The organism is Arthrobacter sp. 92 (genome assembly GCF_050260325.1).
GTDB lineage: Bacteria > Actinomycetota > Actinomycetes > Actinomycetales > Micrococcaceae > Arthrobacter.
In genome coordinates this window covers 3,529,096-3,758,749 of the sequence record NZ_CP189863.1, presented here as the reverse complement: position 1 = coordinate 3,758,749, position 229,654 = coordinate 3,529,096, and the positions used below count along the sequence as shown (strand labels likewise).

Below are 229,654 nucleotides of genomic sequence, written 5' to 3'. Positions count from 1 at the left end.
AACAGGCCTGCAACCACAGCGTCTAGAGCGGCGCCCCTGCGGCGCCGACGATCCGTAACCGCCAAGCCCACCATGCTGGCCGAGTGCAACGAATCCACCACACCGGAGCCTAGGTGCAGAGCCCGCGAGGCAGGTGCCGCGCTAATGACCAGCGCCTGCAGGAGGTGCCTGGCGCCAAGAATACGGACCACTGCGCGGACCCGCCGGTCCGGCTGGTGTCCGAGCGCCAGACGGAAGATCATGCTCGGAAAGGCCAGTTGGCACAGTCCGTACGCCGCCCGGGTGGCTTCCATCGCCCTCACCGGCCTGTCCTACCCAGCAGCGCCCCGCCGAATGCCCACAAACCCAACACGGTGGCACCGGCCGCCGCCAGGACGGTGCCGTGGTGGTGGGAGGCCCATAGTTGAGGGCTCCGCGCCGCCGAGCGGGCATCAAACGCCCCGTGAGTTCCGAAATCCCGGTCCTCGTCGGCCGGTTCCCAGAGGTTGACGGGCTGTTCCGGGTCGCGGCTTTGCGGCCTCTGCTGGGAGGCGAATCCTTTCCGGGCCAGGTACCTGTCCAGCAGTCCGGGGGCCACAGCGTTCGCCATCAGGGTGGCTGCGGTGCTTGCCCCCACCCAGTACTCCCGGCGCTGCGGATGGGCGGCGGCAAAGAGTACCCCGCGGGCAGCGACTTCCGGCTGGTAGATCGGCGGAACCGGCTGGGCCTTGTTCGGCAGTCTGGAAAGTACCCAGCTGAACTGTGGCGTGTTGACCGCAGGCATTTGCACCATGGTCGTTTTGACCGGACTCCCGTCGTGCAGCAATTCGCAGCGAAGTGATTCATTGAAGCCCTGGATGGCGTGCTTGGCGCCGCAGTAGGCGGACTGGAGCGGGATGCCCCGGTAGGCCAGCGCCGAGCCGACCTGGACGATGGTGCCCCGGTTGTGTTTCTTCATGCGGTCCAGCGCGATCATTGTTCCGTAGACGTATCCCAGATAGCTGACGTCGGTGACGCGTTTGTATTCCTGCGGCTTGATCTCGGCGAAGGGGGCGAACACGGAAGTGAAGGCAACGTTGACCCAGATGTCAATCGGTCCCAGTTCCTGCTCAATGCGGCTTGCTGCCGCGTCGAGGGCATCATAGTCGGACGTGTCCACCGCGATGGCCAGCGCCCGGCCGCCCGAGCCTTCGACTTCTTTTGCTGCGCCCGCCAGCCCTGCCTCGCCCCGGGCCAGAAGGGCGACGGAGGCGCCGTGTCTGCCAAAGGCGATGGCCGTCGCCCGTCCGATGCCGCCGCTGGCGCCTGTCACAACGATTGTCTTCTCTTTGAAGGTGTTCATGAGTGCTCCTCGTCCTGGCCCGGGCAGGTCGCCCGGAGATGGTTGATGGTGCTCACTGCTCAGAATTCAGACCCCGCCAAGGGGGAGGGGGATCGGCGAGCCGCCGGGATGTTTCGAGCAGGGCTGCGTGAACGAAGGCCTGGGGGAAGTTGCCCCGGAGTTGGCGCTGTTCAATGTCGTACTCCTCCGTGAAGAGTCCCGGTGAGCCGCAGGCTGCACGGTTTCTTTCAAACCAGCGCGCCGCTTCAGTGGTCTCCCCGCTTTGGTGCAGGGCCATGGCCATATCGAAGCCGCACAGCAGGAAGGCGCCCTCGGACTCTTCCAGCGGCCGTCCGTCCTGGCGGAAGCGGTACAGGTACCCGTCGTGGGCAAGATCGTCCCGAATCGCTTTGAGAGTGGCAACGGAGCGGGGATCGTCGGCCGGAAGGGCCCCCCGGATTACCGGGAGAAGCAGGGACGCATCGACCCGGTCGTCGCCGGGTGCCCGTTGCCACCGTCCGCTGGAATGCAGGCAGTCTTTGGCCACATCGGTAAAGAGGGCGTCAGCCTGCGAGGTCCACGTGGCCCCCTGTTGCGGCGGGGCATTGCGGCCGATGGCGCGCAACCCGGCGGCGCAGATGAGGCGGGAGTGGGCCCACCTCCTGTTGTCGAGTTCCCACATGCCCGCGTCAGGTTCCTGCCACCGCGCCATGATGGCGTCCGCGCAGATCTCCGCCGCCTTCCAGTGCTCAAAGTTCAGACGGTCATTCTCCGCAGCGGCGGCGAACAGCAGCAACGACTCCCCGAATGCGTCCAGCTGGAACTGGTTATTGACCCAATTGCCGGCCTTAGCGGACCCCCCGGGGTAGCCGGGCAGCCCAACATCCCATTCATCCGGGACGCGGCCGCCCTCGGTGGTGTAGGCCGGCTTCATTTCCGGCCCGTCCGTGAGCAGCCTGGCGGAAACGAAACCGACCGCGTCATCCAGCAGCGGAAACATCTCGCAGGCCGCCACCGACTGGCCGACAAAACACTGATCCCGGATCCACGCGTAGCGGTAGTCGTAGTTCCTTTTCTGCCCGGCCCGTTCGGGCAGGCCCATGGTCGACGCGGCGACCATGGCTCCTCCCACCCCTGTCATTCCGCGAAGAACGGCGTAGGACTGCCGGCAGTCATCCGGGGATATGGTGTTGTCTAAGCGGGGGACGGCCGAGTGCCACGCATTTTCTGTCGCGCTCCACGCCTGAGCGGCCTGCGCCGGCTCAGCGGGAAGTTCGCGGTTGGAGATTTCCAAAACCAGATCGTGGTGTTCGCCTTCGGCAAGTTCGAGCACCACTTCGAGTCCTCCCGCTCCCGCCTTCGCCCCCGCCGCGCCGCCGAGGCGTATCCTGAGGTCTGCGGAGCTCGCGGTCCATAGACCGTCCTCACAGGAAAGCCTGGTCATCTTGTGCTTGCCGAAGTTCGCTCGGGCGTCCAACGTCACCCGCACGGTTGCCTGGCCCCGCACGGCACGGATCCGGCGCAGCAGCACGGCACGGGTGGGATCCCCGGGGTACGCCAGCGCTTCCCGGCATTCAATAATTCCTGAGCCGGTTACCCACCGGCTCACCCAGATCAGGGTTCCGTCCTCGTACTGTCCGCCCCAGACGTTGTGCGGGTCGGTAGGCGTCACGGCGAACGTTCCGGGACCGCCCAAGAGTCCCGAGAACACCGCGTCGTCCTGCCATTGCGGTGCGCACATCCACACCACGTCCCCGCCGGGGCCTATCAGGGCCGCGCGGGCGCCGTCGGCAACCATCGCGTACTCACGTAAAGCGTGAGGGGGAAAGCCTGGAAACGAATTACTAAGCATGCTACCGAGTCTAAACGCAACAATTGCGAGGCCGCAATGAAATTGCTGGAGAAGTCCTGGGACTCCCGGGAGTGTCCGACGTCGGGCCCCGCGCGGACGCTTGTTGAAGGGCCGCCGGCAGGCCGGGATGCGGACGCGACGGCTCCGGCGGCCCCCGGGTGCTGGCGCACTGGCCGGCCTGAGGAGAGCTGCCACATGCTACCGATGAGTACTTTCGGAACCTATCTTTCCCGTCTCCTCTCCATCGCGGGCCTTAGTGTTGCTTCTCTTCACGGTCCTGGCCAAGGTGGAGCTTTCCTTTGATGCGTTCGATTCCTTCGGCTGCCAGGGCCTTGGCGGAGTCGCGCAGGACCCCGATCTCGTCGGGGTCCTTCTTGAGAAGCGCTTCTGCTGTGTGCTTTGCGAACTCAGTGGTGATGTGAGGAGGAAGGGGTGGGACGTTTTTGCTGGTGTACGCGTCGATGATGGTGACGCCCTGGTGTGCGAAGGCCGCGTCCCAGGCGCCCGCGACCTCGCTGTCGGTTTTGACCCGGATGCCGGTGAAGCCGAGCAGTTCCGCCCACCCGGCATAGTCAATCGACTGGACGTCCTGAGAGGTGGGCCACACGGGATTGGCGTCCTCGGTACGCATTTCCCATGACACCTGTGTCAAGTCGTTGTTGTGCAGAACCAGGATGATCAGCTGCGGGTTCTCCCATTCCTGCAGGTACTTCTTAATCGTGATCAGTTCGTTCATGCCGAGCATCTGGAAGGCACCGTCGCCAATGGTGCAGATAACGGAGCGTTCCGGATAGGCGAACTTTGCCGCTGTGGCGTAAGGCATCGCGGCGAGCATGCTGGCAAGCCGGCCGGAAAGATCGCCAAGCATGCCGCGGCGCAGCCTGATGTGGTGGCCGTACCAGTCCGCCGTGGATCCGGCGTCGGCGGTGACGATGGCCTGCGGGGGAAGGCGCTTGTTCAATTCCTGGTAGACCCGCCTGGGGTTGACGCCGTCTTTGTAGGTCAGCATCGCCTGGGCTTCCATCTCGTTTTCCCACTCGAGCATCTCCTCGGCGACGGTGTTCTGCCAGGAGAGGTCGGTTTTCGCCTCCAGGTGCGGGATGAGTGCGGTGAGGGTCGCCCTCACATCACCCCACAGATTGAGTTCGGTGGGGTAGCGCAATCCCATTTGCTCCGGCTTCAGGTCGACCTGGATCGCCCGTGCCTGTCCGCTCTTCGGGAGGAACTGGCTGTAGGGGTAGTTGGTTCCAAGGAAGACCAGGGTGTCGCACCCGCTCATTTGGTGTGCGCTGGGCAGGGAGCCGAGGAGACCGAGCTGCTGCGAGTGGTGCGGCACGTCGGAGGGGATCACCTGTTTGGCGCGCAGGGCCGTGATCAGGCCGGCGCCGCAAAGGTCGGCGGCTTTCAGCACCTCATCGGTGGCGCCGTTTGCGCCATGGCCGACAATGAACGTGACTTTAGTGCCAGCATTGATGATTCCGGCGGCCTTCACGATCTCACTTGCCGGCGGGACGATTGAGATGGACGGGGAGACGGCACTGGAGCGTGATACCCAGTTCTGGGGAGTGAGATCAGGCATCTTCATTCCCTGCACGTCGTGGGGAATGATGATTACGGCCGGTCCCAGCCGCACCGTGGCTGTACGGAAGGCGGTGTCAACGACAGCCTGTGCCTGTTCGGGCGAGACGATCGTCTGGACATATACAGAGACATCCGCAAAGACGCGTTCGAGATTGTTCTCCTGCTGTGTGAATGTGCCCAGCGAGTTCAGCCCCTGCTGGCCCACGATCGCGACGACCGGCTGGTTGTCCATCTGGGCGTCATAGAGGCCGTTGAGCATGTGGAAGGCGCCCGGGCTGGAAGTGGCAGCGCAGACGCCGACTTCACCGGTGAACTTGGCGTGGGCGGTTGCCATCAGGGAGCAGATCTCCTCGTGCGTGGGGCGCACGTACTTAAGTCCCGCTCCATCGCGCTGGGCCTTCTCCAAGGCACCGTCGAACTCGCCGATCCCGTCGCCGGGGAAAGCGAAGATCCGGCTGACTCCCCATTCCTTGACGCGTTGGACCACAAAATCGCTAACAGTTGCCATGGTTCTTCCTCCTTTTCTTTGTGTTGGGCCGGCCCGCGGCGCACGGCGGGGCAGTGATGGTCATCGGGAGCAGGGGGCCTAGGTGAGGACCACCGGCACGCTGTGGTACTTGTTCAGCTGCCAGCCCGGACGGCGGCAGCGGCGAGGATAAAGCCGGTGAGAGCGGAGGCGGCGCACAATATCCAGAGCCCGACGACGCCACCGCTGGTCTGCCGTACGATGCGGGGTCCCGCGGTGGACGCGACACCTGCCCGAATGAGGGCTGTGCCCGCGCTAGCGACGGCGAATATCCAGCACAGCCACTGGACGATGGCTGTTGAACCCTGGTCCATGAGTTTCCTTTTCTAAAGAGGGTGCCTGCGGACGGCCGGCACGGACTTTCCTTGCATTTACGCTATCATTGCGTAAGCGCAAAGGAAATAAGTTCTGGAGGCCTCCTCGGCCGGCACCTGGGACTCCCTCCGTGCGACGAGGCTACGAAGGCCGCCGGAGGTAACTCCGCGCAGCGCATTGAATGCTCCGTAAGTGGGTCAGCGAGCCCGGATTGGATCGTGGTAGTGATGGGCTCTTTGCCTCTGTGGGTTCTGATCGTTATTTTCGTCAGCGCCTCGGTCGTCATTTGGTTCGCTGGCATCCAGCTCTCCAGGAAGACCGACATTCTGGATAAACGATTCCATCTAGGCTCAGCTTTGGGCGGATTGATCCTTTTGGCCATAGCGACGAATCTTCCCGAACTGGCCATTACGGTCAGCGCCGCCATCTCCGGGGACCTGGAAGTCGCTGTGGGCAATATCCTCGGCGGAATTGCGTTGCAAACGGTAGTTTTGGTGGTGCTGGACGTCTTCGGCGTCAAGGGAAAGCACCCCCTGACCTACAAGGCTGCGTCCCTGACGCTCGTCATCGAGGCCGTGACTGTCGTCGCCGTGCTCGCCGTGGTCATCGCCGGAAGCCAGATGCCATCAGGCGTGGTGTTCGCGCGCCTGACGCCGAGTGCGGTTCTGATCGCAGTCGTGTGGGTTGTGGGTTTGTTACTTGTCCAGCGCGCGCAGAAACACCTTCCCTGGCAGGAGGAGGGCGAGGCCCCGGAAAGCCAATCCGAACCCAGGGGCCACAGCAAGGCACAAAGTCAGCGCGACTCCACGAAAACAAAGGGCACCGGCGCTTCTGTTGCTGTTTTTGCTGTCGCCGCCGTCGCCACCCTGATCGCCGGCGTAGTGCTTGAACAAAGTGGCAGTGCAGCAGCGGACCAGCTCGGTCTCTCCGGTGTGCTCTTCGGCGCCACTGTGCTGGCACTGGCAACGTCCCTGCCGGAAATTTCCACCGGCCTCGCGTCGGTACGCCAGGGTGATTACAAGCTGGCCGTCAGCGACATTTTTGGCGGAAACGCCTTCCTTCCGGTTCTTTTCCTTCTGGCGGTCCTCATCTCCGGCAAAGCGGTCCTGCCGCAGGCCCAGGCCACCGACATCTATCTCACGGCCCTGGCGATCCTGCTCACCGTCGTGTACCTGCTGGGTCTCCTTTTCCGGCCCCAGCGGCGCATAGCGAGGATGGGGGCCGATTCCCTTATTGTGCTGGTGCTCTATGCGCTCGGCGTCGCCGGACTCTTCGTCGTCGCCGGAGGATGAGGCCGGCAGTGGCGGCCCCAGCGGCGAGGCATACGCGACGGGGGTAGCCTGTGGCGTTAGTAGCAGGGACCTTGCCACACCCAGCGAGCGGGATGCGGAGAACCACGATGAAAGGAAGCCCATGAACACTGACCCAAGTAAGTCCGGCGCCGTGAATGCTGAGCCACTCAAAGGGGATCCTGCCGGGCAGGACCCCACCGGTCAGGTCCCCGCTGCGGACGTGAAGCTGCAGCTTCAACTTGCGATCTTCGAGGCAAGCAAGGACTCAAAAGGCAAAAGCCTCGCCGAGATCCTTGAGAAGCTGCGGTCCGCTTTCGCCGCCCGCGGCGTCGCGGAACCCCCGGCCACGTGGTTGGAGTCCGTCGCCTCTTCAGCGTTCTACGGTGAGCCCTACCTCATTGATTTCCCCACTGCGATCGCGGCAGACTCCGCCGTGCCCGCTCCCAATCAAGAAGTCCGGAACCGCCTCGCGGGCCGCCGCGAGCTGCGGGCGGAAAAGCTTCCGCCCGGAATCTTCCCCTCTAGGGACGACTGGGACGTGCCCATCATCGAATCTCCCGAGGCTGTGAACCCGGCCGTCATTTCCCGGCGGGCGACGAGAATCGCTGCGGGCCTGGTTTTCGTAGGAGTCGTGGTTGCGGCCATAGTCCTGGTCATTCAGTCTGCCCGGACATCCAACTGGCGTCGGACGACCCTGCGGGCCAAACCCCGCGGAGGGGAAGTCGGCTAAGGCGGTAAGCTCAGTGGCCCACTGGCTCCCAGCCGCTCTCCAGTTGGATGAAAGGTTACTCTGTGCCGGAACGTGGTCGAATTTAGGTTTAATGTGTAGGTCCTGAGCTTCTGAGACCTTCAGCGATAGCCGCTAAGAACACGTGTTCTTAGCGGCTACGCGCTTTTACGGCCGCCCCTCCTGGTCGAAATGATGCCGCCAGCTTTTGCGGCGCAAGGAATGATTGGCCAATGTTCGAGTGCCAGAATCATGTGCCGGACGGCTGGAACCCGACGCCGGAAACATCGTCGGGGCGAGCCGAGCCGCCGTCGGACATGCCGCGCCCAAGGCTACTCTCGAGTGGCATACCAGCGGAACCCACCGAACGGGCATCGGAACTACGAGGATCACGCCATCGCTCCCTCTTGCCTCGTTGGTCCGTATCGAGCTGTTTGAGCGTCGCCACCAAGGTCGGGGGGCATAGCCCGTTTTCGATAGAAAGACGCAGTTTGGCGCTGCCTTAAGTCGCTCTGGCGATGTGCGGAGTATGACCTGCGGGGGCTGGCCCGTGGTTAGATGAGCGCATGCGAAGACTTTGGGGGATTTTGGCCGTGTCTGTGCTGGCGGTGACAGGGTGTAGGGCGGCTACCGCTGCCGATGCGAAGGTGAGTCCGTCGGCCTCGGCCACCACGGCAACACCTTCTGCCGCAGTTGCGAGCGGTGAGTCCACGTGCAAGGACGCGGCGGGCGACTCAAAGTCCAAAGCTGTTGACATCGACCAAGTTCGGCTACTTAGCGACGGCAAGCTGATGTTCGTAGTCTTCAACACGGTTGCCAACGTTCCGACGACTGGCACCGTTCTTTACTCCGTGACCGCTTGGAGTTCAGACGGCAAGAAAGGCTACGAAATCGGAGCGAAGTTCCGGGACGGCCAAGAGATCGCCAACTTCGTTTACAACCTCGGGACGAACCAGCAGGAGAACATCACCAACGGAGCCGTGGCCGCAGACAAGCAGGTCAGCGCCCGTTACCCTCTCGCTGCGCTCACCGGTCTCGGCGATAAGTTCGGGTGGTCTGGGACCGTGACCGTGGACGGCGCGGACGTCGGCGCGGATGTGGATCGCTGCCCCGGCGGCGAAGCCAAGACCCGGTTCCCGGACGCCTAAGCCCGCGAAGGAGTACGCCAGCGCTCCCAGTAGGGCGGCCGAGTAGCGGGTAGGCTTGACGCGGCCCACAGCCGTGGGGCGGCGGTATTCCCCCGCGTGGTTTGCGACCATGACGCCGATTTCCCCGAACGTCGCGGCCTGCCTCTAGGCAGTCGATGCAGTCGATGCCCTTGGGAGCCTTGGGAGCCCCGGTAGCCGTAGCGGTAGTAATAGGAATTGTGACCGCGGCTCATCGCCGATGCGACGACCACAGGCCCGTCGGCCTTGTTGTATGCAACGAGGGGTTCTGTAGGTTTTCAGCCCCGCGGGTAGACGGATCTCGATCATGCGCACAGTATGGACCGCACGGCAGACAAAGTGCCCGATGCCGACAGATGATTTCAAGCAAGAGACGAGCCGAATAAGGACTCATAATCGCATATCCATTTTTCTGGATTCCGGGATAGACCGTCCGACGTTGCTGTGGTCTCGGACCGGCAGCTCCTGCGGTGGCTCAGCAACCTCCCGAACGTACTCATCTGGCAGACTGCGGCGATTACAGCTGCAGCCGTGCGCCCCGGAACGTGGCATCGGAGTCCGCCGGCCGTGGTGGACCCCGCGTTCCTGCAGCACGAATTCGCCGAGCTGCGGCCCTTCACGCGCGCCTCACCTGGCCGCGGCCTCGTTCCCCGGCGAACGTCTCAATTCAGGAGGTCAGCAATGGCGGCTATTCCGGTCCGGATCGACGCTTCGCGGAGGTCGCCGAAGCCGAACACGATCCCGGGCGGGCCGCTGAGTGGATCGGACCTGTAACGGGCGAGGCCCTGCAGGCCGACGGAGCGCTCCGCGGCCGCCGCTATGACCGCCCCCTCATCGGTGCCCGGCGGGAGTCCTGCCACGGCATGGAAGCCGGCGGCCAGCCCGGTGAGCGGCGTTCCGGGTGAGTGAGCCGCCAGCGCCTCGACCAGCGCGGCACGCCGGCCGGCGTAGACTCCGCGCATGCGCCGCAGATGGCGGTCAAACCTTCCCGACGCCATCAGGCGCGCGAGAACCAACTGATCGAGTCCGGGCGACCCGCGGTCCGCCCGGTATTTTTCCTCGGCCATTTCCGCGGCCAGAGCCCCTGGTGCGACAACCCAGCCGAGCCGCAGTGCCGGTGCCAGGGACTTGCTCACCGAACCGATGCTGACCACCCGATCCGCCGAGAGCCCTTGGAGCGATCCGACAGGCTTCTTGTCGTACCGGAATTCGGAGTCGTAGTCGTCCTCAATGACAATCCCTTCGCAGTCCTTCGCCCATGTCAGCAGTGCCTGCCGTCGCGAAGGCGCCAGGACAACACCGGTCGGAGTCTGGTGCGCGGGGGTGACAATCACTGCCGAGGCGGCTGTCGCGGCGAGGTCATCGACTACCAGCCCATCGACGTCGACCGGCACGAACACCGGTTCAAGGCCTGCACGCCTGATCAGCTCCGCCATCTCCAGATGTCCGGGGTCCTCGACGGCGACGCGACGCATCCCGCGCCGGGCCAGCACGGCGAGCGTCAGGCTCAGGCCCTGCGTGAATCCACTGCAGACCACGACGTTGGCTGCTCCGGCTGCGCTTCCCCGCACGCGCCGGACGTAGGATGCAACGACGTCGCGCAGCTGGACGAGCCCCCGGGGGTCCGCATAGCCCATGTCGGCGGCCGATGCCGACCGGGCCACCTCGCCGCAGGCCCACATCCAGTCCCGCATGGGGAAACTGCGGAGGTCGGGCCTGCCCGGGGAAAAGTCGTAGGTCATGGCGGCCGCCGTCGGCGTCGCTCCAGCCTCGACGTCAGACGATTGCGGGGTAAACGCGACGCGGGTCGCCGAACCTCCGCGGGCCAGAAGGTATCCCTCGGCTTCCAGTTGCTCATAACTGGACTGGACGAGGCCCCGGGAGACGCCCAATTCCTTGGACATGCTCCGGCTTGAGGGCAGCCGTTCCCCGGGACTGAGGCGCCCTGACCGGACTGCGGACCGGAGTGCCTCCTGCAGCTGGTCTCCGAGCGTCCCCCGCTTGTCGCGGTCAAGTCCCAACAGGAACGACGGCGTCGAACCGGACCAATCAACTGCCATGAAATCGGACCTTACACCTGGGCCACCCTGCGGCCTAGCCTTTCAGCAGGCCACCTGGAAAGGAACTCAAAATGAAACCAGCTACACGGCACGGCAACGCCCGCCGGGCGGCGCCCAGACCCGGCCTGAAAGATCTTTACGCCGCTATCAGGGCGGACACGCGTTCCCCGCGCGACTGGGAGTGCCTGGCCGAAACGGTCGCCGCGGCAGTGCGGCCGGTTCTACCCTCCGCGAGGCAGGTATTGCTGGCAGTACCCGCCGCAGCGCGGCACGGCGCCGATCGCGGGCAGGTACTCCATGTGGAACCGGACGGTTCCTTCTCCGTTGTCGCACTGATCACACGCCCGGGGTATGCGACGAGCATCCACGATCACACGTCCTGGTGCGTTGTGGGGGTGGTGGCGGGACAGGAGTGCGAAGAGAGATTTCGCGTGGCCGGGGCCGGCGGGTTCCTCGAACTGACCGGAACCCGGACCGACGACACCGGCGCGGTCGCGGGGTTCGCCCCGCCAGGTGACATCCATCGTGTGAGGAATTCGGGTGTTGGGCTGGGCATATCGCTCCACATTTACGGCACGGACATCAACCGCATCGGCAACAGCATCCGGCGCACTTACGACCTTCCCGTCCGGTCCGCCAGGTGAGCGCGTCGCGGCACATCCCCACGGCTAGCGCCAGGTACCCATTGGAGGCATCCCCTTGATCACAACCATTTCCGCTGACGGCACCGAAGTTCGCGCTCTTGATTCAGGCCAGGGACCGACCATCCTGGTAGTCCATCCGGGAATGGACGACGGCAGTTCCTGGCAGAAAGTTACGGCCGTCCTTGCGAGAGAGTTCCGGGTCTTGACCGTGCTGCGACGGCAGTACCGGCGGGACATCACCAAAAGTGCCCCGGCATCGATTGCCGATGAGGTCGCCGATATCAAAGCCCTCGTCGAAAGCGTGGGCAAACCCATGCTCGTGGTGGGGCACTCGTCCGGGGCCGTGGTTGCACTCGAAGCTCTAGCGGCGCTCCCGACGTCGTTCATTGGAGGCGTCCTTTACGAGCCACCGCTGAGGATCGATGGCCCGGTCGGCGGTGCCGCGCTGCTCAGCGCCCAGGCTGCCATCGCCGCCGGCAAACCCGGGAAGGCCATGCAGATTTTCACCCGTGACATGGTGGGGCTCCCGGAATGGCAGGCCGGACTAGTCCGCATGTTTGTTGGGGCCAGTCCCAAGATGCGCCGCCTGGCGCCCCGGCAGATGGACGACAACACCGCGCTGGAACAGCTCGGACTCCGCCTTGACCTATATGAACAGATCCAGGCTCCCGTTCTCCTGGTCGGTGGGAACAAGAGCCCCGCCCATCTGCGCCGGAGGCTTGACGTCCTTGCCCGGACGCTGCCCCGTGCCGAGAGGCATGTGCTGCGCGGGCAGGGCCACTCCGCGAACCGGAGGGCAGCCGAGCCGCTTGCCCGCGTCATCGCAGAGTTTCACGCCGCGACAATCCAGACGGGTCCCGGGAGCGGCGCTTCCAGTCGGGGGACCACGTCATGAGTTCCGCCGGGACGCGCTTGAGAGGGACTCCGCCTGTTCCTGAGGCAGGTTGCCAGATGACGGGGAGTTCCTTGAATCCGTAGATGATGGTGCTGCCCGCGGTGCGTGACGACGGATGTCGACATCAAGCCAGAAGGTGTCGGCACTTCGGGCCGCCTGCACACGCATCTCCTGGGCTTCCGCCTGGTGGGCGGTGTCGAGTACACCGAGGTCGTCCCCGGTCAGCGCATCGTCGCGCAGGTCCACTTCTTTGCGGAGAAGCCGACATGGAGGTTCACGTTCGAACCCGCCGACGGCGGCACCAAGGTGACCGCGGAAGCCGAGTGGGACGTGAAGGTCCCGGTCGTGGGCGAGCCCATCGAGAGAAACGGTTTGTCTGGGCCATATCCTCGCCGGTCGGTGAGTTCCCGCGCGGGCGTGGCATGCGCCGGTCACGACGACGCGGGTGTCGGCTGCAGGGGGATAACGGTGCGGTACTTGCCTCCGGTGGTCTGCTCCGGGGGTTCGGAGGCCGGCTCCATGGTCACGTGGGCCAGGTCCAGGTCATTGAGTAAGGCGGCGATCCCCTCCCGTACTGCCGCACGGACTCGTTCGGTGTCTGCGTCCGCGTTCGGGCGCACCCGGACCGACAGGCTTGTGGGGGCAGTCTGCACGATCTGGAACAGTTCCACCCCTGGGATACGGTCGACGATGGTTCCCAGCGCCAGGGGCGGGACCGTCACCACACCGCGGCCGTCGGCGGCAGGGAAGATGAGCACGTCCGAGGCGCGTCCCTGCACCCGGATCGCTGGCGCAGGATCCCCGCACGGACAAGGATCGGGCCTGACAAGGATGCGGTCGCCGATGTCGTAGCGGATGATCGGCTGGACGCGGTTGGCCAGGTTCGTGATCAGTACTGTGTGCGAAACTGTTCCGGGCGGCACGGGACGTTGGTCGGCGTCGACCGGTTCGACGATCACCCAGTCATCAAGCAGGTGCAGCCAGCCCTGGCCGCAGCCGTAGGCGCAGTAGCCGGACTCAGTGCAGCCGTAGACCTCCCGGACGACAGCCCCGAAGACGCGTTCCAAGCGGCCGCGCTCTGCCGGCGGCATCCCCTCGGCGGTGCTGACTACCAGCACCGGGTGCACGTGCAGCCGCCCTGCATGTTGCTCGGAGGCCAGCAGGCGCAGCACACTGGCGTAGCCGCCAAGCATGGCCGGGTCGAAGCCGTTGAGCTGGGCCACCAGCTGGGACATCGGGGAGTGAACGGAGAATATTCTCACGTTGCGGTGGCGCCTTGGTTTCTCCTGTTTCTCCCGGGTGCCAGCGGCCACGGACAGGAAGTGCCCTCCGGTGGCGATCACCTCGGCGGACCTCGCCCCGCGGCGCATGAGTCGCACCAAACCCCGCCAAGACAACCACTTTGCGGTGAGTATACCCATCAGGCCAGAGGCCACGGCCCAGTACCGGTCGTCGAGCACGAAGATGCCGCGGGTGCCGGTGGTGCCGGCGGTGGTGGCCACCAAGTACTTCCCGGCGAAGCGGTGCCCGATCCGGGCTGGATCCGCCACGAACTCCTGGACCCCCGCGAGGGTCACCGCCGAATCCGTGGCGACCTCGTCGAAGTGGGCCATCAGCTCGCCCTTGTTTGTCACCGGCAACGCAGTGACGTCCTCGACATGCTCGGGCAGCCTCTGGTACCGGTCCCGGTAATAAGCCGAGTGTTGCCGGGCGTACGCTACCAACTCAGCCAAGCGCGCCCGCTGCCGGTTCCGGATGGCCGCCGGACCCTGCCGGTGGGCCCGGTAGGCGTCCCACCACACCCAGGCCGTGATGCTTTCCCGGCCATCGTGCGTCGCCCTGCGTCGCGTCTCCATGGCACGACTCTAGAATTCATCGTCATCCCAGGACAGGGCCATTAGTCGGGTGACGACGCGATGTTGGGGGCTGGATCCCGGGCCCGCGCAGGTACTGGGAACGTCGACTATTGCCTAAAACGCCCCGGACCAAGGCACGTTCGCCGAAACTTGCTTGGGCTCGCCTACCGGGCGCGCAATAGGTCGCTCAACGAAAGTGGGGCTGTCCCGCAGACTGAAACTGGGCGCGAATACCCCCAGCACCGACGACGTTTCCCTCCCTAGGAGGCCGCGGAAAGGGCTTGAGGCTTAAGTTCCCTACGCACGGGGGTGCACCGTCGCTTGCAGGGCCCTGAAGCATCGGCGTAGTGTCCGGGCTGTGAGGCTCTAAGGCGATCCGGCGGGAGGATCCATGAACGGATATGCCGAGTTGCGGGCGTTCCGGGCCACGCACCCGTTCCGTTCGCTGACGGTGGACGGCGTCGAATGGAAGTACATCGCGGGACCGGAACCAGCGCCTGCCCCGGCTGAAGCTGCAAAGCCTGCACTCATCGTTCTGGGCGGCGGCTTTTCCTTTGGCGACTCCGCGTTCCGCACAGTCAGCACGTTCGAGCCTCGATTCCGGGTGCTGGCACCTTCATATCCGGCCGTGCGGACCATGGCCGAACTCTTGGCCGGCATCGCAGCCCTTCTCGATGCCGAGGGCATCCAGTCCGCGAGCGTTATCGGCCACTCCCTCGGAGCCGGCGTCGCGCATGCGTTTGCCCGGCGTTATCCGCACCGCGTGGACAAGCTGGTCCTTTCCGGATTCGGCCTCTATACCAGGGCACACACGCGGTTGGTCACCGAGTTTGTGGCCCTATTCTCGGTCCTGCCGAAGGCCGCCCTCGCGGCCTTTTACCGCCCCCGGATCAGGCGCCTTCTCGCGGCGGCGGAAGACGATGAGCGTGCATTTCTCAGCGCCTACAGCGAGGACCTCTTCGCAGCACACAGCAAGGCGTCGGCCCTGGCGCGCTTGGCCGTGCTCCTGGATCTGGCTGCGCATCCGGCCCGTTATGCTGCCACGTCAGCCTTCGACCGGCCGGACGACGTGCTGATCATCGCCGCTTCCGATGACCGCGGCTTCACATCCCGGGAACGCGAAACCCTACTGGCCGCCTACCCCGGCGCCCGCGTGCACGTTTTCGCGCAGGGCGGCCACTGGGCGGCTGTCACCCACCCGGCGGAGTACGACGACGTCGTCCGCCGCTTCCTCGAAGGTGGCCGCCAAGGCGCGGGGACGAGCAAAATCCCGGCATTGCCATTGCGCAGCACCGAGCCCCGAGGCAGCGGGGCAATACGGGCCCATGCCGGGGATCTGGAGGCCCAGCTCGCCGCGTTCCGCGCCGGCCATCCGTACCGCGAGCTCGATGTGGGCGGCGTGCGCTGGCGGTACCTCTCCCGCGGCTCGGGGGAGAAAGTTGTGCTTCTGCCCTCCGGAGGGACGAGGGTGCCGGATCTGTACCTGTTGCTGATTGAAGCGCTGGAAGGGGACTTCCGGGTGATCGCCCCGGCGTATCCCGCCGGCGCGGGCATTATCGGGCTGGCGGACGGCCTGGCTGCCATCCTCGAGGCCGAGGGCGTCCGCCAGGCGGATGTGCTGGGTTCCTCGTTCGGCGGATTCGTGGCTCAGGTATTCGTCCGGCGGCATCCCGAACGCGTGCGGCGCCTGGTGCTGGCCAACACCGGTGGCCCGGCCGCGGCCCCGTTGCCCGTGCTGCAGCTCCTCGTCCGCTTACTTGCCCTCCTTCCGGAAAGTGCCGTGCGTTTCCTGACAGGGTGGAACTGGCGCCGCTGGTTTGCTCCAGGCTCGCAGGACACAGCAGAGTTTTGGAAGACGCTGCTGTCGGACATCCTGACGCGATTGGGAAAAGACGACCTGCTGTCCGGACTCTGGGAAATGAACGAATTCGCGCATCTGCCGCCCCTGTCCGTGCCGGGGCCCGCCACCCCGCCGGTGCCTGTGCTGCTCATCGAATCGGAACTCGACGAAGTGTTTTCACCGCAGGCGCGAGCTGCCCTCCGGGCGCTGTATCCAGGGGCCGAGGTCCGTATTTTCGCGGGCGCGGGCCACGGGGCGATGGCAACGCGGACCACCGAATACGTCGAGGCGGTGCGCGAGTTCCTTCGCGGGCCCTGACCGTAGTGATCCCCTGCGCCGGAGGGTTTCGTGGGCGACCAGCAAGATCACCGCGGCAGAGTCAGATCTTCCGGCGGCGGGTTGAGAGACTCCTGCGCCTGTCGAAAGCGGAAGCTTCGGTCGCACTCGGCCTTGGCCAGGGGGCTGAGTAACCGCCAGATTGGCCAGGAGCTGTCTATCGCGGAGAAGACGGCCAACACCTGCTCACCCACTACGTCGGTACCTTCGAAGAACTCTTCCGCCAGACGGAGAACGGCAACAACTCGGGCACCCACAATGGTCGTCACATCGACCCCAATCGTGCTCTCGGAAATACCACCCGGCGATGGCAGCGGGTGGCATTTCTGTTCCCGGTCCAATAACTCCAAGCCCAGGGGGAGCACCTTCAGAGATCCCGATGCCCTCACGCCGAAGAGCGGCAGGACGGAGGATCGTATGCCGGAGCCCGGCGTGGAGGTCATGTGGCCGGGCGGATCGGCTTCGATGGGCCCGCGGTGGGGGACCGGCTATCGGGCGCCTGCGGCCGTGCGTCGCATTCTCTGCCGAATGTCCACATCATGGGACGTTTTTGCTCGAATTATGGACCCGCCCTCTAGCCTGCACTGTATGGAGCACACCCGGAGAACCCAGGAAGATCTTCCGCCTTTTGTTGATGCCGCGTGGCTCAAGGCGCACCGAAGTAGCGTTGTCACCGCTGATGTTCGGTGGTATCTCGACGGGGCGTCGGGCCGTACGGCGTACGACGGCGGCCATCTTCCAGATGCGGTGTTCGTGGACCTGGACGCATGGCTGTCGGGCAATTCGGGGCCACAGGGGCTGAACCCGCTTCCCGACTCTGCAGTGTTCGCACATGGAATGTCCTCCCTGGGAATCGGCGACGACACGACCGTCATCGCCTATGACGACGCGGGGGGAGTCATCGCCGCGCGACTCGTGTGGATGCTGCGTGCGCTCGGGCATCGGGCGGCGCTGCTCGACGGCGGGATTGCCGCATGGACGGGACCGCTGGACACGACGCCCGTGAAGCTGACGTCCGCAGCCTTCACGCCGTCTCCGTGGCCCGAGGCCTGCCTCGCCCGGCTTGAGGACATCACGGCAGGGGCCTCCGGGATCATCGTCGACGCCCGCAATGCCGACCGCTTCGACGGAAGCCTCCAGCTGCCCACCGATCCCCAAGCCGGACACATCCCTGGCGCAGTGAACGTCCCGTGCCGTGGGAACCTCGCCCCCGACGCACGCCTGCGCCCGAGCGCAGAGGTCCGACGAGCGTTTGCGAAGGTTGGGATCGAAGATGCGACTGCCGTCATCTCCTACTGTGGCTCAGGCGTCACGGCCTGCCACAACCTTCTCGCTCTCGAGCATGCAGGACTCGGTCAGGGCCGTCTCTACGCGGGCGGGTGGTCAGAGTACGGAGCCGATCCTCGTCGTCGAGCCGAGCTTGGCTGACAACCGACCTACGATGCCCGCTGAGGTCGAGACCGCGGCCTCCACGACCCCATCCTGAAGTGGGGGACCGTCTCGGTCTGGCCCGGTAAGCGATCGGCTTACGGGCGCCGGCGCGAGACCGAACGATCGCAGAACGCCGCCACGGAGGGGTGAATGGTCACCGGGTCGGTGGACAAAAACAAGCGCCGCGGTGACGGGCCAGGCAGCCGGACCCAGTGGATGGATGCGTCCGGGGCTATAGCGTCAGTAGTTCCGCCGATGCCAGCGTCGATCAGACGCGCCGAGCGCGTTAGGGTTGGGGCACCTTCACCGGGCAATTCGGCGGGCGGCTCATGTGGGCATCGACCGCCCGTGGAATCCCGGCCATGGTGATCTGAGTTTTTGGGTGGCGCTTGCTCCGGTTGGGGGCTTGCAGGCGGTCCAGATGGGGATGCTGGTCTCCGTCGTCTAGTTGGACAAGTTTTGCCGGATTATCTTGGAGCGTTAACCACTGAGCGGACGGGGGGGTCATGGAACCAGGTCCCAAGGACCTAATGGAGCTTCGGCGTGCGGGCGATATCCGGCCTTCGTGGTTCCTCGACCTTGTTCAGCCGGAGGTCGGCGGCGGTCGGTTCAATCTGGGCCAATTCGCGAAGATCGAGGCGAACCCCGGCGCGGTGGCCCTGCGTATTAGCGGCTTGGACCAGTCCACATTCGAGAGGCTGGTCTCCAGCTACGGAACGCAGTTCAAAGCGATTGAGTTTTGGAAGTGTCCCAGACTTGAGGACCTCACACCGCTTGAGGACCTGCCGGAACTTCGGATGGTCTCGTTCTACTGGAATCAGCGATCAACGCGTCTTTGGGACCTTACGTGTACTCCGCACCTGACGGCATTGCGCGTCGAGGATTTCACCCGGCTCCACCGGCTAGATGACCTCTGCGCCGGACAAGCGCTGAGGGAGCTCATCATCGGTGACGCCGTATGGGGCAAGTCGACTTTCGAGACCTTGGAACCCCTGGGCGGACTTAAGGGGCTAACGAACCTAAGCCTGCATCCGAAACACATCAAGGATGGCCGAGTTCAGCCCCTTGGGTCCTTGGCAAACCTTGAGAAGCTATCGATTCCAGCCAACCTCTTCACCACGGAACAGATCGCCTGGCTTCGAGCACGCCTGCCAGACACCGTCGAATCCGCTGCATTAGCTGCGCTCTTTCCACTCACGAGACCACTGGAAGTCGGCGGCAGGTCGCGTGATGTTCTGTTGGTCGGGAAGCGCAAGCCGTTCCTCAATTCGGAACTCGACGCCGGTCGAATTCGAAAGCACGCATTGAAGTTTGAAGAAATGGTTAAGAGCTTTCGCGCCGACCCGGGCCTCGAGCCCGAGTGACGGATCCAGATGTGCTCGATTGTCGATCAAGAGGGCAGCTGTGAACACTGATGACGAGGAAGGCGCCGAAGCGAATCCACGCTGTGCTAGTTCCTGCGGCCACCTGAAAGGTCCGCGTATCGCATGCCAGCGGCGAACATGAATTGAACCGTTTCGAAGCAAGGTCGCGAGCATCCCATGGCTGACCGTCATCTGGAACCGGGCACGGTCTCGGTACGGCTGCCCTCAACCAAGTCCAGGTCATTAGCGGCGAGCGGGCACTGCCCTAGGGTGAAGCAATGATGATCCTTAAGAGTCAGGCCCAGCGGCTATCGGACACGCTTGCCAGGCTCAATGATGCCGGCGTGCGGGCACTCGTCAATGCTGCTGAGCCGGTCGGCATAGGCATTGGGGGAACCACTAAGAAGGTTTGCATCGATCAAACGAGTGTCTTCGTGAAACAGCTCCCACTGACGAGTATTGAAGAGGCTGATCCAACGTCCACTACTAGCCGCCTCCAACTTCCCTTTGCCTCCCACTATGGGATAGGAAGCCCTACCCACGCAGTCGGGCGAGAACTTGCGGCACATCAGGTGACCACCGATTGGGTTCAGGCAGGAGCAGTGGATTTCTTCCCGCTTCTACTCGGGTGGCGAGTCGTTGATCTGAAGGGTGACGCGGACCTTAGCGAGTTCGACGGCGATGCCTCTCCCCGTCAGTGGGGGCCACACTGGCCTCAGGTTCAGCGCAAACTCGCCGCAATGAAAGACGCGTCTAAGAGCATGGTGTTCTTCCTTGAGTACGTGCCCGAAACGCTGGGCGCTTGGGTGCGCAGCAGTGTGGCTGCTGGCACTTGGGCGACCGTCTTCCCTGGCGTGGTCGACCAACTCCTTGAAGCCACAGCATGGATGAACAGCCAAGGATTCCAGCATTTCGATGTGCATCCGGGGAACGTCCTCGTGCGGGATGGCAGGCTACTCTTCACGGACTTCGGTCTGACGCTTTACCGCGAGTTTGATCTCACCAGGGAAGAAAAGAAATCCATGCTCTCGCATGGAGACTTCGACCGTGATACTGCTCTGATGCACCTCATCCACTGGACGCTGTTCGAGCTCGGCTATACGTCCGGTCCGCAGCGCCTGGAACTGCTGCGTGCTGCGGCCGCGGACCCTGCCACGCCAGCGCTGGATCCTGTTCGTGTGGCACTCGGCGGTGGCGCTGACCTGATTGCTCAACATGCGAGTATCGCCGTTTATATAACCGAGATGTTCTCAGCCCTCATGCAGGATGCTTCCGCCACTCGGTATGACAGCACCCACGACGGCAATATTCAACTATCGCTACGTAATTCATGAACGAGGTGAATGCCAGCCGTGAAGAACCACCTGCCGCGGTGTTTGCACTCACTCTTCCTTACTTCGGCCATTCGGTCCGTGAGCGGTCCGCGCTCCCGCGTCATAACGCTTCTGTGACTGGCGTGGCGGAGCTCAAGCTGCGGTCCGGACGGGGATCGGGCGCGTGTTCCCGAGACGAATCCGGCGTGTCGAGGTTCGCTACGCCAAACGTCCTGTCTCGGGGTCAGTCGTGGGGGAGGCAGACGTTATTCCGTACCGGAACGTGGTGGAGTTCCGCTTCAACGTCTAAGCAGGCTCCCCACCGCGGAGTGATTGAGATTTAACAGGAGAAGCCCCGATTCGCTCGAATCGGGGCTTTTTTCTGTCGATGGACTTACCCCCCGCCGTCGGCCCTGGACCCCCTGATTGCTGTGTCTTGGAAGAGGCGTTGGATGCATTGTTGCAGCTCGGTAACAACCTTTACCCACGGGCAACTTTGGTCCCATAGGGCTTACTTTCCGGTCTAGGCTACTGCTCATGTGAGACTTGCCACATTCTCACTGGGGGAAATGGGCAGTCTGGCCGGCGCCCACAGCGGCGGTCTTTTCTTATCACGGAAACTAGGAGGCGGAATGCGCTCAGGTCGTATTTCCAAAGCTATAGGCGTCGCGGCAGCTGCCGCGCTCGCTCTCAGCGCCTGCGCCGGAAACAGCGGCGGGACAACCCCGTCAAGCGCTACGGCGGGCAAACAGGGCGGCACAGCCACAGTGGTCGAGGTGAACGCGTTCAACACGTTCAACCCCAACACCGCCGACGGCAACACTGACATCAACTCCAAGATCAGCTACGCCACCCACTCGGGTTTCTACTACATTGACAACAAGTTGAACGTCGTCCACAACGACAAGTTCGGCAAGATGGAAAAGACCTCCGACAACCCCCTGACCGTGAAGTACACCATCAACGAGGGCGTCAAGTGGTCGGACGGCACGCCCGTGACGGCGGCGGACCTCCTCCTCCAGTGGGCGGCCTTTTCCGGTTACTACGACGACGCCGATCCGGCGGCCAAGACCGGCACCTCATACTTCTCCTACGCCGGGGATCCCACTGGTCTCAAGCTCACCAGCTTCCCCGAAATCGGGGACAACAACCGCTCCATGACGGTGAAATACTCCAAGCCGTTCGCTGACTGGGAAATCGTTCTTGGCGGGCCCGGCATCGACATCCCGGCCCACGTCCTCGCCAAAAAGGCCGGACTTAACGACGCCCAGGCGCTTATCGACTACTTCAAGTCAAAGCCCAAGGGTGACTCCAAGGCTCCCAAGCCGGCGGATGACAAACTAAAGGCCATGTCGGACCTTTGGAACACCGGTTTTGACACCAAGACGCTGCCGGCGGATCCCACCCTCTTCCTTTCCAACGGGCCGTACGTCGTCAAGAGCATCAATCAGGACCAGTCCCTCACCATGGTCCGCAACAAGGACTACAACTGGGGACCGGCCGCCAGCCTGGACGAGATCACTGTCCGGTACATCGGCTCAGCTCCGGCCCAGGTGCAGGCCCTCAAGAACGGCGAAGCTGACATCATCGCGCCGCAGGCCTCGGCTGACACCCTCGATCAGCTCAAGGCGCTCAAGAGCCAGGGCGTAACCGTGGACCAGGGCAACCAGCTCTCCTACGACCACATCGACCTCAACTACTCCGGTCCTCTGGCGGACAAGAATGTCCGCGAGGCCTTCATGAAGACGGTCCCGCGCAAGGACATCGTGGACAAGATCGTGAAGAAGCTGGATCCCGAGGCCAAGCCGCTTGACTCGCAGCTGTTCGTTCCGGCCCAGGCCGCCTACGCCGACTCGGCCAAGAACAACGGTTCTTCCGCATACCAGGATGTCGACATTGACGGTGCCAAGAAGCTCCTCAATGGAGCGACGCCCGAAATCCGCATCATGTACAACAAGGACAACCCCAACCGCGTGGACGCCTACTCGCTGATCCGCGAGTCCGCCACCAAAGCCGGTTTCAAGATCGTCGACGGCGGCCTTGGCAAGTCTGACTGGGGCAAGGCCCTCGGCAAGGGCGGCTACGACGCGACCATCTTCGGCTGGACCAACCCGGGTGTTGGCGTGTCCGGCGTGCCGCAGATCTTCAAGTCCGGAAACGACTCCAACTTCAACAAGTTCAGCGACCCCGACGCCGACAAGCTGATGGACGAGCTGATCGTCACCACGGACCGCAGCAAGCAGGACGACCTCACCAAACAGATCGACAAGAAAATCTGGGACTCCGCTTACGGCCTCCCGCTCTTCCAGTCGGTTGGTGTGGATGCCTACAGCGACCGCATCACCGGCGTGAAGTTCATGCCGAACCAGACCGGTGTCTGGTGGAACTTCTGGGAGTGGGCTCAGAAGTGAGCCGACGACCACCAGCTCAACAAAGCTAGCGAAGGCGCCGGGACCACAGCACCACGGTCCCGGCGCCTTTCTGGCGACAGCCACCGAATCCCGAGGTTAAAGCACAATGGTGACCTATGTAGTCAGGCGACTCATCACCGCAGCACTGATTCTTCTTGGCGCGTCCTACCTGGTGTACCTCCTGACAGCGGCGTCAGGGGACCCCCTGGAAGAATTCCGCGCCAGCAGCGCCCCGAACAAGCAGCAGCTGATGGATTCGAGGTCGCAGCTCCTTGACCTGGACACGCCGGCGCCCCTGCGGTATTTCAAGTGGCTTGGCGGGGCTGCCCGGTGCCTTGTTCCGTGGGCCGGCACATGTGACCTGGGCAAAAACATCGCCGGCGAGCCGATTACAGGCGCCCTTGGGCATGCTCTGGTCCAGACGCTGACGCTGGTCACGGGAGCCACGATCCTTGCCATCCTCGTCGGGATAACCCTTGGCATCATCACTGCTCTGCGGCAGTACAGCACCCTCGACTACGGCGTGACATTCATGGCGTTCCTGTTCTTCTCCCTCCCGATCTTCTGGGTAGCCGTTCTCCTCAAGGAATTCGGTGCCATCGGCTTCAACAATTTCCTCAAAAACCCCGAGATACCGCTGCCCGTTGCCCTCGGCATCGGAGCCGTGCTCGGTGTGGTGGCGGCGGTCTCGGTCGGCGGTGATCTCAAGCGGCGGCTGATCACCGGCGGCGTGGTCTTTGCCGTGGTGGCCGGGGTGCTTATCTACTTCTCCGCCACCTTGTGGTTCAAGGCCCCTGGGCTCGGTCCAGTGCTGATCGTGATTGCGGGCATAGGTATCGCCTTCGCCGTGACACTGCTGACAGCGGGACTGAAGAACCGCAAGGCCCTTCAGTCATCGTTGATCGCCGTGGGCGTGGGACTTGTGGCCTACTATGCCGTGCAGCCACTCCTGAACGAGGCCACCTTCCTCATGGTCGTCCTCCTGGCTGTCGCCACCGTTCTGGTGGGCATGGGAATCGGGTACCTGGTTGGCGGCTACGACCGCGGCCAATCGATGCGGGCCGCCGGAATCACGGCATTTCTGGTCGGCTTCCTGATTCTGCTCGACCGGTACATGCAGGCATGGCCGGCGTACTTCAACAACAGCCGGGTGCGTGGCCGGCCCATCGCCACCATCGGGGCCAGCACCCCGAACATCGAAGGCGATTTCTGGATCCTGAGCCTGGACTCCTTCACCCACCTCATCCTGCCGACCATGGCACTGGTCCTCATTTCCCTGGCCGGCTACACCCGGTTCACCCGCGCCTCGATGCTGGAAATCATGAATATGGACTACATCAGGACGGCGCGCGCCAAGGGTTTGACGGAAAGGACAGTGGTGATGCGGCATGCGTTCCGCAACGCCCTCATACCGATCGCCACCATCGTGGCCTTCGACATCGGGGGCCTCATCGGCGGCGCCGTGATCACCGAGACGGTCTTTTCCGTCCGCGGTATGGGTTTCCTGTTCTTTGACGGCATCTCGCACGTCGACCCGAACCCGGTGATGGGCGTGTTTGTTTGCGTTGCCATCACGGCGATGGGCTTCAACCTCATTGCGGACCTCGCGTATTCCGCACTTGATCCACGTGTAAGGGTGAAAGCATGAGCCAGCCAAGCCAGCAGGACGAGATCATGGCCGAAGAAGCAGGCCTTGGGCGCCCGGCTGCGGCAGGAATCGAACCGATCCTGGAGGCAAAGGGACTTAGCCAGGGCCAGATCGTGCGGAAGCGTTTCCTCGGCCACTCCGGCGCCATCATTGGGCTGATCGTCTTCGCCATCATCTTCATCATGGCCTTCACCAGCGTCGGCTATGCCGGGATCCCCGGCTGGTGGAAGTACAACCACGAGGACGTCGCACCCCTTATCAACGACGGCACCCCTACGGCCTCACTGTGGCCGCTGGCCTGGGGGGACCACCCCTTCGGCCAGGACCGGATCGGGCGTGACCTCTTCGCCATGACCATGCGCGGGGCGCAGCAGTCCATCACCATCATGCTTGTCATCGGCCTGATCGCGGGGTTCATCGGGGTCGTGGTGGGGGCCCTCTCGGGATATTTCCGCGGCTGGCTCGAAGCAGTGCTGATGCGCCTCACCGACGTCATCATCATCATTCCGGCCCTGCTGCTCGCCGCAGTGATGGCCCAACTGGCCGGCCGCCGGGACTCCGGGAGCTGGTTTTCCCAATTCACCAGCACTAACGGCGTCCTCGCGCTGGGAATCTTCCTTGGCCTCATCAGCTGGGTGGGACTGGCCCGCCTGATGCGTGGGGAATTCCTGACGCTGCGTGAGCGCGAATTCGTTGACGCGGCGCGGATCTCCGGCGCCAGCAACGCCAGGATCATCTTCAAGCACATCCTGCCCAACGCCGTCGGCGTGCTGATCGTCAATGTCACCCTGACCATGTCGGCCGCGATCCTGACCGAGACCGCGTTGAGCTATCTTGGCGTGGGCGTCAAGGCCCCGGACACCTCCCTGGGCCTGCTCATTCAGCAAAACCAGGAAGCCTTCGCCACACGGCCCTGGCTGTTCTGGTTTCCGGGCTTGTTCATCGTCTTGATTTGCCTGAGCATCAACTTCATTGGCGACGGCTTGCGCGACGCGTTCGATCCCAGGCAGAAGAAGTTCAACGTCAAGAAGGTCAAGGACGTCGGGGCAGTGGAGAAAACGCCCGTCACGGCACTTGACGGGCCCTCGGGCGCCTGAATGCCGCGCACTACAGTATCCGGGTCAGTGGACGGCCACGCCCCAGTAGCTGGCGGCCAGCAGAAGGGTAGTGACGCCGACCGCCGTCCAACGGCAGGTGACCGTGACCGGCGTCGTGGCGGCATGGCCGGTTTCCAGGGAGCCCGACTCGATGAGCGCTTCCCAGCGTCCGCGGACGAGCTGGGCCGCCTGGCCCGAATCCGTGGACTTCAGGTCGCCGGGACGCACGGATTTTCCAGGGCCGTACGTGGCGGAAGGCAGGCCCTTGAGGTCTTCCGGCCGGGCGTTGCGGCCGCCCCATATGCCTGGCGCCGGCGCAGCCCACGAGGTGTAGTTCTTGCCGGGCGTGACCAGGGTGAGGGCGTAACGCGTATCCACGTCCACCAAGGCCGCCCAAGGAACAGCAACGGACCGGAACGGATTCTCCAACGTGATCCCGCCGTCGTGCACAACGACGGCGGGCATCCAGAACAGCAGCCAGCCCAGGAAGCCGATCAGCAGCAGGGGACCGGCGCCTATGAGCGCCCCGGGGCCGCCGGTCACTGCAGTAACAACGACGCCGACCGCCGCCACCAGCCAGGCGAGCCCCGCGAACACCTTGTTCGAACGGGATCTGAAGACTTCGACGTTTCCGGTGTGCGGCACACTGCTCATGCCCCTAATAATTCAGGATTCCGAGCCGCAGCACTAATCTTCGGTGCACCGCCCGCTCGGGTGGAAGGGAAACCCCAACATGACTGAGAACATCACGCCCGAACCCGTCGCGGCCCCGGAGCCGGAGAAGGGGGCCGTGGTGCTCGAGGTCCGCGACCTCAGCGTTGATTTCGGCGTGGACAAGAAGTGGGTGCCGGCCGCCATTGGGTTGAACTATGAGGTCAGGGCAGGGGAGGTCCTGGCCATCGTGGGGGAGTCCGGCTCCGGCAAGAGCGCAAGCTCGATGGCCCTCCTGGGCCTGCTGCCGGACAACAGCCGCGTCTCCGGCAGCGTGCGCCTTTCCGGGAAGGAACTCCTGGGGCCCAACGCCGCCAACATCAGGGCTGTGCGCGGCAAGGACGTCGCGGTGATCTTCCAGGAGCCCATGACGGCGCTGAACCCCGTTTACACCGTGGGCGCCCAGATCGTCGAGACTGTGCGCCTGCACAACGCGGTTTCTCCCGATGAAGCCAGGGAACGGGCCCTTCGTATGCTGGAACTGGTGGAGCTGCCCGACCCCGAAAAGGCCTTCAAGTCCTATCCCCACCAGCTATCGGGCGGCCAGCGCCAGCGTGCCATGATCGCGCAGTCGCTCTCCTGCGACCCCAAGCTGCTCATAGCCGACGAGCCCACCACTGCACTCGACGTGACGGTGCAGGCCGAAATCCTTGACCTCATGCGGAACCTGCGCAACAAGCTGGACAGCGCCATTGTGCTGATCACGCACGACATGGGCGTGGTTGCCGACCTGGCCGACAGGATCGCCGTGATGCGCCGGGGCCTGATCGTGGAGACCGGAACAGCGGAACAGATATTCCGCAGCCCGCAGCACGAGTACACCCAGGCGCTGCTCGCGGCCGTGCCCCACTTGGGGCAGGGGGGAACGGACACCGGCGTCGAGGTGGACGTTACGGCTGCCCTCGCGGCCGCCACGCACGCCGAACTCAGTTCCATCGACACGGACGACCTGGTCCGCCGGGAACGCGAGAACGCCGCGGCACTTGCCGCCGCGGAGGCGCAGAAGCCCCAGGGCGAGCCTGTTCTGGAACTCACGGACGTGGCCATCGAATACCCCAAACAAGGGCGTGTGCCGGCCTTCAGGGCCGTTGAGGGGGCCAACCTGGTGATCTATCCGGGCCAGGTGGTGGGCCTGGTGGGGGAGTCCGGTTCGGGCAAGACCACGATCGGCCGCGCCGCCGTCGGGCTCCTTCCGGTCGCCGCCGGTACCATGCGCGTTGTTGGCCAGGACATTTCAGCAGCCAAACGGAACGGCAAGCAACTCCATCAAGTGCGCCGCCACATCGGGATGGTCTTCCAGGATCCCTCGTCATCCTTGAACCCCCGGCTTCCCATTGGTGAAAGCATCGGCGAACCGATGTTTCTTGCCGGCGAAGCAAGAGGCGCCCGGTTGCAGAATCGGATCGAGGAGCTGCTGGACCAGGTCGAGCTGCCCAGAAGCTACCGCAACCGGTACCCGCATGAACTCTCCGGCGGCCAGAAGCAGCGGGTCGGCATCGCGCGCGCGCTGTCCCTGAAGCCGAAGCTCATGGTGGCGGACGAACCGACATCGGCGCTCGACGTATCCGTTCAGGCCAAGGTGCTGGAACTGTTCCAGGCCCTCCAGAAGGAACTCGGCTTCGCCTGCCTTTTCGTCACTCACGACCTTGCGGTTGTTGACGTGCTGGCGGACCGCATCTGCGTGATGCAGCGCGGCAGAATCGTGGAGCAGGGCACCCGGGATCAGATCCTGCGCAACCCGCGGGAGGCCTACACCCAGCGGCTTCTGGCCGCCGTTCCGCTGCCGGATCCGGAGAAGCAACGCGAGCGCCGTGAGCTTCGCGCGCAGCTCCTGACGGCCGGCTTGGAATAGTTGCCCTCACGCGGGCGTAGCATACCAGCCAGTAACATGTGACCTGAAACGCACAGGGGTTGACTCTACTGGTCAATTTGTGACTCGATCACGTTTTGGCAACAGAGTTCCATTATTCGGACATTTTGCGGTTAGGCTACTCAGCATATGTAGGCCACGTCACAGGGATACCTGTGTGCCTGCCTGCGGGAAAGCATAAGTTTTTCCCTCACGAACTCCCACAACTCATAGGAGGCGGAATGCGTTTTTCGCGCACTTCCAAAGCACTGGGCATGGTGGCCATCGCCGCTCTTGCCCTGACCGGTTGCGGTGCCGGAGGCCCCGCTGCCGGTAGCAGCAGCACCGGTGGCGACACCAGCAAGGTGATCGTTGCAGACGGTTCCGAGCCGCAGCGTCCGCTGATGCCGGCCGACACCAACGAGGTCGGCGGCGGCAAGGTCATCGACATGATCTTCGCCGGACTGGTCAGCTATGACCCGAACGGCAAGCCGGTCAACGAACTCGCCGAGTCCATCGAGGGCAAGGACGGCCAGCACTTCACCATCAAGGTCAAGAAGGATCAGAAGTTCACGAACGGCGAGGCCATCACGGCCAAGTCCTTCGTTGACTCCTGGAACTTCGGCGCCGCAGCCAAGAACGCCCAGCTCAGCGGGAACTTCTTCGAGAGCATCAAGGGCTACGACGAAGCCAGCGCGGAAGGCTCCACCGTCGAGACCATGTCCGGCCTGAAGGTCGTTGACGATCAGACGTTCACCGTCGAGCTGAAGCAGCCGGAGTCCGACTGGCCGCTGCGCCTGGGCTACACCGCTTTCGTCCCCGTTCCCTCGGCAGCCCTGAAGGACCCGAAGGGCTTCGGCGAAAAGCCGGTCGGCAACGGCCCGTACAAGCTTGCCGACGGCGGCTGGCAGCACAACGTGCAGATCCAGCTCGTTCCCAACCCGGACTACAACGGCCCCCGCAAGGCCAAGAACGCCGGCGTGACCTTCAAGATCTACCAGAACGACGACGCCGCCTACCAGGACCTGCTGTCCAACAACCTGGACATCCTGCAGACCATCCCCACCAGCGCGCTGAAGAACTACAAGTCCGACCTCGGCGACCGCACCATCAACAAGCCGTACGCCGGCAACCAGACCATCGCCATCCCGGAATACCTGCCCGAATGGAGCGGTGAGGCCGGCAAGCTCCGCCGCCAGGCCATCTCCATGGCGATCAACCGGGACGAGATCACCAAGGTGATCTTCAACGGCGCCCGCCAGCCCGCCAAGGACTTCACGGCTCCCGTGCTTGACGGCTACAGCGACTCGATCCCCGGATCCGAGAACCTGAAGTTCGACGCCGCCAAGGCCAAGGACGCCTGGACCAAGGCCGATGCGATCCAGAAGTGGGACGCCAACAAGACGTTCACCATCGCCTACAACGCCGACAAGGGCGGACACAAGGCCTGGGTTGAGGCAGTGGTCAACCAGCTCAAGAACACCCTCGGCATCAAGGTTGAAGGCAAGCCGTACGCCACCTTCAAGGAAGCCCGCAACGACGCGACCGCCAAGACCCTCACCGGCTCCATCCGCGCCGGCTGGCAGGCGGACTACCCGTCGCTGTACAACTTCCTGGGCCCGATCTACAAGACCGGTGCCGGCTCCAACGACGCCAAGTACGCCAACCCGACGTTCGACAAGGCCATCTCGGACGGCCTGAACGCATCGTCCGTCGCCGACGGCAACAAGGCCATGAACAAGGCCCAGGAAATCCTCCTGACCGACCTTCCGGCCATTCCCCTGTGGTACCAGGTTGCCCAGGGCGGCTGGAGCGACAAGGTCACCAACGTTGACTACGGCTGGGACGGCGTCCCGCTGTACTACAACGTCACTGGCAAGTAAATAACTGAACGACGGCGGGGGCGGCCACGATTGGAGCCTCCGCCGTTGTTCTGTTTCCCCACATATTTCTGATCACCCGCTTCGGCCGGTGTATTTCGCAGCCGGTCCGCCGTGACTCCACCGGTGGCAGCTGCACCATAGTGAAAAGGTTCTTTGATGAACAACTCCATTGCATCCCTGGACAGGGTGCCTGCTGACGGGGGTGTCCTTCGCTAATGGCGGGCTACATCCTCAAGCGATTCCTGCAGCTGATCCCGGTATTCCTGGGCGCCACGCTGCTTGTTTATTTCCTGGTCTTCAGCCTCCCTGGTGATCCCATCGTGGCCCTCTTCGGCGACAAGCCGGTCAACGAGGCCGTGGCAGCGAAGCTCCGGGCGCAGTACCACCTGGACCAGCCCTTCCTGATCCAGTACCTGCTCTACCTCAAGGGGATCTTCACCTTCGACCTCGGCCAGGACTTCTCCGGACGTCCCATCGCCGCGGTGCTCGGGGAAGTGTTCCCTGTAACGGCCCGCCTGGCCGTGATGGCCCTGATCTTCGAAGCCTTCTTCGGCATCGTCTTCGGCCTGATCGCGGGCCTCCGCAAGGGCAAGGTCTTTGACGCCACGGTTCTGGTCGCTTCCCTGATTGTGATCGGCATCCCGATCTTCGTCCTCGGCTTCCTGCTGCAGTTCACCATCGGCGTCCAGCTGGGCTGGGCCAAGCCAACGGTCAGCTCCGCGGCGACCATCCCCGACCTGATCCTCCCGGCGATCGTGCTCGGATTGGGTTCGTTCGCCTACGTCCTGCGCCTCACCAGGACCAGCGTCATCGAGAACATGAATGCCGACTACGTGCGCACTGCGACGGCCAAGGGGCTGTCCCGGTTCCGGGTGGTCCGTGTGCACATCCTCCGCAATTCGTTGATCCCCGTGATCACCTTCCTAGGTGCCGACCTGGGAGCACTGATGGGCGGAGCGATCGTCACCGAGGGCATCTTCAACGTCCCCGGCGTCGGCAACCGGCTCTACCGCGCCGTCACGCAGGGCGAAGGCCCCACTGTTGTTTCCATCGTGACAGTGCTCGTGCTGATCTACGTTGTGTCCAACCTGTTTGTAGACCTGCTGTACGCCTGGCTTGACCCAAGGATCCGCTATGACGCTTGAGAATAGAACCCCGAGGCGCGGAGCCCCCGCCCGGGCGTCCCGCCACATCGAACACTTCGTCGCCGACGTGGCCGAAACACCCCTGCAGGCCACCGACAAGGTCAAAGAGGACAACGCCCCGTTGAGCCTCTGGGGCGAGGCCTGGAAAAACCTGCGCCGGCAGCCGCTCTTCCTGATCTCATCGTTCCTGATCATCGTCGTGGTGGCAGTGTCCCTTTTCCCCTCGCTCTTCTCGGGGATCGACCCGTCCTCGGAAGCGTGCCAGCTGGCCAACTCCGACGCCGGTCCCACGTCCGGCCACCCGCTCGGTTTCACCCAGCAGGGGTGCGATGTCTACGCCCGCGTCATCTTCGGCACCCGCTCCTCCGTGACCGTCGGCCTGTTCACCACCATCGGTGTCCTCGTGATCGGCGGCATCATGGGAGCCCTGGCCGGCTACTACGGCGGCTGGGTGGACGCAATCCTGGCCCGGATCAACGACATCTTCTTCGCACTGCCGCTGATTCTGGGCGCCATCGTGATGATGCAGCTGCCGGTCTTCCGCGCCAACCGGACCGCCTGGACGCTGGTGCTGATTCTGGTGACCTTCGGCTGGCCTCAAATCGCCCGCATCACCCGCGGAGCAGTGATCGAGGTGCGCAACGCCGACTTTGTGACGGCTGCCCGCTCCCTGGGCGTCTCCAAATTCGGCGCCTTGATGCGCCACGTGATGCCCAACTCGCTGGCCCCGATCATCGTCGTGGCCACAATCTCGCTGGGCACGTTCATCGTCGCCGAGTCCACCCTTTCCTTCCTTGGCATCGGACTCCCGCCAAGCGTGATGTCCTGGGGCAACGACATCCAGGCAGCGCAGGCCTCCCTGCGGTCCAACCCGATGCCGCTGCTCTACCCGGCCATCGCGCTGTCCATCACCGTCTTGAGCTTCATCATGCTGGGCGATGCCCTGCGCGATGCGCTCGATCCCAAAGCGCGCAAGCGATGAAAGGGGACGCCATGAACGCCTCTGTCGAAATCCAGGAACTGGGTGCCGTTGACGAGCGCCCGCTGCTTGAAATCAAGGATCTGGCGATCAGCTTCGCCACCAGCAACGGAGAGGTGAACGCTGTCCGCAACGCCCATCTCACGGTGATGCCCGGCGAGACCGTCGCCATTGTGGGTGAATCCGGCTCCGGCAAATCCACCACCGCGCTGGCCGCCATCGGCCTGCTCCCGGGCAACGGCCGCGTGGCCTCCGGCCAGGTATTCTTCGACGGCGAGGACATCGCCCACGCGTCGGAAAAGCGCATGATCCAGCTCCGTGGCAACAGCATCGGCATGGTGCCGCAGGACCCGATGTCCAACCTGAACCCCGTCTGGAAGATCGGCTACCAAGTCCGGGAGACCTTGAAGGCGAACGGGCTCCCCAGCGGTCCCGACGACGTCGCAAAGGTGCTCTCGGAAGCCGGTCTGCCCGACGCGGCCCGCAGGGCGAAGCAGTACCCGCATGAGTTCTCCGGCGGCATGCGCCAGCGGGCACTGATCGCCATCGGCTTGTCCTGCCAGCCGCGCCTGCTCATCGCCGATGAGCCGACCTCCGCGCTGGACGTGACCGTTCAGCGCCAGATTCTCGACCACCTGGACAAGATGACCACCGAGCTGGGGACAGCCGTGCTGCTGATCACCCACGACCTGGGACTCGCCGCCGAGCGCGCCGACAAGGTGGTGGTCATGTACCGTGGGCAGGTCGTGGAATCCGGTCCGTCCCTGGAGCTGCTGCAGAACCCCCAGCACCCGTACACCCAGCGACTGGTGGCCTCGGCGCCGTCGCTGGCGTCCCGGCGCATCCAGGCGGCCAAGGAACTCGGAGTCGAAACCGATGACCTGCTGGCTCCTGGCGAGGACGTCGTGGTTGAGCCGACCATGCCCGAAGAGGTCCTGCAGATACAGAACCTGAAGAAGGTATTCAAGCTGCGCTCGGGCCTGGGAAGGTCCACGGACTTCACCGCCGTCGACGACGTCTCCTTCAGCGTCAAGCGGGGAACGACGACGGCGATCGTTGGCGAGTCGGGATCCGGCAAGTCCACCGTGGCGCAGATGGTGCTGAACCTGCTGACTCCCACGTCCGGCAAGATCATCTTTGACGGGGTGGACACATCCACCTTGAACACCAAACAGATCTTCGCCTTCCGCCGCCGTGTGCAGCCCATCTTCCAGGACCCGTACGGTTCGCTGGACCCCATGTACAACATCTTCCGGACCATCGAGGAGCCGCTGCGGACCCACAAGATCGGGGACAAGGCGAGCCGGGAGAAAAAAGTCCGTGAACTCCTGGACCAGGTGGCGCTGCCGCAGTCCACCATGCAGCGCTACCCGAACGAACTCTCGGGCGGCCAGCGCCAGCGTGTGGCCATCGCGCGCGCCCTGGCGCTGGACCCGGAGGTGATTATTTGCGACGAGGCTGTCTCGGCACTGGATGTACTGGTCCAGGCGCAGGTGCTGAACCTGTTGGCCGAGCTGCAGGCCAGGCTTGGCCTGACCTACCTGTTCATCACCCACGACCTCGCAGTGGTCCGGCAAATCGCGGACCACGTGTGCGTCATGGAAAAGGGCAAGCTCGTCGAGACCGGCTCCACGGACAGCGTGTTCGACTCGCCGCAGCAGGACTACACGAAGGCCCTGCTCAACGCCATCCCGGGCGCGCGCCTGATGCTGCCCCCGGAAGTGGCCTGAGCCCAGCGGCGTAGCCCACCCGTCCAGGTCCACGAGGAGCCGGCGTCCGCCCTTCAGGGGAGGACGCCGGCTCTTTTGTTCCGTTTTGTGTGTAGGGCTCTTTGCGCGGTCGGCTGGTGCGGTTGGCGGCCGGTCCGGCCGACTCCTGGTTAAGGCGCCCCGCCAGGATAGGACGCGCCCTGCCTGGAACGCCCTAGTTAACGGGGGTTGCCGTGGGAGCGGCCGCCTCCGGTGACTGCAGGCCGAGTTCCTTCAGTTTTCCGGCGAGCAGGATCCCAAGGGCCTTGTGGCCGTCAGGGTTCATGTGGACGCCGTCAGCCATGGACTTCGTCAGATCGTATTTGGTCAGCCAGTCTCCGACGCTCACGAAGGGAATCGAGTGCCTGGCGGCGAGAGTGCCCAACAGCGCGTCCACCTGGGAGCGCCGGCCGCCGCCGTAGTTCGTTCCGCGCGCCAGTGTTCCGATCATGGCCATCCTGCTGGCCGGGTAGCGCTGCTTGAGGGTGGTGATCAGCCGCTCGGCGTTGGCCACGATCTGCGCATCCGTGGCACCGCGTGCCGCATCGTTGCCGCCGCCTTCGATGACCACCAGGGGGATGGATCCGTACGGGAGCTTCCAGTCCCCGCGCTGCAGGGCATCAATGTAGTTGCCGGTCTTGCCGTTGCCCACTACATAGCCCGTGCCGCCCAGCCCGCAGAAATGGACTGTGTATCCCATCGCGGTGAGGCCGGCGCGCGGCCACGCATACGACGGTTCTGATTGTGAATCGCCGATCAGGAGTGCGGTGTTGCCAGGGTTGGCCACAATGACCTCATTGCGTCCGTTGGCGGGATTGCGGTAGATGGATCCGGGAACCATGCTGGCCGGATCAGGCTCGGGAACGAGCTGTGCCCGTGCTGCGGCGCCCGCGGCGACTGGCTCGCCCGCGGCGCCCACAGGTGCCGCGCCGGATTTCCTGGGGACGGCCTGTGCCGACGACTCGACGGCCGCTGCGCTTCCGGCAGGGCTTTGTGCTTGTGATTCAGAGGACTGCCCACAGCCGGCCATGAACGCGCTGATAGCGATCATAGGTGCGACGAAGCGGTACAGAGCCGAGGCGTTGCGCATCTATGGTCTCCGGTTTTGCTTGCTGTTACCACGGTAATGATGGGGCATCCCATAACGAAAATCCAGTGATTTTAGTCACATGCTGCGGGCGTGGCGCGATATCGCCCCCGGGCGCCGGTAAAGCGGCGCTCTTTGGCTTTTTAGGCCAATAAATGACCTAGCGTTTAGACTTGTATAAGGTGCCCTGTGTCAAAAGGGCTTATCCGTCGTGCGTTCCGGTTGGAAATGTCGCGATACAACAGCTGACTTCACCACTGAATCGAGCAATAACGCATGTCTGAAACCACCACCAACACCGCGGTAGCCACTGCATCGCGCAGTGATCTGCGCAACGTCGCGATCGTGGCCCACGTTGACCACGGCAAGACCACCCTGGTCGACGCCATGCTCAAGCAGACCAACTCCTTTGCCGCGCACAACCACCTCGAAGACCGTGTCATGGACTCCGGTGACCTGGAGCGCGAAAAGGGCATCACCATCCTGGCCAAGAACACCACCGTGGCCTACAACGGACCGTCCTCCAAGGGCGAGACCATCACCATCAACGTCATTGACACTCCCGGTCACGCCGACTTCGGTGGCGAGGTGGAGCGCGGCCTGTCCATGGTCGACGGCGTCGTCCTCCTCGTTGACGCCTCTGAGGGCCCGCTGCCCCAGACCCGCTTCGTCCTGCGCAAGGCCCTCGCCGCGCACCTGCCGGTGATCCTTCTGGTCAACAAGACCGACCGCCCCGACGCGCGGATCGAAGAAGTCGTCCACGAGTCCATGGACCTGCTCCTGGGGCTTGCCTCCGACCTGGCTGACGAAGTTCCTGACCTGGACCTGGACAAGATCCTGAACGTGCCTGTGGTTTACGCCGCCGCCAAGGTTGGCCGCGCTTCCCTCGAGCAGCCGGCAGACGGCACAGCTCCGGATAACGAGGACCTGGAGCCGCTGTTCCAGACGATCATCGATCACATCCCGGCGCCGACCTACAACCCGAACGGCGTCCTGCAGGCACACGTCACCAACCTTGACGCCTCTCCGTTCCTGGGCCGCCTCGCACTTCTGCGCATTTACAACGGAACCCTGCGCAAGGGCCAGACCGTTGCCTGGGCACGCGCCAACGGTGAGCTGAAGAACGTCAAGATCACCGAACTGCTGGCCACCAAGGCCTTGGACCGGGTTCCCACCGAATCCGCCGGTCCCGGCGAAATCGTCGCCGTTGCCGGCATCGAGGAAATCACCATCGGTGAGACCCTGACCGACGCCGAGAACCCGCAGCCTCTGCCGCTGATCACCGTTGACGATCCGGCCATCTCCATGACGATTGGTATCAACACTTCGCCGCTGGCCGGCCGGGTCAAGGGCGCCAAGGTTACGGCCCGCCAGGTCAAGGACCGCCTGGACAAGGAACTGATCGGTAACGTCTCCATCAAGGTGCTCCCCACCGAGCGTCCCGACGCTTGGGAAGTCCAGGGCCGTGGCGAACTCGCGCTGGCCATTCTGGTTGAGCAGATGCGCCGCGAAGGCTTTGAGCTGACCGTGGGCAAGCCGCAGGTTGTCACCAAGACCATCGACGGCAAGATCCACGAGCCGATGGAGCACATGACCATCGACGTGCCCGAAGAGTACCTCGGCGCCGTCACCCAGCTCATGGCAGCCCGCAAGGGCCGCATGACGAACATGGCCAACCACGGCACCGGCTGGTGCCGCATGGAGTTCATCGTCCCGGCACGTGGCCTCATCGGCTTCCGCACCAAGTTCCTCACGGACACCCGCGGCGCCGGCATCGCAGCCTCCATCTCCGAGGGCTACGAGCCCTGGGCCGGCCCGATCGAGTACCGCACCAACGGCTCGATGATCGCCGACCGCGCGGGCGTTGTGACTCCGTTCGCCATGATCAACCTGCAGGAACGCGGTTCCTTCTTCGTGAAGCCCACGTCCGAGGTTTACGAGGGCATGATCGTCGGCGAGAACTCCCGCGCCGATGACATGGACGTCAACATCACCAAGGAAAAGAAGCTCACCAACATGCGTGCCGCTTCGTCTGACACCTTCGAGAACCTGACGCCCCCGCGCGACCTGACCCTCGAAGAGTCCCTCGAATTCGCCCGCGAAGACGAGTGCGTCGAGGTGACTCCGGAGGCCATCCGCATCCGGAAGCTCATCCTGGATGTCAACGAGCGCAACAAGGCCAACCGCTCGCGCGCCAAGTCCTAGTTCCAGCGTGCTTCGCTGACTCAACGGACGATTTATGAATAAGGGAGCTGCCGGTACGGCAGGCGGTATTGCCGTCGCCGTGCCGGCAGCTCTTTTTGTGGCCGTGGCAGGAACAGCCCTGCACCGGCAGCAGTTCATGCTGGCCGGAACGGTTCTTCCCTGGGGTGCTGTTGCCGCCTTGCTGCTGCTCGCATCGGTGGAGCTGTGGCTCGGGGCCGCCACCCGCTCGGTGATTCCGACAGCGGTGTGCGGGGTCATCTGTTATGCACTGACAGGCTGGTGGAGCACCCTGGAGGCGGGCAAACGGCTCGTGATCGGAGACCTCCCCGGCAACATCTGGGTCTACGGCATTGCGGGTGTCACGGTTCTTATGCTCGCCTGGTGTTTGCGCTACAGGATTCGCCGGGACTAGGCCAAACCTCCACGCGAAGGGTTCCGGCTTCACGCCCGGCTTTCGCTCGCCCCAAGCCGCTTCGAAGTCCGCTGTCCCCGCGTCCCTCATCCGCCGCGGGACATGCCCATTCTTGGGCCCCGGGGGTGGGCACGATGGCATCATGTCCATCCTTCCGCCTCGGTGCAGGACATGAGCAGAGCTGCCCACTGGACATGCTCACTGCAGCGCCAGGCCGGGGGACATGTCCTCCGCTGGTTGTTGGACATGTCCCGGGTTGCTGCGCGCCAAGGAACAGATGTTGTCCACATAGCGCTCGGCCGGCCTGTTCGTGCCGTATTGCCGGCGGCAACATGGCACCATGGGCAAAATCGTGGAGGTTCTCGGAAACTACGACGGCGTCGCACGCGCCAAACACATCGCTGCCGCTGGTGTCTCGGACTTCCAACTCAAGGCCGCCCTGGCCAGTGGCGACGTGTCCCGAGTCTCCCGCGGTGTTTACGCCTTGCCGGGTGCCGATGCTGAACTCATTGCCATTCGCTCGCTGCCGGCCGAGCCCGCGTGCGTCACCGCCGCGAAGTTCCATGGCCTCTGGGTTCTCGAAGGACCGGCACAGCCTCACATTGCCGTGGCCCACAGCCGCAACTATCCGGGGTTCATCTGCCATAGGTCGCCCGCGCCCCCGACGCTCATGGACTCCGTGGTCCAAAGCCTCCGCTGTTTACCAGAACTCGACGGCCTGATCATCGCCGAATCCGCCATCGTACTCAAGGGGCTTCCACTGAAATCACTCCGCCAGCGGCTGGAAGGCCGAAACGATGCCCGCGAACGTCGGATCATTGCGGGCATTACGCCCCAGTCGCAGTCCGTCATCGAGTGCATGGCGAGATTTCTCCTGCGCCGGGCCGGCTTCCATGTCGAATCGCAGGTCAACATTCCCGGGATGGGACATCTGGACCTTATGGTCGACGGCCGGCTCGGCATCGAGACCGACGGGGCAGGTTTCCACATGGACAGGCAGAGCTTCGAAGAAGACCGACGCCGGTGGAATGTCACCACGCGGCTTGGAATCCCAACCCTCATTGTGAGTTATTCGCTGCTCAAGTACCGCCCACAGGAGTTCATAACGATGGTCCGCGAGGCGCTGAGCCGTCTTTCGGTCGCGGCGTAACAGGGGACATGTCCCATGCGTGCGTCCCCTCCACTGGACATGTCCCACGGGATGTCGTGCCCACCACTGGACATGTCCCACGCATGGTGTCCCCACCACTGGACATGTCCCACTTTCGTGGCAGCGGGTGGGCACAGTGGCCATATGTCCAGTGCCGGGAGCCAGGGGAGGGCATGTCCGTCGCGGGAAGGCGGGAAGGCGGGAAGGCGGGAAGGCGGGAAGGCGGGAAGCCGGGAACGGGAACGGGGTCCAGCAGGGCAGAGGGGCAGGGCGGCAGGGACAGCTCAGGAAACGGGCGCCCGGGGGGAACGACGCGGCGGGGCCGGGGGAACCGCCTTGGCCGCCACCACCAGCTCGAGGGGAATCACGACGTCGGAGCGCCGGGTGCGCACGGTGCATTCGCCGTCGGCCGTTTCCAGGAGGACACCCAAGGCGTCCGTGAAGCCACCCTCGATCCTGTATCGGACCACGAGGCGCGTGCCGGGAAGTGCCCCGGAGAGAAACTGTTGCGGCGAAGGCGGGGTCAAAGTCACGTGTTCATACTAAGACGCGCAGGGTGTGTGACGCCCGGCTAGGTTCGCGGGATCGGGCTGGGAGATAATAGGCTCAGAAGTCAGCAGCCGGCGCTCAGGCCGGGAGCACCGATCCGGCCAGCAGCCGGGACCAACGTGGAGAGGCAAGGACGTGACGTACGTAATCGCGCAGCCGTGTGTAGATGTCAAGGACAAGGCATGTATCGAAGAATGCCCGGTCGACTGCATCTATGAGGGCGAGCGGTCCCTCTACATTCACCCCGACGAGTGCGTCGACTGCGGCGCATGCGAGCCTGTGTGCCCCGTGGAGGCGATCTACTACGAGGATGACACCCCGGAGGAATGGGCGGACTACTACAAGGCCAACGTCGAGTTCTTTGACGACCTTGGCTCACCGGGCGGCGCCGCGAAGGTGGGGAACACCCACACGGACCACCCGATGATCGCAGCCCTGCCGCCCCAGAACCAAGAGAGCTAGGACGGCGCTTCGGTGACCTCCGCGCTGCGCAGTTTCGGACTCAGCCTGCCCGACTACCCGTGGGAGGCCATGGCTCCGTACCTGGCCCGCGCCGCGGAGCACCCCGGGGGAGTGGCCAATCTCTCCATCGGGACCCCGGTTGACCCCACCCCTGACGTGGTGCAGGACGCCCTGCGCGCAGCCTCCAATGCACCCGGCTACCCCACCGTCCACGGCACGGCGGCGCTCCGCGAAGCGATCGCGGCCTGGTTTGAGCGCCGTCGCGGTGTCCCCGGGCTCGATCCGCAGAACGTCATGCCAACGGTTGGCTCCAAGGAACTTGTGGCGTGGCTGCCGTTCCTGCTTGGCCTTAAGCCGGGCGACGTCGTCGTCCGGCCTTCCGTTGCCTACCCCACCTACGACATCGGGGCGACGTTCGCCGGCGCCGATCAGGTGGCCGCGGACGATCTTGACGAGCTCGACGCCGGGACGCGGGCGCGTGTGCGCCTCATCTGGGTCAATTCGCCGGCCAACCCCACGGGCAGCGTCCGGGACGTCACCTCGCTTAAGCGCATCGTTGACCAGGCGCGCGAAATCGGCGCCGTCGTGGCCTCGGACGAGTGCTACGCCGAACTCGGGTGGGGTGAGTGGGATGCCCAGCGCGGCGGATCTCCGGTGCCCAGCATCCTGGATCCGCAGGTCTCCGGTGGCACGCACGAGGGCCTGCTGGCCGTCTATTCGCTGAGCAAACAGTCAAACCTGGCCGGCTACAGGGCCGCATTCGTGGCGGGCGATCCGGCCATCATGGCCAACCTGGTCAACAGCCGCAAACACGCAGGGATGATCGTTCCGTATCCCGTCCAGGAGGCCATGCGCGTAGCCCTGGGGGATGACGCCCACGTCCAGGCGCAAAAGGACCTGTACCGCGGCCGCCGGGAGCGCATTATTCCGGCGCTGGAGGCATTTGGTCTCAGGATCGAGGACTCCCACGCAGGCCTTTACCTGTGGTGCACGGCGCGCGAAGCCACCTGGGACACCGTGGGCAGGCTGGCGGACCGTGGCATCGTGGTGGGTCCCGGCGTGTTCTACGGCGAGGCAGGCAACGGCTTTGTGCGGGTGGCGCTCACAGCTAACGATGAACGGATCGACGCCGCCGCGGCGCGCCTTGCCACAGGCCCGTAATAATGGTGTGACTCGCGCCACAAGTGAAGCGATTTGGGGACTTTTGGCACTGCTGGATTAGTACCACATTGCCTAGGGGCGGTACTTTTTAACTGACTATCAATGGTGGCTTTCTACAAGAAGGTAGCCCGGCTCTTGGATTTCCTGGCAGAACAGGAGCGCCGGCCGGCTTCACCAGATGTTGGATCAAGCTTTCTACAGAGAGGCCCAGATGCCTCATGAGGAGACTCCATGACTGAGAACAACAGCGCAACCCTGCGCCATGCGGGCGGCGAACTCGAACTCCCGCGCATCAAGGTTGTAGAAGGAAACGAAGGCTACGACGTTTCCAAGCTGCTGAAGCAGACCGGCGCCGTTGCCTTCGACCCCGGTTTTATGAACACCGCGGCCACCACCTCCGCCATCACCTACATCGACGGCGACGCCGGGATCCTGCGGTACCGCGGCTACCCGATCGAGCAGCTTGCGCAGCACTCCAGCTTCCTGGAAGTCTCCTACCTGCTGATCTACGGCAACCTGCCGACCCCCACGGAGCTGGACGCTTTTGACCAGCGGATCCGTCACCACACCCTGCTGCACGAAGAGCTCAAGGGCTTCTTCAGCGGCTTCCCCCGCGATGCCCACCCGATGCCTGTGCTGTCATCGGCCGTATCCGCACTGTCCACGTTTTACCAGGACTCGCTGGACCCCTTCAACGCCGAGCAGGTGGAGGTCTCCACCTACCGGCTGTTGGCCAAGATGCCGGTCATCGCCGCCTACGCCCTGAAGAAGAGCATCGGGCAGCCCATGCTGTACCCGGACAACTCCATGAACCTGGTGGAGAACTTCCTGCGCCTGAGCTTCGGCCTCCCGGCCGAGCAGTACGAGATGGACCCAGTGGTGGTCAAGGCGCTGGACCTCCTCCTGATCCTGCACGCGGACCACGAGCAGAACTGCTCCACGTCCACGGTCCGCCTGGTGGGCTCCTCCAACGCCAACCTGTTCGCCTCCGTGTCTGCCGGCATCAACGCCCTGTTCGGACCCGCCCACGGTGGCGCCAACGAAGCAGTGCTGAAGATGCTGCGCCAGATCCAGGCCGACGGCATCAAGCCCGAGGACTACATGGAGAAGGTCAAGAACAAGGAGGACGGCGTCCGCCTCATGGGCTTCGGACACCGCGTCTACAAGAATTATGACCCGCGGGCCAAGATCATCAAGGCCACCGCGCACGAGGTCCTCAGCAAGCTCGGCGGCAACGACGAACTGCTGGATATCGCCATGCGGCTGGAAGAGAAGGCGCTGGGCGATGACTACTTCATCCAGCGCAAGCTCTACCCGAACGTGGACTTCTACACCGGTTTGATCTACAAGGCCATGGGTTTCCCGGAGAAGATGTTCACCGTGCTGTTCGCCATCGGACGCCTCCCGGGCTGGATTGCCCAGTGGCGCGAAATGATCAACGACCCCAATACCAAGATCGGCCGTCCGCGCCAGCTCTACACAGGAGAGCCGGAGCGCGACTACCCGGCCCGCTAGGGACGGAACCGCAGGGACCACCGACGACGACGGCCGCGCACCTTACGAGGTGCGCGGCCGTTTGCATGCGGGTCAGGAAGAACTCGGGGCGGCTAGGAGTTATAACCCAGCGGGTTGTTCTTCTGCCAGCGCCAGTGATCCTCGCACATCTGGTCAACCGTTTTGGTGGTGGCCCAGCTGAGGTCCGCCAGGGCCGACGTCGCGTCCGCCCAGAACGCGGGAAGGTCGCCGGCGCGGCGGCCGGTGATCTCATACGGGAGTTCGTGTCCCACGGCCTTCTCGAAGGAACGCAGCACCTCCAGGACGGAGGAGCCTTTGCCCGATCCGAGGTTCCACCGGAAGACGCCGGTACGGTCGGCAATGTGGTTCAGGGCCGCGACGTGCCCCTCTGCCAGGTCAACTACATGGATGTAGTCGCGCAGGCAGGTTCCGTCCGGAGTGTCATAGTCGCCGCCGAAAACCATGAGCTTCTCGCGGCGGCCAACGGCAACCTGAGCGATGAACGGCACCAGGTTGTTGGGGATCCCTTGTGGATCTTCGCCGATGCGGCCCGAAGGGTGCGCGCCCACCGGGTTGAAGTAGCGCAGAAGGGCGATATGCCAGCGGGTGTCCGCCGCGCCGAGATCCGAAAGGATGTCCTCGATCTGTTCCTTGGTCCGGCCGTAGGGGTTGTTGGCTCCGATCTCCATCTTCTCGATGTAGGGGATCGGGTTGTGCTCGCCATAAACAGTGGCCGAGGAACTGAACACCATGGAGCGGACCTCGTGCTTGTCCATCACCCGGATCAGGTTCAGCGTCCCCACCAGGTTGTTGTAGTAGTACTTCAGCGGCTCGCGCACCGACTCGCCGACCGCTTTGAGCCCGGCGAAGTGGATGACGGCGTCGATGGCGTGTTGGGCGAAGACAGCGTCCACGGCGGCCTCATCGACAAGGTCGACGTTGTGGAAGAACGCCGCTTTGCCGCTGAGCTCCGCGACCCGCCGCAGCGATTCCTCGCTCGAGTTGACGAGGTTGTCGATGACCACCACTTCATGCCCGGCTTCCTGCAGGGACAGTACGGTGTGCGACCCGATGTAGCCGGTACCGCCCGTTACCAGAATTCTCATGGGCTCCACGCTATCCCAATTCCGCGCTTCCCTGCCCGTGTTGCACGCACCATGACAGCACAACCGTGCTAAAAAATGATGGTGCCCAAAATTGTCGACGCCGCAGCCCGGCGCCAGGAAGTAGTCGAAGCAGTCTTCAGAATCATCGCAGTTGACGGGCTGGAACGGGCGTCCCTGCGCGAAGTCGCCGATGAGGCGGACCTCGCCGTGGGCTCCGTGAGGCACTATTTCACCAGCAGCGAGGAACTGCTGGTGCATTCCTTCGGCGTCGTGGTGGACAGGATCATCGCCCGCCTCACCCGGGCCCGTGACAGGATTGCCGCCCTGCCGCCCGGATCGGCAGAGCATTATGACGGCGTGTTAACCCTCTTGGGCCAGTTCCTCCCCTTGGACGAGGAGCGGGCTGTTGATGCCTGTGTGTGGATGGCGTTCAAGAACGCTGCCCGAATCAAGCCGTTCCTGGCTCCGGAGGCCGACCGCAGCCACCGCGCTGTTGCCGCCGTGATGGGCTGGCTGATTATTGAACTCACAAAGGACGACGACGCTGCCCGCGAGCAGGCGCTCGTGACCGAAGCGGAGCGGCTGCTGGCAACCCTTGACGGCCTGACCATGCACGCTTTGCTACAGCCGGAATGGATGACCGCCCAGATGTGCCGGGATGTGCTGGACGCCCATCTGCGGGGCCTGGGGGCCGTGCCGACGGGCCATTAACGTCCGTGGGCAACGGGAATACACTGGGACAGTACATATGCCAAGGGAGGCATTCGGATGCAGCACACAGGCGGTCCTGGCTGGCGGATCACCATGGACACTTCGGGTCCAATGCTCATTGCGCTTTATGTCCGCGACGCCGCCGGCCTTGATAGTGCGGGACGGCCGGCTCTGTCCCATCTGGCGCCCAAGGTCCGCCCCATGGATCATGCGAACCTTATCGCCGAGGTGGGCGGCCTGAGCGCATTGAAGACCGAATGGGAAGCCTGGTGGGAGCAGCTCCTGAAGGGCCACCCGCAGATGGTTCCTGAGATGTCGCCGCCGGGCTTCAACGCCTTTGCCAACTCTCCGGCCCTGCGGCGCGTGCTCCAGGCGCACTTCGGTTCCGCCCTCACGTGGGCACGGGAGCGGCGCGGCGAGTACGCCGCCCTGGAAGCCGAGCGGGAAGCCAGCGGAGCCTCCAAACTCCTTGGTGACATGGTTGAGGACCGGCTGTTGGAAGTTGGCCGCGGCGCGCGCGACTTCACCCTCACCATCATCGAACTGCCGCTGACCGAACCGCGGGCCTGGTACCTCGAGCCCGACAAGATCATCATGAGCAACGAGCTTTTGTCCCAGCCCGAGGTGTTCCGCAGCTACGTCCAGCCTGTGGTGGAGTTGCTGGTCTGATTCTGCCCGCGCTGGCGGCGCCGTCCGCGCTCCAGCTACGAAGCGGGGGTCGCGGCGACCGTCACTGTCACCTGGCCGGGTGCCGCGTCGACAGGCTGCCAGCCCTTCCGCGCCTGCCGGTTCCAGCTCCGGCCCTCCACATCCACCTGGGTGATGGACAATGACTTGGCGTTGGCCACGGCCCACTGCCCTATGGCCCAGGCCCGGCTGCCGCTAGCCTCGAGCACCAGTTTGCTGCCGTCCGCTGTTGCGGGGATATCACCGTAGGCGGCGGTCACATCCTCACGCAGAGCATCAAGACTGCCGGCGTCCTCGGGGCTCCGCAAGGTGCAGTCCAAGGCCTCGGGAGCCTGTCCGGTGAGCGCGGAGGCAAACGCCCTGCCCATTTCCTCGTGCTGTGCATAAGCCTGGGGGTAGGCCGAGCGTTGGACCTGTTGGGCTGCGGCGGTGATGTCCAGGGATTCGTACCCGGGAATTTTCACCAGCGCGTCGTAGAACGCCCCGGTGGAATGGTACGGGTCCATAACCTCCGCTGCGGTGCCCCATCCCTGCGACGGACGCTGCTGGAAGAGGCCGCGGGAGTCCGGGCCGGCCTGATCCCCGTGTTCGATGTTGCGGAGTTTGGACTCCTGCATCGCGGTGGCCAGGGCGATGCTGGCCGCCCGCGGGGGGAGTCCCCGCCGCAGCGCCACCGCACTGATCAACGCCGCGTTGGCGGCTTGGTCGGTGGCGAGATCGGCCTTCAGCGAGCCGACGGCTGCCGTGCACTTCTCGGACACCAGTGTCTCCGAGCGCTGCACGAAGCCCACGGCCATGTAGATGCCGCCGCCCACAAGAGCCAGGGCAAGCACCAGCACCACCAGGCGGCGCAAGCCACGTCTGCGTGCCACGAAACTACTCCCTTGGACCGGCGACGGGCCGGCTGAATGTGGTGGGTTGGGCGGTATCAGTTCGTGTGCAGGGCTTCGTTAAGCTCTACCGTCTGGCCCTTGCGGGGGAGGACCTCCACCGCGCCGCTCGTGGAGTTGCGGCGGAACAACAGATTGGGGACTCCGGAGAGCTCCACGGCCTTGACAGTGGTGGCCGTAGGCTTGCCGTCGGCGTCTTTCGGCCCCACCACGCTGACCAGCGTGCCGGCCGTGACATATAGCCCGGCCTCCACCACGGAGTCGTCGCCAATGCTGATGCCCACACCCGAGTTGGCGCCCAGAAGAACCCGCGCGCCCAGGGCGATCTTTTCCTTGCCTCCGCCGGAAAGCGTGCCCATGATGGACGCGCCGCCACCGACGTCGGTGCCGTCACCAGTCACGACGCCGGCCGAGATCCGGCCCTCCACCATTGAGGTGCCGAGCGTGCCGGCGTTGAAGTTGACGAACCCCTCGTGCATGACGGTGGTTCCCTCGGCGAGGTGCGCGCCGAGCCGGACGCGGTCGGCGTCGGCGATGCGGACTCCTGAGGGGACAACGTAGTCCACCATGCGGGGGAACTTGTCGATCCCGAAAACCGTGACCGCTCCGCGCTTGCGCAGTTTGGCGCGGGTCAGCTCGAAGCCTTCCACCGCCGCCGGGCCGAAGTTCGTCCACACCACGTTGGGAAGCTTGCCGAAAATTCCGTCGAGGTTGATCGTGTTCGGCTGGACCAACCGGTGCGAGAGCAGGTGGAGCCGCAAGTAAGCGTCAGCGGTGTCCGCGGGTGCTTCATCAAGATGGATCTGCACGAACACCACTTTCTGTTCCGTGCCACGGGCCGGGTCGGCGCTGCCGGCGGCGATCTCCGCGAGGGCCGGGTCGGCGCTTTCCACTGTACGGGCGCTTTCCGCAGCCGTTCCGAGGGCCGGGGCCGGGTACCAGACGTCCAATACGGTGGCCTCGCCGTTGCGCGTGGCCACGGTGGCCAGTCCGAAGCCATAGGCGGACCGGGAATCCCTGGAAGCGGTGGTGTCGGCGGGCACGGCGGAATCAGCAACGGTTTCAGTCATGCCCCCAGTCTATCGAGAGCAGGGCTCAGGACTCGAACTAGACTGGCAACGTGACTGCTCAAACCACTCCCGTCCGCCTGGATCTCAGCCAGGACGTCGCTCTGCTCACCGCCGCCCTGATAGACATTAACAGTGTCTCCGGAAACGAGAAGGAACTTGCGGACGCCGTGGAACACGCTCTCCGCGCCGTTCCTGAGCTGGAACTTGTCCGCGACGGGGACTCGATCATTGCGCGCACCAGCCTGGGCCGGCCTGAGCGGGTCATCCTGGCCGGGCATCTTGACACCGTTCCCTTGCCGGTCACCGAGGGTTCGCTCGGAACGGTGCCGTCGTACTGGCCCTCCGGCGCCCCCGGCGAGGGCATGTTGTATGGCAGGGGAGCCACCGACATGAAAGGCGGAGTGGCCGTCCAGCTGGCGCTGGCCGCGTCGATTTTCGACGGCGGAGCGGGGCCAGGCAAGGATGTGACGTTCGTTTTCTACGACCACGAGGAAGTCGAAGCCGTCAAGAGCGGACTGGGCCGGCTGGTGCGCAACCATGGCGAGCTCCTCCACGGTGACTTTGCCATCCTGCTTGAACCCACGGACGGCTCCGTTGAAGGCGGCTGCAACGGCACCATGCGCTTCGAAGCCACCACGCTCGGGGAAGCCGCGCACTCGGCCCGCGCGTGGATGGGAAGCAACGCCATCCACTCGGCGGCGCCAATCCTGGCAAGACTGGCGGACTATGAGCCGCAGACTGTCAACGTGGACGGGCTCGACTATCGGGAAAGCCTGAATGCGGTCCGGATCAACGGGGGCACAGCGGGAAATGTCATCCCGGACAAGTGCGTGGTGGAGATCAACTACCGCTTCGCGCCGGACAAGACCCCCGACCAGGCCGAAGCCCACGTGCGCGAACTGTTGGCGGGATTCGACGTGGTCCGTACCGACAGCGCAGCCGGTGCCCGCCCCGGACTGAACCATCCCGCGGCCGCCTCGTTCGTGGCGGTGGTGGGAGCCGAACCCAAGCCGAAGTATGGCTGGACGGACGTGGCCCGGTTCAGTGAGCTCGGTGTCCCCGCAGTGAACTTCGGTCCAGGTGACGCGCTGCTTGCTCACAAGGACAACGAACACGTCGAGGCGGAGGCCATCCGCGAGTGCCTGCGGGCGCTGCGAAGCTGGTTGACGGCCTAGCCGGATACACGCAAAACAGGAAAGGCCCGGAACCCACCAGCGAGGGGTTCCGGGCCTTTCCGATCAAGCTGACTGCACAGTCGTCTACTTCGCTGTAACCCCGGCGACGGGCACGTGGGCAACGCCGCCAGCGGCCTTTTTGGAGCCCCGCCGCTCAATCCAGATGGCGAGGCGGGAGACGGAGAAGTTGATCGTGATATAGATCGCCGCTGCCACGAAGAACACGGGGAAAAGGTACTGCGGCCCGAGGAAGTCTGCCATGATCTGCACTTTGCGCAGCAATTCCTCGTAGGACACGATGTAGCCCAGTGAGGTGTCCTTCAGCAGCACCACCAGCTGCGCCACGAGGGAGGGCAGCATGCGGCGGATGGCCTGCGGCAGTTCGATGCTGCGGCGGGACTGGAAACTTGTCAGACCGATCGCCAGGCCCGCCTCGCGCTGGCCCTTGGGTAGCGACTGGATGCCGGCGCGGATGATCTCCGCGAAGATGGCCGCGTTGTAGAGCACCAAGCCAGCGACGACGGCGACGAAGGAGCCGGTGGCGAACACCAGCAACACGAAGAACATCATCAGGACCACGGGCATGCCGCGCAGGAACTCCAGCACGATCCGGGTGGGGACCTGGATGGCGGGCACCTCAGAAATGCGCATCAGGCAAAGCAGCAGCCCCAGCGGGAAGGCGATTACCGCTGCCACGGCCGCCGCGCTCAGGGTGGCGCCGATGCCGCTGCCGATCAGGTTCCAAACATCCGGAATCTGGAAGACGGCCCAGCGCTCGGCTTGGAAGATGCCCTGTTGCGCCAGAATCGAGATGGCCCACGCGAGGAGGCCGCCGATCACGATAACGCCCACAATCGAGCCGATCAGTGAAACACGGCGGGCCTTGGGCCCGGGGACGTCGTAAAGGACCGAGGTCATCGGGCGATCGCCACCTTTCGTTCAACCTGGTTGGCAAGCAATCCAAGGGGGACAGTAATCAACAGGTAGAAGAAGGCCACGCCCACCAGGACCCAGAGCACGGCGTCGCCGTGGGAGTTGGCCAGTTGCTTTCCGTAACCGAAGAGTTCCAGGACGTAGAACGCGCCGGCCACCGAGGAGTTCTTCACGAGGGCGATGAGGATGTTGATCAAGGGCGGGATCACGGTGCGAAGTGCCTGCGGCAGGATGATCAGGGAGAGCACCTGGCTGAACTTCATGCCGATGCTGCGGGCCGCTTCGGCCTGTCCCACCGGGACGCTGTTGACACCGGAGCGCACGGCTTCGGCAATGAACGCCGAGGTGTAGGCGCTCAGGGCGATGATGGCGGCAACCTCGAACTGCTGGAACGTCACACCCAGTCGGGGCAGAACCACAGCGGCGAAGAAGAAGGCGATGGTCAGCGGTGTGTTCCGGACAATTTCCACGTACGCCATGCTGAAGCCGCGCAGCGCGGGGATGGGGGATACGCGGGCGGCCGCGAGGATGGTGCCGAAGACCAGGGCAATGATCCCCGAGACCACGGCCAGGAAAAGGGTTCTGAGAAAACCGTCCCAGTATTGCGGGAGGCTCTCAATGATGACGTCCATGGGTTCCTTCAGCTGCCTTGAGGGGATGTGAGCGGAAGACAGGAGTGGCGGTTCCCGGATCCGCGACGAGCGCGGACTCCGGCAACCGCCACACCAGGCTATTAGTAACGGTTGATGGCGGGCAGCTCCGGAGCGGTCTTGATGACCTTTCCGGCGGTGGCTTCCCAAGCCTTCTTGTAGGAGCCGTCCTTGGCGAAGGCCTCCAGCTGGTCGTTGATCCAGTTGCGGAACACGGTGTCGTCCTTCTTCAGGCCGATGCCGTAAGGCTCCTTGGTGAAGGTCTGGTCCGAGGCGAGCTTGAACGCGTCGGGCTCTTTGTCAACGAAGCCGGCTAGGATGACGTTGTCGGTGGTGACAGCCTCAACCTGCTTGTTGCGCAGCGGTTCCAGGCAGGCGGAGTAGGTGGCAGCCGGGACCAGCACCGCTCCGTACTTCGACACGATGGTATCGGCAGGGGTGGAACCGGTGACCGAGCAAACCTTCTTGCCCTTGACGTCCTCGGGCTTGGTGATGGACGTGTTGTCCTTGTTCACCATCAGAGCCTGGCCCGCTTCGTAGTACGGACCCGCGAACGAGACCTCGGTCTTGCGCTTGTCGTTGATCGTGTAGGTCGCAACGATCAGATCGACGTCGCCGTTCTTGATGAATTGCTCACGGTTCGCGGAAACCGTTTCTTTCCATTCGATCTTGTCGGCCGAGATGCCCAGCTTGGCGGCGATCAGCTTGCCGATTTCAACGTCGAAGCCGACAGGCTTGCCGTCGAGGCCCTTCTGGCCGAACAGCGGCTGGTCAAACTTGGTGCCAATGATGATCTTTCCCGCGGAAGACAGCTTGGCCATGGTGGTGTCGGCGGCGAAACTTGGCTTTTCGGCGACGGGGGGATTGCTGGTGGTGCCGGTGCCGCCTCCGCCACAGGCGCTCAGGGACAGTGCCAGGGCTGCGGATGCCGCAACCAGAAGGGATTTCCTCCGGGTCAAAAATGCCTTCATGACATTCCTTTCATTGGGCGGCCGGATGGTAACGGCCAGGGTGCGAACTCAGTGGGTGCGAATCGGCGGGTGCTAGTGCGTGAGGAGCTTGGACAGGAAGTCCTTGGCGCGGTTGCTTTGCGGGTTGGTGAAGAATTCCTCCGGGGTGGCATCCTCCACGATCTGGCCGTCAGCCATGAACACCACGCGGTCCGCGGCCTTGCGGGCGAAGCCCATTTCGTGGGTCACGACAATCATGGTCATGCCCTCCTTGGCCAGCTGGATCATAACGTCAAGGACCTCATTGATCATTTCCGGGTCCAGGGCGGAGGTTGGCTCATCGAAGAGCATCACCTTCGGTTTCATGGCCAGGGCGCGTGCGATGGCGACGCGCTGCTGCTGGCCGCCGGAAAGCTGGGCCGGAAGCTTGGGTGCCTGGTGCCCGACGCCGACACGCTCCAGGAGCGCCATCGCTTCCTTGTCCGCCTCGGCCTTGGACATTCCCTTGACCTTGATCGGGCCCAGGGTCACGTTTTCCAGGATGGTCTTGTGGGCGAACAGGTTGAATGACTGGAAGACCATTCCGACGTCGGCGCGCAGGCGCGCAAGTTCCTTACCCTCGGCGGGCAGTTCCTTGCCGTCGATCTTGATAACGCCGTCGTCGATCGTTTCCAGCCGGTTGATGGCGCGGCACAGCGTTGACTTGCCCGAACCTGACGGCCCGATGACAACAACGACCTCGCCCTTGCGGACATTTAGATTGATGTCCTTCAGGACGTGCAACTGGCCGTAATGCTTGTTGACGGCATTCAGGGAGACGAGCGCATCGCCGGGCACTTGAGTAGTCATAAAGAAGAATCTAGCGAACATTAGACGCTTATGACGCCAATCACTCCCAGATCCCGTAGATCGTGATTCAAGAGATACCTGCTGCCTGGCGGGACATAATCAACCGGAAGAGCCATCTGACACGCCGAGGCGGCAAGCGTGAAGAACCGCGCTAGCCTAGGTGGATGAGTACCGATCCACAGCCCGAGCCCGTCCCGGCACCCCCTATCGCCACACGCCACAAGGGCCCACTGGAACTGCGGCGCAAACAGGCGGCTGTGGAGATGTCGGACCAGCACTTGCTGGACACCAAAGGTCCCGGCCAGTTTGTGCACACAGACCCATGGCGCGTGCTGCGGATTCAGAGCGAATTCGTGGAAGGATTCGGCGCCCTGGCGGATCTTGGCCCGGCTGTCAGCGTCTTCGGTTCCGCGCGGACCAAGCCCGGCTCCGTCTACTACGAACTCGGCGTCGAAGTCGGCAGGAAACTGGCCGAAGCCGGGGTGGCTGTCATTACCGGCGGCGGCCCCGGCTCCATGGAGGCCGCCAACAAGGGGGCCGTTCAGGGCAACGGTGTCTCAGTGGGCCTGGGGATCGAGCTGCCATTTGAACAGGGCCTCAACCAGTGGGTGGATCTGGGCATCAATTTCCGCTACTTCTTTGCCCGCAAGACCATGTTCGTGAAATACGCCCAGGGATTCATTGTGCTGCCGGGCGGACTGGGTACCCTCGATGAGCTCTTCGAGGCCATGGTCCTGGTCCAGACGAGGAAGGTCACCTCATTCCCTATAGTTCTTGTGGGCACAGCATTCTGGGGTCCCATGATCGACTGGATTCAGGGAACCCTGGTTGAGGACGGCATGATCTCGGAGAAGGATCTGGGCCTGATCCAACTCGTGGACGAGCCTGCCCATGCCGTTGACCTGGTAATTCACGGCGCCATCCGCCCGGCCCCGGGGGCGGCCGGAAGTACAGACTCAGCCAACGGCAGGCGAAACGGCAGGGGAAACGCTGAGCAGCGGCCTGAATAGCGGCCCCGCTGCTGTCTGGCACGATTGATGCTGTGAGTTTCTTCCTGATCTTCCTTGCCATTGCGTTAATCGGCGCAGCGCTGTTCCTCGGCACAGGCTTCTCGCCCGGTGTTTCCCGTGGTGGCTGGCGCGGCGGCAAAGCCCTGCCTGATGCATTCGATGAACCTGTGGCATCGCTCCCGCCGGTGCTGCTCCCGGCCGAAGCAGAGCCGGCCGACGTCGACCGCATCCGTTTTGCCCTGGGGCTTCGCGGGTACCGGATGGACCAGGTCGATCAGGTGCTGGACGAACTCCGCGACCAGATCGCCGCCAAGAATGCCGAAATCACACGTCTGCGCTCCGCCATCGGGGAGCGCGGACTGATGGAGCCCGATCTGCCCGCACCCGGCCTGCAAGCCTCCGCGCCGGTGGTGGAGGAACGGCCGTGATCCGGCCCGGTGTCGCTGCCATGGACCGTGAGTCTGAAATGTCGCCCGGACTGAACGGGGTCCTGTGGGAACGCGTCGTCTCGGCGGCCGGCCGCGCGGGCCGATGGCCCTGGTGGGTCCAGGTGGGAGGCGTTTACATCGCAGCACGGCTCGTCAGCGCGTGCATCTTTATGGCCGCGGCCCTCCAACAGGGGGTCAATCCATGGTTCCCGCCGAGGCCTGACTACTGGAACTTCATCAACATCTGGGATGCCCGCTGGTACACCGAGGTGGTCAGGAACGGCTATCCGCCCGCCCTGCCCCTCGACAGCTTCGGCAACGTCAAGGAAAATGCCTGGGCGTTCTACCCGCTTTTCCCCCTGCTGGGCCGGGCCCTGTCCACCATGACGGGCCTGGACCCGGCGCTGTCGCTGACCTTCATCGCGATGGTCGCGGGGCTCGGTGCCTCGTTGGCGGTGTACCGCATTTTTCGCCAGAAGGCCGCGCACGGGACCGCTTTGTGGGGCGTGGTCTTCTTCGCCACTTTTCCGGTGTCGGGCGTCCTGCAAGTCCCGTACGCCGAATCCCTGAACCTGCTGCTGTTGGCCTGCGCCCTGCTGCTGGTGATGCGGCGCCGCTACCTGTGGGCGATGCCCGTGGTGGCGCTTATGTGCCTCTCCCGTCCCACCGGGGTGCCGTTTGCGGCCATGGTGGCCGGGCTTTTTGTCTACCGACTGTTCCAGCGCAGGCGGCATGCCGACGGGCACACTGTCCAGGCCTTTGTCCCGCACAGCATCCGGGAGCTTGGCTCACTTGCCGGGCTGGCGGTGGTCAGCGCGCTGGGCGCACTGATGTGGCCGGCGATTGCGTGGGCGGTCACAGGCGATCCTGCGGCCTACACCAAGACTGAGACCGTATGGCGGGGTCAGGAACTTGTGCCGTTCAAACCGTGGTTCGACATGGGGATCCAGCTTTTTGGTCCGGTGCTCGGGATCATGGCGCCTTTTGTATTTGTTGCCGCCTTCGGACTGTTCATGAATTCTGTGCCGGTCCGGGCGCTGGGCGCAGAGCTTCGGCTGTGGTGCATCTGCTACCTGGGATACCTGCTGGTGTTCCTGCACCCGCAGACGAGCACGTTCCGGATGCTGCTGCCGCTGTTTCCGCTGGCACTTGGCGCCGCACTCGTCTCGCGCTCCCGGGCCTACCGGGGTGCGGTGCTGACGATGTTCCTGCTGCTGCAGATCGTCTGGATCGTGTGGCTGTGGGCCTGGGCGCAGTTGCCGGGCGGGGGGGATTATCCGCCCTGACGGAGAGGAAGGGCTGGAGATGCCGCCGCCGAATTCCGTGGCGGTGGAGAAAGTCCATCAATTAGCTACAGGCGGGTAATTACAGGATAATAATGGTTAAGCACGAACAAAATGTATTCAACAGTGTTCAGCAAAGGCGGCGCCGCAACGCTGCCGGAGTGGCTTGATTGACGACGCGGACGCAGCCCGCCCGGGCTGGTAAGTCCTGGGACTACTGGAGGGGATTTTCCTCATGGCGGCTATGAAACCACGCACCGGCGACGGCCCTATGGAAGTAACCAAAGAGGGCCGCAGCCTGATCATGCGTGTGCCGCTCGAAGGCGGGGGGCGGCTTGTGGTTGAGCTCAACGCCGCAGAGGCGGCAAACCTGAAGGAATGCCTCGTCGGCGTTACCGAATAGATTTGCTGGGGAAGGGCCCGTGACCGGGAGGTCACGGGCCCTTCCTTAATCCGCGGATAATCCGGGGAAAGCCTATTTCTTGACGGCCACCAGGAGTCCGTCCCCGGTGGGCAGCATGGCGGAGGCGAGCCGGTCATCGTCGCGGATAGCCTTGCCCACCTGGCGAAGGGTCACGGTGGTCGCCTCGCGGGCTGCGGGGTTGGCCACGCGGTCCTTGTCCAAGGCATCGTTGATGATCAGCAGGCCGCCTGACTTCAGCAGGCGGACGGCCTGTTCCACGTAGCCGGGTGTGTTCGGTTTATCCGCATCGATAAACACCAAATCGTAGGCACTGTCGGTGAGGCGGGGCAGTACATCTCCGGCGCGGCCGGAGATGGTGCGCGTGCGGTTCGCAGGGCTTCCCGCCTCCTGGAAGGCTTCCCGGGCGGCCCTGAGATGTTCGACATCGACGTCGATGGTGGTCAGCACGGCCTGGGGTCCCAGCCCGCGGAGAATGCAGACCCCCGAAACGCCGGCGCCGCTCCCGATCTCCACGGCGGTCTGCGCCTTGGATGCAGCGGCCAGGACGGTGAGGACCGCTCCCACTCCCGGCCCCACCGGGGTTACTCCCAGCTCAAAGGAGCGCTCACGAGCGTGTAGCAAAACCTCGTCCTCGGCAGGCAGATCTTCTGCATAGGACCAGCTCGTGGACTTATCGGCGCTCATTTGATTCGCTTTCTGGGCGGCAGGGGAGTGTTTCTTACAGCGTACTGTGTGCGACGGCGGCCCGGCCGGAGGTGACGCCGCCTGTCATGGAGGCGCCGCTGCCATCCGTTTTCCGCCCAAGGCGGAAGTGCCGGGAAAGTCAGGAAATTCCCAGCCAAATTTGAAATGATAAGTATCCGCTCATCCAGGTGGTGATCGGCGCCGAAGCACTGGTGTCAAAACCATCCGGACGTTAGTACCATCCATGAGGGGAGCGGACGATGTCAGCATCAGTTGTGGCACCTGTCCCGGCAGTTGAAGATTCCGGCCCGGCGGACGCCGAGTGGGTCAGGCCAACGTGGGAAGAAGTGGTCACGAACCACTCCGCGAAGGTCTATCGCCTGGCCTACCGCCTGACGGGAAACAAGTACGACGCCGAGGACCTCACCCAAGAGGTGTTCGTTCGGGTGTTCCGTTCCCTTGAGAACTTCAAGCCGGGAACCCTGGACGGCTGGCTGCACCGCATCACCACCAATCTCTTCCTGGACCAGGCGCGGCGCAAGAGCCGTATCCGCTTCGACGCGCTGGCCGAAGACGCCGAATCCAAGCTTCCGGGACGCGAACCGGGTCCGGAACAGAGCTTCGAACTGAACAACCTGGACCTTGACGTGCAGGCCGCCCTTGAGGAGTTGCCGCCGGACTTCCGTGCAGCCGTGGTCCTCTGCGACCTTGAGGGACTGTCGTACGACGAGGTCGCCGCAGCCCTGAATGTGAAACTGGGAACCGTCCGGTCCCGGATCCACCGCGGGCGGACCATGCTTCGCGAGAAACTCGCCCACCGGGATCCGCGAACCAAGCAGTCCCTCAAGCCGCGGCTCAAAATGCCACGCATCGCCGGCATCCTCTGAACGGTTCCATGGGTCAGCTAAAAAGATTGCTGGGTGGCCTTGGGGGCAGGTGTGGCGGCCGGCCGCAACTACGAGGAAAGCGCGGGCGCAACGCCAGCCACATTCAATCGTGCCCCGAGTGTGCCCTGCGTCAGTGGCGTGAACGGCAGTATCTTGAGCGACTGCGCACCGCAGAGGTCCCTGCTGCCAGCGATGATCTGACTGCCCGCCTGCTGGCCCGGACCCAGCACCTGGCAATGGCGGCGTCCCCGGCCCCTGCGGCAGACGCAGCGAGCCATTTTCCCGGGGCATCGGGCCCGGCGAGGATTTTGTCCATTGTTGCCGGTGGCGCCATGGCGGCCGTGGGCGTGGTGGCCGTAGCGGCATACGTTCTGGCGGGTGACCCGATGCCCGTTGCAGGCGAAGGAATTGCCGGCGGAGTGATCCCGCAATCGCTTCAGCGGCCGGCCGACGGCCAGGCCTTCGAGGCCGCAGGTTCCGCGGAGGCTGCCGGCACGTTGAACCCCGATCAGCTCGCCGTTCTCCGCACAGAGGGATGGGTGGGCCCCGAGCTCCAGGATCTGGGCTTCCACCTGCTCTGGGCCAGGCACGAAACCGTGGCCGGGCACGGTGTCCTGGAAATGAAGCTTTCCGACGGCAGCCATTTTGCCACGGTCCTTGAGCAGCACCCGCAAGGCGGGCAGGCGGCTGGAGCGACTGTGGCGGCCCTGGCCTCCTCGCCAATGAACGTCATGACGGGGCACCCCGCGGCGGACGACGGGTTTGTTCCGGCCCCGGATGACGGCGCCCGCCGGGAAGGCACGCTATGGGTCCACGCTGCCACGCCGTGGAGAGCGATCTATCAGGCGCCCGGCATCACGTTCACGTATGTCTCGGATCTTCCCGCTGCAAAGGCGGACGACGGCATGGCCGAACTCGTGCGCGACGGTGCCGCAAGCACGGGCATGCCTTCCAGCGACCCGCGGGCTTCACTGGGCAGCCCAGGGATTGCGGGGAACGGGAGAACCGCCGCTGCGCAGGAGCCCCTGACTGCGCGCCTGCAGCGCGGCCTGAGTCGGATCATTGGACTGTTCTCCCCGTGATGGCGCGAGCAGCCACAGGTTACTTCGGCGGCTCAGCGCCGGAATCGTCAGCAGCGAGCCGGAGAGGGTAATCTTCCTAAGGTGTTTGGAATCAACGGTCCGGAGTTCTTCGTTCTGCTGCTCATCGGCGTCCTGGTGATCGGCCCCAAGCGGCTGCCCGAATACACCCAGAAACTGGCGAACCTGGTCAAGGAAGTCCGCCGGATGGCCTCCGGCGCGCGGGAGCAGATCAAGGACGAAGTCGGCATCGACATCGACGAGGTTGACTGGAAGAAATACGATCCCCGTCAGTACGACCCCCGCCGGATCATCAAGGAAGCGCTGCTGGATGACGACACCAAGCCTGTGAGCGCCGGCGGTCCAACCTCAGTTGCCGCCGTGGCCTCGGCCTCGGCCGCGTCCTATGCGGAGACCCACCCGGCGCGCGCGATTGAGCGGCTGCCCGACGGCGAACCGGCCCCGTTCGACTCGGAAGCCACCTAAGCCCGGCAGCCGCCCGGACGCGCCCGGTGCGCTGAACGGGCCACTCAGCGCGGCTGCAGTCCCAGCGATCTGCCGCTCAGTCCACGGGGCCGGGCCCCGAGCTGTCCAGCAATGCCGGCAAGAGCCTTGGCTGCGGGCGTCTCGGGACGCCCCAGAACGATGGGCACCCCGGCGTCCCCGCCTTCACGCAACAGGATATCCAGCGGGATCTGGCCCAAAAGCGGCACCGTGGTGCCCACCGTGGCGCTCAGCCGCTCGGAGAGCACTGCCCCGCCGCCGCTGCCGAACAGTTCCATCCGGCCGCCGTCGGGCATTTCCAGATAGGACATGTTCTCCACGACCCCCGCCACGGACTGTCCCGTCTGGGTGGCGAGGGCACCGGCGCGTTCGGCAACGTCCGCGGCCGCCGTCTGCGGAGTGGTGACCACCAGAATCTCAGCCTTGGGCAACAGTTGGGCAACCGAGATGGCGATATCCCCGGTGCCCGGCGGGAGGTCCAGGAACAGTGCGTCGAGATCGCCAAAGTAGACATCGGTCAGGAACTGCTCCAGGGCCCGGTGCAGCATCGGCCCGCGCCAGGCCACCGGCTGGTTGCTCTTCACGAACATCCCGATCGAAATGACCTTCACGCCATAGGCGACCGGCGGCAGGATCATGTCATCCACGCGTGTGGGGGCCTGGTTCAGGCCCATCAGGGCGGGTACGGAGAAGCCGTAGACGTCGGCGTCGATGATGCCCACCCGCAACCCCTGCGCGGCCATCGCACAGGCAAGATTGACGGTCACCGAGGATTTCCCCACGCCACCCTTGCCGCTGGCCACCGCGAAGACCTTGGTGAGCGCACCGGGCTCGTTGAAAGGGATGCTGCGCTGGCCGCCCGGCCCGCGCAGCTTCTCCTTCAGTGCGTCGCGCTGCTCCTGGGACATGACTTTGAGCTCGACGTCGACGGCGGAGACACCGGGGACGGCCAGCAGCGCCGATTCGGAGTCGGCGGTGATGGTGCCGCGCAGCGGACAGCCCGCGATGGTCAACAGCACAACCAGACGGACGCGGCCGCCTTCGGCGATGTGCACAGACTCCACCATCCCCAGTTCGGTGATGGGACGGCGCAACTCGGGGTCTATCACGGTGGCCAGCGCGGCATCGACGGCCTGCGCCAAGGGGGTGTTCATGCAGTCAATGCTCAGCTTTCGGGGGAATTCAGGTGGGCCGGAAATCCCGGAGTGTCGGGTTTGACCTTGGGCATCTGCTGGGTGCGGGGGCTCCGCTGCTTGTCACGGCGTTCCTTTAGCCGCTCCTTCACTTTGTCCTTGGGAGACTCATGGCTGCCGGTTCCGGACGGGTCGTGCGTACGGAGTTCCTCCTGCGCTTCCAGCATGTCCTCGAGAAGGCTGCGGAGCTCGGCGCGTACGTAGTCGCGGGTGGCAACCTCGCGCAGGGCGATGCGCAGCGATGCCAGCTCACGGGTCAGGTATTCCGTGTCGGAGAGGTTGCGCTCGGCACGCTGCCGGTCCTGCTGGAGGGACACCCTGTCCCGGTCATCCTGCCGGTTTTGGGCGAGGAGGAGCAGCGGGGCGGCGTAGGAGGCCTGCAGCGACAACATCAGGGTCAGCAGGGTGAAGCCCAGCGCCCTGGAGTCGAACTGCAAGGACTCAGGAGCCCAGGTGTTCCAGGCCAGCCAGAAGATACAGAAGATGGTCATATAGACCAGGAACTGCGGCGTGCCCATAAAACGGGCGAATCCCTCGGTGGCATGTCCAAAGGCATCCGGGTTGGGTGAAAACTTCGGGAGGATGCGCTGGCGGCCGCTCAACGGGGTGTCGAGGCTGCCCTTGCCGGCGGCCTTGCCGCCCTTCATGCTGGAGTTTCGTACGGACGTATCAGCCAATGCGGCCTCCAAGCTTCCTTATCGGGGCGTCGTCCTCGTGGGCGCGCCAGTCATCGGGCAACAGGTGATCTAGCACGTCATCAACAGTCACCGCCCCCACAAGTCGTCCGTCGCTGTTGACCACGGGCAGGGAGTTCAGGTTGTAGGTTGCGAGTGCGCGGGCAACTTCGCTGATGTGCGCATGGTCCGAAACCGGCTCCAGGGTCTTGTCCACGAGGTTGCCAAGCGGTTCCGGCGGGGGATAGCGAAGCAGTTGCTGGATGTGGACCACACCAAGGAAACGCCCGGTAGGGGTTTCCAACGGCGGCCGGGCAATAAAGATCGAGGATGCCAGCGCCGGCGAGAGTTCCTCGCGCCGGACGTGTGCCAGGGCTTCGGCCACGGTGGCTTCGGGAGGCAGGATCACGGGCACCGGCGTCATCAGGCCGCCGGCGGTGTCTTCGTCGTACTCCAGCAGGCGCCGGACGTCCTCGGCCCCTTCCGGTTCCATGAGCTGCAGCAGCTCCTCCGCCTGCGCCGACGGCAGCTCGGCCAGGAGGTCCGCTGCGTCGTCGGGGTCCATTTCCTCCAGGACGTCCGCGGCGCGGTTGACATCCAGGGCGGAGAGGATCTCCACCTGGTCACCTTCCGGCATCTCCTGCAGGACGTCGGCCAGCCGCTCATCCTGCAGTTCGCTGGCGACCTCGAAGCGGCGTTTGTCGCTCATCTCCTGGAGTGCTTCGGCAAAGTCCGCCGGCTTCAGGTCCTCGTGCGTTGCAACGAACTGCGTTGCCGCCTGGGGTTCGGTCTTGGCACCCTGCTGGGCATCGGCCCAGTCGATGATCATGGTCTCGTTACGGCGGAGCCTGCTCAGCGGCGACAGCGAGTGGCCGCGGCGCACGAACAGTTTGCTCACGAACCAGTCGCCCGAGCGGTGCCGGTCAATGGCGATGTCCTCGATGGTGGCGTCGCCGCTGCCGTCGGCCAGGGTTACCCGGCGGTCGAACATCTCGGCCACCACCAGGGTTTCCGCGCCGCGCTGTTCGAAACGGCGAAGATTAACCAGGCCCGTGCAGATGATCTGCGTCTGATCGATCGAGGTGATCCGGGTCATCGGCACAAAGACACGTTTTTTGCCGGGGACCTCGACGACGATGCCCACCACGTGGGGTGCGCCGCGGGTGCCGCGCGAGAGCACCACAACATCGCGCAGCCTGCCCAGACGATCGCCCAGGGGGTCGAAGACATCCAGTCCGAGAAGGCGCGCAACAAAGACCCGCGAAAGATTCGTACTCACCTATACAGGCTACCGAGTCTGCTCTCTTTTAGCTGAATTTCCAGCCGTTGCCCAGCCAGATGGGCAAGAATGGGAGTATGTCAAACATTTTTGGTGCTCCCAAGGCCGGCGGCCCCAGCGGGCCCGATGAATTACGTGCCGTGCCGGTGGGGGACACCGTCGGTTCGTATAGCTCCTACCTGGATGCCCAGAAGGCGGTGGACTATCTTGCCGACCAGCAGTTCCCAGTGCAGCTGGTTTCCATTGTGGGCAACGACCTGAAGATGGTGGAACGCGTGACCGGCAGGCTGACCTACCCGCGCGTGGCGCTCTCCGGGGCCCTGAGCGGTATGTGGTTCGGCCTCTTCGTGGGCGTTATGCTGTCCTTCTTCTCGCCCACCGGTGGCTACTTCTCCATCGTGACGTCGGTCCTGATGGGTGCCGCTTTCTTTATGCTTTTCGGCATCGTCACCTATGCCATGCAGAGGGGGAAGCGCGACTTCACGTCGACCAGCCAAGTGGTCGCCACGAACTATGACGTCGTGGTGGCGTTCGAGGCGGCCCACGAGGCGCGCCGTCTCCTTCACCAGCTTCCCATGTCCACTTCGGACGCATCTGCCGGCGCCGCCCACTACGCCCAGGGCGATTACCAGAACCAGCCGTTCCAGCACCACGGCCCCCAGCCGGGGCAAGGGCCCCAGCGTCCGGCTGGCTGGAATGATCCTTATGGTCAGAGGGCTGCCGAGCCAGGTGCCCCTCAAGCCGGCCAGGTGGCCCAGCCCGCGCCCGAGGAACACCCGGCGGCGCGACCCTCCGGGGTCATGTATCCCGATCTGCCGGACGGCAGGCCCCAGTACGGTGTCCGTGTTGCGGACGCGTCCAGCGCCCCCCGCGGACCCGAACAACAGCGCGCGGCTGAACACCATGCCGCCGAACACCATGCAGCTGAACGCCATGCGGCTGAACACCGCGCGGCTGAGCACCGAGCAGAGCACCGGGCTCGGCGCGGCTCTGAAGAGCAGGATGCTGAACAACGGGGTGCTGAACGCCAGCAGGGTGAACAGCCCGAGGCTGACCAGAACCGGGACCAGCCCCGGGAGTAGCTAATAGCCCCCGGCACTAGTTCACGAAGGAAGGCCGCCGGACATTGCATGTCCGGCGGCCTTCCTTTGCCGTTGTGAGCCGGCGTTCGACCCGCCGGCTATCGTGCCTGGTCGACTTCCTGGTAGATGCCGGCCATCCAGGACTCGACGTCGTCGGCCTTGCGGGGAAGAACGGCACTCAAGTTGACCGGACCTTCCGCCGTCATGAGGATGTCGTCCTCGATGCGGACGCCAATGCCGCGGTACTCGGCCGGAATGGCGAGGTCCTCTTCCTTGAAGTACAGTCCGGGCTCGATGGTGAACACCATGCCAGGGGTCAGGACGCCGTCCAGGTACAGCTCGCGCCTGGCCTGGGCGCAGTCGTGCACGTCCAGGCCGAGGTGGTGACTGGTTCCGTGTGGCATCCAGCGGCGGTGCTGCTGGCCTTCGGGGCTGACGGCCTCTTCGACGGACACCGGCAGCAGGCCCCATTCGGCCAGGCGTTCGGCGAGCACCGTGGTGGCGGCGGTGTGGATATCGCGGAACCTGGTGCCGGGCTGCGCAGCGGCAAAGCCGGCGTCCGCGGCGTCCAGGACGGCTTCGTACACCCTGCGCTGGATCTCGGTGAACGTGCCGTTGGCGGGTAGTGTGCGGGTGATGTCCGCGGTGTAGAGCGAATCGGCCTCGACACCTGCGTCAAGCAGCAGCATTTCCCCGGCGCTGACCTTGCCCGTGTTCCGGGTCCAGTGCAGCACGGTGGCGTTGTTGCCGGAAGCGGCGATCGTATCGTAGCCGAGCTCGTTGCCTTCTTCGCGCGCCCGGGCGAAGAAGGCGCCTTCCACCACGCGTTCCCCGCGCTGGTGAGTCAGTGCCCGGGGAAGGGCCTTGACCACCTCGGCGAAACCTTCCGCCGTCGCGGCGACGGCAATCTTCATCTGCTCGATTTCCCACTCATCCTTGAGCAGCCGCAGTTCAGAAAGGGCCTCGGTGAGCTTTTCGTCCAGCGCATCCAGCACGCCGAGGTCCAGGTTCTCCGGGTCCTTGGCTGTGTTGTAACGGGCCGTGTCCACCAGGGCGTCGATGTTTTCGTCCACCTTGCGCACCAGCCGGACGGAGATCCCACCGATTTCCGGTGCGCCCACGTTCTTGGTGATGGCCAGTTCAAGCTCGTTAATGTGGGCCGTGGGCAGTCCCAGCCGCTGTTCGAATTCCTTCAGGGTGGGGCGGGCGCCGATCCAGAATTCGCCAGAGCGCGAGTCCGCATAAAACTGTTCGGTGTCACGGCCGGCCAGCGGCCGGAAGTAGAGCGTGGCGCGGTGGTTGCCGCCGTCGTCGCCCCTTCCTTCCTCCACCGGCTCAAAGATGAGGACGGCGTCGGGCTCGTGGTCCAGGCCCAGCCCGGTCAGGTGGGCGAACGCCGAATGCGGGCGGAAACGGTAATCGCAGTCGTTCGAGCGGACCTTCAGCGGCCCGGCGGGCACCACGAGCCGTTCACCTTTGAACTGGTCCGAAATGGCGCGGCGGCGGATGGTAGCGTGGGCGGCCACAGGATCCCGGTCGGGGAGCTGCTGCGCGGCCGGTGCCCAATTGCTGGCCATAAAGGCCTTGAAAGCCTCTGAACTGGGCCGCTGGGAGCGGTTGTTGACGCGCTCGTCGAGGGGTTGGGAAGCGGAGTCTGGGGTGGTTTCTGCATCGTTCACCGTCCCATAGTCTCACCAGCCCGGCGGCTGAGGCGAACAGGTGGGAGCCGCCGCGGGCCCGGGCCGCCGGGCCCTTCAGGATGCTGGCCGTGGCCACTTTCCCCCATGCACCCGGCAGGTCTACTAGGCTTGGCTGGTGAGAATTGATCTGCACGCCCACTCGAATGTCTCCGACGGCACAGAGCCCCCCGCCGCCGTCATGGCCGCCGCGGCCGCCGCCGGCCTGAACGTCGTGGCCCTGACTGATCATGACTCCACCGACGGCTGGGCGGAAGCGTCCGCCGCGGCGCTGGACGCGGGGATCGCGCTGGTGCCCGGCATGGAAATCTCGTGCAGGACTGAGGAGGGCATCAGCGTCCACCTCCTCAGCTACCTCCACGACCCGGCCCATCCGGGGTTGCTGGAGGAAATCACCAAGTCCAAGGATGCCCGCACCAGCCGGGCCGAACGCATGGTCACGCTTCTCGCCGAGGATTACCCGCTGAGCTGGGACGACGTGATCCACCACGTCGCGCCCGGTGCCACGCTTGGACGTCCCCATATCGCCGATGCGCTGGTGGCCGCCGGGGTGGTGGCTGACCGCAACGAGGCCTTCGCTTCGATTCTGACCTCGCACTCTCGGTACTTCGTGCAGCACTATGCCCCGGAGCCCGCGTTCGCCGTCGAACTGGTCAGGGCAGCCGGCGGCGTTCCCGTGTTCGCCCATCCGGTGGCCTCGTCCCGGGGCAGGATCGTGGGCGAGCGCACGTACCTGGAAATGATCGACGCCGGCCTGGCCGGGCTCGAGATCGACCACCGCGACAATCCCGAAGACGGCCGGGCCTATCTGCGCACGCTTGCCAGGAAGCACGGGTTGCTGGTCACCGGGTCCTCCGACTACCACGGCACGGGCAAGCCGAACCTGCTGGGGGAGAATCTGACCTCGCCGGAAGTCTTTGCCCGGATCGAGGAACTGGGCACGGGATCGTCAGTGGTGCGCTGACGGGCAGGACGAACCCCGGCCGCCTGTTTCTTCCCGTTGAGCTATCACTTAAGGTCCTTCAGAAGCCCGGTTAGCCGCCAAGAGTGATAGCGCAACGGTAGGGCGGGGGCGGAAGGGCGGGGGCGGAAGGGAGCGCGCGTCAGGCCGGCGGGAACGACGTGAACCGCGCCTTCGCGGCCAGGCGCTTGGTCATGACGTCGATGGCCGGCTGGTTCTGGTCCACGCACACGAACTTCCGGTCGAGCTTCGCGGCGACCGCCCCGAGAGTTCCGGAACCGGCGAAGAAGTCCAGGCACCAGTCGCCCGGGCGGCTCGAGGCCGCCACCACGCGGCGGATCAGGCCTTCCGGTTTCTGGGTGGGATAGCCGGTCTTCTCCTTGCCGGTGGGGGAGACAATGGTGTGCCACCAGACGTCCGTGGGCAGCTTGCCGAGCTCGCGTTTGGCCGCTGTCACGAGTCCGGGGGCCATGTACGGTTCCCGGTCCACTTCGGCGCTGTCGAAGTGGTATTTCGTCGGGTTCTTGACGTACACGAGGATGTTGTCGTGCTTGGTGGGCCAGCGGAACTTGGCCCGGGCGCCGTAGTCGTAGGCCCAGATGATCTCGTTCAGGAAACACTCGCGGCCGAAGATGGCGTCCAGCATGACCTTGGCGTAGTGCACCTCGCGGTAGTCCAGGTGCAGGTACAGGGTGCCGTCGTCGGCCAGCAGCCGCCAAGCCTCGACGAGCCGCGGTTCCAGAAAGGACCAGTAGTCGCTGAACGCGTCGTCGTACTTGTGCAGCGCGCCCTTGATCGTGTCATAGGAGCGCCCCTTGAACCCGACCCGGTCGCCGTCGCCGCCGGTGTTGAGCACCATCCTGGTTTCCTGGCGCTTCTGGACCCGGCCGGTATTAAAGGGCGGGTCGACGTAAATCAATGTGAAGGCGCCGTCCGGCAGCGTCGGGAGGTAGTCCGCGTTGTCCGCGTGTACCACCAGGTTGCTGCCGTCCGGCGCCCAGACGGTGTCAGTCATGAAGGGGTTTAGGCCTCGGCGCCGCGCGGCTGCGACGTGCCCTGCTGGGCCTCGCCACCGGCAACCACTTCGCCGTTGTGACGGCGGGTGCGCGTCCGCCGGCGGGCGCGGGTGGCCCGGTCCACCTCGGTGGGTGCAGCGGCGGCTGCCTCTGCCGCCGGTGCGGTCGCAGCGGGTGCCGCTTCTGGCTCGGAGGAACGACGACGGCGGTCTCCCGACCGTCCGCCGGCCTCGCCGCTGCGGCGTGTGTCGCGGCTGCCGGAGCGTCCGCCGTCACGGGTGCCCTCCCGGGCGCCGTCGCGTGGTCCGCGGGCTCCGCCTGTGGTCCTTGCGGTGTCCCTTCCGCCGCTGCGGGCGGGCTTTTTGCCGGTCTCGCCCAGGTCCTCCAGGACTTCGGCGTCGACCCCGGCCAGTACGCGCTTGTCGCGGGGGAGACGGCCCTTGGTGCCGGCCGGAATGTCCAGCTCTTCAAAGAGGTGCGGCGATGACGAATACGTTTCCACCGGTTCCGGGTAGTTCAGGCCCAGCGCCTTGTTGATCAGGCCCCAGCGCGGCATGTCGTCCCAGTCAACGAAGGTCACGGCAGTGCCCTTGTTGCCGGCGCGGCCGGTGCGGCCGACGCGGTGCAGGTAGATCTTCTCGTCCTCGACGCACTGGTAGTTGATCACGTGCGTGACGTCGTCGACGTCGATGCCGCGGGCGGCCACGTCGGTGGCGACGAGGACATCCACTTTGTTATTGCGGAACGCGCGCAGGGCCTGCTCGCGGGCGCCCTGACCGAGGTCGCCGTGGATGGCGGCGGCAGCGAAGCCGCGGTCCACGAGCTCCTCCGCGACCTTGGCCGCGGTGCGCTTGGTCTTGGTGAAGATGATGGTTCGGCCGCGCCCCCGGGCCTGGAGGATGCGGGCCACCACTTCAACCTTGTCCATGCTGTGGGCACGGTAGATCAGCTGACGGATGTCGCGCTTGGTCAGGCCCTCGTCATCCGGGTCGGCGGCGCGGATGTGGGTGGGCTGTGTCATGTAGCGCCGTGCCATGGCGATGACCGGACCCGGCATAGTGGCTGAGAACAGCAGGGTCTGGCGGACCGCCGGGGTGCCGGCGATGAGGGTCTCGACGTCAGGGAGGAAGCCGAGGTCCAGCATTTCGTCGGCCTCATCAAGGATGACCATCTTGACGTTCTTCAGGCTCAGGTGCTTCTGCTTGAAGAGGTCGATGAGGCGGCCCGGGGTTCCGACAACGATTTCGACGCCCTTTTGCAGCGCGTCAACCTGCGGCTCGTAGGCGCGGCCGCCGTAGATGGTGGCAATGCGGGCGTTGCGCTTCGTGGCGGCGTTCTCCAGGTCTTTAGCGACCTGGACGGCCAGCTCACGGGTCGGCACGATGACTAGGGCCTGCGGAGCGCCCGGAACGGCCAGTTTTTCGAAGCCGGCGTCATCCCGGCCCACGACGCGCTGCAGCGCCGGGATGCCGAAGCCCAGGGTCTTGCCGGTGCCCGTCTTGGCCTGTCCGATGATGTCGTGGCCGGCAAGGGCAACCGGCAGCGTCATGGCCTGGATGGGGAACGGGTGTGTGATTCCTGCGGAGGCGAGGGACTCCACGATGTCGGCGCGGACGTTGAAGTCGGCGAAGGACTTTTCCGCGATCTCGTGCGGCTTCTCGTCCGAGATGATGGTTTCTTCGGGCTCGATCGATTCCAGACCGGTTTCGTCGGTCAGAAGCTGGTGCGTATGCAATTCACTCACAGGGGAGTTTCCTTATTCATTTGGGCATTGGCGCTGCCTGCTCAACGGGGCCGGCCGCAGTGGCCGTTTCGGAGCACGCTCAGGCGCGCAAGCAAATCCAGTGGAAGCCGATCGCGGGCTATCTAAATGCTGGCACTGGTGACCAGCGGGTGTATCTCAAGATCGCGTAGGGGCGGGCTTGTTGAATTCGAAAATCATGTGAATCAACGACCGGGCATCCATTTCTACACCTTCAGTCTAGCTGTACATGGCAACTTTCCCTGACGACGGCGTTGCCGGTGCGGCGGAAATCAGCCGATGAGCTCCAGCCGGATCTCCCGCGTGGCGATGTCGGAGGAGATCAGCCGGACGCGCACTGTGGTGCCTGACTCCAGTTCGCCCGGGCACCGGGCGGTCACTGCCGGCCGGGCGATCTGGATGATTCCGGAGGGTCCGTTTCCGTTTCCGCCGTTGCCGTTGGTGCCGTTCCCGTTCGGCTTGGCCGGCTTGGAGCCGGAAATCACCACCGCATCGAATTCCTGGCCGATGTGGTTGATCAGGAGCGCGGCCTCCACTGTGTCCAAGGCCAAACGTTCCATCCGGGCTGCCAGTTGGTCCGAGGCAGCCATGATCTCCGGCAGCGAGGGGAGCGCCTCCCGTGCCCAGTCCGGCACAGCGGTGCCATTGCTCAGCGCTTCGCAGATGACCAGTACAAAGCGGTCAATGAGCCGCCGCAGCGGAGCCGTGGTGTGGGCATAGGCCGCGCCGATTGCCGATTGCTTGGCGTCCTCGGGCACGGCGCCGTCGAAGTGTGTGTACCCGGCGCCACGAAAAAGCATGCCGGCCGAGTGCATGATGGCCAGCTGCCGGGGGTCCGTGGGATCCAGAGAGCGGAGGTATTCGCCGTACGTGGCTTCTCCGTCCCAAGGCCTTCCCAACGCGTTGGTCTGCCGTTTGAAGTGCAGGAGAGAACGCTCGTCGGGGGCCGGCATGGTGCGCAGAATGCCGACCTTGCCCTGGAGCATGAGGTCCGCGGCGGCCATCCCGGTCATCAGTGAGATCTGGGCGTTCCAGTCTTCCACCGGAAGGGACGGGGCGGCATTGATCCGGTAGCCGCCGTCGGGCAGCTGTTCAATTTCCTGATCCGGCATATTCAGGCTGGCGCCTCCGCGCAGCCGTTCCAGTTCCACACGCTTGAGTCCCACTTCCTTCAACAGCTGGAGGACCGGCGGGGCAGCCCCGGCGTCGAGTTCGGCCTGGACCCCGTGATAACTCAGCTTCGCCCGGCTGCGGATCCGCGCCCGCCGCACGAGCACCGCCGAAACGTCGGCGCCGGCGTCGAGGTCGAACTCCCAAACAAACGCGGAGCAAAGCTGCCCGGCAAGCAGGCTTCCTGCTTGTTCACTAATGACTTCCGGGTGCAGCGGAATGCGTCCGTCCGGAGCATAAAATGTCTGGCCGCGGCGGCGGGTTTCGGCGTCGAGGGCGCTTCCGGGGGCCACGAAGGACGGGACGTCGGCGATGGCGTAGTACACCTTGTAGCCTTCGCCGGCCCGTTCGATGAAAAGGGCCTGGTCCAGGTCCGTGGACGACGCCGGGTCGATGGTAACGAAGTCGATGTCCGTCAGATCCAAGTCGGGCATCTTGTGTTCGGCAATGGCTGCCAGGGCATCCTGGAGGACGTCTGCGGGGAAGGGGCCCGGTAGCTCCAGCTCGGTGCGCAATGCCTTCAGGGCTTCGGCCAGCCGGTTGGTCTCTTCGTGGACGCTGGGGGACAGGCGATGGTGTGACACGAAAGTCAGATTAGCTCCATTTTCGCCATTAGTCTTGAAGGATGAGCACATCCCGGGCTGACACTGCTCCTTCCGACAGATTCGTGGCAGATCTCCTTGGCGTGATGGCTTATGGGGAGCTTTCGGCCTTCGAACGGTTCGCGGCCGATGCCAGGTATTCGCCCACCCTGCACGACCGGGCGGTCCTGGGCCGGATGGCCGTCACCGAGTTTCAACACTACGAACTGGTGAGCGCCAAGCTGGCTGAGATGGGTATCGATGCCGAAGACGCCATGCTCCCCTTCCAAACGTCCGTTGATCATTTTCACGAACGCACACGGCCGGGGGACTGGTACGAATCTTTGATGAAGGCGTACGTGATTGACACGGTGTCCGCTGATTTCTACCGTGAGATTTCCCGTTACGTGGATGCCGGCGCCCGCGCCGTCATCGAGCGCATCCAGGCTTCGGACGAGACGACGGATGTGCTCCGCGAGAGGCTCAGACGTGCCTTGGCCGACGATCCGCGCCTCGCCTCGCGGCTGGCACTGTGGGGCCGCCGGCTGCTCGGCGAAGCGCTGACCCAGGCACAACGGGTTGGTTCCGAGCACGCGTTCCTCAGCGCCCTGATCGGCGGCGCGGATGCGGCGGGAGCGAAAATCCTGGTGGGCGGCGTCATGGCTGGGCTGGCCGAGAAGCACGCCAGGCGCATGACGCAACTGGGGTTGACCGGTTAGAGCCGCGTCTGGCACCTGCGGGACGCCCTAGCTGCGCGGCGGACGCAACGGACACCGCCGCCGGATCAGGACCCCGCGGCGTCCAGCGCCTGCAGCAGCAAGCGGGCCGCCTCGGCCGGATCGTCGGCGTCGGTGATGGCACGGACAACCACAATGCGTTCGGCGCCGGCCGCAACCACCTGCTCGACATTGGTCAGGTCGATCCCGCCGATGGCAAACCAGGGGAGCACGCCTTCCACAGTTCCCACATCCGAGCGCCGGATTGCCTCCGCGGCGTACTTCACCAGATCCAGCCCGACGGCGGCGCGCCCGGGCTTCGTGGGGGTGGCCCAGACCGGGCCGACGCAGAAGTAGTCCAGCCCCTTCCTGCCCGGGGACGCCAGAATGGCGGCGTCCACTTGCTCGGCGGAATGCGTGGACAGGCCGATCACCGTGTTCTTGCCCAGCATTTTGCGGGCCGAGCTGAGGGGGATGTCCTTCTGCCCGATGTGGAACACCGGAGCCCCGGACAAGGATGCGATGTCCGCACGGTCGTTGACGGCCCACAACCGGCCGTGGCGCTGGGATGCGGACTGCAGCACCTCCAGCAGCTCGAGCTCTTCGGCGGCTTCGAGGTTCTTATCGCGGAGCTGGATGATGTCCACGCCGCCGGCGAATGCGGCGTCGACGAAGTCTGCGAAGTCTCCCCGGTCGCTGCGGGCATCAGTGCAGAGGTAGAGGCGGGCGGTGGTGTGGACGGCTTGCTCGGTCATGGAACCAGCCTAGTTCCTCTAAACTGGGGAGGTACCGCGGGAGCCCGCCGCAGCTGTCACAATTTGCTGCAGGGCTGAGAGGGCGTCAGAGCCGACCGCTTGACCTGATCCGGTTAGTACCGGCGTAGGGAAGGATGTGTATGAACCCCCAAACCAGCCGCACAGCTCCTGGGCAGGGAACCCCTGAATCCGCAAGCCCTGATTCCGCGGCGCCTGATTCCGCGGCGCCTGGTTCCGGACCGCTGCATGCGGACGTGGCGGTGATCGGTGGCGGCATCATCGGCCACGGAATCGCTTGGGAAGCCAGGCGTTCGGGACGGTCCGTTGTGGTGATCGACCATGCGCCGGGAACGGGAGCCAGCTGGGCGGCCGCCGGCATGCTGGCACCTGTGAGCGAACTCCACTACCAGGAGGAAGACCTCCTGGGTCTCATGCTTGAGTCATCCAGGCTGTGGCCGGCGTTCGCAGCCAGCCTCGCCTCGCCGCCGGCCGCCGGATCTCCGGACCAGCAGGCGGCGGAGACCGGATACCGGACGACGTCGACCCTGGCGGTGGGTGCCGACGCCGCGGACCGCCGCACCCTCGCCGACCTCCGCGCGGTCCAGCAGGAGCACGGCCTCACGGTTGAACCACTGACCATCCGCGAGGCCAGATCCCGGGAACCGTTGCTGAGCCCGGGCATCTCCTGCGCCTTCGACATCCCCGCCGACCACCAGGTGGATCCCCGGAAGCTCCTGGCCCGGATCGCCGGGGCCCTGGCGGAGCACGCGCAAACGTCCCGGGTTTCCGGCGCTGCCGACGGCTACGCCGTCCGGGACAGGGCCGTTGGACTTCTCTGGGATGACGGCCGCGTCAGCGGCGTCCGCCTTGCCGGCGGAGGCGCCGTGCACGCCACCGAAACCATCGTGGCCAACGGTCTTGAGGCGGGCTCACTCGACGGGTTGCCCGAGGGGCTCAACCTGCCGCTGCGGCCTGTTTACGGCGACATCCTCCGTCTCCGTGTCCCGGAGCACCTGCAGCCGCTGCTGACCTCCACCGTGCGCGGCATGGTCCACGGAATTCCCGTCTACATCGTTCCCCGGCTGGATGGCACGGTGGTCATCGGAGCAACCCAGCGGGAAGACCAGCCAGCCGGGTCCGCGCGGACCGGTGCGGGGCGGGCCGGGGCGTCGCACGCCACGGTCTCCGCGGGAGGCGTCTACCAACTTCTCCGCGACGCCCAGGTGCTGGTTCCCGCCGTCGCGGAACTGGAACTTCTGGAATCCACGGCACGGGCCCGTCCCGGCACGCCGGACAATGCGCCGCTGCTGGGCCGCGTCCCAGACGCCCGCGGCACCGACATTCCGGGACTCATCATTGCCACCGGCTTTTTCCGCCACGGAGTCCTGCTGACCCCCGTGGCGGCCGCGATCTGCCGGCAACTGATGGACGGCACGGGGGATCCCCGGTGGGCGAATTTCCATCCCGGGCGCTTCCGCGCGGGAACCGGGTCGAAACACCCGGCCGCAGTATCCGCAGGCAGCGCCACACTTGACCCGAACAAGGAAACAGCATGAACATCAAACTCAACGGATCGGTTCACACCGTGGACGACGGCGCATCGGTCACCACCCTCATCAGCCAGGTCACCGGCCGGAACCTTGCGGCCGACGGACAAGCAGCCGACGGCAGGAAGCTTGGGGTGGCTGTGGCCCGTAATTCAGAGGTGGTGCCCCGCAGCCAGTGGTTCGTCACCATGCTCGACGAGGGCGACGACGTCGAGCTCGTTACAGCAGTACAGGGAGGTTGAGCACCATGACAGGAACCACGGCTGCCGGAGCCATGCGCGCCGCCGGGCAGGTAATGGCCGATCCGTTCGTAGTGGACGGCGTTTCGCTGGGGTCCCGGCTGATTATGGGCACGGGCGGGGCGCCGAGCCTGGACGGGCTGGGCGCGGCCCTGGTGGCGTCGGGCACTGAACTGACCACCGTGGCCATGCGCCGCTACTCGCCAGCCGAGACCGGATCCCTCTTCCAGCTCCTGGTGGACCACAAGATCCGGGTGCTGCCCAACACGGCCGGCTGCTTCACGGCCAAGGACGCCGTGATGACGGCGGAGCTGGCCCGGGAAGCGCTGGAAACTGACTGGGTGAAGCTGGAGGTGATCGCCGATGAGCACACACTCCTGCCGGATGCCGTGGAACTGGTGGACGCCACCGAACAGCTCGTCAACCGCGGCTTCAAGGTCTTCGCCTACACCAACGATGATCCAGTGCTGGCGCTAAGGCTTGAAAACCTCGGCGCCACCGCTGTGATGCCGCTGGGGGCACCCATTGGCACCGGACTGGGCATCCTGAACCCGCACAACATTGAGCTGATCGTGGCGAGGGCGTCCGTGCCGGTGGTGCTGGATGCCGGGATCGGCACCGCCTCCGACGCGGCGCTCGCCATGGAGTTGGGCTGCGATGCGGTGCTGCTGGCCACGGCTGTCACCCGTGCGCAAAACCCGGCGGTGATGGGGGAGGCCTTCAAACACGCTGTTATCGCAGGTAGGCTGGCGAAAGCGGCCGGCCGGATTCCGCGCCGTGAGCACGCATTGGCCTCGTCCGCCATGGAGGGCCGCGCGGAATTCCTTTAATTCCGTCTGGCCGCGGCGGCCCGGCCATGCTCTGACCATTCCAAGGAGCCAGCAGTGACCGGCAAGGAAGACATTCTCACCCGAGCGCAGATCGACGCCGCCCTCGAAGACCTTCCCGACTGGAGGTACCGGCTGGGCGGCCTGGTCACGGCCTACAAAGCGCCGACGGCGGCTGCCGCGCTCAAGCTGATCGCCGCCGTCGGACGCCTCGCCGAAGAGCAGAACCACCACCCGGACCTCGACTGGCGTTACAACCGGGTGTTCATCCGGCTCAGTTCACACGACGCCGGGGGTGAGGTGACCGCGCGTGATGTCTCTGCCGCTGCGGCGGCCAGTGCCGCGGCAGCCGCAGCCGGGGCGAGCGCCGAGCCGGGACTATACCGGACGGTGGAGATTGCGGTCGACACCGCGAACCCGGCCGAGATCTCCGAAGTCTGGCGCACCGCGCTGGGCTACCGGAAGGGCCGGTTCGGGGACCTCGAAGACCCGTACGGCCGCGGACCGGGCCTCTGGTTCCAGGAGACCCGGACTCCCGACGACAACCGGATCCACCTGGACATCCACAGGAGCAAGGCCGAATCCGGCCCTGTCCTGGAGAAAATTGCAGACACCAACGCCTTAATGAACCGCGACCACGCACCCAGCTGGGTGGTGGTCACGGATGCGCAGGGAAACCGGTTGTGCCTGTGCACCGAAGAGGGGCACCAGCCGGATCCGCGCCAGGGCTAGAGGCGCCAGGGCTAGAGCCTGAGCGCCGCCGTCAGCTGCTGCGTGTCATAGCGCGAACGGGTGCGCCCAAGGTAGATGGCGGTCCCGACGGCGGCTCCAGTTCCCAGGACCATGGGCACTACCCACGGAATCCACGTGAGGCCCGGCTGGTAGCTGAGCCCGGCCGCGTTGAGAATGATCCAGCTCAGCGCCCCCACCGCCGTCGCGACGCCGGCTGGCACAGCCATGCCGTACTTGGCATGGCGGCGGTCGTTGGCCCACACCACAAACCCGGCGGCAACAGTGACCAGGGTGACCACAACGAGGGAAAGCATTTAAACTCCTTGCTGCCCCGCCGGATGGCGGGCCGGGGTGGGAACAGGTGCTGGCCGGATGGCGGGCGGGTGTGGGTTAGAGCTGGCCGAACCCGACGCGGCGCGCTTCTTCTGCCCCGATTTCGACATAGCCAAGGACATTCGTGGGAATGATGATCAGCCGGCCTTTTTCGTCGGTCAGGCGCAGCTCGGTGCCCTTGGACAGGGCCTCCTCGACGACCTTTGCAACGGCGCCAGCATCCTGAGCAGATTCCAGCACAATTTCACGGCCAATGTTCTGAATGCCGATCTTTACTTCCACAGCGAGGCCTCCCAGCCAATCAAGTTCCGAATGAATTCCGAAGGTAGTCTCTATTTGTAGTCTAGGTTTCTTTGGGGAAGCGACTGATTCCGCGCCAAGCTAAACGGTAGATCAGGTCACTGGCCACATCGAGGTCCAGGTTCCCGTCGGTTTCCAGCCAATAACGTGCGCTGACCTGGGCCATTCCGGCCAGGCCGCGGCCCAGCAGCTGTGCTTCGAGCATGGGGAGTTTGGTGTCCTCGGCAATGACCTGGGCGATTGCGTCGGCAAAAGTCTTATTGAACGTCTCCAGCCGGGAGCTGACATCCGGATCGTTAATCAGGTCGGACTCGAACACAAGACGGTGCGCCTGGTCGTCGCTGTCGATAAACCGGTAATAGGCGCGCATTACTGCCTGAACGCGTTCGTCATTGTCCGTGGTGGAGTTCAACGCCCCCATCATGAGCTCGGTCAAAGCACTGAGGTGGCTGTCCAAAAGGGCGAGGTAAAGCTCGCGTTTGGACGGGAAATGCTGATACAGAACCGGTTTGCTCACGTGGGCGGTCTCGGCGATCTCGTCCATGGCGGCGCCATGGTAACCGTTGGCGACAAACACTTCCTGCGCCGCGGCAAGAAGCTGGGCGCGGCGTTCGTCGCGGGGGAGCCGGGCCGAACGCGTGCCGCCGGTCCGTGCCGGTGCGGCCGCAGCCTTTTCGGCCGGTGTCCGTTCAACCGGTGCATGATGAACCACTTTTGGCCTTCTTTCACTTGCAGCTACCTACACTTTACGCGCGGGTAATATGACCTGGCGGCATCTTCAGGCATACATTGAAGTATGGCTTCAACGATTACTGCAAGCGCCCTCCCTGCAACCCTGGAACCACTCGTGGAACCGGCGGCGGGACTGAGCCCTGATGAGGTGGAGCGATACTCCCGGCACCTCATCATTCCCGAGATCGGAACGATAGGTCAGCGCCGGCTCAAGAACGCGAAAGTGCTGGTCATCGGGGCCGGCGGGCTGGGCTCACCCGCGCTCCTGTACCTGGCTGCCGCGGGTGTGGGCACCCTGGGCATCATTGATGACGACGCCGTGGACCTGAGCAATCTTCAGCGGCAGGTCATCCATGGCGTAAGCGACGTGGGCCGGTTGAAAATCGAATCGGCCCGGGATTCCATCGCTGAACTGAACCCTCTGGTGGATGTCCGGCTCCACAACGTCCGGCTCGACGCCTCCAACGCACTGGAGCTCTTTGCCGACTACGACCTCATTCTCGACGGCGCGGACAATTTCGCCACCCGTTATCTCGTAAACGATGCCGCGGCCATTCTCGGAAAGCCCTACGTGTGGGGCTCCATCTTCCGCTTCGACGGGCAGGTCAGCGTTTTCTGGGAGCAGCACGGCCCCACGTACCGCGACCTTTACCCCGAGGCGCCACCCGCCGGTTCAGTGCCGTCCTGCGGCGAGGGGGGAGTGTTCGGCATGCTGTGCGCGGCCGTTGGCTCCCTTATGGTGACCGAAGCCGTGAAGCTGATTACCGGCGTCGGCCGCTCACTCCTTGGCCGGGTTGCGCTCTTCGATGCCCTGGGCGGCACGTGGCGGGAGATCAAGGTGGCGCGGGACCCTGCGGCCGAACGCGTCACCGAACTGACCGACTATGACGCTTTCTGCGGGATAGTCCCGGAGCCCGCCACCTCGAAGGAAAACACCGTGACGGCCACTCAGCTTGCCACGATGCTGGCCTCCAGGAAGGCCGGACTCAAGGACTTCGAACTTATCGATGTCCGCGAAACCGGTGAGCACGACATCGTCAGCATTGACGGTTCGGTGCTCATCCCCCAGGGCAGGATCCTGGCGGGAGAGGCCTGGGCCGAGTTGCCCCAGGACAAGGACATCGTCTTCCACTGCAAGGGCGGAACGCGGTCCGCGGCCGTCCTCGCAGCCGCACGGAAGGCAGGCTACCAGCGGGTCAGCCACCTGGAGGGCGGCATCCTCGCCTGGGTGCGGGACGTGGAGCCCACCAAGCCTGTCTACTGAGCCAAGCCTGTCTACTGAGCTAGGAAGGCAGCTGCCGCGGAGTCCCGGCGTTGGCCGGAGCTCAGACATGGAGTCAGGGAGGGTCCCCGAGCAGGGGGTCAGAACAGGAGCTCAGGTAGGGCGGAGCTGGTGGTGACTCAGGCGGAGTTCCGGCGGGGCTCAGGGATGTCCTGGCGGGCCTGGCCGTGGTCAACGGGGCACTCGGCATCCTCGGCTGAGGCCGGGGCCGCGGCGGGCTGCTCCACGGTAATGCCGTAGAGGGCGTCCAAGGCGGCGATGTAATGTTCCTGCTGGCCGTTGGCGGCAAGCTCGCGGGCGCGGACGGTGGGGACATGGAGCAGCTGCTTGACCATGCGCCGCAGCGCGAACTCCACCTCCTCGGCGGCGGCCGTGCAGCCGTGGCGGGCGCGCACTTTTTCCATCTCGGCGTCCAGGACATTCATGGTGTGGCGGCGCAGGGCCACAATTGCCGAGTCCACGGACCGGGCTTCGCGTTCCTGCTCGAAGGCCGCGGCGGCTCCGGTAACAATGCCGCTGGCCTGGGCCAGCGATTCGGCCTGCTCCTGGGGAGCGGCGAGCCGGACGGATTCAAGCGTGAGCAGCTCCACGCCGTCGAGCTCGCCCACCGCGGGATCGAAGTCGTGGGTGAGCGCCAGGTCTATGGCGACGAGCGTTTGCGGCGAGTTGGCGCGGACCCGGGCCAGCTCCTCAGCCTCGACGCGGCTGTCGCTGCCGCTGCAGCCGATCATGACATCAGCCGCGGCGACTGCGCCGGGAAGCGAGTCCGAGTCCAGCGCCGTGCCGCCACGGGTTGCCACGAAGCCCTCCGCGCGGCCGGACGAGGAGAAAACGGAGATATCGGTGCAGCCGCGTTCGCGCAGCAGCGCCATGGTGGCACCGGCATAGGCGCCGGTGCCGAAAACGACGGCCTTCTTGGCGGACCAGTCGGGGTTCTCGGACAAATCCGTGGCCAGGTCCAGTGCCACGGAGACAATGGACAGCCCTCGGGATCCGAGAGCGGTTTGGGCGCCGACGTCCTTGGCTGTTTTGGAGGCGGCCTGGAAGAGTCGTATGAGTCCCGCGCTGGCGGTGCCCTCATGCTGGGCGGTGATCAGGGCGCGCCGCACCTGGCCTGCAATCTCCCGCTCGCCCACCACGGCTGAGTCGAGTCCAGAGCTGACCGCGAAAAGGTGCTGGCTGACTTCGCCCCCGGTGCGCGTGTTGAACGACTTGGAGACGAGCTGCTCGTTCAGGCCGCTCAGGCCACTGATCTGGGCCACCAGGGCGGCGCGGGCCGCTTCGACGTCGTCCGCATGCGGGGCTTCCCCATAGATTTCGAAGCGGTTGCAGGTGGCAAGGACAATCGCACCCTTCACTGCCGGCGATCCGGAGAGTGCGGATGTGGCGATCTCTGAAGAACCGGTGCTCAGTTGAGCAACGGTCTCGAGGTCGATGTCGGCGTGAGTAGCCACCAATGAAAAAAGAACCACAGCATCACAATCATAGCTATTGCCTCGCCGCGTGGAACAACAATGCGCCGTGGTGTATGGCACGAAGCGCTGTGATTCGCGCCACGGAGGATCTCGAACCGGCCGGGGATGACAAGCTGTCGTTATCTTTTAGGGGCGAACTTAGGCACAATCGGAGTCATGACTTCAAGCGCTGCAACCTCTGACGCCACGGTGACCGGTACCTCGTCTTCCGACGCCACGTTGCCTCCCAACGCGGCCGGAACCCTGGACCCGGGCCACCCCCTCCTCGACGGCAGAACAGCGGACTCGCCCCTCATCACTGCCTACCGGGGCGGCAGGCCCTCACGGCGCCCCGTCTGGTTCATGCGCCAGGCCGGACGCTCGCTGCCCGAATACCTGAAGGTCCGGGAAGGCGTGGCGATGCTGGATTCGTGCCTGCGTCCCGAACTGGCCTCGGAAATCACCCTCCAGCCCGTCCGCAGGCACGACGTCGATGCCGCCATCTTCTTCTCGGACATCGTGATTCCCCTCAAGCTCGCCGGCGTGGGCGTGGACATTGTCCCCGGCATCGGCCCGGTCCTTGAAAAGCCCATCCGCACCGCCGCGGACGTTGCAGCGCTTCCGCAGCTGACGTGGGAAGCCCTGGAGCCCATCCGGGAAGCGGTCCGGCTCACGGTGGCGCAGCTGGGCACGACGCCGCTCATCGGCTTCGCGGGCGCGCCCTTCACCCTTGCGGCCTACATGGTGGAGGGCAAGCCGTCGCGCGACCACCTCGGCCCCCGCACCATGATGCATGCCGATCCGGAGACCTGGACCGCCCTGGCCAACTGGGCCGCGGATGCCTCCGGGATGTTCCTCCGTGCCCAGCTGGAAGCCGGTGCGTCCGCGGCCCAGCTGTTCGACTCCTGGGCCGGCTCGCTGGGCCTGGCTGACTATCAGCGGTTCGTGGCCCCCGCCTCGGCCCGTGCCCTCGACCACGTGCGGCACCTGGGCGCGCCCCTGATCCACTTCGGCACCGGCACCTCGGAGCTGCTCGTCGCCATGCGCGACGTGGGTGTCGACGTTGTGGGCGTGGACTACCGGCTGCCGCTCGATGAGGCCAACCGGCGCTTGGGCGGCTCCGTCCCGCTGCAGGGAAACATCGACCCCGCCCTGCTCTCCGCCCCGTGGGACGTTCTGGAGGCCCACGTCCGCGACGTGGTCCGGGCCGGTTCCGCCGCACCCGGGCACGTCCTGAACCTGGGCCACGGCGTGCCCCCCGAAACGGACCCCGCCGTCCTGACGCGCCTCGTGGAACTCATTCACTCAATCGCGCCGGAGTAAACCGTGAACGCACACGCCCCGGACGCGTCCATGAGTACAGCGGTGGTGGTGGGCGGCGGCATCTCCGGACTGCTGGCAGCACTGGAACTGGCCCGCGGCGGTGTCAGCACCACCGTCCTTGAAGCGGCTGCGACCTGGGGCGGCTGTGTGGGAAGCCACGTGGTGGGCGGCCTGACACTGGACAGCGGAGCGGAGTCCTTCGCCACCCGTTCCACTGCGGTATCGGACCTTGCGGCGGAACTTGGCCTGGGCGGCAACATCGTGGCGCCCCATCCCGGCGGCGCCTGGGTCCAGCTCCCGGAAGGTGCCCGCGAACTGCCCAGGACCGGAGTCCTTGGCATCCCGGCGAACCCGTGGGATCCGGAAGTGCGCCGAACCCTTGGACTCGCGGGATCCGCGCGGGCGTCCTTGGACAAGTTCCTGCCGCCCTGGCTGGGTACGAGGGCGCCCCTGGCCAGCGTGTCCGACCTGGTGCGCGCCCGCATGGGAAGGCGGGTCCTGGAGCGGCTGGTGGAACCGGTGGTGGGCGGGGTCCACTCCGCCAATCCCGCCCTGTTGGACGTCGACATGGTGGCCCCCGGCCTTCGCGCCGGAATACGCGCCCATGGCTCGCTCGCCGGCGCCGTGGCGGCCCAGCGCCAGGGCGTCCCCGCACAATCCCAGGACGCCACGGCCGACGCTGAGCACGGAGCCCGGGAGCCGGTGCGGGCCGGGTCCGCCGTCGCCGGCCTTAAAGGCGGAATGCACACCCTCGTCACCGCCCTGATGGCAGAGCTGCGCGCCCTGGGTGTGAGGCTCGTGAACAGCACGCGGGCGGAGGCGGTGGCCAGGACCTCGTCCGGCTGGGTGGTTCACGCAGGGGACAAGACGTACGACGCCGGTTTGCTCGTGGTGGCGCTCGACGGTCCCTCCGCCGTCGGACTTCTTGAAGCGGCTGTGCCGGAACTGTCCGCCCACCGGCCCGGAGCCGGGCCCGATGTAAAGCTTGTGACACTTGTTGTTGACCTTCCCGCTCTGGATCGCAGGCCGCGTGGGACCGGCATCCTGGTGGCGCCGCAGAGCCCCGGCATCCAGGCCAAGGCGCTGACGCACGCCACCGCCAAGTGGGACTGGCTGGCCGCCGAAGCGGGGCCGGGAACCCACGTGGTCCGGCTGTCATACGGAAGAAGCGACGGCGTCCCTGCCGCTTCCGGCGCCCCCGCGCGGACGTGCGCGGCGGGCGTCGTCGAGGCGGGTCCGGGCGTCTCCGACGCGGAACTCTTTGATGTGGCCTTACGGGACGCGTCAGCGCTCCTGACCGTTCCGGTCACATCGGATGATGTGCTGGACTGGGACGTCGTCAGCTGGGGCGGCGCACTTCCGTTCGCCGCCGTGGGCCACCGCCAGCGGGTGGCCGAGGTCCGTCGGATCTGTGCCGGCACCGGAGGCCTGGCACTGGTGGGCGGCTGGCTGGCCGGCAATGGCCTGGCGGCCGTGGTGGCTGATACCCGCAGGCAGTTGGCGGACCTGGTCCGGTAGTTCCCGGCAAGTCCCGGGCCGGGGGGCTGCTTGTTCTGGCCCCGGGGCCGCTCGCGATACCCTCTGCGGGGCTTCTCCGCAAGTTTCTTTCGGCACGATTTTCTGGCTAGTGTCGATGACTATGGTCATTCAGAAGTCCGAATTTTCTCGAACACTGACTGGTTTCCATGGGGGACTTCGGCGCGGCACAGCAGCGGCTGCGCTCGGAGTGGTGCTGGTTGTATCCGCAGGTGTTCCTGCATCAAACGCGGTGTCTCTTGTTCCCTCACCGGACACAGGTTCGGACGCCGCTCCCACAAGTCCTGCGACAGAAGCGGACGTGTCGCTCTTGGGCACGTGGGCGTCAGTGGTTTTGGGTCCGAAACCGGGCCCGTCCGGCTCTCCGTCGCCGAATCCGGGTGGCCAGGTCAGGCCCACCCCGCCCGGGCAGCAGCGGCCGCAGCCCTCGCCGACGACCGACCCCGCATCACCGGCTCCGTCAGCTCCGGAACCGTCCTCACCCGCTCCAACATCACCTGAGCCCTCGGCGCCCGCTCCCAGGTCACCCGAGCCCGCGTCACCCGCCCCCTGGTCACCCGCACCGTCCGCGCCGAGCCGGGGCCCGGTCCCGCCGTCGTTGTCCCCGGTGCCGCCGCCGGGCGCGGGTGGCGGCTCAGGCGCCGTTGGTCCCAGCCTCATGCCCGCAACTCCGGCGCCGGGTGGGGTGCAGGCGCCGGCAGCTCCGGCCACCGGCACACTGCCCACCCTCCCCGCTCCTGCCCTCCCCGGTGCCAGTGCCGCCAACGGATCCTTCGTCGACATCGCCGCTGCCGGCGGGTCGGCCGTTAGGATGTTCGGCCTCGGCGCGGCTCCCGGGCCCTCGTCCTGGGGGACCATGCAGATGTTCGGGCCCGCGAACATGGCAACCTTGACGTCGGCCGGTCTCGTTCCGCTGTCGGGACCCGGATACGGCGTGTCCGGCGCGCCGGTGATGCGCTCGGCCGTGAGCGTTACGCCCCTGGAAGGAGTCCCGGCCCAGGTGTGGTGGGGAGCAGGGCTGGTGGCGCTGGCCGGAGCGGCTGGAGTCGCTTTCATCCGGATGCGGAAAGCCTGAGCAAGGGACGCTCTGAACACAGGGCGGCTGTGACTTTAACCACTTCTACACGCTGTAGAAGACTTCGGTTTCGACTTAGGTGGATGGAGGGGGCAAACTGGTAACCATGAGCCACACTTCTGCCGAATCTGTCAGTAAAACTGAAGAAACAGTAACCGGAAACACAGTCGCCGAAGAGCCAGTCGAACAGTTCTTTACTCTCTGGACCGTGTTCAAGCGTTCCGCGGACGTCGCGCGCAGCGCCGACGCTGCCGCGGAATTCGACGCCTTGACCGCGAGGCTCGCCGATGCCGGCGTGATCCACCGCGGGAGCTACGACGTTTCCGCCATGCGCGCGGACGCCGACGTCATGGTCTGGCTCCACGGACCCAAGCCCGAGGACCTTCAGCAGGCGGTGCGGGACATCCGGCGCAGCGCCCTCTTCGCCGGCACCGAGATCGCCTGGTCCGCCATGGGCGTCCACCGTGAGGCCGAGTTCGCCAAAAACCACACCCCTGCATATTCCCGCGGGGTGGCGCCCGCCAAGTGGCTCTGCGTCTACCCGTTCGTCCGCTCTTACGAGTGGTACCTGCTCCCGGACGCCGAACGTGGCGCCATGCTGCGCGACCACGGAATGCTGGGCCGCGACTTCCCGCAGGTCATCTCCAACACCGTGTCTTCCTTCGCCTTGGGCGACTGGGAATGGATCCTCGGGCTCGAAGCTCCCGAACTCGTGGACCTGGTTGACCTGATGCGGCACCTGCGCTCCACCGAGGCCCGCCACCACGTCCGCGAAGAAATCCCCTTCTACACCGGTCGCCGGGTCACGGCAGCGGAGATTGCCGAGGTCCTCGCATGAGCCTGCTGGATTCACCTGAATCCCTGGCCGAGGATACAGCTATCAACCCCGTCACCGAAGCCGGCCGGATGGCTCCCAAGGAGTACGACGCCGTCCTTCTCGCGTCTTTCGGGGGACCCGAGGGCCAGGAGGACGTCCTTCCGTTCCTCCGCAACGTCACCCGCGGCCGCGGCATCCCCGACGAGCGGCTGGAAGAGGTGTCCCACCACTACCGGGCAAACGGCGGGATCAGCCCGATCAACGGGCAGAACCGTGAGCTCAAAGCGGCCATCGAGGCCGAACTGGAAGCGCGGGGGATCAGCCTGCCGGTGTTTTGGGGCAACCGCAACTGGGATCCCTACATCCCACAAACGCTCCAGGACGTCTACGACGCCGGCCACCGGAAGCTGCTGATGGTCACCACCAGCGCCTACTCCTGCTACTCCAGCTGCCGCCAGTACCGCGAGGACATCGGCATGGCCCTCACCGAGACAGGTCTCGACGGGAAGCTGGAAGTGGACAAGGTACGTCAGTACTTCGACCACCCCGGCTTCGTTGAGCCATTCATCGAAGGCACCGCCGCCGGCCTGGCCGACGTCCGCACCCAGCTCGCCGCCGCGGGCGCTCCGGACGCGCCTGTGCACATTCTCTTCGCCACCCACTCCATCCCCACCAGGGACGCCGAGGCCGCAGGCCGGTCCGAGGCGGAGCCCCGCCATTTCGAGGAAGACTCCGCGTACGTGGCCCAGCACCTGGCCACGGGAACCGAGGTCATCCGCAGGGTGGAGGCCGAATCCGGCCTCACCGCACCGTGGTCCCTTGTGTACCAGTCCCGCTCCGGCGCGCCCCACGTTCCGTGGCTGGAGCCGGACATCAACGACGCCATCGCCGAGCTCGCCGGCCAGGGTGTCAAGGGCATCGTGATCGTGCCTCTCGGTTTTGTCAGCGACCACATGGAAGTTCTCTGGGATCTCGACACCGAGGCGCTGGAGACCTGCAGCAACCTTGGCCTCGCCGTCACGCGCGTTCCCACTCCCGGTACGCACCGGAAGTTCATCTCGGGCATTGTTGACCTGATCTGTGAGCGGACTGCCGCAAACAACATCCAGGACCGCCCGCACCTGACCAAGCTCGGCCCCTGGTACGACGTCTGCCGTCCCGGATGTTGCGCGAACTTCCGCGGCGAGAAGCCCGCCATCGCCGCGGCCGACACCACCGTGGGAACGGGGCACGACCCGTACCCGGCCGATGCTGCCTCACCGGCGGCGGGGCAGGATTCCCTGTGACCGTCCGCATCGGGACCAGGGCCAGCAAGCTGGCCCTCACACAGACCCGGCAGACCGCTGACCAGCTGGCCGCCCTTGGCGGATTTCCGGTTGAGCTCGTTCACATCAGGACCGAGGGCGACGTCCTCACCGGCTCCTTGTCCCAGATGGGCGGCACCGGCGTATTCGTTGCCGCCCTGCGGGACGCGCTCCTGCGGGACAAGTGCGACGTCGCGGTGCACTCGTTGAAGGATCTCCCCACCGGTGCCGCTCCCGGCCTTACCCTGGCAGCAACGCCCAAGCGGGTGGACGTCCGGGACGTGCTCTGCGCCCGCGAAGGCCTCAAACTCGCCGACCTGCCGCAGGGTGCACGGGTGGGAACAGGCTCTCCCCGCCGCGCGGCCCAGTTGCGCGCGGCTCGGCCGGACCTGGACATCGTGGACATCCGGGGCAACGTGGACACCCGGCTGGGCCGGGTGCCCGGATTGCCGGGAAATGTTACGGACGTTGTGGTTGACGGAAAGTCCTGCGACCTCGACGCCGTTGTGCTCGCTGCCGCAGGCCTGGAACGGATCAGCCGGCTCGACGCCGTCAGCGAATACCTCGAGACCGACGTTATGCTCCCGGCGGCGGGCCAAGGCTCCCTGGCGATCGAATGCCGCACCGCCGACGCACCCCGCAAAGCCGGATCGACCGAGGGCTCCCAGGGCCCGCTGGCGCAGGCGCTGGCAGCGCTGGATGACACCGACACCCGGCTTGCCGTCACCGCCGAGCGTGCCCTGTTGGCGCGTCTCGAGGCCGGCTGCGCGGCGCCGGTGGGAGCTTATGCCTACCGCAAGGGAAGCATGCTCTACCTCGAAGCCGTGGTTTGCGCCGTGGACGGCACGGCGAGCATCCGCGACAAGAAAGCCACCGACGGTCTCACCGAAGTCGGCGCCACCCTGCTCGGCATTGACCTCGCCGAGGTCCTGCTGGCACGCGGCGCGGCCGACATCGCAGACCTGGCGGCTTCCTGAGCCCCGGGAATCGAGAGCTCATGGGACGGCACGGCGCTCCCGGCCCGAGCGACGGCGACGTCGGGCCACTGAAGGGTGCCCGGGTCCTCATCGCCCGCGGCCCGGACCGTTCCGCGGAACTTGTGGCCGCGCTGAAGGGTGTCGGCGCCGAACCGCTGTTGCTGCCTCTCATCGATTTCGAGGAGGCCCGCGACCAGCATTCACTGGACGTCGCCTTCGATGCCCTTGGCGCCGGAGCCTACACCTGGCTGGTGATCAGCAGCGTGACCACCATTCAGGCGTTGGAGACCAAAGCCGCCGAACGCGGCTCCACCCTTAGCACCTGGCTGCCCGGCAGCACCCAGGTGGCCACCGTCGGCCCTGCCACACGCCGTGTCCTTGAGTCCCGGGGTGTCGCCGTCGACCTTGCGCCCGCCAGGATCCAGTCCGGTGCAGGTCTCCTAGATATCTGGCCCGCCGGCAGGTCCAGCGTGCTCCTGCCCCAGGCCGACATCGCCGATCCGCGGCTCCGCCGGGGGATTGAAGCCCGCGGAGCATCCGTGCAGGCGGTGATTGCGTACCACACCGTGGATTATCCTGCTGATCCAGGCAGACGGCTGCCGGCGTGCCAGCCGCCCCTTGAGGCGCCCGGGGCCGGAGACAGGCCGCCGGCGCCGGTCCTCACGGCAGCCGAAGCGAAACGCGCGGTCAATGCCGGTCTGCTCGACGTGGTGGTCGCCGCGTCACCCAGCGCTGCCCGGCGCATCCAGGCAGACCTCGCACCACTGGGCGGCTGCCGTTTCGTAGCGATCGGCCTTGCGACGGCGGGGGAGGCGGAGGCCCTCGGCCTTGCTGTCGCTTCCATCGCCAAGGAACCCACCGCCTCGGGTCTCGTTGCCGCCGTGGTGCGGTCCCTGGCACCCGGCACGTCCCCGTCCCCTCATCAGCCGCAACCCAGCACCCAGTGAAGGACAGAACATGAGCTTCCCGCAACACCGCCCCCGGCGTCTCCGCACCACTCCCGCCATGCGCAGGATGACTGCCGAAAACCGTCTGGCGGCGCCGGAGCTGATCCTGCCCGCCTTCATCCGCGAGGGGCTCACCGAACCGAACCCGATCGAGTCCATGCCCGGCGTGGTGCAGCACACCACGGACACGCTGAAACGGGCCGCGGCCGAGGCCGTGGAACTGGGGGTGGGCGGGATCATGCTTTTTGGCATCCCGGCCCAGCGCGACGCCCGGGGCTCAGCCTCACTCGACCCGGACGGAGTCCTGAACAAGGCGATCCGCGATGTCCGCGCCGAAGTGGGCGATGACCTGGTGGTCATGAGCGATGTCTGCCTCGACGAATTCACGGACCACGGGCACTGCGGAGTGCTCGACGCCGACGGCTATGTCGATAACGACGCCACGCTGGAAATCTACGCCGAGATGGCCGTGGCACAGGCTGCCGCCGGGGCGCACATGCTGGGTCCCTCCGGCATGATGGACGGCCAGATCGGGGTCATCCGGCAGGCGCTGGAGGACGCCGGGCACACCAACACCGCCGTGGTGGCCTACGCCGCGAAGTACGCTTCGGCCTTCTATGGTCCGTTTAGGGAAGCGGTGGATTCCCAGTTGAAGGGTGACCGCCGCACCTACCAGATGGACGCCGCCAACCGCCGTGAGGCGATCCTCGAAGTTGAACTGGACCTCGCCGAAGGCGCGGACCTGGTGATGGTGAAGCCCGCCATGAGCTATCTGGACATCCTGGCCGACGTCGCGGAGATGAGTCCGGTGCCGGTGGCGGCCTACCAGATCTCGGGGGAGTACTCGATGATCGAGGCCGCGGCGGCGAACGGATGGATCGACCGGCGGGCCGCCATTACCGAGTCGGTGCTGGGCATCAAGCGTGCCGGCGCCAATATGGTGCTCACGTACTGGGCTTCGGAGCTCGCCGGCTGGCTCAAGGAGTCCTGATGACGCAGCCTCCCGCCGCGGGCGACTCCATCGCGGGCGTGCCGCTCACCAGCGCCGGAGACCATCCCTCCACCCCAGTGGGTCCCCGGAAGGTGCTGCTGGGACTGAACACCTTTGGCGACGTTGGGGTCTACCCTGACGGGCACCCGGTCCCGCACGCCCAAGTGCTGCGCCAGCTGCTGGAACAGGCGGAACTTGCCGACGACGTCGGACTTCATGCCTTTGGCGTCGGGGAGCACCACCGCCGCGACTTCGCGGTCTCCGCGCCGGAGGTGTTCCTCGCTGCCGCCGCGGCCAGGACAAAGCACATCCGGCTCGGATCCGCCGTGACGGTGCTGAGCTCGGATGACCCCATCCGGGTCTTTGAGCGATTCGCCACCGTGGACGCCATTTCCAACGGCCGGGCCGAAGTCATGCTGGGGCGTGGCTCCTTCATCGAGTCCTTTCCGCTCTTCGGCTTCGATCTGGCCGACTATGAGGTCCTGTTCGAGGAAAAGCTGGAACTCTTCGACAAGGTCCGCGCCCAGGAGCCCATCCACTGGGAAGGACGCACCCGTCCGGCCATCAAGGGGCTCAGCGTGTTTCCGCCGCTGGAACATCACCTGCTGCCCGCCTGGATCGGCGTCGGTGGAACGCCGGAATCCGTGCTGCGCTGCGCCGAATACGGCTATCCCATCATTTTCGCGATTATCGGCGGCGAACCACGCGCCTTCGCGCCCCTGGTGAACCTCTACCGCGAGGCGATGGCGAAGTATGGCCACCCCATGCAGCAGGTGGCCACGCATTCACCCGGCCACGTGGCTGAAACGGACGAAGCAGCCCGCGAGGAGCTCTTCCCGAACTGGCTGGCCCAGCGGAACCGGATTGGCGCCGAGCGCGGCTGGGGTCCGGGAAACCGCCGCGAATTCGACGCGATGTGCGGTCCGGAAGGGGCGCTCTACGTGGGATCTCCGGAGACCGTGGCGCGCAAGATTGCCCGGCTCAAGCACAACCTCGGCGTGGACCGGTTCGACCTCAAATATAGCAATGGCACACTGCCGCACACCGCGATGATGCGTTCGATCGAGTTGTTTGGAACCGTGGTGGCGCCCAGGGTGGCACACCTGCTGGCGGACGCCCCCGAAACTGAACACGCCGCGAACTGAAAGAATAGGAACCATGACTTCCAGTACCCCTCGCAACGAGGAACTTTTTGACCGCGCCCGCCTGCTGATGCCGGGCGGCGTCAACTCGCCCGTCCGCGCGTTCGGCTCGGTGGGCGGGACGCCGCGCTTCATGGTGTCCGCCCAAGGACCGTACCTGACCGACGCCGACGGCACGGAGTACGTTGACCTCGTCTGCTCCTGGGGCCCGGCCCTACTGGGACACGCCCACCCGGCCGTGCTTCAGGCCGTGCATGCCGCTGTGGACCGGGGATTGTCCTTCGGCGCTTCCACCCCGGACGAGGCCAACCTGGCCGCCATCGTCAAGGAACGTGTCCCGGCGGCCGAACGCGTCCGCATGGTGTCCACCGGCACCGAGGCAACAATGACCGCCATCAGGCTGGCGCGCGGCTTCACCGGCCGCAACCTCGTGATCAAGTTCGCGGGGTGCTACCACGGACACCTCGACGGTCTCCTTGCCGCAGCAGGCTCCGGCCTGGCCACCCTGGCGCTGCCCGGTTCCGCCGGGGTTACGGCGGCCACCGCGGCCGAAACCTTGGTGCTGCCCTACAACGATCTCGGCGCGGTCGAGGCCGCCTTCGCCAAACACGGGCCCAACATTGCGGCGGTGATCACCGAGGCCGCGCCCGCCAATATGGGTGTGGTCACCCCCGGTGAGGGCTTCAACGCCGGCCTGTCCCGCATCACCCGCGAACACGGTGCACTGCTGATCCTGGATGAGGTCCTCACCGGGTTCCGCACCGGCTACTCCGGCTACTGGGGTCTGACCGGCGGAGCCGCGGACACGTCCGAGCCATGGGCGCCGGACCTGCTGACCTTCGGAAAGGTGATTGGCGGGGGCATGCCGACGGCGGCCCTTGGCGGCCGTGCCGACGTGATGGATTACCTTGCTCCCCTTGGGCCGGTCTACCAGGCGGGCACTCTGTCCGGGAACCCGGTGGCCATGGCTGCCGGCGTCGCGACCCTGACACACGCCACCCCCGAGGTTTACTCCTTCGTGGATGCACGCTCGCTGGAACTCTCCTCTGCGCTGTCCGCGGCGCTGAATGAGGCCGGCGTGGACCACTCCATCCAGCGGGCCGGAAATCTGTTCTCGGTGGCCTTCGGGACCTCTGCGGGCGGGGTTCACAACTACGAGGACGCGCAGGGCCAGGAGGTCTTCCGCTACGCGCCGTTCTTCCACTCGATGCTGGACGCCGGCGTCTATCTGCCGCCCTCCGTCTTCGAGGCATGGTTCCTTTCAGCAGCGCACGACGATGTCGCCATGAACCGGATCTTCGACGCCCTGCCGGCCGCGGCGAAGGCGGCGGCAGCCGCCACGGCCTAGGTGCCGGGCGGCCCCGGGCGCGAACCCGGCGTCGTTTCTAACCGTCGTTGTTAACCATTGATGGCACCCGCCACGGCGGGTGCCATCAATGGTTAATGCCGTATTGAATGCGGCTGATTTTGCTGCGCCGGGTCCTGCGCTTTGCGGCTACAGAACGTCGGAGAGGAATCCCTGCAGCCGCTCGGTCCGCGGATCGGTAAAGAGCTGCTCCGGCGGCCCGGACTCCACCACAACACCGCCATCCATGAACGTCACGGTGTCCGAGACATTGCGGCAGAAACCCATCTCGTGGGTGACCACCACCATGGTCATGCCGCCCTTGGCGAGATCGGCCATCAGGGCGAGCACGCCCTTGACGAGCTCCGGGTCCAACGCCGAGGTGGCCTCGTCGAAGAACATCACCTCCGGCTTCATGGCCAGGGCGCGGGCGATCGCCACACGCTGTTGCTGTCCACCGGAAAGGTTGGCCGGCCGTGCGTCCGCCTTGTGCTTGAGGCCTACCAGATCGAGCTGCTCCAGTGCCTCCGCCCGCGCCTGCTCGGCCGGAAGCCTGCGGAGCTTGCGCAGCGCGAGGGTGATGTTATCCAGCACCGTTTTGTGCGGGAACAGGTTGAACTGCTGGAAGACCATGCCGATGCGCTGGCGCAGCTCGTCCGGGTTGTCCTTCAGCACCGAGCGGCCGTCCAGCAGGATGTCGCCCTGGTCGGGCTCGATCAGCCGGTTCATCACCCGCAGGAGTGTGGATTTTCCGGAGCCGGACGGGCCGATCACTGAGGCGGTGGTGCCCTTTTCCACGTGCAGGTCGATGCCGCGAAGGACCTGGTTGGACCCGAAGGCCAGGTGGAGGTTCCGGCCCGTCAGGGAGCCGGATGCGAATTCACTCATGCCTGGGCTCCTTTCCCGATGGGTGCCGCCAGCTCATCGGGCTCCTTCTTTTCGGGACGGCCCGTGCGGAGGCGGTGGTCGATGTAGTTGACGAAGTGCGTCAACGGGATGGTCAGCAGCAGGTACAGGATGGCGGCCGCCACGAGGGGGGACAGGTTCCCCGAGTTGGCCGTCGCGTCGTTGCCGATCCGGAAGATCTCGCGCTGGGAGGCCAGCAGGCCCAGAAAGTAGATCAGGGACGAATCCTTGATCAGGGAGATGAACTGGTTGACCAGGGCCGGCAGCACCCGGCGGATGCCTTGCGGCACCACCACGAGCCGCATCGAGGCGCTGTAGCTGAAGCCCAGTGCCCGGGACGCCTCGAGTTGACCCTTTTCCACGCTCTGGATGCCAGAGCGGAAGATTTCACCGATGTAGGCCCCGGCCATCAGGGACAGCGCCATGATTCCCAGCGGATACGGGTTGCTGCTGCCCGTAAGCGAGCGCACCACCGGTCCCAGTCCGATGCTGATGATCAGAATGGTCACCACCGCGGGGAGCCCGCGGAAGATATCCGTATAGACCCGGGCGATCCAGCGCATGGCCCCGTTGCGGGAGATGCCCATGATCGCCAGCACCATGCCCAGGACGCTGCCGATGAGACCGGAGGAGATCGCCAGGATCAGCGTGTTGGGAAGGCCCACGGTCAACAGTGAGGGGATGACCGGAGCCATCGCCTGCCAGTTGAAGAAGGTGTTGAGAAACTGGAAAAAATCCATAGGCTAGGCGGCCGGGACTACAGAAGCCTTGCTGCCCGGCTTCCAGTTCTTGGGGGTCTCACGGTCCGGGTACCACTGCTTGACCAGCTTGGACCACGTGCCGTCGGCCACGACGGCGTCCAGTGCGGAGTTCAGGGCGTCGGTCAGCGCCTGGTTCTTGCTGTTTACCGCGTAAGCGGTGAAGTTCTGGGTGTTGATGGTCTTCTCAACGATGGCGGTGCCGTCGCCGCTCTTGACCTGGCCGTCAGCCTGCTGCGAGGGAGCAACCCACGCGTCCACCTGGCCGTTCTTCACGTTGGCGTAGGCGGTGTTGTAATCCGGGAAGCGGACGGGCTCGATCTTGAGCGTGTTGGTGACGTAGTCATCCTGCACAGTGCCCTGGACAACGGCGATGCGCTGATCGGCGGTGACGTCCTTGAAACCCTTGATCTTGGAGTCGTTTTTGGCTACGACGGCCATGTAGCCGAAGTCATAGCCGTTGGTGAAGCCCACGGATTCGCGGCGCTTGTCCGTGGTGGAGATCGAGGAGGATCCGACGTCGAACTTCTTGTTCTGGACCTGGGCCAGCAGAGCCGAGAAGTCAGTGGACGCAAACTCCACCTTGAGGCCCAGCTTGGCAGCCATGGCCTTGAGCAGCTCGTTGTCGAAGCCGGTGAAGTTGCCGGACTTGTCGATGAAGATGTTCGGCGGGGCGTCGGATAGCGTGCCAACGCTCAGGGTGCCCTCGCTGATCAGGCCAAGCTTGGACTTGTCGAGCTTGTCCAAGGGCGTGACGTCCTTGGTCGTGTACTTGTCCAGTGAGGTCTGGTCGCTGCCCTTCAGGGCATCGGTGGCGGACGCGGTCGACTGCGCGGCCCCGCCGCCGCACGCCGCCAGGGAGACGGCAACGGCAATCGCCACAGGAACGGTGGTCAGCCACTTCATGGCTTTGCTCTTCATCACGCAATCACTTTCATTGGGGGATTCGCTGTACTTCTGGGGCCGGTACGACGCCCTCGGCCACCGGACATGCAGTAGCGAGGCGGACCAGCCGCGAAACATTATTGTCTCATCTGCCCCGGAAACGTTGGAATATCGAAGAAATGGAAGCGATATGGATGTGTGGCGGAATCCTATTCATCCAAGAGCCGGTCGAACGATGCATTGCGGAGCACCAGCCGGGAGCGGCGGAACGAATGACTTGCCTGAATCCTCTGACGGACCGGTCACACGCCTGTGAGATATGTCCCAAAGGCTGGCGTGTGGCGCCGCTGGAGGCTAGCTTCCGGGGCGCCGCAGGCGGCTCCGGCGGCCCCGTCTAGAAGTCGCCCCGGCTAGCGTCCTCGGGGGGAAGCACCGGCCACTCGCCCTCGATCACAGCGGCCGGTTTGGTCTTGCGAAGATAGGTCTGGAAATCAGCCGCCTGCGATGCCGCCCAGTCGACCTGAAGCTGATGGAGCTGGCTGGCGGGCATTTTCAGCTTGGGAAATTTGCCGGCCATGGCGTCGAGCATTCGAAGGGTGGCCAGTGCATCCGCCGCGGACGTATGCGCATTATCCAGGCTCACGCCGTATTCCTCGCATAGGGCCGTCAAGGTGCGCTTGCCCTTCCGGTAACGGTCCACCTGCTTGTTCATTACGTAAGGATCGAGAACGGGAAAGCGATTCAGCTGCGGGACGCCGTACCGGGCCGACTCCGCCGCCAGTACCGTGAAGTCGTAACTTGCGTTGAAGGCAATGACGGGAACGCCGGCATCGAAGAGTTCCTGCAGGACTGTGGCCAGCTCCACGGTGACTTCGGACGCCGGACGGCCGTCCTTCCTGGCCTGTTCGGTGGTGACACCGTGAACGTCGCTGGCATCCGCCGGGATCTCCACCCCCGGATCTGCGAGCCACTCATGCTCACGGACAACTCCGCCGTCGGCATCCACCACAGTGACGGAGGCGGTGACGATCCGCGCCGCGCGGGAGTTGCGGCCGGTGGTTTCCAGATCAAATGCGGCCCGGGGCAAAGAGTTCCAAGTGCTCATGCTTCAACGCTACCCGTTGGGGCCGACAGTATCGGTGAGGGCGTACCGGTGCCCGGATAACGGCTAATGTGGGTCAATGCGTTCGGAGTATGTCGAGGCGGTGCTGGCCCTCGTAGAGCTGGTTCCGCCGGGTACTGCGGTGGCTTACGGGGATGTCTCGGAACTCCTGGGTTCCGGGGGGCCCCGCCAGGTCGGTTCGGTCATGAGCCACTACGGCAGCTCCGTCCCCTGGTGGCGGGTTCTCCGGGCCAATGGTGAGGCGCCGCCGGGCCACGAAGCCGAGGCCCTGCGCCACTACGTCCAGGAAGGCACGCCACTTCTGGGCCGCCATCTTGACTACCTTCGGACCGGAGAGGGCCGCTGGCGGGTCGATCTGATGGCCGCACGGTGGGCCCCGGACGAGGACGCTTTTGACCTTATCGACGCCATCGCCGAACGTCTGGAGCGGCAGCTCCATAAATTGTCGGCGCCCGATGATGGAATGACCGTGTGACTGCAACTATCGACCACTCCGCAACCGCCGGCGTCCCGGGGACCCGCACGGGCCGTTCGGGCGGTGACGTTTCACCCCACATCCCGGGAGGAGCTCCGGCCGGAGCGTCCGCCGGCTCCCGGGGTTCGGGCTTGCGGCTGCTCCCGCCGCGCCAGGTCCACCACCACGTTCCGAGGCTGTCACCCGACCAACAAACGGCCGTTGACGTGCCCCACGGGACAGGTCCTGTCCTGCTTCCGGGTGCGCCCGGAACCGGGAAGTCCACGGTCCTGATCGAGGCAGCAGTCCGGCGGGCCGAGCGCGATGGCGTCGATCCCGAGCGGATGCTGGTTCTCGCCCCGAGCCGCCTTGCGGCGGACTCGCTCAGGGACCGCTTCACCGCCCGGCTCAACCGGAGTCTGAGTACGACGCCGGCACGCACCTGGGCGTCGTACGCCTTCGACCTGATCCGGCGTGCGAGAGCGGAAGGCATACTTCCGCTTCCCAGGGCCCCCCGCCTGCTTTCCGGGCCCGAACAGGACCTGATCATCAAGGAACTGCTTGAGGGCCATGCCCTGCCTGGGCTCGAATTGCCGTGGCCCGAGGACCTCGGAGCCGCGCTCGAAACACGCGGATTCCGGCAGGAGGTCCGTCAGCTCTTCGACCGGATCATCGAATCGGGCCGGACAGCGGAGGACCTCGTTACGCTCGCCCACCAGTGCAACCGTCCTGACTGGATTGCCGCGGCAGCGCTCTACGCCGAATACCGCGACGTCCTTGACCTGAGGATGCCCGAAGCCTTCGACCCTGCGGGAATCATCACGGCTGCCCGCCAGATTTTCCAGGACGCCCCGGAATTTCTCGCGGCGGAACGGGACCGGCTGCAGCTGATCCTGGTGGACGACATTCAGGAGGCCAACCCCGCCGTCTTTGAACTTCTGGCCGACATCGCGGCGGGAAAGGACGTCTTCGTGACGTTCTCCCCGGACACCGTGGTGCAGGGTTTTCGCGGCGCACGCCCGGATCTGACCTCTGAGCTGCCGCACCTGCTCGCCCCCGCACACCACGGAGCCGTGCCGGCTGGCGGGATCCTGGGAAACCGTGCCCACGGCCACGGCCACGGCCTGGACCGGAGTCACGGCCCGGACCAGGACCAGGGCCCGGACCGGAGTCACGGCCGGGCAGCGGCCTGCCCGGAGATCGACGGGCTGGAGGTCACCGGCCTCCTCGGGGGGGCTGTCCTGGAACGGCCGCTCAAGACCGCCCATCGCCACCAGCCGGCGGTAGCGCAGGCGTGGCTTGCCGTTGCCGGCCGGATCTCCCAGCGCGCGGGCGGCCAATCGGCCCGTCGCCTGGAATTCCCAGTGGCCGGGCAGGCTGCGGGAGGATCCGAAACCGGTGCCGAGGCTACCCTGGAACACGGGCCCGCAGAACACGGGGGCAGTGTCGAGGCGCATCTGTTGCCGTCTCCGGTCCACGAGTTGCGCTACGTTGCGCAACGGATTCTGGACGCGCACCTCAACGACGGCCGTGCGCTCGGGGACATCGGTGTTATCGTCCGCAACGGCGGTCAGCTGAGCCAGCTGCAGCGCCACCTCACCGGACAGGGGATCCCTGTCCGGGTGCCCGTGGCCGAGTCGGCTGTCCGTGACGAAGTTGCTGTGCGACCGCTGCTTGATGCATATGCCGTGGCCCTTGATCCCGCGGCGCTGACCCCGGAGTCCGCGGTTGCGCTCCTGACCTCGCGAATTGGCGGGGCCACAGCCATCGAGCTGCGCAGGCTGCGCCAGTCGCTTCGGCGGGAGGAGCTCCTGGGCGGGGGCGGCCGGACCAGCGACGCCCTCCTCGTTGAAGCGCTTTTGGAGCCAGGAGCGCTCACCACCCTCGGCATCGAAGGTCATTCAGCTCGCAGGGTGGCCCGGATGATCCAGGCAGGGAGCGCGGCCGCAGCGGAAGCCGGAGCAAATGCCGAAACCGTCCTCTGGGCGTTGTGGAACTCCACGGGCCTGGCTTCGCGCTGGACGGACGCGGCCCTCTCCGGGGGAGCCGCGGGGGCCAGGGCAGACCGGGACCTGGACGCGATGATGGCGTTGTTCCATACGGCAGAACGCTATGTGGACCAGCTTCCGGGTTCGGGCCCCGACCAGTTCCTTGAGTATCTCCTCAGCCAGGAGCTGCCGATGGACACCCTGGCGGCGCGGGCGCAGCTTGAGGACGCGGTGGAGCTGATGACGCCGGCCAGCGCCGCCGGGCGTGAATGGCCCGTGGTCATTGTTGCCGGCCTCCAGGAAGGCGTGTGGCCCAACACGAGGCTTCGTGGGGAACTGCTGGGCAGCACCCTCTTTGCGGATGCCGTTGAACATGGAGTCGAACACGCATTGCAGCTTGGCCCCCTCAGCAGGCTGCGCGAGATCCGGTACGACGAGCTTCGGAGTTTCTCCACTGCGGTTTCCAGGGCGCAGCAGGAACTCATCTGCACCGCCGTGTCCTCCGAGGACGAACAGCCTTCGTCCTTCCTCGATTACATCGCCCCCTTGGGCCATGGCACGGAACGGCGCGGCTTCACCGCCGTGGAACGCCCTCTCACTCTCCGCGCCCTGGTGGCCGAACTGAGGCAATACGCCCAGCTGGACGGACGGTACGCCGCGGACGCGCTCGAGGCCACCAATGTGCTGGCTGCACTTGCCGCCGCGGAGCCGCCCGTCGCCGGGGCTCATCCTTCCGTGTGGTGGGGACTCGCACCGTTGTCCTCCGACGACCGGATAGTGCCGCCCGGCGGGACGGTATCCGTTTCGCCGTCAAAGGTCGAGACAGTCCAGAAATCCCCGCTTGACTGGTTCGTCCAAGCGGCGGGGGGCGAAGCAGCCACCGATTTTGCCCGGAGTCTGGGAACACTTGTCCACGCCATTGCACAGGATCTGCCGGAAGCGTCGGGCGGCGAATACGTGGCCGAACTGGTCCGCCGCTGGCCGGCCCTGGGCATGAAAGACAACTGGGAAGGCAAGCTTGACTTCCAGCGTGCCGAGTCGATGGTGAGGAAGCTGGCCCAGTACATCCTGGTCATGCGCAGCGAGGGCCGAAGCCTGGTCGGCGTGGAACGGGACTTCGAGGTGAGATTGCCCGATATTGCGGATGCCGGAGATCCGGGAGCCGGGTCACCCGGTAAACCCGGGACAGCAGCGAGGTTCGCGGTTCTGCGCGGGCAGGTGGACCGGCTCGAGATTGACGCCGAGGGGCGACTGGTGATTGTGGACCTCAAGACGGGAAAGCGGCAGCCCTCAAAAACAGATCTGTCGCGCCACCCTCAGCTGGGCGCTTACCAGGCAGCCGTGTTGGCAGGAGGCTTCGCGGACCCGGAGGATTCGGGTCCGCCACCCGGTCCCGGCGGCGCCGTCCTGGCCCAGCTTGGCACTACCAACAAGAACCCCGCCGTTCAAGTCCAGGAACCGCTGGATCCTGCTGACAACTGGGCGTTGGACATGGTGAATGACGCCGCCCGGTTGATGTCCGGCAGCACCTTTGAGGCCCGCCACGACCCGTCAAAGGGCGCGCACGGCGGCCAGGGCTGCCGGTTGCCCGAAATCTGCCCCCTTTGCGTGCGCGGAAGGCAGGTCACCGAGTGAGAACGCAGCAGGACATCCCGGCGCCACGGTTCACCCCGGAGGAGCTTTCGGCGATGTTGGGGGAGCGCAACAGCCCCACGCCGGAGCAGTCGGCCATCATTTCCTCGCCACTCACACCCCGACTGGTCATAGCAGGCGCGGGCTCTGGAAAGACCGCCACCATGGCGGACCGGGTTGTTTGGCTGGTGGCCAATGGCTGGGTCAGACCCGAAGAGGTTCTGGGGGTGACCTTTACGCGCAAGGCGGCAGGAGAGCTGGCCAGCCGGATCCGGGCCAAACTGGCCGCCCTTCAGCGTGTTGCCACTGAGGATGTCCAGCATCGGATATTCCCTGCGGGTCTGCTCAGCGAGGACTCCCTCGAACCGAAGGTGTCGACGTATCACTCTTATGCCAGCGGCATCGTGTCCGACTACGGGCTCCGGCTCGGGGTCGAACGCGACGTGGTGCTGCTGGGTGGCGCACACGCGTGGCAGCTGGCCAGTGAAGTGGTGGAAGCCTTCGACGGCGAATACCAGCACTTCCGGGCCGCCAAGTCCACCCTCGTAAAAGCCGTGATCCAACTCGCCGGGGAATGCGCGGAACATCTTCGTGACCCGGACGAGGTGCGCGACTGGTTGATGCAGCGCGTTGCCGAGTTTGACGCCCTGCCGTATGTGGCAGGGGCAAAAAAGAACCCGACGCAGGCAGCCGGCGAGCTCAGCGCCATGCTGCGCACCAGAGCCAGCGTTGCCGAGATGGTGGGCCGGTACGCAGCGGCCAAACGGAACCGCGGTGCCTTGGACTTCGGTGACCTCGTGGCGCTGGCGGCAAGGGTGGCCAGCGAGATCCCGCTGGCGGCCGAAGTGGAGCGCAAGCGGTTCAAGGTGGTGCTGCTGGACGAGTTTCAGGACACGTCGCACGCTCAGCTGGTGCTGTTTTCGAGGCTCTTCGGCGGCGGACACGCGGTGACCGCCGTGGGCGATCCAAACCAGTCAATCTATGGGTTCCGGGGCGCCTCAGCCGGCCAGCTCTTCCACTTTGTCCGGGAATTCCCGGCCATGGTGGGAGAGAACGGGGAAGCCGGGGGAACTCCGAGGTTCTCGGTGGCGCCCACGTCCTACCTCACCACGGCCTGGCGGAACGGCAGGAACATCCTTGCGGCCGCCAACGTCATTTCGGCGCCGCTCAGCGCCGCGGCCGCCCAGATGGGCCCGGCCGGAGACCGTGAGGCCGGCGCCTCGGTGGAGGTGCCGCCGCTGCAACCCAGCCCGGCCGCGGCCGCGGGCCAAGTCATCATCGGACGTTTCGCGACCGACGAGGACGAAGCCCGGGCCATCGCCAAGGATGTGCTGAGGTATCGGGTGACCGATTTTGAGGACGGACCGCCCGCCGAGCGTCTTCCGCCGGCGATGGCAGTGCTGTGCCGTCGCAGGGCGCAGATGGAATGCATCCGCAGGGAATTTGAAGTTCGCGGCATCCCGTACGAAATCGTGGGGCTGGGTGGCCTGCTCGACACCCCGGAAATCGTGGATCTCGTCGCAACGCTCAGGGTGCTCGCCGACCCTGGGCGGTCGGACTCGCTGATGCGGCTGCTTGCCGGTGCGCGCTGGCGCCTGGGCCCGTCCGACCTTATGGCATTCCGCGACTGGTCCGGCTTCCTTGCGCGGCACAGAGGGCGACCGACGGCGGCCGCCGAAGACCCGAGGGACGCCGACGCCGCTAGTGAGTCGGTGATCGAGGCCGACATCACCGATTCGGCAAGCCTGGTGGAGGCTTTGGACTGGCTGCCCCGCGAGGGCTGGACGTCCTCGCACGGGCGCAGCCTGAGTGCGGCAGCGCTGGAAAGACTGCGCCGCCTCTCGGCCGAACTCCGGCAGCTCCGCGGGTTTATGGGCGATGACCTCACTACGCTCCTCGGCGAGGTCGAGCGGGCCATGCTCCTGGACATCGAGGTCGCGGCCCGTCCCGGCTTCAGCATCCATCAGGCCCGGCGCAACCTGGACGCCTTCCAGGACGCCGCGGCGGGTTTCCTCCACACCTCGCACCGCGTTGACGTCCTGGCTTTCCTGGCCTGGCTTGAGGCGGCGGCTGCAGAAGAAGGCGGCCTTGACGCCGCTGCCGCCGACGTCAACCACGAAGCCGTTCAGTTGTTGACTGTGCACGCGTCCAAGGGACTCGAGTGGGACGTTGTGTTCGTACCCGGAGTCAACGCGGGAGCCTTTCCGAGCAGTCGGGACTCCCGCTGGAGCAGCGGAAGCGCGGCCCTGCCTTGGCCGCTTCGTGGAGACCGTGCCGACCTTCCACAGTGGGATCTGGACCAGCCTGACCAGAAAGGCTGGCTGGACGCGGAGAAAGTATTCAAGGCGGACGTCCAGGCCCACGGCGAAGCGGAGGAACGACGCCTGGCGTACGTGGCTTACACCCGGGCCAAGTTCGTCTTGTGGGTCTCAAGCCCGGCCTGGGTCGGATCAAGAGCCGGCATGGCCGAAATTTCGCCGTTCCTCGAGGAACTGGCCCCGCTGGCCGGAGTTGACCTCGCTGCACAGGACGCAGCACCAGACCCTGCAGGGGATGCCGGCGCAGGACAAACCGGCGCAGGTCAAACCGGCGCAAGTCAAACCGGCGCAGGTCAAACCGTGGCGGGGGAGCCGGCGGCGCCCCGGGCCGCCGTCGTTCACCGCGATTCCGTGGCGGAAGAGCGCATTCCGCAGGAGAGCCCCCTCACCCAGGAACTTGAAGTAGCCATCTGGCCGTATGACCCCCTCGAAGGCCCCACGGACGCGCGGACCGGCGCCAGGCTCCGGCTGGCAGCTGGCCGCCGGGCACCCATGGAGTCGGCCGCGCGACGAGTCCTTGACGCAATGAATGCCGGTCATGAGGCGAAGGCGGATGGAGGAGATCCCAACGGCGCGAAGCCTCAGCTGCGGGCCGCGGCAAATTGGGCGCGCGAGGCCGCATTGCTGCTGGAACGCCGGTCCCGAAGGGGAGCGGTGCAGGACGTCCATCTGCCCGGTCACATCTCGGCGTCGACATTTGTTGACCTGGGTGATGACCCACAGTCTGTCCTGGCACGCTTGCGGCGACCTGTCCCGCGCGAACCCGGCATGTCGGCCAGGAAAGGCACAGCGTTCCATGCCTGGGTGGAAGAGTACTTTGGCTCGGCCGGAATGCTGGACCTGGGCGAGGCTCCGGGCTCGGACGACCACATTGACGAGGCCTACGGCCTGGACGCCATGGTGGACACTTTCCGCGGCTCGGAATGGGCGCATCGTGCGCCCGCTTACGTAGAAGTTCCGGTGGAAACGCGGATCGGCGACGTCGTGGTGCGCGGCCGGATCGATGCTGTGTTCAGGGATGCGGACGGGAACTGGGACCTGGTGGACTGGAAGACGGGGCGGAGGCCGGCCGCCGGTCAGTTGCGGGTCAAGGCCGTCCAGTTGGCTGTCTACCGGCTGGCGTGGGCCCGGCTGAAGGGCGTGCCGCTGGAAAGCGTACGGGCCGCCTTCTACTACGTGGCGGATGACGCCGTGGTCCGGCCCCATGACCTCGGGACCGCCGAGGACCTTGAGGACATAGTCGCCCTGGCGCTGGGGTCCGGCACAGGCGCCGGCGCGCGGACAGGCGCGGGGCCGGCGCTGGCTATTGGGGCTTCACATCCACAATCCTGAGGGCGGTGGTGGATGTGTCGTCAGCGGAGGAAGGGGCGGCAGGCTCCGCAGCCGAAGGTGCCGGCCGCGCGGGCGTCTCAGCCGGGGTGCCCTCCGCTGAGCCCGGCTTTTCCGGGGCGGCCGCCGGCACGGCCGAGTTTATGGCGGGCCGCTCCGGGGCGCCGGGTTCCAGCGGAATCCGGGTGACCGCGGGCTGGGGAGCAGCGGGGCCGGGATTATCCTCCAGCGGGATGGGCGTGACGTGCACTGATGGCATTGCCTCGGACGGCGCGACGGCGAGCCCGGAGGCGTGGTCCGCAGCCAAGGGGGAGGAAGAGGCCACACCGGCGGGTGCGCCCGCTCGGACTCCTGTTGCCGCCTGGGGGAGCGGTTCGACGCTGATTGGCTGTCCGCCGTGTTCTGCGATGTCCTCAGCCAACGATGCGAGCATGTCCTCCGCCTCGCGGATCATTTCGTCGTCATCCGCAGCCATGCCCTTGACCAGATATTGCGCCAGCGCGAATTCCGCGGAGAGGGCGGCACGGCGCAGCAAGTGGGCGTCGGGAGCGTCGCGCCGGCTTGATGTGTAATGTCCGAGCACGGCGTCCACGAAGCTCTGCTCGTTCGAGGCGACGAGCCATGCCATGTCGTCGGCGGGGTCGCCGATGCGAAGATCCGTCCAGCCGGTAACAGCGGTGACACGGTCCCCTTCCACCAGGAGATTGTCCTCGTGCAGGTCGCCGTGGACCACGCATGGATTGAAGCGCCACAAAGACACGTCCTCCATGGCATGTTCCCAGCGGAGCAGGAGTACGGGCGGGATCTTTCCGGTGGTCGCCGCCTGGTCGAGTTCGTTGAGGCGCCGTTGCCGGAACTCGTTGGGCGTGTAGCTGGGCAGGTCCGCGTTGTTGACAAGCAACAGCGGGAGGTCGTGGATGGCCGCCAGCGCCGCGCCGATCTCCCGGGCCAAGGCGTCCGAACCCGCTGTCAACTCCTCGACGCTGCGGGTGGAACCGGCCAGGTGCGAGTACACAAACGTACTGAGGGGCCCCTGGCGGACGGTTCCAGCCACCGTGGGCATGAGGAACGGCAATTCGGCCCGGATTCCCGGTGCGAACGCCCGGAGCACCATAAACTCCGTTTCCAGACGGGCGCTGGCCTCGGGGTGGCGCGGGGACCGGACGCGCCAGCGCTTGCCCTCGGAGTCCAGCAGAAGGGCCGAATCGAAGTCCGCCGGATCATCGGGGGCGGAACTCACTGCGGTCGGCGTCAGTCCAGGGACTGCCGCAGTTGCTACGGCTGCCAGTTCGATCGGTTTTCTTCTCACGCATCCACGGTAGATTGACTGGCGCCCAAGAGAGCGATGCACTACGGCGAGTCTCCAGATCGGAAATAATTCCGGTCGCCCGGGGCGCCCGAATCCGTCACCGGGCCAAAGGCCCCCGCGAAAATGTCAATTGTCTGCGGCAGTCAGTACGGTGGGTACATGAGTCTTGCGGAGTCCCGGTCAGCCGAAAAAGAAGCAGCCGAAAAACAAGCAGCTGCAAAACGCCCGGCGGGTGAAGCCGTGGAAGCAGGGCCCGGTCCGGCGCTGATGACTTCCCCGTCCACCCGGCTTGCGGCAAACCATTTGATGGACACGGTCCTTCCGGTGCGCCCGGCACTCGTTGACCGCGGATCCGGTGCGCGCATGAAACCGGGAATGGTGGAGGCCCTGGTGTCCTCCGGAACCGCCCGGGCCATGGTTATCTCACACAGGCAGGCCCTGGTTCGCGGCGGCGCCCTGGTTCTGATGGAGGCGGCGGAGCTGGCGGAGAGTCTCCGGAAGGCCGGAGTGGCGCCGGACTTGACGATCTATCTCGGCGCCGCGCTGGGCACATCGGACCTGCCCGAGGGCACCGAACTTGTCCTCTTCATCCTGTCGGAGCAGTTTGAAATCCACGCTGAACAGTTCGAGCGCGGCATCGCTGGTGTTCCGTCGGATGCAGCCTGGACGGGCTTCCGCGACATCGCGGCGCAGCTTAACCCCACGGACACCGCACTGTTCATCGAAGCGAGCGCCATCGCCAACTGGCACGCCACGCACGTCCATTGTCCACGCTGTGGCGCCCCCACCGTCGTCGAAGCCGGCGGCTGGGTCCGCCGTTGCCCCGCTGACAATTCTGAACACTATCCCCGGACGGATCCCGCCATCATCGTCACGGTCGTGGGACCTGATGACCGCCTCCTGCTCGGCGGCGGCGGCCCTCTCGACGCCACAAACTATTCGACCCTCGCCGGTTTTGTGGAGCCGGGGGAATCCCTGGAGCAGGCCGTGGTGCGCGAAATCCAGGAGGAAGTTGGCGTGCGGGTCACCGCCGCCCAGTACCTGGGTTCCCAATCCTGGCCGTTCCCTGCGTCACTGATGTTGGGGTTCACCGCCGCAACGGGGGATACTGAAGCAAAGCCCGACGGCGTTGAGGTCACCCGGGCCCGCTGGTTTAGCCGGGCAGAACTCCAGGAAGCGGTGCTTGCCGGCGAGATCGTTATTTCGAGCCGGCTCTCCATTGCGCGTTCCCTCATTGAGCACTGGTACGGCGGCGTTATCCAGGACCGTTCGGCGGCTGAATGACGGACGCCACGGCAGCAACGCCAAGGGCCATCCACCGGACATCATCGAGCGACTGAGCAGCAAAGTGACAACTGAGAAATTTGAGGGCATGGAGTCCAACAGCCTTCCGGCCGCCGATGCCGATTCCCAGGACAGCCGGTCCCTTGAAGACCGCATCCTTGGCGGACTCGATGACGAACAGCGCGAGGTCGCCAGTACCCTGACGGGGCCGCTGTGCGTGCTCGCGGGGGCGGGCACAGGCAAAACCCGTGCCATTACGCACCGGATCGCTTACGGCGTGCACTCCGGCGTCTACAGCCCGCAGCGCTTGCTGGCGGTCACATTCACTGCCCGTGCGGCCGCCGAGATGAGGAGCAGGCTTCGCGACCTGGGAGTAGGGAATGTCCAGGCCCGGACCTTCCACGCCGCGGCGCTGCGCCAACTGCAGTTCTTCTGGCCCCAGGCGGTGGGCGGCGCCCTCCCGAACCTCCTGGACCACAAAGCACAGATGATCGCCGAGGCCGCCCGGCGGCTGCGGCTCAGCACGGACCGGGCATCTATCAGGGATCTGGCCTCGGAGATCGAATGGGCGAAGGTGTCCATGTTGACGCCGGCCAATTACCTGGAAAATGCACAGGACCGGGGAAACCCCGGCGGGTTCGATCTGACGGCAGTGGCCCGGGTTTTCCAGTCCTACGAGGATGTCAAGACTGATCGCAACGTCATCGATTTCGAGGATGTGCTGCTGATCACCGTCGGGATCCTCCAGGAGGATCCGAAGGTGGCCGCCACCGTCCGTGAACAGTACCGGCACTTCGTGGTGGACGAGTACCAGGACGTGTCTCCGCTGCAGCAGCGGCTGCTGGAACTGTGGCTCGGCGGCCGCGACGAACTTTGCGTCGTGGGCGACGCCAGCCAGACGATTTACTCGTTTACGGGTGCCTCGCCGAAGCACCTGCTGGGATTCAAGGCCATGTACCCGCAGGCGAACGTCGTCAAGCTGATTCGCGACTACCGTTCCACCCCGCAGGTTGTCAGGCTTGCCAACGATCTCCTGGCGGCGAGGCGGAGCGGCGGACCGCTCGCCGACGCCGCCTGGGCGGCCCCGCTAAAGCTGGTGGCGCAGCGCGAGCCCGGCCCGGCACCCCAATTCACCGAGTGCGCCGACGACGAGGCTGAGGCCGCCACGGTGGCAATCAAGATCCGTGAACTGCTCGACGCCGGCACCCCGGCCAGCGAGATCGCGGTCCTGTTCAGGACCAACGGACAGTCGGAAGCCTACGAACAGGCCCTGGCCTCCGCGGGGATCGGCTATCAGCTTCGCGGCGGGGAGCGGTTCTTTGCACGGAAGGAAGTGCGTGACGCGATCCTGCAGCTTCGCGCGGCCACCCGCGCAGCAGCCGAAACCTCGTCGCCGGAGCCGCTGGGACAGCTGGTCCGGGACATCGTCGCTTCCCTCGGCTACACCGACTCCGCCCCGCACAGCGGCGGTGCGCTCCGCGAGCGCTGGGAGTCCCTGGCGGCCCTCGTGGCGCTGGCCGACGAGCTGGTACTGAGCAGGGGAGCGCAGTTTAGTCTTTCCGACTTCGTCAATGAGCTGCAGGAACGTTCTCTGGCCCAGCACGCACCCACCGTCCAGGGCGTTACCCTGGCCTCTCTCCATGCGGCGAAGGGCCTCGAATGGGACGCGGTCTTCCTGGTTGGAATGTGCGAGGGCCTGATGCCGATCTCCTTTGCGGACTCCCCGGAAGCCGTCGACGAGGAACGCCGGCTGCTCTATGTGGGCATCACCCGTGCGCGCGAGCATCTGTCACTGTCCTGGTCCTTGGCCAGGACGCCGGGAGGTCGTGCGAACCGCAAGCCCTCCCGGTTCCTCGACGGGCTCCGGCCCGATTCCGTGGCCAGCTCGTCGGCCCGGGGCAAAGCTCCGGTGCCCCGGCGCAAGGCTGCTGTTCCTGCGTCCTGCAGGGTCTGCGGGAGCATGCTCGCCACCGGCGCCGAACGTAAGGTTGGCCGGTGCAACCAGTGCCCGCCCAGCTACGAGGAACAGACGTTCGACGCCCTTCGCCAGTGGCGCAAGGACGTCGCCCTATCCGCCGAGGTGCCTGCGTTCGTGGTCTTCACCGATGCCACCCTGACCGCAATTGCAGAGGCCCGGCCCGCATCCCTCGAAGAGCTGTCACAACTGGCGGGCGTAGGCCCCTCCAAGCTTGAGAAGTACGGAGAGGCAGTGCTGGCCGTGCTGGTCGAAAGCGGCACCACATGAGCCCGCGTGCAGCGGGCTCTTCGTCCATACCGCTGACCACCCACGAGGGGGCGCCGGTTGTGGTGCGGCGATCGGTGCGCCGTCGCCGGACTGTGGCCGCCTTCTGGGAGAACGGCACAGCCGTGGTGGCCATCCCGGCCCATTTCACCCGGGCCCAGGAGCGCGAATGGGTCCACCGGATGCTCGAGAAGCTGCGGCTGCAGGGCGTTCGAAGATCCAGCGGCACGGGTAAACGACGCCCGGCCACCGATGCCGCCCTGGCCGCGCACGCAGCCGAACTATCGGCGAAGTACCTCGGCGGGCGCTCCCTGCCCTCGTCCGTGCGTTGGGTCAGCAACCAGAATTCGCGGTGGGGGTCGGCCACTCCCGCGGACGGAACTATCAGGCTCTCGGACAAGCTACGGCCCATGCCGCAGTGGGTGATCGACTACGTGCTGCTGCACGAACTTGCGCACCTGCTCGTCGCCGGGCACAACGCGGCTTTTTGGCGCCTGTTGGAGGCCTATCCGGACACCGAACGCGCGAAAGCGTTCCTTGAAGGGGTTTCCTTCGCCACCTCCCGCGGATTGTCCATGGACGGCCAGGAAAATGATGGCAACAGTCAGGCCCCTGAGGAAAAGATTCCTTCAGGGGCCAGATAGGCGCCAGCGGCCGCGATAGAGGCCACCCGCGGCGTGGGCGCCGGGACGGCGGCGGCCTGCGCTAGGCCTTGGGCGTCCCGTCGCCATCAGGAGGCGCATCCGGACCTTGGTTGTCCGGGCCGGGCCCGGCGTCTTCCGCTCCCGAGCCCTCGTTCGTGGCGCCTTCGTCGCCCGCGGGCGAATCGAACCCGCCGTTCAACAGCTTCTGCAAGGCGTCATCAACCTCGGTGTCGCTGGCTTCGGCCAGTTTCCGGCGGGCGCTGAAGCCCGCCGGGTCATCAAGGTCATCACCTGTCGGCAAGAGGTCCGGGTGCTGCCAGATGGCGTCCCGACCGGCCACACCACGCTCGTCCTTGAGCGACGCCCACAAGGTGGCGGCCTCACGGAGCCTGCGGGGCCGCAGCTCGAGCCCAACAAGTGAGGAAAATGCGTGCTCCGCCGGACCACCCGTAGCGCGCCTGCGCCGAACGGTTTCGCGCAGGGCCGAGGCAGAAGGCAGGAATTTCTCGGTGGCCGCTGCGGTCAGTTCATCCACCCAGCCTTCAACCAGAGCTAGCGCCGTTTCGAGCTTCTCAAGCGCCTGTTCCTGCGCCGGGGTCCGCTGGGGCATGAACACGCCCTGGGACAGCGCCTCCTGGATGCCTTCGGGATTGCTGGGGTCGATCTCCCGGGCCAGCTCCTCGATCTTCGACGTGTCGATGTGGATGCCGCGGGCGTACGCCTCGATAGCCCCGAGCAGATGGCCGCGGAGCCAGGGGACGTGCACAAAGAGTCGGGCGTGGGCGGCTTCGCGGACGGCAAGGAAGAGCCGGATGTCGTTCTCGGGAAGGCTGAGGCCTTCGCCGAACTTCGCCACATTGGAGGGGAGAAGCGCCATCTCCAGGTCCGCCAGGGGGACACCGATGTCCGTGGAACTAACCACCTCGGCGGAAAGCGCCCCGATGGCCTGGCCCAGTTGCATGCCGAAAATCGCGCCGCCCATGTTCTGCAGCATGGACGAGGCCCCGCCCATCATGGACTTCATTTCCTCCGGCATCTGTTCGGTCATGGCGGTGGAAAGCGCATTCGCAATGCTGTTGGCCACCGGCTCGGTGAGCCGCTTCCAGGTGCCCAGTGTTTCCTCGACCCACTCCGCCCGGGACCATGCCCGGCCAATCAAACCTGTGGCGGGGAGGTCAGTGACCTGATCAAGCCACAACTCGGCCAGCCGCAACGCCTCGTCGACTTCACGCGACTGCTGGGCAGTAACGGACGGATCTGAGCCGCTAGCCGCGACCCGACGTGCGTTCTCGTGCGCGAGTTGCCAGTTGACCGGTCCCTCGGAGGAAGCGCTCATCATGGCCTGGACCTGGGAAAACATCTGAGCGAGGAGATTGGGGTCGTTCGGAAGCCCCGCGGCCTTGGCGAGTTCAGCAGGGTCGATGTCCCCCAGGCCCTTGCCACCCATCAGGTTCTGGAGCATTTCCGCAAGCGGATCCTTAGGGGTGTCGTCGTCTCCGTTGGACGGATTGAGAGGGTTGGAGGTCATGATCCCGCCGATCGTCGGTGTGACTGTTGATCAACTTCACGGTACCCCGCTGCAAGAGGGGCTGTCTGCCGAAAGTGACTCACGTTCGCTGTGGGCAAAGAGCGCCGCTGCCTGCCGAACGCGTAGTGTTGGGAATTGGAATATTTGCAGGCTGCCTGCGTTGTTGGTGCCGCCTTGGCGACGTGCCAAGGGCCCAGGCGTTGAGAGGTCCTTCATTGACAATTACGCAGGGTGATCAGGCTCCCGGCGAGCCCACGGACGCACGGAACAGCGGCGGGCGCAGGCGCCGTTTCCTGCCTCGGCGTGCCCGGACCCCCAATCCGCGGTATCCGGCGATGGTGGTCTCCGGACTGCTCGCTGTGGGCCTGGGCGTCACGGCGGCCACCCTCCCGGTCCCCTATGTGGTGGAGTCCCCGGGTCCCACGTTCAACACGCTCGGAAACGACAACGGCAAGCCGGTAATTTCTGTTTCCGGCCGGGATACTTTCCCGGCCAAGGGAAACCTTGACCTCACCACTGTTTACGTGGACGGCGGACCTAACGGACCGATCAGCATTTTTGAGGCCTTCGAGGCATGGCTGGACCAGTCGAAGGCCGTATACCCTGAGGAACTGATCTTCCCCACGGGCGTCACAAAGGAACAGTCCCAGCAGGAGAGTGCCGTGGCCATGGCAACGTCCCAGGAGAACGCCACCGCTGCTGCCCTCAAGGAACTCGACATCCCCTTCGAACAGAAGCTTCAAGTGGCGGGCCTTTCGCAGTCCTCCGCGTCCCAGGGCAAGCTACAGACAGGGGACATCTTCACCTCCGTCAACGGCAGACCGGTGACGTCCCTGGCTGTTGTCCAGGCCGAACTGGCCGCCGGCAAGGGGAAGCCGGCCACCGTCGTCGTGGACCGCAATGGCACAGCCGTCACTGAGACCATCACGCCCGCCCAGACTCCAGCCGGGAAGTTTATCCTGGGCGTGCTGCTGCAGTACAAGTTCAAGTTCCCGTTTGACGTGAAGATCTCGCTGGACAAGGTGGGCGGCCCGAGTGCCGGCATGATGTTTGCCCTCGGCATCGTGGACACGGTCACGCCGGGGGACCTCACCGGGGGGAAGCACATCGCCGGAACCGGAACCATCACACCTGACGGCGCGGTGGGAGCGATCGGCGGAATCGGCCAGAAGATGTACGGAGCGCGGGCGGGCGGCGCCACGATGTTCCTTGCTCCGGCCGCGAACTGCGACGAAGTGGTGGGACACATTCCGGCGGGGCTGCAGGTGGTCAAAGTCGAGAATCTCGCAGAGGCCAGGGAAGCCGTCCAAACCGCCGGTTCAGGCGGCGACACATCCAGGCTTCCTGTCTGCACCAACAACTAGACTAAAGCGAGGAACTAAGCTTTACCGCCACTCGTGGCACTTGTTGACTGCGGTTGGCACTCGTTACAAGTGGAACCGCAGCCATAGACACACAATGCGCTGAGCTTTGCCAAGATCAGTAACTGACGACCAGCTATGAGGTACCGAGTTTGTCCCGTCCCGCCAGCTCCACTCCGCCCGGAAGACCCCAGCCAAGGCGAGGTGCCTTGACGCCGACATTGATCGTCGTTGCCCTGGTTGTGGTCGGCTTCATTTTCTTCGCCAACGTCTGGACCGACGTCCTCTGGTACCAGCAGCTCGGGTTCTTCGAAGTCTTCCTGACCGAGAACCTTGCTCGGATCATCATCTTTGTGGCTGGCTTCGCGATCATGTTCGCGGCCATGTTCTACGCCATCCGCATTGCCTACCATGCCCGGCCCGTCTACGCGCCGGACTCCGACGTCAGGGACAACCTGAACCGGTATCAGGCGCAGCTTGAGCCAGTGCGCCGAGTTGTGATGGTTGGCCTGCCGGTCCTCTTCGGTCTCTTTGCCGGCAGCGCGACCTCCAGCCAGTGGCAGAAGGTGCTCCTGTTCTTCAACCAGGAATCGTTCGGCCAGAACGATCCACAGTTCGGGCTGGACATCAGTTTCTATCTCATGACGCTGCCATTCCTTGGCTTCGTGACCGGATTCCTGATCAGCGTGGCAATCGTGGCCGGCATCGCCGGCATCCTCACGCATTACCTCTACGGCAGCATCCGGATCATGGAACGCGGGATTTTCACGAGCCGAGCGGCCCAGATTCATCTGGCGGTGACAGGTGCGGCCTTCCTGCTGCTTATGGGAATTAACTTCTGGCTGGACCGCTACTCGGCAGTGCAGAACAACGGAGGGCGCTGGGCCGGCGCGCTGTACACCGACGTCAACGCCGTAATCCCCACCAAGTCCATCCTGGCCGTTGCGGCAGCCCTCGTGGCAATCCTCTTCATCGTCGCAGCCGTGATCGGCAAATGGCGGCTGCCGGTCATTGGCACGGCCATGCTGATCATCACCTCGATCCTCGCCGGCGGGGTGTACCCCTGGGTCATCCAGCAGTTCCAGGTCCGCCCCTCCGAGCAGACGCTTGAGAACGAGTACATCAAGCGCAACATCAGCATGACCCGTTCCGCCTATGGGCTCGATAAGGTCCAGGAGAAGCGCTACAACGCCACCACCACGGCCACAACGGGGGCGCTGGCCAAGGATGCGCAGACCACCGCCAACATCCGTCTGCTGGACCCGAACCTGATTTCGGACGCCTTCTCGCAGCTGGAGCAGTACCGGCCCTATTACCAATTCCCCAAGGCACTGAACGTTGACCGGTACGAGGTGGACGGCAAGGTCCAGGACACCGTTATTGCTGTCCGTGAACTGAACCCTGACGGCCTGGCCACCAATCAGCAGTCGTGGCTGAACCGCCATGTGGTGTACACCCACGGGTACGGCGTTGTCGCGGCCAAGGGCAACAAGTTCACCGCCGACGGCAAGCCGGACTTCCTGCAGGCCGGCATCCCGTCCACGGGCGTGCTGGGCGATGATTCGACGTACCAGCCCCGGATTTATTTCGGTGAGAACTCCCCGGAGTACTCGATCGTCGGTGCTCCCGACGGCGCCCCGCACCGTGAGCAGGACCGTCCCGCCGGCAAGGAAGGGGACGCGGAAACGCAGTACACCTTCAGTGGCAACGGCGGCCCGAACGTGGGCAGCTTCTTCAATAAGGTTCTGTATTCCATTAAGTTCCAGTCCTCGGACCTGCTCCTCTCCGACGGTGTCAACGAGGCTTCCCAGATTCTCTATGACCGCAATCCGCGGGACCGCGTGCAGAAGGTGGCGCCGTATCTGACCATCGATGGCAACGCCTACCCGGCGGTCGTGGACGGCAGGGTCAAATGGATTGTGGACGGCTACACCACGAGCCAGTACTACCCGTACTCGCAGCAGGAGCAACTCTCCGCCGCCACCACGGACTCCCAGACGAGCGCCGGGCGCACTGCCGCCCTGCCCAACAGCTCAGTCAACTACATCCGCAACTCCGTCAAGGCCACCGTGGACGCTTACGACGGCTCGGTGACCCTCTATGCCTGGGATGACCAGGATCCCCTCCTGAAGGCGTGGCAGCACATTTTCCCGTCAACGCTGAAGCCATACTCGGAAATGTCCGGGGCCCTGATGAGCCACGTCCGCTACCCGGAGGACATGTTCAAGGTGCAGCGCGAACTCCTGGGCCGCTACCACGTCACCCAGGCGGACAGCTTCTACACCAACATCGACGCGTGGTCCGTTCCCAACGATCCCACGGCCAAGGACGACGTCAAGCAGCCGCCGTTCTACATGTCGCTGAAGATGCCGGACCAGGACAAGCCCGCGTTCCAACTGACGTCCTCATTCATCCCGCAGGTCGTCAACAACAACGCCCGCAACGTGATGTACGGCTTTCTCGCGGCGGATTCCGACGCCGGGAACCAGAAGGGCGTGAAGGCGGCGAGCTATGGACAGCTCCGGCTGCTGCAGCTGCCGCCGGAGACGCAGGTGCCGGGCCCCGGCCAGGCACAGAATAAGTTCAACTCTGATCCCACGGTTTCGCAGGCTCTGAACCTGCTGCGCCAGGGCGCCTCTGCGGTCCTCAACGGCAACCTGCTGACCCTCCCTGTGGGCGGCGGCATGCTCTACGTCCAGCCGGTCTACCTGAAGTCGACGGGGGAGACGTCGTACCCGACGCTCCAGCGCGTCCTCGTGGCATTCGGCGACAAGATCGGCTTCGCCCCCACGCTTGATGAAGCGCTGAACCAGTTGTTCGGTGGAAACTCGGGGGCAACGGCGGGAGACTCGGCCAACAAGGGGCAGACTCCGCCCACGCCCGGCGGAACCGCCCCGGCCCCCGGCACCACGGACGCAAAGGCTGACCTGAAAGCCGCACTGGATGATGCGAACGCCGCTATCAAGGCAGGGCAGGATGCTCTCGCCAAGGGTGACTTTGCGGCCTACGGGGACCAGCAGAAACGGCTCGCGGCAGCCCTGCAGAAGGCGCTCGACGCCGAGGCCAAGCTCGGCAGCAGCTCCGCGCCGACACCGGGCGCTACTCCAGCCCCGACTGCGACGCCGGCGCCGGCCGCCAGCCAGTAGCGGCCGCCCGCCAGCCCGTGGCGCCAGCTGTCGGGTAACCCAGGGGGAACCGCATGGCAAACGCGCACGGCGGAACAAGGCCGGCCCCTCCTGCCTCAGGGCAGGAGTGGCCGGCCTTTGTCATCGGCTGGTCCTGGTCCTGGTCCCGGTCCTGGTCCCGGTCCCGGAGCCGGACTGCACCGGACCTGTGCCTGGTCCCGCACCAGGCCGGATGGCGGGAGATGCAGATCACGTCACCTGGATTTGGCCTCCCGTCCATCGGCAGGTAAAGTTGATCTTGCGACGCGGGGTGGAGCAGTTCGGTAGCTCGCTGGGCTCATAACCCAGAGGTCACAGGTTCAAATCCTGTCCCCGCAACTGAGGAAAAGGTCCGGAACATTTGATGTTCCGGACCTTTTTTGTGTGCTGGCTTGTCTGCTGCTCCGGTTATTGGGGCCGGTTTCCCCTCCATGGCTAAGGCCTTCTCGCGGTGTCCGGTCTGGATCGGCTCTCCCGCCGGCTCTCTGTCAAGGGGTTCCGGGCGGTCGCCCCCGGAGGCGGAAGCCCGTGGTCGGGACGCCGGCGAAAGTAGGGTAGTGTTGATCAAGCGACGCGGGGTGGAGCAGTTCGGTAGCTCGCTGGGCTCATAACCCAGAGGTCACAGGTTCAAATCCTGTCCCCGCAACTATGAGAGAGGCCCTGACCGGCAGATACGCTGGTCAGGGCCTCTCGCCGTTAAGCCTGTGCCCGATTGCCTCGAACCGCTGGTTTCCGGATCGGGGAGCCGCAATTACTAGCATTTCCTAGTATTCTCTTTCCGGGGGCTCTGAATCGATTGCCGCGGGCCTTCCAAGCCGGGGCGATCGGAACCGTATATTGCGGGGCATGACCGGACGCGCCTGCGGTTTCGCTCTTGGGCCGCCCATGATTCAAGCTATTAAGACGCATCTGGACCGCCTGCACAGCCTGCCGTGCAGGCCGGTCCGAGTGGGTTGCCCGCATCACGTGTCGATCATTCTCGAGAGGAATGCAGTTCGATGTCACTACCAACTAAGAAGTCCGGAGCTGCCAAGAGCAGGTGGGCGAAACTCTACTGGGCGGTCCCGGCGGCGTTGGTCGCACTCCTCCTTGTGGTGTTGCTTGCGAAGTGGGTCACGGGGCTTCCCGCAGTGAAAGAGTTCCTGGCGGAATACCCGGGCCGCTCAGAGCTGCCCGAGGGTACTCCCGTGGGCTTCCCGGCGTGGTTGGCCTGGCAGCACTTCCTCAATGGCTTCTTCCTGCTGCTGATCATTCGTTCCGGTTGGCAAGTGCGTACGCAGACGCGCCCGGCGGCCTACTGGACCCGGAACAACAAGGGGCTGATCCGCACCAGGAACGCGCCGACCAAGATCAGCCTGACGTTGTGGTTCCACCTGGTACTGGACGCGTTGTGGATTCTCAACGGCGTGGTGTTCGCCATCCTGATTTTCGTCACCGGCCAGTGGGTGCGGATCGTGCCCACAAGCTGGGATGTGTTCCCCAACGCGCTCTCGGCCGCGTTGCAGTACGCCTCACTGAATTGGCCCACGGAGGACGGCTGGGTCAATTACAACGCCCTCCAGTTGCTGACTTACTTCGTCACCGTCTTCATTGCGGCGCCCCTGGCCTTCATAACGGGCCTGAGAATGTCGTCCGCGTGGCCCAAGAACGCCAAGGCGCTGAACAAGGCCTACCCGATCGAGGCCGCCCGCGCGGTGCACTTCCCGGTGATGATCTACTTTGTTGCCTTCGTGGTGGTTCATGTGTTCCTGGTGCTCGCCACAGGCGCGCTCCGCAACCTCAACCACATGTACGGCGGCAGCGACGACGTCAGCTGGCTGGGGTTCGGAATCTTCGCCGCCTCCGTCGCCGTGATGGTGGGCGCTTGGTTCCTGGCCCGGCCGCTCTTCCTGAGTCCCATCGCCTCGCTGATGGGCAAGGTCAGCAGCCGCTGACCACGCTCGGACCATGCTCTGGGCAGGCCACGGCCACGGCCCTGAACCGGGCCCCCAGTACGGGTTCAGCCGTTTTTGAGCTTCTGGTAGCTCGCCAGGGCCCGCTCGCGTGACTCCGGCAGGCCCACCACCGGGCTCGGATAGCCAGCAGCCTGTCCGGGGGCTTTCCACGGTTCGTGGATCGTCTGGTCATCCATTCCGGCGATTTCCGGAACGAATTTGCGCAGGTAGCGGCCGCCGGCGTCGAACTTCTTGCTCTGCGTCACGGGATTGAAAATCCGGAAGTACGGAGAGGCATCGGCACCGGATCCGGCCACCCACTGCCAATTGGCCGGGTTGCTGGCGGCATCGGCGTCAACGAGCGTGTCCCAGAACCAGGCCTCGCCCACCCTCCAGTCAGCCAGCAGGTTCTTCACCAGGAACGACGCCGCCGCCATCCGGACCCGGTTATGCATCCAGCCCGTCTGCCAGAGTTGGCGCATGCCGGCGTCAACCAGCGGGTAACCCGTGCGGCCCTGCTGCCACGCAGTCAGCTCGGCGTCGGACGGCGGCTGCCACTCGAAACGGTCGAACTCGGGGCGGTAGTTCCGTGTCGCCAGGGACGGATTCTCATACAAGAGTTGCCAGCAAAATTCACGCCATCCTAGCTCCGACTTGAAAATCCCCACGTCGGCCGGGGCTTGTCCCGGAAAGTTCTCGCGGGTTTCCTGCCACACCCGGAAGGGACTGATTTCGCCAAAGCGAAGATGGGGTGAAAGCCTGCTTGATCCTTCGGATCCGGGCCGGTCGCGGCCGGTCGCATACTGTTCGGCAGGACCGTCCAGAAAAGCGGTGAGGCGGGCCCGGGCACCCAGCTCGCCGGGGGTCCATACGGCGGCCAGTCCCTCGCTCCAGTCGGGGTGGCGGGGGAGGAGCCCCCAGCTCTCGAGTGTGTCGCTAGCGGGAAGCCGGCCGGTTGTGTCCTTCGCCTGAGGGGGCAGCCCAGCCGGAGCCTTCAGGGGAAGTCGGGGCTCTGCGCTATTCAGGCAGGCATTCCAGAACGGCGTGAAGACTTTGTAAGGGCCGCCGGCTCCAGTCCGGATGGTCCATGGTTCGAACATAAGATTGGCCTGATGGCTGGTGGCATCGATTCCGTGCCCAGCAGCCCAGCTTTTGATTCCTGCGTCAATGTCGCGTTCCGGCTGTCCGTAGCGCCGGTTCCAGTGCACGTGTGAGGCGCCGGTCTCGGTCGCGAGGTCCTGAATTACCCGTCCGGCTGCCCCGCGGCGCAGCACGAGCCGCGCGCCCATGGCGTCCAAACTGCCCATCAGGGCCGTCAGGGAGTGGTGCAGCCACCATTTCGCCGCGCCGCCCAGGGGCCGAACGCCTGGAGATTCCTCGTCCAACACATAGACAACGGTGAGGGGCAGGCCAAGGCGGGCCGCTTCGGTCAAGGCCGGGTTGTCATCCAACCGGAGGTCGTCACGAAACCAGACGATAGTGGAAGGCATAACCCAACGGTACACGGCACGTTCCCACCGCGTTGCGGCGCAAGTCAAGACACAAAAAGGCCGGAGTTCCGCGGAACCCCGGCCCTCTTGCGTCGTCCGGCCGATGAGAGCCGTAACGCTTGTCTCGAGCAGGTCTAGAGCTTGTCGAAGTCAGCGTCGTCGACAGCGGACCGGGCAGCCGAGGCGCCGGACCCTGCGCCGATCGCCTGGGTTGTGCCGCCGGATTTCAGGGCGGCCAGCCTGGCCTCGATCTCGGTCTGTTCACCGAGATCCTCCAACTGGTTGAACTGCGCATCGAGGCTGGAGGCCGCCAGCTCCTGCTGCCCCCGGACCTTGGCCTCCTCGCGGCGGATCTTCTCTTCAAAGCGTCCCACCTCGCTGGTAGGATCCATGATGTCGATGCTCTTGAGGGCGTCATGCACCTGGGTCTGGGCAGCGGCCGTCTTCGAACGGGCCACCAGTTCGTTGCGCTTGCTGGTGAGCTCGTTGAGCTTGCCCTTCATCTGGTCAAGCCCATGTTTGAGCTTGTCCACCACCTCGGACTGGGATGCAATGCTGGGCTCGGCGGACTTGGCCTCGTTCTCCGATGCGATCTGGCGCTGCAGAGCCACCTTTGCGAGGTTGTCGAACTTCTCCGCGTCGGCCACGTTGCCGCCGCTGCGGTATTCGTCAGCCTTGCGTGAGGCGGCGAGGGCCTTGTTGCCCCAGTCCTGGGCATTCTTCACGTCTTCGTTATAGTCGTCCTGGAGCATACGCAGGTTGCCAATGGTCTGCGCCACTGCGGACTCGGCTTCGGCGATGTTGTTCGTGTAGTCACGAACCATCTGGTCCAGCATCTTCTGAGGGTCCTCGGCCTGGTCCAGCAGAGAATTGATGTTTGCTTTCGCGAGCTGCGCCATGCGTCCGAAAATCGATTGCTTAACCATAGTGTTGCCTTTCGTCCTGCTCAGTGGTCCCACTGAATTCAGTGAACAGTTGATGTAACTCTTAGGGCCGCTGCCGGATCGGTCCTGCCGCCGCCTGGTCTTTCCTGGTTGAACCCCTTTGTTCCTTTGGGAAACTTGTTCCTTTGGCAAACTTGTTCCTTTGGGAAACGGCCGGGTTAGAAGCTGCCGGAGTCTCCGCCGCCGAAGTCCCCGCCGCCGCCGCCAAAGTCGCCGCCGCCGCCCCAGCCTCCGCCGTCGCCGCCACCCCATCCGCCATCGCCGCCGCCACCCCAGCCGCCACCGCCGCCGCCGTGAAGGATGGAGTTGATGAGGATGCCGCCAAGGATGGCGCCGCCAAGGCCGCCGCCGCCACCACCACCGAACATTCCGCCCCGGCCGTAACCCTGGTTCGCGAAGCCGCCGAACTGGTCAACGTCGCCCTGCGCGAGCTGTGCAGCCTGGGCCGCCAGCGCGTGGGCCTGTTGTGCGTACGTCAGTGCGGTCACGGGGTCGTTCCGGGAGATGGACAAGGCGTAGTCGAGGTTCCGCTGGGCCTCAGCCAGCCGGGTGCGTGCCTCCGGGCCGACGCCGCCGCGCCGCGCCGTGATGTAGTCAGAAGTGGCGCTGATCTGGGCCTGGGCGGACATCACGGTCTGCTGCAGCGACGCCTGGGCGCGGCGTGCCTGCTCCTGCTGGTCGCGGATGCCGGTCAAGGACTGGTCAAGTGACTGATGGGCACCCTCCACGCGCGCCAGGGTCGCAATGGGATCGATCTTCCCGGCCTGGATCTCTGCCTTGACCTGGGCCAGCGCAGCCTCGACGCCTGCCACCGGGCCGGCCAGTTCCTGGTGGGCGCCCGACTGGATCATGGCCCTGGCCTGCGCGAGGTCTTGCGAGGTGTCCACCATCGCGGCGTCAAGCGCGGTCCGGGCATCATCCAGGCTTGCTGCGACCTTGGTGATGGCGTCGATCAGAACAGTTGTCTGGTGAAGACTTTCTTCCGCGGCCCGGACAGCAACAGCTGCCAGGCTGCTGTCGCCAGAGGCCAGTTTGTCGTGCGCTGTGGCGGTGGCCGTCTGGACGAACGCCAGCCGCTCCTTGGCCTGACCGATGTTGTCGGAAACCTGCGCCAGTGCGCTCTCCGCATATTTGGCGCGCAGGGACGCAAGCGTCTGGTCGGCCGTGGCGATTCTGGCGTCGGCTTCCTTGGCGCCGGCATTCACCGCCGCGAGAGCCTGGGGCGCGTTCTTCTCCAGCTCCCGAAGAGCGTCAAAGTCCGCCTTCTGCTCCTGGAGGGATTTCAAGGCGGCCTCTGAACGGCGGATGATTTCCCCCAGCCAGGTTCTCTGTTGTTCTTCTGTGTCAGGGATGTGGTCATCCAGCTGTTGCTGAAGCTTGAAGGACTCCGTCATATGGCCCTTGGCCTCCTGCAGCGCCTTGGTGAAATTGCCGACGGCGGAATCGCCATATTGTGCCTGGGCGAAGCCGAGCTCCTGCTCGCTGGACTTGATGGCGTCATCGGCCTCAATGAGGAGTGAACCGCTCTTGCGGCGCAGTTCCTCAACGCTGAGGGACGCCAGGGGATCGAGGTCCGCCCCCTGCGGTCCGTAACTGGCGCCCGACGCCTGTGCCGTCTTCCTGCGGCGGTTGCGGAAGTAGAGATAGGCGCCCACACCGCCGGCGGCCACGAGGCCGGTACCGACCAACACGGCGCTGCCCGCGCCGCCTCCCGAGGAGACAGAACCGCTGCCTCCGCCGGCGGCGTCGCCGACGGCGGAGGCGGTGTCAATTGCCGCCTGGGCAAAGTCCCGCTTGCCGCCCGCAAGGTTGGCGACGATGGCGTTTTGGCTGATGTTGCTCGTCTTTGAGGCGATTGCGCTGGCCGAGTTTGGCGCGAAGTAGTATTTGCCGTCATCGGACATGGCGAGGATAACGTCCGCCTTGCCCATGCCCTTCTTCGTGGCGACGGCCTGGGCCCAGGACTTGGGGTCGGAGGGATTCGTGAATGTCTTCACTGTGACCACGTACAGGTTGTACTTGTGGTCCTTCAGGAGCTTCTGGACAGCGTCCTGGACCTCTGCCTTTCGGCTTCCCAGCACATTGGCGTTGTCCACGATGTTCTGCCCGGACGGGATTGTCACCGGATCCTCGGCCCAGGCGGCCGTGGCAGGAACCGCCAGCAGTCCCGCCAAGCCGATCACGGCGAGGAGACGTTTGAACTTAGACCACATGTGCAACCCTTCAGCACTTCTGCGACTGATTCGGGCCGAGCCAGTCGTCACAGAATGCAGCAGCGCCCCCACGCAGATGTAAAGCCGCAGGTCGCTGTGGCAATTCCATTTGATTCTATGGTGCACCTATATGCCCGTCCACCAACGGGAATATGCCACCAGCGAAACGCGCTGGAAGTGTGGCAGGGGCTGAACAACGAGGATGAAGAACGTTCAGGAAGCTCCCAGCGAACGTCCGCTTTAGTGTCAGTCGTAGCATCCATACTTAATGCAGACACGGATGAAAGGAAGTCCAATGACTGAGAACCCAGCACAGGGTGCATCGTCTGATAACCGGGAACCGCAGGAGGGTCAGCCCGCACGGCCGGCCCAGGACCCCCGGCCGCTGGACGGCGACCGCCGTGCGGAGGCGGCATCCGCTGGAACCTCAGCTCAGGACAACCCGACGATGCGGCTTGAACAGCCGGAGGACGCACCGCGGCCGGTCTACCAGCAGCACGAGCCGTTCTATGGACACCAGAACGGGCCGTCCACCCAGCAGTTCAATTCCCCGGGCCATGGATCGCCGGCGGGCAACGGGCAGTACGGCACTCCCCACTACGGCGCCCACCCGGGCAGCCAGCCCCAGCCCGGAAACCCTTACGCGAACGACCCCGCCCATGCCCCCAAGCGCAAACCTGCCTTCGGCGTTGGAACCCTGGTGGCCAGCATCCTCGCGGCCGGTCTGGTGGGCGGCGGAGTGGTGGCGGCCAGTGATCAGTTGCTGGGTAGCCACACCACATCGGTGTCCAGCGGCAGCAATCAGCCCGGCACGGTCATTGTCAACAACAAGGACGACGTCAACGTGATCACGGCCGCGGCACTGAAGGCCTCGCCCAGCGTGGTGACCATCAAGGCGACCAGCGGCAGTGACGGCGGCACGGGGTCAGGGATCATCCTGGACAACGAGGGCCACATCCTCACCAATACCCACGTGGTGACGCTGGACGGGAAGACCGCCAACGCCGTCGTCGAGGTCCGCACCAGCGACGGTAAGGTCCTTACGGCCAAAATCGTCGGGACGGACCCGTTGTCCGACCTCGCCGTGATCAAGGTGGACAACGCGGCCGGCCTCGTTCCCGCGACGCTGGGCGATTCCGGGAAGCTGAACGTCGGCGACACCGCTGTGGCCATTGGCTCGCCGCTCGGCCTCACCGGCACAGTGACCGACGGCATCATCTCCACTCTCAACCGGACCATCAGCGTTGCATCCTCCGCCGCGCCGAAGGACGGCGCGGACAACTCCCAGAACGGTGGCCAAGGCTTCCAGTTCGCGCCTCCGGGTGGCGGCGGGACCCAGAGCACCACAAACCAGGGCTCGATCTCCATCAATGTGATCCAGACCGACGCGGCCATCAACCCCGGTAACTCCGGCGGTGCGCTCGTCAACACAAAGGGTGAGATCATCGGCGTCAACGTGGCGATCGCCTCCGCTGGCGGTGACTCCAGCGGCAGTAGCAGCAGCGGCAACATCGGCGTCGGCTTCAGTATTCCCATTAACAATGCCAAGCGTGTGGCGCAGGAAATCATCAGCACGGGCAAAGCCACCCACGGCCAGTTCGGTGTCAGCGTGAAGCCCAAGTCGGCCAACTCCGCATCCTCCGGGTTCTCAGTCGGCGCCGAGGTTGCCACGGTGGAATCCGGGTCCGCGGCCGCCAAAGCGGGAATCAAGGTGGGCGACGTCGTGACGAAGTTCCAGGGGCTGACCATCAGTGATCCGAATCAGTTGACGGCAGCCGTGCGGGAACAGGCAGCGGGCGCTTCGGTGAAGGTGACGGTTCTCCGTAACGGCCAGGAGCAGGACCTCGACGTGACGCTGGGCGCCGCAGCGGAACAGTAAGCAGCGCGTCGACGACGGCGGGGACACCCTCACGGTGTTCCCGCCGTCGCCTTCTGTGCTGACACAGGCGTTAACGGGACCGCGCGGGTCTGCCGCTATATGGTTAGCTAGGTTCTACCTGCATCCCGGTCAGCTCCGCGGCCATGACCCTACCCGGGTGGCTATCCACAACCACGGACGGCTGCTGTACAGAAAGTGGAAGAGACATTGAAGATCATCGTCCTGGTCAAGCATGTACCAGACGCACAATTGGACCGTCACCTCAACGCCGAGGACAAGACCACAGACCGTTCCGATAGCATCCTGTCCGAGCTGGACGAGTACGCCCTGGAAGCGGCGTTGCAGCTGATCGAGGCCCGCGGCGGCGCGAAGGGCGGCAACCAGGTGATAGCTCTGAGCATGGGACCGTCCGGCGCCGTCAACGCCATCAAAAAATCCCTCCAGATCGGTGCCACCGAGGGCGTCCACCTCAGCGACGACGCCCTCGCGGGCTCCGACGCCGCGGCTACGTCCCTTGCGCTGGCAGCAGCCATCCGGCATCTCGGAGAGGACAGCCCGGTGGACCTTGTCCTGACGGGCATGGCATCAACCGACGGCGAAACATCGCTTGTGCCCGCCCAGCTGGCTGAACGCCTGGGGCTCCCGCAGGTGACTTTTGCCTCTGAGCTGGAGGTCGACGACGGCCGCGTCATCGCCCGCCGCGACGGCGACACCCACTACGACACCATCGAGGCACCGCTGCCGGCGGTCGTCTCGGTAACGGACCAGATCAACGAACCACGTTTCCCCAATTTCAAGGGGATCATCGCGGCTAAGCGAAAGACCATCACCGCGCTTTCCCTGGCCGACATTGGTGTGGATCCGGCCGAGGTGGGCACATCGGGCTCGTGGACGGCGGTACAGACAGCCAACGCAAGGCCGCCGCGCACCGCTGGCACCATCATCACCGACGAAGGAGACGCCGGCATCAAGCTGGTGGACTTCCTGGCCGCCCAGAAGCTGCTCTAAGAGGATTCCAGAACATGGCTCAAGTACTCGTATTCATTGACAACCCCGGCCACGCGATCAAGAAGAGCAGCCAGGAGCTGCTGACGATCGGCCGCTCGCTGGGGACCGTGGCGGTCGCCTTCAACGGAGAGCTGAACGACGACGTCGCGGCCGCCCTGGGCGCCAACGGCGCCGCGGCCATCTACCGTCCGTCCGCCGACGACCTCGACGATTACCTCGTTGCCCCGAAAGCGGCCTACCTTGCAGCGGCCGTCGCCGCCTCCGGTGCGTCCACGGTCCTGTTGGAGAACTCGTTCGACGGCAAGGAAATCGCGGCGCGGCTTGGCATCAAGCTGGGCGCGGGAGTCATCACCGACGTCGTGGCGGTGGAGCCGGACGGCACGGCGCACAAGTCGGTACTGGCAGGTTCCTACACCACAACCGCCAAAGCCACTACGGCTGTTTCCGTGCTCACGGTGAAGCCCAACAGTGTCACCCCGGAGCCGGCAGAGGATCCTTCCACGCCGGAAATCCTCACTCTGGACGTCCCCGCAGGGTCGTCCTCCGCGGCAGCCCGGATCACGGGCCGCAAGGACAAGCCCGCCAGCGGCCGCCCCGACCTCACCGAGGCACGGATCGTGGTGGCCGGCGGCCGCGGGGTCGACGGCGACTTCGGGCCCGTGGAGGAACTGGCGGACGCCCTCGGCGCCGCAGTGGGCGCATCACGCGCCGCCACCGATGCAGGCTGGATCGGCCACGACGCGCAGGTGGGCCAGACGGGCAAGACCGTCTCGCCGCAGCTTTACATCTCCGCCGGGATCTCCGGCGCAATCCAGCAAAAGGCGGGCATGCAGACGGCCAAGGTGATCGTGGCCGTCAACAAGGACGCGGAGTCGCCCGTCTTCGAGATCGCCGACTTCGGCATCATCGGCGATCTTTTCAAGGTCCTCCCGCAGGCGACCGAAGAAATCAAGAAGCGCAAAGGCTGATTAGTTGAGCACGAATGCTGGATCAGCGCAGAGCCCGTTCAACCCGGACCATCACCGGGTTGAGCGGGTCCTTTGTTTTGCCGCCCACCCGGACGACATTGACTTCGGCGCAGCCGGAACAATTGCGGCGTGGACCGACGCCGGCGTCCAGGTCAGCTACTGCATCATGACCGACGGCGACGCCGGCGGCTTCGACCCGGCGCAGCGAGAAGCGATCGTAGCCCTGCGGAACCAGGAGCAGCGCCGGGCGGCCGCCCTCGTCGGAGTGTCTGACATCCACTACCTGCACCAGCTGGACGGTTATCTGGAGCCTTCACACGAGGTCATGAAAGGTGTGGTGAAACTGATCCGGGAAATCCGTCCCGACGTCGTTCTCTCCATGCACCCCGAACGCAACTGGAACCGGATTCAGAAGAGCCACCCGGACCATCTCGCCGTGGGGGAGTCGGTGACCCGGGCCGTCTATCCGGCCGTGGAGAATCCCTTCGCCTACCCGGAACTGGCCGAGTCGGGCCTTGAGGCCTACAAGCTGCCGTGGCTCTGGCTGTATGCCGGCCCCGAGGACCGCGAGAACCACTTCGTGGATGTCACAGGACAGGTGGACCGGAAACTTGCCGCAATCCACGTGCACACGAGCCAGCACCCTGACCGTGAGGCGATGGACCGGACTGTCCGCGGCATGATGCTAGACCTCGGACGTCGCGCCGGGCTTTCCGAGGGCGGCAGCGCCGAGTCATTCCACGTGGTCGCCATTAACGGTTCGGACACCATCGCCGGATTCTAGTTTGCCCGAAATGTAACCGGTGTCATATGCTGGCCTCTGTTTAAATCATATTTATTCATGGAAGGCAGACTTTGATGGCGAAGACTGCGCAGCAGCCGGTACTGGTGATCATGGGCGTCTCAGGATCCGGTAAATCAACTGTGGCTGGCCTCGTGGCCGGCAGGCTTGGATGGGACCTCGCCGAAGGCGACGATCTGCACCCTGCGTCGAATGTGGCGAAGATGCAGGCCGGGGAGCCGCTGACCGATGAGGACCGGTGGCCCTGGCTGGAAACGATCGCGGACTGGATCCGGGCCCACGCCGACGCGGGAACGCCCGGCGTAGTGACCTGCTCGGCACTCAAGAAACGCTACCGGGACGTCCTTCGTGGCGAGAATGTGGTCTTTGTGTTCCTGCAGGGAAGCAAGGACCGGATCTCAGACCGGCTGGCGTCGCGGCACGGGCACTTCATGCCGCCCGCCCTGCTCGAATCGCAATTCGACGCCCTGGAAGCGCCCACGGAGGATGAAAACCACATCGCCCTGTGCGTCTCAGCCACTCCGTCGGAAGAAGCGCAGGAAATCATTGACCGGCTCCATCTGGATCCGGCAGGCGCAGCAGCGCCGCAATTACCTTAATCCGCACTTAGGAACATATTTTGAATTTTCAGATAGCAACGCAGCTACCTGCTGCCGTCGAGGGCTGGACCGGCCACGACACTCAATTGCTGGTCGTCGCGGCCATAGGCATCGCACTCATTGTGGTGCTGATCGCCAAGTTCAAGCTGCACCCTTTCCTTGCGCTCGTGCTCGGTTCCGCGTTTGTTGGGCTGGCCTCCGGCGTGGAGTTTGCGAAGATCATCTCCAACTTCGAAGACGGCGTGGGTGGTGTCCTGAAGGAGGTGGGCCTGCTGATTGCGCTGGGAGCCATGCTGGGTAAGCTTCTGGCTGACTCCGGCGGTGCGAACCGGGTGGTGGACACGCTGCTCGCCAAGGCAAGCGGCAACAAGGTCGTCTGGTCCATCACGCTGGTGGCTGTGATCATCGGGCTGCCGATGTTCTTCGAGATCGGACTCGTCCTGCTGCTCCCGGTGATCGTCCTGGTCACCCAGCGGTCCAAAATGCCCCTGATGCGGATTGCCATCCCGGCACTGGCCGGCCTGTCCGTGCTTCACGGACTTGTTCCCCCGCACCCCGGACCGTTGATCGCCATCAGCGCCGTCAAAGCCGAACTGGGCACCACCCTTGCCCTTGGGCTCCTGGTGGCCGTCCCCACAGTGATCATCTGTGGACCCCTCTTCTCGCGGCTGGCCGCGAAGTGGGTACCCGTCGGAGCTCCGGCGGTGGCCGGCGGCATCGACACCCAGCACGCCGCTGACACCGAAGGCCTCAAGCGCCAGCCCACTTTCGCCGTCACACTGATGACCATCATTTTCCCCGTGGTGTTGATGCTCCTCAAGGCTGTTGTGGACATCATCTGGGCGGATGCGAAGACCGCACCGGCGGCCCGCACGTTCTTTGACTTTGTCGGCCAGCCGCTGGTCGCCATGACGCTTGCCGTGCTGCTGGCAATCTTCACCTTCGGCTACGCGGTGGGCTTTAGCGGAAACAGGATCACGAACAAGATCGGTGCCAGCCTTGGCCCCATTGCCGCGATCCTGCTGATCGTGGGCGCTGGCGGCGGCTTCAAACAGACCCTCATCGGTGCCGGTGTTGGCGATGCCGTGAAGAAATGGGCTGAGGGAACCAACATGTCGGTTCTGGTTCTGGGCTTCATTGTGGCCGTTGCCTTGCGACTGGCCACCGGATCCGCCACCGTGGCAACTGTGACCGCGGCGGGGATCGTGGCGCCCCTGGCCAGCTCGCTGACACCGACCCACGCCGCCCTGCTGGCCTTGGCGATCGGCACCGGCTCATTGTTCCTCTCGCACGTCAACGACGCCGGCTTCTGGCTTGTCAAGGAGCTCTTCGGACTGTCGGTGGGCCAGACGTTCAAGACCTGGTCCGTGATGGAAACGCTGATTTCGGTGGTCGGCTTCGGCTTCGTGATGCTGCTGTCCCTGATTATCTGACCCCACTTGGGCCGGTGCCTCAGCCGCCGCCTGAGGGCATTAACTTGGGGCATTAAACGGTGAAGCCGCACGGACCTTGATCCTATCCAAGCGATGGGAATCAAGGACCGCGCGGCTTTTGCCGTTTGTGGAGCCTGCCTAAGCCCCCGCCCGCCTAAGCCCCGAGCGGGGCCGCGGCGACGGTGGGCAGGGTGGGCGACTTGGAGCCACCCGCCGGCTCAACCGTGATCCCCAGGGCGGCCGCCGATCCAATGCCCTTGACCACAGCGGGTTTGGACAGTGCCTCAGCGTCCATGAGGCCCTCCGAGACCGGGGCGGAGCCGTCCTTCGGGATAAGCCACATCTGGTACACCTTGCCGGGAGGCGGTGCGGGAACTCCATTCATCTTGACCACAACGGCGTCTTTCGACGACGAAATAGACACGGTGGCTGTGCCGCCGCCATTGACGTCCACCGTTGCCTGGCGCACGTCCTGCGCCTGCAGCACCTGGTTGAGGGGATCGTTCTGGGCGGCCACGTAAGCCCCGACGCCCACACCGCCAAGCGCGATGACCGCAGCCGCTGCCACGCCCACCAGCCAGTTGCGCAGTCCGGGTGTCCGGCGTCGTTCTTCCTTGCGCTTGCGGGCGGCCCCGAGTTCGTCCACGGCCGTGGGAGCGCCGGGCTCCTGCACATGTTCACGCACAGTCGGTGCGAGAGCGGGCGCTGCCGGGGTATGAGGGGGTGATGGGGCAGGGCGAATGGGGGAAGCGGCGGGCTGGGCCGGCAGCTGGGCCACGATCCGGTCGAAGAGCCCTGCCGGTGGTTCGTCCTCAGCCGTGAAGCTGACAGCCAGGGTTTCCCGTGCCTGACGGACGCGCTGGTCAAACGCGTCACGCTCGGCCTGGGGTGCGGTGGAGATGTACCGCTCGATCGCGGCACGTTCGGAATCGCTCACCGCGTCCAGCGCGTAGACCTCGGCCAGGTCCACGGCCCGTCCGGACTCCAGATCGGTGGCGATTTCGTGGGTAAACGTCCGGGGGACTCCGCCGCTGCCCGATTGATTCATTTCAGTCATCTCAACTCACCCCCAGACAGGTCTTCAAGCGGATCAGTCCATCGCGGATACGGGACTTGATGGTGGGCACGGCCGCGTTTAGTTTTTCGGCCACTTCGCGGTAAGTCAGGCCGCCGTAGTAGGCAAGCCGCACCGATTGCTGCTGTGTCTCCGTGAGGGTATCCAGGCATCTGACGACGGCCTCGGCCTCCAGCCTGCTCCCGACTTCGTCGGAGACGGAGTCGTGATCGATCTCCTGGCTGCTTGCCCCGTATTTGGCTTCCCTGTCGGTGGAGGATTGGGTGGAACGAACCTTGTCCACGGCGCGGCGGTGGGAAATGGTCATCAGCCAGGCCAGCGGGCTGCCGGCGTCGGGATTGAACTTTGCGGCATTTTGCCACACCTGGAGGAACACTTCCTGCGTTGTGTCCTCGCTGAGTTCGGCGTCGACGAGCACGCGCCGCGCCATGCCGAAAACGCGCCGGGAGGTGAGCTGGTAGAACTCGGCGAACGCGCCTTGATCACCCTGGGCGATCTGTTGCAACAATTCGCCCAGACGGCGGTTCACATCCACGGCCGTCCCCGGGGGAGCGGTGGCCTCAGGATTCGGGGCGTTCGGAGTTTCCATCACTGTCAAGCATATGTCGCCGCAGGGGGATCCTTCAGCAACTTGACCGCTCGCGGCAATGACGTGGCCGGCCCGGGACGGCAGCGGTGTTCTTCGCACCTGCAATGTGGTCACCTGCTGCTCCTCGCCATCCCGTTGGTCGCCTTTAGAAGTAATTCGGTGTGGCGGCCGGGGCGGATGGGGGCAGGCGGGCTAAATCTTGGCGCCGGCAAAGCCGTTCTGACGCCAGGCCTCATAGACCGCGATTGAGGCGGCGTTGGCCAGGTTGAGCGAACGCAGGGAAGGCAGCATGGGCAGTCGCACCCGGGAAGTCACGTGCGGGTCGTGCTTGATGGCCTCGGGTAGTCCCACGGACTCCTGGCCGAACAAGAGCACGTCCCCGGGACGGTAACTGACCTCCGCATAGGGGGTCTCGCCGTCGGAGGTGAAGGCATAGACCCGTTCAGGCTGCAAGGCCTCCCACGCCGCGGTGATGTTCTTATGGACCGTCACGACGGCAAGATCGTGATAGTCCAAGCCTGCGCGTCGGAGTTTGGCGTCGGAAAAATCGAAGCCCAAAGGCTCCACCAGGTGAAGCTCGGCGCCCGTGATGGCGGCCAGCCGGATGGCGTTACCTGTATTGCCGGGAATTTCGGGGGTGTGGAAGAGGATGCGGAACACTGTTCCATCCTAGCGATGCGTCAGCCCGGTCTCGGCCCGGTCTTCGGCATCGACCGTGTTCCGCCAGCCGGGCTAATGCATGCCCCGGAGCAATCTGGCCAGCACTGGGACGTTGACCGTGTTCGGTGCAGGACCGGATGCCAGGAATTCCTTGAGCCCCCGGACCAGCCCGGCCCCGTTAACCACCTGGACCGTTTCATGGCCCCGGGGCGAGCGCCGGTGCTGGTCGATTACGGGCTCATGAAGGTTGCCGTCCGGGCTATGGACCACCAACCACCCGGTCACGTTCAATTCCGGGAAAATGTCCTGCATGCGACGAACCACGTGCGCCAGCTGGGGTGGCGCAATGGCCCTCCCGCCCTGGTTGAGCGTGCTGCCGTTCCAGGCGTAGACGCCTTTCGGCAGCAGCATGGAGCCGATCAGCGCCAAGCGGTAGCCGGCCAGCAGGGCATGGTCGATGTGGCTGTTGTCCGCGGGGGACTGCAGGCCGTTGATCAGCCTCGCGGCCGGGATGGCGGGGAGAATCTGCCGGGTGATGAGCTGCACCGTGCGCATTTCGCGCTGGATCCGGGCCTCCGCCCCAAAAATCCCGCGCTTGCGGGGCATGCCGTGGACCTGCCGGCTGGCCAGGTCCTCGGGTATGAGCGGCACTTCCCCGGACTCCGGCTCGTACGGCGGCACATAGACGGCCGCATCGCCTGCGGTGTTGCGGGGTGTGTTGGGGCGGCGGACCGTCGCCGAGGCCTTGCTGCCGGCGGCAGGCGCGTCGAAGTGGGCGCCGGTGTCCATGCGCGGTCCTGTGGCCGCTGCAGCGTATGAACGGTCGTACGCTGCCCGGCGTTGGGGATCGATGAGGGTTTCGTAAGCCAGCGTCACTCGCCGGAACACGGCGGCGTCCCCGCCGTGGTCGGGGTGCGCCAGCCGGGCAGCCTTGCGGTAGGCCACCTTGATTTCTTTATCCGTCGCCGTCACGGGAAGGCGGAGGACTTGGTAGTGGGAGCTGCTGCCCTGGGTCAAGCACGGTCCTCTTCTTGTTGGTTCCAGTCCACTCAGGCAGTCCGGTTCCGCCCAGTTTAACTGTCATATGCCCAACGTCCGTGCCGGGCGCCTTGGTTCCCGGCGCGGCGGACGGCGGCGCAATGAGTGTCCACAGTGCTGCCGTCCGCGTAGCCATCGCCCTGGGCCGACCTAGCGCCGGGAGCCCTGCGGCGAGAGCCGGTTCAGTGCCAAAGCGCCGACCAGCAGTCCGAAATCGCGGAGCGCGATGTCGTAAAAGCTGCCAAGCAGGATGAGGTTGACGATGATGCCCAGCAACCACACCGCCACCAGGAGCGAACCAAAGCGGGGCCGGAAGGCCACGGCGAGGCCGGCAACGATCTCCACTCCGCCCACGATGTACATGATGGTTTGGGCGGGGAGAGGCACAACCGAGGTTGCTACCGGAGCAAGATAAACCGTCCAGTGGGTGAGCACATTCGTGAACTTGTCCAGGCCGAAGATGATCGGCGCCACGGTGAAGACGGTGCGAAGCAGCAGGTATGCCTGATGAACGTGACCTGCCTCAAGCGGGCGGCCGGTGTCTTTCAGGGCGGTGAGTGGTTTCATGGTGGAGCTCCTTCTAAAAGTAGGTATTACGATTTTAGAAAGCTCCGGCCAATTAAGCAATAGATCTTGCTTTTAGAGATAGGCTGGTTTTATGCCTAGACTTCCGTGGACGAGCCGGCTTGCGGCCCTGGCCTCCCTTGGCGACGAGAATCGCAGGAGGCTGTTTTCCTTCGTGGCGGCGGCAGGGAATGCAGTCAGCAGGGACGACGCCGCCAGCGCCCTCGCGCTGCCCCGCAGCACCGCCTCGTTTCACTTGGATAGGCTCGTGCAGGATGGCCTGCTTGTCATAGAGTTCCGGAAGTTGGGCGGCAAGGCCGGGCCTGGGTCCGGGAGGCCGGCTAAAATGTACCGGCCGGCGCACGCGGAAGTGGATGCATCCGTGCCGGACCGCAATTACGATCTTGCCGGTGAACTGCTGGCCGGTGCGATAGAGAACTCCGCGATTGCCGGCGAGCCGGTCCAGACTGCCCTTGTGCGGACCTCCTACGCCAAGGGGCAGGAAATGACTGCCGGTGATGGCGGCTTTGTCGAGTTCCTTACCTCGGAAGGCTATGAGCCCGCGCCCGATGGAGACGGGGGCTATGCGTTGGTGAACTGTCCGTTCCACCGGCTTGCACAAGGGCACAAGACCGTGGTCTGCGCCATGAATGGAGCGTTCCTGCGGGGCGCGGCCGCTGGCTGCGGCGTTCCCGAGGACCGGGTGGCGGAGAACAGCGTCCCCGGGCAATGCTGTGCCAGGATCACGCGGCCCTAGAATTGGTGTGTGTCCGTTTACCTCGATCATGCCGCCACCACCCCCATCGCCGCAGAGGCGCTGGCTGCCCTGACCAGCGAGCTCGCCAGGACCGGGAACCCGTCCTCGCTGCACGGCTCGGGACGCCGCGCCCGCCGCTCAGTGGAGGACGCCCGCGAGATCATCGCCACGGCAGCGGGGGCGCACCCTTCCGAGATCATCTTCACCTCCGGCGGCACCGAGGCCGACAACCTTGCCGTTAAGGGCCTCTATTGGGCCCGGCGTGACGCGGAGCCGGGCCGGACCCGGATACTCTGCTCCGCCGTCGAGCACCATGCGGTCCTTGACACTGTGGAATGGCTGGCGCGCCACGAGGGCGCCGACGTTTGCTGGCTTGCCGTTGACGCCGAGGGCGTAATTGACCTCGAGGCCCTTAAATCCGAGCTTGCGCGCGATCCCGCGTCCATCGCCTTGGTCACCGTGATGTGGGCCAATAACGAGGTGGGCACCATCCAGCCGGTGCGGGACATCGTCGAGGCCGCGCACGCCGCCGGGGTTCCGGTCCATTCGGACGCGGTTCAGGCGTTTGGCTCGGTGCCGGTGGATTTCCGAGTGAGCGGCTTGGACGCCATGTCGATTTCCGGCCACAAGATCGGCGGCCCGGTCGGTGTCGGCGCGCTGTTGCTCGGCCGGTCCGTGAAGTTGACGCCGGTGCAGCACGGTGGCGGCCAGGAACGGGACGTCAGGTCCGGCACGCTGGATACAGCATCGATTGCAGCCTTCGCTGCCGCCGCGGAATCCGCGACGCGTCATCTCGGGGCGGAATCCGCGCGGATCTCGGGGCTGCGGGACCGGCTGATCGCCGGTGTCCAGGCCGCCGTGCCGGATGCCGTGCTGCGCGGTGCGGGCGGTCAGGGCCGCCTGCCGGGAAACGCCCATTTCACCTTCCCCGGCTGCGAGGGCGACTCGCTGCTGTTCCTGCTGGACCTTGCGGGCATCGAATCCTCCACGGGATCGGCCTGCACCGCCGGAGTGCCCCGGCCATCCCACGTCCTGTTGGCGATGGGGCTGGACGAGGAGACGGCGCGGGGTGCCCAGCGTTTCTCTCTGGGACATTCGTCCACCGATGCCGATGTCGATGCCCTGTTGGCCGCTCTCCCCGGCGCCTACGACCGGGCACGCCAGGCGGGCATGGCCGGGCATGAATCCTCGATCCAGACCGCCGGCACCGTGGCGCGTCAGGCGTCCGAGAGAAGCTGATCCAGCGCTACCTCAGGATTCTTCAGCCTGTCCGGGTCAACCACTGAGCGGCTGGTTATGAGGGCTTTGATGGCTTTTTGGTTACGTGGCCGGTTGACGGTCATGCCTGCCACCACCTTGCCGTCGCGCTGCCAGAAAGCAATGAATTCCCGGTCGCCCAGCGATCCCCGAATCACAGGGGCCGTCCCCGCCGCCAGCGTGGGGAATCCTGAGTACTCCATGCTGACGTCGAACTGGTCGGTGTAGAAGTAAGGAACGGCGTCCAGGACGGCGGGCTGCCCGAGCATGGCCTTGGCGGCCACTTTTCCGCCGTTCAGGGCGTTGGACCAATGCTCACTGCGGTGGTGTTCGCCGGTGAACGGGTGCAGGGCGTTGGCGACGTCGCCGGCTGCGAAGATGCCGGCGCTGCTGGTCCGCAACGATGCGTCGGTCAGGACCCCGTTTTGGAGCTCCAGGCCCGCCGAGGCGGCCAGGGCGGTCTCCGGCGAGACACCCACAGCGATCACCACGACGTCGGCCGGCACCTCCTCGCCGGAATCCGTGACGACGGCGGTAGCGCGCCCGGCGTCGCCCCTGATCTCGACGGCGGAGGCGGCCAGCCGGAACCGCACGCCGCGGGATTCATGGAGCGACTGAAAGAACGCGCCGAGTTCAGGCCCGATCGCCCCGCTGAGCGGAACGTCCTCCAAGCCCAACAAGGTGACCCGGTTTCCGTAGGAACTTGCCGCGGCGGCCAGTTCCATGCCTATCCAGCCCGAGCCGACCATCACCACGTTCCTGCCGCCGGACGCCAATGTCTCACGAAGCCGGCGGCTGTCACCCAGGGTCCGGAACGTGGTCACCCCCTCGAATCCGGTGCCCGGGATCCGCAGGTTCCGGGGGAGGGCCCCGGTGGCGAGCAATAGCGAACCGTATCCCAGGGTGTCGCCGTCCGAGAGTTCCACGGCCTGTGACTGGGGGTGGATGGCGGTGACGGAGACGCCCAGGCGCAGATCGACGTCGTTCCGGGCGTACCAGGACTCGGGCACGATTTCGACAGCATCCTCTCCGGAGGTGCCCAGGAGGTAGTCCTTGGACAGCGGCGGCCGCAGGTAGGGAGGCTGTGACTCCGCGCCAATAATAGTGATCCGGCCTGAGAATCCCTCCGTGCGAAGGGTGCGCGCCGCCGTGGCGCCGGCCAGGCCGCCGCCGGCGATCACGATGCTTTCGGGTGCCTTCTCCCGATGTGCTTCGGCGACTCTTGCAGCATCTTCTTCGACATTTTCTTGGACAGGCATGGGGATTGGCTCGATTCCTCGAAGCCGGTCTCGCGGACCGGGAGTTTCTAAAACTAGTAACGTTGACGTTAGAAGCCCATGCCAGGGATCGTCAAGAGTCTTGGGACCTGCTCGAGGGCTTGAACCGAAGACGCAGTAGAATGGACGGGCATGTAGTGTGCCCGGCAGCGGCCGGGAGCGCGCGCCCCAGTCAAATCCCCCCAGTCAAATCCCCACGTTTCCTACAGAAAGCCAGCATGCGAGTTCTTGCAGCCATGAGCGGCGGAGTCGATTCCGCCGTCGCCGCCGCCCGCGCCGTCGAGGCAGGACACGACGTCGTCGGAGTCCACCTGGCGCTGTCCAGGATGCCCGGAACGCTCCGTACCGGCAGCCGCGGCTGCTGCACGATAGAGGACTCCCGCGATGCCTGGCGCGCCTGCGACGTCCTGGGCATCCCCTACTACGTGTGGGACTTTTCCGAGCGGTTCAAGGAAGATGTGGTCCAGGACTTCATCGACGAGTACGCCGCCGGACGCACCCCGAACCCCTGCATGCGCTGCAACGAGCGCATCAAGTTCGCCGCACTCCTGGAGAAGGCCATTGCACTGGGTTTCGATGCCGTCTGCACGGGCCACTACGCCAAAGTGATTACCGACGCCGACGGAAATCCTGAGCTCCACCGTGCCGCGGACTGGGCCAAGGACCAGAGCTATGTGCTCGGCGTGCTGACCCATGAGCAGCTTAAGCACTCCATGTTCCCGCTGGCGGACACGCCGTCCAAGGCCGAGGTCCGCGCGGACGCTGAATGCCGCGGCCTCTCCGTTGCCAACAAGCCGGACAGCCATGACATCTGCTTCATCCCCGACGGCGACACCGCCGGCTGGCTGGCCGAGAAGATCGAGATGACCACTGGCGACATCGTGGATGAAACCGGGTCCAAGGTGGGGGAGCACCCCGGGGCGAACGCCTTCACCGTGGGCCAGCGCCGCGGCCTGAAACTGGGGACGCCGGCCGCCGACGGCAAGCCGCGCTTTGTGCTCGAAATCCGGCCGAAGGAAAACAAGGTGGTCGTGGGGCCGGAAGCGCTTCTGGCCATCGACGAGATCCGCGGCATCAAGGTCTCGTGGGCGGGCCTTCCCATTGCTGAAGTTGCCACCGGCGACGAGTTCGACTGCTACGCCCAGGTGCGCGCGCATGGTGACCCCGTCCCTGCCGTCGCGCACATGGAACTGGAATCCGACGACGATGGCGCGACCCGGGGGAACCTTGTGGTGACCCTGACCACTCCGCTGCGTGGCGTGGCCCCCGGCCAGACGGTGGTCCTTTACCAGGGCACCCGCGTCCTGGGACAGGCGACGATTGACGCCGCGCGCTCGCTGCAGCGCGCAGCGCTCTAATAGCGCGCAGCGCTTTAATGCTGACGCTCTAACAGCGCGCCGCGCTCAAGACTGATGCGCTGGCACAGGTACGTCAGCTGTTCGCGGGGCAGCCCGCTCCGAATCGCCGCCCCTCTTTGGCGCGCCTGCTCTCGGCGCCGCAGCGACCGCCCGCCCACTTCAATGCGCCCTGGCTGGCCGGGCTGAGCCGTCCGCGTACCGTGCCGACGAAGGGCCCTAATCCTGAAGAAAGCGATAGCCGGAACCCAATCAGGTAAATTTTGTGTCTCATCTCACAAGATGCAACGTTTTACCAACCGGACGTCTGGTTGAATCGAGGGATCAGGACAGCGCGCTGCCCTTACGAGTCAACCTGATCTGCATTCCGGGCAGCGCGCGAGTACTCATCGAACAGAAAGTTCACAGATGGCAATGAACAAAAAGGCCTTGCAGAGCGCTATCGCGCTCGCGGGCGTTTCCGCGTTTGCACTGACTGCCTGCACGGGTCCGTCCGGCGGCGCCACGGCATCAGGCAGCGCGGGCGGCGGGGGCAGCATAACGTACGGCACCACTGACAAAGTGGTAACCCTTGACCCGGCCGGCTCCTACGACGCCGGTTCCTTCATGGTGATGAACCAGGTTTATCCCTTCCTGCTCAACGCCAAGCCGGGAACGGCCGATTCCAGCCCGGACATCGCCGAGTCCGCGTCGTTCACCACTCCCACCGAGTACACCGTCAAACTCAAGTCCGGGCTCAAGTTCGCCAACGGGCACGCGCTGACGGCGTCCGACGTGAAGTTCTCCATCGACCGCGTTGTCAAGATCGCCGACGACAACGGGCCGGCCTCGCTTCTGGGCAACCTTGCTTCCGTTGCTGTCAAAGACGACACCACGGTGGTTTTCACCCTCAAGCAAGGCAACGACCAGGTTTTCCCCGGCGTCCTCGCCTCCAACGCCGGACCGATCGTCGACGAAGAGGTCTTCCCGGCCGACAAGCTGATGAGCGACGACGAGATCGTCAAGGCCAAGCCGTTCGCCGGCCAGTACACCATCGAGAGCTACAAGAAGAACGAGCTCATCAGCCTTAAGGTCAACCCAGACTACAAAGGACTCCTCGGCAAGCCCGCAAATGATGGCGCCACCATCAAGTACTACGCGGACTCCAACAACCTCAAGCTCGACGTCCAGCAGGGCAACATCGACGTAGCCGGGCGCAGCCTGACTGCGACCGACGCCGCCGACCTGGACAAGGACTCCAAGGTCAAGGTCCACAAGGGCCCCGGTGGCGAGCTGCGCTACATCGTCTTCAACTTCGACACCATGCCGTTCGGCGCCAAGGCCCCCGACGCCGATCCCGCCAAGGCCCTGGCCGTTCGCCAGGCCATGGCCGATGTGGTGGACCGCGACGCCATCGCCACCCAGGTCTACAAGGGCACCTACCTTCCGGCTTATTCGGTGGTCCCGGACGGCTTCGTCGGCGCCATCAAGCCGCTCAAGGACATGTACGGCGACGGCAACGGCAAGCCGAGCCTGGACAACGCGAAGAAGGCGTTCAGCGACGCCGGCGTGTCGGCACCGGTGAACCTGAAACTTCAGTACAACCCGGATCACTACGGCAAGTCCTCGGGCGACGAGTACGCCATGATCAAGGAACAGCTGGAGAAGTCGGGCCTTTTCAAGGTTGACCTTCAGTCCACCGAGTGGGTCACCTACTCCAAGGACCGCACGAAGGACGTCTACCCCGTTTACCAGCTCGGCTGGTTCCCGGATTACTCCGACGCCGACAACTACCTGACCCCGTTCTTCATCCCGGGCAACTTCCTCAAGAACCACTACGAGAACCCCACCGTCACGGACCTGATCAAGAAGCAGCTCACGACCGTTGACAAGTCAGAGCGCGAAAAGGTGCTCGGTGACGCCCAAACCGCCGTCGCCAAGGACCTCCCGACGCTGCCGCTGCTGCAGGGCGCCCAGCTGATGGTCTCCGGTGCAGACGTCAAGGGAGTGGACCAGACCCTGGACGCTTCCTTCAAGACCCGTCTTGGTCTCATTTCCAAGTAGGTCCATTTCCCCATCCGGTTCTGACCAGCCAGGGAGGCGGGGCGCCTGTACGGCGTCCCGCCTTTCCTGCTGGCATCAGAACAGCAGATTCCGGGCAGCTAACCGTGCCCCGGAAACACACATTTAGGCAGTAATGACAACTCTTATCGAGGCGCCGCCAACCGACGCCGACGGCCTCTTGCCGACAAAGAAGAAGAAGTCCGGTGGGGGACTGGGCCAGTACATCCTGATCAGGTTCCTGCTGATCTTTCCGACTATTTTTATCCTCGTGACGCTTGTGTTCTTCCTGATGCGGATCACGGGCGACCCCATCACCGCGGCCTTGGGCGGACGGCTCCCGCCGGAACAGCTCCAGGAACGAATCCACGCTGCAGGTTACGACCGGCCCATCCTGGTCCAGTATTTTGAGTACCTGGCCCAACTGATAACCGGCAACTTCGGCACCACGCTTTCGGACAACCGCAAGGTGTCCGAAATGCTCACCACATACGGTTCGGCCACGCTGGAGCTGTCCATCAACGCCGTGCTCGTGGCGCTTCTGGTGGGAATCCCGCTGGGAATGATCGCGGCGCACCGCCGGGACAAGGCTCCCGACGCCGTGCTCCGCATCTTCGCGATCCTCTGCTACGCCACTCCGGTCTTCTTCGCGGGCATGCTCCTCAAGCTGACCTTCTCGGTGTGGCTGGGATGGCTGCCCGTGGCCGGTCGCGCCAAGACCTCCAGCGAGCTCGCCCTTACCGCGCTCCAGGCACCCACCGGTATCTATTGGCTGGATGCATTGCGCAGCGGGAACATGGCCGCGCTCGGTGACGTGATGGCCCATGCAGTGCTTCCGGCGCTTGCCCTCGGACTGCTGACCGCCGGTATCTTTCTCCGGCTCGTGCGCACCAACGTGATCGGAACCCTGGGCAAGGATTACGTGGAAGCCGGACGGTCCCGCGGCGTCAGCGAATTCCGCCTGGTCACCAAGCACGCCTACAAGCCCGCCCTGATCCCCATCATCACCGTGATGGGACTCCAGATCGCGGTGATGCTCGGCGGCGCTGTGCTGACCGAAACCACCTTCGAATGGAAGGGCCTCGGCTTCCAGCTGGCAACCTACCTGACTGCCCGTGACTTTGTTGCCGTCCAGGGCATCGTGGTCCTGCTTGCCGTGATTGTGGCCGTGACCAACTTCATCGTGGACATTGTCGCCGCGCTGATCGACCCCCGCGTGAGGTACTGATATGAGCACCGACCAGACTGTCGCAGCCCCCCACCGCGGGGAACCGTGGTTCCGGCGGCTGCCCGTCGTGTCCCACCTGAACAAGAGCGTTGGTCTCCAGCGCGGCATGCTCGTGGGCGGACTGGTTCTCACGGGATTGTTCCTGCTGACCGCCATTTTCGCCCCGCTCATTGCACCCTACGGCTATTCCCAGATTTCGGACGCCGACGGAAGCTTCCCCACACAGCAGGCACCGGCCGGGAAGCACCTGCTCGGCACCACGGTGGGCGGCTACGACGTGTTCTCCCGCGTGGTCTGGGGTGCCCAGACGGCGATCATGGTCATCATTGTGGCCGTCGTGATGTCGATCTTCATCGGCGTCATCCTCGGCCTCGTCAGCGGTTACTTTGGCGGCTGGCTGGACCGGATCCTGGTGGTGGTGGCGGACGCGGTCTACGCCTTCCCGTCACTGCTGGTGGCCATTGTCATGGCCATCGTGATCAGCGGAGGCCAGTCGAGCCTGCTGGGCGGCATCCTTGCCGCCGCAATTTCCATCACCGTGGTGTTCATTCCCCAGTATTTCCGGGTGATCCGCGCTGAGACCATCCGGTTGAAGGCGGAGCCGTTCGTGGAATCGGCCAAGGTGGTGGGCGCCTCCAACGTCCGTATCATGAGCCGTCACATCTTCAAGAACGCCACCAGGACGCTGCCGCTGATCTTCACGCTGAACGCGTCCGAAGCCATCCTGACGCTCGCGGGCCTCGGATTCCTCGGCTTCGGCATCGAGCCGACGTCGGCGGCCGAATGGGGATTCGACCTCAACAAGGCGCTGGCGGACACCACCTCCGGAATCTGGTGGACGGGTGTGTTCCCCGGCCTGGCCATCGTCCTGACCGTCCTGGGACTGACCCTCGTGGGCGAAAGCATCAACGACCTCAACGACCCCCGGCTGCGGGGGCGCAAGCGTGCCGCCGGGAAGGCCGCGCCTGGCCCCTCGTCGGGCACGCAGGTGGCATCCGAAGTAGAAGTGAGAAGTTCATGAGCATCAATATCGGTTCAGTGACGGACCAGCGCGATGCCGGCATCCGTCCGGTCCTGGAAATCGACCACCTGAAGGTCACTTTTGCCACCGACAGCGGCGACGTCTATGCCGTGAAGGACGTCAGCCTGGACGTGGCAGCCGGAGAGGTGGTGGCCATCGTGGGGGAGTCCGGATCCGGAAAGACCGTTACGGCCAAGACCATCCTGGGGCTTCTTCCGGAAACCGCCACGAGCTCCGGCGCAGTGCTCATCAACGGCAACAACGTCATCAGCGTCAGCGCGGCCAAGCTGCGGCAGATCCGTGGCCGGGATGTGGCCATGGTATTCCAGGAACCGTCCACAGCACTGAACCCCGTCTTCACCGTCGGGTGGCAGATCGCCGAAGGCATCCGTGCGCACGCCGGAAGCAGCGGACACCGCGTCTCCGCCAAGGAGGCCAAATCACGCGCGATTGAAGCCCTTCGCAAGGTTGGCATCCCGGACGCCGAGAAGCGGGTCAACTACTATCCGCACCAGTTCTCCGGCGGCCAGAAGCAGCGCGTGGTCATTGCTGCCGCCCTCGCACTGAACCCCGGGCTGATCGTGGCCGACGAACCCACCACCGCGCTGGATGTCACGGTCCAGGCCGAGATTCTTCAGCTCCTGCGGGACCTGAGGGACAAATACGGAACGTCCATTGTGCTGATCACCCACAATATGGGGGTAGTGGCCGACCTCGCCGACCGCGTTGTGGTGATGTATCAGGGCGACGTGGTGGAAGAGGCCCCGGCCAGGGTCCTCTTCGCGGAGCCGAAGCAGGACTACACCCGCAAACTGCTTGCCGCCGTGCCCCACCTCGGCCGGCATTCGGCGTCCGAGGGCATGACCGGCCGCGCCCACCAGGGCGGCAAGGTGCTGGTCGAGGCCAAGAACCTGACCATCGAGTATCCGGGCAGGCTGGGCAGCCCCGGGTTCAAGGCAGTGGATGGCGTCAGCTTCACGGTGTCCGAGCGCGAGGTGTTCGGACTGGTGGGTGAATCGGGGTCCGGCAAAACCACCATCGGCCGGGCCATCGCCGGGCTTAACCGGACCACCGGCGGCAGCCTGAAGGTACTCGGCTACGAGATGCTGAACCTGAAGGAGCGGACGTTCAAACCACTCCGCAAGGAGATCGGTTTTGTGTTCCAGGATCCCGCAGCCTCGTTCAACCCGCAGTTGACCATCGGCGATTGCGTGGCGGAGCCGCTCATCATCCACAGCAATCCCACGCCGGCCCAGGCGCGGAAGCGGGTCGGTGAGCTGCTCGAATCAGTGCAATTGCCGGCGTCGTACGCTGAGCGGTTCCCGCACGAGCTCTCCGGGGGGCAGCGCCAGAGGGCGTCGTTGGCGAGGGCATTGATCCTGAACCCGAAACTGCTGATTGCCGACGAACCGACGTCGGCCCTGGACGTCTCGGTGCAGGCCGTCGTGCTTGAACTCTTCAAGGAAATCCAGCAGGAGTTCGGCTTTGCGGCGTTGTTCATCAGCCACGACCTCGCCGTGGTGGACATGCTCTCCCACTGGGTGGGTGTGCTGTACAAGGGCAAGCTCGTGGAGCAGGGTCTTGGCAACCAGGTCATGGGCGCACCGCAGCATGACTACACCCGAAGGCTCATCGCCTCGCTCCCGGTACCGGATCCTGACGAACAGGCCCGGCGCAGGGAAGAAAACCGGGCGCTGCTCGCGGGCTGATCCGCCGGGGCATGCGCAGGAAATGCCCGCCGTCCGTTAGGGACGGCGGGCATTTTCGTGCCATCCTGGACGTTTCGTGGCCGCTTAACAGCCGCGGACTTTTAATGCTGTACCCATAGACTGGCAATATGACCGAGCAGAACCACGATCTTCCAGATGCCGCATCCTACGACCCCTCCGCGAGTTCCTTGGCCGGACAAGTGGACGCATCGGTGATGGCGGAGCTGTTGTCGATCCGGTCCAGCATCGACAACATTGACGCCACCCTGGTGTACCTGCTCGCCGAACGCTTCAAGGCGACGCAGAAGGTTGGGTTCCTCAAAGCCGCGCACAAGCTTCCAGCCGGGGACCCTGGACGGGAAACGGCGCAGATCGCACGGCTGCGCCGCCTGGCTGAAGAGGCGCACCTGGATCCTGCCTTCGCGGAAAAATTCCTGAACTTCATCATCGGCGAGGTCATCCGCCACCACGAGGCCATCGCCGAGGATCATGAGGCCGCGAACAACGCCACCGCCGTCCGCGGTGCGACCTCCGAACCCTCGACCGCGGTGGATGCCTGACCCATGCCTCTGACACCACAGCCCGAACCCCAACAGGTCACAGCCACAGCTTTGGGCCCCTGGCCCGGCGAGGATCCCGTGGAGGCCACCAAGACCGTCCGTGGTGAGCTGGGCAGTCCGCACCTTCCTTTTCTGGTGGAGCTCCCGGACCGGGGCGTCGGCTCGGACGCCCTTGGCCGGACGGCTTCGCTGCTGGTGGACATGGCCGTGGATGTACAACCCTACGGGTGGCGAATCGTGGACCGGCCGGGGCGGGATCTCCTGCGGGCCAAGTCGGCGCTGTCTACGGACATCAACGTTCTCGCTGACGTGGCCGGTGGCGAGGAGCAGCCGGCCGCCGACATCAAGGTTCAGCTGAGGGGACCCCTTAGCCTCGCGGCCGGCCTGCATCTGCATAACGGCGAACGGGCGCTGATCGACTACGGTGCGCGCCGCGACATCGCGGCGTCCCTGGCTGCCGGCGTGGGCGATTACCTGGCCCGGGTGGCCACCGCCGTTCCCGGCGCCCGGCTGCTCGTTCAGATCGACGAACCTGATATTGGGGCTGTGCTTGGAGGAACCATCCCCACCTCCAGCGGCTACCGGACCCTGAGATCGGTGCCCGGTCAGGAAGTAACGGAATCGTGGCGACTTGTCATTGATGCCGTCCGGGCAGCCGGCGCCGCTGAGACCGTGGTGGCGGTGGCGGAGGTGGAGGCGCCGTTCGAACGTATTCTTGCCGCTGGCGCTGACGGCATCGCCGTTCCTCTGAAGGCACTGACCTCCCGTCAATGGGAGCAACTGGCCGGCGCAATCGAAGATGGCAAGAGATTATGGGCAGGCGTCCTGCCAAGCGATGACGCCACCGCGCGCCTGCCGCGCGTGCAGGACGTGGTGGAGAACCTGTGGAGACCGTGGCGTCAGCTGGGGCTCCCCGCGTCCACGCTCGGTTCGGTCCGCGTGACTCCCTCGGAAGGTCTGGCCGGATACACGCCGTCCTCCGCCACGGCGGTCCTGACGCGGCTGACACAGGTGGCCGACGGACTCAACCAGCTGGCGCTCGGCTAGATCCGGCTCTCCCACCGCTCCGGACGGGCATAGGCCGGCAAGTGGCCGGGCGCCGTGAGGCCGCCCGGGTACTCCTGCAGCCGGTAGTTGAAGTGCCCGGCATAAACGAGCACGAGACCCACCTGCGGCTGGATCACCTTGACTTGGATCCGGTGCCTGCCGTGCTCTCCGTCCGTGGATTCCCACCATTGCTCGGCATAGGCTTTCGCGTCGAGGGCGCCGGGAAGCGCAATTCGCAGCCGGCCAAGGAACAGCCGCGAGGCCTCGGACACGCCCCGCAGCCTGCCGTCGGCCGTGACGCTCAGGTTCAGGTCGGTGACCAGGCGCCGGTAGCGCCCCACGTAGTCGAGCAGCCCCGGGCTGCTCCTGGATTCATCGAAGCTTGTGGTGTCATGGAACAGCCGGGTCCCGCCCGGAAAGAAGATCTCGCGCCGAGTTGTCAGGCTGGAACGTCCAAACGGGTCCAAGTGGGCGTGGTTTTCGATCCGGAATGGCACCTGCTCGCCATACTCCGGGAAAAAGGCCTCCTCCCCGGTGGTCAACCGCAGCAGGGGCCTGAGCCACCGCTGCCGGCATCCGACCACGTCGAACACACCCTCACCCACGCCGAAGTGGCCCGACCCGGGGGCCAGGGAGAAATATTCCTGCAGTTCAGGTTGCAGCCGGGCGAAATCACTGCCCAGGGCACGTTCGTAGATGGGTCTGCTCACGGTAGCCTCCTGATGGTTTTCGGGGATTGGTTGATGTCTGTGGCTGCGGGGTCGGAGTGCGGACTATGCCCGGTCACAGCCGTCCGGCCGCCTTCAGCCGGATGTAGGCGTCGGCCAGCGCGGGCGGGAGCTGATGCGGTTCGGCGTCCACCACCTCGGCGCCCAGTTGCCGCAACTGAAGGCTGACTGCCTCGCGTTCGAGCAGCGCCCGCTCGGCGGCTGCAGCGCGGAAGACCTGCGCCGCCGTCGTCCGCTCCGCCTTCATGGCGCGAAGCATGGGGTCCCGGACGGAGGCCACAACAACCACGTGCTGCTGGGCGAGCCGCGCCGCCACGGGGAGGAGGCCTTCCTCGGGTGCGCCGCCGTCGAGTGATGTCAGCAGCACCACCAGCGAACGGTGCGCCGAAATTTGCCGCACCTGGCCGGGAATCTGGCTCCAATCCAGCTCGATGAGTTCAGGTTCAAGCGGAGCGATGGCCTGAACGAGTTGTCCGAGCAGGTTTCCCTTTGCGGATGAACCCGCCCTCCCCCGGGTCCGGCGGTCGAAAGCAAAGAAATCAACCCGGTCGCCGCCTCGTTCGGCGAGGACGGCCAGTAAAAGGGCGGCCTCGATCCCCGTATCGAGGCGTGCCTCGTCATCGATCCTGGCCGCCGCCGTCCGCGAAGTATCCAGCATGATCACCACCCGGCGGTCACGTTCGGGGCGCCAGGTCCGGACAACGACGGCGGAACGCCGGGCGGTTGCCCGCCAGTCGATGGAACGCACGTCATCACCGCGGACGTAGTCGCGGAGGGAATCGAACTCCGTGCCCGCGCCACGGATCTGGACCGCGGCCTTTCCATCGAGTTCCCGGAGTTTTCGAAGCTTGGAGGGCAGATGACGCCGGGAGCGGAATGGCGGGAGGACGCGCACCGAGCCGGGGCAACCGAACGTCCGTTGGCGGCCGGCCATCCCCAGTGGGCCGAAGGAACGCACAGTGACATGTGGGGCGGCAAGATCGCCGCGCCTCACAGGTGTCAGCACCACCGTCATCCGCCGCCGTTCCCCGGGAGGAACATCAACGCGCTGCAGCGGGTTCCGGGCCCCGGCCGACGGCTGCCAGGCGTCGCGGACCACGGCATGGAGCAGCCGGTTACCCGGGTTCGTGATGCTCAGCACGGCAGTTGTGCTGGCACCCAGGGTGACGTTGGTGGTGGTAGCGCGCTCCAGGCCGATCCTCCGCAATGGGGCCGCGAGCGCCAGGTCAATCGTTGACGCGGCACACAAGATGCAACCCACCAACAGCACAGTCCACCAGCCCGGAGAGAGCAACACCGGCACCAGCCCCAGCAGTGCCAGGAGAACCAACCGCCCTGAAATCGCCACGGGCGTCAGCGGGGGACAGGCACTGATGCCAGGATGCTGCCCAGGACACCGTCCACATGCACCCCGTCCATCAGCGCTTCCGGCTGCAGGGCAACGCGGTGCCGCAAACAGGGGAGGGCCAGTGTCTTGACGTCGTCGGGAGTGACGAAGTGCCGCCCGGATAACCAAGCCCATGCGCGGGAGGCGCTGAGCAGCGCTGTGGCACCGCGCGGAGACACTCCCAGCTGGAACGAGGGCGCCGAACGGGTGGCACGCACCACATCCACTATGTAGGCAAGCACTTCCGGGGCCACCTCCACCGCGGCAACGGCAGCCCGCGCTTGCTCCAACTCCTGAACGCCGGCCACCGCGCGCACACCGGCCGCAGCGAGGTTCCTGGAATCAAAGCCTGCCGCGTGGCGTCTCATCACCTCGATCTCCTCCGCGCGTCCAGGCAGGGGCATGGCCAGTTTCAGCAGGAAGCGGTCCAGTTGCGCTTCGGGCAGGGGATAGGTGCCCTCATACTCCACGGGGTTCTGGGTGGCGGCCACGATAAACGGCGAAGGGAGCAGCCTGGACTCCCCGTCAGCGGACACCTGGCGTTCCTCCATGGCCTCAAGCAGGGAGGCCTGCGTCTTGGGCGGCGTCCTGTTGATCTCATCCGCGAGCAGGATATTGGTGAAGACCGGCCCTTCCCGGAAACTGAATTCCGAGGTCCGGGAGTCGAACACCAGCGAGCCGGTGATGTCACCAGGCATGAGGTCGGGAGTGAACTGGACCCGCTTTGTGTCCAGGCTCAGCGCGGCCGACAAGGTGCGAACCAGGAGGGTCTTGGCCACGCCGGGCACACCTTCAAGCAGCACATGGCCACCGCAGAGCAGCGCGATGAGCAGCCCGGTCACGGTGGCATCCTGGCCGACTACAGCCTTGGCCACCTCGTTCCGCACATCCAGGAACGCCTGGCGAACCGGGTCCGGAGGTATCCGTTCCCCGGCAGCGGTCGCCGGGGCAGTTGGCGCCGCCGGCGCGGTGGCGGTCATGCCGGCGGGGGCGCCGGCATGCTGACCGCCATAGCCGCCATGCGTGAATCGGTCGGGCTGCTCGCTCATGGGGCAGTTACCTCTTTCTCTAGTCGGTCCAGACGCTGAGCCCACTGGACCAGCTCGCTTTCTGTGCGCGGCCGCGCGTCAAGCACTTCGGTCATGTCCTCGGTTGACCGGCCCAAGTGTCTGGCGGCGGAGGCCGCTATGTCGACGGCCTCCGCCCCCGGACCCAACCGCAGGATCCGGGCGAGCCGGACCAGGGTTCCAGACCGTAGATTGTCCGCCGCCCGGTCCACCGCATGGGAATCGTGGTAGAGGCGTGCCCGCCCTTCCACCGTTTCGACGGCCTTTACCACCACCGGCAACGGTTCGAAGACGAGGGGCCCCAGCCGCCGGCCCTGCCAGAACATCGCCAGTGCGACCACCAGGGCGAGCCAGGGGCCCAGGAATGCCACCCAGGGGGGCGCCAGTTCATCCAGGGTCTTCGGTGAGCTGGAAACGGGGACGTCGGCGATGCCGGGAAGGTACCAGACAAGTCTCTTGGACGAGCCCAGTGTCCTCAGTGCCAGGGCCGCGTTTCCCTTTTCGTCCAGACCTTCGTTGCTGAGGATGCGGCTGCTCCCCAGGACAACCAGGCCGCCGTTGTCAGCGGAGGCATAGAGCCCGCCAAACCCGGCCGACGGGCGGTAGCACAGGACCGCGGACTGATAGAGGTATCCGGCGCCAGCCGTCACCGGGCCTGCGGCCACGGGATCCTGCAGGCCGCACCCCGGATTGAGGGTGGAGACTGAATCAGGCACTACGCCCGCCGGGCGGATCTCGTTGCCCAGGGCAGTGAGGGTAGTCAGCCGGGGTGTCACCACCACCACCCGCCCCGCCGCCCCAGCCAGCCGCTGTAACTGGTTCCGGTCGAGATAGCCATTGCGGTCGTAGAGCAGCACCGTGACTTCGCCGTCCGCGCGGCCGGAGTCGCGGCCAGCGCCCAGTGCGGACATGGTGGCGCCGTAGGAGTCGGTCTGGCTGACGTCCACGCCCCTGGTCTTCAGGATTTCTGCGGCTGCCCGCGCACCGTCCGGAGCAGGGTTGTGGATTGACAGCGCAGTGCTGTCATCCCGGGGCGTGAGTTGCCCAATGACCGTCAGGACGACGCCCACCGTGAATACCAGAAGCAGCTGAGTCCACGTCCGGTGCCGACGGACCCAGCCGAGCACCGCCATGTGGCTGCCGGGAGCTTCCCGCGGCGTGATCGCGGCGGATGCAGTCCCCGCGGCGGGAGCTTCCTTGATCATAGGGGCAATGCCAAGTGGTCCGCCGAACTCCCGTTGTGGTCCGGCCGCGCAGACCGCAAAGCCTGGTCCAGGCTGACCAGGGCAGCATGGTCCGATTCGGTGGCGCCGGCCTTGCCGTAGCGGATGGCGTCGAAGCCGGCCGCGGCTTGGCGTAGTTCACTGGCGTACTGCCCGAAGGAGCCGGCGAGCCGGGCCGCTACTTCGTCCGCAGTTCGTCCCGGGTGCGGATCCACAATGCCGCGGTCCTCGGCGGAGCGGACCATGGCGCGGAATTGCTCCACGACGGCGGTGGGCCAGTCCGACCGGGCGGCGGCGGCCGCCGCGCTGCGGCGGTATGCGTCCGCGCTGATGGCGGGATCGACGTCGACCACCCCTTTGGGCGGCCGGCGTCGCGCATTGAGGCGGGGCCGCGCCAGCACAACGGCCATGACGATGAGCAGGACCGCCGCGGCGCCGATGATCGGCAGCGCAAGCCCGCCGTCGACTCCGGGGTCCCCGCCGTTCAGGGAGCGCAGCCAGTCCAGGAACTGGCGCCACAGACTATCCAGCCAGCTGGGTTCGGCAGCACGGTAGACCGGTTTGGACAGCTCCTCGACGGCCCAGCGGCGGGCCTCGTCCCCGTCGGGGGTCACAGGCGGCTCGGCCTGCGTCAAGGCGTGGGGAAGGCACCAGATGGCCGGGGCCGGGTAGTCCGCGGCCCTCATCGGCCGACCGGCGGCGGGCCGTAAGGTGGCTGCCCATAGGGAGGCTGGGGCCATGGGGCGGGAGTTCCCACTCCGGTGGGGAGCCCCTGCACCGCGCCGCGTCCGGGCACGCCGTCCGGGTCGGAGCCTGATTCAAGCAGCTGCAACAAGGAAAGATCCAGGCCCTCTTTCCGCATCCGAAGATCCACGTACAGCAGTGCCAGCACCGACGTCTGGAACGCGTATCCCGCTGCCGCAACCATGGCGGAAACCAAGGTCGACGCGATCCCCGTGGCGATGCTCAGTGCGCGGCCCTCGGCGTGCCCTGAGTGCGGTGACAGCACGCTGGTGAGACCGCCGGAGACCAAGCTGACGGGGATCAGGACGATCTGGCTGATGATGCCGATAAGAAGCGCCACCACCAGGGTGATCCCGAAAATACGCCACCAGTTGTGGCGCGTGAGCTGCCATGACCTGCGCAGGCCGTCCATCACCCCAAGCTCCTCCACCACCACCGCGGAGGGGGTCAATAGCAGCCTGATGTAGATCCACATCATGGCGGCCACCAGACCAAGCGCCAGCGGAACAATGACCAGGGCGGACCTGCCGCCCATGGAGTTGGCAAGAAGCACCACTCCTCCCACAAAAACGGCCGTTACAGCCACGCTCGCCAGCAGCATCAGGCCCCCGAGCCCCAGCAGCGCCCCGACCCGGGACCGCGAAAGGCTCCACATCTGCCGGAACCCGGTGCGACGGTTGAGGGCAGCGCGGGCCACGGGGACCGACATTGCGCCCTGGAGGACTATGGAGATAAGGACGGTGGCAATGGCGAAAGCCAGCGCCCCGACCACCACGCCGAAGCCCAAAGCAGCCAGCTCCGCAGGGGAGAGTCCCCGGAGCCAGAGGACGAACGACTCGCCCTGTGATCCGGCGCGGGCGGCGAGTACAGCGGAAATGATGGCTCCCAGGGTCTGGGCGAGCAGCGCCGCCCCCAGCATGGCCTTCGCGTTTCTCCTGATGGCCTGAAAGGATCCGTCCAGGATCTCGCCGAGCATAAGCGGCCGGAGGGGCACGATCCCCGGTTTCGGCGGCGCGACGTACATCTGCTGGCCGGAAGGGGGCAGGTTCGGCGCATAGGGGTTGGCCGGGTAGGGGCCGGGTTGCCCGGCCCACTGCGGTTGGCCGCCCCACTGCGGTTGCCCGGCCCACTGCGGTTGGCCGCCCCACTGCGGTTGGCCGCCCCACGGGGACGACGGCGGCGTGTAAGGCGGCTGGCCGCCCGGCGGCCGCACGTCAGGATCCTGCTCCGACAACCTGTTCCTCCCCAAAAGACGCAGTCCGGGAGCCGTCCGGCCTCAGCCGCAGCCCGCACATCCGGGCCGGGAGATGCCACACTCAAGGTGACATTTCGGCCGGTCCGCTCCCAGCCTATAGTTTTGCCCGCGGAGGTCCTAGCATCCGCCGGGATTTGCCCCCTGCGGCGTGACCGTGCCCGTGTGTGCACGGCTCCGCGGGCGGGCAACGCCATGCCGGAAAGTCCGTCAATAGGACAAAGGCAATCCGATAAGGGAATATATAACTATGAAGGCACGCATTCTGGTAGTGGACGATGACGAGGCCCTGGCCGAGATGATTGGAATCGTTCTGCGCAACGACGGCTTTGAGCCTGTCTTTTGCGCGGACGGCGGACAGGCGCTGGAAGTGTTCCGTTCGTCCAAGCCGGACCTTGTGCTCCTGGACCTTATGCTTCCCGGCATGGACGGAATCGAGGTCTGCCGTCAGATCCGTGCCGAATCGGACTCTCCCATCGTTATGCTGACTGCAAAAGCCGACACTTCGGACGTGGTCCGCGGCCTCGAATCCGGTGCGGACGACTACGTCCCCAAGCCGTTCAAACCGGCCGAACTGGTGGCCCGTGTGCGCGCGAGGTTGCGCCCAGGCGACCAAAAGGCGCCTGAGACCCTGCGGATTGCCGACATCACCATCGACGTCGCCGGACACCTGGTCAGCCGGGACAGCGAACGCATCTCCCTGACGCCCCTTGAATTCGATCTGCTTGTTGCCCTGGCCCGCAAACCCTGGCAGGTTTTCACACGGGAATTGCTCCTCGAGCAGGTGTGGGGCTACCGGCACGCGGCGGACACCCGCCTGGTTAATGTCCATGTTCAGCGGCTGAGGTCAAAGATCGAGCGTGACCCGGAAGCCCCCGAAGTTGTCTTGACGGTCCGTGGTGTCGGGTACAAAGCAGGTTCCTGAACCGCCCGGCGGCAATCCCGCCGACAACACGCCGCACGCCGTCCCTCCTGGGAAGACGGAGCATGCCCGTTCCCACCGGTTCCCCGAGCACACGGATGCCCTCGCGGCCGTTTTAGCGACGTTGGCTTTCCGCGGACGGATCTGGCTTCGGCGCGGGCGGATTGTGGCCGTCAGGGTGGCCCGGCTGGTCCGCACCGGGCTGATCCGGCTGCTGCCGGGGCTCCGTTATTTGCTGCGGGCCGTGCACCGGCGCTGGCGCCGCTCCCTGCAGTTTCGGACGGTTCTGACCACCCTGATGCTTTCCATCGGCTCGTTCGCCGTGGTGGGCGCCTACCTGTCCAACCAGATAGCCAACAACCTCTTCCAGGAGCGCCTTGCCCAGGCGGAGTCGGAAACGCGCTACAACGTCAAGCAGGTTCAAGACACGTTCGACGGCGCCCAGGTCACCGACCAGTCCAGCGTTATCACGCTGGTCTACGACACTCTGAATGCCGTCGAGGGCCGCGGATCGGTGATCCAAAGGCGCTACGTGTTCGAGGCCATGCCGGAGCAGACCAAGCCGCGCAACCGCTGGGTGGAATCGAGGGCCTCGGACCAGTTGACCATCAGCGTGATTCCACCGGACCTGCGCAAAGCTGTGCAGGAATCCGGCAAGGACCAGTTCTGGGCGTCCACTGAGTTCCCGGTGGGAACCGAGGACCGGCCCGGCATCGCAGTGGGCAACAAGGTCACGTTCAACGGCACTGTTTACGAGCTGTACCTTATTTACGATCTCAACACAGCGCAGAAGACACTCAATGAGATCCAGAACGTACTGCTGGCCGGCGGCGCTGTCCTGGTGCTGATCATCGGCGCCATCGCCTGGTACGTGACACGGAACGTGGTCAGCCCCGTCAGCCATGCCGCCCTGGTGTCGGAGAAACTTGCGGCCGGACAGTTGCAGGAACGCATGGTGGTCAAGGGGGAGGACGAAGTGGCCCGACTCGGGGCATCGTTCAACCACATGGCTGCCAGCCTCCAGGAACAGATCACCCAGTTGGCCACCCTTTCCCAGATGCAGCAACGCTTCGTGTCCGACGTCTCACACGAGCTCCGCACGCCCCTGACCACGGTACGGATGGCGGCCGAGGTGCTCTACGACGCACGCGACGACTTTGACCCCATCAACAAGCGCTCGGCCGAGCTCCTATACAACCAGGTGGAACGCTTTCAATCCTTGCTGGCCGACCTGCTGGAAATCTCCCGCTTTGACGCCGGCGTTGCCATGCTGGACGCCGAGCCCACCGATATCCTCCAAGTGGTGTCCAACGTCGTCGACGACGCACTCCCGGTGGCCGTCGAGTACGGATCTGAGATCACCATCAACTGCCCGGAAAATAGCATCGTGGTGGAAATGGATGACAGGAGGATTGAACGAATTCTCCGCAACCTGGTGCTGAACGCCTTGGAACACAGCGAAGGCAAACCCGTCCACATCTCCGTGGCCGCCAACGACTCCGCGGTGGCCGTCGCGGTCCGCGACTATGGCATCGGCATGACCCCGGTGGAGGCGGCCCGTGTATTCGACCGGTTCTGGCGGGCGGACCCGGCGCGGGCCCGGACCACGGGCGGCAGCGGCCTGGGGCTCTCCATCGCGGCTGAGGACACCAAACTCCACAACGGCTGGTTGCAGGCGTGGGGGAGCAAGGGCACCGGCTCCAACTTCAGGCTGACTCTTCCCCTGAAACGGGGGGACACCATCACTAAATCCCCGCTCCAGCTTGAGCCGGCCGACGTCGGGCTGTCCGGCGCCGCGGGCCAGCGCACCATGCTGGTCCTCGATCCGGTCCCGTCCACCGGAAGTGGGGTCGCCGGTCCACCGGCCATCCTGCCGGGAAGCGGCCCCGGCAATGGCACGAAGGAGCAGCCATGACCCGCGGATCGGGAGGCCGGGGGACGGCGGCGCTGGCAGCGCTGATGATTCTTGTGGTGTTCCTGACATCATGTGCCCAGATCCCGCGCTCGGGCCCGGTTGGAAAAAGCACGGACGAAAGTGCGGGAAACCCGAACGCGCCTGTCTTCTTCCCGTCGGCGCCGCGGGCCGGCGCCAGCCCGGAATCCGTAATCGAGGACTTCTATAGCGCGGGCAGTGGTTATGAAGATGACTACGCCGTGGCCCGCCAGTACCTCACCCAGTCCGTCTCGGTCTCCTGGAAGCCTGATCAGCGTGCGCTGGTCTTCCGGTCCGCCCGGGTGGTCAAGACCGGCGTCGAGAACGTGTTCAACTACGAACTGGATCTTGCCTATTCGGTGGATGCGGACGGTGTGGCCACCCAATTGCCCGAAGGCAGCAAGGAAACCATCCCGGCCACCTTGACGAAGGTGGACGGTGAGTGGCGGATATCCGCGATTCCGGACGGGACAGCCATTCCGGAAGAGACGTTCAAAGTGATCTACGGGGCGTATCCGATCTACTTCTACGATCCCACCTTCACTTACGCCGTTCCTGACGTCCGGTGGTTCATCAAGAAGAAGACGGTCAAGGCCATGACCAGCGCGTTGCTCGGCGGCCCGGCCCCCTATCTCAAGGGCGCCGTCGTGAGTGCCTTCCCGTCCGGGATAAAACTTGCCAGGGAATCCGTCCCTGTCGTCTCGGGTGCCGCCCAGGTGGACCTGACGGCGAAGGAGCTCGTGGAGGCCTCCAGCGAGGACAGGCTGCGGATGCAGACTCAGCTGGCTCTGACCTTCCGCAGCCAGCCGGACGTGATCAACGTGGAACTCCGGGCCAACCAGGACCTGGTCCGGGTTGACGACAACGGCTCCGTCCTGCCCCCTGTGCGCGACAAGAATGTGCCCGCCCGCCAGATCGCCGTGAATAACAACGAGTTGGTCCGCTATGAGAACAACAGGATCTCGCCATTGCCGGACATCCAGTCGGTGGCAACGCTTGGTCCGGAAGCACCAGCGGAGTCGCCCGTTTCGCAATCGGCCGCATTCCTCAATGGCAGCCGGACAACCCTTTATTCGATCGTGCCGGGCCAGCCCGCCAGGGCACTCACCACCCGTGCCACGCTCACTCACCCCTCGTTCAGCCCCCAGGACTGGGTCTGGACGGCGGGACCGGGAGCCAACGGCGCCACCGAGGTGATCGCATACCATCCAACGGGCGTTGCGCAGGGTGCCGGCATTCCGACAGTAACCCTGACGCCGCCATGGCTGGCTGGCCGCAACGTCAAGGATTTTCGAATATCACGGGAGGGCACGCGGGCGCTTGTTATCTCGGAGCAGGACGGCAAGACCCGGGTTCAGGTGACCGGAGTCATTCGTAACGCCGATGGCACGCCCAAGGATCTCACCACACCAACGACGCTCCTCACTCCGCGGGATCCGGACCAAGGCGTGTGGGTCAACGACACCACAGTCGCCGTCATGAAAGCGTCGCCCAGCGACAATGTCGCCCCGGATCTGTTGTCCCTGACCGCCTCGCAGCCCCAGCAACTCGCGCCGTGGCCCGGTTTGACGGCCATCAGCGCAGGAAACGGCCCCGAAGAGATCTTCGGACAGTCGGCCCAAGGGATCTTCCAGCGGCTCGGCAACGGCTGGTCACCCCAGCTGAAGGGGCCCCTTGACCCGTCGTTTCCGGGATGATCGGGCCATACCGGGTGAGCGGCGGCCTGGGAGCCGCCGCCCGATGACCAGTTTTCCCACATAGCGGGCCCCTCGTCTTCCAACAAGGGGCTCTCTCCTGCACCCTGGAGGAATGACGGCACGCACCCATGACGACGGCGCCACCCGCCGTGGTCACCGCGGGGGACAGCCCGCAGCCGCGGGTGGTGTCTTGCGCCTCCGGGGTCCGTCGGATCCTGACCTACAGCCGCCCGCGGGCACCACCGCCAAGCACCGCAGCGATTACGCCGGGTGGTGGGCCAGGGTGGCGGACGGAACCGCCGGAGCCGTCCACGAGCTCCTGGCGCTCGTCGCTCCCGTGGACTGCGTCTGCTGCGGTGCAGAGGACAGGGCATTGTGCAATGGGTGCGAACGCCAGGTGCGACGGCTCACCCGCATCCCCTTCCGGGCCGAGGGGCCGGCGCCCGCGCTCATGGATGTCGATGGGTCTGTCATTCTTCCGGTGGTGGCCGCCGGCGTTTACCGGGAGGAACTGGCACAGGCGATGCTGGCATTCAAGAAGCATGGCCAGGGCCAGCTCGAATCGGTGCTGGCCCAGGGACTTGGACGGGCCATCCGCGCCGCAACAGGCGAAGTCGCCGGACTCTGCCTGGTCCCGGTACCCAGCAGTGGCAATGCCTTCCGCCGACGCGGGTTCAGCCCCGTGCACCTCCTGCTGAAGAATTTGCACCGCCACGGTGAACTCCGCGAGGCGGTTCTCGCCGACGCGCTGCGCAAGGTGCCGCCGCTCCTCGCCAACGGCCCGCTTCGTCGGGACCCCGCCCCAGGGCTCAGGGCCATCCTTCCTCACCTGGGACACCCGGGTGGCCAAAAGGGACTGGGCCGCGGGGAGCGGGCACAGCGCGTCAGGGGCTCCATGCGTTCCAAAGCTGGAAGTTTCAGCCCCGGAGTCCGGGGACGCCATTGCCTGATTGTGGATGATGTCCTCACCACCGGGGCCACACTCGCCGAAGCCGCCCGCGCAATCCACGCGTCGGGAGGCATTGTGAGGGGTGCCGTGGTCCTCGCTGCGACACGCCCGCCGGACGCGGGGGATATTGCCAGGCCCCGGGGCGCCAGGACGGGTAATGGTGCCTGATCCCGAAAAAATAAACGAAGAAAAGATGAATAACGGGTAGCTATGAACTAACGTCGGTTGTGGGTACCAAGAACAGATGTACCTGTCGATAGCGGCTCGGAAAGGGGCTCGACTGTCAGTCAGATCGGCCCCGGGAAGTGCCGCCGTCGTGTCACCGAAGTTATTTGGAGGGCACCATGGAGTTCATGATCAGCGGACGTAACTTGACGGTCTCGGACCGCTTCCGCGAATACGCCGACGAGAAGATCTCGAAGATTACCTCGTTGGGGGACAAGGTCCAGAGGGTGGACGCGAAGGTCTCCAAGGAGACCAAGGCCCGCCAGGCGGACGAGATGCTCACTGTGGAGCTCACGGTCCTGGGCCGCGGCCCCGTGATCCGGGCCGAAGCCAGCGCCGCAGATAAGTTCGCCGCATTCGATCTTGCCTACAACAAGCTTCTTGAGCGCCTGCGCAGGGCGAAAGACCGCCAGAAGGTTCATCACGGCAGGCACACTCCCAAGTCCGTCACCGAGGCGACGGCAACTCTTGAGCCGGCAAGTCCCAGCGAACCCCTCTACGTTGAGGCAAGCCACCATGCCGAGCCGCAGGCTCCGGCCGCCGAGAAGTCACCCTACGACGTCGAAAATGACATTCCGGCTGGCGATTCCCCTGTACTGATCCGCCGCAAGGTCTTCCCTGCGGCCTCGTTGTCCCTCGACGATGCAGTGGACAACATGGAACTCGTGGGCCACGACTTCTACCTGTTCGTGGACAAGGACACCAAGGCACCCTCCGTGGTGTACCGCCGCGAGGGCTGGACCTACGGCGTGATCTCGCTGGACCAGACCTGCGAGCCGGGCGCGGCTCCGCTTGAAGAGCAGATCCTTGCGTACCGTTCCGAGGATGCGCCCGCCAGCGCATAGGCTGGTGCCCACCATCCATCGAAAGGACTGATGTGCGCGCATCGCTGAGCCTCAAGCAGGCGAGGCGGATCGCACTGGCAGCCCAGGGCTTGGACAAGGTACGGCCTGCCGGACCCGTGACTTCACGGGCGGTGGGCCGTACCTTTGCCCAGCTCCACCTGGTCCAGATCGACTCCGTCAACGTGCTGTCCCGGAGCCATTACCTGCCGTTCTTCTCACGGTTGGGGAACTACGACCGCAGCATCCTCCACCGCATGGCCGCGATCCCGCCCCGCCGCATGATGGAGTATTGGGCCCACGAGGCAAGCTTCATCCGCCCCGAACATTTCCACGATCTGGTGCAGTGGCAGAACCGCAAGTGGGTGGGCGCCTCGGCCATGGACCCAGAACTACGGCATGGCGTCGCATCCCGGGTGCTGCGGGAACTCGCCGCGGGCAAGCCCCTGACCGCAGCCGAGCTGACAGCCCGCCTAGGCCATGTGGAAGACAGGCAGAAGGAGAACTGGGGCTGGAACTGGAATGCCGTGAAGCGCGTCCTGGAGCACCTTTTCGAAGAAGGACTCGTTTCTGCGGCGTCGCGCACAGACTCCTTCGAACGCCGTTACACGCTGACGTCAAAGGTACTGGCTGTCGGCCGGCCACCAGAGGGACAAGCCGTGGATCCGGAGGCTGCGATGGACAGGCTCATTGACGCCGCCGCCCGCGCTCACGGAATTGGCACCGTGCGTTGTTTCGCGGATTACTTCAGGACCCCGATGCGGGCAGCCGCCGTTTCTGTGAGCCATCTTGTGGAAGCCGGACGGCTTGAACCCGTCACGGTGGCGGGCTGGGACAAGCCTCTCTACCTGCACAAGGAAGCTCGGATACCGCGCACGGCAAATGGCCGTGCCCTGTTGAGCCCTTTCGATTCGCTGGTCTTTGAACGCCGGCGGCTGGAGGCTCTATTCGGCTTCCACTACCGGATAGAAATCTATACGCCTGAACCCAAGCGCCGCTTCGGCTATTACGTTCTGCCGTTTCTGCTGCGCGACAGGATAGTGGCGCGGGTGGATCTCAAAGCGGACCGCGCCAACGGCCGTTTGCTTGCCAAAGCCACCCACGCCGAACCGGACGACCCTGAAGATACCGCCGTCGAGCTGGCCGCTGAACTCGAACTGATGGCCCAGTGGCTGGGCCTGCAGGATGTGGTTGTCTCGCCGAGGGGAGATCTGGCTGCCGCGCTCGCGGACGCCCTTTCCGCCCGGCGAACTGTGTATCCGCTCTCAGGGAACAGCGCCACCGCGCCGTGCGTCTCTCCCGTAGACTAAACAGGGCCAGAATTCGGCAGCTTGAGACTGGGAGCAACTTCACGTGGCATCACTTATCGAAAAACTTCTGCGTACGGGTGACAAAAAAACCCTGCGGCAGTTGCGGAACTATGCCGATTCCATCAACGCCCTGGAAAGCTCTTTCAAGACCTTCACGGACGCTGAGCTGCGCGAAGAAACCGACCGTCTCCGGGAACGCCACCAGGACGGTGAGCAACTCAATGACCTCCTCCCCGAAGCCTTCGCGGCCGTCAGGGAAGCATCCTCACGAACTCTTGGACTGCGCCACTTCGACGTGCAGCTCATGGGTGGTGCCGCACTTCACCTCGGGAACATCGCCGAGATGAAGACCGGTGAAGGCAAGACGCTGGTGGCCACCGCTCCGGCCTACCTGAACGCCCTCACCGGCAAGGGCGTTCACGTTGTCACGGTGAACGATTACCTCGCCGAATACCAGTCCGACCTCATGGGACGCGTCTACCGCTTCCTCGGCCTGAGCAGCGGGTGCATCCTGTCCAACCAGGACCCTTCCGTGCGCCGGGAACAGTACGCGGCGGATATCACCTACGGCACCAACAACGAATTCGGCTTCGACTACCTGCGCGACAACATGGCGTGGGACAAATCCGAACTGGTTCAGCGCGGCCACAACTTCGCGATCGTCGATGAAGTGGACTCGATCCTCATCGACGAGGCGCGAACGCCGCTGATCATCTCCGGCCCGGCACAGGGTGACACTAACCGCTGGTACAGCGAATTCGCCAAGGTGGTGCTGCGCCTGCAGCCCGACGCCGACTACGAGGTCGACGAGAAGAAGCGCACCGTGGGTGTTCTCGAGGCCGGCATCGAAAAGGTCGAGGATTACCTTGGCATCCACAATCTCTACGAATCCGCCAATACACCCCTGATCGGGTTCCTGAACAACGCCATCAAGGCCAAAGAGCTGTTCAAGCGGGACAAGGACTACGTCATCCTCGACGGCGAGGTCCTGATCGTGGACGAGCACACCGGCCGCATCCTTGCCGGCCGACGCTACAACGAAGGCATGCACCAGGCCATCGAAGCCAAAGAAGGCGTCGAGATCAAGGCCGAAAACCAGACCCTCGCCACCGTCACTCTGCAGAACTACTTCCGTATGTATGACAAGCTCGCGGGCATGACCGGCACGGCCGAAACCGAAGCCGCCGAATTCATGAGCACCTACAAGCTTGGCGTGGTCGCAATCCCGACCAACAGGGACATGCAGCGCATCGACCAGCCGGACCTTGTCTACAAGAACGAGGCCGTGAAGTTCGACGCCGTGGTCAAGGATATCACTGAGCGCCATGAGAAGGGCCAGCCTGTCCTGGTCGGCACCACCAGCGTTGAGAAGAGCGAATACCTGTCCCGCCTTCTGGCCAAGGAAGGCGTCCGCCACGAGGTCCTGAACGCCAAGAACCACGCCCGTGAAGCTGCAATCGTGGCCCAGGCCGGTCGCAAGGGTGCCGTGACCGTCGCGACCAATATGGCGGGACGCGGTACTGACATCATGCTCGGCGGCAACGCCGAGTTCACAGCTGTCGCGGAGCTCGCCAAGCGCGGGCTGGACCCGGAAGAAAACTCGGAAGAGTACGAGGCCGCGTGGCCGGCAGCATTTGAAGCCGCCAAGCAGGCCGTGAAGGACGAACACGAGGAGGTCCTCAACCTCGGCGGCCTCTACGTCCTCGGCACGGAGCGGCACGAGTCGCGCCGCATCGATAATCAGTTGCGAGGCCGCTCCGGACGTCAGGGCGACCCCGGCGAGTCCCGCTTCTACCTGTCACTGACAGATGACCTGATGCGCCTGTTCAACTCCGGTGCCGCCGAACGGCTGATGAACAGTTCGGTGCCTGACGACGTCGCGCTGGAGTCCAAACTGGTGTCCCGCGCCATCGCTTCGGCTCAGGGCCAGGTGGAAGGCCGCAACGCAGAACAGCGCAAGAACGTGCTGAAATACGACGACGTCCTGAACCGCCAGCGCGAAGCGATCTATGGGGACCGCCGCCGTATCCTTGAGGGCGATGATCTCCACGAGAAGGTCCAGTTCTTCCTCGAAGACACCATCAACGCCATGATTGACGAGGCCACCGCCGAAGGCACCGGCGATGACTGGGACTTCAACCAGTTGTGGACGAACCTCAAGACGTTGTACCCGGTGACCGTCACAACCCATGACGTCATCGATGAGGCCGGCGGCAAATCCCGCATCACGGTGGACTTCCTGAAGGAAGAAATTCTCTCGGACGCCAAGCTGGTTTACCAGGCCCGCGAACAGGCCATTGGCTCCGAAAGCATGCGTGAGCTGGAACGCCGCGTGGTGCTCTCCGTCATCGGCCGCAAATGGCAGGAACACCTTTACGAGATGGATTATCTCAAGGAAGGCATCGGCCTTCGCGCTATGGCCCAGCGGGATCCGCTCGTGGAGTACCAGCGTGAGGGTTTCATCATGTTCCAGGCAATGATGGAAGCCATCCGCGAGGAAAGCGTCGGATTCCTCTTCAACCTCGAGGTTGAGGTCACCCCGGCCGAAGACGTTGTGGTGGCCGACGCCACAGGGGAACACACCGAACACCACGAGCCGCAGATCAAGGCCGCCGGGCTGGAAGCTCCGGAGAAGCCGGCCCAGCTCCAGTACACGGCTCCCGGTGAGGACGGCGGGACCGAGACCCGAATCGAGGCCAAGGCGTCCGGCCGGTCCGGCAACCCGGCCAAGGCGGCGCAGGAACCCGGTCGCCGCACGGCCGCCAAAAAGAAGCGCCGCTAAGACAGCACCGACCGGCTGCTTGCGATGTGGCAGGGCCCCTGGTCCGACAAATAATTACGGCAGTGCATCCAAGCCGAAAAGGGACCGGAACTGATGTTCCGGTCCCTTTGCTGTTCCGCTTTCTTCTGCCAGAGGGTGCAGCTGTTGGCTCCGTGGGCCGCCGTGGCCTCGAGCTTCGAGCATTCCGCCTCGAGCAACTGCTGTTCAGCCGATCTCCAGGGCCGTCACGCGCCACACCTGGTGGCTTCGCTCCAGCCGCATCGCTACCGCGCGAACGCGAAGTTCGTCCACCACCACCGCGCTTGCCTCATAGATGCCGGCCGACACCTCACAGGCACGGACGGATGTGACTGCCGGGTTCCGGTGAAGCCGCGGAATGCCTCCGGCCGGCGCCTGCACCGCCCGCCGGGTCAGCTCCGCCCGGTGCTGGAGGGAAGCGAGGCAGCGCGGATCCAGGCGCCGGGCCAGCTGATGAACCGGGCGCGTGCCTGCCAACACCTCGATGGCTGCCTGGACGGTTCCGCGCGCCACTGCACACACTTCGCGCGTCTCATCCACAGCCCTCAGCGGCGTCACAGCCGTCAGCGGCACGTGCGCGACGCGTTGTGGCATTGACGCCGGGCCGGTTCGGTTCAAATCCAGGGCACTCATGATGATTCCTCTGTTTGGTGGTGGATAGGGCAGGACTAGTGGACTCAGTCTGTGGCGGGGGGATGGAGCACCTGCCCCGGGAGTAGAACATTGGGGTTGCCGCCGATGATGACGCGGTTGGACTCGAACCAGCGCGGCCACTCCATCGCGATGTCGACGCCGGTGGCACTGGGCCCAAGATGCCGGGCGGCAATGCTCCACAGTGAGTCGCCCGCCATTACCGTCACGCTGCCAGCTTCAGGGTCCGGTCCGTGGAGGGCCGTCCGTACCGGACGGCCCGACAGCGGGCCCGGGTCCACCAATGGCGCGCTCGGTTGCCACTGTGGATTGGTGACGGTCCCGGCGCCAGGTCTGGGCTCTGGCGTCGGCGCCCACGCGGTGGACCGGGCGGCGACCGATGTCGGCCGCCAGACCGGATCATTGGGCATCGGCGCTGCATGGACCACCGGAGCTCCGATGAGCTGCATTCCCACTGCAGCCAGTGCCAGCCGGCGCATGAAGGCCGGGCTGAACCGGCCTGCGGCCGCCCCCGCTTTTCTATTTCCGGTTCGTTCCAGCGCTGCGGCCACAAGGGCCGCCGCCAGGGAAAGGATCCACCACGTCACGACGACGAGGCCTGAGGCCGTGGCGAGAAACCCCATAAGATCCTCAAATGAGAGGGACTGGTGTCGCGCTGCCGATCCCCGCGTGCGCTCAATCAGTGTGCCGCCAGTGACAGCCAGAAAGAGTCCCAGCAGCAAAATGGTGGTAGCCAGTGCTGCGTCGGATCCAAGATGGCGTTCCGGGCGCGCTTTCATAACATCTCCAGACCGGGCGTTTGATGCTGTTTGATGCAGTTTGATCTAATTGAGTCAATCTTGAACCCGAGCGCGAGGTTTGTCTAGTCGTTTGTTTTAAAAGATTCGGGATTGACCCCTGTATGTGTCCGCACCTACATTGGCGGCATGCGCTGGGACGCTCTCTTTGACGACATGGAGGCGCAGCTTGCCTCCAGGGACTTGCTGGATCTGGAATCCGAAGTCGCCGAAAGATGGCGGGCGGATATCGCCGGAGTGGATTTGGCTGACAGGTTGCGTGGATCCATGGGTCTCCGTGTCGGGGCCCACCTCACGGCGGACCTGGTGTTCGAAGGCACGTTGAGCCATGTTGGCGGCGAAAGCCTCGTGCTCAATGACGGGCCGCACCAGGTGCTGATTCCCTTTGAGGCGGTGGCCCGGTACCAGGGCCTGGGCCGGCTTGCCGTCGCGGAACCCTCAAATGTGCGTCGGAAACTCGGACTCGCCAGCGCCCTTCGCGGCCTGGCAAGGGACAGGGCTCATCTCCGGGTTTTCCTCAGGTTCCAAGGAGGCGGCGAAGCGGCCTTAAGCGGGGTGATCGACCGCGTGGGCCGTGACCATTTCGATCTGGCCGTAACGCATCCGGGCGAGGCCCGCCGCGCCTCTGACGTGAGCCGGACTGCCACTGTCCCCTTTGGCCGCCTGGCCGCGCTGAAATCACTTCGCTAAGGCAGGTTGGGTTCTCGTTCCAGCGCCGCCCTATTGGGACTTGGACTTCGATTCTTGAATCATGCGGCTGGCTTCGGCGTACCGCTCTTCGATGTACTGTTCCAGCATTTTCTCCTCGACCCGCCATTGTCCCCGTCCGCCCACTTGGATTGCCTTGAGCTCCCCGCTCCGGACGAGGGCATAAGCGGCTGGGGAGTTGATCTGCAACTGCTCGGCGACGTCTGCGAGGGTTAGGAATCGGGGCATATATCCATTTTGCCACTGACCTTGGCGCATGAGGCGTTTATCCACAGTTTGGGCCCGTTTGATTCCGGGACTTTCGATCTGGCCCTTTTGCCGTGACAATGAGGGGGTCCGGCCCAAGCAGCCGGGGCATGTGGTCGGTCAGTGCAACGGGGGGAGCGTGGCGCATGAGTGCCAATACGGCGGCTGCGGGGGCCAGGCTGAAGAAGCCATCCTGGAAGGATCCACGCCTCCTGCTCGGAGTCCTTCTCGTCCTCGTGTCGGTGGCGGGCGTTGTTTCCCTGGTCGGCGCCGCCGACCAGACCACCGAGGTGTATGCCGCCAGGGGACCAATCGCTGTCGGGGAGCGCCTGGGCGCAGAAAACGTCAGCCGGGTGAAAGTCCGGCTCGGCGACGTCGAAGACCGCTACATCACGGCAGAGTCGGGACTGCCGGAAGGCGTTGTCGCTGTTCAGCGTATTGGTCCTGACCAGTTGGTCCCGAGGGAAAGCCTCGGGAAACGGGATGCGCTTAACCGCAAGCCAGTGGCAATTACCGTTGACGAGGCCCTCCCTGAACAAGCTGTGGCAGGCTCGCGCGTGGACGCCTGGGTGGCGCTCCCGGACGCCCGAAATGGTTTCAGCGAACCGAAGCTGCTGCTCCCCGGCGCCGAGATTGCCCAGGTTACCCCCGGCTCGACGGCGCTCGGGTCTTCCCGGTCCACAGTGGTGCTGGTTCTCGTCACGGATGAGCAGATGCCCAAGCTGTTGGGCGCGCAGGCCAACAAAGCGAAGATCTCGGTTGTCTGGAACCCGGGAGGAGGATCTCTTTGAGTATTCCCGTGGTGACTGTCGGGCAGTCCAGCGAGGACCTTGTTGGCGGCCTGGAGCGTCTCCATGGACCAGTGACGGTAGTGCGGCGGTGCTCGGAACTGGCAGAGCTGCTGGCCGCGTGCCAAAGCGGCCTCGCCCGCGCAGCCGTCGTGGCCGAAGGAAGTGAGGAGCTGACTGCCACCCTGGTCGACCGGCTGGCAGCGGTGGGCGTGGTGATCATCGCCTTGACCGACAGCCCCGGGGAAACTGAACGGCTGCGAAGCATCGGCGTCGATGCGACCCTTACCGGGGTGGATTCAGCCGCGCTGGCCGCAAAGATTTCGGATGCCGTGGCCCAACTGAACGGACCTGCGCCGCGGCGGTCTTCCGTCGCCGCCTTTGCCGACACCGGTGCGGCCATCCGCACCGCCTCAGGGGAGCCGGACGTGGTTCCGGTGACATCCGGCGAGGGCCGGATCATTGCCGTCTGGGGCCCGGCCGGGTCCCCGGGCCGTACGCTGGTCGCCTCCAACATCGCTGGGGAACTCGCCGCGTCAGGAAGGTCAGTGCTGCTTGTGGATGCGGACAGCTACGGCGCAAGCGTGGCGGGCAGCCTCGGCCTTCTTGATGAATCGGCTGGACTTGCCCAGGCCTGCCGCCTCGCGGATCAGGGTCAATTGAGCGGTGAGGCGCTGTTGCGGGTAGCGACACCCATCGCCATCCGGTCGGGGACGTTCCGGGTCCTGACGGGAATTACCCGTGCCGACCGTTGGACTGAGTTGCGTGCGTCGGCCCTGGGCCTGGTGCTCGAAAGGGCCAGGGAAATTGCCGACGTCATCGTGGTGGACACAGGCTTCTGCCTTGAGGCGGATGAGGAACTCAGCTTCGACACCGCCGCGCCGCGGCGGAACGCCGCAACGCTTCGAAGCCTGGAAATGGCGGACACCGTCTACGCGGTCGGTTCCGCGGACTCCGTAGGGGTTCCTCGCCTGGTCAGGGCTCTTTCGGAACTGGACGCCGCCGTCCCCCACGCCGCGCCGAAAGTCGTCCTGAACAAGGTCCGCGCGGCCGCCGTCGGGAGGTCCCCGGAACGTCAGCTCAAGGACGCGTGGGAAAGATACGGTCCCGCTGCAGGCATCGCCGCCTTCCTGCCATCGGATAACGCAGCGGCGGACGCGGCGCTGCTCTCGGGCTCTCTCCTCCTGGAGGCGGCCCCGCAGTCCACGCTCCGCCATGCCATCGCGGAAATGGTCTGTGCACCTGTCCAGCGAAAACGCCGATCCTCTGTCCTCTTCTCCACAGCAAAGCGCCGGCTAAACGGTTAGGCTCGCCATAAGGGCTGCAAAGGTGCGGCTATGAACTTGTGATGGAGGCGTTTGTCGATGTCGTCTGGGTCCAGCGTGGAGGATCAGTCCGCTTTGATGGGGGCCCGTGAGGGTTACCTCGGAGATTACTACGAGCACCTCGCGGAAGAGGACTCCAGGCAGTATTCGCAGGAGCTCCTGGCAACCCGTGCCGAAACGCATCGTTCGGTTGCTGACGTTCGACTGCCCGGCACAGCCAATATCAAGATCGTCGACGAGGCGGACCGCAGCGTTGTCTACATCGTCACAGATGACATGCCTTTCCTTGTGGACTCAGTGAACGCGGAGCTTGTCCGGCAGAACTCCGCCATTCATTTGGTGCTGCATCCCTTGTTCGTCGTTACGCGCAACCGCGAAACCGGAAAGCTGGTCAAGGTCGACAGGGTGCCCTCGAGCATCGGCATCTCCAGCGGTGACACCGCCGCAATGCCGAGCCTGTCCCACCTGATCGCCCGGGGCGACAACGCTTCCCACATGGAGTCCTGGATAGCCGTCGAAATCGGCCCGGCCAGCGCTGAGGCGCACGAGCGGCTCATCGAAGGGCTCGAACGTGTCCTTGGCGACGTCCGCGCAGCTGTCGAGGACTGGCCGAAGATGCGCAACAAAGCGCTCCAGATCGCCCAGGATCTGGACAAGGTGGCCACCCCGGACCAGATCGCCGAACTGCGTCAGGCGCAGGAGCTCCTCCGGTGGCTGGATGACGGCAACTTCACCTTCCTTGGCTACCGCGAATACGATCTCGTCAATGTGGACGGCGAGGACGTTTTGGAACTTCGCGAAGACAGCGGTCTGGGCCTGTTGCGCGACGGTGCCGACAACCATCACGTCCAGCACCTCACCCTCGCCGGGCGCAAGAAGGCGCGCGAAAAGCGCGCCTTGGTCATCACCAAGGCCAACTCCCGTTCCACCGTGCACCGGCCCGCGTACCTCGACTACGTCGGCGTTAAGAGTTTCGACGCGGCCGGCAACGTCAACGGCGAGCAGCGGTTCATCGGTCTCTTCGCCACCAGCGCTTACGCAGGTTCCGTGCGGGACATCCCGGTGGTGCGCGAGAAAGTGGAAGCGGTCCTGCGCGGGGCAGGGTTTCCACCGCACTCGCACTCGGGCAAGGACTTGCTCGGTATTCTTGAGACCTACCCGCGCGACGAACTGTTCCAGATCGAAATCGACGACCTCGCCGCCACAGCCACCGGGATCCAGCGGCTACAGGAAAGGCGCCGCACGCGACTGTTCCTGAGGCCGGATATCTACGGCCGGTTCATGTCCGCCCTTGTCTACCTGCCCCGTGACCGCTACACGACCAACGTCCGGCTCCGCATTGAGCAGGAACTGCGCGAAACCTTCCACGCGGTGTCCATCGACTACGAGGCGCGGATGACGGAATCGGCCCTGGCCCGCCTTTTCTTCCGGATCCGGCTGCCCAAGGACGCTGATGTCAGCAACGTCAACACGGCGGAGCTCGAAAAACGGCTCGTCAGGGCCGCCCGGTCCTGGAGCGAAGGCATCACCGAAGTCCTGCGCGCCAGCGCCGATGATCACCGGAGCAAGGAACTGGCTGCCGCCTGGGCCGAGGCGTTTCCCGCCAGCTACCGCGTTGACTACGAGGTTGAGGATGCCCTGACGGACATTGCCCGCTTCGAGAAATACGGTGCGGCAGTCGCAACCGCCGAGAACGGCGCCAAGGAGCGGCCGGGCGTCCACGTCTACCTTCCCGAAGGCGCGGGCGCCACGCTCGAAGAGGACGCCCGCGTCAAGCTTTACATGCTGGAACCCAAGAGCCTTAGCCAGATCCTGCCGTACTTTCATAATCTCGGTCTTGAAGTCCTGGATGAGCGGCCCTTTGAGATTGAGACCGCGGACAAGCGTGACTTCTTCCTCTATGACCTCGGGCTCAAGTACCCGGCCGGGGTGGCTCCCCTGCAGACGGGGCAGCTTCTTGCCGAATCCTTCGGGGCCGCTGTATCCGGGGACACGGAGTCGGACAGCTTCGACCGCCTGGTGCTGCGTGAAGGCATGCACTGGCGCCAGGTCGTCGTGCTCCGCGCCTACGCCAAGTACATGCGCCAAATGGGCAACACCAACTCGTTCGGGTTCATTGCGGACACTCTCCTGGCCAACCCGGACGTTACCCGGGCACTGAGCGCACTGTTCGCAGCGCGCTTCGATCCGGCCCTTGATGACGACGTCCGCACCAAACAGCAGGCGGAAGTCCGCACGGAGCTTTCGGCCGCCATCGAGCAGGTTGCCACCCTGGATGCCGACCGTGTGCTGCGCACCTTCCGGAACCTGATCGAATCCACACTGCGGACCAACTTCTACCAAAACAAGCCGCACCTGAGCTTCAAACTCGATCCCGCCGCCATTGACGGCCTGCCGTTCCCGAGGCCAAAGTACGAGATCTGGGTGTATTCGCCACGTGTTGAGGGCGTGCACCTCCGGTTCGGAAAGGTGGCCAGGGGCGGGTTGCGGTGGTCTGACCGCAGGGAGGATTTCCGAACCGAAATTCTTGGCCTCGTTAAGGCGCAGACCGTCAAGAACGCGGTGATTGTGCCCACCGGCGCCAAGGGCGGTTTCTTCGCGAAGCAGCTTCCGGATCCTGCGGCGGACCGGACGGCCTGGATGGCTGAAGGCGTGGAAAGCTACAAGACGTTCATCCGTGGGCTCCTGGATCTCACTGACAACCTGGTCACCACGCCTGACGGCGAAGCGGTGGTACCTCCGTCCGGCGTTGTGCGCCATGATGACGACGACTCCTACCTTGTGGTCGCGGCCGACAAGGGGACGGCCACTTTCTCCGACATCGCCAACGGTCTTTCGGCCGAATACGGCTTCTGGCTTGGGGACGCTTTCGCGTCCGGCGGTTCCGTCGGGTACGACCACAAGGCCATGGGCATCACCGCCCGGGGCGCATGGGAGTCCGTCAAGCGGCACTTCAGCGAGCTGGACGTGGACACGCAGTCGGACCCGTTCACGGTGGTTGGCGTGGGTGACATGTCCGGTGACGTTTTCGGCAACGGCATGCTGCTCTCGAGGCACATCCGCCTTCTGGCGGCCTTCGACCACCGTCACATCTTTCTTGATCCGAACCCGGATGAGGCCGTGTCCTTCGTGGAGCGCCAACGGCTCTTTGACCTGCCGCGCTCTTCCTGGGACGACTATGACAAGTCCCTCATCAGCGAAGGCGGCGGCGTTTTTGGACGCCAGGCCAAGGTCATCCCGGTGTCGACGCAGGTCCGCGCGGCCCTGGGACTTCCGGAGGGCACCACGCAGCTGAGCCCTCCTGAGCTGCTCAGGGCGATTCTTCTGGCTCCCGCCGATCTTCTCTACAACGGCGGGATTGGAACCTACGTTAAGGCCAGCACCGAAACGCATGCCGAAGTTGGTGACAAGGCCAACGACGCTATCCGTGTGGACGGGCGCGACCTGCGTGTCAAGGTGGTCGGCGAGGGCGGCAACCTCGGCATGACCCAGCGCGGCCGCATCGAGGCAGCCTTGCAGGGAGTCATCCTCAATACGGATGCCATCGACAACTCGGCCGGCGTCGACTGCTCGGACCACGAGGTTAACATCAAGATCTTTGTGGACAGAATGGTGGCCGCTGGCCGGCTTGATGCCGCAGACCGCGCCGACTTCCTGGCGTCCATGACGGACGAAGTGGGCAGGTTGGTCCTTGAAGACAATATCGACCAGAACATTCTGCTTCTCAATGACCGCATGAGGGTAGCCGAGTGGAGCCCCAGCTATGAACGGATGATGGATTGGCTGGAAAAGCGCGCGGACCTGAAGCGGGACCTCGAGGCGTTGCCCACAACCGAGTCGCTCCGGGAACGGCTGGAGCAGGGGCAGGGGCTTACCTCCCCGGAACTGTCGGTCCTCGCGGCCTACGCGAAAATCGAACTCGCGACGGCATTGCGCCAGAGCGACCTCGCCGATGACCCCTGGTTCAAGGACACCCTGAGGGCGTACTTCCCCCAGCAAATCCGGGAGAAGTTCGACGCCGAACTGGACACCCATCCGCTGCGGCGTGAAATCATCGCCACCGTCGTGGCGAACGACATGATCAATCTGGGCGGCATCACCTTTGCCTTCCGGGCTATGGAGGAGACCTCCGCCAGTGAGGCCGCGGTGGCCAAGGCGTTTGTGGCATTGCGTGAGATCTACGGGCTGAACATTATGGTGGGCGAGCTCAACGAGCTTCCCGCTTCGTTCCCGACCGAACACTGGAGCACCGTCCACCTCGATATCCGCCGGCTTCTTGACCGGGCAGTACGATGGCTCATTGGCCAAGGCGGTGCGTCCCAGCCGATCTCGGAGATCGTGGGGGAGTTCAAACCGCTGATGGATCCGATGCGCGCACGGTTGCTGGAGTACCTGCGCGGCGAGGACCGCGCGCGTGTGGCGGCCTGGCTGGAGAAGGCGCGCGGCTGGGAACTCCCCGAGGACTTGGCACACCGCTGGGCCGAGCTGTTCGAAAGCTTCGTTCTCCTGGACATCGCCAAGATCGCGCACGTCAGTCCCGAGCCGGTGGAAGGCATCGCTCACGTCTACTACACGGTGTTCGACCGTTTCCAGGTGGACTCACTCCTGGAGCGGATCACCAAGTTGCCCCGGCGGGACCGGTGGCAGGCCCTCGCGCGGGCGGCGCTCCGGGATGACCTCTACTCGACGATCTCGGACATGACGACGTCGGTGCTCGAATCCACGCCTCCGGGAACGTCCGCGGAAGACCGGGTCCGCGCGTGGGAGGGGCTTAACGCCGAGCAGCTTGGCCGGGCCAAGAGCATGTTCGACGAGGTCAACTCGCTCGAAGCCGACGATATGGCCTCACTGTCGGTAGCATTGAGGCTCTTGAGGTCAATCGTCCGACGCTAGAGGGGACTTGCCCCGGCGTCGTAAATGGAGGTGCAGTGGCAATCTTTACGGACCCCATCAGGGAGCACGCTGATTTCGGGCCGGGGGACGCCGAGTGGCTGCACCTCCTTGTGGGTGACTGGCAGATGGTGGCTGATCTCGCCTTCGCGGACCTTGCGTTGTGGTTTCCGCATCCTGAATTCGGCTACGTGGCGCTTGCCCACGTCCGCCCCTCCACCACCCATACGGTGTTTCACGCCGATTTCGTGGGGGAGGGGATCAGGTCGGACCTGCAGCCCCTGGTGGACAAGGCCTGGGCCAGCCGGGGCATCGAGCGCTCCAGCGAAACGAACTGGAGCAGCGATATGGCACTGCGGGTCGAGGCCGTTCCAATGGTCAGGAATGGGCGGACCCTGGCGATCGTCACCTCGCACATGGACCTGTCCAGCTCCCGGATGCCCTCCAGGCTCGAACTCACCTACCGCCAGTGTGCCTACGATCTGCTGCGGATGGGCACCTTGGGCCTCTGGCCCGATTTCGCCTCTCCCACCGGCTCGCGCCGCGGCGCCCCACGAGTGGGGGACGGGCTGATCCGGCTGGATGCCGAGGGCATCGTGCAGTACGCAAGCCCGAATGGCGTTTCCGCTTTCCGTCGGTTGGGAGACGGTGAGTCACTGGAGGGCAGGTCGCTGGCCGAGGTTACGGCCGGCCTGTTGAGGGACCGCCGGATGGTGGACGAAACACTGCCCCTCGTGGTAACTGGGCGCATGCCGTGGCGTAGTGAAATCGAATCGCGCGGAGTGAGCCTTTCCCTGCGCGCCATTCCCCTGCGTGACGAACAGCAACGGTTCGGTGCCCTGGTTCTCTGCCGCGACGTCTCCGAACTCCGCCGGCGTGAGATGGAGCTCGTCACCAAGGACGCCACCATCCGGGAAATCCACCACAGGGTCAAGAACAACCTCCAGACGGTGGCGGCGCTGCTGCGAATGCAATCACGGAGGATGGTCAGCGATGAGGCCAAGCAGGGCCTCGAGCAGGCCATGCGGCGGGTTGCCACCATCGCTCTCGTTCACGAAACCCTGTCCCAGGGCCTCACTCAGAGTGTCGACTTCGACGAGCTGATCGCACGCCAGTTCCGTTTGTCCGCCGAAGTCGCCTCGCCGTCGCAGCAGGTCAAGACAGCCAAGTCCGGGCTCTTCGGCGAGCTGCCCAGTGACTTCGCCACCCCGCTGGCCCTCGTCATCAATGAATTGGTGACAAACGCTGTCGAACACGGACTTGCAGGGCGCGCCGGAACAGTGTGGCTCCTGGCGGACCGTTCCGAATCCGATGAGGGCGAGGAACTGCTGACAGTGACCGTGGCCGATGACGGCGTCGGGCTGCCCGAGACCCCCCATGTGGAGGGACTTGGGCTCCAGATCGTGCGGACGCTCGTGACGAGTGAGCTCGGCGGCTCTATTCAGTGGAAGCCGCGCGAGGGCGGCGGCACGGCAGTCCAGATCGTCTTGAGCTTGATCAAGCATTAACTTCCCGGAGGGAAACACCCGGGAACGGCAGCCGGCGAGCCCGCCGCCCGGAACCAATGCCGCCCGGAACCAATAAGGAACAAAGAAAGGGCCGCGGACTTAAAGTCCGCGGCCCTTTTCTACAAGAGAAGTTGTCCTAAGAATCCGCTGTCGCTAAACGGGAATGTTCAGCCCGGCGAAGGCAAATTGCGTTGAGGTCAGGAGGCGCGGCGCGCCCGCGCGGCCCGGCGCTTCAGTGCCCGGCGCTCGTCCTCGCTCATCCCACCCCACACGCCGGCGTCCTGGCCGGATTCCAGGGCCCACTGCAGGCAGGTATCCACCACCGGACAGCGGCGGCAGACACTCTTCGCTTCCTCAATCTGCAGGAGCGCGGGCCCGGTGTTTCCTACAGGGAAAAACAGCTCCGGGTCCTTGTCGAGGCAGGCCGCGCGGTTACGCCAATCCATGCTGATCAGTCACTCCATTCCTGGGAACTCGTTAAGAGACCTCTTGTGAAAATATTCACTAGAAGTTACATAGGAAAGGGGCCCTGTCGGGCCCCCTTGGTCATCTGAATTAAGCGTGTCATGTTAACGCTGTGTAAACAAGGGGTAATCGTGTAAGAAGTGCCTCTAGAGCATGAGCGATATGTCACATTGATCGCCGACGCCGTCCCCGGTAGTCGACTATGTCCGGTAGGGTGCCAGTGTGTCAAGACCCCCAGTCAACTCCTCCTCGTCCGTTCCCGAACCAAATGGAGAAGGGTCCACTGGGCCTGCGGAGGCGGTGCCCGGCACCGGCCCCGCCACGACGCGCCCTACAGCCGTCAGTCTCCTTGCCGTGATCGTGGCGGCCGAGGCCACGGCTCTGCTGGTCGCAGCGGGCTGGTACGGGTTCCAGCTAGTAAGCGGAGCGCCGGTGTTGTCCTTCTGGGGAGCCGTGTTTACCGTTGCCCTCCTTTTGTCTTTTTCAGCCTGGCTCTTTGCCGTGGGACACTTCCTCTTCCGCGGATACCGCTGGCCACGGGCCGGAGCGCTGGTGGCGCAGCTGCTGGTGCTGACCATTGCCGTTCCGACCCTCACGGGCGGATATGTGGCCGCCGGGCTGGGAATGCTGATTCCGGCGGTGGCCGCCATCGTGTTGCTTTTCCGGAAGAGTGTCATCCGTTTCGCCTCACGCGCCGGGGGGACCCCGCCAGCGCTGTAGCCGGGCGTTTCGTGCCTGCTGCCAGTTGAACGGGGAATGCCCGTCCTTCGGAGATGACGACGGCTCTGCCGACGGGCGGGTGTGCATCCACCTCGAACCGGAGGCCGAAGAAGTCGCCGTCCATGATGGTTCGAGGCGCGATAAGTATGCCGTTGCCGTGGTTTCGGGCGTAGGCGGCGAGTGGCACACGCTGCGTCAGCATCGGACTAAAACCGGCTGTCAGGACCACGGCACTTCCCATCCCGTGAAGTTCCAGCACATGGCGCCCGGTCTCGGGGGTCAGAAGATCGGCGTCGTCAACGAGCAGGATGGTCCGCCGCCGGTTCCGCGAGGTGCCCGTTTCCGTCCTTGCTTCTGCCACGGCTTCCGCCCAGTAGTCCTCCGCGGATTCCCCTGGTGCGGGGCCGAGCCAGTCGCCGGCCGACGGGTTCAGTTCGGGAAGGGCTGCGAGCAGCGAGCTTTTCCCTGTAGCCGGACCGCCCAGTACCGCGAGAACGCTTCCGGCCGTCAGCGGGAGTGAGATCGGGACCAGCTCGTCGCCGCCGATCCCCACGAAAATGCGACGGGTCCCGGGTCCGCGCCAGGGCTCTACGATGTCTTCGCCGCGTTCCGGAGCCTGGGCCGCTATCCGTTCCCCGGCCAGCAGGAGGCGGACTTCAGCCGCGCTCACCTTTGCAGGCAACGGTTCGATGCGGAATGGCGCCACTTGGGCTTTCTTCGGCTCTTTGGCAGCCCGAGGAGGGTCCGCAGCGGCCGAATAGAACTGTGCAACCGACGGTGAACTGGCCACGATGGCCCCGAAAACCACCGACCGTGCTTGCACGGGAGGCGTCGGCGGCATTCTTGGCCACGCCAGTCGGCTCTCTTCGGTGGAGCCGGTGGGGAAATACGCGCGGTTTTGAACGGCTGCGAAGAATCTTGACGTCACCAGTTCCTTGTCCCCGGAGATCAGGACACTGATGCCGGCCTTGGCCCCGTCCCGGACGATGTCCTGGACCAGGTCTTCCGCCCATGCCAAGGGCCCGCCGCGCAACGCAGAGATCCAGGATCCCCACCCGGACACGACAAGCACAAGTGGAATGCGGGACTTCGTGGCCGCTCCGCTGAGCCGCAGCGACAGTTCGTGGGCGACTCGCTCCAGGACCCGGACGCCGCGTCTGAGCTCGTTCAGGCCGGCCACGGCACCAACCCTTGGTTCCTCGCACGCCGTGATGAAGCTGCCGTCCGCATCGAGCACATACAGGTGCGACTCCAGATCATGTTCCATCAGTTGCTGGACAGCCAGTCCCATCGCAGCGTGCGCGCCGCCGGTTCCGCCAATGAGAGCCAGATGACCGTGCTGCGAGGGGAGCCAGATCAGTGGTGAGACCCTTTGCTCTTCAGGCTCATCGGTCAATCCCAGATTCACGGACCAGGCGCATGGTGTGCCGGACACCGGGTCCGGCACGCGGGGGTTGTCCCCGCACAGGTCTGGCACCGAACGAGTTCCGGGGAAAGGGAGATTGCTCGGCAAAGGCCCCGCGACGGGCCGGCGCGCGGGAGCACCTCCGGCGGTGGACCACAGCGTCACGAGCGATTCAGCGATGGGGATGGTTCCCGGGCCGGGGCCCCGCGTGGACGCAGCCGGCTGTTCCCGGGAGCTCCCGGCTGGGGATGCTACTGCGTCCACGGCGAGCCGCACCGTGATTGGCAACATGCAGGCCGTCGCGCCCGGCCCGGGCACAGAGGCCGTTTGGAACTCGCTGGCGGATTCCGTGCCGCGTGCGAGGTAGGCCCTGCCTGGCGTGGTCAGCGCAATGTGGGCGGCGGCCTTCGAGCTGATGATGTCCGCGGACTCGTGTTCGGACTGTACGCGGAGCGCAATACTCGTCGTGACGTTGGCGCGGATGTCCGCACTCAGCGCGCCCTGCGGGCGCTGCGTGGCCATGATCAAGTGGATTCCCAGTGAGCGCCCGATGGCCGCGATCCTCATCAGTTCAGTCAGGGCTTCAGGGGCTTCCTCCACGAGCATCCTGAACTCATCAATGACAAGGATGAGTTGGGGAAGTGGTGTCACCTTCGCGGCGCTGGTTCCGCGGTAGGCGGCAAGATCCGGGGACCGGGTAGCTGCGAGCTTCTTCTCCCGGCCGCGGATTTCCGATCGTAGTGAGAAGAGGTAGCGTTCGAGTTCGTGCGTGGACAGATCCGTGAGCATGCCAACGCAATGGGGAAGACCGGTCAGTGGTCCCAGACCCGAGCCGCCTTTGAAATCAATGAAGAGGAAATTTATCCGGTCCGGCGGATAGCTCAGGGCAAGCGCAGTGATCAGCGTGCGCAGGAGTTCGGACTTACCAGAGCCGGTGGTGCCGGCAACCAACAGATGCGGGCCGTCAGCTTCCAGATCGAGCAGTTGCGGGCCTGTGGACGTGAGGCCCAGAGGAACAGGCAGCCCCGGTCTCAGGTTTCCCCCTGACCAGCGGAGCAGTGTTTCCGTAGCCGACGTCGGAAGCAGGTCCGGGAGGGAACACGTAGAGGGAATACCTGATGATCCCCGCGAGCGCCGGTCAGCAGAGGAGGCCATCTGCCTGCAGTATCGGTCGAAAACCTGCGCCGGTACAAAATCCGGGATGAACTGCGTGCACCTGCCGCCCTCGGACATCCGGGCTGAAGGCCCGCCAAGACAGATGTCCGTTCCTGAGGCGCCCATGGAGATGTCCCCGCATCGGATAACCTGCCACCCGCGGCTGGTGGCAGTGGCTTGTAAGGCCGACGGGTCGTTGACCGGCGCCGAGGCGTCGATCAGGATCAGCACTCCGCGCTCGCAGTCCGGTCCTGGCGCTGCCGCCAGGAAAGCCTCGCACGCCTCCTCGTCGGAGGACAGGTGGACCCTGTCGAGGAACCTGGCGGCCAGCGGGAGGTTCTCGGGTGCGCCGTGGATGAGGACCGGCGTCCCGGCTGCCAGCGGGTAGCCGGTGAGTTGCATGATGACGAACCGGACAAGTCCCATCACTTCGAGCCGCGGTCCTCTTATGCTGGTGGCCCCGGCCGTTCCACAGGTGACGGGTAGCGGGCCTGGTACCGGCGCCTTGAACTCCGGGTCAGGGGGATCCATGCCGATGTTGGCTGGTTGGACCGCAAGTCCGAGCCGGAGCCAAAGGGGCTGAGCGGCCCCGGGCTGGCGCGGCGGGACCGGACCGCTGGCCGAAGCTCCGATGACCAGCTCGGCGGCGGACGGCGCCGCCCGCCGCCGTCGTTCCTCGTCGGTGCGCGCCGCGGCAGAAATTGAGGACTTCAGCTGCCGGTGTTGCCGCCTTCCGGCCATGGCCGGGATGACCGTGGACAATGCGGTGAAGCCCAGGAAGATCCACATTCCGGTAGCGACGGCCAGGCCGACTCCGATAACCAGCGGGAGCACTGCGGTCAGCAGCACAGCCGTCCTCCCGCCCGTGTGGGGCGGCCGCGGAATCCTCAAAGGCTCCGCCACGGAGGCGCCGGCCGCTTCCAGATTCCGGTCCGATGCGGAAGGCTCCGGTCCGAAGAAGAGCGACAGGGTCGAATTGCCGCAACTGATCAGGGAGTCCGTGGACACAGTTGCGTGCTTGATCTTCCTGCCGTCCACGAGGGTTCCGTTCACGCTGCCCAGGTCCACAAGGCCCACTGCTGTCTGCGAGACCTCCAGCCGCGCGTGTTCCCTCGACATGGCGGGATCAGCGATGACGATTTCCGTCCCGCTGCGGCCAATGCGGTACGTGCCACGTTGGAGGGGCACGATCATGCCGGCCGCCGGACCGCTGTGTACGAGGAGCATCAAGGGAGAGCCGCCCGGGTCTCCATGGGACGTATGAAGGGGTACTTCGCCGTCGACCAGTACCGCGCCGTTGGTCAAAGGATTGACGCCCAGGGGCACGGACGGGAGTGCCACACCGTTGACGGTCAACGGGCCAGTGCCGAACTGGGCCGAAAGTGCCTCCTGCAAGGCATCGCCAAGGGTGCCCGGCGGCGCCTCGATGGTGAGTTCGAGCGGCGGCGCGGGGCTGCCGGAGGATGGACCCCGGACCAAGGTGCAGTGGAGCGTCATCGGCTGGTATCCGTTCTGCGGGCGGCGGTTTCAGATCACGTTAGCGCGGAGGCGGCAGGCCCGGCCGGCGCATTAGAGGCTATGTGGACAACTCCGCACGGGAGCCTGGATTCGCTGGAGCCCGCATAGTCTCGGGTAGGCTAGAGCAGCAGACAATGCTCACTATTGGGCTGCCCGCATTCGAACCAGGAGATTTTGTGACCGCTGACCTCGTTATCGTAGGGTCGGGCTTTTTCGGCCTGACAATCGCAGAACAGGCCGCCACTGAGCTCGGCTTGAAGGTCGTCGTTCTCGACCGCCGGCACCATATCGGAGGCAACGCCTACAGCGAAAAGGAAGAGCAGACCGGCATTGAGGTTCACCGCTACGGTGCCCACCTCTTCCACACCTCCAACGAGCGCGTGTGGGAGTACGTCAACCGGTTCACCACCTTCACGAACTACGTGCACAAGGTCTACGGCGTGCACAAGGGCGAGGTTTATTCGCTACCCATCAACCTGGCCACGATCAACCAGTTCTTCCGCGCGAATATGACCCCCGGCGAGGCGCAGGCCCTGATCCAGGAGCAGGCCGGAGAACTCGCGGGCACCGACCCCCAGAACCTCAACGACAAGGGCATCCAGCTCATTGGGCGGCCGCTGTACGAGGCGTTCATCAAGCACTACACCGGCAAGCAGTGGCAGACCGATCCCAAGGATCTTCCGGCGGGGATCATCTCCCGGCTCCCGGTCCGTTATAACTACGACAACCGCTACTTCAACGACAAGTACGAGGGCCTCCCGACCAACGGCTACACGGCCTGGATCGAAAAGATGGCGGAACACCCGAACATCGAAGTCCGGCTCAACACCGATTTTTTCGACGAATCCCACCAATACAGCAAGGACAAGGTGGTCGGCAACATTCCGGTGATCTACACCGGGCCGGTGGACCGTTACTTCGACTATGCCGAAGGTGACCTGTCCTGGCGCACCATTGACTTCGAAGAGGAAGTCCTCGACGTCGGCGACTTCCAGGGCACGTCCGTCGTTAACTACAACGACGCGGATGTCCCGTACACGCGAATCATCGAACCGCGCCATTTTCACCCCGAACGCGAATACCAGAACGAGAAGACCGTCATCATGCGCGAGTTCTCCCGTGCCGCGGAAAAGGGCGACGAGCCGTACTACCCGATCAACACCGCCGCCGACCGCGAACGCCTGCTGAAGTACCGCGACCTCGCGGCCGCGGAAAAGGACGTGCTTTTTGGCGGCCGCCTGGGCACGTACAAGTACCTCGACATGCACATGGCCATCGGATCGGCGTTGACCATGTTCGAGAACCAGATCCGCCCGCATTTCGAGGGCGGCGAAAAGCTGGAAAGCGGAGGCGTCGACGCATGAGTGCGGCCACGGAATCCGAGCTGCAGAGGGTCGTATTCCCCCCGCCGGGCGAGCTTGACGCCATCGAATTGTATGTGGATGCGGGCCGGGAGCTCGGCCTGCACCTCGTGGAGGACGACAGCCTCTACCGCAGCCCCAAACTGCCGGAGAATAAGCTCCACGTGGTCGGATCCAGCCCGGTTGAGGCCCACCACGAGGACTTCCTCTCGCGCACGTCGATGATGATCCGGCCGGGGCAGCACGTCTCGTTCGGCACGTACTTCAATGCCTTCCCGGCCAGCTACTGGCGCCGGTGGACCACCGTCAGCTCGATCCAGCTCAAAGTCCGGACCGAAGGCGCCGGCAGTGTGATCGTCTTTCGCTCCAACGCGCGCGGCGTCCCCCAGCGACTCGAATCCATCCACGTCGACGGCGTCCAGGACCTGACGCTGGATCTCCCGCTGGAGACTTTTGGCGACGGTGGCTGGTACTGGTTTGAGATGGTTGCCGGCAAGTCCGAGCTCCAGCTCCTGGAGGCATCCTGGAATACCAAGGACACGCCTGCCATCGCCGCCGGCGAAGTGGCAACCATTCAGATCACCACCATGAACAAGCCGGACTTCTGCATCGACAACGCCAGGATCCTCGCTGCCAATCCGCACGCGCTGGGCAGCGTGAAGGAGATCCTGGTCGTGGACCAGGGGAGCAAGAAAGTTTCGGCTGCTCCGGGCTTCGACGAAGTCCGCCAGCTCCTTGGGCACAAACTGCGGATCGTGGACCAGGACAACCTTGGCGGCTCCGGCGGCTTCTCGCGCGGCATGGCGGAGGCGGTCCACAATGGAAGCGAATTTGTCCTGCTGCTCGATGACGACGTGGTGGTTGAACCGGACAGTGTTGAGCGCTTGATTGCCTTTGCCCGCTTCAGCAAGAAGCCGACCATCGTCGGCGGCCATATGTTCGACCTCTACAGCCGCACCACTTTGCACACCTTCGGTGAGGTGGTTGATCCGTACCGGCTTAGCTGGGTCAGCCCCGACACAGACATTGAATACCGCCATGACTTCCGGCAGCGGAACCTCCGCCAGACCCCCTGGATGCACAGGCGCGTGGACGTGGACTTCAACGGCTGGTGGATGTGCCTGATCCCCACGGCTGTCATCAAGGAAATTGGGCTGTCACTGCCGGTCTTCATCAAGTGGGACGACGCCGAGTATTCCCTGCGCGCCAAGGAAGCGGGGTTTCCCACCGTTTCCCTTCCGGGCGCCGCCCTATGGCACGTTTCCTGGATCGACAAGGACGACTCCCTTGGTTGGCAGTCCTACTTCCACGAACGCAACCGGCTGATTGCGGCGTTGATCCACAGCCCGTTCCCCAAAGGCGGACGCGTGTTGCGCGAATCGTTCCAGAACAACGTCAAGCACCTGATCTCCATGCAGTACTTCGCCCAGGACGCGCGCATTCTGGCGCTCCGGGACGTGCTGCGCGGCCCGGGCCAGTTGCACGCGGAGCTGCGCACCAAGCTCGCAGAGGTCAACGAGCTGCGTTCGCGCCACTCCGAGGCCCAGATCCGGGCCGACGTGGACGACTTCCCGGCCGTGGGCCTTACCCGCGGAGGACGCGGCGGGGCTGCGCCGGGAATGCCGGCCAAGAAGGACCTTGCGAAATGGGCCGCCAAGACGGTGCTTCGCCAGGTCTTCCGGAAGCCCGAACCCCAGAGCCTGGAGCGCCCGCAGGCCCACCTTGCCCACAGGGAAAACAAGTGGTGGACCCTGTCCAAGTACGACAGCGTCCTGGTGTCCAACGCCGAAGGAACCGGTGTTTCCTGGTACCGGCGGGATCCGAAGCTGCTCAAGAGCAAGATGGTTGAGGCATCCCGTCTGCAGGCCCAGCTTTTCAACCAATGGGAAAGCCTGTCTGAGGAATACCGCAAGGCGCTGCCCGAGATCACATCCCTGAAGTCCTGGGAGGCCAGCTTCGGCGCCCCGGTGGGTTCCCAGGTTAAGGAACGAAGGTAGATGGTTCCATCCGAGGAGCTCATTAAACCCGGGCACGGCCGAGGCCTGTTGGATGTTTACGCCAACCGCTTCCTTCTCAAGCTCCTGGTCCGCAAGGAGATCAAGATCCGCTACCGCGGGTCCGCGCTCGGCTTGTTGTGGTCGTACGTCAAACCCCTGATGCAGTTTCTGATCTACTTTGTGGCGCTGGGTATTTTTCTGAACCTGCAACACGGAACGCCGAACTATGCCATTTACCTGTTCTCCGGGATCGTCTTCGTCAACTTCTTCACCGAGTCGCTGGGCAATGCCACCCGCTCGATCGTTGACAACCGGGATCTGATCCGGAAGATCTACCTGCCCCGCGAGCTTTTTCCGGTGGCCACAGTATGGGTGTCTGCTGCACACTTCCTGCCGCAGGTGGCTGTCCTGGTAGGAGCGTGCCTGATCGCCGGCTGGGCGCCGTCCGTGGCGCAACTGGCGGTCGTCGTCGTCGCTTTCGTGATGGTGGCAATTCTCGCGACGGGTCTGGGTCTGTTGTTCGGCGCGGCCAACGTGTACTTCCGCGACTCCGAAAACATCGTGGACATGATCCTGATGATCGTCACCTGGGCATCTCCGGTTCTCTATCTCTGGACCATGGTGGAACGCGTAATGGGGCCCTGGTACTGGATCTACCAGCTCAATCCGCTGACGGTGGGGGTGGAAATCTTCCATTGGGCCTTCTGGTATCCGACCCTTCAGCCCGAGCAGATTCCCCTTGCCCCGCTGCCTCCGGACCTGGTCGGCTTCTGGCTGCCGGTGGCTATCGGCATCTCGCTGTTGGTTCTGTTCATCGGCCAAATGGTGTTCCGCAAGCTTGCCATCCACTTCGCCCAGGAGCTCTAGAATGACCGTAGTCGACAACCGGGCCATCAGTTGTGTGGGCCTGCGCAAGCAATTTGTGCTGCGCCACACGCGTTCCATGAAGGAAGCGCTGGTCTGGCTGATCCGCGGGCGCAAGGGCGATCTGTCCAAGAAGTTCGATGCCCTCAAGGACGTTTCCCTCGACGTCCAGCACGGCGAAACCGTGGCGCTGCTCGGCCTGAACGGTTCGGGAAAGTCAACCCTGCTGAAACTCATTTCCGGAGTGCTGCAGCCGGACAGCGGAACCGTGCTGACCCGCGGCCGGGTAGCAGGCCTGATCGAAGTGGGGGCCGGGTTCCATCATGATCTGAGCGGCCGCGACAACGTCTACCTCAACGGCGCCATTCTGGGCATGACCGAGGCTGAGATCGATAGGAAGTTCGACTCAATTGTCGAGTTCTCCGAAATTGGCGAATTCATCGACACCGAAGTGAAGTTCTACTCCTCCGGAATGTACCTGCGCCTGGCCTTTTCCATCGCGGTTCACACGGACCCTGAAGTCTTCCTTATCGATGAAATCCTCGCGGTGGGGGATGAGCCGTTCCAGCGCAAGTGCATCGCCAAGATCAAGGAGCTTGCCGCCAAGGGCAAGACCCTCTTCGTTGTCAGCCACGACCTGGACCTCGTGTCCACCATCTGTGAACGGGGGGTGCTCCTGCAGCACGGCCACATCGTCATGGATGGAGAGGTCCACGATGTTGTCGCGGAACTGCGGAAGCGTTCCAGGGCGCTCTGAGCTGTCAGTCAACTGCTGAACAATTCCCCTTAGAATTATCAGGTTGCCCTTAAGGGCCGGCCATTGCCTCGGGGGCAGAACGGGAGAAAATCAGTATGCAGGAAAATACGTCCGGCTCGGATAAGAGGGTGGGGCGCCGTTCATTCCTGATAGCTGCGGCGGCTATTTCACCGCTGCTTCTCTCGGGCTGCGTCAGGCAGCAGGGCGGCCCCGGTTCCGCGGAATCAGGGACCTTTCCCGTCACGCTGCCGCACGCGTTCGGCTCCACCACCGTGCAGGCGGCGCCCACACGCATCGCGACGCTCGGCTATGCCAGCCAGGACGTGTGCATTGAGCTGGGCGTTGTGCCGGCCGGCGTCCCGCAATATGAGCTGAGGGGTTTCGGCACCAGTCTCTGGTTCAACAAAGCCGTGACCGCCATGAACGCCGTCATGCCGGCTCAGTACCGGGACGCCGAAGAACCGCCCTACGAGGAGTTGAAATCACTCAAGCCGGACTTGATCCTGGCCGTCAACTCGGGGATCTCCCGGGAGGAATACGATCGCCTCACCGAGATTGCTCCCGTGGTGGCCTACCCCGGCAAGCCTTTTGGAACGGACTGGCGAACGACGACGACGACGGTCGGTAAGGCGATCGGGAAGCCGCAGGCCGCGCAGGACCTGATCGCATCCGTGGAAGAAGGAATCTCCAAGGCCAGGTCCAGCTATACGGACCTGAACGGTTCAAGCTTTATCTATCTGGGGGCCAGCCAGGCTCCGGGCGCCGACTTTGAAGTGTACGACGAAGATTCAAACCAGGTAAGGATACTGAAGGACTTCGGCGTCGTCCCGTCGCCCGTGATGGCCAAGGTGGTCGCCGAGGGCAGCCGGAAGAAGGTTAAGGCCGGCACCGGACCCGTTCTCTGGGAGTCCCGCCGTGCGGGCGAACTCCAAGCAGACATCGATGTTGTGGCCGTCTTTTCGGACAAGCAAGCCATCCTCAAGGACGGTGTCCTCAACGGACTGCCGGGCGCCAAGCACGACTCCCTGGTGCTGGTCCGGACATCGGATGACGCGCTGGCATTGGTCGAGGCGTCGCCGCTGGGCGTCAAGTGGGTCACGTGGACTGTCCTGCCCGAGCTGGCCAGGGCAGCCTATGAGGCTAAGACGAGCCGCTAGGGCTGTCCGGGGGGCCGCATCAACTGCGACCCCCTCCCGTCCGCGGCCGGAGTGGCCGCGGAATGCCTAGTCACACGCAGTCGTTCGCACGAGCCTTGCTTTATTGGAGGTGGCGAGGACCTCAATGTCCGGTGCCGTGCCGGCGGCCAGATCCGCGAGGCCAGGGAATGGATCCTCGGTGGGAATGACCGTCTTGGTGCCGAAGTCCAGCGCCCAGTAGGCATTGAGCTTCCTGATCGCTGGGCAGACGTCCTTGTTATAGGCGGCTTCATCCCAGTGGTCCAGCAGCAGTTGTTCCATTTCGGTGCGTTCCCCGAAGATATGCGGCGCGAGCGCCTGCCGGCCGGCAAGGGCGTAGACCAGGGAAGCGCCGGTGAGCGGGTTCCCCACTACGACCCCGCCCTGGGGCACTTTCCCGTCGACCTGCTGAAGGACCTTCAGTTCGTCCTCGTCCACCAGGTCCGAGGTCTTCGAGACGGCGAAGATCGACTGCAGGCGTTGCTGGACCTGCGACAACGTCCCGCCTTGCGCGGCAACACCCAGCAAGGCAATGACCACCCACACGGAGACGACCCGGGCGGGTGCCGGAAGCCGGAGTCTGGCCAACCCAGCCATGGATGACGGAAGGCTGCGGGCCTGTTCAGGCGTGAGGGTCGCCAAGTACTCCAAGAGGGCCCGGAGGCGCCACACGAGCCATTCCGCGCCGAAGACGGCTATCGGGAGGGTGACAACCGGCAGCAGCGCGGCCAGCCGGAAGCTGTCGTTGTACCAGACGCCGGTCAGCATGGTCCGGAACGTCCCCGGCGGCCAACTCGACACGACCATATAAAACAGAGCTCCGACCAGGTACATGCCGAGGATCCACCACGTCCTGCGGAGAGTCCGCGCGATCACGTACAACCCGATCACTGTCAGCACTGCGAGGACCCACGCTGTGGTGGTCCCCATGGGCGCGCTGCCCAGAATTTCGCCGATGGCCCGCGCGTTGGATTGGAAGGGGGTCCATGGCGCCGCTCCCAGTCCCGGACGAAGCACGGTCCAGGCCACGGCGACGGCGGCCAGGTAGGCCGCACTGGCGGCCGCCCACACGATCGCGACCCGCTTTGAGGTCTTGCCGTTCCGCAATTCCAGGAGCGTCCGCACCAGACGGCCGAGCACCACTGGGACAAGGAAGCCCAGCAGGGCCACCATCGCGCTCGGATGCGTCAGGACCATACCGGGCAACGTGGCGCAGAAGGCCAAGACGGGCGGCAGGAACGACGAAGCGGCAGTCCGGGACATCCCCAGCATCTCAACAGCCAGTCCCAGAAGCACCGGAAGGAGGGCGATGGCCGCATTGTTCGGGTAGAGGACGCCGAAGCCAATGAGGAGGTAGGGAAACGCGCTGAAGCCGGCAGACAGGACTGCGGCCGCCATGAGGGCAACCGGCCGGTAGCCGACCAGCCTGGAGATCAGGAACATGCATCCGAGGGGCCACACCAACGCGCCGATCACGATGGTGCCCACGTTGATGACCACCGGCACCGGGTTGCCGGTCAGCATCTGGAGCAACGCCATCATGTCGTGCATGCCGGCGGGATAGAAATAACTTGACGCCGCGGTGAGGTTCCCGAGCGTCAACGAGGAGCCGTTCTGCGTCTGGGCAATGTGATACACGGCGTTCAGATGGTAGACGTTGTCGAAGGTCTGCGAGAAGTTTTCCGGGCTGCCGAAGCCGGTTATGAATCGCCTGGCAATCAAGGCAGCGGCCAAGGTAACGCCCAAGGGCACGGCCAGGATGGCTGTCCAGCGGCCCAGATCGTTGGCGTCAAGACGACCATTCTCCGCCAGGGCGCCGTCGCCGTTTCTCTTGTGGGTCCACCACCAGCGAACGGCAAACGTGCCGATGGCCAGCACGGCGCTGATCGCAAAGTAGACCAGCGGCGTGTAGGGCAAGTGCAAATACGGAGCCACGACGGCGGCGCAAGCGGCCACCGAGGTCGACACAGGGGCAGCGAGGGCGGCCAGATTAAGGCGACGGACGCCCGCCGCCGCAAGTATGGTCAGTCCCGGCAAGAAGTAGATCAATGCCGCCGACGCAAAAGTCGGTACGGTCTGCCACCAAGTCATCGATCAAGGCTCCTCATTGTGGGTTGTCAACCGTACAATTATGCAGGTTGCAGCTTTGCGGCACGTTCAGCCCGGCACGGTGGGCCCCATGCCCCTTGCTATAGTTACAAATCATGAGTAACAAGACGCGATCCGGCACGCTCATCATCATGCCTGCTTGGAACGAGGCCGAAGCGATCGGCGACACGGTCCGGGAGGTTCGGCGCGTTGTTCCCCAACATGACATTCTCGTGGTCGACGACGGGTCCCACGATGACACCGCTTCCATAGCAGAGCAAGCCGGCGCCTCCGTCCTAAGGCTGCCCTTCAACCTGGGCGTCGGGGGCGCCATGCGCACCGGCTTCAAATACGCCATCCGCCACGGCTACACCTCCGCCATCCAGGTGGATTCGGATGGGCAGCACGATCCCCATGACATCGACCGGGTGCTGGCCGGACTGGCCGATGCGGATATCTCCATCGGAGCACGGTTCGCGGGCCGCGGCTCATATGATGCCAAGGGCCCCCGGCGGTGGGCGATGTCCGTCCTCGCCAAGGTCATCTCCAACGTTGCCCGAACCCAGCTGACGGACGTCACCTCCGGGTTCCGGGCCGCGAACGAGCGCGCCCTGCACCAGTACATTGACCACTTTCCGGCCGAGTACCTCGGAGACACCATCGATTCCCTGGTGGTGGCCATTAAATCCGGATGCCGGGTTGTGCAGATTCCCGTGGAGATGAAAGTCCGGCAGGCAGGCACTCCCTCCCATAGCCCATTTAAGGCGATGATCTACCTCGCCCGTTCAGGACTGGTTCTGTGCTTTGCCCTGGCCCGCCGTCGGCCAAGCGTGCAGATTGAATCAGCTACACCCCGGCCGGGAGACATCGCCGGAGAAGGAAGTGTTCCCGCGTGAGCGTTGCTTTTTCATTGGTCACATCCATCGGGATGGTCCTCGCTGTACTGCTGATGCTCCGGGTGGGAAAACTGCGCGAGAAATACGCGGTCCTCTGGCTCGTGGTGGGTGGCCTGACCATCGTCCTGGGGCTGTTTCCCAGTCTCCTGGACTTTGCAGCGTCAGCTGTAGGCGTCCGCGTCCCCGCGAACTTGCTGTTTGCCCTGTCCATCGTGCTCCTGGTGGGCGTTGGCCTGCACGTCTCGCGTGAGCTCACGATTCTCGAGGATGAGACGCGCATCCTTGCCGAAGAGGTGGCGATTCTTCGCTCCTCGATCGCTAGATTTTCTGAAGGCCGGAGTGAAGCAGGCCGCCCCCCGATAGCCGACCAAGTTGCCGATCAGACCAGCAATTCCAGAGAAGAGTAAAAATTGACCATTGATGTGATGCTGCCGTACTACGGCGACGTGGCCATGATGAAAGCCGCAGTCGACTCCGTGCTTGGCCAGGAAGACACCGACTTCGCCCTGACGATCGTTGACGACGGTTATCCGGATGAGTCCCTGCCAGCCTATTTCCAGAACCTGGTCGATTCCGACGGCCGTGTGCGTTACTTCCGGAACGAAACAAACCTTGGCGCGAACGGTAACTATAAGAAGTGCCTGGGACTCGTCCAGCACGACGTCGTGGTGGTCATGGGGGCGGACGACATCATGCTGCCCAACTATGTGGGCACCGTCCGCAAGGCCTTCCAGAACCCCGAGATCAAGATCGTCCAGCCCGGCGTTGAGGTTATCGACGAAAACGGCGCGGTCTATGAGCCCCTGGGCGACAAAGTCAAAGCCGGTCTCCGCCGGCTGGCCGTGGGGGGATCGTCAGAGGCGATCATCGCCGGCGAGCCCATTGCCGAAAGCCTCATCACGGGGGATTGGCTGTACTTCCCGTCCGTGGCTTGGCGGGCCGATGCCATTCTCAAGCATGACTTCCGCGAGCAGTACAACGTGGTCCAGGACATCGCCCTGGCGATGGACATCATCATGGATGGTGGAAAGATGCTGGTGACGGACACCGTCTGCTTCCAGTACCGGCGCCACCGCGAATCCGACTCCTCCGTGCGGGCACTCGACGGCCGGCGCTTTGCCGAGGAACGGGCGTTCTTCGACGAGTGCGCGCGCGACTTCGCCAAACTGGGCTGGAACAAGGCTGCCCGCGCGGCGCGCCTGCACCTCACCTCCAGGCTCAACGCTGTGTCCTTGACCCCCAAGGTTGTCAGCAAGCGCATGTGGCCTGGCCTGGGCAAGCTGGTCCGGCACGCCTTCCGCCCGTAGCAGGCAGCGGGGCGCCGATTGGGCCCACAAGTGAACTGCATTAAGGCATTGCGACATTAAGGCATTAAGACGGCGGGCCGCCCCTAAGGGGTGCGGCCCGCCGTCGCAATTTAAATGACTCTGACACGGCCCCGGGCCGTCCCCGTCCTTAACTTCGTGTGACACCGGTTGTGGGCGTCCAGGAGAGCGTGCCGTTCTGGAAGGTCTGGAAGCATTCTCCTGTGGTCTTGCAGGTCTCAGTTCCTGTGGGGTAGCCCAGCGGTCCGTTTTCCCAGCCGGACTGGGCCCAGTAGCTGGAAATCGCCCCCGCCCGGGTGAGGTGGGCTCCCGAAGCGGAAGACCAGTGGATCTGGCCGCCTTGGAATGACTGATAGCAGCCGCCGTCCTTCAGGCCGCAGGTTTCGGCGCCGATGGGGTAGCCCAGCACGCCTGACTCGTATCCGTTGGCTGCCCACTCAGTCTGGATGGCGCCGTTGCGGGTCATTTGCGCCCCGGTGGTAGGCGTCCAGTGGATCTGTCCGCCTTGGAATGACTGATAGCAACCGCTGTCTTTCAGGCCGCACGTCTCCGTGCCGGTGGGATAGCCCAGCACGCCGTTCTCGGAACCTGTTCCGAGCCAGAGGCTGCGGATGGCGCCGACACGGGTCATGTTGGCCCCTGTCGCCGTCGTCCAGTGGATCTGGCCGTTCTGGAACGACTGATAGCAGCCGCCGTCCTTGAGCCCGCAGATTTCCGCGCTGGTGGGGTAGCCCAGCACGCCGTTCTCGTAACCGCTGGACGCCCAGACGTTGCGGATGGCGCCGTTGCGGGTCAGCTGGGCGCCGGTGGCTGAGCTCCAGTGGATCTGCCCGTTCTGGTAGGACTGGTAGCAGCCGCCGTTCTTGAGTCCGCAGGTTTCACCGCTGGTGGGGTAGCCCAGGACGCCGTTTTCGAAATTGCTAGCCGCCCACGCGGTGCGGATGGCGCCGTAGCGGGACAGTTGAGCCCCGGACTGCGGGGACCACATGATGGCGCCGCCCTGGAACATCTGGTAGCAGCCGCCGTCCTTCAACCCGCATTGTTCGCCGCTGGTGGGGTAGGCCAGTGAACTGTTTTCCGCGCCGATCAGACGGTAAAGGGAACGGATGGCGCCTCCACTGGATGGCTGGGCGCCGGTCGCCGAGGACCATAGAATCTCGCCGTTACTGAAACCTTGATAGCAGCCGTTGTCGCGGAGACCGCAGGCTATATCGGCCCGGGGGGCTCCGAGTGGCATGGTATCCAACAGTCCCGAGATGGCGGACTCAGCGGTGCTAAGCGCACGGCCGTAGGCGAAGGCCTTGAGCTGGGAGTAGTTGCCGTTCCAGACGTTGGAGTCGCCGGCATAGGGCCCCTGTGAGGAGTACTGCCAAATGCTGTAGAAGCTCCAGCTGTTCGGCAGGGCGCCGGGATCGGTGGCGTAGCTGGCCAGGTGCAGCGCATGGTCGGAGAATCCGCTGTTGTTTCCCGTGCAGGTCTTCCACCAGTCGGTGGTGGTGTAGATGACGGGCTTGCGTCCGGTCAGTGTGACCATTGTGTTGGAGAAGTCCCGGATCCAGTTCACCATCTGGCTGGCGGACATGTTGTAACAGGTGTTACCCAAGGTGCTGTACGGGTTGTATTCGATGTCCAGCAGCGGTGGGAGCGTCATCCCGTCAGCGGACCAGCCACCTCCGTTGGCCACGAAATACCGGGCCTGATCGGCGCCTGTGGAAGTGCTGGGGGTGGCGAAGTGGTAGGCGCCGCGGATCATTCCCGCGTTGCGGGACCCGGTGTACTGGTCATAGAACTGGTCGTTGGTGAAATAGGTGCCTTCGGACGCTTTGACGTAGGCGAACCATGCGCCTTGGTTGAACTGGGAGCCCCAGTCGACCCCGGTCTGCCAGCCACTAACGTCAAGACCCTGGATTCCTCCCGGGGTCCAGGTTGCTTGAGTGGAAAGGAGCGTGGCGGCTGTCTGCGGGTTGACTCCCTTGCCGCCTGTGGAGGTTTTGGCCAGGCCCATGTAGCCGCCGCCCTTGCCCATTTCGGCTTTGAGCGCGGCAGCGTCCGCGGCGGAGAGCGGCTGGATACCGGACCTGTCCGGATTCGGGTTGGCGACCTTGCCGCTCGGGGTAGGGGCGGAAGTAGCCGTGCTCGTGGGCTGGGCAGCCGTCGGGGCGGGTGAGGCGGGCGCCGTCGCCGTCTGGACTGTCCCCGTCTGGGGTGTTCCTGACTGGGGAGCGGGTGCCGGCGAAGATGATGCGGAGGACGAAGCCGTGGGGGAGGGCGGCTGCAGCGGCGCTGCAACAGCCGACGAGGTCAGCATCAAAGTCCCCGCGACCCCGACGGCGATCGCCGAGCATGCGGCTGTGATCATCGGGAGTAGGCGGATGCGCGGCGCCCTTTCCGGGTGCAAGCTTCGCTTATGGGGCGTGGACTTTTTCATATACAACTCCGGAACGGGGCTCCGTCGGGTGACTGTGCGAACCTGGATTCACCGTCAGGATCAGGGTGGGGCGGCGGCGGTTGCGTCGAGGACTTCGATGCTCCCGAATCGCTGATCTAAGATAACACTCCTGTTGCGGGTGTTACTAGGGGTGCTGGAGTGGTGACTGTGGCGGTAAATGGGGGCCATCCGAAGGCCTGCCGGTAGAGTGGACATGCTGCCGCGCAAGCCGGGGCAGGGCCGCCGGCCCCGGGTGGGAACCGGTTCGTGAGCACAAGTAAGGACTTCCATGACCATCAGGACAAGTCTCGTGATGCCGCTTTATAACGGGACCCGCACGGTGGAGCGTGCCATCAGGAGCGTGCTGGCCCAGGACCGCGATGACTGGGAGTTGCTGGTTGTGGACGACTGCTCCACGGACGATAGCCGCGAAATCGTTGAAGCCTTGGTCGACGCGGACGGCCTCAACCGGATCCGGCTCATCCGGCAGGCCGTTAACGCAGGGCCCAGCGCGGCCAGGAACGCCGGCGTCGCGCAGGCCACTGGCGAATACGTGGGTTTCCTGGACTGCGACGATGAACTTCTCCCGGGCTACCTGTCCACGATGTCGGCGAACATGGCGGACGGGGTGGACGTCGTCGTCGCGGCCCATGTGGCGCAGACGCCAGCCGGGCGGCGCTACGCTCGTCCGGATTCCGCGCAGGGTCTGCTGACAGGCCTAGAGACGGTTGACGCCGCGCTGCAGGGCAAGCTCTGGAACTTCCTCCACGCCAAGGTCTACAGGCGATCCCTCTTCCAGCACTTCTCGTTTCCCGACGACCTGGTCCGCTATGAGGACTTGGTCGTGAACTCCATTGCCTATTCGTACAGCCGCCACGTGCGGATCGTGTCGACGCCCGTCTACGTCTACCACGTCCAGGCGCAGTCGCTCACGTGGAGCCAGGAGCCGTCTATGGCATTCGTTGAGGGGCCGCTCGGTTGCGTCCGGACTGGCCTGAACCCGGCCGTTGCCTCCCAGGTCAAGTCCCGATCCTGGAACACGCTGCGGACATTCCTGGGCGTGCTCACCATTTCCGGTGGCCTGTTTGCCGGCAGCCCCAAGCACAGCGTGGACCGGATCGTCCGGTACGTCCGTGAGGATCTTTCCTTCAGGGACCTTGCCGATGCGGCCCTGGCCGCGCCGCACCTGGGCTTGTCCGGAATGCTGATCAAGGTCTTCCCGGGACTGTATGCCAGGCTTTACCGTTGGCACGTCCGCCGCACCTTCGATATGGCCAAGTAGGCGTCCCGTGAGCGCCGAATCGAAACTTAGCGGCTCCGCCTCTCCCGTGGCGGTTCCGTCGCACCACCGCCTCCTCTACCTCGGAGCCGCCGTCGCGCAGGGCCTCGGAGCCATTGCCGTGCAGCCGTTCGCCATCCGCTTGCTGGACGCACAGCAATGGGGACAGGTCAGTTTTTCCCTGTCCTTCATCTCGATCGGTCTGATCGCGTTGTCGGCCGGACTCCCCATGGTGCTCAGCACGATGTACTTCGAGCCGGACCGAGGACCCGACAGGGCACGGTCCCTGAACGGCTTTGGCGTCGGCCTCAGCATCGTCGGCGCGAGCCTTGCCGCACTGGTATTCGCCCTCGTCGCGGCCGGATCCGGCGCCCTGGGTGACGTGACGGCCTATCTGATTTCCATCGGCATCATCGGGCTGCATGGCATCACGCAAATGGCGCTTGCCTACCTGCGTTCCCAGCACCGCGCCCTTGCGTTCGTGGTGATCACCATCGTCGCCACCGTGTTGGGCCACGTTGCAGGCCTTGCCGCTATCCTGACGATCGCGCCAACGGCGACGGTATACATGGGCAGCTTCGCTGTATGCGTTTTGCTTGCCTCCCTGGCGGGTGTGGCCCTTAGCAAGCCGGGCGCGCCCCTGAAATACCGCGAATCGATCAAGGCAGCGGTGAAAACATCCCTGCCCGTGCTGCCACACAGCATTGCCCTGGTTCTGATGCTGCAGGGCGAGGCGATCCTGATCACGGTGCTGCGCGGCGAGGAACTCGTCGGCCGATACAACGCGGTGATGCCCCTCGCCCTGGGGCCCCTCGCCGTGATCATGGCGCTTTCCAACGTGTGGCAGACCACCATCTTCTCCCACCGGGGTATCGATTCCACCGGTCAGGTTGCCCGGGTGCAGCGCGAGGCCGTGTTCATCGGGCTGATGCTCACCGTCGGCGGCAGCGGGGTGGCGGTGTTTGCGACGCACATCCTGGTCAACGACCCGGAGCCTGTGCTCCTGCTGCTGGCAAGGATCCTGCCGTTGCTGGGATACGGGTACGTGGTGTTCCTGATCTCCACATCGCAACTGTTTGCCATCGGCAAGACGCGGCTCATGGCCGTGGTCACCCCCGTGATTGCCGTGGCTGGCCTGGGTCTGGCTTTCTTTCCGGCCGGGAATGGAAACCTGTTGCTGGTGGGCGTGATCAAAGTGGTGGCGTATCTGCTCCTCGGGGTGGTCTACGCGCTCGTGGCCCGCAGCTATGACCCCAGACTGGTGGATCTCGCGCTGATGCTCAAAGGTATGGGCGGCGCTGTCGCCGTCACCGCCGTGATGCTGTTGCTCCCGAGCTCGGTTGAGTGGGGAATCGGCAGTGCCGTCGCGACGTGCGCGGTGGGCCTCGTGGCCGGCGTCTTCTACATCAGGCGCCTCAAGAGCTTTTAGAACCGTCATCCGACGCTGGTGTCCCGGGAGGGTATTATTGGTGCGCAGGCGTGACTCGACATGCATGACGGCTCGCGCCTAGGGATCAGGTGCGATCACCCTTGTCTCGTCCGCCCCGCCCGTTCGCCGACGTGTTCGACAGGATTTCAGTGACGGGCCACTGACCACATCCGGAGGAGGCTGGGAGTTTTGTCGTTGACATCTATCGAGGGTTCACCTATGGCGCCAGGCGCGCCAACTGGAGCGCCTGAGGCGGCCGACAACCTCAGCCGCGATCGGGCGAGCACTTCCGGACTTCGCCCTGACATCCAGGGTCTTCGAGCGGTTGCAGTATTGGCCGTCATCGTTGACCACCTGTTCGGGTGGCCGAAGGGTGGCTTCGTAGGCGTGGATGTCTTCTTCGTCATTTCCGGTTTCCTGATCACAGGCCTACTGGTCCGCGAATGGCAACGCACCGGGACCATATCGTTCGCCAAATTTTATCGACGACGCGTCAAGCGCATACTTCCAGCGTCTATCTTGGTGATAGTCGCTACCCTCCTGACTGCCAAGTTCCTCTTCGCTACGCCTCGTTTTGCGGAGACGGTGGGCGATTCCCTGTGGGCGACATTGTTCTCGGCGAACTGGCGGTTCCTGCTTCAGGGCAGCGACTACTTTCAGGCAGATGGGCCCATTTCGCCCCTCCGGCATTACTGGTCACTCGCGGTCGAGGAACAGTTCTACTTCGTGTGGCCCTGGATCATGCTCGCCGCGTTGGTATGGCTTGGCCGACGGGGCATCGCGCGGAGCCGCTCCCTGCAGGTCGCCGGGTTCCTCATCGCCCTCCTGAGCCTCGCATCCTTCGTTTGGTCCATTGCCGAGACGTCCTCCAACCCGGGCGCTGCGTATTACTCCTCGTTCTCGCGGGCCTGGGAACTTGGCCTGGGCGCAATGCTTGCTTTCGCCGTTCCGATGTGCGAACGGATCCCGGACCGGCTGCGGCCGATCTTGGCTAACGTGGGTTTGCTGGGGATTCTCGCTTCAATCTTTGTCCTGACTCCCACCAGTGCATTCCCCGGCCCGGGCGCGTTGTTGCCTGTTGTTTCGACTGCGCTGGTAATCGGAGCCGGCTGCGGCGGCAGCCACAAATTCCTGCCCGTGCTGACCAATCCGGTGAGCCGCTACCTTGGCGACATTTCGTTCAGCCTGTATTTGTGGCACTTCCCGGTGATCGTCTTCCTGGGGGTCCTGCTCCCGGTTGGCAGTCACTTCTACTCCGCAATGGCGCTCTTCGTGACCCTGGGACTTTCCATCTACTCGTACCGCCTCGTCGAGGATCCGATCCGCAAGAGTTCATGGCTCACCTCAGGCCCCAAGGGGAAGTCTTTCAGAAGCGTGGGCCGTCGAGAGCGGCGCACCTCCATTCCCCTTTTGCGGCCCCTGGCCGGCATGACAGTCTTTCTGCTCGTGACGACTGGCGCCGTGGCCCTGAAAATCGCAACCACTCCGCCCCCGGCGCCTGTCCCTTCGGCTGCCGCGGGGCATGCCGACTTTCCTCCGGCTCCGGTGGATGGACCGGCGGGGGAGTCGCTCCGGCGGGAGCTCCAGGCCGCAGTCCCGGCGACTTCATGGCCGGATTTCAACCCGTCATTGGAAGATCTCATGTCCAAGGATCCGCAGCCGGATCGCGTGCTGCATTGTGGCGACGCGGGCAATCACACCGCGGATGAGTGCCTATTTGGTCCAGCCGATGCAAGCAAGCACGCAGTTCTGGTGGGCGACTCCATTTCCCAGCGGTGGGCCTTCCCGCTGACTAAGCTCTATGCGGAAAACGGCTGGAACATCCGCATCTTCGGCAGGCCGGGTTGTCCATTCAATGACTATCCAATGGTCAAGCCAGCCGCCGAGCAGGCCAGCTGTACGGAGCGCAAGAACCAGGCGGTGGAGTTCGTACAAAGCACCAAACCGGACATTGTCATCGTGGGCAACACAATGGTGCCCGAGAGAATGTCCACCACTGGTCTGGCGGCAACCGCAGCTGACTGGGAAGCGGGTATGAAGTCGATTCTCGGCAAGATTTCGGCGGCGAAACAGCGGCTTATCCTTAGTCCGCCGCCGTTCGACAAGGACGTCAGGGAGTGCTATTCACCGGTGGGTGGCCCAGCGGACTGCCTGGGCACTGTGACGCCCTTGTGGTACGACGTCGCCAAAGCCGATACAGCCGCAGCGGACGCCAGCAAGAGTGTTTACCTCGACACGCGGGCGTTGTTCTGCACTCCTGAGGATGCCTGTCCGGAGTTCGCCGGCGGAATACCCATCAAGAAAGACCACACGCATTTCACGCTGCCTTATGGCTACCACATCCAGAGTGCGCTAAAGGAACTGATCGAAAAGCGCGGTCTCCTGTAAAGGCGAACGCTATTGCTACATTACGTTCAGTCGGATTGGACATGCCTTGCGGGAGGCCCGGCCGGGCAGCACTAGTATTGACTGGTGATCAAACTGTCCTGGGCATCTGTCAGCGCGGGACTGCTCGCGTTCATATATTCAGGAATTGGGAGTTGGCGGCCGAGTTTTTGGACTGATGAAGCGGCAACGATCAGCGCGGTGCGACGTAGCTTCCCGGATCTGATGGCGATGCTGGGCAGCATAGACGCAGTCCACGGGGCCTACTACATTCTGATCTTTGGTTGGACGCGCCTCTTTGGGTATTCAGAGTTGGCTGTCCGGTTTCCCAGCCTTATTGCTGTTGCCATCTCGGCCCTGCTGATGGTCGAGATTGGGAGGAAGCTTTCGAGCGTTCGTTACGGCGTACTTGCAGCAGCGGCGTTGGTTCTATTACCTAGAGCCCAGTATGCGGCGACGGACGCCCGTTCCTATGCCTTGACGCTCCTTGGAGCGGTTGCTGCCACCTACGTGCTGGTTTCGATCCGTGAAAATCCCCGTTTGGTCAAGTGGGCTGCCTATGCTTTGGTCGGTGTCGTTACCGTCAGCCTGTCGTTCTACAGCGTATTCCTCTTTGTTGCGCATGCCGTTACGCTCTTGTGGGATCAAAAGCTGCGTGAGAACTGGCGTGGAATGCTTGCTGCTTCGGTCGGGTGGATTGCTCCCGCGCTGTACGTGGGCTGCATCGCGAGCCAGCAGCAATTCCAGATTTCTTGGATTCGCCCGGTGGGGCCGTCGTTCCCGTTTGAGTTTGCCCTCCTGCAGTTTTTCGGGGACGGCTACTTCGCGAAGGAAGGTCGGGTGGCGCCCGTGCCAACCCCTGGCGAGGACTTTTCCATGGTTGCGCTGGCAATTTTGATGTGGACGGCCGCCGCCGCTGGACTTATATTGTGCCGGCGGCATTTTCTCGTTCGGCTCGCGCTACCATGGCTCGTTATCCCGGCACTAGCGGTTATCAGTGCTTCCCTTGTAACTGGCGGGAACTACTATCTTCCGAGGTACCTGACGTTCGAACTACCGGCACTTGCGATTCTCGCAGCCGCGCCAGCCACCCTTCACGGAGCCGGAGCGCTACGAAGGATCCGGATCGCGAGCGCTGTGGGCGCAGCGATAGCCCTCTGCGTGTCCGTTCCGTCATACGTGGGTCAAAGAACGCAGTATGGGCGCGACCCGCAGGACGATTTCCGCTATATTGCCACATCCGTTGAAAAGCTCTCCGGTCCAGGAGACGCCTTCGTGATTGGGCCAGCGCAGGACCTGGCATACCAAGCTTATCCAGACAGCTTCAAAGGGTTGGCCGACCCCACGCTGGGGATCACTGCGGCTGAATGGAAGCGTATTTTCGATCAGCGCTTCGATGTGGCGTCCTCCGCGACCAAAATCCTTCAGCATCCGACCGTCATTCTGGTGGAGAAGACGGGTGAATCGACGATGGCCGGAGCACTTAGAAAGCTCGGTTACGCCCCTGGGGAGAGCCTTCAGGGACCCGCAACGACGGTGACGAAGTACAGCCTGAAATAGGCACGGACTTTTTGGCCCCCGACGTGGCGTAGCGCGACGGTCGCGATAGCAGCGAGCATCCTGGTTGGGGGCAATCTCTTGCGCTTTCAACGTACTGGTCAGCGGCCTGCCCTTGCACGTGAAAGGCCGTAACGATGGCGTCGACGGCATGCAGTTCACACACGAACTGCATGCTGGTTGGGGCAGAAACTGAAGGTGCCGCTTATTCCAGCGGACAGGCAGCGTTGTTCAAGTTGACAACACGTTATCGACGCCCCGCAGAATTTAGTGAGAAGTGTGCGAGAGTCAGTGCTGTTGCTGGCAAAGCCGACAACCCTTGGCGCATCCAGCCGGGGAATGAGTCTGAGAACCTATTGGGGGACATCTTCATGAAGCTGAAATCGACGGTCGTCGCTGCAGCAGTCACGGCTGCGCTGGCGTTGGTCGGGCCCGCCGCGCAGGCCACAACCGTTCGACCCGCCGCGCCGCCCGAGAACGTGCACGTGGCCGCCGCTGTATACGGCATGGGAGGCGCCATTGCTCAGTACTGGAACACGAACAATGGGTCTTACTGGTATGGACAGCCGACTTCCTACGAGTATGGCGCCATCGACGGAAGTGGGTGGAGGGCTCAGGACTTCGAACAGGGCACCATCGTCTGGAGCCCGTCACAAGGAACTTACGGTGTCCGCGCAGCTATCTACCAGGGCTGGAAATACGACGGTGGTGCCTATCTCGCGGACGTAGGTCAGCCGAAGACTGAGGAGCATGATGTTCCCGGAGGCCGAGTCCAGGACTTCACCAGCGGCTGGTACCTCTGGTCGTCCTGGTCGGGCGCCCACCCCGTGCGTGGGGGCATCGCCAGTTCTTGGTGGAATGCCGGCGGGCCCTCCTCGGCCCTGGGGTATCCTCTGGAAGCCGAGGGCTACTCTTACCATAACGGCGCGAGCCAGAGATTCCAGCGAGGCAACTATTACTGGTCCTCTGGGACCGGCACCCATTCAGTGCGCGGGGGCATTTTGGGACGCTGGGACGCTATCGGAGGCGTTTACACCTACGGTTATCCGCGGACCGAGGAAACATGGGCCCCGGGCGGCACCTACCAGCTCTTTGAGGCTGGCACCGTCGCTTGGAACGGCGCGGTCGGTGACGCATTCGGGGTTGCTGGCGGAATAGGGGCCGCGTGGTGGAACAATGGCGGCCCCAGCGGCCGCTTGGGGCTCCCCCGAACCAACGAGTACTATGCGGGCTATGGTGTCTGGGCTCAGTCCTTTGACCACGGAACCATCTATTGGTCCTCTACCCGGGGGACATGGATCGGCTAGTCTGAGGCGGCTCCGAACCGGGCTCTATCGTCGTGCCCGGGAAGGCTGACCCAACAGCCTCCCGGGCACGCCGTATGGGAACCGTCCGTGCTCAACCGTCGCGGTTCGGGAGAGGTTCCGATTTCATATCGGCCCGGCTCCAGATGGAGTCTCCAAATGGTTGGACGCCCGCGGGGGAAGCCTCGGAACGTGTGGAGTTTCCGAGTTTCACCGACGACAGATGAGCTCGAATTGAGCGGTTGCTGTCCACTCCCGACGGCCCTCGCAGTACAAGAATGGTCGGACCGTCAGGCAGGTCTTCAGTTTCCCACGCCCCGGCAACTGTCGACTGCCTGGAACTCATGCCCGACGCCGTTATGGGTGACAAAGTTATCTTCGTCCAAACCAGGCGCGAGCTGCTGTGGGCCAGGCTGCCGTCGGTGCTTGGTACCTGCCCGCGCTATATTTATCCACAGGCCCGCCCATGTGACTTGGCCCACAGCGGTGCGGTGCCTAAGCTGTAAACCAGTTGCACTGCCTCAGCAAGGGGGGCGGCAGTTGTATTGGGGAACTCATGGACGCTGTGCAAATCGTGGAGGACGAAGTCCGCGAGCTGATCCGGCGCCGGGGCCTGGACCCGCTGCGCCAGGCCGGTGAGGTGCGACGATTGGTTGAGGCAGCAGTCAGCGACTATGACGAGCGGGCTCTGCTGGGACCACTCCCGCCGATCGGCCCCCTGGAAACGGCGCGGCGGTTTATTTACGACGCTGTCGCCGGCTTCGGCGCCCTGCAGCCACTGCTCGATGACCCCGGCATCGAGGAAATCTGGCTGAACGCGCCGAATGAAATTTACGTGGCGCGGAACGGCGAGTCGGAGCTGACGTCCCTCAGCCTGACTGAGCAGCAGGTCCGGGACCTCGTGGAACGGATGCTCAAAAGCTCCGGCCGGCGTCTTGATATGTCGTCACCGTTCGTGGATGCGGCACTTCCCGACGGCTCGCGTCTCCACGTGGTCATTCCCGACGTCACCCGCCAGCACTGGGCCATCAACATCCGGAAATTCGTGGTCAAGGCAAGCCGGCTGGAGCATCTGGTGGAGCTGGGCACCTTAACGCCGCAGGTGGCGCGCTTCCTGGGGGCCGCCGTTGCGAGCGGACTCAACATCCTGGTCTCTGGTGCCACACAGGCGGGGAAAACCACCATGCTCAATTGCCTCGCAGCCAGCATCGGCACCCGCGAGCGCGTGATCACTGTGGAGGAGATCTTCGAACTGCAGTTTCCACAGCGAGATGTCGTGGGTCTGCAGTGCAGGCAACCCAATCTTGAGGGCGAAGGCGAAATCCCGCTTCGGCGGCTCGTCAAGGAGGCCCTCAGGATGCGGCCCGACCGACTGGTGGTGGGCGAAGTTAGAGAGGCTGAAAGCCTCGACATGCTCATCGCCCTTAATTCCGGGTTGCCAGGGATGTGCACGGTCCATGCGAATTCCGCCCACGACGCGGTGACCAAGCTTTGCACGCTGCCTCTGCTTGCAGGCGCCAATATTTCCAGTGCGTTCGTGGTGCCAACGGTGGCGTCGTGCATCGACCTGGTGATTCATTGCAGCAGGCTGGCCAACGGACGCCGCCAAGTCACCGAAGTCCTATCGCTCGGCCGAAGAGTGGAGAACGGCATCATCGAATCATCCATGGTCTTCGCCCTATCCGAGGGCGAGCTGCAGCCAAAAGCGAATTCGATGCCCTCGCCCGAGAAATTTGCCCGCGCCGGATACGACGTCGCCGCACTACTCGAGGCCCGCTGATGGCACCCTTGCTGGGGATTCTCGCAGGAGCAGGGCTCTTCCTCATCTGGTGGTCCGCCTGGGACCAGCCAGCGCGGGCCCGGCGGAAGCCAAAATCCAGCCGACTTGTGGACCTGCTGCGCGCGGCTGGTATCGAAAAGGTGTCCGCGCCCGGACTGGTGGCCACCTGCCTGGGAACTGGCGCTTTCGTCAGCCTGATCTTCTTCGTGGTGACCAGGTCGTGGCCCATTTCCGGGTGCTTTGGATTGTTCGGCGCGTGGCTGCCCATGGCCATGGTGCGCTGGAGGGCACGTAAACGCACGGCGGTGTTGCGCCTGCTCTGGCCTGATGTCGTCGACCACCTGCGTTCCGCGATCCGGGCCGGGCTGTCGTTGCCGGAGGCTCTGATTCAGCTGGGGGAGAAGGGACCGGAGGAACTGCGCCACGTATTCCGCGATTTCGGCTCGGACTATCGTTCGGGTGGTCAGTTTGATCCGGCACTCAACAGGCTCAAGGAACGGCTGGCGGATCCCGTCTCTGACCGCATCATCGAGGCGCTCAGGCTGACGCGGGAGGTCGGGGGATCGGACCTCGGCAGATTGTTGGGCACACTCGGGGAATTTCTGCGGGAAAGTGCCAGAACCAGAAGCGAACTTGAGGCACGCCAGTCCTGGACCGTCAACGCGGCCCGTCTGGCTGTGGCGGCTCCATGGATTGTGATGGTGCTGCTGGCCACCCGACCCGAAGCCGTGGCGGCCTATAACTCACCCACGGGTGCAGCTGTTTTGTTGGGCGGCCTGGTTGTCTCCGCCATCTGTTACTCGATCATGCTTCGAATTGGGGCACTGCCGGAAGAAGGAAGGGTTCTCCGGTGACAACGCCAGCCGCTAGCTCCGTGATCTGGGGGATCCTGCTGGGCGCGGGTCTCTGGCTCCTTCTGGTGCGGCTCCCGTTCATGCGGCCCACGTCATTTGTTGAACGCATCGAGCCGCAGCTGAAATCGCAGAACCTTGAGTCCCGCCTCTTGCGTGCCAATAGCGACAATGTCACCCCGTTCGGCCCGCTGGAGCGGATACTCCGTCCGTTGGTGCGGGAGGCTCTCTCGTCCCTGAGCAGATTCAATCTCGGCTCTTCGGCCCTGAGCCGGCGGATGGCGCAGGCCGGAATCAGCAAACCGGTGGTCGATTTCCGGGCCGAGCAGATCCTCTGGGCGGTTGCAGCTTTTGTCGCGGCCGTGAGCATGGTGCTGGCAGCAGCCGCATCAGGCAGATTCAACCCGCTCCTCGCCGCAGTCGCAGTTCTGGGTAGCGCCCTAGGCGGGTTTCTCTTCAGGGATTACTGGCTCGGTACGCAGATCAGAAGACGTGAACAGCGCATGATGGCCGAATTCCCCAGCCTTGCCGAACTCATGGCCCTTGCGGTGAGTGCAGGGGAAAGCGCCACTGGTGCGCTTGACCGGGTTTGCCGCAGCGCGCACGGTGAACTGGCCAAGGAATTTTCCCTGGTCCTGGCCGAAACGCGCGCAGGGAAACCTCTCGTGGAATCACTCCAGAATTTCTCCTCACGGACAGATCTTGGGCCGCTGGTCCGATTCGTCGATGGAATCATCGTGGCGGTGGAGCGGGGAACACCACTTGCGGATGTCCTCCGGGCTCAAGCGCAGGACGTCCGGGACACCGCGAAGCGCGAGTTGATGGAGTCGGCGGGAAAGAAGGAGATCGGCATGATGGTGCCTCTCGTTTTCGGAGTACTTCCACTCACGGTCGTTTTCGCCGTCTTTCCCGGCCTTGCCGCGATCAGTCTGGGCCTCTAACCGTTACACCCTGCGCCGGATCCCCGGCACGGCCACGAACCGAAACAACGAAATGGGAGCACAATGAAGCACTTCGGAATCCGCAGCGTTGGCCTGTTGCGCTCGATCACTCTGCTGGGTTGGCTGGCTCCCTCGGCAGGCCAAATCTGGCTTGAGAGCGGCCTTGCGCGCCCTGGTGACCATCCGGAACGGGGCGACGTGCCCGGCTGGGTCATGATCACACTCATGTCAGCGGTGTTGGTCGCCGCGCTGCTTGCCATTGCCGGTCCTGCGCTCGAGGGTCTGTTCAACCAGGCCATGGACACGGTCGGAAAATAGCAGATGCGGGGAAACCGCGTTGGGTGGCCGCTGGATGCGGGCACCAGACGCGCTCAGTCCCGGACCGGCTATGCCTGCCACACCGCTGTCGTCGTCGGAGGGTTGCCATGCTCGGCCGCGTCCCGGACAACCCCCACGACGGCTGGCCCGGAGAGCAACAATCGGCTTGTACGCGAACGGGGATCGGCCGTTGTTGACTTCATCCTGGTCGGCGGCCTCCTCACGATGTTTTTTCTGGCGATCATCCAACTGGCGCTCGTTCTGCACGTCCGCAACACACTGATCGACGCCGCGGCTTCCGGCGCGAGATACGGCACGCTTGCCGACCGGAATGCGGCCGATGCGAGGGACCGGACCCGGGAACTGATTGTCACGGCATTAAACGCTGACTTTGCCCTCGACGTCTCCACCAGCGAGGTGCTATTCGAAGGTGCCCGGACCTTGGAAGTGACTGTTCGGGCACCCTGGCCGGTCATAGGACTGATTGGTCCGCGGGAGGCGCTGGAGGTGAAAGGCCATGCTGCTGTCCAGCCATAGAGGCTGCCCGCCGTTCTTGAGGCTGCCCGTACATTTCCACCGGGCCTTATGCCTGAATAGGACCCGGGTCAGGAGCGTGGCATCCCGGCCAATGGAGGCCCCGGACAAGGAAGCAGCCGTCCTCGATGCCCAGCGGGGAAGCGCTGTCGTCGAGTTCACGTTTCTCGGCCTCCTGCTGATGGTGCCGGTCGTGTATTTCATCATCACAGTGGGACAGATCCAAGGTGGCTCTTTTGCCGTGGTGGGTGCGGCCGATCAGGCCGCCAAGGTCTATGTGGCCCAGCCTGACGCGCAGAGCGGGCGGGAGGCAGCGGAACGGGCCGTGATGCTGGCGCTGGCAGACTATGGGTACCCGTCGGAGAATGCCCGCATGGAATCAAGCTGCGTTCCCGCGGATTGCCTCGCGGCCGGTTCGGCCGTGACCGTCACAGTGCGCCTGACCGTCCCGCTGCCCTTTGTGCCCTTCAGCGAGACGCTTCGCCTCAATGCCGGTCAACTCAGCGCCTCGGCCACCCAGATTGTCGGCAGGTTCAGATGATGAACACCGGTCAACCGTGCCGCGACCGGAGCCAAGCAGGGCAGATGATGGTGTTCATTATCGGCTACGTTCTCCTTGCCCTCCTTCTGACCACGGTGGTGATGGCTGCCTCGGCTGTGTACCTCGAACACAAGAAACTGCTCTCCGCGGCCGACGGGGCATCAGTGGCAGCGGCAGACAGTTACACGCTCGGGGAGGTGGACAACAGCAGCGGAACCCCATCAGCGGTGCTAGACGGAGGACGCGTGCGGAACGTCACTCTGGACTACCTGAACCGCAACGGCGCCTTCGCGAGATTTCACAGCCTCGAAGTGGCGCCGGCAACCGGCAGCCCGGATGGGGCGACGGCTGTTGTGACGCTCAGTGCTGCCGTGCACCCTCCGATAGTCAACTTCCTGATTCCGGAGGGAATAAGGATCAAGGCAACGTCGACGGCCCGCTCCCGACTCGTTCGCTGACACGCCGGGGCCGGGGGCAGCTGTAGAGGGAGGGCATGTCCCGGCCTCCTTCCCGCCGGTCCTGTTGCCGGGAGTGGATAGCGTAGGCTTAAACAACCATGGCTCAAATTGATTTTTCTGCAGAAATCCGCGCATTGCGCGCCACGTACGCCTCCATCGAGAATGTGTCGAATGTCGAGGCGCTGAAGGAAGACATCGCCGAACTGAGCGAGCGGGCAGGCGAGCCGGATCTCTGGGATGATCCGGCGGCGGCGCAGAAGATCACCTCCAGGCTGTCCCACCGCCAAACCGAGCTTGAGCGCCTTAACAACCTCGTGTCCCGCATCGATGACCTTGAGGTCCTCGTAGAACTCGGCCAGGACGAGGACGACGCCGCCTCGATGGGCGAGGCCGCCGCGGAACTGGAATCGATCCGCAAAGCACTCAAAGAGCTTGAAGTGGTGACCCTTCTCTCCGGCGAGTTCGACGAACGTGAGGCGGTTGTCACCATCCGCGCGGGCGCCGGCGGCGTGGATGCAGCTGACTTCGCCGAGATGCTGCTGCGCATGTACCTGCGGTGGGCCGAACGCCACGGCTACCCGACCACCATCATGGACACCTCCTACGCCGAGGAAGCGGGCCTGAAATCGGCCACCTTCGAAGTCAACGCCCCGTACGCCTACGGCACGCTGAGCGTGGAAGCTGGAACCCACCGCCTGGTGCGGATCAGCCCCTTCGACAACCAGGGCCGGCGCCAGACCTCCTTTGCCGCCGTCGAGGTGATTCCGTTGATTGAACAGACGGACTCCATCGACATCCCAGACAACGAAATCAGGGTGGACGTCTTCCGCTCATCCGGTCCCGGTGGCCAGTCAGTGAACACCACGGACTCCGCGGTGCGCCTGACCCACATCCCCACGGGCACGGTCGTCTCCATGCAAAACGAAAAGTCCCAGCTCCAGAACAGGGCGGCCGCCCTGCGCGTCCTGCAGTCCCGCCTGCTCCTCCTGAAGAAGGAACAGGAGGATGCCGAAAAGAAGGCCTTCGCCGGGGATGTCAAGGCCTCGTGGGGTGACCAGATGCGCTCCTACGTCCTCAACCCCTACCAGATGGTCAAGGACCTCCGGACGGAACATGAAGTGGGAAACACCTCCGCCGTGTTCGACGGCGAGATCGACGACTTCATCGACGCCGGCATCCGTTGGCGGACGGACAATCGCAACGCGGTGAAATAGGCGCCCCCGCCGCGGAAGGACGATTCCGAGGCAGCCCCTTCTCCGGTCCGGCGTCCGGCCCGGATGCCGTCGGGGGGCCGTCCCGCGGCGAAAACGGGCGACACGCCCCCGGGATCCGGCCTGTTCGCGTTTGCCGCTGCGTATAGTCGAGGAGCCGGAGCTCTACTTCCCCCCAAAAGAAAGCCCGCGCACCGGTTGCAGAATTGGGCTCTAACGCCATGTCCTGCAGGGTACTTAGGTTCATGATCCGTTTCGAAAATGTCACCAAGGTCTACGACCAGAAAGCCCGGCCCGCGCTGGACTCTGTCAGCCTTGAAATTGACCGTGGTGAATTCGCATTTCTTGTCGGCGCCTCCGGGTCCGGGAAATCGACGTTCCTCCGCCTGGTACTCAAGGAAGACCGCGCGTCCTCGGGCGCGGTCTACGTTGCGGGTCAGAACGTTGCCAACATCTCCAGTTGGCGGGTTCCACGGCTCCGCCGCGGAATCGGCGTCGTCTTCCAGGACTTCCGCCTGCTGCCCCAAAAGAACGTGTTCGCCAACGTTGCGTTCGCCATGCAGGTCATCGGCAAGAGCCGCAGCGTCATTCGGGACACGGTGCCGGAAGTGCTCAAAACCGTCGGCCTTGAAGGCAAGGAACACCGCATGCCGCACGAACTTTCGGGCGGTGAGCAGCAGCGCGTGGCCATCGCCCGCGCGGTAGTCAACCGGCCCGGTATCCTGCTGGCCGACGAGCCGACCGGAAACCTGGATCCCACGACCTCCATGGGCATCATGGGCGTTCTGGACAAGATCAACCAGAACGGCACCACTGTGGTCATGGCCACGCACGACGACGACATCGTGAACGAGATGCGCAAGCGCGTGGTTGAACTCCGGAACGGTGTGGTGATCCGCGACGAGGCACGGGCCCTTTACACCTCTGTGATTCCCGTGGTGGGCGCATCCCGCAGGCTGCGGGACGCGAGCGGCCGCGACAGCGATCCCGCTGCGGATCCCGATGGGCTTCCTGCCAGTTCGTCCGTGGGGGAGGGGCTGTGAGGCTTGCGTTTGTCCTATCAGAGATTGGCAGCGGCCTGCGGCGAAACCTCTCCATGGTGGTCTCGGTCATCCTTGTGACCTTCGTGTCGCTGACCTTCGTTGGCGCGGCCGGCATGCTTCAGCTTCAAATCAACCAGATGAAGGGCTACTGGTACGACAAAGTCCAGGTTGCCATCTTCCTCTGCAGCGACGGCTCCACAGCCGCCGGCTGTGCCACGGGCCCCGTCACCCAAGAGCAGCAGGACGGGGTGAAGAAGCTGCTCGAATCTCCGGCGGTTGCACAGTACATCAACGACTTCCAGTTCGAGTCGAAGGACGATGCCTACAAGCACTTCAAGGAACAGTTCTCCAACTCCCCGATTGTGGACTCCGTGACTCCGGACCAGCTTCCGGCCTCGTTCCGGATCAACATGAAGGATCCGGAAAAATACCAGATCATCAGCGAGACCTTCTCCTCGCAGCCTGGGGTCGAAACTGTGATCGACCAGCGCCAGCTGCTCGAACGGCTGTTCTCCGCCATGAACGCCGCCTCACTGGTGGCCGTGAGCATCGCCGGCGTGATGATTGTCTGCGCCATACTGCTGATCGCCACAACCATCCGGCTTTCGGCGTTTAGCCGGCGCCGTGAAACCGGAATCATGCGTCTCGTGGGCGCGTCCAAACTGGTCATCCAGCTCCCGTTTATTCTTGAAGGCGTGATTGCCGCCGTGATCGGCGCTGCCCTTGCCTCGGGCACACTCTGGGCGGTGGCGCATTTCTTCCTGGGAGAATACCTGTCCAAGCAGTACCCGGACACGGCATTCATTTCGCCGGGGCAGACGCTGATTCTCGCACCCGCACTGCTGGTGCTTGGCGCATCTTTGGCTGGAATTTCGTCCCTCTTGACCCTGCGCAGATACTTGCGGGTCTAGGCTGTGGACACGAACGAAGGATTTCTTATGACCGCAGCGCACCGCAAGGCCCGTCCGCACCGCTTGGGCGGACGGCACAGCCGCATTATCAGTGCGGTCGTGGCCCTGGTTCTGGCCGGCAGCCTCGGCGCCCCAGCCCCCGTGGCCTTTGCGGACAGCCTTGAGGACCAGCAGGCCGCGCTTAAGGACCAGGCGGCACGGGTCCAGGACTCCCTTGAGTTCGTGGACGCCAAGATTGCCCAGGCGGCCGCCGATCTGGTGGTCTACCAAGGGCAACTCCCAGGGGCCCAGCAGGCGTTGCTGGAAGCCCAAGGACGGGTGGCGAGTGCCGTGAAGGAATCGGAGGCCCTGGCCGCGCGAGTCGATCTTGCACAGCAGAACAAAGCCAAGATCACACAGCAACTCGAGACCGACAAGCAGAAGATCACCGACACCAAGAAGCTGATCGGCCAGATCGCCACCCAGGCGTACAAGTCCGGCGGAGTGCCCTCCAACCTCACGCTGATGTTTGGTGCCAAGAGTGGCGGCAGCCTGACGGATTCCATAGACCTTGCGGACCAGGCGATGCGAAGCCAGAACGCCACCATGGACAAGCTGACGCAGCAGAACGCCACGAACGTCAACTCACAGGCACGGCTCGAGGCGGTGGAGGCCGAGATCAAGGACCTCAAGGCGAAAGCCGACGCCGCTCTCGCCAAGGAGAAGGCTGCCAGGGACGAGGCGGAAGCCAAGAAGGCCCAGGTGGACAAGCTCATCGCGGACACTACCCGAATCAATGCCGAACTTCAGGCGGCCAAGCCCGGGATTCAAAACCAGCTTGCCCAGGTCAAGGCCCAGCAGGACGCCGTGGCGGCGGATATTGCCGAGCGGGACCGCAAACTCCGTGAGGCCTGGGAAGCGGAACAGCGCCGCATCGCCGAGGCTGCGGCTGCGGCCGCGCGGGCACAGGGGCAGGCCGTGCAGCCCTACGTTCCGGTCCAGGGACCACCGTCGGCATTCGGACTCCGGCATCCGTTCGATGCCAACATCCCCATCACCTCCGGATTCGGCTGGCGTGCGACGCCGCCGGGAACCATCGACTTCTTCGGCACCGGCGGCTACATGCACACCGGCATCGACTTTGGCGCCACGTGTGGCACGCCCGTCTACGCCGCGGCGGCGGGGACCGTCTTCTCAGCCGGCTGGGGCGACGACGGTGGCGGCAACCGGGTGAAGATTTCCCACGGCGTCGTCCAGGGCAACTCGTTGACCACGATCTACTACCACAACACCAGCGTTGTGGTCTCAGTCGGCCAACAGGTCAGCCAGGGCCAGCTCATTGCCTACTCAGGGACCACCGGAAACTCCACCGGATGCCACGCACACTTCGAGACCTGGCTGAACGGCAAGGCTGTCGACCCGATGCTTCTTCTGTAGGGCTCCTTTAAGCCGTCGGCGGAGACCATCAACTGCCCCCGGGTAGCGGCGAGCCACTGCCGTACACTTTTAATGGACCGGGCCCGAACGGGCCGGAGTTACGCCGAAATCAAGTCCCGAGGAGTTCAACCGTGCCGAAAGAAAGTGGCCGTAAGGTAGTGGCCACCAACCGGAAGGCCCGGCATGACTACCATGTCCTGGACACCTATGAGGCCGGAATTGCGCTGATGGGCACGGAGGTCAAGTCGCTCCGTGAAGGCCACGCATCGATGGTGGACGGTTTCTGCACCTTCTACAATGACGAACTCTGGATGGAAGGGATCCACATCCCGGAGTATAACCAGGGAAGCTGGACCAACCACTCCGCGCGACGCCGCCGCAAGTTGCTGCTGCACCGTGAGGAGCTCATCAAGATCTCGCACAAGGTCCGCGAATCCGGCTTCACCATTGTGCCTCTCCAGCTCTACTTCCTGGACGGCAGGGCCAAAGTGGAAATCGGCGTCGCACGGGGCAAGAAAGAGTACGACAAGCGACAGACACTGCGGGAACAGCAGGACAAGCGTGAGGCGCAGCGCATCATGCGGGAACGCAACCGCGGCTAACGCGGTTGCTGCCATCCAGCAGGAGCCCCGCAAAGGGGACTGGCCGCCCGGGAATGAATCCCGGCAACGGTGCGTTATGATTAGTAGCCCGGGAAGGATCAGCGCGGATGACGCGCTTGACCTGAACGGTTTGATAAAAAAATACGGGGATGATCGGTTTCGACGATGTTAGTCGCGACAGGTGAAGCGGGCCGAGGATGCAGAATTATCTCGTAAACGCTGTCTGCAAAACAATAAGTGCCAAACAAACGCGCACTGACTTCGCTCTCGCTGCCTAAGCAGTAAGACAGTCCGTCAGCCCGGGGATGCTATCGCTCCGGATACTGGCGTCATTTAGATAGCCACTGCTGTTTACCTTCGTCACCGAGGTAAACGGGACTCTTAGATGACTGGGCCCGGATCAGCCAGCTGTTTGCAGCATGGCTGGGGCCGAGAAAATCCGACGCAAACTGCGCCCGGAGAAGCCCTGACAACACGACATCGGACGGGGGTTCAATTCCCCCCATCTCCACCAATTGGAACAGCGGCGACGCGGTTCCACCCCGTGCAAAAGGCCGGAAGCGAAAGCTTCCGGCCTTTTTGTTTCCTCAGCACCGGTACAGCGATGTTCCCAGGGCCGTGGCCACTGCAGGGCTGTCAGCGCTTCTTGATGTGCGCAACAGGGTCCACATGAGCGTCCGTCTCGTGCTTGGACTTCTTGTCGGCCCTTTTCTCCTTGATGGTCTTCGCTGCCTTCTTGCTGAGGCTCCGGTGCGGCGATTTGTCAGGCATGTCGCCCTCCCTAACGTAGGGGCCCGAATAGCCCCGTGTACGTAAATTACCCCTCTTTTGCCCAGAAGAAAACAGGTCCCCCCGTGCCCGACGCGCCCGGGGGACAACGTCCTCAGGACGTTGGCGCCGCGACGTCGACGATCCCGACAAAGCGGCTGCCGACGCCCTCGTATTCGCTGCGGATCAGGCCGGGAAGGACCGGCGGGAGGTCGGCGGCAGCATGGTGGGCGCAGCACACGTATGTGAATTCGGGCCACCATTTCTTCGGCCGCGCCGCTTCGGAATAGCCGCAGACGGCGCAGGTCAACTGGACCCACACGGGCCGCTTCCCGGTTCTGTTCGCCTTGGACTGGATCAGCCACTGGGGAGGGTTGTCCTGCAGTTGTGCAAGCTCGGCGTCGGAAAGCCTGGAGGGGATGCCGTGCCGGCTGGCCATTTCCAAAGGAATATCGAGGATCTGGGCTGCTTCACGTCGGGTAACCATCGCTTAACGATACGGGATAGCAGCCAGGCTGGAACGCAGCAGCCGGGTGTTACGCTCGACACAACCCCGGCGTGCCACGGAGGGAGATGACTGAGAATGACCGCCTCCCTGGGTCCTCCCCGAACGCCGGTACAACGCCGGGTCCTTTACGTTGCCATTGTTGCCTCATTCATGGCTTTCCTGGACGGTTCGGTGGTCAACCTGGCGCTGCCGGCCCTTGGCCGTGAGTTGGGCGGGGGGTTGGTGGTCCAACAATGGGTGGTGGACGCGTACCTGTTGACGCTGGGCGCGCTGATCCTGGTGGCGGGTTCGCTCTCGGACCAGTTCGGCCGCGCGCGCGTCCTCCAGTGGGGGCTGGCGGGTTTCACCGCCACCTCCGTACTCTGCGGCCTCGCGTGGAGCGGAGAGGTGCTCATTGTGGCGCGGGGACTCCAAGGCATCGCGGGCGCCTTGCTCGTGCCGGGGTCACTGGCCCTGATCGTCACGGTGTTTTCGGGGCCGGCGCAGTCGCTGGCCATCGGGCAATGGTCGGCCTGGACCAGCGGCGCCATCGTGGTGGCGCCCCTGGTCGGGGGCCTCTCCGTGGACGTGCTGTCGTGGCGGGTCATCTTCTTCCTTAACGTTGTGCCCGCCCTGGCCGCATGGCCTGCGCTGAAGGCCCTCCGGGTACTGGATCACGAGCACACTCCCGGCAGCCGGGTGGACGTCGGGGGCGCTGTCCTGGCGATCATCGGGCTCGGCGGACCGGTGTACGCCGTCATCGGCCACGGCGGCCGCGGGTGGGGGAGCCCGCAGGTCTGGCTGCCCCTGGCCGCCGGGATGGCCGCACTGGCCGCCTTCCTCGTCCACGAGGCCCGGACGGTTGAACCGATGATGCCCTTGAGGCTCTTCAAAGTGCGCAACTTCGGCTGGGGAAACCTCGCCACGTCGGCGATCTACGGGGCGATGTCCCTTGGCTTCTTTGTCCTGGGCCTCTACCTGCAGCAGGTGGCGGGCCTGAGTGCCACAGCCGCCGGCTTCGCGTTGCTTCCCTCAACCCTTCTTCTGCTGGTGTTGTCCTCACGCTCCGGCGCTCTGGCGGGGAGATTCGGGCCGCGCTGGTTTATGACCCTCGGCCCCCTGCTCTGTGCCGCCGGCTTCCTGCTGCTGCTGGGGGTTGAGCTGCCTTTGGACTACCCGAGGCAGGTGTTGCCGGGCCTTCTGGTCTTCGGGCTTGGCCTCGGGATCACCGTGGCGCCGTTGACGGCAGCCATCCTCGCAGCGGTGGGAACCGAGGAAGCCGGCATCGGCTCGGCCGTCAATAACGCGGTTGCCCGCATCGCGGGGCTGGTGACCATTTCCTTTGCGGGACTCATTACGGGCCCGGTCATCACCACGGCCGGCCTTCAGCGGTCGACCGTCGCCACCGCCGCGCTGCTGATACTGGGAGGGGTGATGTCCGCCGTCGGCATCCGCAATCCGGCCGCACCGGCCGAGCCGCCTGAAGCGGGCGCGCCATCCGCCAGTCCGGGAACTTAGGCGTCGGGCAGCCGGCAGCCGGCGTGGACTTTGTCGCTGTGCACCCACAAAGCCGAGGTGACCTCGTCCGCGAGGTCGAAGGACCGCCTGCTTTCCCCGGAGCCTATCCGCACCACGAGCGCACCGCCGAAGGGCCTGCGTCCGAGCACTTCGATGGGGGCGTCGAGGTCGATTTCCTCGGTTGCGAGGTAGCGGAGGAGAGCCGGGTTTTCGTCGCTGATCCGGGTGATCCGGCCGGTGTGTCCGTCGTCGAGGTCGCTGAGCCGGTGTGCCTGGGGCACCAGCACCGTGCCGTCAGCGGCGGGGATCGGATCGCCGTGTGGATCACGCAGCGGCTCACCGAGCTTGGCCGCCATCCGCTCAATGAAGGTATCGGAGACCGCGTGCTCCAGCAGCTCGGCCTCATCATGGACCTCGTCCCAGCTGTAGCCAAGCTCCTGCACGAGATAGGTTTCGATCAGCCGGTGCCTGCGGACCATTGACAACGCGAGCCGGAAGCCGTCGGCCGTGAGGGTGATGGCGCTGTAGGGCTGGTGATCCACCAGACCCTGGTCCTTGAGTTTGCGGACCATCTCCGAAACCGAGGAATTGGCCACGCCCAGGCGTTGGGCCAGCTGCGACGAGGTAATTGGTTTGTCCTGCCACTCCGTAAAAGAGTAGATGACCTTGACGTAGTCCTCGATCGAGGAGGAGGGCGTACTGGTCTTCACGACACCAAGCCTACCGTTAGGCCCGCCTGGCTCATGCCTTGAACGCCCGCCATGTCTGTGTCAGGTACGGCAAACCGATTACGTCGCCGGGGTTGTGCGCCAGATGCTCGTGGAGATACCAGTCCAGGTTGGCCAGCACTTTGGCGCGGGTGGCCTCGCCGGCCGCCAGGTAGTAGCTGCGGGATTTGGTGAGGTCCATGATCTCTGCGGTGGTCACCGGCGCCTCCCACCGGGTCAGGTGGCTTTCCAGTCCCTGGAATTCAGGGCCGACGGCGGGCCGGAAGTCGGGTTTGTGAACGTCACCGGCGTGCATGATCCGGGAGAGGCGGTGCACCCACGGAACGGAGGTGTCCAGCTGGTTCCAAATCAGCCCAAGCACTCCGCCGGGACGGAGGATCCGCGCGATCTCCGTGCTGGCCAGTAGCGGATCGCACCAGTGCCAGGCCTGTGCCACCGTGACAACGTCGAACGCCGCGTCGTCCAGGCCCGAGGCCTCGGCGGTGCCTTCCAGCGCCAGCACGCCGGGCATGCTCCGCCGCAGCTGCGCGAGCATGTCCGGGGACGGATCCACCGCCGTCACCCGAAGACCGCGCTCCACGAGCAGGGCAGTGAACTTCCCGGTGCCGGCGCCGAGGTCCGCGGCGTCCCGCGCGCCCGCGGGAATCAGCCAGTCCGCGGACTCACCAGGGTAGCCCGGGCGGACACGATCGTAGTGCTCGCCGCCGTCCTGAAAGCTCTGCCCAAGCTCGTTCCGGCGTTTGTGGTGCAGTTTGGGTCCTCCCCGTGCCACGCGACATCTCCTTCGGGCAGGCTGGATCTTTACCCCCCGAATTTACCGCACGGGAGCGGCGGCGCGGCATCGTCCCGCGTGGGCGGGCCTAGTCGTCGGTGCACGGGGCCGCGCCGGCGGTGCCTGGCGTGTTGGGTGCCCAGTCAGGATAGCTGCGGGTGTCGTTGGCCGGGACCCAGCGCCCCGAGTCCACCACGTAGTCCCAGCCCAGTCCGGACCGGCGCAGCTCTTCGATCCCGGCGAGCAGACGCTGGGCGTCCTCCAGCCGGGAACCGACGCCGAAGCTTGCCCGCAGCGATCCGGACGGCAAGCCCAGCCGCTTGAGCAGGGGGTGGGCGCAGAAGCGGCCATCGCGCAGGCCCACGCCGTGTTCCGCGGACAGGTAGGCCGCGACAAGTCCGGCGTCGTAGCCGGCCAGGGAGAAGTTGACGACGCCGATGGTGTCGGTGCTCTGATCCGTGTCGCTGAAGATCTGGTGGACGCTCACGCCGTCGATCTTTTGCAGCCCTTCGACCAGGAACGACCTGATGGCCGACTCGTGGGCGTGCCAGAGCTCCTGGTCCAGGGCCGCGATCACCTGGGTGGCTCGGGCAAGGGTCGCGGCACCCAGGACGTTGGGGGAGCCGCCTTCGTGCCGTGCGGGGCCGGTGGCCCAGCTAACGGAGTCCAGCCTGGCCTCCCGGACAGCGCCGCCGCCGGCAAGGTGGGGAGTGCCGGCGTCGAGCCAGTCAGTCCTGCCCACCAGGACGCCGGCGCCGAAGGGCGCGTACAGCTTGTGCCCGGAGAAGGCGAGGTAGTCGACGTCGTCCGCGGCGATGTCGACCCGACGGTGCGGTGCCAGCTGGGCGGCATCCACCACAATCCTGGCGCCGTGCTCATGGGCCAGGGCCGCGAGTTGGCGGATCGGCAGGATCTCGCCCGTCACGTTTGAGGCGCCGGTGACGGCCAGCAGGCTGACGTCACCGTGCCGCAGCTCCGAGCGCAGGTTCTCGATGGTTTCGCTGAGGGTGGCGGCCGCGATGACGCTGCGGTGGGGTACTCCCTGCCATGGCAGCAGGTTGGCGTGATGTTCTATGTCCAGATACAGCACCTCGCCGGTGTGCCTGCCATCTTTCACCGGAAGGCAGCCCGCGAGGAGATTGAGGGAATCCGTGGTGTTTCGAGTGAAGATCACCGAATCATCCGGGCGGCCGCCCACAAACTCGCGGACGATGGCGCGGGCGTTTTCGTAGACCGACGTGCTGATCTGGGAGGCGTAACCGGCGCCGCGGTGGACGCTGGCGTAGTACGGCAGGATTTCGTTGAGGTAGGCGGAGACCACGGACAGTGCGGGAGCGGAGGCGCCATAGTCCAGGTTCGCGTAGCGCACGTGCCCGCCCTGGATCAGGGGCGCCTGGATTTCCGCTCCGGTCACTGCCGAGAGCGGGCGGCCAGCCACGGCGAAGCGATCGTTGAGGATGCCGGCAGGAGCGGTGAAACCGGGGTTCGCGGGGAAAGTGGCAGTAGTCATGGGACCTCACTCTGAAAGGACCCCTCGCACCGGGGATCCGCGCTTGCCGGGTCCGTTCCGGACCGGCCTGGTCGTCACCCGGGGCACCCCACCGCGAATGGAGGGTTGCCGGCCAGCAAACCGGGGTTTAACGCTGGCACTCGTGACCTGCTAAGAGCCTAGGACATCCGCGCGGTGCTTGGAAAAACCCTCCAGAATATTAAGCGGTTTGTTACGCGATTGGCCACAAGGGCATCCCGGCCGAACAAACAACGGCGGACGCCCCCTTTTCGGGGCGTCCGCCGTCGATTATTCGGTCGGTCAAGGGGAAACGGGGCCCCTGACGGGCCGTTACAGGAGGTCGTCGAGATTCGGATTCAGACGCTTGAGCACTTCAGAATGGAGGATCGAATTGGTGGCCAGGGCATTGCCGCCGAACGGGCCGTCCACGCCCTCCAGCGAGGTGAACCGGCCGCCGGCCTCGGTGACGATGGGCACCAGGGCGGCCATGTCATACAGGTTCAGTTCGGGTTCGCACGCGATGTCCACCGACCCCTCGGCCACCATGCAGTATGACCAGAAATCGCCGAAGGCGCGGGTGCGCCATACTTCCTCGGTGAGGCCGATGAATTCGTCGAAGTTGCCGCGCTGCTTCCATCCGCCCAGGCTTGAATAAGAGAGTGAGGCATCGGAAAGCTTCGAGACGTTCGAAACCTTCAGCCGGGTGGCAGCGGCCAGCGAGCGGCCCATGTAGGCGCCGGACCCCTTGGCCGCCCACCAGCGTTTGCCGAGTGCAGGTGCACTTACCAGTCCAACCACAGGCTCGCCCTCATCCACGAGCGCGATGAGGGTGGCCCAGACGGGAACGCCGCGGACAAAATTCTTGGTCCCGTCAATTGGATCGATGATCCAGCGGCGCGAACCGTGACCTGAGCTGCCGAACTCTTCACCGAGGACGGCATCGCGTGGACGGGAACGGGAGAGCTGCCCGCGGATGGACTCCTCAGCGGCCTTGTCGGCATCCGTAACCGGCGTGAGATCCGGCTTTGTCTCCACCTGGAGATCCAGTGCCTTGAAACGGCTCATGGTCTGGGAATCGACGGAGTCAGCCAGGACATGGGCCAGCCGGAGGTCATCGTTATAGCTCGAAGCGGGTTGGGTCATGGTTCCAAACTACCGTCTAAGCGTCCGGCTGAGCGGGAGGCCACGTTGCGGGCGGCTAGGAGACGGTGCCCAGTTCCTTTGTCTCCTGGGCTTCCATCCGTGGGTCCGTGCCCAGCAACCGCCGCAGGGAAGCGAGCCGGGCGGCTCCTGACGCTCCGGCGTGTCCTTCGGCCACCCAGGCATCCACTCCGCAGTTGACGGCTGAGGAGTCGTGCTTGCAGCCGCGTTCGCAGGCGTCCGTGCCGGGCTCAAGGTCCGGGAACGAGCGCAGGATCCGGTCCGGGTCCACGTGCGCGAGGCCGAAGGACCTGATGCCCGGGGTATCAATGATCCAGCTTCCGGGAGGCGCGTCGCTGATCCGCAGGGCCAGCGCCGACGACGATGTGTGGCGTCCCCGTCCTGTCACGGCGTTGACTCCGCCCGTGGCACGTTCCGCGCCGGTCAGGGCGTTGACCATGGTGGATTTGCCCACACCGGAGTGGCCCAGCATAACCGTGACCTTCCCGTCGAGATGGGCGCGGAGCTCTGCCACGGCGTCGCCATCCAGCCGGGCGGACAGCCCGTCGTCGGAGCGCGCGTCGATACCCGAAGCCGCTGAATCGGCCGTGCGGCTGATGATGACAGGGAAATCGAGGTGCCGGTAGTTCGAAAGGAGTTCGGTGGGATCCTTGACGTCAGCTTTGGTCACCAGAAGCAACGGCTCGATGCCGGCATCGTAGGCGGCCACGAGCGCACGGTCGATAAAGCCGGTCCGGGGCTCGGGATTGGCGGCGGCCACCACCACCACCAACTGGTCCGCGTTGGCAACCACGGCGCGTTCAATGGGATCGGTGTCGTCGGCGCTGCGCCTGAGGAGGGTCTTGCGGTCCTGGATCTTCACCAGCCGGGCGAGGGTGTCCGGGGCGCCGCTCACATCTCCCACGAGCGAAACGAAGTCGCCCGCAACCACCGGGGAACGGCGGAGCTCGCGTGCCCTCGCGGCAATGACAATGCGCTCGTTGTCCGTGTCTTCCCCGACCACGGCCGTATAGCGTCCCCGGTCCACGGTGATGATCCGGCCGGTCACTGCGTCCTCGTAGGCGGGCCTGTCCTTGGTGCGCGGACGTGAGCCCTTCTTATTGGGACGGATCCGAATGTCGGACTCATCCCACGTACCCGTACTACGCCCCACTGGCCGCGCCCCTTGCATCAGGTCCCTGGGCCAGCATTGCTTCCCACAACTGGGGGAAGCCGGGCATGGTTTTGGCGGTGGTACCGATATCCTCGACCTCGACGCCCTGGACTGCGAGGCCAAGGATGGCCCCGGCCGTGGCCATTCTGTGGTCGGCATAGCTGTGAACCACGCCGCCGTGGAGTGTGGCGGGCCGGATGACCAGGCCGTCGGCGGTCTCCTCGGCATCCCCGCCCAAGCGGTTGATTTCAGCCACCAGGGCGGCAAGGCGGTCGGTTTCATGGCCCCTGAGGTGGGCGATGCCGGTGAGTCGGGACGGTCCGGTGGCCAGGGCACACAGGGCGGCCACGGTGGGAGCAAGTTCGCTGGTGTCCGCGAAGTCGGAGCCCTTGATCTCAGGACCGCCCGTGACGGTGAGCGTCCCGCCCTCGAGCCTTACCGTGGCTCCCATGTCCCGGAGGATGGTCCGCCAGAGGTCTCCCACCTGGGTGGTCGGTGTGGGCCAATTGGGAATGCGGACGGTGCCGCCGGTGGCGAGGGCCGCAGCAAGGAACGGGCCGGCGTTGGAGAGATCCTGTTCAATCCGTTGATCGAACGCGTGAATGGGGCCCGGAGCGACGATCCAATGATTTGGTGTGGAGTCATCGACCGACACGCCAACCCCGCGCAGGACCGCTACCGTCATATTGATGTGGTCAAGGCTGGGGACAGGCTTGCCCACATGTTCAAGGTGGAGTCCTTCGGTGAACCGGGCGCCCACAAGGAGCAATGCGGACACGAACTGCGACGAAGCGCTGGCATCGATCACCAGGCGGCCGCCGCGGACCTCACCGGTGCCGTCCACCAGAAACGGGAGGGACGACGGCGGTGCGCCGTCATTCGCCCGCACGGACACACCGAGGGCCGTCAGCGCCTCAATGATGGTCCCCATGGGACGTTCACGCGCGTGCGGATCGCCGTCGAACAGCGTCACTCCACGACGCAGGGCGGCCAGCGGCGGCACGAACCGCATCACGGTGCCGGCAAGTCCACAATCCACAGCCGCCTCGGTGGCGGGGGCATCACCGCCGACGGGAGTGATCTCAAGGTCCGACCCGAACGAGCCGTCCCCGGGGACTTCACGGACAGTTGCCCCCAGCTGGCGAAGGGCCTGGACCATCAGGTCGGAGTCGCGCGAGTGAAGGGGAGCGCGCAGTCTGGACGGTCCGTCCGCCAGGGCCGCCAGCACCAGGTACCTGTTGGTCAATGACTTGGAGCCGGGGATCGTGACTGTGGCATCCACGGGATGCTCCGCATAAGGGGCGGACCAGTGAGCCCCCTCCACGGACTGCGCGGACGGGACCGGAGTGGACGGTGCGGTACCTGCCATCCCTGCTTAAGCTCCCACTGCGTGGTCAACGGCCTTGCGGACGGCTTTGTCGGCCTTCTTCAGCTGCTTGCCCGTGGTTTTGCGTGCGTCGGCAGCCAAGTGGCTGGCACCCTTCCGTGCATCCGCCGCAATGTGCTCCGCCCGCCACGCCAGGCTGGGCCTTCCAGCGGTGTCGACAGAGGCCAGGAGGACGCCGCCGGTCAGGGTGACGTTCTTCAGGAGCTGGGTCCGGCGCGCTTCCCGGCCTTCCTTCGAAGTGATGTCAGCGCTGCGCCATTCGACGAACGCGTTCAAGGCGGAAATGACGGCCAGGGCGGAGGCGGCCAGCCGGGCGGACTTGCCAAGGGCGAAGAGAACTCCGGCACCGACCTGGGTGCCCCCAATAACGCGCGCCAAGACTTTTTCGTTGGCGGGGAAGGGCAGTGAATCCGCGGCCCGGCGAAGCAGGGGGGACAGCTGCGCGGCGGTGTCATCGGCGTTCTTTAGCTTGTCCAAGCCGGCGAGGATGAAACTGGAGGCCAGCATCGGCCGGGCAAGAAAACGGACAAAGGACATGAATTTCCTCCTGGATGGACGAGCCGCGGAACTTCTGCGGGTAAACCGGTTCTAGTCTTGCACTTTTGCGGAATATTTGCCCGCCGCCGGCTGTTGTGTAAAGCGGGTTTGGGGACGTGCTGGTTGTCGGAGGAACGTCCTGTGAGGGCCGAGGAACAGCCACCGGAACAGCACCGGAACGCGGCCCGGACATGGAGCGGAAAGAGCGGAGATCGAGTTTGACCTTAGTTAGAGACGGAGTGGATCTTTTGGATCCCTTGCCATACCCCGGGCTGGGGAGCGAATCCGGAGCGGGCGATACGGGACGCGGCCCCCGGGTGACAGTAGACTTGGACGCAATGAGCACCGTTGATCCCGCTGTTGCGGCCGAGTCTGAGGTTGCCGGGAACGGCGCCAAAACCACAAACGTGCCCTCGGCCTCCGCCGCGGGGGCATTGGAGTCGGCCGGGTCCGAACTGGACACCGCGGCCGAAACCACCGACGAGCGCAGGCAGCGCTTTGAACGGGATGCGATGCAGTACGTTGACCAGCTGTACTCCGCGGCCATGCGCATGGCGCGGAATCCGGCGGACGCCGAGGACCTGGTCCAGGAGGCGTACACGAAGGCGTTCTCCGCGTTCCATCAGTACAAGCCTGGAACGAACCTCAAGGCCTGGCTCTACCGGATCCTGACCAATACGTACATCAACCTGTATCGGAAGCGACAGCGCGAGCCGCTGCAGTCAAACTCGGACACGATCGAAGACTGGCAGCTGGCACGGGCGGAATCCCACACCTCCTCCGGCCTCCGCTCGGCCGAAGCGGAGGCGCTGGACCACCTCCCAGATTCCGATGTAAAGCGGGCGCTCCAAGCCATCCCGGAGGAATTCCGCCTGGCGGTCTACTTCGCCGATGTGGAGGGCTTTGCGTACAAGGAAATCTCGGACATCATGAACACCCCGATCGGAACCGTTATGTCCCGGCTCCACCGCGGTCGCAAGATGTTGCGGGACATGCTGGCGGATTACGCCGCTGAACGGGGATTCACCGCCGGAGCTGACCCCAGCCCCGCGGCCGATAGCAATAAACAGGAGAACAGGAAATGAGCGACTGCCAGGGATTGGGCGATTGCGACGACGCCCGAATCGAACGGATCTACGAGTACCTCGACGGGGCGCTGACACACGATGACATCGCCGAGATCAAGGACCACTTGGACGATTGCCCCAAGTGCCTTGAGCAGTACGACCTCGAATGCGTGATCCGTAAGGTGGTCAAGCGCTCCTGCAGTGAGGCGGCACCGGAGAACCTGAAGAACGCCATCCTGGACCGGATTCACAACATCAACCCCGCGGACGCCCCCACACGTTCCTGATCCTGGACCCACGGCAAAGGACCCCGGAAACAGTTGTTTCCGGGGTCCTTTTCTTAAAGCTGTGATTCCAAGCCGTAGCTTAGGCGTTGGGGCGCTTACCGTGGTTCGCGCCGCCACGCTTACGGTCACGACGTTTACGTGCACGCTTGCTCATAGCTGGCCTCCTTAAATGTTGGTACTCAAAAGAGCTGCCCTCAAGTCTCCCACATCGGAAGGCGCCCCGCGAACCGGCCCGGGGTTTGCGAACGAAGCTGCGAACACGCCCTACGGGCAAGAAACTACGGGCAGGAGACCACGGGCAAAACCTGGGGAGCCGCGGCGGGCGGGGACCGGTCAGGTTCTCAGCGAGTTCCTGATGGAGATCCGCGCCTGATCCAGAACCGTTCGGATGGTTTCCAGCGTTACGGGTGTGACGGGCGCCGTGCTCGCATGCAGCCGGAGTTCCACGCGCAAATCGTCGCGGAAGGCCTGCAGCAGCATCTCCGCCTCCTTGAGCGTCCGCTCGCTTCCGGGGGAGTGGCGCGAGCCCAGCCCCAGGAAGTCAGCTGAACGGGCGGAGGCCCGCGCCGCTTCGGCGGTGGCTGCGAGATCGGCCCGAAGCCCTCGCATGTTCGAACGGATGTCCTCCCGCAGGTTATCGGCCAGCCGGCGCACCGATGCGGAAATATCGTTTTCCACCCCGGCCAGTTCGTCCCTGCGTCTGTTGAGTTCAACCAGGCCGGCCGCGGTGATGCGATAGTTGGTCCTGCGCCCCTCGGATTCGGTGGCAACAAGGCCTTCCTCTTCAAGCTTTCCGAGCCGGGGATAGATGGTTCCAGCGCTGGGCGAGTAGGTGCCCCCGAACCTTTCGCTGAGTGCCTTGATCAGCTCGTAGCCGTGCTTGGGGCCCGGTTCCAGGAGTGCCAGAAGGTAGAGCCGCAGAGCTCCGTGCGCAAAGACCGGAGGCATCACAACCCCGTTCCGGCGTCCGCCGGTGACGCACCATGGATGATTGACGTCCTGCCCGAGACCGAGTTGGTCCGGAGCACCATCAGTTGGGCGTCCGGCCCGGCGATGGTCTGGACCTTCCCTCCCGGCTGGTTGTATTTCTGGTCATCGACGACCACAGCGCCACCGGCGCTCTTGGCGACGATGTCCACGCCGACGTCGTGCGGGACCCTGACGGTGAGATCGCCTGATACTGAATTCGCGCCGAAGTCATGGGTGAAACCGTGCAGGTCGAAGCTCATGTCTCCGCTGACGGTGTTGGCCCTGATGTTGCTGAAGAGGCCCGACGCCGTGACTTCTCCCGAGACGCTTTTGGCAGTGAGGACGCCGTGGTGGTTCCGCACGATCACTTCGCCGCTGACGGTGTTGACGTGGAGGTCCCCGGAGGTGTCGTCGGCCATCACCGATCCCGACACCGTGCTGAGCTTCGTGTGGCCGCTGATACCGGACACCAGTCCGTCACCGCTGACGGTTCCTGCTTCAACCTCGACTCCGGCCGGAAGAGCGATGCTGAGTACCACCGAGTTCTGGCTGCTGTTGTTGACTGTTCCCATCAGGTTCTTGAACCACCCCTGCGCGCCGTGCAGTTGGTGCCGCACCTCCAGCCGGCCGTTGGCGAAAGTGAGCGCCAGAGGATCGCCGTGAAGGTCCGAGATCTCAATCCGGGTGACATCCTCGCCGTGCGCCACGATGTTGAACCGCCCCTTGACGATCCCCAGTTTGAGGGACGTCACGCCGTCGACGTCGATGGTCCGAGGGCCGGTGACGGTCCAGTTGTTCTCTTCCACTGTTCCTCCAAAGGGCGATATATCGTGACTCACATCTCACGATATATCGCGTCTTTGGGAAAGGCAACAGCCGGCTTCCGGGCACGGGCACGCCAGGCGCTCTGCCGGGCCCGGGTTGTGGGGCTACTCCGGCGCGTTGATACCCAGCCACTGGAACCAGCCGCGGTGCAGCACAAGCCATGCCATGAGGCCGTAGCCGGCCTGTCCTGGGGTTCCTCCATTGGCCGCCAGGTCCTGGCGCCACTGCTCGTGGTTCAGCAGGGGAGAGAAGGTATCCACGTAGAGGTGCTTGCGGCGGGTGGTGACGTCGGCGAATGCCGTGTTGAGTTCGCCCAGCCTGCGGTTCTGGGTTGGATCGAGTGACGGCGGCGGCCCGACCACGAACACCCCGATCTTGTTCTGGGAGGCCGAGTCCAGGATGTTGGCCAGGTTGAGCCGGCTCCGGGCAGTGGAGAGACCGAACTCAATGTCCCGGCCGCTCAGCCCAATGATCAGGCGGTTTTCGTGGTTGTTGCCGAAGCGTCGTCCGGCCTCGTCCAGCCAGCGCGCGGCCAGGCCTTCAGTGCCTTCCTGGGGGCAGGGCAGGGCAAAGCATTCGACGCTCATGCCGTCCTGCGGAGTGCGGGCAAGAACTCGCCCCAGCCAGCCCAGTGCCCGGGGATCGCCCAGACCGGCCAACAGCTCATCTCCTACAGCCGCAATACGCAGCTTCCTGTCTTCCACGACTACCTCTTTACCTCAGTGAGCAACAAATTCAGCGTTCCATGGAATGGGGCGCCCGGCCAACTCGGGCGCCCGGCCAACTCGGGCGTCCGGCCGGCGTGCCAACGGCTGGCTGTTCCATTAAGCAGGACTGCCCGGCCGGAGTCGGGTATTCGACCTCCAGCCGGGCAGTGGCGAAACTACTTCCGGGCAAACGCCTGCTTGAGGAGTGCATCCTGCTCGGCCGCGTGCCGCTTCATGGAGCCGGCAGCGGTCGAGGCGGAGGCCGGACGTGAAACCAGGCGCACGCGGCGGTCCAGTGCCTCGGGCAGGTTCAAGCCCATAAACGGCCACGGACCCTGGTTTGCCGGCTCATCCTGTGCCCAGACGACTTCGGCGTTGGGGTACTTGGCCAGTTCGGCTGCGATCTCGGCCGCGGGCAGCGGGTAGAGCTGTTCCACCCGGACAATCGCAGTGGTCTGGTCATCCGTCTTCTGCCGCGTGGACAGCAGATCGTAGTACAGCCGACCCGAGACCAAGAGCACGCGTTCGACGGCGCTGGCCTGGAGCTGCTCGTGCTCCCCGATAACCGGCCTGAAGGTCCCCGTGGTGAAGTCCTCCACCGACGACGCTGCGGCCTTGAGCCGGAGAAGCTGCTTGGGCGTGAAGATGATGAGCGGCTTCCGGGGCCTGCTGTAGGCCTGGCGGCGCAGCAGGTGGAAGTGGGACGCCGACGTCGTGGGGTTCGCCACGATCATGTTTTCTTCAGCGCACATTTGCAGGAAGCGCTCGATCCGGGCGGACGAGTGGTCCGGGCCCTGACCTTCGTAACCGTGCGGAAGCATCAGCACCAGTGAGGAACGCTGGCCCCACTTCTGCTCGGCGGAGGAAATGAACTCATCGATGATGGTCTGGGCTCCGTTGACGAAGTCACCAAACTGGGCCTCCCAGAGAACCAGCGCGTCCGGACGCTCCACGGAATAACCGTATTCGAAGCCCATAGCCGCGTATTCGGAGAGCAGGGAGTCGTAGATCCAGAGCTTGGCCTGGTTGTCCGAAAGGTGGCCGAGGGGCAGCCATTCGTTGCCGTTGGCACGGTCATGGAAGACGGCGTGCCGCTGCACGAACGTGCCACGACGGGAGTCCTGGCCGGCAAGCCGGACGGGGACGCCTTCCATGATGAGAGAGCCGAAAGCGGCGATCTCGCCAAAGCCCCAATCGATGCCGCCCTCGCGGGACATCTGCTCACGCTTCTCGAGGAGCTGCTTGAGCTTGGCGTGCACGGTGAAGCCCTCGGGGATCTGCACGTGCGCCTTGCCGATGTGGGCCAGCGTCTCGGCGGAGATTGCGGTGGATGCCGGTGCGTTGACGCCGGAATCCGACTGCTGCGCCATGGGGCGCTCCAGATCCGACACCGCAGCAGAATCGGCCGTGATGATGGGGATCGGTGACGTCTGGGCCGCGTGAGTCTCGGCGAAGACGCGCTCCAGGCGCTCCTGGTAGTCGCGAAGCAGCTGTTCCGCTTCTTCCTCGGTGATGTCGCCGCGGCCGATCAGGGACTCCGTGTAGAGCTTCCGGACCGAACGCTTGGCTTCGATGAGGTTGTACATCAGCGGCTGCGTCATCGACGGGTCGTCACCCTCGTTGTGGCCGCGGCGGCGGTAGCACACCATGTCGATGACAACGTCCTTGTGGAACCGCTGGCGGAACTCGTAGGCGAGCTGGCCGATGCGGACCACGGCCTCGGGGTCGTCGCCGTTCACGTGGAAAACCGGTGCCTGGATCATCTTGGCGACGTCCGTGGAGTACGTGGACGATCGTGACGAGGAGGGCGCCGTGGTGAAGCCCACCTGGTTGTTGACTACCACGTGGATGGTTCCACCGGTGCGGTAGCCCCGCAGCTGGGAGAGGTTGAGCGTCTCGGCCACCACACCCTGTCCCGCGAAGGCGGCGTCGCCGTGCACCATGATGGGCAGCACGGGGAAGGATTCGCCTTGGTCCAGGCGGTCCTGCTTGGCGCGCACAATGCCTTCAAGGACAGAGTCCACGGCCTCGAGGTGCGAGGGGTTGGCCGCGAGGTAGACCTTCGTCTCGTTGCCGTTGTCCGACGTGAAGGTACCCTCGGTGCCAAGGTGGTACTTGACGTCTCCGGAGCCCTGCACGGAGCGCGGGTCCTGGGTGCCTTCAAATTCGCGGAACACCTGAGCATAGGTCTTGCCCGCGATGTTGGTGAGCACGTTGAGGCGGCCGCGGTGGGCCATGCCGATGGCGACTTCGTCGAGTCCGTCGTCGGCGGCGTCGGAGATGACCGCATCAAGCAGCGGTATCAGGGATTCGCCACCCTCCAGCGAGAACCGCTTCTGGCCCACGAACTTGGTCTGGAGGAAGGTTTCGAAGGCCTCGGCCGCATTGAGCTTGGAGACGATGCGCAACTGCTCTTCGCGGCTCGGCTTGGAGTACGGGTGCTCCAGCTGGTCCTGGAACCACTTGCGTTCGGCCGGGTCCTGGATGTGCATGTACTCGATGCCGGTGGTGCGGCAGTAGGCGTCGCGGAGGACACCCAGGATGTCGCGGAAGGCGAGCATGGGCTTGCCGCCGAAGCCTCCCGTGGGCCATTCGCGGTCCAGGTCCCACAGGGTCAGGCCATAGGTCAGGACATCGAGGTCGGGGTGCTTGCGCTGCACGTACTCCAGCGGGTCGGTGTCCGCCATCAGGTGGCCGCGGACACGGTAGGAGTGGATCAACTGCTGGATCCGGGCCACCTTGTTGATTTCGTCGGCCGGGTCCACCTGCAGGTCCGGGCTCCAGCGCACGGGCTCGTACGGGATGCGCAGGGACTCGAAGATCTCGTCGTAGAAGTTCTGCCCTCCGAGCAGGAGCTGGTGCACGAGCTTCAGGAACTCGCCGCTGCCGGCACCCTGGATGACGCGGTGGTCATAGGTGGAGGTCAGCGTGAGGACCTTGCTGATCGCGTTCTGCGCGATGATCTTCGAGCTGGCACCCTGGAATTCCGCAGGGTAGTCCAATGCGCCGACGCCGATGATGGCAGCCTGGCCCTTGGAGAGGCGCGGCACAGAGTGCACGGTTCCAATGCCGCCGGGGTTGGTCAGCGACACGGTGGTGCCCGAGTGGTCGTCAGCGGTCAGCTTGCCGGCGCGGGCACGCTTGATCAGGTCCTCGTAGGTGTGCCAGAACTCGGAGAAGTTGAGGGTCTCCGCCTTCTTGATGTTGGGCACCATGAGCAGGCGGGTGCCGTCCGGCTTGGGCATGTCGATGGCGATGCCGAAGTTCACGTGCGCAGGCTGGACAGCAACGGGCTTGCCGTCGATTTCGTCGTAGTAGACGTTCATCGAGGGGAACTGGGACAGGGCACGGATGACCGCGTAGCCGATCAGGTGCGTGAAGGAGACCTTGCCGCCGCGGGCGCGGGCCAGGTTGGAGTTGATCACCACGCGGTTGTCGATCAGCAACTTGGCCGGAATGGCGCGGACGCTGGTGGCTGTTGGCACTTCCAGGCTCGTGACCATGTTTGACGCGATGGCCTTCGCCGGTCCGCGCAGGACCGAGACGACGTCTTCCTCAGGGGCGGTGGGCGCCTTGATGTTCTTGGGCAGCTGGGCCGGGATGGGCGGAGTCCCGCCGCCGGCTTCAGTCTTCTTGGAGCCGTCGCGGGCAACCGTGGCTGGTGCCTTCTGGGCGGGAGCCGCAGCGGGACGGGCGGGTGCGGCAGCAGCAGGCTGAACCGGCTTGGCGGGAGCTGCCGGCGACGCTGCCGGAGCCGCCGCAGCGGGCGCTACGACCGGAAGTTCACGTGTTGCAGGGTTGGCGGGCGACGGTGCCCCCGAGGTCCCGTTGGAAGAGGAGCTGTCACCGGCGTCGAAGGATTCAAACAGGGGCCACCACTTGGCGTCAACCGTGTTCTTGTCCTGCTGGTAACGCTCGTACAGTTCGTCAACGAGCCACTCGTTTCCGCCAAATTCCTCTGGTAGACGGTGGCTAGGCTGCTCTGGCACTTGAAATACGCCTCTTCCATGAGTTTGATTTCCCTCTGGTCGCCTGGGTGCCGCGGCACAGCAAATCGGACCAGCTCTCTGCGTCCTGTGAACCCAGACCTTTGCCAGTCTAGTGAGGATTCTTGGTTAACTGCCAATAAGCGTGACCCAAATCATGATGCGGCGAAACTATTGCCGGATCCAGCCTCTTGAACGGTCCTCGGCAGTGTCCGCGCTCTCGCCTAGACTCACTGTTAATACCCCATAAGGAGCAGCCATGCGCTTTCTGAATGAACCGAGCAGCGACCTGACTTATTCAGACGTTTTCCTGGTCCCTTCCCGCTCCGACGTCACCTCCCGGCTTGACGTGGACCTCTCTGCCGACGACGGCACGGGCTCCTCCATACCGCTGGTGGTGGCCAACATGACGGCCGTCACCGGCAAGCGCATGGCCGAAACGATGGCGCGCCGCGGCGGACTTGCCGTCCTCGCGCAGGACGTTCCGCTCGAGGTGCTCAGGGACGTCACCTCGTGGATTAAGTCCCGCCATCCGGTGTTTGAGACGCCGGTCACCCTGCTGGCCAGCGGCACCGTTATCGACGCCCTTCACCTGATGGGCAAACGCCCGCACGGGGCGGTGGTGGTGGTGGACGACGACGGCGGCGTGGCCGGCGTCGTCAGGTCCGCGGACTGCGACGGACAGGACCGCTTCGCCTCACTCGCCTCCGTGATGCGCCACCAGCCGCTGGTGCTGGATGCGGCCACTCTCGACGGCGCCGGGGAGGATTCCGAAACGGGGCAGCCGGCACTGCTCGCCGCTTTCGAGGCCATGTACGCAGCCGGAACCGACTTCGCTCCGGTCCAGCGGAATGGATTGCTCACCGGCGTGCTCACCCGCAAGGGTGCGCTGCGCTCCACCATTTACCGGCCGTCCCTGGACGGCGGGGGAAAGCTCAAAGTCGCGGCCGCCGTCGGAATCAACGGAGATGTGGCGGGCAGGGCGGCGGAACTCCTCGCGGCCGGCGTGGACGTGCTGGTCATAGACACAGCCCACGGCCACCAGCACAAGATGTTTGACGCCCTGGCCGCGGTCCGCAGCCTGGACCCGGCTGTCCCGGTGGTGGCAGGCAACGTGGTCACGGCCGAGGCCACACGGGAGCTCATCCAGGCGGGCGCCGACATCGTCAAGGTGGGAGTGGGCCCCGGGGCCATGTGCACCACCCGCATGATGACGGCGGTAGGCCGCCCCCAGCTGTCCGCCGTGCTCGAGTGCGCCGCCGCCGCCCGCGCCGCCGGCGGCCGCATCTGGGCCGACGGCGGCGTCCGCTACCCGCGTGACGTTGCCCTGGCCCTCGCTGCAGGCGCCAGCCAAGTGATGATCGGGTCATGGTTCGCCGGAACCCACGAAAGCCCGGGCGATCTCCAGACCGACGCCAACGGGCGCCTTTACAAGGAAAGCTTCGGGATGGCCTCCGCACGCGCGGTGCAGAACCGGAACCAGCGTGAGGGCGCCTTCGAAAAAGACCGCAAGGCGCTGTTCGAAGAAGGCATCTCGACCTCGCGCATGTATCTGGACCCGGCCCGCCCCGGTGTGGAGGACCTACTGGACATGATCACCGCCGGGCTGCGCAGCTCCATGAGCTATGCGGGAGCCGCCGACCTCGCGGCCTTTCGGGCACGGGCGGTGGCGGGAATCCAGTCGGCCGCCGGGTATGAGGAAGGGCGCCCCGTCCCGCAGAGCTGGTAAGGCTGAGCAAGGCTGAGACGGGACCGCCGGAGGCCGGGACGGGCAGGCGAACCTGTAGACTGAAATTCTTATGGACAGTAAATCTAGGTGCCGGCCTGGGCGCTGTCAGCGGAGCATTATCAGCAATTCCGCGCAGTCCACCCACAGAGCCGGCAAACCCCGTTCACGCGCCCATCATTCCCCGGCCACCCATCACGCCGCGGGTTTCCAGGAAACAGGGTCGGCACCGGCTGACCATCCTCCGCCTGGCACCGTTCCCCCGCAGAATCCGCTCCCTGCAACGACCCGGGGCGCCCTTCGCCATTCTGCTCCGTTTCCACTTCTCCGGCTTGGTCTTGGGCAACCACTTTCCGCCCGCAACGCCCTGAAAGCGGGCTTCTGATGGAGTGGTTGCTTCTTGGAGCAGGAATTTTGCTCATTCTCGGCACCGGGTTCTTCGTTGCCGTGGAATTTTCCCTGGTGGCGCTGGACCAGGCCACCGTCCAGCGTGCGGTGGATGACGGCGACGCGGCGGCAGTGCCCTTGCTCAAGTGCCTCAGGTCCTTGTCCACCCAGCTTTCCAGTTGCCAGCTGGGCATCACCCTGACCACTCTCCTCACCGGCTATGTCATGGAACCGTCGGTGGGCCATCTGCTCCAAGGTCCGTTGACCGTCGTCGGCCTACCCGCCGCGGCGGCCGTTTCGGTCTCCCTGGTGGTGGCCATGGTGATCGCCACGCTGCTCTCGATGCTGATCGGCGAGCTCGTGCCCAAAAACATGGCCATTGCGCTGTCCCTGCCGATTGGCAAGGCCGTGGCCCGCCCCCAGCTGGTCTTCACGGCCATCTTCAAACCAGCCATCATCGTCCTGAACGGGTTCTCCAACAAGGTGCTGAACGTGTTCGGCCTGGAGGCCAAGGAAGAGATCTCCGGCGCCCGCACACCTGCGGAGCTCGCCTCCCTGGTGCGGCGTTCCGCCGCCATGGGCACCTTGGACGCCGGGACGGCGAACTTCATTTCCCGCACGCTTAAATTTTCCGGGCGCACGGCGGCCGACGTCATGACTCCCCGGATCCGGGTTGAAACCATCGGTGCCGGCCAGCCAGTTTCGGACATTGTCGAAGCCGCCCGCCGCACGGGATATTCGCGCTTTCCGGTCATCGGGGACTCCGCAGACGACATCCGCGGACTAGTCCATGTGAAGAAGGCCATAGCGGTGCCCTCCGAGCGGCGTCCCAACCTCGAAGCCGGCGCCATCATGACCGATGTGCTCCGGGTGCCCGAAACCATCCACCTGGACGCGCTCCTGGCCGAACTGCGGGAAGGAAACATGCAACTGGCCGTGGTGCTGGATGAATATGGCGGAACCGCCGGCATCGCAACCCTGGAGGACCTCGTGGAGGAAATCGTGGGCGAAGTAGCGGACGAGCACGATAAAGTCCGGCCCGGCCTCCTGCAAAGCGCATCCGGGGACTGGTACTTCCCCGGCCTGTTGCGGCCCGACGAACTCTCCGAACAGATCCCGGGCCTGAGCGTGCCGGACGAGTCCGCCTACGAGACGGTGGGCGGGTACGTCATGAGCCAGCTGGGCAGGATCGCCGCAGTGGGCGACAAGGTGGACGTTGGCGGGGGCACATTGAGCGTCACGCGCATGGATGGGCGCCGCATCGACAGGATCTGCTTCAAGCCCGCACCCGTCCTCGGTGAACAACACGTCGCAGGGCAGGGAGGGGCGGCATGAACGACTGGGTGGGTATCCTCTGGCTCGTCGTCCTCCTGATCGGCAACGCCTTCTTTGTTGCCGCCGAATTCGCCATCATGTCTGCACGGCGCAGCCAGATCGAGCCCCTGGCGGACGGGGGTTCGCGACAGGCCCAGACCACGCTCCGCGCCATGGAAAATGTCTCGCTGATGCTGGCCTGCGCCCAGCTGGGCATCACCGTTTGCTCCCTGCTGATCCTTCAAGTGGCCGAGCCCGCGATTCACCACCTGATGGCGGTCCCCTTGGAGTCCGTCGGCGTTCCGATGGAGATCGCCGACGTCGCGGCGTTTGCCGTGGCCCTTCTTGCGGTGACCTTCCTGCACGTTACCTTCGGCGAGATGGTGCCCAAGAACATCTCTGTCTCGGTGGCGGACAAGGCGGCACTCCTGCTCGCGCCGCCGCTGATGTTCATCGCCGGGATGGTCAAGCCCGCGGTGGTTGCGTTGAACTGGTCCGCCAACCACATCCTGCGGCTGATGAGGATCGAGCCCAAGGACGAGGTCAACTCCTCGTTCACGCTGGAGGAAGTCCAGTCGATCGTGCAGGAGTCCACGCGCCACGGCCTGGTGGATGACGACGCCGGGCTGATCACCGGCGCGCTGGAATTCTCCGAGCACACGGCATCGCGCATCATGGTGCCCTTGGACAAACTGGTGATGATGAAGGCGGCCACCACGCCGGCGGAATTCGAAAAAGCTGTCAGCCGAACGGGTTTCTCCCGTTTCCCCATGCTCGATGAGGACGGCATGCTGTCGGGCTACCTCCATATCAAGGACGTGCTATCCATCCCCGAATCGGGCTACCAGCAGCCGATTGCTGAAAGCCGCATCAGGTCGCTCGCAAACCTGTCGATGGACGATGAGATCGAGAAGGCGATGTCCGTCATGCAGCGCACGGGCTCCCATTTGGCCCGCGTGATCGGGCCGGACGGCAAGACCCAGGGGGTGTTGTTCCTGGAGGACGTGATCGAGCAGCTGGTCGGCGAAATCCGCGACGCGACCCAGGCCACCGGCTACCGGAGGCTCGGACAGGAGCAGTAGCCGCGGCGAGTGTATCCCTAAATAGGAATGATTCCCATTTAGGGATACACTCGAGCTGTACTAATGCTCCTGATTCTCAATAACAGATCCGAGGTTTCCCGTGCGTCATCCCGCTGCCCGGGCCATGATGGCCGCTTTTGCAGGCCTTGGCATGCTGCTCACAGCCTGCGGCACGACGGCGGGAAGCTCCCGGGGGACCCCTGGTGACGGCGTGGTCGAGGTGGTTGCCTCCACGAGCGTCTACGGGGACATCGTCCGGACCATTGGCGGCGACAAGGTACGCGTGACGTCCATCATCACGCGAACCAGCCAGGACCCGCACTCCTATGAGGCCACCACCCAGGACAAACTGACCGTCTCCAAGGCCGAGCTCGTGCTGGAGAACGGCGGGGGATACGACGACTTCATCCGCAAGCTCGCCGAGGATACCGGGCTGGACCATAACAACCTCATCAGCGCCGCGGAGGTCTCCGGACTTGCTCCGGCCAGTGCCGGCGCCCAAGCACCTTCAACGGCCGCCGCCACCGATGCCGCCGGCCACGTTCGCGCCGGTTTCAATGAGCACGTCTGGTACAGCATGGCTGCC

The 229,654-nt window shown here is 64.8% G+C and carries 194 protein-coding genes, 2 tRNA genes, 1 other RNA gene, 1 pseudogene and 2 riboswitches (2 of these 200 running past the window's edge); of the genes and pseudogenes, 125 read left to right on the top strand and 73 right to left on the bottom strand.

Annotated features, from left to right (window positions below; all coding sequences use genetic code 11):
• From ACP4XC_RS17395 to ACP4XC_RS17375, 5 genes are all read right to left on the bottom strand, one after another.
• Positions 1 to 302, bottom strand: the 5' portion of a protein-coding gene (locus ACP4XC_RS17395; RefSeq protein WP_427171834.1) for a hypothetical protein. The gene continues 88 nt to the left of window position 1, outside the view; the window shows 302 of its 390 coding nt (coding positions 1-302); the start codon lies at positions 300 to 302; its stop codon lies beyond the left edge, outside the window.
• Positions 299 to 1,321, bottom strand: coding sequence for an SDR family oxidoreductase (locus tag ACP4XC_RS17390; RefSeq protein WP_427171832.1), 1,023 nt, complete (start codon positions 1,319 to 1,321; stop codon positions 299 to 301). The genes ACP4XC_RS17395 and ACP4XC_RS17390 overlap by 4 nt, the downstream gene beginning before the upstream one ends.
• 52 nt (positions 1,322 to 1,373) lie before the next feature.
• Positions 1,374 to 3,152 carry a glycoside hydrolase family 15 protein gene (locus tag ACP4XC_RS17385; protein ID WP_427171830.1) on the bottom strand — a complete coding sequence of 593 codons (1,779 nt, stop codon included), beginning with the start codon at positions 3,150 to 3,152 and terminating at the stop codon, positions 1,374 to 1,376.
• A gap of 253 nt (positions 3,153 to 3,405) precedes the next feature.
• Positions 3,406 to 5,241, bottom strand: a complete 1,836-nt coding sequence (locus ACP4XC_RS17380) for a thiamine pyrophosphate-requiring protein (protein WP_427171828.1) — start codon at positions 5,239 to 5,241, stop codon at positions 3,406 to 3,408.
• Positions 5,242 to 5,354: 113 nt separating this feature from the next.
• The gene (locus ACP4XC_RS17375) at positions 5,355 to 5,573 is read right to left on the bottom strand and encodes a hypothetical protein (protein ID WP_427171826.1); all 219 of its coding nucleotides are present in this window, start codon (positions 5,571 to 5,573) and stop codon (positions 5,355 to 5,357) included.
• Positions 5,574 to 5,801: 228 nt separating this feature from the next.
• Between ACP4XC_RS17375 and ACP4XC_RS17370 the strand changes: the two genes are divergently transcribed.
• From ACP4XC_RS17370 to ACP4XC_RS17360, 3 genes are all read left to right on the top strand, one after another.
• Positions 5,802 to 6,866 carry a sodium:calcium antiporter gene (locus ACP4XC_RS17370; protein WP_138770395.1) on the top strand — a complete coding sequence of 355 codons (1,065 nt, stop codon included), beginning with the start codon at positions 5,802 to 5,804 and terminating at the stop codon, positions 6,864 to 6,866.
• Between the two features lie 121 nt (positions 6,867 to 6,987).
• Positions 6,988 to 7,596, top strand: a complete 609-nt coding sequence (locus tag ACP4XC_RS17365) for a hypothetical protein (RefSeq protein ID WP_427171824.1) — start codon at positions 6,988 to 6,990, stop codon at positions 7,594 to 7,596.
• Between the two features lie 644 nt (positions 7,597 to 8,240).
• Positions 8,241 to 8,741, top strand: coding sequence for a hypothetical protein (locus ACP4XC_RS17360; protein WP_427171822.1), 501 nt, complete (start codon positions 8,241 to 8,243; stop codon positions 8,739 to 8,741).
• 680 nt (positions 8,742 to 9,421) lie between these two features.
• On the opposite strand, the gene ACP4XC_RS17355 is transcribed toward ACP4XC_RS17360, so the two are convergent.
• Positions 9,422 to 10,819 (bottom strand): PLP-dependent aminotransferase family protein, encoded by a 1,398-nt coding sequence (locus ACP4XC_RS17355; RefSeq protein ID WP_427171820.1) that lies wholly within the window; start codon positions 10,817 to 10,819, stop codon positions 9,422 to 9,424.
• A 71-nt stretch (positions 10,820 to 10,890) separates the two neighbouring features.
• On the opposite strand from ACP4XC_RS17355, the gene ACP4XC_RS17350 reads away from it, so the two are divergent.
• The 3 genes and pseudogenes from ACP4XC_RS17350 to ACP4XC_RS17340 form a co-directional block, all read left to right on the top strand.
• Positions 10,891 to 11,463 (top strand): hypothetical protein, encoded by a 573-nt coding sequence (locus ACP4XC_RS17350; RefSeq protein WP_427171818.1) that lies wholly within the window; start codon positions 10,891 to 10,893, stop codon positions 11,461 to 11,463.
• Between the two features lie 55 nt (positions 11,464 to 11,518).
• Complete coding sequence (locus ACP4XC_RS17345; RefSeq protein WP_427171816.1) at positions 11,519 to 12,358, top strand: alpha/beta fold hydrolase; 840 nt, start codon at positions 11,519 to 11,521, stop codon at positions 12,356 to 12,358.
• A 105-nt stretch (positions 12,359 to 12,463) separates the two neighbouring features.
• A pseudogene (locus ACP4XC_RS17340) lies at positions 12,464 to 12,667 on the top strand (SRPBCC family protein); the annotation flags it as partial.
• A 122-nt stretch (positions 12,668 to 12,789) separates the two neighbouring features.
• On the opposite strand, the gene ACP4XC_RS17335 reads toward ACP4XC_RS17340, so the two are convergent.
• The gene (locus ACP4XC_RS17335; RefSeq protein WP_427171814.1) at positions 12,790 to 14,214 is read right to left on the bottom strand and encodes a phenylacetate--CoA ligase family protein; all 1,425 of its coding nucleotides are present in this window, start codon (positions 14,212 to 14,214) and stop codon (positions 12,790 to 12,792) included.
• A 391-nt stretch (positions 14,215 to 14,605) separates the two neighbouring features.
• Between ACP4XC_RS17335 and ACP4XC_RS17330 the strand changes: the two genes are divergently transcribed.
• Positions 14,606 to 16,372, top strand: a complete 1,767-nt coding sequence (locus ACP4XC_RS17330) for an alpha/beta fold hydrolase (RefSeq protein WP_427171812.1) — start codon at positions 14,606 to 14,608, stop codon at positions 16,370 to 16,372.
• A 47-nt stretch (positions 16,373 to 16,419) separates the two neighbouring features.
• On the opposite strand, the gene ACP4XC_RS17325 is transcribed toward ACP4XC_RS17330, so the two are convergent.
• Positions 16,420 to 16,833, bottom strand: a complete 414-nt coding sequence (locus tag ACP4XC_RS17325) for a hypothetical protein (protein WP_427171810.1) — start codon at positions 16,831 to 16,833, stop codon at positions 16,420 to 16,422.
• A gap of 145 nt (positions 16,834 to 16,978) precedes the next feature.
• Here ACP4XC_RS17325 and ACP4XC_RS17320 point away from each other — a divergent pair, with 145 nt between their 5' ends.
• The 6 genes from ACP4XC_RS17320 (at position 16,979) to ACP4XC_RS17295 (ending at position 25,654) form a co-directional block, all read left to right on the top strand.
• Positions 16,979 to 17,818, top strand: a complete 840-nt coding sequence (locus ACP4XC_RS17320) for a sulfurtransferase (RefSeq protein ID WP_427171809.1) — start codon at positions 16,979 to 16,981, stop codon at positions 17,816 to 17,818.
• A 509-nt stretch (positions 17,819 to 18,327) separates the two neighbouring features.
• A complete protein-coding gene (locus ACP4XC_RS17315; RefSeq protein WP_427171807.1) occupies positions 18,328 to 19,185 on the top strand; it encodes a hypothetical protein in 858 nt (285 codons plus the stop codon).
• 278 nt (positions 19,186 to 19,463) lie between these two features.
• On the top strand, positions 19,464 to 20,519 hold the full coding sequence (locus tag ACP4XC_RS17310; RefSeq protein WP_427171805.1) for a hypothetical protein: 1,056 nt from the start codon (positions 19,464 to 19,466) through the stop codon (positions 20,517 to 20,519).
• A gap of 611 nt (positions 20,520 to 21,130) precedes the next feature.
• Positions 21,131 to 22,909 (top strand): ABC transporter family substrate-binding protein, encoded by a 1,779-nt coding sequence (locus ACP4XC_RS17305; protein WP_427171803.1) that lies wholly within the window; start codon positions 21,131 to 21,133, stop codon positions 22,907 to 22,909.
• 106 nt (positions 22,910 to 23,015) lie between these two features.
• Positions 23,016 to 24,557: an ABC transporter permease gene (locus ACP4XC_RS17300; RefSeq protein ID WP_427171801.1), complete on the top strand. Its 1,542-nt coding sequence runs from the start codon at positions 23,016 to 23,018 to the stop codon at positions 24,555 to 24,557.
• On the top strand, positions 24,554 to 25,654 hold the full coding sequence (locus ACP4XC_RS17295) for an ABC transporter permease (RefSeq protein WP_427171800.1): 1,101 nt from the start codon (positions 24,554 to 24,556) through the stop codon (positions 25,652 to 25,654). The genes ACP4XC_RS17300 and ACP4XC_RS17295 overlap by 4 nt, the downstream gene beginning before the upstream one ends.
• Positions 25,655 to 25,678: 24 nt before the next feature.
• On the opposite strand, the gene ACP4XC_RS17290 is transcribed toward ACP4XC_RS17295, so the two are convergent.
• Positions 25,679 to 26,308, bottom strand: coding sequence for a PH domain-containing protein (locus ACP4XC_RS17290; RefSeq protein ID WP_427171798.1), 630 nt, complete (start codon positions 26,306 to 26,308; stop codon positions 25,679 to 25,681).
• Positions 26,309 to 26,387: 79 nt separating this feature from the next.
• Here ACP4XC_RS17290 and ACP4XC_RS17285 point away from each other — a divergent pair, with 79 nt between their 5' ends.
• The 5 genes from ACP4XC_RS17285 (at position 26,388) to ACP4XC_RS17265 (ending at position 33,951) form a co-directional block, all read left to right on the top strand.
• A complete protein-coding gene (locus ACP4XC_RS17285) occupies positions 26,388 to 28,217 on the top strand; it encodes an ABC transporter ATP-binding protein (protein ID WP_427171796.1) in 1,830 nt (609 codons plus the stop codon).
• Positions 28,218 to 28,456: 239 nt separating this feature from the next.
• A complete protein-coding gene (locus ACP4XC_RS17280; protein ID WP_427171794.1) occupies positions 28,457 to 30,097 on the top strand; it encodes a peptide ABC transporter substrate-binding protein in 1,641 nt (546 codons plus the stop codon).
• Between the two features lie 215 nt (positions 30,098 to 30,312).
• Positions 30,313 to 31,242 (top strand): ABC transporter permease, encoded by a 930-nt coding sequence (locus ACP4XC_RS17275; protein ID WP_427171792.1) that lies wholly within the window; start codon positions 30,313 to 30,315, stop codon positions 31,240 to 31,242.
• Entirely contained in the window at positions 31,232 to 32,224 is a 993-nt protein-coding gene (locus ACP4XC_RS17270; protein ID WP_427171790.1) for an ABC transporter permease, read from the top strand. The genes ACP4XC_RS17275 and ACP4XC_RS17270 overlap by 11 nt, the downstream gene beginning before the upstream one ends.
• 11 nt (positions 32,225 to 32,235) lie before the next feature.
• A complete protein-coding gene (locus ACP4XC_RS17265) occupies positions 32,236 to 33,951 on the top strand; it encodes an ABC transporter ATP-binding protein (RefSeq protein WP_427171788.1) in 1,716 nt (571 codons plus the stop codon).
• A gap of 193 nt (positions 33,952 to 34,144) precedes the next feature.
• On the opposite strand, the gene ACP4XC_RS17260 is transcribed toward ACP4XC_RS17265, so the two are convergent.
• Complete coding sequence (locus ACP4XC_RS17260; protein ID WP_427171786.1) at positions 34,145 to 35,059, bottom strand: SGNH/GDSL hydrolase family protein; 915 nt, start codon at positions 35,057 to 35,059, stop codon at positions 34,145 to 34,147.
• A 273-nt stretch (positions 35,060 to 35,332) separates the two neighbouring features.
• Here ACP4XC_RS17260 and typA point away from each other — a divergent pair, with 273 nt between their 5' ends.
• The 3 genes from typA to ACP4XC_RS17245 all read left to right on the top strand — a co-directional run bounded on the left by typA (position 35,333) and on the right by ACP4XC_RS17245 (position 38,823).
• Positions 35,333 to 37,261, top strand: coding sequence for a translational GTPase TypA (typA, locus tag ACP4XC_RS17255; RefSeq protein WP_427171785.1), 1,929 nt, complete (start codon positions 35,333 to 35,335; stop codon positions 37,259 to 37,261).
• Between the two features lie 34 nt (positions 37,262 to 37,295).
• Entirely contained in the window at positions 37,296 to 37,673 is a 378-nt protein-coding gene (locus ACP4XC_RS17250; protein WP_427171783.1) for a hypothetical protein, read from the top strand.
• A 340-nt stretch (positions 37,674 to 38,013) separates the two neighbouring features.
• A complete protein-coding gene (locus ACP4XC_RS17245) occupies positions 38,014 to 38,823 on the top strand; it encodes a type IV toxin-antitoxin system AbiEi family antitoxin domain-containing protein (protein ID WP_427171781.1) in 810 nt (269 codons plus the stop codon).
• Between the two features lie 284 nt (positions 38,824 to 39,107).
• Here the strand turns inward: ACP4XC_RS17245 and ACP4XC_RS17240 are convergent, their stop codons facing one another.
• The gene (locus ACP4XC_RS17240) at positions 39,108 to 39,356 is read right to left on the bottom strand and encodes a hypothetical protein (RefSeq protein ID WP_427171779.1); all 249 of its coding nucleotides are present in this window, start codon (positions 39,354 to 39,356) and stop codon (positions 39,108 to 39,110) included.
• 151 nt (positions 39,357 to 39,507) lie between these two features.
• On the opposite strand from ACP4XC_RS17240, the gene fdxA reads away from it, so the two are divergent.
• The 3 genes from fdxA (at position 39,508) to ACP4XC_RS17225 (ending at position 42,510) form a co-directional block, all read left to right on the top strand.
• The gene (gene fdxA, locus ACP4XC_RS17235; RefSeq protein ID WP_226762298.1) at positions 39,508 to 39,834 is read left to right on the top strand and encodes a ferredoxin; all 327 of its coding nucleotides are present in this window, start codon (positions 39,508 to 39,510) and stop codon (positions 39,832 to 39,834) included.
• Positions 39,835 to 39,846: 12 nt separating this feature from the next.
• Complete coding sequence (dapC, locus tag ACP4XC_RS17230; RefSeq protein ID WP_427171777.1) at positions 39,847 to 40,995, top strand: succinyldiaminopimelate transaminase; 1,149 nt, start codon at positions 39,847 to 39,849, stop codon at positions 40,993 to 40,995.
• A gap of 231 nt (positions 40,996 to 41,226) precedes the next feature.
• Positions 41,227 to 42,510 carry a citrate synthase gene (locus ACP4XC_RS17225; RefSeq protein ID WP_427171775.1) on the top strand — a complete coding sequence of 428 codons (1,284 nt, stop codon included), beginning with the start codon at positions 41,227 to 41,229 and terminating at the stop codon, positions 42,508 to 42,510.
• A 92-nt stretch (positions 42,511 to 42,602) separates the two neighbouring features.
• Here the strand turns inward: ACP4XC_RS17225 and galE are convergent, their stop codons facing one another.
• Entirely contained in the window at positions 42,603 to 43,616 is a 1,014-nt protein-coding gene (gene galE, locus ACP4XC_RS17220) for a UDP-glucose 4-epimerase GalE (protein ID WP_427171773.1), read from the bottom strand.
• 81 nt (positions 43,617 to 43,697) lie between these two features.
• Here galE and ACP4XC_RS17215 point away from each other — a divergent pair, with 81 nt between their 5' ends.
• Together ACP4XC_RS17215 and ACP4XC_RS17210 are read left to right on the top strand one after the other, a co-directional pair.
• A complete protein-coding gene (locus ACP4XC_RS17215; RefSeq protein ID WP_427175150.1) occupies positions 43,698 to 44,327 on the top strand; it encodes a TetR/AcrR family transcriptional regulator in 630 nt (209 codons plus the stop codon).
• Positions 44,328 to 44,384: 57 nt separating this feature from the next.
• Positions 44,385 to 44,996, top strand: a complete 612-nt coding sequence (locus ACP4XC_RS17210; RefSeq protein ID WP_427171772.1) for a hypothetical protein — start codon at positions 44,385 to 44,387, stop codon at positions 44,994 to 44,996.
• 35 nt (positions 44,997 to 45,031) lie between these two features.
• Here ACP4XC_RS17210 and ACP4XC_RS17205 read toward each other — a convergent pair whose 3' ends face one another.
• Positions 45,032 to 45,886: a hypothetical protein gene (locus tag ACP4XC_RS17205; RefSeq protein ID WP_427171770.1), complete on the bottom strand. Its 855-nt coding sequence runs from the start codon at positions 45,884 to 45,886 to the stop codon at positions 45,032 to 45,034.
• A gap of 56 nt (positions 45,887 to 45,942) precedes the next feature.
• Positions 45,943 to 46,974, bottom strand: a complete 1,032-nt coding sequence (gene dapD, locus ACP4XC_RS17200; RefSeq protein ID WP_427171768.1) for a 2,3,4,5-tetrahydropyridine-2,6-dicarboxylate N-succinyltransferase — start codon at positions 46,972 to 46,974, stop codon at positions 45,943 to 45,945.
• Positions 46,975 to 47,024: 50 nt separating this feature from the next.
• Between dapD and dapE the strand changes: the two genes are divergently transcribed.
• Positions 47,025 to 48,149, top strand: a complete 1,125-nt coding sequence (gene dapE / locus ACP4XC_RS17195) for a succinyl-diaminopimelate desuccinylase (protein WP_427171767.1) — start codon at positions 47,025 to 47,027, stop codon at positions 48,147 to 48,149.
• 84 nt (positions 48,150 to 48,233) lie between these two features.
• On the opposite strand, the gene ACP4XC_RS17190 is transcribed toward dapE, so the two are convergent.
• From ACP4XC_RS17190 to ACP4XC_RS17175, 4 genes are all read right to left on the bottom strand, one after another.
• Entirely contained in the window at positions 48,234 to 49,067 is an 834-nt protein-coding gene (locus tag ACP4XC_RS17190) for an amino acid ABC transporter permease (protein ID WP_427171765.1), read from the bottom strand.
• Entirely contained in the window at positions 49,064 to 49,714 is a 651-nt protein-coding gene (locus ACP4XC_RS17185) for an amino acid ABC transporter permease (RefSeq protein ID WP_427171763.1), read from the bottom strand. Before ACP4XC_RS17185 ends, ACP4XC_RS17190 begins: the two co-directional genes overlap by 4 nt.
• A 101-nt stretch (positions 49,715 to 49,815) precedes the next feature.
• On the bottom strand, positions 49,816 to 50,703 hold the full coding sequence (locus tag ACP4XC_RS17180) for a glutamate ABC transporter substrate-binding protein (protein WP_427171761.1): 888 nt from the start codon (positions 50,701 to 50,703) through the stop codon (positions 49,816 to 49,818).
• Between the two features lie 72 nt (positions 50,704 to 50,775).
• A complete protein-coding gene (locus tag ACP4XC_RS17175; RefSeq protein ID WP_427171759.1) occupies positions 50,776 to 51,531 on the bottom strand; it encodes an amino acid ABC transporter ATP-binding protein in 756 nt (251 codons plus the stop codon).
• A gap of 164 nt (positions 51,532 to 51,695) precedes the next feature.
• Here ACP4XC_RS17175 and ACP4XC_RS17170 point away from each other — a divergent pair, with 164 nt between their 5' ends.
• The 4 genes from ACP4XC_RS17170 to ACP4XC_RS17155 all read left to right on the top strand — a co-directional run bounded on the left by ACP4XC_RS17170 (position 51,696) and on the right by ACP4XC_RS17155 (position 54,655).
• Positions 51,696 to 52,541: a TIGR00730 family Rossman fold protein gene (locus tag ACP4XC_RS17170; protein ID WP_427171757.1), complete on the top strand. Its 846-nt coding sequence runs from the start codon at positions 51,696 to 51,698 to the stop codon at positions 52,539 to 52,541.
• A 32-nt stretch (positions 52,542 to 52,573) separates the two neighbouring features.
• Positions 52,574 to 52,969 (top strand): DivIVA domain-containing protein, encoded by a 396-nt coding sequence (locus tag ACP4XC_RS17165; RefSeq protein WP_427171755.1) that lies wholly within the window; start codon positions 52,574 to 52,576, stop codon positions 52,967 to 52,969.
• Positions 52,970 to 53,007: 38 nt separating this feature from the next.
• A complete protein-coding gene (locus tag ACP4XC_RS17160) occupies positions 53,008 to 54,255 on the top strand; it encodes a hypothetical protein (protein ID WP_427175149.1) in 1,248 nt (415 codons plus the stop codon).
• A gap of 232 nt (positions 54,256 to 54,487) precedes the next feature.
• Positions 54,488 to 54,655, top strand: a complete 168-nt coding sequence (locus ACP4XC_RS17155; RefSeq protein WP_009357720.1) for a DUF3117 domain-containing protein — start codon at positions 54,488 to 54,490, stop codon at positions 54,653 to 54,655.
• 72 nt (positions 54,656 to 54,727) lie between these two features.
• Here ACP4XC_RS17155 and ACP4XC_RS17150 read toward each other — a convergent pair whose 3' ends face one another.
• A complete protein-coding gene (locus tag ACP4XC_RS17150) occupies positions 54,728 to 55,360 on the bottom strand; it encodes an O-methyltransferase (protein ID WP_427171752.1) in 633 nt (210 codons plus the stop codon).
• 260 nt (positions 55,361 to 55,620) lie between these two features.
• On the opposite strand from ACP4XC_RS17150, the gene sigE reads away from it, so the two are divergent.
• The 3 genes from sigE to ACP4XC_RS17135 all read left to right on the top strand — a co-directional run bounded on the left by sigE (position 55,621) and on the right by ACP4XC_RS17135 (position 57,812).
• The gene (sigE, locus tag ACP4XC_RS17145; RefSeq protein WP_427171750.1) at positions 55,621 to 56,247 is read left to right on the top strand and encodes an RNA polymerase sigma factor SigE; all 627 of its coding nucleotides are present in this window, start codon (positions 55,621 to 55,623) and stop codon (positions 56,245 to 56,247) included.
• A gap of 308 nt (positions 56,248 to 56,555) precedes the next feature.
• Positions 56,556 to 57,329: a hypothetical protein gene (locus ACP4XC_RS17140; protein ID WP_427171748.1), complete on the top strand. Its 774-nt coding sequence runs from the start codon at positions 56,556 to 56,558 to the stop codon at positions 57,327 to 57,329.
• 81 nt (positions 57,330 to 57,410) lie between these two features.
• Positions 57,411 to 57,812, top strand: coding sequence for a Sec-independent protein translocase TatB (locus ACP4XC_RS17135; protein WP_427171746.1), 402 nt, complete (start codon positions 57,411 to 57,413; stop codon positions 57,810 to 57,812).
• Between the two features lie 44 nt (positions 57,813 to 57,856).
• Here ACP4XC_RS17135 and ACP4XC_RS17130 read toward each other — a convergent pair whose 3' ends face one another.
• Genes ACP4XC_RS17130 through ACP4XC_RS17120 form a run of 3 tightly spaced genes read right to left on the bottom strand, consistent with a single transcriptional unit; the run spans position 57,857 to position 60,976 of the window.
• A complete protein-coding gene (locus ACP4XC_RS17130; protein WP_427171744.1) occupies positions 57,857 to 58,984 on the bottom strand; it encodes an Mrp/NBP35 family ATP-binding protein in 1,128 nt (375 codons plus the stop codon).
• 11 nt (positions 58,985 to 58,995) lie between these two features.
• Entirely contained in the window at positions 58,996 to 59,670 is a 675-nt protein-coding gene (locus ACP4XC_RS17125) for a DUF1003 domain-containing protein (protein ID WP_427175148.1), read from the bottom strand.
• 22 nt (positions 59,671 to 59,692) lie between these two features.
• Entirely contained in the window at positions 59,693 to 60,976 is a 1,284-nt protein-coding gene (locus ACP4XC_RS17120; protein ID WP_427171742.1) for a magnesium transporter MgtE N-terminal domain-containing protein, read from the bottom strand.
• Positions 60,977 to 61,053: 77 nt separating this feature from the next.
• Here ACP4XC_RS17120 and ACP4XC_RS17115 point away from each other — a divergent pair, with 77 nt between their 5' ends.
• Complete coding sequence (locus ACP4XC_RS17115; RefSeq protein ID WP_427171740.1) at positions 61,054 to 62,058, top strand: general stress protein; 1,005 nt, start codon at positions 61,054 to 61,056, stop codon at positions 62,056 to 62,058.
• 98 nt (positions 62,059 to 62,156) lie between these two features.
• On the opposite strand, the gene ACP4XC_RS17110 is transcribed toward ACP4XC_RS17115, so the two are convergent.
• On the bottom strand, positions 62,157 to 63,737 hold the full coding sequence (locus ACP4XC_RS17110) for an aminopeptidase P family protein (protein ID WP_427171738.1): 1,581 nt from the start codon (positions 63,735 to 63,737) through the stop codon (positions 62,157 to 62,159).
• 136 nt (positions 63,738 to 63,873) lie between these two features.
• Between ACP4XC_RS17110 and ACP4XC_RS17105 the strand changes: the two genes are divergently transcribed.
• Complete coding sequence (locus ACP4XC_RS17105; RefSeq protein WP_427171736.1) at positions 63,874 to 64,719, top strand: PHP domain-containing protein; 846 nt, start codon at positions 63,874 to 63,876, stop codon at positions 64,717 to 64,719.
• A 139-nt stretch (positions 64,720 to 64,858) separates the two neighbouring features.
• Here ACP4XC_RS17105 and ACP4XC_RS17100 read toward each other — a convergent pair whose 3' ends face one another.
• The 3 genes from ACP4XC_RS17100 to ACP4XC_RS17090 all read right to left on the bottom strand — a co-directional run bounded on the left by ACP4XC_RS17100 (position 64,859) and on the right by ACP4XC_RS17090 (position 69,248).
• The gene (locus ACP4XC_RS17100) at positions 64,859 to 65,731 is read right to left on the bottom strand and encodes a DNA-methyltransferase (RefSeq protein ID WP_427171734.1); all 873 of its coding nucleotides are present in this window, start codon (positions 65,729 to 65,731) and stop codon (positions 64,859 to 64,861) included.
• Positions 65,732 to 65,739: 8 nt separating this feature from the next.
• On the bottom strand, positions 65,740 to 67,476 hold the full coding sequence (locus tag ACP4XC_RS17095) for a DEAD/DEAH box helicase (RefSeq protein ID WP_427171732.1): 1,737 nt from the start codon (positions 67,474 to 67,476) through the stop codon (positions 65,740 to 65,742).
• A 290-nt stretch (positions 67,477 to 67,766) separates the two neighbouring features.
• Positions 67,767 to 69,248 carry an RNB domain-containing ribonuclease gene (locus tag ACP4XC_RS17090; RefSeq protein ID WP_427171730.1) on the bottom strand — a complete coding sequence of 494 codons (1,482 nt, stop codon included), beginning with the start codon at positions 69,246 to 69,248 and terminating at the stop codon, positions 67,767 to 67,769.
• Between the two features lie 41 nt (positions 69,249 to 69,289).
• Between ACP4XC_RS17090 and ACP4XC_RS17085 the strand changes: the two genes are divergently transcribed.
• The gene (locus ACP4XC_RS17085; protein WP_427171728.1) at positions 69,290 to 69,964 is read left to right on the top strand and encodes a ferritin-like fold-containing protein; all 675 of its coding nucleotides are present in this window, start codon (positions 69,290 to 69,292) and stop codon (positions 69,962 to 69,964) included.
• Between the two features lie 65 nt (positions 69,965 to 70,029).
• Here the strand turns inward: ACP4XC_RS17085 and thiE are convergent, their stop codons facing one another.
• Positions 70,030 to 70,716 (bottom strand): thiamine phosphate synthase, encoded by a 687-nt coding sequence (gene thiE / locus ACP4XC_RS17080; RefSeq protein ID WP_427171726.1) that lies wholly within the window; start codon positions 70,714 to 70,716, stop codon positions 70,030 to 70,032.
• A 26-nt stretch (positions 70,717 to 70,742) separates the two neighbouring features.
• Positions 70,743 to 70,864, top strand: a riboswitch (TPP riboswitch).
• Between thiE and thiO the strand changes: the two genes are divergently transcribed.
• The 4 genes from thiO to ACP4XC_RS17060 all read left to right on the top strand — a co-directional run bounded on the left by thiO (position 70,857) and on the right by ACP4XC_RS17060 (position 74,061).
• Positions 70,857 to 72,272 carry a glycine oxidase ThiO gene (gene thiO, locus ACP4XC_RS17075; RefSeq protein ID WP_427171724.1) on the top strand — a complete coding sequence of 472 codons (1,416 nt, stop codon included), beginning with the start codon at positions 70,857 to 70,859 and terminating at the stop codon, positions 72,270 to 72,272. Its footprint overlaps the riboswitch before it by 8 nt.
• Complete coding sequence (thiS, locus tag ACP4XC_RS17070; RefSeq protein WP_427171722.1) at positions 72,269 to 72,505, top strand: sulfur carrier protein ThiS; 237 nt, start codon at positions 72,269 to 72,271, stop codon at positions 72,503 to 72,505. The genes thiO and thiS overlap by 4 nt, the downstream gene beginning before the upstream one ends.
• Positions 72,506 to 72,510: 5 nt before the next feature.
• Positions 72,511 to 73,332 (top strand): thiazole synthase, encoded by an 822-nt coding sequence (locus ACP4XC_RS17065; RefSeq protein ID WP_427171720.1) that lies wholly within the window; start codon positions 72,511 to 72,513, stop codon positions 73,330 to 73,332.
• 54 nt (positions 73,333 to 73,386) lie between these two features.
• Entirely contained in the window at positions 73,387 to 74,061 is a 675-nt protein-coding gene (locus ACP4XC_RS17060; RefSeq protein WP_427171718.1) for a 4a-hydroxytetrahydrobiopterin dehydratase, read from the top strand.
• Between the two features lie 11 nt (positions 74,062 to 74,072).
• Here the strand turns inward: ACP4XC_RS17060 and ACP4XC_RS17055 are convergent, their stop codons facing one another.
• From ACP4XC_RS17055 to ACP4XC_RS17045, 3 genes are all read right to left on the bottom strand, one after another.
• Positions 74,073 to 74,375, bottom strand: a complete 303-nt coding sequence (locus ACP4XC_RS17055; RefSeq protein WP_427171716.1) for a hypothetical protein — start codon at positions 74,373 to 74,375, stop codon at positions 74,073 to 74,075.
• Between the two features lie 76 nt (positions 74,376 to 74,451).
• The gene (locus ACP4XC_RS17050; RefSeq protein WP_427171714.1) at positions 74,452 to 74,676 is read right to left on the bottom strand and encodes a DUF3107 domain-containing protein; all 225 of its coding nucleotides are present in this window, start codon (positions 74,674 to 74,676) and stop codon (positions 74,452 to 74,454) included.
• A gap of 61 nt (positions 74,677 to 74,737) precedes the next feature.
• Positions 74,738 to 75,406 carry a TetR/AcrR family transcriptional regulator gene (locus ACP4XC_RS17045; RefSeq protein WP_427171712.1) on the bottom strand — a complete coding sequence of 223 codons (669 nt, stop codon included), beginning with the start codon at positions 75,404 to 75,406 and terminating at the stop codon, positions 74,738 to 74,740.
• A gap of 84 nt (positions 75,407 to 75,490) precedes the next feature.
• Between ACP4XC_RS17045 and moeB the strand changes: the two genes are divergently transcribed.
• Complete coding sequence (gene moeB, locus ACP4XC_RS17040; RefSeq protein ID WP_427171710.1) at positions 75,491 to 76,690, top strand: molybdopterin-synthase adenylyltransferase MoeB; 1,200 nt, start codon at positions 75,491 to 75,493, stop codon at positions 76,688 to 76,690.
• 137 nt (positions 76,691 to 76,827) lie between these two features.
• Here the strand turns inward: moeB and ACP4XC_RS17035 are convergent, their stop codons facing one another.
• On the bottom strand, positions 76,828 to 78,180 hold the full coding sequence (locus ACP4XC_RS17035; protein ID WP_427171708.1) for a glutamyl-tRNA reductase: 1,353 nt from the start codon (positions 78,178 to 78,180) through the stop codon (positions 76,828 to 76,830).
• A gap of 159 nt (positions 78,181 to 78,339) precedes the next feature.
• Here ACP4XC_RS17035 and hemE point away from each other — a divergent pair, with 159 nt between their 5' ends.
• The 11 genes from hemE (at position 78,340) to hemL (ending at position 89,622) form a co-directional block, all read left to right on the top strand.
• A complete protein-coding gene (gene hemE, locus ACP4XC_RS17030) occupies positions 78,340 to 79,485 on the top strand; it encodes a uroporphyrinogen decarboxylase (RefSeq protein WP_427171706.1) in 1,146 nt (381 codons plus the stop codon).
• Between the two features lie 30 nt (positions 79,486 to 79,515).
• Positions 79,516 to 81,003, top strand: a complete 1,488-nt coding sequence (locus tag ACP4XC_RS17025) for a protoporphyrinogen/coproporphyrinogen oxidase (RefSeq protein WP_427175147.1) — start codon at positions 79,516 to 79,518, stop codon at positions 81,001 to 81,003.
• A gap of 336 nt (positions 81,004 to 81,339) precedes the next feature.
• Entirely contained in the window at positions 81,340 to 81,522 is a 183-nt protein-coding gene (locus tag ACP4XC_RS17020) for a hypothetical protein (RefSeq protein ID WP_427171704.1), read from the top strand.
• Positions 81,523 to 81,679: 157 nt separating this feature from the next.
• Positions 81,680 to 82,096, top strand: coding sequence for a hypothetical protein (locus ACP4XC_RS17015; protein ID WP_427171702.1), 417 nt, complete (start codon positions 81,680 to 81,682; stop codon positions 82,094 to 82,096).
• Positions 82,097 to 82,202: 106 nt separating this feature from the next.
• Positions 82,203 to 82,934 carry a hydrogen peroxide-dependent heme synthase gene (hemQ, locus tag ACP4XC_RS17010; RefSeq protein WP_427171700.1) on the top strand — a complete coding sequence of 244 codons (732 nt, stop codon included), beginning with the start codon at positions 82,203 to 82,205 and terminating at the stop codon, positions 82,932 to 82,934.
• Entirely contained in the window at positions 82,931 to 84,199 is a 1,269-nt protein-coding gene (locus ACP4XC_RS17005; RefSeq protein ID WP_427171698.1) for a ferrochelatase, read from the top strand. Before hemQ ends, ACP4XC_RS17005 begins: the two co-directional genes overlap by 4 nt.
• A complete protein-coding gene (hemC, locus tag ACP4XC_RS17000; protein ID WP_427171696.1) occupies positions 84,196 to 85,194 on the top strand; it encodes a hydroxymethylbilane synthase in 999 nt (332 codons plus the stop codon). The genes ACP4XC_RS17005 and hemC overlap by 4 nt, the downstream gene beginning before the upstream one ends.
• Positions 85,195 to 85,214: 20 nt before the next feature.
• Positions 85,215 to 86,141, top strand: a complete 927-nt coding sequence (locus ACP4XC_RS16995; RefSeq protein ID WP_427171694.1) for a uroporphyrinogen-III synthase — start codon at positions 85,215 to 85,217, stop codon at positions 86,139 to 86,141.
• 10 nt (positions 86,142 to 86,151) lie between these two features.
• Positions 86,152 to 87,132, top strand: coding sequence for a porphobilinogen synthase (gene hemB / locus ACP4XC_RS16990; RefSeq protein WP_427171692.1), 981 nt, complete (start codon positions 86,152 to 86,154; stop codon positions 87,130 to 87,132).
• A complete protein-coding gene (locus tag ACP4XC_RS16985) occupies positions 87,132 to 88,277 on the top strand; it encodes an LLM class flavin-dependent oxidoreductase (protein WP_427171690.1) in 1,146 nt (381 codons plus the stop codon). The genes hemB and ACP4XC_RS16985 overlap by 1 nt, the downstream gene beginning before the upstream one ends.
• 13 nt (positions 88,278 to 88,290) lie before the next feature.
• Positions 88,291 to 89,622 (top strand): glutamate-1-semialdehyde 2,1-aminomutase, encoded by a 1,332-nt coding sequence (hemL, locus tag ACP4XC_RS16980; RefSeq protein ID WP_427171688.1) that lies wholly within the window; start codon positions 88,291 to 88,293, stop codon positions 89,620 to 89,622.
• Between the two features lie 147 nt (positions 89,623 to 89,769).
• On the opposite strand, the gene ACP4XC_RS16975 is transcribed toward hemL, so the two are convergent.
• The 4 genes from ACP4XC_RS16975 to ACP4XC_RS16960 form a co-directional block, all read right to left on the bottom strand.
• The gene (locus tag ACP4XC_RS16975; RefSeq protein WP_427171686.1) at positions 89,770 to 90,507 is read right to left on the bottom strand and encodes an amino acid ABC transporter ATP-binding protein; all 738 of its coding nucleotides are present in this window, start codon (positions 90,505 to 90,507) and stop codon (positions 89,770 to 89,772) included.
• Entirely contained in the window at positions 90,504 to 91,265 is a 762-nt protein-coding gene (locus tag ACP4XC_RS16970) for an amino acid ABC transporter permease (RefSeq protein WP_427171684.1), read from the bottom strand. Before ACP4XC_RS16970 ends, ACP4XC_RS16975 begins: the two co-directional genes overlap by 4 nt.
• Before the next feature lie 3 nt (positions 91,266 to 91,268).
• Positions 91,269 to 92,204: a substrate-binding periplasmic protein gene (locus tag ACP4XC_RS16965; RefSeq protein ID WP_427175146.1), complete on the bottom strand. Its 936-nt coding sequence runs from the start codon at positions 92,202 to 92,204 to the stop codon at positions 91,269 to 91,271.
• A 358-nt stretch (positions 92,205 to 92,562) separates the two neighbouring features.
• Complete coding sequence (locus ACP4XC_RS16960) at positions 92,563 to 93,273, bottom strand: 3'-5' exonuclease (protein WP_427171682.1); 711 nt, start codon at positions 93,271 to 93,273, stop codon at positions 92,563 to 92,565.
• A gap of 76 nt (positions 93,274 to 93,349) precedes the next feature.
• On the opposite strand from ACP4XC_RS16960, the gene ACP4XC_RS16955 reads away from it, so the two are divergent.
• From ACP4XC_RS16955 to ACP4XC_RS16945, 3 genes are all read left to right on the top strand, one after another.
• The gene (locus ACP4XC_RS16955; RefSeq protein ID WP_427171680.1) at positions 93,350 to 93,766 is read left to right on the top strand and encodes an MGMT family protein; all 417 of its coding nucleotides are present in this window, start codon (positions 93,350 to 93,352) and stop codon (positions 93,764 to 93,766) included.
• A gap of 80 nt (positions 93,767 to 93,846) precedes the next feature.
• Positions 93,847 to 97,368, top strand: coding sequence for an ATP-dependent helicase (locus ACP4XC_RS16950; protein ID WP_427175145.1), 3,522 nt, complete (start codon positions 93,847 to 93,849; stop codon positions 97,366 to 97,368).
• Positions 97,369 to 97,421: 53 nt separating this feature from the next.
• Positions 97,422 to 101,015, top strand: coding sequence for an ATP-dependent helicase (locus tag ACP4XC_RS16945; protein WP_427175144.1), 3,594 nt, complete (start codon positions 97,422 to 97,424; stop codon positions 101,013 to 101,015).
• On the opposite strand, the gene ACP4XC_RS16940 is transcribed toward ACP4XC_RS16945, so the two are convergent.
• A complete protein-coding gene (locus tag ACP4XC_RS16940; protein WP_427171678.1) occupies positions 100,987 to 102,321 on the bottom strand; it encodes a macrolide 2'-phosphotransferase in 1,335 nt (444 codons plus the stop codon). The two genes, ACP4XC_RS16945 and ACP4XC_RS16940, sit on opposite strands and share 29 nt — an antisense overlap.
• A 267-nt stretch (positions 102,322 to 102,588) precedes the next feature.
• Here ACP4XC_RS16940 and nudC point away from each other — a divergent pair, with 267 nt between their 5' ends.
• From nudC to ACP4XC_RS16925, 3 genes are all read left to right on the top strand, one after another.
• Positions 102,589 to 103,605 carry an NAD(+) diphosphatase gene (gene nudC, locus ACP4XC_RS16935; protein ID WP_427175143.1) on the top strand — a complete coding sequence of 339 codons (1,017 nt, stop codon included), beginning with the start codon at positions 102,589 to 102,591 and terminating at the stop codon, positions 103,603 to 103,605.
• An 88-nt stretch (positions 103,606 to 103,693) separates the two neighbouring features.
• Positions 103,694 to 105,850: an ATP-dependent DNA helicase UvrD2 gene (locus ACP4XC_RS16930; RefSeq protein ID WP_427175142.1), complete on the top strand. Its 2,157-nt coding sequence runs from the start codon at positions 103,694 to 103,696 to the stop codon at positions 105,848 to 105,850.
• Entirely contained in the window at positions 105,847 to 106,491 is a 645-nt protein-coding gene (locus ACP4XC_RS16925; RefSeq protein WP_427171676.1) for a M48 family metallopeptidase, read from the top strand. Before ACP4XC_RS16930 ends, ACP4XC_RS16925 begins: the two co-directional genes overlap by 4 nt.
• Before the next feature lie 61 nt (positions 106,492 to 106,552).
• On the opposite strand, the gene ACP4XC_RS16920 is transcribed toward ACP4XC_RS16925, so the two are convergent.
• Positions 106,553 to 108,019, bottom strand: coding sequence for a zinc-dependent metalloprotease (locus ACP4XC_RS16920; protein WP_427171674.1), 1,467 nt, complete (start codon positions 108,017 to 108,019; stop codon positions 106,553 to 106,555).
• A gap of 215 nt (positions 108,020 to 108,234) precedes the next feature.
• On the opposite strand from ACP4XC_RS16920, the gene ACP4XC_RS16915 reads away from it, so the two are divergent.
• From ACP4XC_RS16915 to ACP4XC_RS16895, 5 genes are all read left to right on the top strand, one after another.
• Positions 108,235 to 109,383: a YlbL family protein gene (locus ACP4XC_RS16915; RefSeq protein ID WP_427171672.1), complete on the top strand. Its 1,149-nt coding sequence runs from the start codon at positions 108,235 to 108,237 to the stop codon at positions 109,381 to 109,383.
• A 149-nt stretch (positions 109,384 to 109,532) separates the two neighbouring features.
• The gene (locus ACP4XC_RS16910; protein ID WP_427171670.1) at positions 109,533 to 112,526 is read left to right on the top strand and encodes a UPF0182 family protein; all 2,994 of its coding nucleotides are present in this window, start codon (positions 109,533 to 109,535) and stop codon (positions 112,524 to 112,526) included.
• A 283-nt stretch (positions 112,527 to 112,809) separates the two neighbouring features.
• Positions 112,810 to 112,883 (top strand) — tRNA-Met (locus ACP4XC_RS16905).
• Between the two features lie 233 nt (positions 112,884 to 113,116).
• Positions 113,117 to 113,190, top strand: a tRNA-Met gene (locus tag ACP4XC_RS16900).
• Positions 113,191 to 113,542: 352 nt separating this feature from the next.
• Positions 113,543 to 114,478, top strand: coding sequence for a cytochrome b/b6 domain-containing protein (locus ACP4XC_RS16895; protein ID WP_427171668.1), 936 nt, complete (start codon positions 113,543 to 113,545; stop codon positions 114,476 to 114,478).
• A gap of 65 nt (positions 114,479 to 114,543) precedes the next feature.
• Here the strand turns inward: ACP4XC_RS16895 and ACP4XC_RS16890 are convergent, their stop codons facing one another.
• From ACP4XC_RS16890 to ACP4XC_RS16880, 3 genes are all read right to left on the bottom strand, one after another.
• A complete protein-coding gene (locus ACP4XC_RS16890) occupies positions 114,544 to 115,968 on the bottom strand; it encodes a cryptochrome/photolyase family protein (RefSeq protein WP_427171666.1) in 1,425 nt (474 codons plus the stop codon).
• 134 nt (positions 115,969 to 116,102) lie between these two features.
• Complete coding sequence (locus tag ACP4XC_RS16885) at positions 116,103 to 116,894, bottom strand: PspA/IM30 family protein (RefSeq protein WP_427171664.1); 792 nt, start codon at positions 116,892 to 116,894, stop codon at positions 116,103 to 116,105.
• 176 nt (positions 116,895 to 117,070) lie between these two features.
• Positions 117,071 to 119,125, bottom strand: a complete 2,055-nt coding sequence (locus ACP4XC_RS16880) for a TPM domain-containing protein (RefSeq protein ID WP_427171662.1) — start codon at positions 119,123 to 119,125, stop codon at positions 117,071 to 117,073.
• Between the two features lie 295 nt (positions 119,126 to 119,420).
• Between ACP4XC_RS16880 and ACP4XC_RS16875 the strand changes: the two genes are divergently transcribed.
• From ACP4XC_RS16875 to ACP4XC_RS16850, 6 genes are all read left to right on the top strand, one after another.
• A complete protein-coding gene (locus ACP4XC_RS16875) occupies positions 119,421 to 121,004 on the top strand; it encodes a trypsin-like peptidase domain-containing protein (RefSeq protein ID WP_427171660.1) in 1,584 nt (527 codons plus the stop codon).
• A 207-nt stretch (positions 121,005 to 121,211) separates the two neighbouring features.
• On the top strand, positions 121,212 to 122,012 hold the full coding sequence (locus ACP4XC_RS16870) for an electron transfer flavoprotein subunit beta/FixA family protein (RefSeq protein ID WP_427175141.1): 801 nt from the start codon (positions 121,212 to 121,214) through the stop codon (positions 122,010 to 122,012).
• Between the two features lie 14 nt (positions 122,013 to 122,026).
• A complete protein-coding gene (locus ACP4XC_RS16865) occupies positions 122,027 to 122,980 on the top strand; it encodes an electron transfer flavoprotein subunit alpha/FixB family protein (RefSeq protein ID WP_427171658.1) in 954 nt (317 codons plus the stop codon).
• A 4-nt stretch (positions 122,981 to 122,984) separates the two neighbouring features.
• Complete coding sequence (locus tag ACP4XC_RS16860) at positions 122,985 to 123,764, top strand: PIG-L deacetylase family protein (protein WP_427171656.1); 780 nt, start codon at positions 122,985 to 122,987, stop codon at positions 123,762 to 123,764.
• 74 nt (positions 123,765 to 123,838) lie between these two features.
• Entirely contained in the window at positions 123,839 to 124,381 is a 543-nt protein-coding gene (locus ACP4XC_RS16855) for a gluconokinase (protein ID WP_427171654.1), read from the top strand.
• Positions 124,382 to 124,401: 20 nt separating this feature from the next.
• Entirely contained in the window at positions 124,402 to 125,814 is a 1,413-nt protein-coding gene (locus ACP4XC_RS16850; RefSeq protein WP_427171652.1) for a gluconate:H+ symporter, read from the top strand.
• A gap of 154 nt (positions 125,815 to 125,968) precedes the next feature.
• Here ACP4XC_RS16850 and ACP4XC_RS16845 read toward each other — a convergent pair whose 3' ends face one another.
• The 5 genes from ACP4XC_RS16845 to ACP4XC_RS16825 form a co-directional block, all read right to left on the bottom strand.
• The gene (locus tag ACP4XC_RS16845; protein WP_427171650.1) at positions 125,969 to 126,871 is read right to left on the bottom strand and encodes an anti-sigma factor; all 903 of its coding nucleotides are present in this window, start codon (positions 126,869 to 126,871) and stop codon (positions 125,969 to 125,971) included.
• 1 nt (position 126,872) lies between these two features.
• Positions 126,873 to 127,478 carry a sigma-70 family RNA polymerase sigma factor gene (locus ACP4XC_RS16840; RefSeq protein ID WP_427171648.1) on the bottom strand — a complete coding sequence of 202 codons (606 nt, stop codon included), beginning with the start codon at positions 127,476 to 127,478 and terminating at the stop codon, positions 126,873 to 126,875.
• 192 nt (positions 127,479 to 127,670) lie between these two features.
• Positions 127,671 to 128,138, bottom strand: a complete 468-nt coding sequence (locus ACP4XC_RS16835) for a tRNA (cytidine(34)-2'-O)-methyltransferase (RefSeq protein WP_427171646.1) — start codon at positions 128,136 to 128,138, stop codon at positions 127,671 to 127,673.
• Positions 128,139 to 128,210: 72 nt separating this feature from the next.
• Complete coding sequence (locus ACP4XC_RS16830) at positions 128,211 to 129,155, bottom strand: J domain-containing protein (RefSeq protein ID WP_427171644.1); 945 nt, start codon at positions 129,153 to 129,155, stop codon at positions 128,211 to 128,213.
• A gap of 171 nt (positions 129,156 to 129,326) precedes the next feature.
• Positions 129,327 to 129,743, bottom strand: a complete 417-nt coding sequence (locus ACP4XC_RS16825) for a hypothetical protein (RefSeq protein ID WP_427171642.1) — start codon at positions 129,741 to 129,743, stop codon at positions 129,327 to 129,329.
• Between the two features lie 91 nt (positions 129,744 to 129,834).
• On the opposite strand from ACP4XC_RS16825, the gene ACP4XC_RS16820 reads away from it, so the two are divergent.
• Positions 129,835 to 130,497: a helix-turn-helix transcriptional regulator gene (locus ACP4XC_RS16820; protein WP_427171640.1), complete on the top strand. Its 663-nt coding sequence runs from the start codon at positions 129,835 to 129,837 to the stop codon at positions 130,495 to 130,497.
• A gap of 9 nt (positions 130,498 to 130,506) precedes the next feature.
• Complete coding sequence (locus ACP4XC_RS16815) at positions 130,507 to 131,736, top strand: cysteine desulfurase family protein (protein WP_427171638.1); 1,230 nt, start codon at positions 130,507 to 130,509, stop codon at positions 131,734 to 131,736.
• Here the strand turns inward: ACP4XC_RS16815 and ACP4XC_RS16810 are convergent.
• Complete coding sequence (locus ACP4XC_RS16810; RefSeq protein ID WP_427171636.1) at positions 131,715 to 133,013, bottom strand: NAD(P)/FAD-dependent oxidoreductase; 1,299 nt, start codon at positions 133,011 to 133,013, stop codon at positions 131,715 to 131,717. The genes ACP4XC_RS16815 and ACP4XC_RS16810 overlap by 22 nt on opposite strands.
• Before the next feature lie 236 nt (positions 133,014 to 133,249).
• Here ACP4XC_RS16810 and mnmA point away from each other — a divergent pair, with 236 nt between their 5' ends.
• From mnmA to ACP4XC_RS16775, 7 genes are all read left to right on the top strand, one after another.
• On the top strand, positions 133,250 to 134,389 hold the full coding sequence (gene mnmA, locus ACP4XC_RS16805; RefSeq protein WP_427171634.1) for a tRNA 2-thiouridine(34) synthase MnmA: 1,140 nt from the start codon (positions 133,250 to 133,252) through the stop codon (positions 134,387 to 134,389).
• Between the two features lie 405 nt (positions 134,390 to 134,794).
• Positions 134,795 to 136,429 (top strand): ABC transporter substrate-binding protein, encoded by a 1,635-nt coding sequence (locus ACP4XC_RS16800; RefSeq protein WP_427171632.1) that lies wholly within the window; start codon positions 134,795 to 134,797, stop codon positions 136,427 to 136,429.
• 133 nt (positions 136,430 to 136,562) lie between these two features.
• On the top strand, positions 136,563 to 137,654 hold the full coding sequence (locus tag ACP4XC_RS16795) for an ABC transporter permease (protein WP_427171630.1): 1,092 nt from the start codon (positions 136,563 to 136,565) through the stop codon (positions 137,652 to 137,654).
• 1 nt (position 137,655) lies between these two features.
• Positions 137,656 to 138,675, top strand: a complete 1,020-nt coding sequence (locus ACP4XC_RS16790; RefSeq protein ID WP_427171628.1) for an ABC transporter permease — start codon at positions 137,656 to 137,658, stop codon at positions 138,673 to 138,675.
• Entirely contained in the window at positions 138,672 to 140,384 is a 1,713-nt protein-coding gene (locus ACP4XC_RS16785) for an ABC transporter ATP-binding protein (protein ID WP_427171626.1), read from the top strand. Before ACP4XC_RS16790 ends, ACP4XC_RS16785 begins: the two co-directional genes overlap by 4 nt.
• Positions 140,385 to 140,512: 128 nt before the next feature.
• The gene (locus ACP4XC_RS16780) at positions 140,513 to 140,944 is read left to right on the top strand and encodes a chorismate mutase (RefSeq protein ID WP_427171624.1); all 432 of its coding nucleotides are present in this window, start codon (positions 140,513 to 140,515) and stop codon (positions 140,942 to 140,944) included.
• Positions 140,945 to 140,947: 3 nt separating this feature from the next.
• Complete coding sequence (locus ACP4XC_RS16775) at positions 140,948 to 141,991, top strand: hypothetical protein (RefSeq protein WP_427171622.1); 1,044 nt, start codon at positions 140,948 to 140,950, stop codon at positions 141,989 to 141,991.
• Here ACP4XC_RS16775 and ACP4XC_RS16770 read toward each other — a convergent pair.
• The 6 genes from ACP4XC_RS16770 to ACP4XC_RS16745 form a co-directional block, all read right to left on the bottom strand.
• Positions 141,988 to 142,701, bottom strand: coding sequence for a DUF4166 domain-containing protein (locus ACP4XC_RS16770; RefSeq protein WP_427171620.1), 714 nt, complete (start codon positions 142,699 to 142,701; stop codon positions 141,988 to 141,990). The genes ACP4XC_RS16775 and ACP4XC_RS16770 overlap by 4 nt on opposite strands.
• Before the next feature lie 73 nt (positions 142,702 to 142,774).
• Complete coding sequence (locus ACP4XC_RS16765; protein WP_427171618.1) at positions 142,775 to 144,067, bottom strand: DUF58 domain-containing protein; 1,293 nt, start codon at positions 144,065 to 144,067, stop codon at positions 142,775 to 142,777.
• A gap of 5 nt (positions 144,068 to 144,072) precedes the next feature.
• On the bottom strand, positions 144,073 to 145,155 hold the full coding sequence (locus ACP4XC_RS16760) for an AAA family ATPase (protein ID WP_427171616.1): 1,083 nt from the start codon (positions 145,153 to 145,155) through the stop codon (positions 144,073 to 144,075).
• On the bottom strand, positions 145,152 to 146,378 hold the full coding sequence (locus ACP4XC_RS16755; protein WP_427171614.1) for a DUF4350 domain-containing protein: 1,227 nt from the start codon (positions 146,376 to 146,378) through the stop codon (positions 145,152 to 145,154). The genes ACP4XC_RS16760 and ACP4XC_RS16755 overlap by 4 nt, the downstream gene beginning before the upstream one ends.
• Positions 146,375 to 147,082: a DUF4129 domain-containing protein gene (locus ACP4XC_RS16750; RefSeq protein WP_427171612.1), complete on the bottom strand. Its 708-nt coding sequence runs from the start codon at positions 147,080 to 147,082 to the stop codon at positions 146,375 to 146,377. The genes ACP4XC_RS16755 and ACP4XC_RS16750 overlap by 4 nt, the downstream gene beginning before the upstream one ends.
• Entirely contained in the window at positions 147,079 to 148,374 is a 1,296-nt protein-coding gene (locus ACP4XC_RS16745) for a glycerophosphoryl diester phosphodiesterase membrane domain-containing protein (protein WP_427171610.1), read from the bottom strand. Before ACP4XC_RS16745 ends, ACP4XC_RS16750 begins: the two co-directional genes overlap by 4 nt.
• Before the next feature lie 268 nt (positions 148,375 to 148,642).
• Between ACP4XC_RS16745 and mtrA the strand changes: the two genes are divergently transcribed.
• From mtrA to secA, 7 genes are all read left to right on the top strand, one after another.
• Complete coding sequence (gene mtrA / locus ACP4XC_RS16740; RefSeq protein WP_427171608.1) at positions 148,643 to 149,317, top strand: MtrAB system response regulator MtrA; 675 nt, start codon at positions 148,643 to 148,645, stop codon at positions 149,315 to 149,317.
• The gene (gene mtrB, locus ACP4XC_RS16735; RefSeq protein ID WP_427171606.1) at positions 149,289 to 151,229 is read left to right on the top strand and encodes an MtrAB system histidine kinase MtrB; all 1,941 of its coding nucleotides are present in this window, start codon (positions 149,289 to 149,291) and stop codon (positions 151,227 to 151,229) included. Before mtrA ends, mtrB begins: the two co-directional genes overlap by 29 nt.
• Positions 151,226 to 152,944, top strand: coding sequence for an LpqB family beta-propeller domain-containing protein (locus ACP4XC_RS16730; RefSeq protein ID WP_427171604.1), 1,719 nt, complete (start codon positions 151,226 to 151,228; stop codon positions 152,942 to 152,944). Before mtrB ends, ACP4XC_RS16730 begins: the two co-directional genes overlap by 4 nt.
• Positions 152,945 to 153,056: 112 nt before the next feature.
• On the top strand, positions 153,057 to 154,061 hold the full coding sequence (locus ACP4XC_RS16725) for a ComF family protein (RefSeq protein ID WP_427171602.1): 1,005 nt from the start codon (positions 153,057 to 153,059) through the stop codon (positions 154,059 to 154,061).
• Positions 154,062 to 154,237: 176 nt separating this feature from the next.
• Positions 154,238 to 154,963, top strand: coding sequence for a ribosome hibernation-promoting factor, HPF/YfiA family (gene hpf / locus ACP4XC_RS16720; RefSeq protein WP_427171600.1), 726 nt, complete (start codon positions 154,238 to 154,240; stop codon positions 154,961 to 154,963).
• Positions 154,964 to 154,995: 32 nt separating this feature from the next.
• Positions 154,996 to 156,270, top strand: coding sequence for a winged helix-turn-helix domain-containing protein (locus tag ACP4XC_RS16715; protein ID WP_427171598.1), 1,275 nt, complete (start codon positions 154,996 to 154,998; stop codon positions 156,268 to 156,270).
• Between the two features lie 43 nt (positions 156,271 to 156,313).
• On the top strand, positions 156,314 to 159,052 hold the full coding sequence (secA, locus tag ACP4XC_RS16710) for a preprotein translocase subunit SecA (protein ID WP_427171596.1): 2,739 nt from the start codon (positions 156,314 to 156,316) through the stop codon (positions 159,050 to 159,052).
• A gap of 204 nt (positions 159,053 to 159,256) precedes the next feature.
• On the opposite strand, the gene ACP4XC_RS16705 is transcribed toward secA, so the two are convergent.
• Together ACP4XC_RS16705 and ACP4XC_RS16700 are read right to left on the bottom strand one after the other, a co-directional pair.
• Entirely contained in the window at positions 159,257 to 159,703 is a 447-nt protein-coding gene (locus tag ACP4XC_RS16705; protein WP_427171594.1) for an Rv3235 family protein, read from the bottom strand.
• Between the two features lie 44 nt (positions 159,704 to 159,747).
• Positions 159,748 to 160,500: a LysM peptidoglycan-binding domain-containing protein gene (locus ACP4XC_RS16700; protein WP_427171592.1), complete on the bottom strand. Its 753-nt coding sequence runs from the start codon at positions 160,498 to 160,500 to the stop codon at positions 159,748 to 159,750.
• A gap of 111 nt (positions 160,501 to 160,611) precedes the next feature.
• Here ACP4XC_RS16700 and ACP4XC_RS16695 point away from each other — a divergent pair, with 111 nt between their 5' ends.
• Positions 160,612 to 161,208 (top strand): hypothetical protein, encoded by a 597-nt coding sequence (locus tag ACP4XC_RS16695; protein ID WP_427171590.1) that lies wholly within the window; start codon positions 160,612 to 160,614, stop codon positions 161,206 to 161,208.
• A 30-nt stretch (positions 161,209 to 161,238) separates the two neighbouring features.
• Here ACP4XC_RS16695 and ACP4XC_RS16690 read toward each other — a convergent pair whose 3' ends face one another.
• Entirely contained in the window at positions 161,239 to 161,454 is a 216-nt protein-coding gene (locus ACP4XC_RS16690) for a helix-turn-helix domain-containing protein (RefSeq protein ID WP_427171588.1), read from the bottom strand.
• A 164-nt stretch (positions 161,455 to 161,618) separates the two neighbouring features.
• Between ACP4XC_RS16690 and ACP4XC_RS16685 the strand changes: the two genes are divergently transcribed.
• From ACP4XC_RS16685 to ACP4XC_RS16670, 4 genes are read left to right on the top strand one after another with little or no spacing between them, the layout of a single operon-like run.
• Entirely contained in the window at positions 161,619 to 162,263 is a 645-nt protein-coding gene (locus tag ACP4XC_RS16685) for a hypothetical protein (RefSeq protein WP_427171586.1), read from the top strand.
• Positions 162,260 to 163,567, top strand: coding sequence for an AAA family ATPase (locus tag ACP4XC_RS16680; RefSeq protein ID WP_427171584.1), 1,308 nt, complete (start codon positions 162,260 to 162,262; stop codon positions 163,565 to 163,567). The genes ACP4XC_RS16685 and ACP4XC_RS16680 overlap by 4 nt, the downstream gene beginning before the upstream one ends.
• Positions 163,568 to 163,624: 57 nt before the next feature.
• A complete protein-coding gene (locus tag ACP4XC_RS16675; RefSeq protein WP_427171582.1) occupies positions 163,625 to 168,478 on the top strand; it encodes an NAD-glutamate dehydrogenase in 4,854 nt (1,617 codons plus the stop codon).
• A gap of 35 nt (positions 168,479 to 168,513) precedes the next feature.
• A complete protein-coding gene (locus ACP4XC_RS16670; RefSeq protein WP_427171580.1) occupies positions 168,514 to 169,983 on the top strand; it encodes a sensor histidine kinase in 1,470 nt (489 codons plus the stop codon).
• Positions 169,984 to 170,180: 197 nt separating this feature from the next.
• Here ACP4XC_RS16670 and ACP4XC_RS16665 read toward each other — a convergent pair whose 3' ends face one another.
• Positions 170,181 to 170,429 (bottom strand): WhiB family transcriptional regulator, encoded by a 249-nt coding sequence (locus tag ACP4XC_RS16665; RefSeq protein WP_003804966.1) that lies wholly within the window; start codon positions 170,427 to 170,429, stop codon positions 170,181 to 170,183.
• A gap of 319 nt (positions 170,430 to 170,748) precedes the next feature.
• Here ACP4XC_RS16665 and ACP4XC_RS16660 point away from each other — a divergent pair, with 319 nt between their 5' ends.
• On the top strand, positions 170,749 to 171,168 hold the full coding sequence (locus ACP4XC_RS16660) for a hypothetical protein (RefSeq protein ID WP_427175140.1): 420 nt from the start codon (positions 170,749 to 170,751) through the stop codon (positions 171,166 to 171,168).
• On the opposite strand, the gene ACP4XC_RS16655 is transcribed toward ACP4XC_RS16660, so the two are convergent.
• Positions 171,122 to 175,225 carry an FtsK/SpoIIIE domain-containing protein gene (locus ACP4XC_RS16655; RefSeq protein WP_427171578.1) on the bottom strand — a complete coding sequence of 1,368 codons (4,104 nt, stop codon included), beginning with the start codon at positions 175,223 to 175,225 and terminating at the stop codon, positions 171,122 to 171,124. The two genes, ACP4XC_RS16660 and ACP4XC_RS16655, sit on opposite strands and share 47 nt — an antisense overlap.
• Before the next feature lie 197 nt (positions 175,226 to 175,422).
• Here ACP4XC_RS16655 and glf point away from each other — a divergent pair, with 197 nt between their 5' ends.
• From glf to ACP4XC_RS16630, 5 genes are all read left to right on the top strand, one after another.
• Positions 175,423 to 176,610: a UDP-galactopyranose mutase gene (glf, locus tag ACP4XC_RS16650; protein WP_427171576.1), complete on the top strand. Its 1,188-nt coding sequence runs from the start codon at positions 175,423 to 175,425 to the stop codon at positions 176,608 to 176,610.
• A complete protein-coding gene (locus tag ACP4XC_RS16645; RefSeq protein ID WP_427171574.1) occupies positions 176,607 to 178,604 on the top strand; it encodes a glycosyltransferase in 1,998 nt (665 codons plus the stop codon). Before glf ends, ACP4XC_RS16645 begins: the two co-directional genes overlap by 4 nt.
• Positions 178,605 to 179,471 carry an ABC transporter permease gene (locus ACP4XC_RS16640; RefSeq protein ID WP_427171572.1) on the top strand — a complete coding sequence of 289 codons (867 nt, stop codon included), beginning with the start codon at positions 178,605 to 178,607 and terminating at the stop codon, positions 179,469 to 179,471.
• Position 179,472: 1 nt separating this feature from the next.
• Complete coding sequence (locus tag ACP4XC_RS16635; RefSeq protein ID WP_427171570.1) at positions 179,473 to 180,225, top strand: ABC transporter ATP-binding protein; 753 nt, start codon at positions 179,473 to 179,475, stop codon at positions 180,223 to 180,225.
• A gap of 95 nt (positions 180,226 to 180,320) precedes the next feature.
• Positions 180,321 to 181,382: an ABC transporter substrate-binding protein gene (locus tag ACP4XC_RS16630; protein ID WP_427171568.1), complete on the top strand. Its 1,062-nt coding sequence runs from the start codon at positions 180,321 to 180,323 to the stop codon at positions 181,380 to 181,382.
• A gap of 66 nt (positions 181,383 to 181,448) precedes the next feature.
• On the opposite strand, the gene ACP4XC_RS16625 is transcribed toward ACP4XC_RS16630, so the two are convergent.
• Positions 181,449 to 183,491 carry a DUF6541 family protein gene (locus tag ACP4XC_RS16625; protein WP_427171566.1) on the bottom strand — a complete coding sequence of 681 codons (2,043 nt, stop codon included), beginning with the start codon at positions 183,489 to 183,491 and terminating at the stop codon, positions 181,449 to 181,451.
• Positions 183,492 to 183,604: 113 nt separating this feature from the next.
• Here ACP4XC_RS16625 and ACP4XC_RS16620 point away from each other — a divergent pair, with 113 nt between their 5' ends.
• The 3 genes from ACP4XC_RS16620 to ACP4XC_RS16610 are packed head-to-tail and all read left to right on the top strand — an operon-like array spanning position 183,605 to position 185,691.
• Positions 183,605 to 184,384, top strand: coding sequence for a glycosyltransferase family 2 protein (locus tag ACP4XC_RS16620; protein WP_427171564.1), 780 nt, complete (start codon positions 183,605 to 183,607; stop codon positions 184,382 to 184,384).
• Positions 184,381 to 184,791 (top strand): DUF2304 domain-containing protein, encoded by a 411-nt coding sequence (locus tag ACP4XC_RS16615; protein ID WP_427171562.1) that lies wholly within the window; start codon positions 184,381 to 184,383, stop codon positions 184,789 to 184,791. Before ACP4XC_RS16620 ends, ACP4XC_RS16615 begins: the two co-directional genes overlap by 4 nt.
• A gap of 3 nt (positions 184,792 to 184,794) precedes the next feature.
• A complete protein-coding gene (locus tag ACP4XC_RS16610; protein ID WP_427171560.1) occupies positions 184,795 to 185,691 on the top strand; it encodes a glycosyltransferase family 2 protein in 897 nt (298 codons plus the stop codon).
• Between the two features lie 148 nt (positions 185,692 to 185,839).
• Here ACP4XC_RS16610 and ACP4XC_RS16605 read toward each other — a convergent pair whose 3' ends face one another.
• On the bottom strand, positions 185,840 to 188,068 hold the full coding sequence (locus ACP4XC_RS16605; RefSeq protein WP_427171558.1) for a GH25 family lysozyme: 2,229 nt from the start codon (positions 188,066 to 188,068) through the stop codon (positions 185,840 to 185,842).
• Positions 188,069 to 188,426: 358 nt separating this feature from the next.
• On the opposite strand from ACP4XC_RS16605, the gene ACP4XC_RS16600 reads away from it, so the two are divergent.
• From ACP4XC_RS16600 to ssrA, 18 genes are all read left to right on the top strand, one after another.
• Positions 188,427 to 189,419 (top strand): glycosyltransferase family 2 protein, encoded by a 993-nt coding sequence (locus tag ACP4XC_RS16600; protein WP_427171556.1) that lies wholly within the window; start codon positions 188,427 to 188,429, stop codon positions 189,417 to 189,419.
• A 7-nt stretch (positions 189,420 to 189,426) separates the two neighbouring features.
• Entirely contained in the window at positions 189,427 to 190,845 is a 1,419-nt protein-coding gene (locus ACP4XC_RS16595) for a lipopolysaccharide biosynthesis protein (RefSeq protein WP_427171554.1), read from the top strand.
• Between the two features lie 219 nt (positions 190,846 to 191,064).
• Positions 191,065 to 193,233, top strand: coding sequence for an acyltransferase family protein (locus ACP4XC_RS16590; RefSeq protein WP_427171552.1), 2,169 nt, complete (start codon positions 191,065 to 191,067; stop codon positions 193,231 to 193,233).
• Between the two features lie 84 nt (positions 193,234 to 193,317).
• Positions 193,318 to 194,790, top strand: a complete 1,473-nt coding sequence (locus ACP4XC_RS16585; RefSeq protein WP_427171550.1) for a glycosyltransferase family 39 protein — start codon at positions 193,318 to 193,320, stop codon at positions 194,788 to 194,790.
• Between the two features lie 368 nt (positions 194,791 to 195,158).
• A complete protein-coding gene (locus ACP4XC_RS16580; RefSeq protein WP_427171548.1) occupies positions 195,159 to 196,094 on the top strand; it encodes a hypothetical protein in 936 nt (311 codons plus the stop codon).
• Between the two features lie 553 nt (positions 196,095 to 196,647).
• A complete protein-coding gene (locus tag ACP4XC_RS16575) occupies positions 196,648 to 197,871 on the top strand; it encodes a CpaF family protein (RefSeq protein WP_427171546.1) in 1,224 nt (407 codons plus the stop codon).
• Positions 197,871 to 198,725, top strand: coding sequence for a type II secretion system F family protein (locus ACP4XC_RS16570; protein WP_427171544.1), 855 nt, complete (start codon positions 197,871 to 197,873; stop codon positions 198,723 to 198,725). The genes ACP4XC_RS16575 and ACP4XC_RS16570 overlap by 1 nt, the downstream gene beginning before the upstream one ends.
• Positions 198,722 to 199,663 (top strand): type II secretion system F family protein, encoded by a 942-nt coding sequence (locus tag ACP4XC_RS16565; RefSeq protein ID WP_427171542.1) that lies wholly within the window; start codon positions 198,722 to 198,724, stop codon positions 199,661 to 199,663. The genes ACP4XC_RS16570 and ACP4XC_RS16565 overlap by 4 nt, the downstream gene beginning before the upstream one ends.
• Before the next feature lie 63 nt (positions 199,664 to 199,726).
• The gene (locus ACP4XC_RS16560; protein WP_427171540.1) at positions 199,727 to 199,981 is read left to right on the top strand and encodes a hypothetical protein; all 255 of its coding nucleotides are present in this window, start codon (positions 199,727 to 199,729) and stop codon (positions 199,979 to 199,981) included.
• 102 nt (positions 199,982 to 200,083) lie between these two features.
• Positions 200,084 to 200,518 carry a TadE/TadG family type IV pilus assembly protein gene (locus tag ACP4XC_RS16555; protein WP_427175139.1) on the top strand — a complete coding sequence of 145 codons (435 nt, stop codon included), beginning with the start codon at positions 200,084 to 200,086 and terminating at the stop codon, positions 200,516 to 200,518.
• A 91-nt stretch (positions 200,519 to 200,609) separates the two neighbouring features.
• Positions 200,610 to 201,056, top strand: coding sequence for a hypothetical protein (locus tag ACP4XC_RS16550; RefSeq protein ID WP_427175138.1), 447 nt, complete (start codon positions 200,610 to 200,612; stop codon positions 201,054 to 201,056).
• 44 nt (positions 201,057 to 201,100) lie between these two features.
• Positions 201,101 to 201,514: a pilus assembly protein TadG-related protein gene (locus tag ACP4XC_RS16545; RefSeq protein ID WP_427171538.1), complete on the top strand. Its 414-nt coding sequence runs from the start codon at positions 201,101 to 201,103 to the stop codon at positions 201,512 to 201,514.
• A 98-nt stretch (positions 201,515 to 201,612) separates the two neighbouring features.
• A complete protein-coding gene (gene prfB, locus ACP4XC_RS16540; RefSeq protein ID WP_427171536.1) occupies positions 201,613 to 202,728 on the top strand; it encodes a peptide chain release factor 2 in 1,116 nt (371 codons plus the stop codon).
• A gap of 242 nt (positions 202,729 to 202,970) precedes the next feature.
• Positions 202,971 to 203,768, top strand: coding sequence for a cell division ATP-binding protein FtsE (ftsE, locus tag ACP4XC_RS16535; protein WP_427171534.1), 798 nt, complete (start codon positions 202,971 to 202,973; stop codon positions 203,766 to 203,768).
• On the top strand, positions 203,765 to 204,679 hold the full coding sequence (ftsX, locus tag ACP4XC_RS16530) for a permease-like cell division protein FtsX (RefSeq protein WP_427171532.1): 915 nt from the start codon (positions 203,765 to 203,767) through the stop codon (positions 204,677 to 204,679). Before ftsE ends, ftsX begins: the two co-directional genes overlap by 4 nt.
• Positions 204,680 to 204,706: 27 nt before the next feature.
• Positions 204,707 to 206,095 (top strand): peptidoglycan DD-metalloendopeptidase family protein, encoded by a 1,389-nt coding sequence (locus ACP4XC_RS16525; protein WP_427171530.1) that lies wholly within the window; start codon positions 204,707 to 204,709, stop codon positions 206,093 to 206,095.
• A 131-nt stretch (positions 206,096 to 206,226) separates the two neighbouring features.
• Positions 206,227 to 206,697 carry an SsrA-binding protein SmpB gene (gene smpB, locus ACP4XC_RS16520; protein WP_427171528.1) on the top strand — a complete coding sequence of 157 codons (471 nt, stop codon included), beginning with the start codon at positions 206,227 to 206,229 and terminating at the stop codon, positions 206,695 to 206,697.
• A gap of 145 nt (positions 206,698 to 206,842) precedes the next feature.
• Positions 206,843 to 207,211: a transfer-messenger RNA gene (ssrA, locus tag ACP4XC_RS16515) on the top strand.
• A gap of 122 nt (positions 207,212 to 207,333) precedes the next feature.
• Here ssrA and ACP4XC_RS16510 read toward each other — a convergent pair.
• The gene (locus tag ACP4XC_RS16510) at positions 207,334 to 207,468 is read right to left on the bottom strand and encodes a hypothetical protein (RefSeq protein ID WP_427171526.1); all 135 of its coding nucleotides are present in this window, start codon (positions 207,466 to 207,468) and stop codon (positions 207,334 to 207,336) included.
• A gap of 112 nt (positions 207,469 to 207,580) precedes the next feature.
• Entirely contained in the window at positions 207,581 to 207,952 is a 372-nt protein-coding gene (locus tag ACP4XC_RS16505) for a hypothetical protein (RefSeq protein WP_427171524.1), read from the bottom strand.
• A 96-nt stretch (positions 207,953 to 208,048) separates the two neighbouring features.
• Here ACP4XC_RS16505 and ACP4XC_RS16500 point away from each other — a divergent pair, with 96 nt between their 5' ends.
• Entirely contained in the window at positions 208,049 to 209,470 is a 1,422-nt protein-coding gene (locus tag ACP4XC_RS16500; RefSeq protein WP_427171522.1) for an MFS transporter, read from the top strand.
• On the opposite strand, the gene ACP4XC_RS16495 is transcribed toward ACP4XC_RS16500, so the two are convergent.
• From ACP4XC_RS16495 to ACP4XC_RS16465, 7 genes are all read right to left on the bottom strand, one after another.
• On the bottom strand, positions 209,467 to 210,180 hold the full coding sequence (locus ACP4XC_RS16495) for a metal-dependent transcriptional regulator (protein WP_427171520.1): 714 nt from the start codon (positions 210,178 to 210,180) through the stop codon (positions 209,467 to 209,469). The genes ACP4XC_RS16500 and ACP4XC_RS16495 overlap by 4 nt on opposite strands.
• A 31-nt stretch (positions 210,181 to 210,211) precedes the next feature.
• Positions 210,212 to 210,970 (bottom strand): class I SAM-dependent methyltransferase, encoded by a 759-nt coding sequence (locus tag ACP4XC_RS16490; protein ID WP_427171518.1) that lies wholly within the window; start codon positions 210,968 to 210,970, stop codon positions 210,212 to 210,214.
• Positions 210,971 to 211,058: 88 nt separating this feature from the next.
• Entirely contained in the window at positions 211,059 to 212,480 is a 1,422-nt protein-coding gene (locus ACP4XC_RS16485) for an aminotransferase class V-fold PLP-dependent enzyme (RefSeq protein WP_427171516.1), read from the bottom strand.
• A 34-nt stretch (positions 212,481 to 212,514) separates the two neighbouring features.
• Positions 212,515 to 212,628, bottom strand: a riboswitch (SAM riboswitch).
• A 182-nt stretch (positions 212,629 to 212,810) separates the two neighbouring features.
• Positions 212,811 to 213,623: a histidinol-phosphatase gene (hisN, locus tag ACP4XC_RS16480; RefSeq protein ID WP_427171514.1), complete on the bottom strand. Its 813-nt coding sequence runs from the start codon at positions 213,621 to 213,623 to the stop codon at positions 212,811 to 212,813.
• A 55-nt stretch (positions 213,624 to 213,678) separates the two neighbouring features.
• A complete protein-coding gene (gene rsgA, locus ACP4XC_RS16475; protein WP_427171512.1) occupies positions 213,679 to 214,794 on the bottom strand; it encodes a ribosome small subunit-dependent GTPase A in 1,116 nt (371 codons plus the stop codon).
• The gene (gene aroA / locus ACP4XC_RS16470; protein WP_427171510.1) at positions 214,784 to 216,163 is read right to left on the bottom strand and encodes a 3-phosphoshikimate 1-carboxyvinyltransferase; all 1,380 of its coding nucleotides are present in this window, start codon (positions 216,161 to 216,163) and stop codon (positions 214,784 to 214,786) included. The genes rsgA and aroA overlap by 11 nt, the downstream gene beginning before the upstream one ends.
• 6 nt (positions 216,164 to 216,169) lie before the next feature.
• Positions 216,170 to 216,718 (bottom strand): DoxX family protein, encoded by a 549-nt coding sequence (locus tag ACP4XC_RS16465; RefSeq protein WP_427171508.1) that lies wholly within the window; start codon positions 216,716 to 216,718, stop codon positions 216,170 to 216,172.
• Between the two features lie 338 nt (positions 216,719 to 217,056).
• Between ACP4XC_RS16465 and ACP4XC_RS16460 the strand changes: the two genes are divergently transcribed.
• Both ACP4XC_RS16460 and rsrA read left to right on the top strand, forming a co-directional pair.
• Entirely contained in the window at positions 217,057 to 217,803 is a 747-nt protein-coding gene (locus ACP4XC_RS16460) for a sigma-70 family RNA polymerase sigma factor (protein ID WP_427171506.1), read from the top strand.
• A complete protein-coding gene (gene rsrA / locus ACP4XC_RS16455) occupies positions 217,800 to 218,072 on the top strand; it encodes a mycothiol system anti-sigma-R factor (RefSeq protein WP_427171504.1) in 273 nt (90 codons plus the stop codon). The genes ACP4XC_RS16460 and rsrA overlap by 4 nt, the downstream gene beginning before the upstream one ends.
• 79 nt (positions 218,073 to 218,151) lie before the next feature.
• Here the strand turns inward: rsrA and ACP4XC_RS16450 are convergent, their stop codons facing one another.
• The 5 genes from ACP4XC_RS16450 to ACP4XC_RS16430 all read right to left on the bottom strand — a co-directional run bounded on the left by ACP4XC_RS16450 (position 218,152) and on the right by ACP4XC_RS16430 (position 224,562).
• Positions 218,152 to 218,226, bottom strand: coding sequence for a 50S ribosomal protein bL37 (locus tag ACP4XC_RS16450; protein WP_104061284.1), 75 nt, complete (start codon positions 218,224 to 218,226; stop codon positions 218,152 to 218,154).
• A 179-nt stretch (positions 218,227 to 218,405) separates the two neighbouring features.
• Complete coding sequence (locus tag ACP4XC_RS16445) at positions 218,406 to 219,020, bottom strand: PadR family transcriptional regulator (protein ID WP_427171502.1); 615 nt, start codon at positions 219,018 to 219,020, stop codon at positions 218,406 to 218,408.
• Positions 219,020 to 219,847: a DUF4097 family beta strand repeat-containing protein gene (locus ACP4XC_RS16440; protein WP_427171500.1), complete on the bottom strand. Its 828-nt coding sequence runs from the start codon at positions 219,845 to 219,847 to the stop codon at positions 219,020 to 219,022. Before ACP4XC_RS16440 ends, ACP4XC_RS16445 begins: the two co-directional genes overlap by 1 nt.
• A 123-nt stretch (positions 219,848 to 219,970) precedes the next feature.
• Positions 219,971 to 220,570 carry a GDSL-type esterase/lipase family protein gene (locus ACP4XC_RS16435; RefSeq protein ID WP_427171498.1) on the bottom strand — a complete coding sequence of 200 codons (600 nt, stop codon included), beginning with the start codon at positions 220,568 to 220,570 and terminating at the stop codon, positions 219,971 to 219,973.
• 179 nt (positions 220,571 to 220,749) lie between these two features.
• On the bottom strand, positions 220,750 to 224,562 hold the full coding sequence (locus ACP4XC_RS16430; protein WP_427171496.1) for a multifunctional oxoglutarate decarboxylase/oxoglutarate dehydrogenase thiamine pyrophosphate-binding subunit/dihydrolipoyllysine-residue succinyltransferase subunit: 3,813 nt from the start codon (positions 224,560 to 224,562) through the stop codon (positions 220,750 to 220,752).
• 256 nt (positions 224,563 to 224,818) lie between these two features.
• Here ACP4XC_RS16430 and ACP4XC_RS16425 point away from each other — a divergent pair, with 256 nt between their 5' ends.
• The 4 genes from ACP4XC_RS16425 to ACP4XC_RS16410 all read left to right on the top strand — a co-directional run.
• Positions 224,819 to 226,288 carry a GuaB1 family IMP dehydrogenase-related protein gene (locus ACP4XC_RS16425; protein ID WP_427171494.1) on the top strand — a complete coding sequence of 490 codons (1,470 nt, stop codon included), beginning with the start codon at positions 224,819 to 224,821 and terminating at the stop codon, positions 226,286 to 226,288.
• A gap of 381 nt (positions 226,289 to 226,669) precedes the next feature.
• Complete coding sequence (locus ACP4XC_RS16420) at positions 226,670 to 228,007, top strand: hemolysin family protein (protein ID WP_427171492.1); 1,338 nt, start codon at positions 226,670 to 226,672, stop codon at positions 228,005 to 228,007.
• Positions 228,004 to 229,068 (top strand): hemolysin family protein, encoded by a 1,065-nt coding sequence (locus ACP4XC_RS16415; RefSeq protein WP_427171490.1) that lies wholly within the window; start codon positions 228,004 to 228,006, stop codon positions 229,066 to 229,068. The genes ACP4XC_RS16420 and ACP4XC_RS16415 overlap by 4 nt, the downstream gene beginning before the upstream one ends.
• Positions 229,069 to 229,168: 100 nt before the next feature.
• Positions 229,169 to 229,654, top strand: the 5' end (the start) of a protein-coding gene (locus ACP4XC_RS16410) for a metal ABC transporter solute-binding protein, Zn/Mn family (protein WP_427171488.1). Its footprint extends 486 nt past the window's final position; only the first 486 of its 972 coding nucleotides appear in the window; the start codon lies at positions 229,169 to 229,171; the stop codon falls past the right edge of the window.

What these genes read in the sequence shown, in the direction of transcription:
- ACP4XC_RS17390 (WP_427171832.1), bottom strand. Translation starts at nt 1,321, where the DNA reads ATGAACACCTTCAAAGAGAAGACAATCGTTGTGACAGGCGCCAGCGGC.
- ACP4XC_RS17385 (WP_427171830.1), bottom strand. Translation starts at nt 3,152, where the DNA reads ATGCTTAGTAATTCGTTTCCAGGCTTTCCCCCTCACGCTTTACGTGAG.
- ACP4XC_RS17380 (WP_427171828.1), bottom strand. Translation starts at nt 5,241, where the DNA reads ATGGCAACTGTTAGCGATTTTGTGGTCCAACGCGTCAAGGAATGGGGA.
- ACP4XC_RS17375 (WP_427171826.1), bottom strand. Translation starts at nt 5,573, where the DNA reads ATGGACCAGGGTTCAACAGCCATCGTCCAGTGGCTGTGCTGGATATTC.
- ACP4XC_RS17370 (WP_138770395.1), top strand. Translation starts at nt 5,802, where the DNA reads ATGGGCTCTTTGCCTCTGTGGGTTCTGATCGTTATTTTCGTCAGCGCC.
- ACP4XC_RS17365 (WP_427171824.1), top strand. Translation starts at nt 6,988, where the DNA reads ATGAACACTGACCCAAGTAAGTCCGGCGCCGTGAATGCTGAGCCACTC.
- ACP4XC_RS17355 (WP_427171820.1), bottom strand. Translation starts at nt 10,819, where the DNA reads ATGGCAGTTGATTGGTCCGGTTCGACGCCGTCGTTCCTGTTGGGACTT.
- ACP4XC_RS17350 (WP_427171818.1), top strand. Translation starts at nt 10,891, where the DNA reads ATGAAACCAGCTACACGGCACGGCAACGCCCGCCGGGCGGCGCCCAGA.
- ACP4XC_RS17335 (WP_427171814.1), bottom strand. Translation starts at nt 14,214, where the DNA reads ATGGAGACGCGACGCAGGGCGACGCACGATGGCCGGGAAAGCATCACG.
- ACP4XC_RS17330 (WP_427171812.1), top strand. Translation starts at nt 14,606, where the DNA reads ATGAACGGATATGCCGAGTTGCGGGCGTTCCGGGCCACGCACCCGTTC.
- ACP4XC_RS17325 (WP_427171810.1), bottom strand. Translation starts at nt 16,833, where the DNA reads ATGACCTCCACGCCGGGCTCCGGCATACGATCCTCCGTCCTGCCGCTC.
- ACP4XC_RS17320 (WP_427171809.1), top strand. Translation starts at nt 16,979, where the DNA reads ATGGAGCACACCCGGAGAACCCAGGAAGATCTTCCGCCTTTTGTTGAT.
- ACP4XC_RS17315 (WP_427171807.1), top strand. Translation starts at nt 18,328, where the DNA reads ATGGAACCAGGTCCCAAGGACCTAATGGAGCTTCGGCGTGCGGGCGAT.
- ACP4XC_RS17310 (WP_427171805.1), top strand. Translation starts at nt 19,464, where the DNA reads ATGATGATCCTTAAGAGTCAGGCCCAGCGGCTATCGGACACGCTTGCC.
- ACP4XC_RS17305 (WP_427171803.1), top strand. Translation starts at nt 21,131, where the DNA reads ATGCGCTCAGGTCGTATTTCCAAAGCTATAGGCGTCGCGGCAGCTGCC.
- ACP4XC_RS17300 (WP_427171801.1), top strand. Translation starts at nt 23,016, where the DNA reads ATGGTGACCTATGTAGTCAGGCGACTCATCACCGCAGCACTGATTCTT.
- ACP4XC_RS17295 (WP_427171800.1), top strand. Translation starts at nt 24,554, where the DNA reads ATGAGCCAGCCAAGCCAGCAGGACGAGATCATGGCCGAAGAAGCAGGC.
- ACP4XC_RS17290 (WP_427171798.1), bottom strand. Translation starts at nt 26,308, where the DNA reads ATGAGCAGTGTGCCGCACACCGGAAACGTCGAAGTCTTCAGATCCCGT.
- ACP4XC_RS17285 (WP_427171796.1), top strand. Translation starts at nt 26,388, where the DNA reads ATGACTGAGAACATCACGCCCGAACCCGTCGCGGCCCCGGAGCCGGAG.
- ACP4XC_RS17280 (WP_427171794.1), top strand. Translation starts at nt 28,457, where the DNA reads ATGCGTTTTTCGCGCACTTCCAAAGCACTGGGCATGGTGGCCATCGCC.
- ACP4XC_RS17275 (WP_427171792.1), top strand. Translation starts at nt 30,313, where the DNA reads ATGGCGGGCTACATCCTCAAGCGATTCCTGCAGCTGATCCCGGTATTC.
- ACP4XC_RS17270 (WP_427171790.1), top strand. Translation starts at nt 31,232, where the DNA reads ATGACGCTTGAGAATAGAACCCCGAGGCGCGGAGCCCCCGCCCGGGCG.
- ACP4XC_RS17265 (WP_427171788.1), top strand. Translation starts at nt 32,236, where the DNA reads ATGAACGCCTCTGTCGAAATCCAGGAACTGGGTGCCGTTGACGAGCGC.
- ACP4XC_RS17260 (WP_427171786.1), bottom strand. Translation starts at nt 35,059, where the DNA reads ATGCGCAACGCCTCGGCTCTGTACCGCTTCGTCGCACCTATGATCGCT.
- typA (WP_427171785.1), top strand. Translation starts at nt 35,333, where the DNA reads ATGTCTGAAACCACCACCAACACCGCGGTAGCCACTGCATCGCGCAGT.
- ACP4XC_RS17250 (WP_427171783.1), top strand. Translation starts at nt 37,296, where the DNA reads ATGAATAAGGGAGCTGCCGGTACGGCAGGCGGTATTGCCGTCGCCGTG.
- ACP4XC_RS17245 (WP_427171781.1), top strand. Translation starts at nt 38,014, where the DNA reads ATGGGCAAAATCGTGGAGGTTCTCGGAAACTACGACGGCGTCGCACGC.
- ACP4XC_RS17225 (WP_427171775.1), top strand. Translation starts at nt 41,227, where the DNA reads ATGACTGAGAACAACAGCGCAACCCTGCGCCATGCGGGCGGCGAACTC.
- galE (WP_427171773.1), bottom strand. Translation starts at nt 43,616, where the DNA reads ATGAGAATTCTGGTAACGGGCGGTACCGGCTACATCGGGTCGCACACC.
- ACP4XC_RS17210 (WP_427171772.1), top strand. Translation starts at nt 44,385, where the DNA reads ATGCAGCACACAGGCGGTCCTGGCTGGCGGATCACCATGGACACTTCG.
- dapD (WP_427171768.1), bottom strand. Translation starts at nt 46,974, where the DNA reads ATGACTGAAACCGTTGCTGATTCCGCCGTGCCCGCCGACACCACCGCT.
- ACP4XC_RS17190 (WP_427171765.1), bottom strand. Translation starts at nt 49,067, where the DNA reads ATGACCTCGGTCCTTTACGACGTCCCCGGGCCCAAGGCCCGCCGTGTT.
- ACP4XC_RS17185 (WP_427171763.1), bottom strand. Translation starts at nt 49,714, where the DNA reads ATGGACGTCATCATTGAGAGCCTCCCGCAATACTGGGACGGTTTTCTC.
- ACP4XC_RS17180 (WP_427171761.1), bottom strand. Translation starts at nt 50,703, where the DNA reads ATGAAGGCATTTTTGACCCGGAGGAAATCCCTTCTGGTTGCGGCATCC.
- ACP4XC_RS17175 (WP_427171759.1), bottom strand. Translation starts at nt 51,531, where the DNA reads ATGACTACTCAAGTGCCCGGCGATGCGCTCGTCTCCCTGAATGCCGTC.
- ACP4XC_RS17170 (WP_427171757.1), top strand. Translation starts at nt 51,696, where the DNA reads ATGAGTACCGATCCACAGCCCGAGCCCGTCCCGGCACCCCCTATCGCC.
- ACP4XC_RS17160 (WP_427175149.1), top strand. Translation starts at nt 53,008, where the DNA reads ATGTCGCCCGGACTGAACGGGGTCCTGTGGGAACGCGTCGTCTCGGCG.
- ACP4XC_RS17155 (WP_009357720.1), top strand. Translation starts at nt 54,488, where the DNA reads ATGGCGGCTATGAAACCACGCACCGGCGACGGCCCTATGGAAGTAACC.
- ACP4XC_RS17150 (WP_427171752.1), bottom strand. Translation starts at nt 55,360, where the DNA reads ATGAGCGCCGATAAGTCCACGAGCTGGTCCTATGCAGAAGATCTGCCT.
- sigE (WP_427171750.1), top strand. Translation starts at nt 55,621, where the DNA reads ATGTCAGCATCAGTTGTGGCACCTGTCCCGGCAGTTGAAGATTCCGGC.
- ACP4XC_RS17130 (WP_427171744.1), bottom strand. Translation starts at nt 58,984, where the DNA reads ATGAACACCCCCTTGGCGCAGGCCGTCGATGCCGCGCTGGCCACCGTG.
- ACP4XC_RS17125 (WP_427175148.1), bottom strand. Translation starts at nt 59,670, where the DNA reads ATGAAGGGCGGCAAGGCCGCCGGCAAGGGCAGCCTCGACACCCCGTTG.
- ACP4XC_RS17115 (WP_427171740.1), top strand. Translation starts at nt 61,054, where the DNA reads ATGTCAAACATTTTTGGTGCTCCCAAGGCCGGCGGCCCCAGCGGGCCC.
- ACP4XC_RS17100 (WP_427171734.1), bottom strand. Translation starts at nt 65,731, where the DNA reads ATGACTGACACCGTCTGGGCGCCGGACGGCAGCAACCTGGTGGTACAC.
- ACP4XC_RS17085 (WP_427171728.1), top strand. Translation starts at nt 69,290, where the DNA reads ATGAGCACATCCCGGGCTGACACTGCTCCTTCCGACAGATTCGTGGCA.
- thiE (WP_427171726.1), bottom strand. Translation starts at nt 70,716, where the DNA reads ATGACCGAGCAAGCCGTCCACACCACCGCCCGCCTCTACCTCTGCACT.
- thiO (WP_427171724.1), top strand. Translation starts at nt 70,857, where the DNA reads ATGAACCCCCAAACCAGCCGCACAGCTCCTGGGCAGGGAACCCCTGAA.
- thiS (WP_427171722.1), top strand. Translation starts at nt 72,269, where the DNA reads ATGAACATCAAACTCAACGGATCGGTTCACACCGTGGACGACGGCGCA.
- ACP4XC_RS17065 (WP_427171720.1), top strand. Translation starts at nt 72,511, where the DNA reads ATGACAGGAACCACGGCTGCCGGAGCCATGCGCGCCGCCGGGCAGGTA.
- ACP4XC_RS17055 (WP_427171716.1), bottom strand. Translation starts at nt 74,375, where the DNA reads ATGCTTTCCCTCGTTGTGGTCACCCTGGTCACTGTTGCCGCCGGGTTT.
- moeB (WP_427171710.1), top strand. Translation starts at nt 75,491, where the DNA reads ATGGCTTCAACGATTACTGCAAGCGCCCTCCCTGCAACCCTGGAACCA.
- hemE (WP_427171706.1), top strand. Translation starts at nt 78,340, where the DNA reads ATGACTTCAAGCGCTGCAACCTCTGACGCCACGGTGACCGGTACCTCG.
- ACP4XC_RS17025 (WP_427175147.1), top strand. Translation starts at nt 79,516, where the DNA reads ATGAGTACAGCGGTGGTGGTGGGCGGCGGCATCTCCGGACTGCTGGCA.
- ACP4XC_RS17015 (WP_427171702.1), top strand. Translation starts at nt 81,680, where the DNA reads ATGCCCGCAACTCCGGCGCCGGGTGGGGTGCAGGCGCCGGCAGCTCCG.
- hemQ (WP_427171700.1), top strand. Translation starts at nt 82,203, where the DNA reads ATGAGCCACACTTCTGCCGAATCTGTCAGTAAAACTGAAGAAACAGTA.
- ACP4XC_RS17005 (WP_427171698.1), top strand. Translation starts at nt 82,931, where the DNA reads ATGAGCCTGCTGGATTCACCTGAATCCCTGGCCGAGGATACAGCTATC.
- ACP4XC_RS16995 (WP_427171694.1), top strand. Translation starts at nt 85,215, where the DNA reads ATGGGACGGCACGGCGCTCCCGGCCCGAGCGACGGCGACGTCGGGCCA.
- hemB (WP_427171692.1), top strand. Translation starts at nt 86,152, where the DNA reads ATGAGCTTCCCGCAACACCGCCCCCGGCGTCTCCGCACCACTCCCGCC.
- ACP4XC_RS16985 (WP_427171690.1), top strand. Translation starts at nt 87,132, where the DNA reads ATGACGCAGCCTCCCGCCGCGGGCGACTCCATCGCGGGCGTGCCGCTC.
- hemL (WP_427171688.1), top strand. Translation starts at nt 88,291, where the DNA reads ATGACTTCCAGTACCCCTCGCAACGAGGAACTTTTTGACCGCGCCCGC.
- ACP4XC_RS16975 (WP_427171686.1), bottom strand. Translation starts at nt 90,507, where the DNA reads ATGAGTGAATTCGCATCCGGCTCCCTGACGGGCCGGAACCTCCACCTG.
- ACP4XC_RS16970 (WP_427171684.1), bottom strand. Translation starts at nt 91,265, where the DNA reads ATGGATTTTTTCCAGTTTCTCAACACCTTCTTCAACTGGCAGGCGATG.
- ACP4XC_RS16965 (WP_427175146.1), bottom strand. Translation starts at nt 92,204, where the DNA reads ATGAAGAGCAAAGCCATGAAGTGGCTGACCACCGTTCCTGTGGCGATT.
- ACP4XC_RS16960 (WP_427171682.1), bottom strand. Translation starts at nt 93,273, where the DNA reads ATGAGCACTTGGAACTCTTTGCCCCGGGCCGCATTTGATCTGGAAACC.
- ACP4XC_RS16955 (WP_427171680.1), top strand. Translation starts at nt 93,350, where the DNA reads ATGCGTTCGGAGTATGTCGAGGCGGTGCTGGCCCTCGTAGAGCTGGTT.
- ACP4XC_RS16945 (WP_427175144.1), top strand. Translation starts at nt 97,422, where the DNA reads ATGTTGGGGGAGCGCAACAGCCCCACGCCGGAGCAGTCGGCCATCATT.
- nudC (WP_427175143.1), top strand. Translation starts at nt 102,589, where the DNA reads ATGACTTCCCCGTCCACCCGGCTTGCGGCAAACCATTTGATGGACACG.
- ACP4XC_RS16930 (WP_427175142.1), top strand. Translation starts at nt 103,694, where the DNA reads ATGGAGTCCAACAGCCTTCCGGCCGCCGATGCCGATTCCCAGGACAGC.
- ACP4XC_RS16925 (WP_427171676.1), top strand. Translation starts at nt 105,847, where the DNA reads ATGAGCCCGCGTGCAGCGGGCTCTTCGTCCATACCGCTGACCACCCAC.
- ACP4XC_RS16920 (WP_427171674.1), bottom strand. Translation starts at nt 108,019, where the DNA reads ATGACCTCCAACCCTCTCAATCCGTCCAACGGAGACGACGACACCCCT.
- ACP4XC_RS16895 (WP_427171668.1), top strand. Translation starts at nt 113,543, where the DNA reads ATGTCACTACCAACTAAGAAGTCCGGAGCTGCCAAGAGCAGGTGGGCG.
- ACP4XC_RS16890 (WP_427171666.1), bottom strand. Translation starts at nt 115,968, where the DNA reads ATGCCTTCCACTATCGTCTGGTTTCGTGACGACCTCCGGTTGGATGAC.
- ACP4XC_RS16885 (WP_427171664.1), bottom strand. Translation starts at nt 116,894, where the DNA reads ATGGTTAAGCAATCGATTTTCGGACGCATGGCGCAGCTCGCGAAAGCA.
- ACP4XC_RS16880 (WP_427171662.1), bottom strand. Translation starts at nt 119,125, where the DNA reads ATGTGGTCTAAGTTCAAACGTCTCCTCGCCGTGATCGGCTTGGCGGGA.
- ACP4XC_RS16875 (WP_427171660.1), top strand. Translation starts at nt 119,421, where the DNA reads ATGACTGAGAACCCAGCACAGGGTGCATCGTCTGATAACCGGGAACCG.
- ACP4XC_RS16865 (WP_427171658.1), top strand. Translation starts at nt 122,027, where the DNA reads ATGGCTCAAGTACTCGTATTCATTGACAACCCCGGCCACGCGATCAAG.
- ACP4XC_RS16855 (WP_427171654.1), top strand. Translation starts at nt 123,839, where the DNA reads ATGGCGAAGACTGCGCAGCAGCCGGTACTGGTGATCATGGGCGTCTCA.
- ACP4XC_RS16845 (WP_427171650.1), bottom strand. Translation starts at nt 126,871, where the DNA reads ATGACTGAAATGAATCAATCGGGCAGCGGCGGAGTCCCCCGGACGTTT.
- ACP4XC_RS16840 (WP_427171648.1), bottom strand. Translation starts at nt 127,478, where the DNA reads ATGGAAACTCCGAACGCCCCGAATCCTGAGGCCACCGCTCCCCCGGGG.
- ACP4XC_RS16825 (WP_427171642.1), bottom strand. Translation starts at nt 129,743, where the DNA reads ATGAAACCACTCACCGCCCTGAAAGACACCGGCCGCCCGCTTGAGGCA.
- ACP4XC_RS16820 (WP_427171640.1), top strand. Translation starts at nt 129,835, where the DNA reads ATGCCTAGACTTCCGTGGACGAGCCGGCTTGCGGCCCTGGCCTCCCTT.
- ACP4XC_RS16810 (WP_427171636.1), bottom strand. Translation starts at nt 133,013, where the DNA reads ATGCCTGTCCAAGAAAATGTCGAAGAAGATGCTGCAAGAGTCGCCGAA.
- mnmA (WP_427171634.1), top strand. Translation starts at nt 133,250, where the DNA reads ATGCGAGTTCTTGCAGCCATGAGCGGCGGAGTCGATTCCGCCGTCGCC.
- ACP4XC_RS16800 (WP_427171632.1), top strand. Translation starts at nt 134,795, where the DNA reads ATGGCAATGAACAAAAAGGCCTTGCAGAGCGCTATCGCGCTCGCGGGC.
- ACP4XC_RS16795 (WP_427171630.1), top strand. Translation starts at nt 136,563, where the DNA reads ATGACAACTCTTATCGAGGCGCCGCCAACCGACGCCGACGGCCTCTTG.
- ACP4XC_RS16790 (WP_427171628.1), top strand. Translation starts at nt 137,656, where the DNA reads ATGAGCACCGACCAGACTGTCGCAGCCCCCCACCGCGGGGAACCGTGG.
- ACP4XC_RS16785 (WP_427171626.1), top strand. Translation starts at nt 138,672, where the DNA reads ATGAGCATCAATATCGGTTCAGTGACGGACCAGCGCGATGCCGGCATC.
- ACP4XC_RS16780 (WP_427171624.1), top strand. Translation starts at nt 140,513, where the DNA reads ATGACCGAGCAGAACCACGATCTTCCAGATGCCGCATCCTACGACCCC.
- ACP4XC_RS16775 (WP_427171622.1), top strand. Translation starts at nt 140,948, where the DNA reads ATGCCTCTGACACCACAGCCCGAACCCCAACAGGTCACAGCCACAGCT.
- ACP4XC_RS16760 (WP_427171616.1), bottom strand. Translation starts at nt 145,155, where the DNA reads ATGAGCGAGCAGCCCGACCGATTCACGCATGGCGGCTATGGCGGTCAG.
- ACP4XC_RS16755 (WP_427171614.1), bottom strand. Translation starts at nt 146,378, where the DNA reads ATGATCAAGGAAGCTCCCGCCGCGGGGACTGCATCCGCCGCGATCACG.
- ACP4XC_RS16750 (WP_427171612.1), bottom strand. Translation starts at nt 147,082, where the DNA reads ATGAGGGCCGCGGACTACCCGGCCCCGGCCATCTGGTGCCTTCCCCAC.
- mtrA (WP_427171608.1), top strand. Translation starts at nt 148,643, where the DNA reads ATGAAGGCACGCATTCTGGTAGTGGACGATGACGAGGCCCTGGCCGAG.
- ACP4XC_RS16730 (WP_427171604.1), top strand. Translation starts at nt 151,226, where the DNA reads ATGACCCGCGGATCGGGAGGCCGGGGGACGGCGGCGCTGGCAGCGCTG.
- ACP4XC_RS16725 (WP_427171602.1), top strand. Translation starts at nt 153,057, where the DNA reads ATGACGGCACGCACCCATGACGACGGCGCCACCCGCCGTGGTCACCGC.
- hpf (WP_427171600.1), top strand. Translation starts at nt 154,238, where the DNA reads ATGGAGTTCATGATCAGCGGACGTAACTTGACGGTCTCGGACCGCTTC.
- ACP4XC_RS16705 (WP_427171594.1), bottom strand. Translation starts at nt 159,703, where the DNA reads ATGAGTGCCCTGGATTTGAACCGAACCGGCCCGGCGTCAATGCCACAA.
- ACP4XC_RS16700 (WP_427171592.1), bottom strand. Translation starts at nt 160,500, where the DNA reads ATGAAAGCGCGCCCGGAACGCCATCTTGGATCCGACGCAGCACTGGCT.
- ACP4XC_RS16690 (WP_427171588.1), bottom strand. Translation starts at nt 161,454, where the DNA reads ATGCCCCGATTCCTAACCCTCGCAGACGTCGCCGAGCAGTTGCAGATC.
- ACP4XC_RS16685 (WP_427171586.1), top strand. Translation starts at nt 161,619, where the DNA reads ATGAGTGCCAATACGGCGGCTGCGGGGGCCAGGCTGAAGAAGCCATCC.
- ACP4XC_RS16675 (WP_427171582.1), top strand. Translation starts at nt 163,625, where the DNA reads ATGTCGTCTGGGTCCAGCGTGGAGGATCAGTCCGCTTTGATGGGGGCC.
- ACP4XC_RS16665 (WP_003804966.1), bottom strand. Translation starts at nt 170,429, where the DNA reads ATGGATTGGCGTAACCGCGCGGCCTGCCTCGACAAGGACCCGGAGCTG.
- ACP4XC_RS16655 (WP_427171578.1), bottom strand. Translation starts at nt 175,225, where the DNA reads ATGACGCTCCACTGCACCTTGGTCCGGGGTCCATCCTCCGGCAGCCCC.
- ACP4XC_RS16645 (WP_427171574.1), top strand. Translation starts at nt 176,607, where the DNA reads ATGAGTGCGGCCACGGAATCCGAGCTGCAGAGGGTCGTATTCCCCCCG.
- ACP4XC_RS16640 (WP_427171572.1), top strand. Translation starts at nt 178,605, where the DNA reads ATGGTTCCATCCGAGGAGCTCATTAAACCCGGGCACGGCCGAGGCCTG.
- ACP4XC_RS16635 (WP_427171570.1), top strand. Translation starts at nt 179,473, where the DNA reads ATGACCGTAGTCGACAACCGGGCCATCAGTTGTGTGGGCCTGCGCAAG.
- ACP4XC_RS16630 (WP_427171568.1), top strand. Translation starts at nt 180,321, where the DNA reads ATGCAGGAAAATACGTCCGGCTCGGATAAGAGGGTGGGGCGCCGTTCA.
- ACP4XC_RS16625 (WP_427171566.1), bottom strand. Translation starts at nt 183,491, where the DNA reads ATGACTTGGTGGCAGACCGTACCGACTTTTGCGTCGGCGGCATTGATC.
- ACP4XC_RS16620 (WP_427171564.1), top strand. Translation starts at nt 183,605, where the DNA reads ATGAGTAACAAGACGCGATCCGGCACGCTCATCATCATGCCTGCTTGG.
- ACP4XC_RS16605 (WP_427171558.1), bottom strand. Translation starts at nt 188,068, where the DNA reads ATGATCACAGCCGCATGCTCGGCGATCGCCGTCGGGGTCGCGGGGACT.
- ACP4XC_RS16600 (WP_427171556.1), top strand. Translation starts at nt 188,427, where the DNA reads ATGACCATCAGGACAAGTCTCGTGATGCCGCTTTATAACGGGACCCGC.
- ACP4XC_RS16590 (WP_427171552.1), top strand. Translation starts at nt 191,065, where the DNA reads ATGGCGCCAGGCGCGCCAACTGGAGCGCCTGAGGCGGCCGACAACCTC.
- ACP4XC_RS16580 (WP_427171548.1), top strand. Translation starts at nt 195,159, where the DNA reads ATGAAGCTGAAATCGACGGTCGTCGCTGCAGCAGTCACGGCTGCGCTG.
- ACP4XC_RS16575 (WP_427171546.1), top strand. Translation starts at nt 196,648, where the DNA reads ATGGACGCTGTGCAAATCGTGGAGGACGAAGTCCGCGAGCTGATCCGG.
- ACP4XC_RS16570 (WP_427171544.1), top strand. Translation starts at nt 197,871, where the DNA reads ATGGCACCCTTGCTGGGGATTCTCGCAGGAGCAGGGCTCTTCCTCATC.
- ACP4XC_RS16560 (WP_427171540.1), top strand. Translation starts at nt 199,727, where the DNA reads ATGAAGCACTTCGGAATCCGCAGCGTTGGCCTGTTGCGCTCGATCACT.
- ACP4XC_RS16550 (WP_427175138.1), top strand. Translation starts at nt 200,610, where the DNA reads ATGGAGGCCCCGGACAAGGAAGCAGCCGTCCTCGATGCCCAGCGGGGA.
- ACP4XC_RS16545 (WP_427171538.1), top strand. Translation starts at nt 201,101, where the DNA reads ATGATGGTGTTCATTATCGGCTACGTTCTCCTTGCCCTCCTTCTGACC.
- prfB (WP_427171536.1), top strand. Translation starts at nt 201,613, where the DNA reads ATGGCTCAAATTGATTTTTCTGCAGAAATCCGCGCATTGCGCGCCACG.
- ftsE (WP_427171534.1), top strand. Translation starts at nt 202,971, where the DNA reads ATGATCCGTTTCGAAAATGTCACCAAGGTCTACGACCAGAAAGCCCGG.
- ACP4XC_RS16525 (WP_427171530.1), top strand. Translation starts at nt 204,707, where the DNA reads ATGACCGCAGCGCACCGCAAGGCCCGTCCGCACCGCTTGGGCGGACGG.
- ACP4XC_RS16510 (WP_427171526.1), bottom strand. Translation starts at nt 207,468, where the DNA reads ATGCCTGACAAATCGCCGCACCGGAGCCTCAGCAAGAAGGCAGCGAAG.
- ACP4XC_RS16505 (WP_427171524.1), bottom strand. Translation starts at nt 207,952, where the DNA reads ATGGTTACCCGACGTGAAGCAGCCCAGATCCTCGATATTCCTTTGGAA.
- ACP4XC_RS16500 (WP_427171522.1), top strand. Translation starts at nt 208,049, where the DNA reads ATGACCGCCTCCCTGGGTCCTCCCCGAACGCCGGTACAACGCCGGGTC.
- ACP4XC_RS16485 (WP_427171516.1), bottom strand. Translation starts at nt 212,480, where the DNA reads ATGACTACTGCCACTTTCCCCGCGAACCCCGGTTTCACCGCTCCTGCC.
- hisN (WP_427171514.1), bottom strand. Translation starts at nt 213,623, where the DNA reads ATGACCCAACCCGCTTCGAGCTATAACGATGACCTCCGGCTGGCCCAT.
- aroA (WP_427171510.1), bottom strand. Translation starts at nt 216,163, where the DNA reads ATGGCAGGTACCGCACCGTCCACTCCGGTCCCGTCCGCGCAGTCCGTG.
- ACP4XC_RS16465 (WP_427171508.1), bottom strand. Translation starts at nt 216,718, where the DNA reads ATGTCCTTTGTCCGTTTTCTTGCCCGGCCGATGCTGGCCTCCAGTTTC.
- ACP4XC_RS16460 (WP_427171506.1), top strand. Translation starts at nt 217,057, where the DNA reads ATGAGCACCGTTGATCCCGCTGTTGCGGCCGAGTCTGAGGTTGCCGGG.
- rsrA (WP_427171504.1), top strand. Translation starts at nt 217,800, where the DNA reads ATGAGCGACTGCCAGGGATTGGGCGATTGCGACGACGCCCGAATCGAA.
- ACP4XC_RS16445 (WP_427171502.1), bottom strand. Translation starts at nt 219,020, where the DNA reads ATGCCTCCGGTCTTTGCGCACGGAGCTCTGCGGCTCTACCTTCTGGCA.
- ACP4XC_RS16425 (WP_427171494.1), top strand. Translation starts at nt 224,819, where the DNA reads ATGCGCTTTCTGAATGAACCGAGCAGCGACCTGACTTATTCAGACGTT.
- ACP4XC_RS16420 (WP_427171492.1), top strand. Translation starts at nt 226,670, where the DNA reads ATGGAGTGGTTGCTTCTTGGAGCAGGAATTTTGCTCATTCTCGGCACC.
- ACP4XC_RS16415 (WP_427171490.1), top strand. Translation starts at nt 228,004, where the DNA reads ATGAACGACTGGGTGGGTATCCTCTGGCTCGTCGTCCTCCTGATCGGC.